The organism is Tardiphaga sp. 172_B4_N1_3, from assembly GCF_052076035.1.
Taxonomy (GTDB): Bacteria; Pseudomonadota; Alphaproteobacteria; order Rhizobiales; family Xanthobacteraceae; genus Tardiphaga; species Tardiphaga robiniae.
This window is the reverse complement of the sequence record NZ_CP197238.1, coordinates 1997534-2222332: the sequence shown is the minus strand read 5'-3', so window position 1 is coordinate 2222332 and position 224799 is coordinate 1997534. Positions and strand designations below refer to the sequence as shown.

Sequence of the window (224799 nt, the reverse complement as noted above, 5' to 3'; positions counted from 1 at the left end):
CGCGACGGTGAAACATGTGAAGCCGGCGGCGAGCCGCAAGGACTCCTCGGAGCGCTACGTGCTGGCGATGGGTTTTCGCGGCGTGGCAGGCGATCACCGGCTCGGTGAGCACGACAACTAGGTCGTGAGCGCATACGCGACTCTAAGTCCGATTTGGTAGAGCGCTCGATCTCACTTGTGTGATGGCAACACCGGAGATGGCGAGCAGCGCCCCGACAATCAATGTTGGAGTGATATGCTCGTCAAGGAACAGCGCGCTTGAAATCAGGGCAAAGACCGGAAGAAGCAAACCGAATGGCGCCACGCGGCCCATGGTGCAGCGAGCGATGAGCCAGAACCAAAGGCCAAATCCAACAATTCCGCCGATGAAAACAGTGTAGGCGAGCGCGAGCCAACCACGTTCATCCGCCGTGACGAGGGACGTCAATTGTCCATCTTCAAGGACGAACGACATCAGCATCACCTGCGGCACCGTGAAGAGAGAGGACCAGCCCGTTAACATCAAGGGGTCGAAGGGTCCGTGCCGCTTCGTTAAGACGTTGGCGACCGCGAAGGCGAGTGCTGCCCCGACCACCAGCAGAATCGGGATAGCGTTTGCAGACAGACCAGGCCCCGCTGCAAGCACGACCACGCCGAGAAATGCCAGCAACACCCCACTAGAGGTTATGAGAGACGGTCTCTCCGCGAGCAGCGGCCAAGCCAAGAGGATGGTGAAGGGCGTGGCGAGTTGATATGCGACGGCCGAAATGCTTCCGGAGCCAAGCCCGAGGCCGACATAGAAGAGGCCGAAGTTCAGCCCACCAAGAAAGACCGAGATCGCGGCGACAGGGCTGAGCTCCTGACGTGCGGGCTTTTTGACGAACGGAACGAGCAGCAATGCCATAGCCAGAAAGCGCAGGCCAAGGAAGAAGAGCGGTGGAAATTCCACAATGCCCACCTTGATGACCACGAACTGATAACCCCAAAGCAAGGGCACCATCACTGCGCAGACAATCTGGATGAGCGACATGACACTTTCCATTCAAGACTGTTCAGTCCAGATATAGGTGCGTTCAACCAGCGACGCCTTGACGCGTTACCTGATGAAGCGTTCGAGAAGAGCGTCAACGGTGGCTTGCGATGTGCTTCGTGTGGGACGTGTTTTACCTACGACACGCAGCCCCTCGACGAAGCAGACCAGCAGTCGCGCCGCGCTTGCAGGCTCGACACCATGAGCCAACTCGCCTGCGGCCTTCGCGCGCGACAGCGCATTGGCTACTTTGGCCTCCATAGTTTTGAAAAAGCTGCCGAAGCGGCGATCGACTTCCGGGTCGCGGCCACCCAACTCCATGGCTGTCGCGACCAGCAGGCATCCGCGGCGACCATTGGCGCCACTCGTCCGATCGACGTAACCAGCAAGGTAGGCCCGTAGACCAGCGACTGGCGCGCCACGCGGGTCGAGTTCGATGTCCATCCGTAGCAGGGCGTCGGCAATGTAGCGATCGAGCGCACGCAGGAAGAGTCCGCGCTTGTCACCGAAGGCGGCGTAGAGACTGCCACGCGAGAGGTTCGTCGCCTGAAGAAGGTCCGGAAGCGCCGTGGCATGATAGCCGCGCGACCAGAACACGTTCATGGCGCGCTCGATGGCGGCTTCCGTGTCGAAACCTCGGGGGCGGCCGCGCGGCAACCGCACAGGGGAATGATGTTCCATTAGTGATATATGGACCGATTGGTCGTTAATTGCAAATGACAGCTTAAGGTGATGGGCGCGGGGAGTTTATGACAGGGCGCGCTTTGGGCGATCTTTCGGCTCTCGTCATCTTAGGGTCGGATGATCTGCTTCGCGCTCTCGCATTTCGGCGACAGCATCGGCACGTTCGGCCATGACCAGTTTCGCCAGGATCCATCGCGCTCGACGCAGGCCGGCGGTGTTTTAGCGGCAGCCGGATCGGTCGGCTCGTTGGCGTCCTGCGCGGTCACCTGCTCAATGGGCGCGGGCTTCGGCGGAAATCGCCTGTTCACATATTCGAACGACATGACGCCGGCGATGATCGTGAGGACGATCGTGGCGAGACCTATGGCCCATTGCGAGCGCGTCACAACTCACCCCAGCTTCTGATCCCTTGCATCTGCGGTGCCTTCGCTGGCCGCCTTGACGGCGGCTTTTGCCTCGCCCTTGCGGCTGGCGATATCGATCACCTTGCGGCCGGAGATTTCGTGGCCGGCGTCGTCCGGCATCTGCCAGAAGAACCAGGCCGAGGCGGCCGAGATCACGGACACCACGAGGAAGGCCGGTGCAAAATCGGCGGCCGACAATTCGGTCATGCCGCGCATCAGCATGGTGGATTCCACAGAGAATGCACCGATCGCGACGCCGGCGGAGATCGACAGCTGCTGGTTGACGCTGACCAGCGTGGTGGCGCGGCTCATCTGCGCCGTCTCCACCTCGGCATAGGCAACCGTGTTGATCGCGGTGAATTCGAGCGAGCGGAAGAAGCCGCCGACCACCAGGATGATCAGGATCAGCATCAGCGGCGTGGTCACCGTGAACAGCGCACAGGCAGCAAGGAATACCGAACTCACCACGGCGTTGATGGTCATGACATTGCGGAAGCCGAAGGCGCGGATGATGCGTGCCGCCAATGTCTTCATGCCCATGGCGCCCACCGCCGAGCCGAAGGTCACCATGCCCGACTGGAACGGCGACAGGCCGAAGCCGACCTGCATCAATAGCGGCAGCAGGAACGGCAATGCGCCGATGCCGAGCCGGAACAGGAAGCCGCCGATGATGGCGGCGCGCAAGGTCACCAGCCGCATCAGCGAGAAGTCCAGCACGGGGGACGCGGTGCGCCGGGCGTGGATCACGTAGAGGGTCATCGACACCGTGCCGATGCCGACCAGTGCGGCGACGATCGGCCATGGCAGCAGATTGAGGCCGGCGACCGAGAGGCCGAAGGCAATGCCGGCAAGGCCGACGCCGGCCAGCACCAGACCCAGCAGATCGAAGCGCTCCGGATCCTCCGAGCGGATGGGATCGATGAAGCGCAGCGCCAGATAGATGCCGAGGCAGCCGATCGGGATATTGATCAGGAAGATCCAGTGCCACGAGAAGTAGGTGGTGATGAAACCGCCCAGCGGCGGTCCGATCACCGGGCCGATCAGCGCCGGCACCGTCATCCACGCCATGGCACTGACGAGCGCGCTTTTGTCGATGGAGCGCAGCAGCACGAGGCGTCCCACCGGCGTCATCATGGCGCCGCCGAGGCCCTGGATGATGCGGGCGATGACGAAATGCGTGACCGATTGCGACAGCGCGCAGCCGATCGAGCCGATCATGAACACGCCGATGGCGATCGAGAACACCGCGCGTGCGCCGAACCGGTCGGCGGTCCAGCCGGAGGCCGGAATGAACACCGCGAGCGAGAGCAGGTAGGAGGTGATCGCCAGCTTCAGCGTCAGCGGGCTGGTGCCGATATCGGCGGCGATGGCTGGCAGTGAGGTCGCGATCACCGTGGAGTCCATGTTTTCCATGAACAGGGCGGAGGCGACGATGAGCGGGATCAGGCGTTCTTTATTCATGAAATTATTGATGATTCTTACGAGTGCCCAAGCTGCGGGCGCTTTAACATCCTGCCGGGGCGTGGGCTATTGCGAGAGGCCGAATACCTCCTAAATCATCCGTGACTGCGCCCGCCCGGCTGAAGGCCGAAAACGCCTAAAATCCCTGTGCATGGCAGCCAAACGCTTTGATTTCGCGCAGCAGCATGCTATCGACCACCGCCAATCCTACTTATGGGTTCAGATTCGACGACGGTGTCCTGCGCCGCCGTCGAATTGGTGCATCCAGAGGTTTCTACCGCGATCCCGAGGTCGCCGCATGGAGTTGGCAATGGCAGTCGTTCAGAAGATCCGCGAAGCGTACACGTTCGATGACGTTCTGCTGAAGCCCGGCCTGTCGGACATCCTGCCTTCCGACGCCGATATCCGCTCCCACGCCACCCGTGCCATTCCGCTCAATATTCCGATCATCGCCTCGGCGATGGATACCGTCACCGAGGCCCGCATGGCGATTGCCATGGCGCAGGCCGGCGGCCTCGGCGTGATCCACCGCAACTTCGATCCGGAAGGCCAGGCTGCCCAGGTGCGCCAGGTCAAGAAGTACGAGTCCGGCATGGTGGTAAATCCGCTCACCATCGGCCCCGATGCCAAGCTGGCCGAAGCGCTGGCGCTGATGAGCGAGCACGGCTTCTCCGGCATTCCCGTCGTCACCGGTGCGAGCAAGGACGTCCCCGGCAAGCTGGTCGGCATTCTCACCAACCGCGACGTGCGCTTCGCCAGCAATCCGAACCAGAAAATTTCCGAACTGATGACGCACGAGAATCTCGTGACCGTGCGCGAAGGCGTCAGCCAGGACGAAGCCAAGCGCATGCTGCACAAGCATCGCATCGAGAAGCTGCTCGTCGTCGACGATCAGTATCGCTGTGTCGGCCTGATCACCGTGAAGGACATGGACAAGGCCGTCGCGCATCCCCTTGCCAGCAAGGACGCGCAGGGACGTCTGCGTGTAGCTGCCGCAACCACCGTGGGCGAGGGCGGTTTCGAGCGCACCGAACGTCTGATCGATGCGGGCGTCGATGTGGTCGTCGTTGACACCGCGCATGGTCATTCGATGCGCGTGCTGGAAGCCGTGACGCGCATCAAGAAGATTTCGAACTCCGTGCAGGTGATCGCCGGCAACATCGCCACCACCGAAGGCGCGCAGGCGCTGATCGATGCGGGCGCCGATGCGATCAAGGTCGGTATCGGCCCGGGCTCGATCTGCACCACGCGCATCGTCGCCGGCGTCGGCGTGCCGCAGCTCACCGCGATCATGGATGCGGTGGAAGCCGCGAAGAAGCACAACATTCCGATCATTGCCGACGGCGGCATTAAATTCTCGGGCGATCTCGCCAAGGCGCTCGCTGCCGGCGCTGACATCGCCATGGTCGGCTCGCTGCTTGCGGGCACCGACGAGACCCCCGGCGAAGTGTTCCTGTGGCAGGGCCGTTCCTACAAGGCCTATCGCGGCATGGGTTCGGTCGGCGCCATGGCCCGCGGCTCGGCGGATCGCTACTTCCAGCAGGACATCAAGGACACGCTCAAACTCGTGCCGGAAGGCATCGAGGGCCAGGTGCCCTATAAGGGCCCGGTGGCCAATGTGATGCATCAGCTCGCCGGTGGCCTGCGCGCCGCCATGGGCTATGTCGGTGCCAAGACGCTGACCGAATTCCACGACAAGGCGGAATTCGTCCGCATCACCAGCGCCGGACTGCGCGAAAGTCACGTGCATGACGTGACGATTACCCGCGAAAGCCCGAACTATCCGGGCGGAGCTTAACTATACCGGGCACTATTGCGGTGCCGCATAGGCATCGCTGCCTAAATTGAGCCCCACAGATCGGCGAAAACGCGCTATTGTTCGCGCGTCACGTGCGCTGTCGGCCATGGATGTCCCGTTATGGATTTCCAGGGCCGGACGAACCCGGCCGCGGAGCTTGGCTCCGTGTCGCGTTGTGATGCTCATTTTCGACAATGACCTCGTCACGCGTCGAAGTAACACCCGCAGAAAAGAACGTTGGATACTATGGCCATTGAATGGACGGACGAACGCATTGCGGCTCTCGACACCGCGCAACTGAAAAACCTGCGTGAGAACGCCACACGCCGCGAGGTCACGGCGCTGGTTGAGCTTTGCACCACCGAGCTCGCCAAGCGTAACGCCGACAAGCCGCGCAGGATCGGCCAGCCGCGCAGCGAGGCCAAGCAGTTCGAGCATGACATGTCGGCGGAGCTCGCAACCGTCGGCAAGGCGATGGCCGAGAAATACGATCTCTCCGAAGCGACCGCCAAGGCGAAGTCCGAAGGCGTGAAGGGCTTCAAGGCGCACAAGCTGCTCGGCTCCGATGGCCATGCCAAGCTCGGCGGCATGCAGCGCGACGGCTCGGTCGCAGTGGATCGCTACATCTCCTATCGCCGCGGCACGGATATAGCGTCGCTCAGCGTGTTCCTGCTCAAGGACCAGCCGATCGAGGCGCATGAATTTCAGGTCATCGCGCCGCTGACGATGCTCGACGGCGGCAAGCCGGTGGCTGAAATCCGTCCGACGGCAACGGCGGCGCAGAAGCAGTCGGCCGACGGTGGTCTGTCTTTCAAGGATCTCGACAGCGCAGCTGCAGCATTCGACAAGGTGCTGGCGAAGATCACTGCCTGATATTTGCCGGTTTACGTTTTGAATGCGGCGCGCGATCATCGCGCGCCGCATTTTTTTGCGATCAAGAAAGAGAAACGGAGAAGTCCCATGTCAGCAGCCAAACGCGTCGTTCTCGCATCGCGCCCGCACGGTGAGCCCGGCCCATCGAATTTCCGTATCGAGGATTATGCGGTGCCGATGCCGGGCGCAGGCGAAGTGCTGCTGCGCACGATCTGGCTGTCGCTCGATCCCTACATGCGTGGGCGCATGAATGACGGCCCGTCCTATGCCGCGCCGGTGCCGGTGGATGGCGTGATGGAAGGCGGCACGGTGTGCGAGGTGATCGCCTCGAACAATCCGGGTTTTGCCAAGGGCGATATTGTGCTCGCCCATGCCGGCTGGCAGACCCATGCGATCTCCGACGGCAAGGGCCTGCGCAAGCTCGATCCGAAGCTGGCACCGATCTCGACCGCCGTCGGCATTCTCGGCATGCCGGGCATGACCGCCTATACCGGCCTGCTTGCCATCGGAAATCCGCAGGCCGGCGAAACTGTGGTCGTTGCCGCGGCGTCAGGTGCCGTGGGCTCTGCAGTTGGCCAGATTGCGAAGATCAAGGGCGCACGTGCCATCGGTATCGCGGGCGGCGCCGACAAGTGCCGCTATGTGAAGGAAGAACTCGGCTTCGATGAATGCCTCGATCATCGCGATCCGGATTTTCCGGCGAAGCTGAAAGCCGCGTGCCCGGGCGGCATCGATGTGTATTTCGAGAATGTCGGCGGCGCGGTGTTCGAGGCAGTGTTTCCGCTGCTGAACTTCTTCGCGCGCATTCCGGTTTGCGGATTGATCGCACAATACAACGATACGACGTCGGAGGCGCCGAAATGGGCCGGCGCGATGATGCGCAACGTGCTCACCAAGCGCCTCAACTTCCGCGGCTTCATCGTGCGCGACTTCGCATCGATGCATGGCGACTTCCTGCGTGACATGTCGCAATGGGTGCGCGAGGGCAAGGTGAAGTACAAGGAGCACGTCACCGAAGGTCTCGATAACGCGCCAACGGCGTTCATGGGGCTGCTGAAGGGCGCGAATTTCGGCAAGCAGCTCGTGCGTGTCGGGCCGGACAAGATTTAGCTTCTGACGTCGTCCCCGCCTGCGCGGGGACGACGTCAGGTTTACGTACGCGCCGTGCCGTCCGCATTGATGACGGTGAACAGATCGATGTCGACTTGCCCCGGCGCGTGGCGGTGGCGAACTTCAAAGCCGTCGGGCTGGAAACTGTATTCCACGAGCCCGACTTCCTTGACGCCGATCGTCTCCTGCTTGTCCTCGGGACGAATGATGAAACTGCTCGATGGCGCCCAGACATGCCTGACGCCGCGCCATATGTAGTCGCGCCGCTGGTGCACATGACCACAGGCGACGAGCCGCAGATCGACAGGGTCAAGCAGATCGATGAGACGACGGCGCGCCGGCATCGGGACATAGCGGATCGACGTCGCGGCCAGTTCCGGATCGTCCGGGGCATTCAGAAATAGCGGTTTGTGGATGAACAGCGCCAGCGGTCGTCCGTTCAGGCCCGCCAGTTGCGAGGCGAGCCAGTCGAACTGCTCCTCTTCGCAGGCGAGCCCGCTATTCATGATCAACGAGTTTAGACCGATGAAACACCAGCCAGCCGCGTTGAAGCGCCAGTGATCGTGTCCAAAGACCGACACGAATGCCTGCCGGTTCTGCTCGGAAATCAGCTGGCTTGGCGGCGGGGCGACCAGAGTCGGGTTGTCGCCGATGTCGTGATTGCCCGGCAGATAGCGGCAGGCGACGGGAAGGGCGTCATGCTGTGACCTGGCGAAGGCGAGGTCATCGGGATGGCCCGGGCCATCGAAGGCAAGGTCGCCGCTATTGATGACGAGGTCTGGCTTTGCCGCGTCGATGAACGCGCAGACGCGCTGGAAATTTGCGACGAATTGCGGAAAGCCTGCGCTGAGATGCGTATCGGTGATCTGGATCAAGCGGAATTCGGACATGGCGGGAACTCCTCTGGCGGGGAGTGTAGCCATCTCGGATGTCAGTCAGATGGCTCGGGCGACCGAAAGGTTAGATCACGCGATATCTGATCGCATAGCCGTCGTTGGTGCGGGCCGTCTTGCCCGCGCGGGCTGAGGCGCTCACCTGATCGACCAGATGCCACGGGCTGAATTCAGTCGAGTGGCTCGGGCTTGCGGCCAGCCGCAGTTTGAAGATCAGCGGTGCTTCGCCGGGCACATTCACGATCATCACACGCTGCGCGGTGCGAAATTTCAGCGGCACCGTACCCCTGAGAATGCTCTCGCCCTTGTTCGTGAAAGTCGGGCCTTCGCTGATGGCGGCGAGGGCCTGGTTGCGGTCGGTATGCAATTCGATCTGCGTGGCTTCCGCGATGATCTTCGCCGCGACCGCGTCGGGCAGGCGGATTTCGAATTCGACAGCGGGCCTGGTCGGATTGATGCCGAGATAGCCCAGTGCCGTGTGGCGCATGTCGGTGGCGGCGAAGGCCAGCAGGCCCAGCACGGCCAGCGCCGCGACGCCGTGGTGGACCACGTCATGGACCGAGCGATACCGGGCTCGGAAATAGAGATTCAGCAGGATGGCCACCGCGAGCGCCGCGGCGGCGCCAGCCAGGGTGGACATCATGAGGCCGGCCCAGCTGTCCGGGTCGCCGGGCGTCAGCATCGCAAAGAGGGCATCGAGATAGGCCATGGCAGGGCTCACGGGCAGAACTCTTGAGGCTGGCGCGCCGCCGGGCAGCGCCTGCAAATGGGTGTCGAGGGCCACCCTGCCGGTTCAATGGAACCCGTGATGGAACCGGCATGGAACTCATATGGAACTCTTGGGCCGGTTAATCGTCATGTTCTAAGGGGCGGGTCTGTAGCGCGAGCGGGGTGCCGCGCGGCTCTGAATTCCCCGGGCTGAGGAAATTTCAATGTCGATTCAATGGGTTTTGTTGCCGGTCTTCGTGCTGGTGGCGATTACGCTGGGCATGTTCTTCTGGACCGGCCGGCGCGGCGGCCTGCTGAGCCGCAAGGATACCAGCGATCTGCCGAATACCGCTCCGCAGCTTGACCTGCTGTTCTATGCGCTGATCGCCATCGGCCTGCCGCTACGTAAGATCGATCTGGTGCTGGTCTGCCTGTCCTGGCTCTTCGTCATCGCCCGCTTCGTGAGCGCCGGATTCATTGCCAATAGCCGGGGATCGCAGGCCTGGCTCGCCAGCGCGCTTGTGTTGTTGGCGATGTGGTTCTACTTCGCGCTACGGATGCTTCTCCTGATCTGATCGGGAGCGGCGTCGCGCCTCTCTCCGTTGAAAGATTGCCATGACTCCCGCCGCCCGCCTCTCCGCCGCGATCGAAGTGATCGAGGCCATCGACACCCAGCGTGTCCCCGCCGCCAAGGCGCTGAAGGAATGGGGCACCGCGCACCGCTTCGCCGGCTCCGGCGACCGGGCCGGAATTTCCGGGCTGGTCTGGGACGTGCTGCGGCGGCGCGCCTCCAGCGCCTGGATCATGGACGACGACACGTCGCGGGCGCGGCTGCTCGGCATGCTCAAGGCCGAGCGCAGGATGGATGTCGATACGATTGCCGCGCTCTGTGACGGCAGCGGTTTTGCGCCGGAGCCGCTGTCTGACGCGGAGCGCTCGGCGCTGGCGTCGCGCACAGTGGCGGATGCACCGGCGCATATCGCCGGCGACTATCCGGAATGGCTCGATGGCCAGCTGGCCGATGTATTTGGCGACGATCGCGTGGCGGAAGCCACCGCCATGGCCAGCCGCGCGCCGCTGGACCTGCGCGTCAACACGCTGAAGGCCAAGCGCGAGAAGGTGCTGGGCTCGCTGCGCCATCTCGGCGCCACCGAAACGCCCTGGTCGCCTTTGGGGCTGCGCATCGAGCTCGGCGCCGATGCGCGCAATCCCGGCATCCATGCCGAGGAAGATTTCATCAAGGGCGGCATCGAAGTTCAGGACGAGGGCTCGCAGCTTGCGGCGCTGCTGTCCGGTGCCAAGCCGGGTGAGCAGGTGATCGACCTCTGCGCGGGCGCCGGCGGCAAGACGCTGGCGCTGGCGGCGATGATGCAGGGCAAGGGCCGGCTGATCGCAACCGACGCCGACAAGCGCCAGCTGGCGCCGATCCACGAGCGGCTGTCGCGTGCCGGCATCCACAATGCCGATATCCGCACCCCGAAGGGCCCGGATGATACGCTTAGCGACATCCACAACTCCGCGGACCTCGTGCTGATCGATGCGCCCTGCACCGGCACGGGTACCTGGCGCCGCAATCCCGACGCCAAATGGCGGATGCGGCCGGGCGCCCTCGAGGTCCGGATCAAGGACCAGGCCGAGGTCCTCGACCGCGCGGTGGCGCTGGTGAAGCCGGGTGGCCGGATCGCCTATGTGACCTGTTCGGTGCTTCCCCAGGAAAACCGCGACCAGATCCGCGCCTTTACCGCCCGCCAGCCGGAGTTTTCGGTGGTCCCGCCGGCGCAGGTGATGTCGGTGCTGTGGGACAAAGCCGAGGATTTCGCCGCCGCGACCTATCAGAGCCCGGAAGGCCTGCTGATGACCCCGCGCCGGACCGGAACGGACGGGTTTTTCGTGTCGGTGATGAAGCGCCAGCCGGTAGGCTGAGACCCCTCCGCCGTCATTGCGAGCGCAGCGAAGCAATCCAGAAGGCCACAAGCGAAGACTGGATTGCTTCGTCGCAAGGGCTCCTCGCAATGACGGGGATAGGCCGGTGCAGGGCTGCCATGACAGCCTTTTCAGCCTTGCGACCCCGCCATGAGTCGCGTAATTCCTCGCTATGACAGCCCCCAGCAAAACCTCATCTTCGCCCGCCGATCCGTCACCCCATGTGGCTTCGGCGCATGACAAGATTCTGATCGTCGATTTCGGCTCTCAGGTGACGCAGCTGATTGCGCGGCGTGTCCGCGAGGAGGGCGTCTATTCCGAAATCGTGCCGTTCAACAAGGCCGAGGCCGCCTTTGCCGAGATGAAGCCGAAAGCCGTGATCCTGTCCGGCGGTCCGGCCTCGGTGCTCGACGACAACGCGCCGTCGGCGCCGCTGTCGATCCTCACCGCGGGCGTTCCGGTACTCGGCATCTGCTACGGCGAACAGACCATGGCGCAGCAGCTCGGCGGTACCGTCGAGGCCGGCCATCACCGCGAATTCGGCCGCGCCGCTATTGAGATCACCGACACCTGCGCGTTGTTCGACGGTGTGTGGGAAGTGGGTGGCAAATACGACGTCTGGATGAGCCATGGCGACCGCGTCACCAAGATGCCCGACGGTTTTCGCGCGGTGGCGAAAGCGCCGGGCTCGCCGATCTCGATCATCGCCGACGACGTCCGTAAGTTCTATGCGATGCAGTTTCATCCGGAAGTGGCGCATACGCCCGACGGTGCAAAACTGATCCGCAACTTCGTGCGCAACATCGCCGGTTTCACCGGCGACTGGACCATGCGCGCCTTCCGCGAGGAAGCGATCGAGAAGATCCGCGCCCAGGTCGGCAAGGGCAAGGTGATCTGCGGTCTGTCAGGCGGCGTCGATAGCGCCGTCGCAGCCGTGCTGATCCATGAAGCGATCGGCGACCAGTTGACGTGCGTATTTGTCGATCACGGCATGCTGCGTAAGGACGAGGCCAAGACCGTCGTCGATCTGTTCCGGCACCACTACAATATCCCGCTGGTGCATGTGGATGCGTCGAAGACGTTCCTGGGTGAACTCGACGGCGTCACCGATCCCGAAGTGAAGCGCAAGACCATCGGCCGGCTGTTCATCGACGTGTTCGATGCCGAGGCCAAGAAGATCGGCGGCGCGGATTTCCTCGCACAAGGCACGCTGTATCCCGACGTGATCGAGAGCGTGTCCTTCACCGGCGGTCCGTCAGTGACCATCAAGTCGCATCACAATGTCGGCGGCTTGCCCGCACGCATGAACATGAAGCTGGTCGAGCCTTTGCGCGAACTGTTCAAGGACGAGGTGCGCGATCTCGGCCGCGAACTCGGCCTGCCGGATATTTTTGTGGGCCGTCATCCATTCCCAGGCCCTGGCCTCGCGATCCGCTGCCCCGGCGAAATCACCCGCGAAAAGCTCGACATCCTGCGCGAGGCCGATGCCGTCTATATCGACCAGATCCGCAAGGCCGATCTCTACGACACCATCTGGCAGGCCTTCGCTGTACTCTTGCCGGTGAAGACCGTCGGTGTGATGGGCGACGGCCGTACTTACGAATACGTCGTCGGCCTGCGCGCCGTGACCTCCACCGACGGCATGACTGCCGACTTCTATGCGTTCGACATGAAGTTCCTCGGCGAGACCGCGACGCGCATCATCAACGAGGTGAAGGGCGTGAATCGTGTGGTGTATGACATCACGAGCAAGCCGCCGGGGACGATCGAGTGGGAGTGAGAACTCTGCTTCCACAGGGATTGGGAACGAGATGCATCGTAACGGTCCTGCTTGGGCAGATCAGTTTAGAATCGAATCTGAGGTCGATCTAGATTTTGTACTTGGTCAGGCTGACAGGCTTCCTGTCGGAATGTCTCGGAGAAGTCCGCCTGAGTTCCGGAGGCGGATACTTGCCGCTTTGGTCTCTTACAAACTTCGGCTCAAATCTATCGACTACACCCTCAAGCAATACGTAGACTCATCTCTCTACGAGAGCGAAGACATATCGGTCGGAGAAGCTACGAGTGACTATCTGCGGGATAGCACGGCGGCTTTGATGCAAGAGTTGTACAAACTCCACACCGAACATCCAACTTTTGGAGTTTTGGGCGCCGAGCTGACGTTGTACCGACTGCCGCACGCTCTGGATTCCGCGAGACTTTTGGCAAATCGAGGTCTGCTGCTCGAAGTTCTACCAATTCTTCGCCTTTGCCTCGAAATGATGGCTTGGGCCAGCGTTGCATTTCGTCTGCAAGATGAGGAAAAAATAGTCGCGCTCAGAGCGCAGTCATGCATGTCAGAAGTGAAGCGCTTCTATCAAACGGCAGGCAATATCTATGGCTACCTTTCGAAGTTTTCCCATTGGGGACATGTAGTTCACGGCGAGTTTCTCAGCATCGCTGATGACGGAGTTGCAGTGGTGAACGCATCGGTTCGCTACCGAGCGATGTCCTTGGGACTTTGTCTGGTTATTCTTGATGTGTTTGTCGAGGTAATCAGAGAGCTGTATCCAAGCAGCAGCGAAGCACTGATTGCGACGATCCAAGGATCTTTGATCCGCGATGCCGATCGAAAGACACATCAGTTCTTGAAGAAAATCGCGAATATAACGCAGCTGAACGACATTAACGAAATTTGCTCACTGGCTTGTTAGCCGTGGGCCAGGATGAAGCAAGTAGTGCGGATTGACGCAGCTCTATTGTGACATCGACTTAAACCGTCAATTTCGTCATCACTCCCAGCACCGGCCCGGCCTCGGCCAATCGCTGATCCAGCGTCTGCACCGTAGCGCCATGCTCGGCGGCGATCGCAAGATGCAGCGCATCGCCGGCACGGAGTACAAGCGTGTGTTGATCGACGAACTTTGCGGCCATCCGGAAGTGTGAGCCAGTCAGAGGCGACACAAAACTGTCGACGATCAGTCTTTTGATCATGGAGCAGCCACCGGATAGCCGGGGACACTAGGGCGCATCCTCGGCCATCGACAGCGGTCGACCGATTCTCACGGTCGTCGATCGATTACTGCTCCTTCTTGAAAAAATCCTGGAAGATCAGCTGGCCCCAGGTGCGGCCGTGTGCGTGCACCAGCGCGCCACCTTCGTTGAGCTTTCCCAGCTTGACGGGTGCGAAGCCGAGTTGCTTGGCCAGGGCCGCCACGGGAGCGATCGCGTCCTCGTCGTCAGCAGACAGAAAGACGACGCGGTGCCCGCCCGCGACGATCGGATCGGTCGCCAGAGTGGCTGCACCCAGGTGATTGAAGCCTTTTACGAACCTGGCGCCGGTGAATGCCTTCGCGACGACGGCGGAGCCCGGGAGACCGTCCGGCTCGTCGGGGCCCGGAAACAGGTTCATCGCGTCGATGACCGTCTTGCCGTTCCAGCTCGGCAGGATCTTCGCAACCTCGCGATGCTCGCCGAAAGGGACCGCCAGGATGATGGTATCGGCCTCGAGCGCATCCCGCAGCGACCTGGCGACGACCGTGGGTCCGATCGCCCGGGCCTGTTGCGCCAATGCCTCGGGGGGCCGACGGCTCGCGACGGTCACGTCGATGTTTTTGCGGGCGAAGGCGTGGGCGAGGGCCTGGCCTATCTTGCCGAATCCTATAATTGCGTAGCTCATCATCTTCTCCGATTTGTTTTGATATTGATTCACGGCCTTCGAGGGCGCCGGGTTATTCGGTCCGCGGTGGCGCCCGCGTAGAGGTCCTGTGGTGAACGAGGTGCGATTTCAGATCGCCGAGAAGCCGCCGTCGACAGACAACTCCAGCCCATTCACGAAGCTTGAATCGTTTGACGCAAGAAACAGTGCGACCGCCGCAATTTCCTCAGGGCGACCCATCGTTCCCCGCGGGATCAGGGATTCGAACATCTGCTTCGCCTCCGGGGTGAGAACCTGGTCCTGCATCGGTGTGGCGATCGGTCCCGGGTGCAGCACGTTCACCCGGATATTCCTGCTCTTGAGTTCGTTGAGCCATCCGCGTGCGAATGCGTGTAGCGTCGCCTTGCTCGCCGCATACACGCTGTAACCGGGAAAACCTTTGAGCGAAGCAACTGACCCGGTCATGAAGATTGATCCGCCATCGTTGAACAGCGGCAACGCCTTCTGAACCGTAAAGAGCGTGCCGCGCGCGTTCAGGCCGAAGGTCGCATCGAAATGCTGCTCGGTAATTTCGCCCAGTGGGACGGCTTCGCCCGTGCCGGCGCTCGCGTACAGGATATCGATGTTACCCTTGACCCGCTTGACCGTATCGAACAGGCGGTCGAGGTCGTCGAGATTGGCCGCGTCGCCGCGCACGCCGGTCACATTCCGGCCAATCAGCTTGATGGCCTCGTCGAGCGCCTCCTGCCTCCGGCCCGTGATGAACACATAGGCGCCTTCTTCGACGAACCGCTTGGCGCTCGCCAGCGCCATGCCGCTCGATCCACCCGTGATGACTGCAACCTTGCCTTCAAGCTTTCCCATGACTTTTCCTTCAGACTCCGTGTTTGGTCGTTCGGGGATGCCCCCGAGAACCTCGAGATGGGTCTGCCGGCGTCAGGCTTTGAGTGCGGAGGTGCGCACATCGGTGGTGCGAAATTGATCCGGCTGGACGAACGACCCCAGCCGCGACCATCGGTGTCCGCCGTTCGGAGTTGGGTCGCGCTTGCCGGAACAGGCTATGAGAACCGCCCGTATCGCTGTTCGATGTGTTAGATGCGGGCTTTGGAAGGCGCACCGTGCGGTGCGGGATTGCACCATGATCGACTGGGATGACGTTCGCTATTTTCTTGCCGTCGCGCGCGGAGGCTCGGTGCGGGCTGCCGCCGAGCGCCTCGGTGTGAACCACGCGACCGTGTTGCGACGCATCGCCCAGCTCGAGGCACGCCTCGGGGTGCAAATGTTCGAAAAGCTGCCTTCGGGCTACCGCCTGACGGCTGCGGGCGAGGAGGTTCTCGAGTTCGCGGATCAGATGGAAGCCTCGTCGCATCTGCTGGAGACGCGCATCTTCGGTCGCGACCAGAGCGCGCGCGGGCTTTTGCGGGTGACGCTTCCACCGTTCCTCGCGACACACCTGCTCATGCCGGATCTCGCCGATTTCGCGCGTATGCATCCGGACATCGAGATGGAAATCATGTCGACCGGCGAGGTGGCAAATCTGACCAACCGAGAGGCCGACGTGGCGATTCGCATTGTCGCCAACCGCAAGACTCTGCCGCTCAATCTTCACGGCCTGAAGGGACCGGAGCTGTTCAGCGGTGTCTACATGTCTCGCGATCGACTAGCCGCGTGGCGTGCGGGCACGCCTGATCCCATCCGGTGGATCGTCATAGACAATCATGGACTCCCGGCCTGGGCGCGCGAGGGAGAGGTTCACACCACGGGAGTTCCGTTCAGGACCCCGGACGCCGAGACGCAGATCGTTGCTGTACGGCAAGGGATCGGGATGACAAAACTGCCGTGCTTCGTCGGAGATGCTGACGCTCTATTGGTGAGGGTGCCGGGCACCGACCTGCCCATGCATGGGACGCTCTGGCTTCTCACGCAGGGGGAAACACGCAAGACGAAGCGCGTGCGGCTCTTCACCGAGTTCGTATCCGGAAGGCTCGCCGCGTATGCGCCGCTGCTCGCGGGACTGTCCGTATCGCGCGACTGACGCGCGGCGGGTCGCCGACCACCAATTTGCTGACGGTGGCGGGTCAGACCGACCTTTCGGACGTGTCTTCGGAGCGTTTCTTTGCGACAGGTCGGGTGAGAACCAGCATTTCAGCCCGGCAAGCATGCCTGCCGTCATGTTTTGACCGTTGAACGCTGAATTTAAAGGGCTATTTTTACTGCAATGCAGTATCTTGTCAGTCGGTCGCGATTGACGTACTCGAAGCCGAATTCGCCTTTAGACCGGTTTTAACAATAACGGTTGGTGGCGCTGCGTTTCCAGCGTCAACCACCTCATGACGTTGGGATGACGATGAGCCTCTATTCAGATTACCTCGCTGAAATCGAAAGCAGAAAAGCTCAAGGCCTCGCTCCCAAACCGATCGACGACGGCGCGCTCACCGGCGAAATTATCGCCCTGATCAAGGACAATGGCAGCGAATACCGCGCCGACGCCCTGAAATTCTTCATCTACAACACCCTGCCGGGCACCACGAGCGCCGCAGGCGTCAAGGCCGCCTTCCTGAAGGAGATTATCCTCGGTGAGGCGATCGTCCCGGAAATCACGCCGACCTTCGCGCTGGAACTGCTGTCGCATATGAAGGGCGGCCCCTCGATCGGCGTGCTGCTCGACGTCACGCTCGGCAGTGATGCCGGGCTTGCGAAGCAGGCCGGTGAAGTTCTGAAGACCCAGTTCTTCCTCTACGACGCCGACATGTTCCGGCTGCGCGATGCCTTCAAGGCGGGCAATGCCGTCGCCAAGGGCGTGCTCGAGAGCTATGCCAAGGCCGAGTTCTTCACCAAGCTCCCGGACGTCGCGGACGAGATCAAGGTCGTGACCTACGTCGCCGCCGAAGGCGATATCTCGACCGACCTGCTGTCGCCGGGCAACCAGGCGCATTCGCGTTCGGACCGTGAGCTGCACGGCCAGTGCATGATGACGCCGCAGGCGCAGCAGGAAATCGTGGCGCTGCAGAAGCAGCACCCGGACAAGCGCGTAATGATGATCGCCGAAAAGGGCACGATGGGCGTGGGTTCGTCGCGCATGTCGGGCGTGAACAACGTGGCGCTGTGGACCGGCAAGCCGGCCAGCCCCTATGTGCCCTTCGTCAACTTCGCCCCGGTCGTCGCCGGCACCAACGGCATCTCGCCGATCTTCGCGACGACGGTGGACGTCACCGGCGGCATCGGCGTCAATCTCAAGAACTGGGTCAAGAAACTCGACGCGGACGGCAAGCCGATCCTCAACAACGACGGAAACCCGGTCCTCGAGCAGAAATTTGCGGTCGATACCGGCACCGTCCTGACGCTCGATGCCAAGGGCAAGAAGCTGCGTGACGAAAACGGCAAGGAACTGGTCGACGTCGCTGCCGCCTTCACGCCGCAGAAGATGGAGTTCATGAAGGCCGGCAGCTCCTATGCCATCGTGTTCGGCAAGAAGCTGCAGACCTTTGCCGCCGAAACGCTCGGCGTTGAGCCGACCCCGGTTTTCGCTCCGAACAAGGAGATCTCGGTCGAAGGCCAGGGCCTGACCGCGGTCGAGAAGATCTTCAACCGCAACGCCGTGGGCGTGCTCGGCGGCAAGGTGCTGCATGCGGGTTCGGACGTGCGCGTCAAGGTCAACATCGTCGGCTCGCAGGACACCACCGGCCTGATGACCGCGCAGGAGCTGGAAGCGATGGCGGCCACCGTCATCTCGCCGATCGTCGACGGCGCCTATCAGTCGGGCTGCCACACGGCATCGGTGTGGGACAAGAAGGCGCAGGTCAACATTCCGAAGCTGATGAGCTTCATGAACAATTTCGGCGTGATTACCGCGCGCGATCCCAAGGGCAGCTATCATGCGATGACCGATGTCATCCACAAGGTGCTGAACGACATCACCGTGGATGACTGGGCGATCATCATCGGCGGCGACAGCCACACCCGCATGTCCAAGGGCGTGGCCTTCGGTGCCGATTCCGGCACCGTGGCGCTGGCGCTGGCGACCGGCGAGGCGACGATGCCGATCCCGCAATCGGTCAAGGTGACCTTCAAGGGCGCGATGCAGCCGCATATGGACTTCCGCGACGTGGTCCATGCGACCCAGGCGCAGATGCTCAAGCAATGCGGCGACAATGTTTTCCAGGGCCGGATCATCGAGGTCCATCTTGGCACGCTGCTCGCCGACCAGGCCTTCACCTTCACCGACTGGACGGCCGAGATGAAGGCCAAGGCGTCGATCTGCATCTCGCAGGACGACACGCTGATCGAGTCGCTGGAAATCGCCAAGTCGCGCATCCAGATCATGATCGACAAGGGCATGGACAATGCCGGGGGCACGCTGAAGGGCCTGATCGCCAAGGCCGATGCGCGCATCGCCGAGATTCGTTCGGGCGAGAAGCCCGCGCTGACGCCGGACGCCAATGCGAAATACTTCGCCGAAGTCGTCGTCGATCTTGATATCATCGACGAGCCGATGATCGCCGATCCCGACGTGAACAACGCCGATGTGTCCAGGCGCTACACCCACGACACGATCCGTCCGATCTCGTATTACGGCGGCACCAAGAAGGTGGACCTCGGCTTCGTGGGCTCGTGCATGGTGCACAAGGGCGACATGAAGATCGTCGCCCAGATGCTCAAGAACATCGAGAAGGCCGAAGGCAAGGTCGCGTTCAACGCGCCGCTGGTGGTCGCCGCGCCGACCTACAACATCATCGACGAGCTGAAGGCCGAAGGGGATTGGGAAATCCTGCAGAAGTATTCGGGCTTCGAATTCGACGATGTGAAGCCGAAGACGTCGAACCGCACTGCCTACGAGAACATCCTTTATCTCGAGCGCCCGGGCTGCAACCTGTGCATGGGCAACCAGGAAAAGGCGGAGAAGGGCGACACCGTTCTGGCGACGTCGACCCGCTTGTTCCAGGGCCGCGTCGTGGAAGACACCACCGAGAAGAAGGGTGAATCGCTGCTGGCCTCGACCCCGGTCGTGGTGCTGTCGGCGATCCTTGGTCGCACGCCGAGCGCCGAGGAATACAAGGCCGCGGTCGAAGGCATCGACCTGACGAAGTTCGCTCCGCCGAAGGTCGGTGCGATGGGAGCGTCCGTCTTCTACTAAGGGCGGGTAACGAGGGCCGTTCGAGATCGGCGTTGGCAGGTGAATGCCTGCCGCGCCGCGGGGCCTTTACGACGCCAACTGGAAGACCGTTGGCGTCATGGGCGGCGGTCGCACCTATGAATACGTCGTCGGCCTGTGCGCCGTGACTTCCACCGATGGCATGACTGCGGACTTCTATGCGTTTGACATGAAGTTTCTCGGCGAGACCGCAACGCGGATCATCAACGAGGTGAAGGGCGTCAATCGCGTGGTGTATGACATCACCAGCAAGCCGCTTGGGACGATCGAGTGGGAGTGATCCAAGCCTATCGCTAGGACGTTCAGCAACGATCGCTGCGTAGAGTTTGGCTCCGGCAGTTTGCCTGACGGAGCCCCGGCATCGTGCACGCGATGGAATCTCGCTTGCCGGGTCAGAGATGTGTCGATGCGAGGCGAACCATTGGCGAAGGACGATTGCCCACGATCGAGAAGCAGCGTTGATCGGTGTCCGCACGTGCTACGGACGCATCATTATTTGCGCCGTAGCCGCAGCGTCAGGAAGCCGGCTACGACGGCAGCGGCCACGCTGAACAGAATAGGACCGAGATAGCTTCCCGTCCTGTCGAATAGGAATCCTGTCACCGTTGGACCCAGCAGGGCTGCCACGCCGACTGCCGTATAGAGGTAGCCGAGCATCGTTCCGATATGGCGGGTTCCGAACAGATCTGCGGCGACAGCCGGATAGAGACCAACGCAGCCGCCATAGCTCATACCGAACAGGACGCCGAACAGCGCCAGCGCAACCATGCCGTTGGCTACGGACCACAGAACGAACGAGCCTGCGACGGCAAATGTCAGGATCGAGAGCAGCCGCAAGGGGCCGATGCGGTCGCCGAGGCCGGCGAGCACAAAGCGACCAAAGATGTTCCCCATCCCAATGAGTCCAATCAGCATCGTTCCGCTTTCGAGCGAAAAGCCCATGTCGCGCGCCGCCGGAACGATATGGACATAGGGAATGAAGGTGCAGAACGAGGCCAGGATGAGCATGGCATAGAAAAGTTGGAACCTTCCATCGCTCCAGACCGCGGTGAGGCCTGGATAGGTGGTTTCATCTGCCTTGAGTACGTTCGTACTCTCCGGTCGCTTGCGAACAAACATGGAGGCCGGCAGTCCGATGACCGCAATGATGCACGCCAACAAGATGAAGCAACCACGCCAACTAAAATAGGGGACAGCCTTGCCGATCGCGAACGGCAGCGTGAGCGTGCCGAGGCCAAGCCCTGCCGTTGCAATGCCCGATGCCCGGCTGCGCTTGAGCACGAACCAGGACTGCACTGCTCCAAGCGCGGGGACGTAGGACAGACCGATCCCAAGTCCCACCCCCGCGCCATACCAAGCGTAGAGCGAGGCGAGCGAGTGTGCCCGGCTTGCTCCGGCATATCCGATGATCATCGCAATCAGCCCGACCATGATCAGTCCGCGTGATGACCATCGATCAGCGAGAGGGCCAGCGATCGCGCCCAGCGAATAGAACACGAAGGCCGAGATGGAGAATACGAGCGCGATCTCACCGCGTGACGCATCGAATTCCGTCGAAAGGCCGGGGAACACCGCTGAAAATGCATAGGCTGATCCAAAGGTCACGGCGGTCAGCGCATGGACACCGCCCACGACCTGCCATCCTTTCGCGGAGTCAGCATCTTCAGACAGCGAAACAGGGAACGGTTCTGGCATCGATTGACCTTGGCATCGTTCACGAGGGTGGAGCAGCAAATGTGACAGGGGAGGTGAGTTCATAAAAACGAATAGTGCTGATGATCATTATTCGATATTCATATGATGACATGCCGCTCCCGCTTGATCTCGATCTGCTCAGAACTTTTGTCACCGTCGTCGAAAGCGGCAGTTTTTCGAACGCTGCACCGCTGGTCGGTCGCAGCCAGTCAGCTGTGAGCATGCAGATGCAGCGGCTCGAACAGTCAGTTGGCCGGGAACTCCTGGTGCGGGGACCGCAGGCGGCCAGGCCGAACGCCGCCGGTGAGGAACTGTTGGCTTATGCCAGGAAGCTTCTCCGCCTCAGCGACGAAGCCAAGGCAGCGGTCATGCGACCGGAAGAGGTCGGATCCGTGCGCCTCGGTGTGCCCGAGGATTACGTGGCGCAGTTTCTGCCACCGGTTCTCGCGCGCTTCGCCGCCGAGCATCCGCTGGTGACCGTTGAGCTCATTTGCGAGTCTTCGCGCCAGCTCATACCCGCCATCCAGAGCGGGCGGATCGATCTGGCGATTGTCACGCGCTTGCCCGAACAGACCTTCGACGCACAGCGGCGAGAGCCTCTGGTTTGGGTCGCTACGCAAAGTCACGTCGTCTGGGAGACCGATCCACTCCCTATCGCCTTGTTCGAAGCCGGCTGCGGTCCCGCACATAGTCATGTCCTGGAAGCCCTCAACGGAGCAGATCGCGCTTACCGCGTGGCCTATTCGAGCGCGAGCCTGGCGGGACTGATCACGGTCGTGGAAGCAGGTCTTGCCGTCGCCGGGCTTCCGCGATGCAGCGTACCGCCGTCACTGCGGATCGTCGGCGAGCGCGAGGGACTTCCCTTCATCCGGGAGCTGGAAATGAGCGTGTTGTGCAGTTCTGTCTCGACTTCGCTCGCAGCCCAATGCCTGAATGACTTCCTCAAGCGCGCATTGTCGCGAAATTGCTAACTTCCAGCCGAAGCCGCCGGGGACGATCAAGGGGGAGTGAGGGATATAGGGTACTTTGGAGGGCTCTCGGGGAAACAGAGCTGGAGAAATAGAGGGATGGTTTGAAGGCGGTGTGCGTCCGCTAGCGAGAATAGTCCAGCTTCACCGTCCAAGACGGCTGCCACCCGCGAGAAAAAATGCCTGCATGTGTCTGGAAGTCCGCCCGTCATGCGTCCTCGGGAGACGAAAAGCCGAGAGAGATGATGCGGAAGACTATCGTCGTGGCCCAAGTCACACTGGATAGCGTCATGCATTTGCCGGGAGTCTGCCTATGAACCCCACCATTACCGCCTTTGAACGGTCGCCCGATCGCGGCAGGGGATTGGCCCGGGACATGCGCGTTCGCTGGGCGTTCGAAGAAGTGGGCCAGCCTTACGACGTTCGACTTCTTTCGTTCGATGAGATGAAGGGACTTCCGCATCGGGCGCGTCATCCTTTCGGGCAGATTCCGACCTACGAGGAGGGCGATCTTGTCCTGTTCGAGTCAGGAGCGATCGTGTTCCATATCGCAGAGGGCCATGCAGGCCTGCTGCCAGATGATGCGAACGCCCGGGCGCGGGCAGTCACGTGGATGTTTGCCGCACTCAATACGCTCGAGCCGCCGATCGTCGATCTCCTCATCGTCACGCTCCTGGAACGCGACAAGACCTGGTATGAGCAGCGTCTGGCGATGGTCAAGGACCGCATCCGCGGGCGGCTGGGCGAACTTTCCAAGCACCTTGGCGATGCCGACTGGCTCGACGGTGCGTTCAGTGCCGGTGACCTGCTGATGGTGTCGGTGCTGCTCAGGTTGGGGGCGTCCGGCCTACTGGATGAATATCCCAACCTCTCCGCCTATGTCGCCCGCGGCGAAGCCCGGCCTGCCTACAAGCGTGCTTTCGCCGCTCAATTGGCGGTTTTCACCGCTGCGTCGGGCGGCTGATAGGAATCCCTCAGGGCGGCTTTCTAGGACCGCTGCAGCGGCGCCGGCCGGTTTATCGAATTCATTTCCCGCGGCGCTATAAAATTCTTGAACATTCGTTCCTGAATTGGTATCTTGCCGTTTATGGCCAGACCACGGGAATTCGACACGGACGCCGCGCTCGACGGCGCGATCAATGTCTTTAGCGGGCATGGATATGAGGGCAGTTCGGCCCAGATGCTCGTCGATGCAATGGGGATCGGGCGACAGAGCCTTTACGCTGCCTTCGGCGACAAGTGGCAGCTTTATTGCGCCGCCGTGCGTCGCTATGGAATGGGCGAATGTGCTGCACATATCGACGCGCTCCGAAGTGGACCGCGCGCGATCGATGGCATCGGCGCGATGTTGCGCCGTGTCGTGAAAACAGCCGATCGTCCATGTCTTGGCGTTGGCTCGATCTATGAATTCGGCGTGTCCGAACCTGACCTCCAGAAGATCAATGGAGTGCTGGCGAAAAGCTTGCGAGCTGCCATCGCAGCGCGCGTTCGCGATGCGCAGCGTGAAGGCGATGTCGCCGGCGGCCTCGACCCCGAAGCGACCTCGGAATTTCTGATCGCGAATATCGCCGGAATCCGCGTCGCCGGACGGGGCGGCGCCGCGCGGGCGGCTTTGACCGGTCTGGCCGACATGGCCATGAGGGGACTGCGATAGTCCCTTTTTTTGGAAAATTAAGGAACGATCGTTCAATAAAGGAGCAAGTGATGAGAGCTGTTGTGATGACCGGAACGGGCGGTCGCGAGGTGCTGGAGTATGTCGAACGTCCAGACCCTCTGGCTGGACCGGGCGAGGCGCTGGTTGAGGTCGTCTTGGCGGGGGTGAACTTCATGGACATCGGCGTGCGTCAGGGCATGGCTTGGACCGAGGTTCCGAATCCCAAGATTTTGGGCGTCGAGGGGGTGGGGCGTGTGCTGGCAGTCGGGGATGGTGTCGAAGGCATCGAGCCCGGCCAGCGCGTCGCCTGGGTTTACGCGCCCGGAAGTTATGCGGAGCGGATCGCGATTCCTGTCGCGTCGCTGGTGCCGGTTCCTGACGCGATAGATGATCGCACCGCTGCGTCGGTGATGATGCAGGGTCTCACTGCCAGCCATTTCGCCACGGACTTCTATCCGGTACAGCGCGGCGACATCGCCTTCGTCCATGCGGCGGCGGGCGGCGTGGGACTGCTGCTGACCCAAATCGTCAAATTGCGGGGCGGCCATGTCATCGGACGTGTATCGTCGCAGGAGAAGGTCGCTGCAGCCAGGGAAGCTGGCGTCGACCATGTGATCATCGATACCGAAGGCCGGTTCGCCGAGGAGACGCTACGCCTGACCGATGGCCAAGGCGTGCACGTCGTCTATGACGGCTCCGGGCCGACGACCTTCCAGGGCTCGCTTGATGTGCTGCGTCGGTCGGGCACGTTCTGCTGGTATGGCCCGGTGCTTGGTGGGCCGGGACCGCTCGATATCATGAGCCTGCCGAAGAGCGTCAAGATCGGCTATGCGACCTTCTTCGATCACATCCACACGCCCGAACTGCTGCGCGCGCGTTCGGAGCGGCTGTTCAACTGGATCGCGACGGGAGAGCTCAAGCTCCACATCGGCGGAGAGTACCGCTTAGCGGACGCAGCGAAGGCTCACGCTGACATGGAGAATCGCAAAACGACCGGCAAGCTGCTGTTGGTCCCATGAAGCCCGAGTATCGGGTTTTGTGGCTCGGCTGAAGTGTTCGGGGCACATGCGTCAATCTGGGCTGACTGCCTTGAGCGAACTTGCGACATGCAGTTGCCGAATGCAGCCCGGCTGTTGTGTTTGATGTGTCCTGCCGCCTCGCATGTTACGACCAACTTACTTGCCGCCTTACCGGAGCCCCTTCATGTCTGACGCGCCTGCACCGAACCACGTCCCCACCGCCGCCGAGACCGATCCCGAGACGCTCGGCTGGATGAAGGGCTTTCCGCCTGCGCAGGACAAGACCATCCAATTTCACGACGGCTCGTTCCGCAACTTTCCCGAGCTGCGCTGGGCCTGGAGCAATGTCCGCTCGCTGGTGCCGACGGTGAATGTCTGGCGCGGCGCGGGCGGCGCTTCGGTGTTGCCGCGCGCGGAGCGCGATATCGGCGGCATCGCGTCGACCACCATGGATGGCCGGCCGATGACCTTCGCGCGCATGTTCGACGAGAGCTATGCCGATGGCATCGCGGTGCTGCACAAGGGCAAGCTGATTTACGAGCGCTATGCCGGCGCGCTGAAGCCGCACAAGCCGCATATTGCGATGTCGGTGACCAAGTCGTTTACCGGCACGCTGGCCGGCATTCTGGTCGCGGAAGGCAAGATCGATCCGCAGGCGCCGGTCACCGATTATGTGCCGGAGTTGAAGGCCACGGCCTTTGGCGATGCTGATGTGCATGAGGTCATGGATATGACCACAGGGCTTCTCTACACCGAGGTTTATACGGACAAGAATTCCGACGTGTGGGGACTGCGGCGCGCCAATGGCATGGCGCCGATCCCTCCGGATTACGAAGGCGCGAGCGACATCTTCGCCTTTCTCTGCACGCAGCAGAAGCAGGGCGAGCATGGCAAGGCCTTCGCCTACAAGACCGTCAACACCGACGTGCTGGCCTGGATCATCCGCCGTGCCAGCGGCATGACGCTGTCCGATCTTCTGTCGGAACGCATCTGGGCGCCGATGGGGGCGGAGGAGGACGCGCATTATCACGTCGACCGCATCGGCACTGAGAGCGGTGGCGGCGGACTGTCGACGACGCTGCGCGATCTCGCGCGCTTCGGCGAGGTGATGCGCAATCACGGGCGCTTCAATGGCCGCCAGATCGTGCCTAGCGCAGTGGTCGAGGACATCGAACGCGGCGCCGATCCCGCCAAGTTCAAGCCGGCCGGCTACACCACGCTGCCTGGCGCGTCCTATCGCAACCAGTGGTGGGTGACCCATAATGAACACGGCGCCTATATGGCACGCGGCGTCTACGGGCAGGGGCTCTATATCGATCCGAAGGCCGAGATGGTGATCGCGCGCTATGCCTCGCATCCGGTCGCCGGTAATGCCGCCAACGATCCGGTGACGCTGCCGGCCTATATGGCGCTGGCGAAGGAACTGATGGCGGGCTGACCATCAGGGTTCGTGGAACCCGAGGGAACCCGGTCGGGAACCTTGGGACAGGTTGGGCGTATGCTTGGCGGCCGACATCTTCCGTCGGCGCTAGGCGGACCCCTCCAGAATGATAAAACCTTTGTCCATCGCTCCGTGGCTGCGCTGCTGGTGTGCGGCGCTGTTGATGTCATGCACCGTCGTCGCAACGGCGCCTCTGCATGCGCAGGAGCGGGCGTCTGGCGCCCGGGCCGCCCGCAGCAATCCGGCTGTCGCCACTGACGGCGCGACGCTGATTCATGGCAATTACTGCGGTGCCGGTAACCGGCCGGGCAAACCGCCCATCGATGCCCTCGATCTCGCCTGCATGAATCACGATGCCTGCACACCGGCGAGCGGCATTCCTAACTGCGACTGCAACGCCAGGCTTCGCGACGAAGCGGCCGCCGTGGCAGGGGACCCCCGACAAGCGCCGGAGCTCCAGAGTCTGGCGGCATTGACCTCAGCGGCTGCGGCCGTGATGCTCTGCAAGCCGATGATCGATGCCGCAGTCCCTCCGGTGGTTGCTCCTGTCCCTGTTGCTCGTGACGCTCCTGCAGCAGGTGCGCCAGTGGCAATCACGCCGGCTCCCGTTGCTGGAGCACCTGTGTCGATTGTCCCTGATAGTGTCGCGCCCGTGGCTGCCGCTCCCGTAACGGACGTAACTGAAACCCCGCTACCTGTCGCGCCAGTCACAGACGCTCCCGCGCCTGCTGTACCCGTGCCCAGGTCGACCGCGTTGCCCTGAGCAGGCAGAGTCTTGATCGCCTCTTGCGCGCTGCGATCTTTCCGGGGCAATCATGACCGCGAGTCCAGATGCGCCGACAGCGCGGCTCATGGCAGAGGGAAGCGCGCATGAAATTACTTGTCGCACGAGTCATGACGCTCGCATTCCTGCTAGGGCCTTTGGCGCTTGGCTCCGCAGCGCTGGCGGCGGATCCCATCCGTGTCGGCGCGGTGCTGCCGTTTTCCGGCGGTGTCGAACTTTATGGTGAGCAAGCAAAACTCGGGCTCGATCTCGCTGCCAGGGAGATCAACGCGGCGGGCGGTATTCTCGGCAGGCCGCTCGAGATCATCTATGTCGATGACAAGACCCGGCCGGCCTCCGCCGAAAGCGCGATGCGGTCGGTGATCGACAGCGGCGTCGTGGCGGTTATCGGCCCTGTCACCTCGGCCAACTTCAATGCGATCAGGCCGCTTGCCGAGAGCACGAAGACGCCGCTGCTTTACGCCACCAATTTCGAAGGCGGCACATGCAGCCGCTACATCTTCTCGTTCAGCACGGTGCCGAACCAGGATCTCGGCCAGTTGCTGCCCTATGTGAACGAGGCTGTCGGCAACACCTACTTCCTGCTCGGCGCCGATCGCGTCTGGCCGCACCAGATGTTCGATATCGCCAGGCCGCTGATCGAGAAGCTCGGCGGCAAAATCGTCGGCACGCAATACACGCAGGGGACCGAGACGGACTTCACGCCGCTGATCAAGCAGGTGGCGGCGGCCAAACCAAAGGTGCTGCTGTTCGCGCTGAAGGGTGACGGCATCGATTTCATCCGGCAGGCCGATGATCAGGGCTTGTTCAAGGAGACCACGGTTGCATTCCTGGGATTGTCCGAGATCGATCTCGGCATCTTCAAGGGCAAGGGCCAGAACATGATCACCGTCGTGCCGTCGCTGGCGACCAGCGACGCGCCGGAGATGAAGGCGTTCGTCGCCAGGGTGCGGGCCTCAGCCGGCAATGACGTGCTGGTGTCGAACTATGTCATGACGCACTACAACACGCTGATCGCGCTCAAGGCTGCGATCGAGAAAGTGGGCCGTGTCGACAAGGAAGCCCTCGTCGATGCGCTCGGTGGGCTTACCATTCCGTCGCCGACTGGAACGGTCTCCATCGATGCAAACCACTATGCGACCATGAGCATGTTCATCGCTAAGACGCAGGGCCGTGAATTGGTCACCGTCCGTGCGCTGGGCAGAATTCCGCCGCAGCCGGGTTGCACATTGGCTGGTCGCTGATCGCAACTGGCGAGCAGACGGCTGGTGTAAGTCGCGCGAGATTGCTTAACTCGGCATCGACACAATTCTGGATGAGCGAAGAGGACAATGAATGGCACGTGTGCGCTGTATCACCGAGATGGGCATGGGCGTCGACGTCCACGGTCGCGATGCCACCAAGGCTGCCAAGCGCGCGGTGTCGGATGCGATCCGCCATTCCAGCGTCGGCTTCTTCCGGATGGTCGGCAAGACGCCGCATGACATGTTTGTCGATGTGACCGTCGCGGTGCCGAATCCGGACGACGTCGACACGGCGGCGGTCGCGAAGGAATTGCCCTACGGCACCGTGACCGTGACCGCGGTCAAAGGCGGCCTCGACATCCCGGCCGAGAGCGGCGGCGACGGTATTCTCATTGCCAATGCGGCGGTGATCGTGAGCCTCGACGACGGCAAATAGAGTCAACTTGCCTCAGACGACGATCGTGCTTCCGCGATCTCGAAAACTCCCCTTTTCACGCTTGACTAATCCATCACTCACTGGTTATTGATCTGATCGATAACTGACGGGTTATGGATGGCGATGCCAAACACCTTCGATGTGCTCTTCAAGACGCTCGCCGATCCGACCCGGCGCGCGATCTTCGAACGGCTCTGCCGTGACGGGGAGCAGACCGTCGCGGCACTGACCGCGCAAGCCGGCGTCTCGCAGCCGGCGGTCTCCAAGCATCTCGGCGTGCTGAAGCACGCGGGACTGGTGCTCGATCGCCAGAGCGGCCGTCAGACACATTATCGATCGCAACCGGCGGCCCTGGCGCCGCTACTCGACTGGACCAGCCAGATGGCCGGGTTCTGGGAGAGCCGGTTCGGCGATCTCGAACAACTGCTGAAGAGGATGGACAATTGACCAATACTGCAGCCGAAACACGTTCTGTCGTCGTCGAGCGGGAATTTGGCCACGCGCCGGAAAAGCTCTGGCGCGCGCTGACCCAGCCGCATCTGATCGCTGAGTGGCTGATGAAAAACGATTTCAAGCCCGTCATCGGGCATCGTTTTGATCTGAGCGCAAACTGGGGCGTGGTCGCTTGCCGGGTCACGGAAGTCGAGCCGAACCAAAAGCTCGCTTACACGTGGGAGGCCCTGGGTCTCGAGAGTGTCGTGACCTGGACCCTTACACCTTCGAGCAACGGGACGCTGCTGCGGATGGAGCAGATCGGCTTCCGACCGGATCAGGAGCAAGCCTATCAGGGCGCCAAGTTCGGATGGCCGCGATTCCTGGCGTCGATGGAGCAGCTTCTGGCGCGACTGGACTGAATTCGGCCGACACAGAATTTCACGCCACTTCCGCATGCACTGAGGGTCGCTCAACATGAGCCTATGGATCAGATACGCACACCGCTGGCTGTCGCTGGCCTTTACCGGGACGGTCATCGCCAATTTCGCTGTCCGCGGATTTGGCGAGCCTCCAGCCTGGGTGACCTTCTCGCCGTTGCCACCGCTGTTTCTGTTGATGTTCAGCGGTCTCTATATGCTGCCCTATACCGCAAAGTGGCGTAGAGCAACGCAGGGCAGTGGACGGATGAACGCGTGAATTGGAATGCGCATGGATATTTTTGATCGTCTCAAATCAGCTTCGGCCGATGACTGGTCCAGCTATGTCGATCATAGTTTCGTCCGACAGCTCGGGGCCGGCACGCTGCCAGAACCCGCGTTCCGCACCTATCTGGTGCAAGACTATCTGTTCTTGATCCAGTTCGCGCGCGCCTATGCGCTGGCGACCTACAAGAGCCGCTCGCTTGACGACATGAAGGCGGCCCAAGGCGGACTTGCGGCCATTCTCGGCGAGATGGAGCTTCATATAAAACTGTGCGGCCGCTGGGGACTGTCGCCCGCCGACATCGAGGCCGCGCCCGAGTTGCAGGCGACGGTGGCCTATACGCGCTTCGTACTGGATTGCGGCGCTGCCGGGGATCTGCTCGATCTGCATGTGGCGCTGGCGCCCTGCGTGATCGGTTATGCCGAGATCGGCAAGAAGCTCGCGCCGGGTGGTGCCGACGCGCTCGGCAATCATCCGTATCGCGAATGGATCGGCGAATATGCCGGCGACGCATATCAGGATATCGCGGTGAAAGCGCGCCACCATCTCGACGATCTCGCCGCGCGTGCGATGACCGAGCGGCGCTTTACGGAGCTCGCAAAACTGTTCGGTCAGGCGTCGCGCCTGGAAGCCGATTTCTGGCAAATGGGGCTGGACGCGCGCTAGTGCGGTGCGCAGCGGTCAGGACAGAGCATGGCACCCGTCAAGGTCGATCCCGCGAATGTGCGTGAGTTCAAGAACGCTGACGCCTTCTATAAATGGCTCGGCAAGAACCACGACAAGGCCGACGAGGTCTGGATCAAGGTTCACAAACTGAAATCTGGTCTCGCATCGATCACGCCGAAGGAGGCGATCGATGTCGTGCTGTGCTGGGGCTGGATCGACGGCATCCGCAAGGGGCTGGACGAGACGAGCTTTCTCCAACGCTATTCACCGCGCGGGAAGAAGAGCGTGTGGAGCAAGATCAACGTCGACAATGTTGCGCGCCTCGTCGCAGAGGAGCGCATGACCGAGCACGGCCTCGTCCATGTCGAGGCGGCGAAGGCCGATGGCCGCTGGGATCGCGCCTATGGCAGCGGCAAGGACATGACGATCCCCGCCGATCTGCAGGCGGCGATCGACGCCGAACCGAAAGCCAAAGCGATGCTGGCCAAGCTCAGTGCGCAGAACCGCTTCTCGCTGGCATTTCGGGTGCACAATATGAAGACCGAAGCCGGCCGCAAGAAGCGGATTGCGGCCTTCGTCGAGATGCTGAAGAAGGGCGAGACGATCTATCCGCAAACCAGAAAGTGAAGTGGCGTCACTCGTTGCTTTTCACTTCCGCTTCGGCCGCCTGATCGCGCGTACCTTGCCGCTGGTTCCGCCGCCGGCGAAGAACTGATCGGCACCATCTGACTCGAGGCCGGAGACGCCACTGCCTGCCGGCAGTGCGAGCTTCTCAAGCGCTTCGCCGGTTTGCGGATCGATGCGCCTGATGTCGCTCTCGTCGTTTTCCCAGGTGCCGTGCCAGAGTTCACCGTCCACCCAGGTGACGCCGGTGACGAAGCGGTTGCTCTCGATGGTGCGCAGGATCTTTCCAGTGTCGGGATCGATCTGGTGAATCTTGCGCTCGCGATATTGTCCCACCCACAGCGTGCCTTCGGCCCAGGCCATGCCGGAGTCGGCACCGCCGCCGGGCGCAGGGATGGTATTCAGCACGCGGCCGGTCGCCGGATCGATCTTCTGGATACGGTCCTCGGCGATCTGGAACAGATGCTTGCCGTCGAATGCCGTGCCGGCATGTGCCGCGACGTCGATGGCGCGCACCGTCTTGCCGCTTGCGGGATCGAGTGCGTGGAGTTTGTTTCCGGATGCGAACCAGACTTGCGTGCCGTCATAGGTGACGCCATGCACGCCGTCGACGCCCTCGAAGGGGCCATATTCGCGGATGATTTCTGCTGCGGATGTTTTCATGAGTGTTTCCCTCGTGACGATGGCGACGACCCTAATGATCCGGCAGCGGTGGCGGGAGTAACAACATCGTCGCGAGTCCCGGCAGGGATGGCGACGTCCAGCGGCGCGCCCGTCCGCGACCGAGCGGCTGCACCTTATTCTCCACCGCCAGTTCGTCGAGTGCCCGCTGAACGCTGCGCTGGCTGGTGCCGAGCGCCAGCGCCAATGCAGAGCTCGACCAGGCTTCTCCATCGGCAAGAAGTGCGAGCACGGCGGCGTGTTCTTCCTCGACGGGCCGCGCCAGCACGACGACGTTGCGGGCCCGGCGCAGTACCAGCGTAAAACCGGGCTTGGTCGCGTGCACCTCCGCCAGCGGCGCAAGCAGTTTGCGCAGCCGTCCCATCTCGACGCGGAGCCGGGCGCGATGCGAGTCATCGGCATGTCTGGCGCGGAATGCGCGCGCCAGCAGCGTTTCGCGCGAAACATCCGCAGGCCATGCTTCGCCGAGTGCGCGGGCGAGGGCGAACAGGACGGGCCGGGTCGCGAGCGACAGCTCCGTCTTCTGACAGCGGATGACATGCCGGCACGCATCGATGACGATGGCTTTCGAATTCTGCAGCGCCTCGACGTCGTCGAGCAGTAGCACACGTTCGCCGCTGCGTGCGATCAGGCGCGCAGCGGGAGCGTCGAGGAGCCGGGATGCGCTGTCGACCTCGGCAGTGAGTGCCGGGATTGCAGCGAGCCTGGCGGCACGCTGCGCGTCGGCAATGGCGGCGCGTGATTTTTTCGCCTGCAGGCGGCGCATCGCGATGCCGGCGACGACCAGCGCGTGTGCGGTACGCAAGGCGGGCGGCAAAGGCGCGGGATCGAGCGCGCCGAGCTTGCGCTCGGCTTCGTCGAGACGCCCGATGAGCAGAAGGCGCCTGACGTCGAGATAGCCGCCATAGGCCGCATTCACATGGTCGCCGTGGGCATCGAGTGTGAGCCGCGCGGCGTCGAGCGCCTTGCTGGGCCAGTTCAGATCGCGCGAGACGAGCGCAATCTCGGCCTCGGCTACGATGCACCGTGCACGCGCCACGGGTTCCTTCGCACCGAAGGTGCGCGCGGCCCGTTTCACGAGCTCCTTCGCGCGTGCGAAATCGCCGAGCTGCGCCATTGCGATGCCGCGTAGCGCAAGCGCCGGCGCGTCATCACGCAATGCAACACGCTTCAACGCACCCAGCGGATCACCCGCCGCGAGCGCGTGACCTGCGGCGGTGATCAGGGAGTCCATTCAAATCCCGCCACACTTGTCACTCCCACCCGTCCATTGCCGGATCCTAATCTACCTCACGACGATCAACCGGCAAGTCGTGTCGGCAGCGCATGACGATGGACGAAAGTGGAGAGAAGACCATGACGGCACCGATGAAAACACCACCGATTGTGTCACCGCAGGCATGGGAGGCAGCGCGAACGGACATGCTCGTGAAGGAGAAGGCTGTGATGCGGGCGCGAGACGCGCTCGCTGCTGAGCGCCGGCGGATGCCGTGGATGGAAGTGAATAAGGCCTATGCGTTCGAGGGGCCTGGCGGAATGGTCAGCCTGCGCGATCTGTTCGCCGGCCGCCGTCAGTTGATCGTCTACCGCGCCTTCTTCGAGCCCGGCGTGTTCGGCTGGCCCGATCATGCCTGCCGCGGCTGTTCACTGGGTGCCGACCAGGTCGCCCACCTTGCGCATCTGAATGCCCGCGATACCACGCTCGTCTATGCCTCGCGGGCACCGCAGGCGGATATCGCACGCCTGAAGGCGCGGATGGATTGGGAGATGCCCTGGGTCACCATCACGGACAGTTTCGACGCCGACTTCGGTGTCGACGAGTGGCACGGCCATAACGTGTTCTTCCGTGACGGCGACCGCGTGTTCCGCACCTATTTCATCAACAGCCGCGGCGACGAGGCGATGGGGACCACCTGGAGCTATCTCGACGCGACGCCGCTCGGCCGCCAGGAGGTCTGGGAGGACTCGCCCGAAGGCTATCCGCAGACTCCGACCTACAAATGGTGGAACTGGCACGACAACTATGTCGCCGGCGCTGCACCCGACAAGAAATGGGTCGAGGTCTCGGCCGCCGGAGAGGCCACGTTCCGGAAGACCGATGAGTAGCGCTATCGATGACGTCGATCGCGCGAAGGCCTATCGCTGGAAAATGCGTAGCCTTGCGCCGGCCGCCGATTGGCTATGCCTTGCGGCCGCACCGGCCTTCGCATTGATGGCGCTGCTGACGGGTGTGCTCGATGGCAGTTCGCCGGACCTGCTCTGTTCAACGTCGCGCGCATCGCCGTGGAGTGGAATGGCGGTGATGTATGCCCTGATGAGTTTGTTCCATACCGTGCCTTGGCTCAGGCTGATATCCGGCCGATACCGCCAATCGCAGTGGCGGACGTGACGGTTGTCGCGCGCTTCAGGCGCGCGACAACTTCTCGAACCGCTTGATCAGCCGCTCGCGCTTGAGGCGCGACAGGCGCTGGATCCAGAACATGCCGTTGAGCTGGTCGATCTCGTGCTGGTGGCAAACCGCACGCAGGCCGTCGGACTCTTCTGTCTGCGTATTGCCGTCGAGATCCTGATAGCTGATCCGTACGCGGGCGTGGCGCTGGATGTCGTCAGTCACGCCAGGCATCGAAACACTGCCTTCCTGATGCATGATCAGTTCGGGCGAGGCCCATGCGATCTCCGGATTGACGTAGGTGTGGGCGCCATTGACGGGATCGAGATCGAGCACGACCACGCGCAGCAGCACGCCGATATGCGGCGCGGTGATGCCGATGCCGGGAGCGGCATGCATGGTGTCGCGCAGATCGTCAGCGAGCGCGCGCAGCGCATCGTCAAACACGGTGACATCAGCGGCCGGCTGCGTGAGGCGCAGGTCGGGATAGCGGACGATAGGGCGGATACTCATTCCGGCAGCCCCGCGGCCTTCAGCGCATCCGCATAGGTCTTCGCCATGGATTCGACGGGGACCGGGATGCGCGCAAAGAAGGCGGAGACCGTCAGCTCCGGCTCGATGGTCAGCAGTTCCTCGACCACCTGCGCGGCGCGTTCGTGCGCACCGGTTTTCACGAGCGCCACGGCGAGCGCGCGGAGTGCGACGGCGAAACGCCGGTTCTGCAGCAGCGCCTTATCGGCCCAGTTGATCGCTTCGGGATAGTTCTCGTCGATGATCGCGGCGATGGCCAGCGCACCGGAGACGAACCAGCCGTGCGGATCCAGCGGGTTCAAACGTCGTGCGCGGTCGAGCAGAGCGCGGCCGGCCTGCTGCTGTCCGCGCATGGTCTCGATCCATCCGGCCAGTGCGAGTGCAGTGGCGGAGTTTGGATTGATCGCGAGGGAGCGGCTGAACAGCTCAATGGCCGCGTCCTTGGCGGTCTGCGTCTCTGCCAGATTCCAGATCGCAAACGCGGCCATCCAGAGGATTTGCGGATCGTTCGGCATCCGCTCGATGGCGCTATGCGCCAGCGCCAGGCCTTCGCTGCGATGGGCGTCGTCTGGGCTGATCCAGCCCTGGAAATGTCGCTGCGCATGGCAATAGGCCGCTGCTGCCATCGCGGGCGCGTAAGTCGGATCGAGCGCCAGCGCCTGATGCAGGCAATCCAGCGCCGCGGTCATGCTTTCGGGCGTGAAATCGTGTTGGTAGCCGGAGGCGCGCAGCAGCAGGTCATAGGCATCGGGCTTGTTCGGACGGCTGTGCTTGCGGCGTTCGATTTCGGCGATGCGCAGCGTGGGCTCGATGGCGGCGACGGCTTGTTCGGTGATGCGGTCCTGCAGGTCGAACACGTCGCTGCGGTCGCCATCGAACTTGTCGGCCCAGAGATGCGCACCGGAACGGGCGTCGATCAATTGCGCGATGATGCGAAGCCGCTCGCCGGCGCGGCGGACGCTGCCTTCGAGCACGTAATTGACGCCGAGGGTGCGGCCGACGTCTCGGATATCAACCGGCTTGTTCTTGTAGGTGAAGGACGAATTGCGTGCGATCACGAACAGCCCGCTGCAGCGCGACAGCGCCGTGATGATCTCTTCGGCAATGCCGTCGCCGAAATAATCCTGCTCGGGGTCGGCGCTCATATTGTTGAAGGGCAGCACCGCGATCGATAGCCCTTCGGGGTCGGCGGCTTCGGGCAGGAGTTCCGTTGCAGCCGCTGTCGTCACGAGCCGAGAGGGGCTGTCGGTCCGTTCGATGACCTCGCCGACGAAGCGAAACCCCTTCCGCGGTAAAGTACGGATCAGCCGCTGCTGCTCGCCATTGTCGCCGATGGCCGTGCGGGCCGCGTTGACCCGGCTGCTGAGCGTCGCCTCGGACACGATGCGGCCATGCCAGACTTCGGCCAGCAGATCGTCACGGCTGACGACCTTGTCCCGCGCGCGGATCAGGAATTCCAGCACATCGAACACCTGCGGCTCCACCGCCACCGTATTCGTGCCCCTCCGCAGCTCCCGCCGGTCAGTGTCGAGGACGAATTCGTCGAACCGGAACAGCAAGATAGGTGGTCCAATACCTGTTGTCGCGCCAAGGCCTTGTGCGCAGGAGCGTCCCCTAGCACACCCCGTCTCAACGATAAATCATGGCCTTCTCAAGAGAAAATCGGAGAAATCTTCAAGCGAGGATGCCGGTACCGCGGCATGGTCCGCGCATCGACGGCCTCAACCGTTATAGCCCGGAGGATCTGCACCATGACGAATGACAAGCGCGACACCAGCCACTTCAACCGCCGCAGCCTGCTGGGCGCGGCGCTCATGGGCATCGCCGCGGCTCAGTTCGGCGGCATCGGCTCCGCCGCGGCGCAGGCCGCCAAGGTCGGCAAACAGCTCCCGGCCATCAAGCGCGGCACGCATACGTCGTTCAAGCCGCTGAAGCAGATCAATGCCGGCGACCTCAGCGTCGCCTATGCCGAGGACGGCCCGGCCAACGGCCCCGTTGTGCTGCTGCTGCACGGCTGGCCCTATGACATCTACAGCTATGTGGATGTCGCGCCGCTGCTGGCCTCGGCCGGCTACCGCGTCATCATCCCGTATCTGCGCGGCTATGGCGGCACGCGCTTCCTCTCCGACACGACGGTGCGCAATGGCCAGCCAGCAGCGCTGGCCACAGACATCGTCGCATTCATGGACGCACTGAGGATCGAGAAGGCGGTGGTCGGCGGCTACGACTGGGGTGGCCGCACGGCCGACATTCTCGCTGCGATCTGGCCGGAGCGCGTCAAGGCGCTGGTCGCCGTCAGCGGCTATCTGATCGGCAGCCAGGAGGGCAACCGCATGCCGCTGCCGCCGAAGGCTGAACTGGAATGGTGGTACCAGTTCTACTTCACCACGGAGCGCGGTCGGCTGGGCTACGACAAGTACCGGCACGACTTCGCCAAGCTGATCTGGAAGCTGGCCTCGCCGAAGTGGAATTTCGACGACGCCACCTATGACCGCTCGGCCAAGGCGTTCGAGAATCCCGATCACGTCGCTATCACCATCCACAACTATCGCTGGCGGCTCGAACTCGCCCAGGGCGAGGCGAAATATGATGAGCTGGAGAAGCGGCTGGCGCAGGGGCCGGTGATCTCGGTGCCGACCATCACCATGGAAGGCGACGCCAATGGCGCGCCGCATCCCGATCCCAAGGCCTATGCGAAGAAGTTCACCGGCAAGTACGAGCATCGCACGGTGAATGGTGGCATCGGTCACAACCTGCCGCAGGAAGCACCGCGTGAATTCGCCCAGGCCATCATCGACGCCGACGCGATGGCACGCTGAGGGAGATCCGCGATGCGATGGATTCTTGCAGCGAGCCTCGCGGCAGGTGTGGTGTCATCCGTGGTGGTGGCGGCCCTTGCCGCCAATACCGCCAATCCGGAAAACCTGTCGCCGATATATGGCGTCGCGCTTCCGGATGACTACCGCAAATGGGAGCTGATCGCACCGGCGCAGGAGGCGGAGCCTCTGAATGAGCTGCGCGCGGTGGTCGGCAACGACATCGCGGTCAAGGCCTATCGGGATGGCAAGCTGCCGTTCCCCGATGGCACGGTGCTGGTGAAACTCGCCTGGAAGCACACCCAATCGCCTGAATTCGAATCCGCCTCGATCCCCGGTGCCGCGACCACGGTTCAGGTCATGGTGAAGGATTCGAAGAAGTATGTCGCGTCAGGCGGCTGGGGTTTCGGCCGCTTCATCAACGGCAAGCCGGTGGATCAGGCGCAGCATGAGACGTGCTTTGCGTGTCATGAAGCGCGCGTGAAGGAGCGGGATTACGTGTTCACGAAGTGGGCGCCGTAAGCGCCCATTTCACGAAACGCCGACCTCGGCCAGAAACGCCGTGAGGAAAGCCTCGGTCCGCGCGTGGCGTTCTTGTGCCATGCGTCGGCCGGTGGCGGTGTTGAAGCCGTCCGCGAGCGTCAGCAGTTTCGCCGGCAGATGGTCGATCGCAAAATTGCGGTCGTCGAGGGCGCGATGGCGGGCGGCAGGGTCTTCGGCATCATATAGGAAGGATTGCATCCGCCCGGCGGTGTAGAAACAGCGCGCGATGCCGATGGCGCCGATGGCGTCCAGCCGATCCGCATCCTGCAGGATCTGCGCCTCGATCGTCTCGGGCGTGATCTTGGCCGAGAAACTATGCGCCGCGATGGCATGGGCGACGCGGTCCAGCCGGTCGGTCGTCCAGCCGAACGGGGCGAGCAGCGTCACCGCGTGTTCGGCAGCGAGGCGCGAGGCACTGGCGCGGAGCGGTGAGCTCTTCTCGACGGCGACGCAGTCGTGCAGCAGCGTCGCTGCCGCCAGGATTTCGGCATCTCCGCCCTCGACGTCCTGGATGGTGCGGACGTTGGACCAGACACGCGCCAGATGCGCGACGTCATGCGACCCGTCATCGGTCTTGACGTGATGTAGAAGCGACGACGCCAGCGTTTCGAACGGAGCGAAGGCGGCAGTGATACCGGTGATCTCAGTCATGGCGTCGTTGTTAGATTGGCCGCCGGGCGTTGCCAAGCGTGTTTTGATGTCATTAGATTCGGATTGCGAACGGGTAGAACTCAGGCGGCAAGGCTGAGTGTGTATGCCGTTTTATCGCCGAAGCAGCATCATGAGGAATTGTGGCCAATAACCCCGTCAACAGCCTTAGCGCCTTGCTTGAGCAGAGCAGCGATAATTTGGCTCTGATCATCGGAAACGGCATCCACCGATACATAGAATCGAAACGTGTAAATTCCTGGGATCAGCTGCTCGTTGAGATTGCTCAAGAGTGCTCGCCCGGGCTTGTCGAGGTACCACCTGGCACGACGCTTACAGAATTTTATGATGTGCTGGAGCTCTTGTCCGGGAGTAAGATCGGTGCTCTGCAGGAGCAATTTTGTGCGCTCCTGGACGGTTGGGATGTACTCCCACATCACCGGAAGATCATGAACTGGGCAGTACGACACTGCACTCCAGTGCTCACGACGAACTTCGATCAAGTGTTGAGCGATGCCGTCAATGCACAGTTCTGGCGTCCGCAAAATCCGAAATTTACGAGCTACTACCCGTGGGAGTGTCACTTTAGCCAAACAGCTATCACTGATCCGTGCGCTTCTTTTGGCGTTTGGCACATTAACGGAATGGTAAAATACAAGCGAAGCATTCGCTTGGGACTTAGCCACTATATGGGGTCGGTTCAGCGAGCCCGGACTTGGCTTCATCGCAGCGGCGCCGCCCCTCTCTTTGGAGCAAAGGATCGTCGCATTTGGGCAGGTGCGAATAGCTGGATTCATGTTGTATTCAATAAGCCCTTGCTCATCTTTGGTTTGGCTCTTGAAGAAAACGAAGTCTTTCTGCGCTGGCTTCTGATTGAGCGTGCCAAGTACTTCAAGAAGTTTCGCGAGCGCTTTCATCCAGCTTGGTATGTTTACAAAAACGATATGTCTGACGACAGACAGGCTGGAAAGCTCTTTTTCTTGGAGTCGATGGGAGTCACTTGTATCGCGGTTCAGACGTTCGGAGAGATTTACGACAATGCGGGTTGGTCGTCCTGACGTGCCAGCTCAACGCATGTGTAAGGTCGCTCGCACCCGCGGGGAACGACGCCGCTATCGCTTCAGCAGCTCATATACCACCGGATCATCCGCACAGGCCTTGAAGCCGCATTCGAGCAAGGTCGAGGCGACGTTCGCGGCCGTCAGACCGATCACGAGCCAGACGGCAACATGCGCGATGACACTGGGCGCCGAGTGAGCAGCGGGGTCCTTCTCGAATTGCCGGTCGAACAGCAGCACCAGCGACAGCAGAACGATGGCCGCGATGAAGCCGATCAGTGCCCAAGTGTAATAGTGATAGCCGAACAGCGCGGTGCCGAAGCCGGGATCGCCGGGCATGATGTGCAGCAGCACCTGCCGCGTCGAGACGATGGCGCCGACCACGGCGGCGAGCAGCGACAACGCGTAATGGCTGGGACGCGGGCCGAAGCGGATGTTGAGGATCGGGCCGATGGCGAGCAGTGCAAACATGATCCGCTGCAACAGGCACAGTGGGCAGGGCAGCTCGCCCAAAATGAACTGCGCAGCAAAGGCGGCCGTGAGCAGGGCTGCGAGGGCGTAGAGGGCGAGGACATTGAGGACGATGGCGCGCTGTGAGGTCATGATGGCCTCAGAACGACAGTTTCAGCGCGTCGGTGGCATGATGCAGAAAGGTCGCCACGCAGGCGATCAGCACCACGGCGAACAGCGATAGCGCGAGCGTGCGGCTGCCATACCATGCGACGAGCACGGTGATGGCGATCGCCAGGAAAAGTGCGGTGAATTCCATGGTCGCTCCGGCGCTGAATGTGTCCGGTATCTTACGACAGATTCGCTGGCGCCCTGTCGTGTGTCATCTACGTCAGTCGGCACTCTCCGCCACGGTCGCACCTGTTTTGCCGGTGTAGTTGGCCACGGCATCCCGAAAGGCATGGACCTCGCTGTTCAGGGCGATCAGCCGTTCCGGCGTCATGCCGGCCGCGGCGAACAACGTCTCGCCGAGGCAGCGTGCCTTCTCGCGCAGCGCCGTGCCTTTGGCCGTGAGGCTGACGACGACCTGCCGCTCATCTTCCGGATTTCGCCTGCGCGCGACGAAGCCGGCCTGCTCGAGCCGCTTCACCAGCGGCGTGACCGTGCTCGATTCCAGCGCCAACCGATCGGCGATGCCGCCGACGCTCTGCGCGCCGCCCTCCCACAATGTGCTCAGCACGAGATATTGCGGGTAAGTGATCTCAAGCGCGTCGAGCAGCGGCTTGTAGGCGCGGCCAATGGCCATGCTGGCGCTGTAGAGCGAAAAACAGAGCTGGTGATCCAGCGGAATGTCGGCGGGCACCACGGCAACTCTCCTCACGTCGATATCACAATAACGTATATCGCGATAAATAAATATGGACAAGGCAGCTTGCTCGAGTCAATAAACATATCGCGATATTAGTTATCGCAATATGTAATTTGACCGAGGTTCTTCCGCCAGTCCGGTGGAGAGCGCCCGGTCCAAGCTTCGATGGAGACCAGCATGACCGTCCCACAGGGAACCGCCAGCCTGCCGGCCGTAGCGAGCGGAGACCTCGCACGTTATTACCTCGTTCGCGGCATCGTCGCGGCAGCCTGGGTGGCAGCCGCCTTCACCGTTGGCGTCTCGTCGCCCGGGGCCGGCGCCATCCTGCTGGTCAGTTACCCCGCCTGGGATGCCCTCGCGAACTGGTTCGATGCCAGGGACAGCGGCGGCTTGCTGGCCAATCCCTCGCAGGCGCTGAATGTGGGGGTGAGCCTCATTGCCGCACTGGCCGTGGCCATCGCCTTGCGCACGGGGATGAATGCCGTACTCGCGGTGTTCGGCGTCTGGGCGGCATTGGCGGGCCTCGCGCAACTGGTCACCGGCGTTCGACGCTGGCGCGCATTCGGTGCGCAGTGGGCGATGATCCTGAGCGGCGCGCAGTCGACCGCGGCCGGCCTGTTCTTTGTCAAGCAGGCGGGCGGCGCCACAGTGCCGACGATCGTGGATATCGCGCCCTATGCCGGTTTCGGCGCCTTCTATTTCCTGGTGTCGGCGCTGTGGTTGATCTTCGCGAACCGCAGGCGCACGGCCTGAGATCTGAGGACAAACCGATGATGCCGGCCCCAGCATCATCGGCCGCCTCTGTGGATGATCGCGGATTTGCTGTCAGCCGCTGCTGCCTGATCTGCTAGTCAGGTGAGAACGACGATCACTCCTGGCAGGCACGGCGACATCTCATGGCCATCACCATCTACGGTATCAAGAATTGCGATACGATGAAGAAAGCGCGCGTCTGGCTCGACAGCCATGGCGTCGCCTACAGCTTCCATGACTACAAGGCCGAAGGCATCGACAAGGCGCGGCTGCAGCGCTGGGCCAAGGAGGTCGGCTGGGAGACGCTGCTCAATCGCGCCGGCACCACGTTTCGCAAGCTCGATGACGCTGCCAAGGAAGATCTGAACGAGAGCAAGGCAATCGCGCTGATGCTCGAGCAGCCCTCGATGATCAAGCGGCCTGTACTCGATCTTGGCGGCAAGCTTGTGGTTGGCTTCAAGCCGGAGATTTACGCAAAAGACGTAAAATAGCGATCAGTCGATCTCGACGACGTCGCCGGCTGCGAGCCGGTGCGGCGCACGATAGGACAGGCTGCGATCGATCACCGCGCGGAGTTTCGGCACCGGCACGCTGTGATGGCCGCGCATCAGATTTTTGATTTCGAATCCGCCGTCCTCGCTGATGGTCTTGAGCGACGCGATGATATGGGTGACGCCATCGCCTGATGAGAACGGCATCAGCATCCGCTCATAGGCGACAACACGACCGTTGACATCGTCGATCATCGAGACGGTGTAAGTCGGCAACTCGCGTGCGATACATTCATGATAGGCCGGCAGCACGACAGGACCGAGGATCGGGCCGAGATAGTCGTCGAGATAGCGGCCCTTGCCGGTGGTACCATAGGCGCTCGCCATGCGGGTGCCGTTGCTGTCGATGATGAGCCGCGGCGGTGCCGTGCAGTGATCAACAATGTAGTCGACGAGATCAGGACGTTCGTCGTCCATCCGATCCGGGCGATAGTTGGCGATATCGGGCAGAGCCTGTTGCGGCGCATAGAGTCGTAGCCAGCAGTTCAGCAGATCGCGCTGCCGAATGGACTTCACCACGGACGCGTCGGCGCTCTGGAAGTCCACGGCAATGATCCCCCTGATATCGATCGGGGGTAGTATGAGTACAGCAAGCAAATAATCAATGAACGCGGGAAGTCGCCTCGCAATACAATTAACGAGCGATTTTCAAAGCTCCTTGCGGCGCAAACAGATGGCGCGTTCTGCACGGTGGACCGGTCGCAGGCGGACTCTGCTTTCTGCATGTGCAGGGGGCTAACTGCCTACGACTAAGGGCGAAGTCGGTGCGACAGGCAGTCCACCCAATTCTGCCGCATTGCACCTTGCGTTCGCCGTCGCGTTGACGGCATATTCGCGCCACTCGATGTGGCCGCGCGGGGATGACTTTCAGTTTTCCCCGAAATGCGGCTGCGCAAAAAGTTGGCCACTGGCGGAGACACACGCCGGGAAGGTCGATGGGGGAAATTTGCTTGACCGATGAGTTCATTCTCGAAACCAACGGATTGACCAAGGAATTTGCGGGCTTTTTTGCAGTCCGCGATGTCAGTCTCAAAGTTCGCCGCGGCACCATTCACGCATTGATCGGCCCTAACGGGGCCGGCAAGACGACGTGTTTCAATCTGCTGACCAAGTTCATGCAGCCGTCCGCCGGCCAGATTTTCTACAAGGGCAAGGATATCACCGCTACGGCGCCCGCCGACGTGGCGCGCCTTGGCCTCGTACGTTCGTTCCAGATTTCCGCGGTGTTTCCGCATCTGACGGCGCTGGAAAATGTCCGTGTTGCACTGCAGCGCCAGCATGGATCGTCGTTTGACTTCTGGCGGTCCAAGAGCGTGCTGGATCAGTACAATCAACGCGCCGCTGAACTGCTCGACGACGTCGGCCTCAGCGAATTCGCAAATACGCCCGCGGTGGAAATGCCTTATGGCCGCAAGCGGGCATTGGAGATCGCCACCACGCTGGCGCTCGATCCCGAGATGATGCTGCTCGACGAGCCGATGGCCGGCATGGGCCATGAGGACATCGACAAGATCGCAGCGCTGATCAAGCGCATCTCGGCAAAGTATACCATCCTGATGGTCGAACATAACCTCAGCGTCGTGTCCAATCTGTCGGACATCATTACCGTTCTGACTCGCGGAAAGGTTCTTGCGGAAGGCAGCTACGCCGATCTGACCAAGGACGAGCGCGTCAAGGAAGCTTATCTGGGAGCCGGGCATGGCTGAGATCACAATGGCCGCACCGGCAACGACTGCAGCAACTGGCAATCCAATTCTCAGCATCGAGAATCTCGAAGCCTGGTATGGCGAGTCGCACATTCTTCACGGCATCAATTTCAACGTGAAGCCGGGCGAGGTCGTCACGCTGCTCGGTCGCAACGGCGCCGGCAAGACCACGACGCTGAAGTCCATCATGGGCATCATCGGCAAGCGCACCGGCTCGATAAAGTTCGAAGGCAACGAGATCATCAAGACCTCGTCGGACAAGATCGCGAAGCAGGGTATCGCATTCTGTCCGGAAGAACGCGGCATCTTCTCCAGCCTCGACGTGAAAGAGAATCTGATGCTGCCGCCGACGATCCGGCCGGGCGGGTTGTCTCTGGATCAGATCTTCGAGCTGTTTCCAAATCTGAAAGAGCGTCTCAACAGCCAAGGGACAAAACTCTCCGGCGGTGAGCAGCAGATGCTGGCGATCGGGCGCATCCTGCGCACCGGCGCGCGCTTCCTGATGCTGGACGAGCCAACCGAGGGGCTGGCGCCCGTCATCATCCAGCAGATCGGCCACACCATTGCGCGGCTGAAGTCGGAGGGCTTCACCATCCTGCTGGTCGAGCAGAACTTCCGTTTCGCTGCCACGGTGGCGGATCGCTACTACATCGTCGAGCACGGCAAGATCATCGATGGCTTCGCCAATTCCGAGCTCTCGGCGAATATGGACAAGCTGCATTCGTATCTCGGCGTCTAACATCGAATAACGGACCGAGCCAACGGTCCGACGATAGACACAACCATCAATACGGGTAGGGAGCACAGAATGAAAAAAGTCGTTTCGACGTCGCTGCTGGGTTTTGCGCTGATGATGAGCGCAAGCTCGCTTGCGTTCGCCCAGGACAAGACCGCCAAGATCGGCGTGCTGAACGACCAGTCGGGCCTTTATGCCGACGTGACCGGTCCGGGTTCGGTGGTCGCGGCCCAAATGGCCGTCGAGGACTCCGGGCTCCTGGCCAAGGGCTGGAAGATCGACGTCGTGATCGGCGATCACCAGAACAAGCCCGACGTCGGCTCCAACATCGCGCGTCAATGGTTCGACGTCGACAAGGTCGACACCATCGTCGACGTGCCGACGTCGTCGGTCGGCCTTGTGGTCAACAATATCGTCAAGGAAAAGAACGGCGTTTATCTGAATTCGGGATCGGGCACCTCCGATCTCTCCAACGCACAGTGCTCGCCCAACACCATTCACTGGGCTTACGACACCTATCAGCTCGCCAACGGCACCGGCTCTGCCATGGTCAAGAACGGTGGTGACACCTGGTTCTTCCTGACGGCGGATTATGCTTTCGGCACCGCGTTGGAGCGCGATACCACCAACGCTGTCACTGCGAAGGGCGGCAAGATCATCGGCAGCGTCCGGCCGCCGCTCAACACGGCCGACTTTTCGTCGTTCCTGCTGCAGGCGCAGGCGTCCAAGGCCAAGGTGATCGGCCTCGCCAATGCCGGCGGCGACACCATCAACTCGATCAAGCAGGCGTCGGAATTCGGTATCATCAAGGGCGGGCAGAAATTGGCTGGTCTCTTGATGTTCATCACCGACATCCATGCGCTCGGACTTCCGGTCGCCAATGGTCTGAGCTTTACCGAGACGTTCTATTGGGATCTCAACGACGGCACGCGCGGGTTCTCCAAGCGCTTCCAGGCGCGCATGAAGAACAAGAACATGCCGACCACCGTGCAGGCCGGCGTTTATTCGTCCCTGATCCATTACTTCAAGACGCTCGACGCCATGGGCGGCAACCCCCATGACGGCCTGAAGATCATCAATGCGATGAAGGCGGCTCCGACCGACGACATCATCTTCGGCAAGGGCACGATCCAGCCGAACGGTCGCAAGCTGCACCCGGCCTATCTGTTCGAGGTGAAGAAGCCCGAGGAGTCAAAGGGGCCCTGGGATTACTACAAGCTGGTGGCGACGATTCCTGCCGATCAGGCCTTCACGCCGCTCGACAAGAGTGCTTGTCCGCTTTTGAAGAAGACCTAATTTAGAAGCCCGTCGTCCAAATCATTGAGAGGAAGCCATGAAAAACAAGATTTCAACCGCACTTCTTGGCACGGCGCTTTCGCTGGCCATGGCGGGCATCGCCATGGCCCAGGACAAGACCGTCAAGATCGGCGCACTCAGCGATCAGTCCGGTCTCTATGCCGATCTCGGCGGCCCGGGTTCGACCCTGGCTGCGCAGATGGCGGCTGAGGACTCCGGTCTGATGGCCAAGGGCTGGAAGATCGACATCATCTCCGGCGATCACCAGAACAAGCCGGATATCGGCTCCAACATCGCGCGGCAGTGGTTCGACGTCGACAAGGTCGACACCATCGTCGACGTACCGAATTCTGGCGTGGCGCTGGCGGTGAACAACATCGTCAAGGAGAAGAACGGCGTCTACATCAATTCGGGCGCCGCGACGTCGGATCTCACCAATGCGCAGTGTTCGCCGAACACCGTGCACTGGACCTACGACACCTACATGCTCGCGCATTCGACCGGGCAGGCGATGGTCAAGGCCGGCGGTGACAGCTGGTTCTTCCTCACCGCCGACTACGCCTTCGGTGCCGCACTGGAGCGCGATACCTCGGAAGTCGTCAAATCCTCGGGCGGCAAGGTGGTCGGCGGCGTCAAGCATCCGCTCAACACCGCGGACTTCTCCTCCTTCCTGCTGCAGGCGCAGTCGTCGAAGGCCAAGGTCATCGGTCTGGCCAATGCCGGCGGCGACACCACCAACTCGATCAAGCAGGCGGCTGAATTCGGCATCGCCAAAGGTGGTCAGAAGCTCGCGGCATTGCTGCTGTTCATCACCGACGTCAAGGCGATCGGTCTCGAAACCGCGCAGGGCCTCAGCTTCACCGAGACTTTCTACTGGGACCTGAACGACAAGACCCGCGACTTCTCCAAGAAATTCGCGGCGCGCATGAAGAACGGCGCTCCGCCGTCGATGGTGCAGGCGGGCGTGTATGCGGGCCTGATCCACTACTTCAAGGCGCTGGAAGCGCTCGGCAGCAATCCGCATGATGGCGCGAAGATCGTTGCCAAGATGAAGGAATTGCCGACCGACGATCCGCTGTTCGGGCAGGGCAAGATCGAAGCCAATGGCCGCAAGATTCACCCGGGCTATCTGTTCGAGGTGAAGAAGCCGTCGGAATCGAAGGCGCCGTGGGATTTCTACAAGCTTGCCGGTACAGTGCCAGCCGATCAGGCTTTTACACCGATCGAGAAGAGCACCTGTGCGCTGCTGAAGAAATAAGATCGTTGGCCCGGCGGCGCCGCGCTGCCGGGCCAAGACTTTCCTGCGATAAAAGTTGAGAACAACATGTCGATCAATCTACAGGCCCTGTCTGCGCAATTGCTGGTCGGACTCATCAACGGCTCGTTCTATGCGCTGTTAAGTCTCGGTCTCGCCGTGATCTTCGGCATGTTGAACATCATCAATTTCGCCCATGGCGCCGTCTATATGATGGGCGCCTTCGCGGCATATTTCCTGCTCAATCTGGCCGGCATCGGTTACTGGCCGGCGCTGATCCTGGCGCCGCTGGCGGTCGGCCTGTTCGGCATGGTGATGGAACGCACCATGCTGAAATGGATCGCCAATCTCGACCATCTCTATGGCCTGTTGCTGACCTTCGGTCTGGCGCTGATCATCCAGGGTGTGTTCCAGAATTACTTCGGCTCGTCGGGTCTGCCTTACGCGATCCCGGATGCGCTGAAGGGCGGTATGAATCTCGGCTTCATGTTCCTGCCGATCTATCGCGGCTGGGTCGTTATCTTCTCGCTGGTGGTCTGTATTGCGACTTGGTTCCTGATCGAGCGTACGCGGCTCGGCGCCTATCTGCGCGCCGCGACGGAAAACCCCACGCTGGTCCGCGCCTTTGGCATCAACGTGCCGCTGATGATCACGCTGACCTACGGGCTCGGCGTCGGTCTGGCGGCACTTGCCGGCGTGCTGTCGGCGCCGATCAACCAGGTTCGCCCGCTGATGGGTGCGGACCTGATCATTGTCGTGTTCGCGGTCGTCGTGATCGGCGGCATGGGCTCGATCATGGGCTCCATTATCACCGGTTTCGCCCTCGGCATCATCGAGGGTCTGACCAAGTATTTTTACCCCGAGGCCTCCAACACCGTCGTCTTCGTGCTGATGGTGCTGGTGCTCCTTGTGAAACCTTCCGGACTGACGGGACGGGCTGCCTGATATGACAACGATCACTGAAAACGCCATTCCGTCACCCCGCCGCACTGTCAAAGACGAGATGGTCGCCTTTGCGATCATGACCGCACTGTTGCTGGTCGTGCCGCTCACTGGCGTCTATCCGTTCTTCGTGATGCAGGCGCTCTGCTTCGCGCTGCTCGCCTGTGCCTTCAACCTTTTGATCGGTTATGGCGGTCTGCTGTCCTTCGGCCACGCGATGTTCCTGGGCACCGCCGGCTACTGCACGGCGCATGCGCTGAAAGTGTGGGGCCTGACGCCCGAACTCGGCATCGTCGTCGGTGTCGTCGCGGCCGCTGCGCTCAGCGTCGTCACCGGCCTGATCGCGATTCGTCGTCAGGGCATCTACTTCGCCATGATCACGCTGGCGCTGTCGCAGCTCCTGTACTTCGTCTATCTGCAGACGCCGTTCACCCATGGTGAAGACGGTATCCAGGGCATTCCGCAGGGCATCCTGTTCGGCCTGTTCAATCTCTCGAAGCCGATCACGCTGTATTACGTGATCCTGGCCGGCTTCACGCTGGGCTTCCTGATCATCTACCGCGCCATCAACTCGCCGTTCGGCGAAGTGTTGAAGGCCATTCGCGAGAACGAGCCGCGCGCGGTGTCGCTGGGCTACAAGACCGATCAATACAAGCTGCTGGCCTATATCCTGTCCGGCACGCTGGCGGGCTTCGCCGGCGCGCTGAAGGTGTTTGTGGCGCAGAACGCCTCGCTCACTGACGTGCACTGGAGCATGTCCGGTGAAATCGTGCTGATCACGCTGGTCGGCGGCCTCGGTACGCTGTTCGGTCCCGTGGTCGGCGCCTTCGTGATCATCGCCATGCAGCAATACCTCGCCGGCTTCGGCCAGTGGGTGACGGTGATCCAGGGCGTGATCTTTGTGGTCTGCGTGCTGACTTTCCGCCGCGGTGTCATTGGCGAAATCGCGCATTACTTCAAGCGGTCGCTGTAGTTCGCCGTTGTCCTACTTCTCCGATCCGGAGGCGGTGGCACGCTATGCAGAAGGCCCGGTGCGGCAAGTGCCGGGCTTCCTTGGGCTGCAGCAGATGGCGGGTATTCTCCTTGCGGAACGAGCGCCGGACGACGCCCATGTGCTCGTGCTTGGCGCGGGCGGCGGACTGGAGCTGAAAGCATTCGCGGCGACGCGGCCTGGATGGCGTTTTTGCGGCGTCGATCCATCGGCCGAGATGCTGGGACTGGCCAAGCGCATGCTCGGTCCGCTTGCATCGCGCGTCGATCTCCATGAAGGCTATATCGACGGCGCGCCCGAGGGGCCGTTCGATGCGGCGACCTGCATCCTGACCCTGCATTTCATCCCGGAGGAGGAGCGTCGACGCACGCTGGCCGAGGTGCACCGGCGGCTCAAGCCGGGTGCTCCCTTCGTCGTCGCCCACCACAGCTTTCCCCAGCACGACGGAGAAAAGGCCAGATGGCTGTCCCGTTACGCAGCTTTTGCGGCGGCATCCGGCGTACCGGCCGCCAATGCGGAGAATGCGATCTCGGCGATCGGCGAACGCTTGCCGCTGCTGTCGCCGGAGCAGGACGAAGCCCTGCTGCGGGACGCGGGCTTCACCGACATCGCCCTTTTCTATGCCGGGTTCACGTTCCGGGGCTGGGTCGCCTACAGGGCGTAGCTGTGGAGGGGGCTGCGGTCGACTTTCCGCCGCAGCGTGAATGGCGAAATCGCGCATTACTTCAAGCGGTCGCTCTAAATCCAGGCACTGCCTCAGGAAAAGCAGGCTGTCATAAAGCGGTGGATGATCGGGCCTAAAAGGTGCGCGATTGCCCGTCTTGGCCGGAAATGCTTTATGACATCCGTGTGACACAGGGCCGCCGGCGGTGGCCCCGCGGGACCATGTCCGCCATCTGGCGGTCCAGTCGCTGCGTTTTCCTGACAGTTGGATGAGATGATGCTGCGTTGGTTCCGGTCCTTTCTGCCCCGGGAGGAAAGGTTTTTCGACCTGTTCGCCCGCCATTCAGTGACCGTGGTCGAGGGCTCCAAGGCGCTTGCGGGGATGCTGGAAGGCGGCGACGAGACGCCGGTCTACTGCCAGCGCGTCAACCAGTTCGAGAACGACGCCGACGCCATCACCCGCGAGGTGCTGACCGCCGTTCGCCGTACTTTCATCACGCCGTTCGATCGCGTCGACATCAAGAACCTCATCACGGCGATGGATGATTCCATCGACCAGATGCAGCAGACGGCGAAAGCGGTGATGCTGTTCGAGGTACGCCAGTTCGAGCCGCCGATGCGCGAAATCGGCACGCTGCTGGTGGAGTGTGCCAACCTTGTCGGTCGCGCCGTGCCGCTGATGAGCGCCATCGGCGATAATGTCGGCCTGCTCACGGCGATCACCGAGGAAGTCGGCAAGCTCGAAGGCCGCGTCGACGATCTGCACGACATCGGGCTCAAGGAGCTCTTTCTCAAGCATCGTGACGCCAACACCATGGATTTCGTGGTCGGCGCCGAGATCTACAAGCACCTTGAAAAGGTGGCCGACCGCTTCGACGACGTCGCGAACGAGATCAACAGCATCGTCATCGAACAAGTATAAGGCAGGGCCATCAGGTGGACGCCACGCTCGCCTTTCCGGTGCTGATCGGCCTCATCGCCATCGCACTGTTGTTCGACTTTCTCAACGGCCTGCATGACGCTGCCAATTCGATCGCGACGATCGTCTCGACGCGCGTGCTGCGGCCGCAATATGCGGTGCTGTGGGCGGCGTTCTTCAACTTCATCGCCTTCCTGGTATTCGGTCTGCATGTCGCCAACACCATCGGCACCGGGATCATCGAGCCGAGCGTCATCGATCCCGCGGTGATCTTCGCAGCACTGATGGGCGCCATCGTCTGGAACGTGATCACCTGGGGCCTCGGCATTCCCTCGAGCTCGTCGCATGCGCTGATCGGTGGTTTGCTTGGGGCGGGCGTCGCCAAGGCAGGTCTCTCTGCGGCCTTGTGGACCGGACTGTCCAAGGCGCTGCTGGCCATCGTGCTGTCGCCGCTGGTGGGCTTCCTGCTGGCGCTGGTGCTGGTGGCTATAGTGTCATGGGCCTCGGTGCGCTCGACGCCCTTCGCCGTGGACCGCGCCTTCCGCATCCTGCAATTCGTCTCGGCTTCGCTGTATTCGCTCGGCCATGGCGGCAATGATGCGCAGAAGACCATGGGCATCATCGCAGTGCTGCTCTACTCGCAGGGCCATCTCGGCACGGAGTTTTCCGTGCCGTTCTGGGTCGTGCTGTCATGTCAGGCGGCGATGGCGCTGGGCACGCTGATGGGCGGCTGGCGCATCGTCCGCACCATGGGCCTGCGCATCACTAAACTCACGCCGATGCAGGGCTTCTGCGCCGAGACCGGCGGCGCCGCGACGCTATTTGCGGCGACGTTCCTCGGCGTTCCCGTCTCGACCACGCACACCATCACCGGCGCGATCGTCGGTGTCGGCGCGGCACGTCGTGTGTCAGCGGTGCGCTGGAACGTGGCGAGTTCGATCGTCTATGCCTGGGTGATCACGATCCCGGCCGCGGCGATCGTCGCCGCCGCGACCTGGTGGATCGTGAAGCTGCTGCATCTGAGCTTTATCTGACGCAGGTCACGACACCAGCTTCAGCCCGGCAATGCCCGCCACGATCAGCCCGATACAGGTGATCCGCGCCACCGTTGCCGGGTCGCCGAACAGGTACATGCCCAGCGCCGCGGTGCCGACCGCGCCGATGCCGGTCCACACCGCATAGGCGGTTCCCATCGGCAGTTCCTTGAGGGCGAGGGCGAGCATGCCGACGGACGCAGTCATGCTGATCAGGGTAAGGACGGAGGGGACGAGGCGGGTGAAGCCTTCGGTATATTTGAGCCCAACGGCCCAGCCGACTTCGAGCAAACCCGCGATGAACAGCAACAACCAAGCCATGGAACGGCCTCCTGGTAAAAATACAGGGCCGTCCCTGCAAGCAAAGGTCTCCCTTTGCCGGATGATGATGATTTGGAGGTCGTCCTCGCAGGGGTTATATGGGACCCACGCAGCCGGATCGCAACGCGGCCGATGGTCGCCACTTCGGCCAGTTTCCCGCCCAAAATCCCTTGATTGCGCCCGTTTTCCCTGCCACAGGCACGTTTATGTCCGATATCGCCCTTTCCGCCGACTCAGCCGCGCGTTCCCCGCTTGCCAATGAGGTCGCCCGCCGCCGCACTTTCGCGATCATCTCGCATCCTGACGCCGGCAAGACCACGCTGACCGAAAAGCTGCTGCTGTTCGGCGGCGCCATCAATCTGGCGGGCCAGGTCAAGGCCAAGGGCGAGCGCCGCAACACGCGCTCCGACTGGATGAAGATCGAGCGCGACCGCGGCATCTCCGTCGTCACCTCGGTGATGACCTTCGAATTCCAGGGCCACGTCTTCAACCTGCTCGACACGCCGGGCCATGAAGACTTCTCGGAAGACACCTATCGCACGCTCACCGCGGTCGACTCGGCTGTCATGGTGATCGACGCCGCCAAGGGTATCGAGGCGCGCACGCTGAAGCTGATTGAGGTCTGTCGCCTCCGCGACATCCCGATCATCACCTTCGTCAACAAGATGGACCGCGAAAGCCGCGACGTGTTCGATCTGCTGGACGAGATCGAGAAGACGCTGGCGCTCGACACCACGCCGATCAACTGGCCGGTCGGCCGCGGCCGCGATTTCATGGGCACCTATGACATCGAAACCGGTGGCATCCGCCTGCTCGAGGGCGGCGGCGCCAAGACCGGCGCAGCCGAGAAGATCAAGATTGCCGATCTGGCCGGCCGCAACCCCAATCTCGATGCCAGCGAGGTCGCCGACGAACTCGAACTGGTGAAGGAAGCCTCGAAACCGTTCGATCTGCAGTCGTTCCGCGAAGGCCATATGACGCCGGTCTATTTCGGCAGTGCGCTGCGCAATTTCGGCGTCGGCGATCTCTTGGAAGGCCTCGGCCGTTTCGCGCCGTCGCCGCGCGCGCAGGAGAGCAACCTGCGCAAGGTAGAGGCTGACGAGCCCCGGATGTCGGCCTTCGTGTTCAAGATCCAGGCCAACATGGACCCCAACCACCGCGACCGCATCGCCTTTGCGCGGCTGTGCTCGGGCAAGCTGACAAGGGGCATGAAGGCCAAGCTGGTGCGCACCGGCAAGAACATGTCGCTGTCGTCGCCGCAGTTCTTCTTCGCGCAGGACCGCGCTATTGCGGACGAGGCCTATGCCGGCGACGTGGTCGGCATTCCCAATCACGGCACGCTGCGGATCGGCGACACGCTGACCGATGGCGAGGACATCACCTTCATCGGCGTGCCCAGCTTCGCGCCGGAAATCGTGCGTCGTGTGCGCCTCGGCGACGCGATGAAGGCGAAGAAGCTCAAGGAAGCCCTGCAGCAGATGTCGGAAGAGGGCGTCGTGCAGGTGTTTCGCCCACGCGACGGCGCGCCGGCTTTGGTCGGCGTCGTCGGCCCGCTGCAGCTCGACGTGCTGAAGGCACGGCTCGATGCGGAGTATCAGTTGCCTGTCAGCTTCGAAGTCTCGGAATTCTCGCTGGCGCGCTGGATCTCATCCGAAGACAAAAAGAAGCTCGAGACCTTCATGTCCAACAACAATTCCGGCGTCGCCGATGATGTCGACGGCGACCCGGTGTTCCTGGCGAAGAACGATTTCTATCTGAACTACACCAAGGAACGCGCGGAAGGGATCGTGTTCTCGGATATCAAGGACGTGAAGAAGCAGGGGTGAGAGACTGCGCGTTCGACGTCGGTCTATACGGTGAGGCAGCGTTCTCACGAAAAGCGAGGACGATCCGCCGGGTCGCTCCGGCGGATCTCAACCTGCTAGCGGTACGCAATACATGAACCGCTTGAGAAGACCGTATCGCTGAATTCTTAAAGAAAGATTCCTGACCGCGAAGCGTGTCCGCAACTATCGTCAGTCAAGGCAACAGAGAATCGGCCGCTGCTCCTACATAGTTAAGTAGTGGAATGGATATGAAGTTTGTGCGACCTCCAGGCCACAGCCTTAGGCACGAGATTCCACGATCCTCTTGATATTCGCCAGCCCCAACTCCGCCTCCGCATCGATCCGCGCAATCATCTCCGTCGTCGCTTCCTTTGGCCGCGCGGGGTTGCGCACAGTACGCGTGAACTTCGTCCCGCCATCGACCTCGGCGCAGACATATTGCACTACAATCGGGCCGGTGATGCTCATATGTGTCAGGCCGATCCAGAGCCGCGGACGTTCGCAGGCGATCACCAGCCAGTCCAGCGCGACCGGGCCCGACCGCGTCGACCAGTGTTCGTGAAACGTGTCGCCGAACCGCATCGGACGATCCTGGCAGTCGATGTCGTGCGAGGAGGGCAGCCATTGCGGCCATGTTTTCGGATTGGTGACGTAGTCGAACACGGCTTCGGGCGCAGCCGCGATCACGATGGAGTGGCTGCGCTCGAACGGATGCGTCGGTGTCTTGGGTGTGGTCATGGCTGGCGGTTCCTCCGCGGTCTGTTCGCGCAGTTGTGAACGGTCGTGTTCTTGATGAGTGCGCAACGGCGTTGCGTATTGTGTGGAGGTTTGTCGGGGAAGATGGGTACGTGGGTCAAGCCCGTGTATGACGTATGAGTTGGGCGGTAGACTCTTCCCACGTCTTGGCTGTGCAACGCGCGAAGCGCGGCTTCGCGAGATGACCGGCCATCCATCTTCCCTTGTGAACCGGGCGGCTGACGATGTATTCGCGGCCTTTGACGTCGGGCGTGACGAACCCGGTTCCCGTCATCGACTCGCATTTGAGGCATTTCCGGTCAAATTTGATAGTGTTCTCTGGCTACGAGGTACCGGTGCCCAAGCCGTGCGTCACGACGACCTGGGCCTTTTGGAAAGTTTGAGCGAGATGAATGGGGTCATCGTCAGAACTACGCTCCAACTGATCACGCCCGGAATATTGTTCGTCTTCGGGGCTGCCTTCGTCTGCGCGTGGCTCGTCGAGAAGAAGCGCAACTACCTGCTCTTACTGGCCGGCGCGTGCGTCCTGTTTGCCCTCGGTGCGATGTCGCAGATTTTGAGTTGGCCGCCCGGCGCGGGGCCCAATGCCATCGTCTCGGGCGCGCTCTACACGTCGGCGGTTATCGCCGCCGTGGAGGGCATCCTGGTGCGTTCGGGGAAGGGGCTCGGTCCGGTCATCGATATGGCGATCCTTGCCGGCTTCGTTCTTCTGCTCGCCTATTTCTTTTATATCGATCGCAGTCTCATCGCCCGGGTCTACATCCAGAATTTCGGCTACGGCCTCCTGATGCTCATCGCAGCATCGCGGCTCACTGCCTTGACGCGTGGTCCGTATGTCGATCGGGTCCTGTTCTGGGTGCTGTTGCTGTTTGGTTTGCATTTTTTTCCGCGAACCCTGCTCACGGTCGGATTTTCCGCGCCGGTCGACAGAACCGCGTTCAGCAATTCGATGTTTTGGCAAGCACTCCAGCTTTCGCTCGCCGTGCTCGGCGCCGGCCTGGCGCTGGCCATCCTCGCCGCGGCGGTGTCCGACATGATCGACGATCTTCGTCGCGAACGCGATGTCGATCTGTTGACCGGCATCCTGAACCGGCGCGGCTTTCAAGAACGGGTATCCGCCCATCTGCGCAAACACGGACCGAGCCGTGCTGCGCTCGCCTTGTGCGACATCGACAACTTCAAGAGCATCAATGACACCCTCGGCCATGACGTCGGGGACGATGTCCTCGGAGAGGTGGGGCGCATGCTGCGCAACGCGTCGCGCAAACGCGACATCGTCGGGCGGCTGGGCGGCGAGGAATTTGCGGTGTTCCTTCCGGATACGGACGAACAGGAAGCGGTTGATTATGCCGAACGGTTGAGGATCGCGATCGAGCAGAACAGCTTTGCCGTCCCGGGTGGAGCGAGGCAGGTCACTGCGAGCTTCGGCGTGGGGACGTTGCAGCCGGGAGATAGCTGGCCGAGCCTGTACAAGCGGGTCGATGGGCGACTTTACGAAGCGAAGCGGACCGGCCGCAATCGCACAATTTCCCGCATGCTAAGCGCCTCTGCCGACGCGCCAGTCGCTGGATCCGGATACGCGCTTCCGCAGCTGCAGAGCCAGGATAGCGCCCGGTTCTGACGTCGAATTCGGTTTCGCAAAGATGGGTGCGCGAGTCATCCAGCTTTGCGTCAGACGATTCAGTTGTGATGTATTCCATGTGCAGCGCGATGGCGTCACTATGTCGGTAACGGCTCGCCGGTCTGCTCACGCACCAGGTAATCGGCATACCAGTCCGGCCAGTTCTCGTCATGCTGGCCGCCGCTGCGCTTCTCGTGCTCGCCATGGGCGACGGCCGCCCGCCGCAAGGCGGCTGCGAGATCCGCGGAAGAGCTGAACGTCGTGGCACTGGCATCGACACGCCCGGGCAGTCGCGCGGTGATCTCCTGAAACAGCCAGCCATTGCCGTCCGGGTCGCTGAATGATGCGAAGGAGCGATAGCTGGCCCGCGCGGGATCGAGGCCGTTCACCCGAAGTCGCCCGAACAAATAGGGTTCGTCCGGCCCGACATTGACATCTCCGGCGTGGAAGGCGTCGCTCACCTTGATGCCGCGGCCGAGCAGGTCTGCACGGGCGGCCTCGATGTCGGAGACGATCAGATACAGGCCCTGTGCCGAGCCGGGCGTTGCGGCAGTGACGTTCTTGCCGAAGATGACCGAGCAATCCGAAGCCGGCGGCGTGAACTGGATCACGCGATAGTCGTCGCCGACCACGAAGTCGGCGTCGAGCCTCCAGCCGAGGCCTGCGTAAAAACTCTTGGCCGCGTCGACATTCGACACGGGAATGACGACGATTTCGAGCTTCATGGTGACGGAAGTATCACGATGCACCTGGGGACTGCTCATGTCAGGTCTCCTGAGGTCGGGGTGTGATGACGACGACGTGCCGGGCTGCGCACAGGCGCAACAATGTCTGCAATCGGGCGTTTGGCCGGCGTTCCGTTTGTTGGTCTGCTCGTGCGGTTGTGACCCATCCCGATCTTGATGATGCCACACGCCTGTATCATTTCAGGTGAGGGCGCATTTGCAAAGGTGTCCGAATGACACGGAACCTCACGTTGCTGTTGATCGCCGGCGTAGTGGCGGCATTCGCCGGGCAGGCGGAGGCGCGGCGGCTGCGCGCCGGCGATGCAGTGCCTTTTTCGCATAGGCCGTGCAGCGTGCTGGACGGCGAGCCGTGCACGCCGTCCACCTGCAGCGTGTTCGATCACGGGCCGTGCATTCCCGAGATCGATTATCCGATCGGCCAGAACCTGCAGGTCACGGTGCTGAGCGTGCCGCCGGGCGATCAGCAGGACCGCTATCGCAAGCCGGATCACGATCTCGATACGCTCGGTGATCTGCTCGCCACCTTGCGGTCGTGCTGGTCGCCGCCCGCACCGGAGAGTGCGCGTGCGGGCATGCAGATGTCCGTGATGTTTTCGTTCAATACGGCCGGCACGCCGATCGCCCCGCCGCGCGTGACCTTTGCCAGCAAGGACGCGCCGCAGGACACACGCGACACCTATCTCAAGGCCATCAACGCCTCGCTCCATAGCTGCTTGCCGCTGAAACTCACCAAGAGTCTCGGTGGCGCGGTCGCCGGGCGGCCGATCATGATCCGCTATGTCGATAACCGGGAGTTGGAGAAGCAGTCCGGGAAGTAAGCTGCTTCCTAACCTCGCCCCGCATTTGCGGGGAGAGGTCGGAGTCGGCGCGTAGCGACGGCTCCGGGTGAGGGGCCTTGAATGGCGGGGGGAGGACGCGGAATCTCGGGTCTGCAGTATCGAGATCCGAGGGTGCTTCTTCGTGGCTGGCTTTGTGCCATGCCCCTCACCCGAAACACGCGCTGCGCACGCGTTTCGACCTCTCCCCGCGCAGAGCGGGGAGAGGTTAAGAGAGTGAACCGCTGCGCCACCCGCCGCGACGAAGGGGAAACCACTCCGGAGGCGGCGATGTTTGGACGCAGGTTCGTGTTGATTGCGACAATTGTTTGCGCTGTCGGCGCGCTCACCGGCGGCAGCGCCTTGTTGTTCTGGCCCGAGCCCGACAGCTGGACCGAGGAAGCCAAGGCCTGCGTCGGCGACAAGTATGTCGGCTTCTGGCAGGACAACGGCAAGTATTCGTTCAAGATGGACTTCGAGAACAATTGCGCCCGCAAGATCGCCTGCGGCATCGACGTCACGGTAACCAGCGCCAAGGGCTCGGTGAAGGACCACGGCACGGTGATCATCCCCGCACGCGGCCAAACGCCGAGCGAGGCGAGGTACAGCATTCCGACCTCGTCGTCGTCCGGCATGGCCCAAACCGCGCGAAACTGCCGGTTCGTGTGACGGTCTTTCTTACCTCGCCTCGCGTTTGCGGGGAGAGGTCGACCGGCGAAGCCGGGCGGGTGAGGGGCCTTGTCTGGTGGTGAGGCAAACGCGGATTCTCGGGTTGGTCACGCGAGATCCGGGGGCAGCATATATATGTGGCTGGTATCGTGCCATGCCCTCACCCGCCGCGAAGACGCGGCGACCTCTCCCCGTAAAGAACGGGGAGAGGTTAGACCTCAATCGATCCTGATCTTCGCGGCCTTGATCACCTCGGCCCACAGCGCCTTCTCATCGGCCATGCGCTTGCGGAGCTGATCCGGCGTGGTCGGTGACGGCGTGATAAGCTGCAGCTTCAGCTTCTCGATCACGGCAGGTTCGGCCAGCGTCTGCGTCACTTCGGCATTGATCGTCGCCACCACTTCCTTTGACAGCCCGCCCGGGCCGACCAGCGCGTTCCAGGCGTCGGACTGCACGTCGATGCCGCTCTCGGTGAGTGTCGGCACATCCGGCAGGAACGGCGAGCGCTTCGCAGTGGTGACGGCGAGGATCTTTACAGCGCCGGTGGCGAGCTGCGGCGTGACGCCGATGGCGGGGAGGCATGCGACCTGCACATCGCCGCGGATCAGCGCGGTGGTCGCCGCGGGCGAGGACGGATAGGGGATGTGCACCATATTGGCGCCGGCCTTCTGCGCGATCGCTTCCATGCAGAGCTGCGACAGCGTGCCGACGCCGATCGAGCCGTAGCCGAGGCCCTTCGGATCGGCTTTGGCCTTGGCCAGGAATTCCGCGACCGTATTGACGCCGAGGCTGGTCGGCACTGCGAGCACGCTGGGGAGCTGCGTCAGCAAAGTGATCGGTGCGATGTCGGTGTCGGGATTGTAGGGCAGCTTGGCAAACAGCAGCGTGTTGATGGCGAGCGGGCCGCCGAGCGAGATGCCGATGGTCGAACCATCCGGCGTGGATTTGGCGATGGCGTCGGTGCCGATATTGCCGGAGGCGCCGGGCTTATTCTCCACGACGAAATTGGTGCCGGGATGCCGCGTCTGCAGACTGTCGGCGAGCACGCGGCCGACGATGTCCGGGCTTGCGCCGGCGCCGAACGGCACGATGATGCGAACAAGCTTGGGCGGCCAGACGGGCGCCTGCGCGTGCGCTGCGAAGGGCAGCGTCGCGAACAACAGCGCTGCGAGCGCAAGGTGAAGGCGGGTAGGTGTCGTGTCGTTTCGCAGCATTGCGTGCGTCCCCTGAAAAGTGATACCCGGAAGCCGTCTGACCGGCGCCAAAGGCGGCTAAAATCCGCAGGCCGGGCGGGACCATAGTGGGAATTTCAGGGCGGGCAACCCATCCGGCACGCAACCGCCCGGGCGAGAGGACTGGACATCATGGGACTGATCGTGATGATCCTCGGCCTCGTGCTGTTTCTCGGCATTCACCTGTTCATCATCAGGCGCGAGGCGCGCGCGCAGTTGATCGCGCGTCTGGGCGAGAGCGTCTACAAGCTCGGCTTTGCGCTGATCTCCGCTATCGGCCTCGCGCTGATCATCTGGGGCTTCGCGCAATATCGCGCGACCGGCTGGATCAATGTCTGGACGCCGCCGCTGGCGATGAAGCACATCACCGTCGCGCTGATGCTGCCGGCGGTGATCATGGTCACTGCGTCCTATATCCGCGGCCGCATCTACACCACGCTGAAACATCCGATGCTCGCCGGCATCAAGCTGTGGGCCGCCGCGCATCTGCTCGCCAATGGCGATCTCGGCTCGATCATCCTGTTCGGATCATTCCTGGCCTGGGCGGTGATCGATCGCATCTCGATGAAACATCGCGCTGATGCCGGCGGTCCGCCGATCCCGGTGGGCGGTCCGATGAATGACGCGATTGCGGTTGCAGTCGGCATCGTCGCCTATATCGCTTTGGGTTTCGCTTTCCATCCGGTGGTGATCGGCGTTCCCGTGTTCGGAGCTTAAGTTCATGTCAGTTCAGTCGGCCATCAGGCGCAAGACCGCACCGGATATTCTCGCGCGCAAGAACGGCGAGCCGATCGTGATGCTCACCTCGTATCATGCGCATACGGCCTCGTTGGTCGATCGCTATTGCGACGTGATCCTCGTCGGTGACTCGCTCGGCAATGTGATGCACGGTTTCGAGACGACAATTCCGGTGACGCTGGAGATGATGATCCTGCAGGGCCATGCGGTGATGCGCGGCTCCAAACAGTCGCTGGTCGTCGTCGACATGCCGTTCGGCTCCTATGAAGCGTCGAAAGAGCAGGCGTTTCATTCTGCCGCGCGCATCCTGAAAGAGACCCATTGCGGCGCCGTGAAGCTGGAAGGCGGCGCGCGCATGGCCGAGACCATCGCGTTCCTCACCGAGCGCAGCATTCCGGTGATGGCGCATATCGGTCTGACACCGCAGTCGATCGCGGCGCTCGGTTCGTTCCGCTCACAGGGCAAGGAAGAGGCCGAAGCGATTGCGCGCGGTGAGAACGTGCCGGGTCCGATCCAGAACGATGCGATTGCTGTCGCGCAGGCCGGTGCGTTCTCCGTCGTCATCGAAGCAGTCGCCGAACCACTCGCGCGAAAGATCACCGAGACGATTCCGATCCCGACCATCGGTATCGGCGCGAGCCCGGCTTGTGACGGTCAGGTATTGGTGCTCGAAGACATGCTCGGCCTGTCGGCGCGGGTGCCGAAATTCGTCAAACGCTATGGTAATCTTGGACCGATGATCGAGGCCGCCATCGAGGGTTACGCAACCGATGTGCGCTCGCGCGCGTTTCCAGGACCGGAACATGTCTATGGCGGCAAGCCGAAGGGCTGACGCAGGTTTGACGCAAGACGGACGCAAGATTTTCGCAGGAATTTTGCGGCCCGGTCGGGGTTGAAATGCAGGGGCAATGCGAAGGATGTTGATGATGAAGGTTTTGAAGTTCCTGAGCTTTGTCGCCGTTTTGGCGTTGCTTCCCGCGGTTTCGCACGCGGAGCCAGCCAAAAAGGAGCGGAAGCCCCATTATCGCGTCGAGGAGCCGCGTCCGGTCGCAAACCCGCTCAACGACACCCGCGGCAATGCGGCGCTGGGCGGCAACAACGCCAATTCGGCCTTCGGCGATAACAGCGCCGGGTCCAATGCCAATGGCCGCACCAGCGGCGGCGCCGGCGGCATGAACTGACGGGCCTAAAAGGCATCAGTTCGAAATTAAGCATTTCGGGATAACGCTTTGATCGCGCTGGCTTTGCCTTGCCAGCGCCATAACGCTAGGGTATCGCCGCCGCCATGCCGGAGCGTATATGCCCGGCGCCGCTCGGGGTGAGCGCGGCCCATCGGGGACAGGATACCTTTAAGTGTCTGAATTATTTAATGAAGTCGACGAAGACCTGCGTCGCGAGCAGCTCAAGAAGATCTGGGAGAAGTATTCGCTCCTGATCATCGCAGTCGCGATTCTGATCGTGGTCGGCGTCGGCGGCTGGCGTGGCTACAGTTATCTCGAGGCCAAGAAGGCCGCCGTGGCCGGTGCGGCGTTCGACCGCGCGGTCGAGCTGGCCGAGCAGAACAAGCATGCCGAGGCGGAAGCCGCCTTCACCAAGCTCGCTGCCGAGGCGCCGTCCGGCTACCGTACGCTGGCGCGTCTGCGCGCCGCTGCCGAGGCTGCTTCGCGCGATCCGCAGGCTGCCGTGAAGCTCTATGACGACATCATCGCCGATCGCACCGTTCCAGCACCCGAGCAGGATCTCGCGCGTATCCGCGCCGGCAGCCTGTTGCTGGAGACCTCGCCCTATGAGGCGATGCAGACCCGTCTGGAGCCGGCGACGACCAATACCAGCACCTATCGCCATTCGGCGCGCGAGCTGCTGGCGCTGTCGGCATGGAAGGCCAACAACGCCGTGGCGACGCGGCAGTGGCTGGACATGATGTCCAACGATGCGGAGACGCCGGCGAGCCTGCGCACCCGTGCCGAAGCACTGCAGGCGCTGCTGCCGCCCGCGGCGAAAAGCTGAGCAAGACAAGAGCCGAATTAAAGCTGACCTGAAGCCGATCGTTCAGATCACGAGTTGAGTGAGAAGTCGTCCATGCGCCCGATGCAACGCCTCGTTTCCGCCGCCGTCCTGATCGCGCTGTCCAGCGCGCTCACGGGCTGCGGCAGCATGACCGGCTGGGACCCGTCCGACATGCTCGACTTCCTGGACACCAAGAAGAAGCTGCCCGGCGACCGCAAGCCGGTGTTCCCCGACGGCGTCCCCGGTCTTGAGCAGGGCGTGCCGCGCGATCTCTATAAGGAGAATGTCGAGCGCCAGCGCGCGCAGGAGGCTGCGCCCGTCGCAGCCGCCCCACTGCAGCCGCCGCCGGGCGCGCCAGAGCCGAAGGGCCGCAAGGCGAAGAGCCGTGGCTCTGTTCAGGTCGGCACCGTCCGTCAGGACGGCGCAGCGCCCGCCGATCCCGATGCCGCACCGGCCGAGGAAGGCAGCACGGCTGCCGCACCGCCTCCGCCGCAAGGCAAGAAGGTCGCCCGCCGCCGCAGCACCACCGCGCCGCCGCCGGATGAGCCGGCAGCAGCCGCGCCGGCCCAGCAGGCCACCACACCATTCCCGGCACCAGTGCCGTCGGGCAGTTTCTCGCGCTGAGTTCGCGCGCCCTCTCATTGACAGGCTGTCCGTAAAGGGCGCACGGATCACCTATGTCTTATACCATTGCCATCATCGGCCGACCCAATGTCGGCAAGTCCACGCTGTTCAACCGTCTGGTCGGGCAGAAGCTTGCGCTGGTCGATGACACCCCGGGCGTCACCCGCGACCGCCGCGAGGGCGAGGGCAAGCTTGGCGATCTCGAATTCACGCTGGTCGACACGGCCGGTCTCGATGAAGGCCCGAAGGGCTCGCTGACCGCACGCATGCAGGAGCAGACCGAGACGGCGATTGCGCTGGCCGACGCGCTGTTCTTCGTCATCGATGCGCGCATGGGCCTGACGCCGAACGACCGCGCCTTCGCGGATTTCGCGCGCCGCGCCAACAAGCCGGTGCTGCTGCTCGCCAACAAGAGCGAGGGTAAGCACGGCGAAGTCGGCGCGATGGAATCCTATGCGCTGGGCCTCGGTGATCCCATCCAGGTCTCCGCCGAACACGGCGAAGGCCTCGGCGAGCTCTATGACGCGCTGCGCGTGCTGATGCCGGAGCCGGTCGAAGAGCCGGAAGAATTCGACGACGACGACGTCATCATTCCCGAAGAAGAGATCGAGACGCGGCCGATACGCGTCGCCATCGTCGGGCGCCCCAATGCCGGCAAATCGACCACCATCAACTATCTGCTCGGCGAAGAGCGCCTGCTGACCTCGCCGGAAGCCGGCACCACACGCGACAGCATTTCGGTCGAGCTCAACTACAAGGGCCGCGACTTCCGCATCTTCGATACCGCGGGTCTACGCCGCCGTTCGCGCATCGAGGAGAAGCTGGAGAAGCTCTCCGTTGCCGATACGCTGCGCGCGGTGCGCTTCGCCGAAGTCGTCGTGCTGATGATGGACTCGCAGAACAAATTCGAGGAACAGGATCTGCGCATCGCCGATCTGGTCGAGCGTGAGGGACGCGCGCTGGTGCTTGCGGTCAACAAATGGGATCTGGTCGAGAAGCAGGGCGGCCAGATTGGCGCGCTGCGCACCGATGCCGATCACTTGTTGCCGCAGATCAGGGGGGTGCCGGTCGTTGCGATCTCCGGCCTGATGGGCGAGGGCGTGGAACGGCTGATGAAGGCGATACAGGATTCCTACGCGGTCTGGAATCGCCGCATTCCCACCGCCGGCCTCAATCGCTGGTTCGAGGATGCGATCGACAAGAATCCGCCGCCGTCGGTATCGGGTCGCCGGCTGAAACTAAACTACGTCACCCAGAACAAGGCACGGCCGCCAAGCTTCGTGGTGTTCTGCTCGCGCGCCGATGCGGTGCCGACGAGCTACCTGCGCTACCTCACCAACACGCTGCGCGAAGCCTTCGACCTGCCGGGCACGCCAATCCGCATCACGCTACGCGAAAAGGCGAACCCGTTCGCGCATAAGCGCAAGCGGCCGAACTGATCAGCCAGCAAAAAAAAACGCCGGATCGCGGTGCACGCGATCCGGCGTTTCCGTTTTGTGTCCTATCGCTCGCCGCTGAGCCCGAACGGATTGGCGTGCCTCTGCGTAGGCGGACGCTCTGATTTGCGCCACGGCAGGATCATCGACACCCGATCGCGGTAGTGACGATAGTCATCGCCGAACAGCTCGACCAGATCGCGCTCTTCCAGAAAGATCCCGACGAAGATGTAGGCGGTGGTGACGGCCGCAAACAACAGATGTCCGAACGTCATGAGCGGCGTCGCCCAGAAGGCGATGATGAAGCCGAGATAGATCGGATGACGCACGAACTTGTAGTAGAGCGGCGTGCGAAACACCGGCGCAGATGGCTTTTGGTCAGACAGATTCTGCACCACCTGCTGCACGCCGAACAACTCGAAATGGTTGATCAGGAACGTGCTGGTGAAGACGAGGACCCATCCGAACAGGGAAAGCCCTGTCATGGTCATGGCCAGTTGTGGATTACTGATCTGCCAGACGATCGCCGACATCGGGCGCCACTGCCAGAATAGTAGCAACAAGCTCAAGCTCGCGAACAGCACATAGGTGCTGCGCTCGACCGAAGCCGGGACATATTGCGTCCACCACTGCTTGAACGACTTCCGCGCCATGACGCTGTGCTGGATTGCAAACAGCGACATCAGAGCGAGATTGACGAGCACAGCTTCCAGCCACGGAACCTGCGTTCCCGCGTCGATGTCTTTTGGTACCATCATTCCGTCGACGAAACCGATGGCGTAAAGAATCGTGATGAAGAAGATCGCGTAGGACGCGAGCCCGTAGAGGAGTGCGATGAAGCGGGTCATGGAACTATCCTTTGCTGGTTGTCTTGTCGATTTTAACCAAGCGTAAGCGTTGTCTCAGCTGGCCCGTCCGGGAGGACCCGCGCGCGCTTCGGGTTGCCTGGCGCGCGGCTTCCCGGGGAGAAGGGATGCCTCGGCCACGCGCACGATCGGCCGCATGATCGGCGCTAACGGAATGGCGTCGGGCTGCAGCCGACAACGCGCGGGGTAATCACGGCGGATTTGTGCCGCATTGTGATCGGGCAGGCTGCCGGAGCAAGCACTCAGGGCGCCGACGGCGACGAGCACGCCAGCCGTAAGTATCCGAATGCGGAAGCTCACCATTTGTCGGATCGCACGCATGATGGTTCCCCGGTGCAGCGTATCGATCTGCGCGCGATGGCTGTCGAAAGCGATCGATTCATCTGCGAGATGTTGAGGCGGGTCCGGTTGGGGCAGCGACACTTGACCCGACACAAGAGCGGTATCGACGTCTTGCGCATCGCGCTGCGCATGCTTGCTACTGAAGAAGCGGTGCGGGTCGGTTCGAAGCGGACTCTGGAGGAACTCGGCCACCGCGGCGCGCGATAATCCTGCCTTGGATAGCGAGTTGTTGTCGATGCAGATCAGCCGCGCAATGGCGCGCCGCATCAACAGTGCTGCAATCAAGCGGAAGCTACGATCGGCGGCTTTGGACAGCCGTTTCTTGATCATCATCGTCTCCATCGGATACAATGCGCCACATGCCGCGCACGGTTGGGGCTGCGGACGATGATCGGAGGTTCAGGACCTCACATGATCGAGACACCGCCATCATTTGCAGCGACGCCGGATATTGATCGCGGTGGGGATTTGCTCGCAGATATGCTGCGGTCGATCCGGCTCAGCGGATCGGTATTTCTGAACGCCAGCCTGACCGAGCCCTTCGGCCTCATTAGTCCGAAACATTTCGACGAACGCACTCCGATGGCGCATTTGCGCCATGTCAGCATTTTTCATTTGATCGCGGCGGGCGAATGCACCGTCGAACTCGCCAGTGGCGAGCGAGGCACCATTGCTGCGGGCGACGTTCTGCTGATGCCGTTCGCCGACACGCACAGGTTCTACAGCGGCGACGGCGCGGAGTTGTGTTCCGCGATGGAACTGGTGCGGGCCGGTCCACTATCCGGCATGTGGACGATCGAGCATGGCGGCGGAGGGCGGGAGACCCGCATGGTCTGCGGCTTCATCGAATCGTCGGAGTTGCTGCATTCTCCGGTCTTTCGGACCCTGCCGCCGATGCTCATCGATCGCGCCGGCGACGACAAGGTGAGCGCGATTCTCGCCACGACGGTGCGCGAAATTCTCTCACTGACCGAAGACGCTACGCCCGGCAGTGAAATCATGCTCGGCCGGCTGATGGAGCTGCTATTCGTCGAGGTGCTGCGTCGCTACGCTGCGGGATTGCCGCCCAGCGCGCATGGCTGGTTCGCAGCACTGAACGATCCCGTGCTCGGGCGTGCGATGAGGCATGTCCATGGCAACCCGGGCCATCGCTGGACGGTTGACGATCTGGCCCGCGAATGTGGCACGTCGCGCACGGTGCTCGCCGAGCGCTTCAACGAGGTGTTGGGCCAGGCTCCGATCGAATATGTCACCAGCTGGCGGATGCAGTTGGCAGCGGAGCGCATGCGAACGGGCGCCGACAGCCTTGCCGTCATCGCCAGCGATGTGGGCTACGATTCCGAGGCGGCCTTCAATCGCGCCTTCAAGCGCGTGACCGGAATAGCACCGGGTCGCTGGCGTGACGGCGCGAAGTCGGCGAAGCCGTATCCGAGCCCCATGCGCAGAGGCTGACCTCGACTTGAACCGGCTATTCCTCGCGAAATGATCGTGCGATTTGGTCACCGATCGGCTTGATCAGAAAAGACAGGACTGTGCGCTCGCTGGTCTGAATGAAGGCTTCCGCAGGCATTCCGGGAACGAGGGCGAGTTTGCCGAGGCGCGCCAGTTGCTGCGGCGGGATGGTGATCCGCACGATGTAATGGGAAAGCCCGGACTTCTGATCCAGCGTCAGGTCGGCGGCGATGCGGCTGACGCTGCCGTTCAGTTCGGGAGTGGTGCGCTGGTTGAAGGCCGACATGCGCAGCACGGCCGGCTGTCCGAGCCGTATCTGGTCGATGTCCTGCGGGTTGATTTGTACTTCGAGCGCCAGCCTGTCGCTGTCCGGCACGATCAGCATGACGGTGTCGGCTGGCGAAATCACGCCGCCAACGGTGTGCACCGCGAGCTCGTGGACCAGTCCGCTTTGCGGCGCGATAATATCGATCCGCTTGAGCTGATCTTCTGCAGTCACCTTCCGTTCGACATATTCCGCCGTCTGGCCCTCGATGTCGCGCAGGCTGCTGGCGACTTCGCTGCGGAGGTCCTGGTCGACCTGAATCATCTGCAACTGTGTTTCGGAAATCTTGCCGCCGGATTGCGCCTGGGCTTCAACGAGCCGGCCGCGTTCGCCGTCGAGGTTTGCCGCTTCGCGTTCCAGCGCCATCATCCGCTGAATGGGCACCAGCCCCTTCTCCCAGAGTTCGCGCACGCCTGTCAGTTCGCGTTGGATCAGGCCGATGCCGCGAATTTTCGCTTCCTCCTGAGCCACGAGGCCGCGCACTTCCTTGCCGTATTGAAGGGCGCGTTCGCGAAGCTGCGCCTTCTGGCCGAGGCGGGCGTCGCGGCGCAGTTCGAACAGCTTGTTCTCGCCTGCCATGAGCTGTGCGATCTCCGGATCAGCGGCGCGTGATCTGATTTCGTCGGGGAAGGCGATGACGCCGGCCTCGTCGCGCTCGGCGCGGAGCCGCGCCCGTCGCACCGCGAATTCGTCGAGCCGCTTGGTGACGATGGCGAGATTGGCGCGCGTTTGCGTCGCGTCGAGGCGCATCACCATGTCGCCTGCGGTGACGCGTTGTCCTTCGCGGACCAGAATTTCGCCGACCACGCCGCCGGTCGGGTGCTGGACCTTCTTGACGTTGGTATCCACGACGAAGTGTCCTGCGGCGACGACTGCGCCGGCCAGATTGGTCGCCGCGGCCCATCCGCCGATGCCACCCACCAGCACAACAACCGCCAGCGTGGCGATGCCGAGGTGGCGCAGGATCGAGTGGGAGACCGCCGAGACATTGCTATCGCGCATCGCGATCTTCCATATCGTCGTGAGGATGTGTGCTCATTCCCGACTTGTCGGCGGGATTGGCGATCACCCGCAGCGGCGCCAGAGACCGCGCGGTGGCCGCATGGCCGGTCGTCGTGCCGCTGCCGTGTGCTGCGGGGGCGGGAGCCTTCAGTGCTTTGCTGAGGACGTCCGCGCGCGGACCGAATGCCTTGGCACGACCCCCTTCCATCACCAGGACGAGGTCAACGGCGTCGATTGCGCTCGGACGATGAGCGATGACAATGGCAATGCCCTTGCGCTCGCGGATAGCGGCAATGGCGCGGATGACCGCCGCTTCGCCTTCCACGTCCAGATTGGCGTTGGGCTCGTCGAGCACGATCAGGAACGGATCGCCATAGAGTGCGCGTGCCAGCCCGATGCGCTGACGCTGGCCGGCGGACAGGGCGGAGCCGGCTTCGCCGATCCGCGTCTGGTAGCCATGTTCCAGCCGCAGGATGAGATCGTGCACGCCGGCAGCCTTGGCGGCAGCGACGATGGCCTCAGAGTCCGGGTCATCTTCGAAGCGGGAGATATTCTCGGCAATGGTACCATCGAACAGTTCGACGCCCTGCGGCAGATAGCCGATATCGCGACCGAGCATCTCGCGATCCCACTGGTCGAAGCTGGCACCGTCGATGCGCACCTTGCCGCTGGCGGGTCGCCAGGCGCCCACCAGTGCACGTGCCAGTGTGGACTTGCCGCTGCCACTATGGCCGATGATGCCAAGAGCGCTTCCGGCGGAGACGGTAAAGCTCAGCCCCGTGACCGTCGGCCGTTTCTCTCCGGGCGGCGCGATGGTCATCGCCTCGACGCGCAGATCGATGTGGGCGCGCGGCAGCGCCATCGCCTTGGTGGCTTCCGGCATGCGCGTCAGCAATTCATCGAGCCGTGCCCAGCTCTGCCGTGCCATCAGGAACGGCTTCCATGTCGAGATGGCCAGATCCACGGGCGCAAGCGCCCGGCCCATCATGATCGAACTCGCCACCATCACGCCGGCGCTGGCTTCCTGCCTGATCACGAGATAGGCGCCGACACCGAGCATGGTCGACTGCAGCAGCGCACGCAGCGCGCGGGCTACGCCACCGAGGCCTCCTGCCACATCGCCAGCTCGTCGATTGGCCGCCAGATAATCCGAGTTGGTGCGATGCCAGCGCACGGCCATCCGGCCGCCGAGGCCCATCGCGCGCACCACTTCGGCGTTGCGACGGCTGGCCTCCATCAGGGCGTTGCGAAACATGCCGTGTTGCACGGTTTCGCGGGCAGGCCCTCTCGAGCGGGCATTGGTGAGAAGGGTGAGGGATACGAGGATGACCGCACCCGCGAGGGCCGTGATGCCGATCCAGAAATGAAACACGAAACAGATGGCGAGGTAGAACGGCATCCACGGCAGGTCGAAAAAGGCGGTCGGACCGGGGCCGGACAGGAAGCCGCGCACATTGTCGAGATCGCGCAAGGGCTGCAGGCCATCGCCCGGCAAAGGCATCTCAAGCGGCAGACCGACAACGGCATCATGCACGCGGCCGGACAACTGATGATCAAAGCGCTCGCCGATGCGCAGCAGAATGCGCGATCGAATGATGTCGAAAAGGGACTGAAAAGCGTAGAGCGTGGCCGCCAGCACACCGAGGCCGATCAGCGTCGAAATGCTGCGGCTGGCCAGCACGCGGTCATAGACCTGCAGCATGAACAGCGGCGCGGTCAGCGCGAGCACGTTCACGATGCCGCTGATCACGGCGATCCCCCCGACGGCGGACTTAAGGGGCGAGACAACCGCCGCAGCCAATGGCTGCGACGGACTTCGCTGCGGAGCTTTCACCACGACAGTTCTGCTCAGACGGTGAAGTGGCCGTCCAGGATCAGACCAAACATGTCTGTCCCGACATAGCCATCGAGCTGGATCGAGTTGGCGCCATCGGTGATGGTGAGCACGTTGCTATTGTCCCACCAGTTGCTGTGGTTGAAGAACAGGTCGACATAGTTCGAGATGTTGGTCACGTCCTGCAGGTCGAGGACGTCGAAATCGCCCGCGGCCGCGTGAAAATCCAGCACGACGTCATTGGCCCACCCGTCGGCGAAAACGAGCGTATCGTTGCCAAGACCGCCAGTGAAGCTGTCATTGCCACCGAAGCTCAGCATAACATCGTCGCCGGCCGTGCCGGTCTGGATGGTGCCCTGTTCGGCAAAGTAGCCGTAGAGGCCGTTCAGGCTGCCGTTCTGCGACAGGTCAGTGATCGCGGCATCGAAGGCCGGCGTCAGCGTTGCGCCGCTGAATCCGATCGACAGACCGGGATCCTGGACCCACAGGTCGGTCGATGAGACATAAGCCAGATTACTACCGAGTGTCAGGTTGGTGACCGTGCCATCGACGACGCCCGGCGCATAGGAGAAATCATCACCGCTCACGATGATTGACGATTTGTCGTTGTCGATGCCGCCGACGATGCGTGTGCCGGCATACCACTGGTCGGTGGTGTTCTTCACGGCGTTGAAATTTCCGGTGCCGCGATATTCGAAATTGTCGATCCAGTTGTCCAGGTAAGCGGGCAGGTTGCTGCTTGCTTCGCTGTAGGTGATAGTCAGTGCCATTGTCGTTCCTCGGGATTTGGGTTGTCGGGATGTCGTGATCCGGCGGCGCGTCGTGATCAGCCCGCGGGCGATTCCGATGCAAGGAGCTGACGCGACATCAGCGTCGCGTCAGCAGGTTGCGTGGCCGCCAGCTCGCAGCGAAGCCTGTTAGACGAAGGCGATATCGCTCCAGTCCAGCGTGCCCGATCCAGTGAAGTTCACCGTGATGGTGCTGGTCAGCCCGTTGGTCGCGTCGGCATAGGTGATGACATTGCCGGACAGGCTGCCGCCGGCGCTCTGGAATGCCGTGGCATTGGCCCAGCCGAAGCCGGAGAGCTGGATCTGGTCAGCGCCGTCGAAGAAGTCTGTGACGACGTCGTCGCCCCAGCCCTGTGCTGCTGTACCTGCGGCAGTATCGTAGTAATTCGCACTCCAGAGGAACGTATCGACCAGCACGGCTCCATTGCCGGTCAGAACATCGTCGCCAGCAAAGCTGACGAGAACATCGTCGCCTGCGGTGCCGGTCTGGTTCGTCCCCTGCTCGGCAAAGTAGTCGGTCAGACCCGCGAATGACTGACCGAAGAACGTCCCGCCATCGACCTGCCCACCATGCGATAGCGAGTAGATCGCCTGATTGAAGGTGGTGGTGACGGGCATGTAGCCACTGCTATTGGTGATGATCAGTTCCTGATCTTGCACCCACAGATCCGTGGCCGGCACATATTCAAGATTATGGCCGAGTGTGAGCGATTCCACGTCGCCGTTGAATGCACCGGGCGAATAGCTGTAGTCATGGATGTTCATGATGACGGAAGGCAGATTATTGTCAGTTCCTTCGGTGTCAACACCGGCCGACCACTGGTCCTGGCCGGTGAACGAGGTGGAGAACCAGCCGTTTCCGTTGTAGGTGAAGTTGGCGTCGTACGACGCCAGATATGTTGCGAGGTCGCTGCTTGCTGCCGTAAGCTGAAGATTGAGTGCCATTCTCGAAACCCTTCTCTGCTTGCTTTGCCCGCTTGTGGCGGGCCACCATCCACGCCAATGGGGCGGGGAATTCCTAGAACTTGTAGTTCAGCGACACCGTCGCGGTACGGCCCGGCGCGGCGTAGAAATTGGCGCCGACGGCCGGGGCATAGGCGACGTCGGTGAGATTGTTCACCGCGAAACGTAGTTTGGTCGCTTCGTCGAAGGCGTAGGACCCATAGATGTCGTAGACGCGATAGGCCGGCATATCGTATCCACTCCGGAGTGAACCCAAGGCGGGCTCGGTCTTCGATACATCGACGATACGTGTTCCGAGTGTGAGCTTCTCATCGAGCAGCCGGATGCCCGCATCGAGTGTCACGCGCAGTTTTGGCTGCTCGAAGATGACGGCGGCGCCGAGGCCACTGTTGATCGGAGTGTCCCGTCCTGTCGGGCTGGTGAAACTGTCGGCGAAATCCGTGTCGATGCGCGTGACGGTGCCGCCGATATAGAGGAAACGCGCGTCGTAATTGGCCTCGATCTCGACGCCCTTCATGCGCGTGACGCCGTTCAGATTGAGATAGCTGTCGTATTGCTGGTTGGCCTGCGCGTTCCGGATTTTTCCGAAACTGATATAGTCGATAATTTCGCGATAGAAGCCTACAGCTTTGAAGCGGACAGCGTCACGCTCGGTCAGAATGCCGTTGGCCAGAACATTGAAACCGGCTTCGTAGGTGTCGCCGCGTTCCGGACGCAGCAGTGGATTTGGCGCATAGCCACTGATCTCATTTGCATCGTGGCCGCCGTTCAGGAATGATTCCATGACCGTTGGCGGCCGATAGCTCTTGGAATATTTTGCGAAGGGCTGCAGCCAATCGACTGGCTGAAACGCGACCGTGAAATTCGGCAGCCAGGCGCCGCCCGATTTATCGACATCGAGATTGTACGGCCTATAAACGGTGCCATAGATGTCGACATATGTCGGTGGGACGGCTGCTCCGCAGCCGCGTGCATTGCAGATGGCGGGTCTTCCGGGATTGGTCATCCGTCGCTCGACGATCTCTCGGCTTTCGCCGTAGATCGTCGCGTTGCCCGCGATATGATACCAGTCGTAGCGCACGCCGCCGATCAGGGTCACCCATTCCGCCGGTTTGAGAGTGGCGGTGCCGAAGCCACTGGCGACGTCGCGATCTCCGCTCGGCGTACCGCCGGTCAGGGTGCTGGAATAGTCGATGCCGGTGGTTGGCGAGACAAAGCCGCGCTGCAGTGTCGTCTTGCCGGTGTCGCTGAATACTTCGAGGCCATAATTGAGCGCCAGCGCGCCGATGCCCGTCTCGAAGCGACTGGTGTTCTCGGCGCTGCCGCCCAGTGTCGAGAACACGAAATTCGATGGCCCGGTTAGTGCAAAGGCGCCATCGGAGACCGTGTCGTTCTTGAGGTGGTTGTAATAGAGCTTGGCCTTCAGATCGACGATGTCATTGCCGGGATTCCAGTCGAGCGCTGAGGTGAACGTGTCGTTGGCGACCTGCTCGCTGGACTTCAGGATGCCGCCGCGTGCGATCGTGTTATCGTAGTTTCCGGTATTGTACCGGGAATCGTTATGCAGCCAGCCGATCGTGATCTTCACGTCCTCGGTCGTCAGCGCCTCTGCCTTCAGGATGGTGGAAAAGACCTCCTGGCCGGAAAACAACAGAACGTCGCCGGTACCGGTATAGGTATTCGCGGTCGGGATGGTGCCGTTCTTGCCGACGTCATAGGCGCCGATGTTCTTGTAGCTGACGCCGCCGAGCACCGAGAAGCGCTCCGACACGCGGACGGCTGCTGCCGTCGAGCCATCGAAATTGTACGCATTGGTACCCGTAGTGGCATTCACCACGCCGCCATATTGATTGCCGGGCTTGATCAGGTCGTCGGCGATGAAGGTGCGGAAATTGACAAGGCCGCCGAGTGCGCCGGCGCTTCCAACGCCCGACGTCGTACTTTTCTCCACGTCGATCTGGCGCAGGAAGGCGGTGTCGACATAGGTCCGTTGCGTCGCACCGTGGCCGCTGCGCTGGAAATTCTGCCGCGCGCCATCGATCATGGTGGCAATGCGATCCTGATCCTGCAGGCCGCGGATATTGACGCTGATGCCAGGGTTCTGTGCCGCCGAGCGGTTGGCATAGACGCCGGCGACATTGTCGAGCAGATCGCGTGCGTTGCGTGTCGGGCTGCTCTCGATCGCTTCGCGTGAGATCACGCTGACGGCTGCGGGTCGCTGGTAGACCCAGTCCGGCGTTCCCTGATAGCCGGAGCCCGTCGTATTATCGCTCCTGGCCGCATCGACGACGATCGTATCGAGCTGGACGCCGTCGCCGGAAGGGACGGGGCCCGCGCGGCTCTGCGACGGATCGATCAGCAGCGCGGCTTTCGGGCCGGTGATGCGATACGTAATTCCTGTGCCGGCCAGCAGTTGTCCCAGCGCTTGCGCTACCGTGTAATTGCCGTTCAACGGTTGGCTGCGCATGTCTGGCGCGAGCTGGATCGTGTAGAGGATGCGCCATCCGCTGCTGGCGCCGAGATCGGCAATTGCCGCTGCAAGAGGCTTGGCGGGAATGTTGAGCGGGTAGGTCGTAGAGGCGGTCGCTGTTGCTTCGACATTGTTTTGGCCAAAGGCCGGTACTGTCGTGATCAACGGCAATATGCCGATCAGCCCGCTCGCCACATGGCGAGCGACGCCCCGTCTACCCCCGAACCGCATTACGCACGAACTCCGTTGTCTCATTGTTTGCTGTGCGCCGCCCAGCGCCGCGAAGAGCTTTTGCTCTTCATCCAGTTCAACGAGTCACGAAATCAAACCCACATCAGGTCGGTGCGTGTTGCGGTTTAGAATTCCGGTAAACAGCGGAGGAATTCAGTAGATCACAGTCACCCAGGGGGTGATCTGGGCGACGTTGCCCTCGATCATGCCAGCAATGGCTGTGAGGCTTTCATCGACATTCGTGGTCGGAAACGTGCCGGAGACGAGCAGATCGCTGAAGCGACCACGGATGACGATGCGGCTCGATGTCTGACGCTGCAGCGCTTCGACGACCCGATATAGCGGAACGCGGTCGAAGACCAGGCGACCGGATATCCACGCCAGCCTGGCATCAATATCTCCGGTTTCCACGGTGCCGAGTTTTCCGCCGGACACGCGCACATGCTGGTTTGCCGATAGCTTGACGGTCGCATCGCGGTCCTGACCGGCGACCGACACCAGTCCGCGTTGAACCGTCACCTCGACACCATCAGCCGTGCGGTCGATATTGAAGGCGGTACCGAGTACGCGGATTTCGCCGGCGCCACTATCGACCGTAAAGGCGGTCTGATCGGGCTTAACATCGAAAAAGGCCTGGCCACGGCGCAGAACGACGCGGCGTCGACCATCCTTGAAGTCGATGTCCAGTGCAGTGTCAGCACCGATGTTCAAGCGGGAGCCGTCCGGCAGGTCGCGGGCGACCACCTGACCACGCGCCGTGACAATATCTGCCTGCCAGTTCTCGAGCATCGATGGATTGATGACCCAGATGACGCAGGCCGCAGCGATCGCTGCGGGCAATGCTGGCCACCATCTCATCTGGCGCCGGGCAGCGATGTTGCCGAGACGATGGTCGCGTGCAGCCAGCCGAATGGCAGGCTCCTCAAGCTGCTGCCAGATCGTCGCTGCTTCGCGATAGGCCAGTTGATGACGATGATCCTCATCGAGCCATTGCCGAAAGGACGCTTCGTCGGCCTCGGTTGTCGTCCCGTCGCGTCGGATGAGCCAGAGATCAGCGGCGGCGCATTGTGCTTTCGTTGGCCGGTCGCCAGGTTTCATCAGCAATTCCTTCGATCGATCGAAAAGGCGACGCGGGAATGCTCCTGCCGTTAGAAGCGTTCCAGCTACTCCTACCTTTACAACGAGCGACGAGAAAGAACCCACATCCATTTTAGCGGAAATCTTTGCTGGCGAGGTTGAGATGATCGTCCACGGCGGCGCGGCAATGTTGCATGGCGCGTAGCAGATGTTTTTCGACGGCACTCACGGAAATGCCGAACCGCTGTCCGATCTCGGCGTTGGATTCGCCGTTGACACGTCGGCGAACGAAGATCTCGCGGGTTCGGGCGGGAAGCTGCGCGAGCGCGCGATCCAGTGCAGCGACGGCTTCGCGCGCCTGTAATGCTGCATCTTCCGATGGCTGCCCGGGGCTGAGCTGTTCAGGCAGTACGTCGGCGAGCATATGATGCCGCCGCGATGCCGTCAGGTTATGGTCGATCGCGGCGTTCCGGGCTGCAGCGTAGAGGACGCGCTTGTTGTCTTCATCCGAGCCGTTAGTCCCGGCGGCAAGTACCCGGGCGAAGACGTCCTGGACGATCTCCGAAGCCACTTCACGATCGCGGACCCGGCGACGCACGAGCGTTTCGAGATGAGCGCGATGTGACGTAAAGAGCCTCGCGATCGTGCTCTTCCAGAGGGTCATGATGTCACGCGTTCGAACAAGACGGGATTCGATGCGTTGCGGTGATCATTGAGAACGGGACGATAGCTGACCCATACAGACGATAGGTTGTCTGTATGACGAGATCGTCGACCATGTCACCGACGGCGCCAATGTCGCTATCGGAAATCTCGCTCATCACCGGTTCCTGCGGTCAGGATGCTCCTGATCTTCCGGCAGAGATAGACGGTACCACCGTCCAGCTCAAGTTATTGATGAGGACGTGATATAGAACGGTTCGAAATTCACGGAAGCCTGGCCCCGCGAAGTGCCGGCACGGGATATTCCGACACTCAGGCCACAGCCACAATCACGTGCGCCTGAATTTTAGCAGCAACCTCGCCGTTGCCATGTCTGCGCGCAATTTCAGATGCGGCGTAGTCGGTTGCAGTTTCCAGTTTTCCGGCGTCTCTGGCTTCGATTTCGGTGCGAAGAACAGTTCCCTGACAATAAGCAACGGCCGGAAGGCGCGGCGAGGATGCGCGGCTTTGTTCGGCTCTCGTCTCGATCATCACGTGGGAGAAACCTGCGTCCTCCAGCTCGCGACGGATCAGTGCCGTATCGTGGTAGCCGTGCGGCGTGCGCGCCAGAAAGCGCGGCGGATCGTCCGGGAAAATCTTTGCGAGAGCATTCGTCACATCGTCAGCAAATACATTGTCCTCGATGCGATCCCATACATTGAATAAAAGATGTCCTCCGGGCTTCAGAACTCGCTTCGCTTCGCGGTAGGCAGATGGGCGATTAGGAAAGAACATCGCACCGAACTGACAACACACGAGATCGAAGGCCGCATTTTCAAACGGGAGCGCCAGAGCATCCGCTTGTCGCCATGTGATGCGATTGTCCGGAGCTTGTCGCGACGCGGCGTAGTCGAGCATCGGCTGGTTGAGGTCGGTGACAATATAGCTTGCGCGTGGGGATAATTTTGGCGTCAACGCGCGGGTGACAACCCCGGTGCCCGCGGCAATTTCCAGAACGGCGCCTGGCGCGAAAGACGCTGCGCGTTGTGCGAGATCTGCGGCGTAGGGCTCGAAAATCAACGGCACCATATAGCGATCGTAGTTTTCCGGAATCGAGCCAGCGAACAACTTGTCGGTTTCCAGCATTGCTATCACCCGTCATCCGTTTGATGGCGCGCGAGACTAGCATGTATTGTCGGCGTCGTCCCGAAGGGCGAGAGCCGAGCCAAGGCCATTGCGTCTGGCCGAACGTCAGTGATTCAAATTCTCCAACCGGGAGCTCGAACGATGCGGCTGTCCAGATGATGGACAGCTCCATTGTCCGTGTGCATCAGGATGGGGCGTGTATCATCAGGACCAGAAACAGTCGGTCTGATTGCCGCGAAGACTACTTCAGCGCATCCGAGACCAGCCTGAATTTCTGGATGCGCTTTCCGGTGTCGACTTCGGCCGTATAGACATTGCCCTTGGCATCGACAGCCATGGCGTGAATCCAGTGGAACTGGCCGGCCTGGCGGCCGTTGCGGCCGAAGGTGCCGACGACCTTGCCATCGTCGCGATTGATGACGCGGATCTCGTTGTTCTCGCCATCCGCCGTCAGCAGCCAGGTCTGTTTCGGGTCGGGCCACACCGCGAGATCCCACACCGCGCCGTTGCCGAGCGTGGCCTTCTCGTAGAACCACTCCTTCACGAAGCTGCCGTCCTTCTTGAACACCTGCACGCGGTTGTTGATGCGGTCGCAGACATAGACGAGGCCGTCATTGGCGAGCTTCACGCAATGCACGGGATTGCCGAATTGTTGTGCCACCGGCGCGTTTGGATCATAGGCCGCCTGCTTGTCGTCATTAGGCTTGTTGCCATAGGCGCCCCAGTGCCGCTTGTAGGCGCCGGTGGTCGCATCGAACACGATGACGCGGCGATTGCCGTAACCGTCAGCGACATAGATCTCGTTGGCATCCTTGTCGATGGCGGTCTCGGCGGGCTTGCCGAGCTGCGTGGTGTCGTTGCTGCCCTTGCTCGGCGCGATCTTGCCGATCTGCATCACGAACTTGCCGTCAGTGGTGAATTTCAGGATTGCATTGTCGTTGTCGAGATTGCCACCGACCCAGACGAAGCCTTTCTCGTCGACTTCGATGCCATGTTCGCGGCCGACCCATTCATAGCCTTCGCCGGGTCCGCCCCATGAGCGCAAGAGATTGCCGGCGGCGTCGAACTCCAGCACCGGCGGTGCGGAGACGCAGCACTTCGAACGCGGCGGATTGAGTGCCGCGCCTTTCTCGTCATCGGTCAGCGAGCGCGGGCGATGGATCACCCAGACGTGGCCGTCCTTGTCGGTCGTGATGCCGCCGACCTGACCGAGGATCCAATTGTTCGGCAGCGGCTTCGGCCAGGATGCGTCGACCTCGAAGCGGGGGATATCGGCGGCGCGAGAGGAGGGAGGTGCGAGGGACAGCGCGGCGAAAGCGAGGGCTGCTGTTGCAAGTGCACGCAGTGACCGCGCGCGATGAGTTGGCAACGCCATGACGACCTCCCTGATTGTCGGTGCGGGTTGTCCCGCTTGGGAGGGAGTGAAGGCTTGAGATTGGGAAGAGTCAATCCTGTGCGCTCTCGGTCGTCATGCCCGGACTTGTTCCGGGCATCCACTCCTTGGCCGCAACGTTAGACGTGGATGGCCGGGACAAGCCCGGCCATGACGGAGTGAGGGTCGTTCTACGAAATCGTCACGCCGGCGGATGAAAGCCCATCACCTTGCCGGTCTTGTAATCAACGAACTTGCCCGTCTCCGTCCATGACGGCAGGCAGAGCGGCACGATGGTCTCGGCAACTTGCGCCGGCGTGTCGAGCGTCTCGGGATCCTCGCCGGGCATCACAATGGCGCGCATATGCGTGCGCACGGGGCCGGGATTGAACAGGTTGACGCGGATATTCGTGGTCGCGGTCTCGTTGGCCCAGACCCGGACCAGCGTTTCCAGCGCAGCCTTGGAGACGGCATAGGGGCCGCGATAGGCAGAGGCCTTGCTGGCGGTGCCGGATGTGAGGAACACCGCGCGGCCCGCATCGGACTGCTGCAGCAGCGGCTCCATGCAGCGGATCAGCTGGAAGTTGGCCGTGAGGTTGGTGGCCATGGTGTCGTTCCAGGCCTTCATCTCGATATGGCCGAGCGGCGACGAGGGGCCTGCGACGCCGGCATTGCCGACCAGAATATCGAGCTTGCCGTGACGCTCATGCAGAGCGGCGCCGAGGCGCGACAGGCCGTCGAGATCGGTGACGTTCAGCGGCACCAGCGTGGCACTGCCGCCTTCGGCGCGGATCGCGTCGTCGAGTTCTTCGAGGCCGCCCTGGGTGCGCGCCACGGCGACGATGTGCGCGCCGGCCTTGGCCAGTGCGAGCGCGGTGGCATAGCCGATGCCGCGCGAGGCGCCGGTGACGAGGGCGATACGGGAGGCGAGGGGAAGGGTCATGGCGCGGCTCATAAATCTCAGGCGTCATCCCCGCGAAGGCGGGGATCCATATACGGGAGGGTTATGATGCGGAAAGGTGGTTGTGTCTAATCCAGAGCCAAACAAATTAGATCGTGGCTATGGATCCCCGCTTTCGCGGGAATGACACCCGATAAGACTGCGATCAGCTCGCCTCAGCCAGCAGCGAGAGCTGCCGCGGGGCGTCGATCTCGCTCATGTCGGTGAGCGGGGTCGGATAGTCGCCGGTGAAACAGTGATCGGCGAATTTCGGATGGGCGGGATCGCGGCCGGGTTCGCCCATGGCGCGGTAGATGCCATCGACCGAGACGAAGGCCAGCGAGTCCGCGCCGATCAGGTCGCGCATTTCTTCCAGCGTGTGCGTGGCGGCCAAAAGACCCGCGCGGTCCGGCGTGTCGATGCCGTAATAGTCGGGATGGGTGATCGGCGGCGAGGCGATGCGGAAGTGGACTTCCTTGGCGCCGGCGTCGCGCATCATCTTGACGATCTTCTTCGACGTGGTGCCGCGCACCAGACTGTCGTCGATCAGCACAATGCGCTTGCCTTCGATGGCGGCGCGGTTGGCCGAATGTTTCATGCGCACGCCGAGTTCGCGCACGCTCTGGGTCGGCTGGATGAAGGTGCGGCCGACATAGTGATTGCGGATGATGCCGAGTTCGAACGGCACGCCCGAAGCGCGGGAATAGCCGATCGCGGCAGGCACGCCGGAGTCCGGCACCGGCACGATCACGTCGGCTTCCACATGGGTCTCGCGGGCGAGCTGTTCGCCCATCGCCTTGCGGGTGTCGTAGACCGAGCGGCCGCCGACGATCGAGTCGGGGCGTGCGAAGTAGATATATTCGAAGATGCAGGGGCGTGGCGCTTGCGGCGCGAACGGCTTGTGGCTCTGCGCGCCGTTCTCGTCGAACACGATGACTTCGCCAGGCTCGATGTCGCGGATGTACTTGGCGCCGATGATATCGAGCGCGCAGGTCTCGGATGCGAGGATCGGCGAGCCGTCAAGTTCACCCAGCACCAGCGGGCGGATGCCGAGCGGATCACGGGCGCCGACCAGCTTCTTGTTGGTCAGCGACACCAGCGCATAGGCGCCTTCGATGGCGCGGAGTGCTTCAATATAGCGGTCGATGAAACGGTTGCGCTTGGAATGCGCGACGAGGTGCAGGATGACCTCGGTGTCGGTGGTCGACTGCATCATCGCGCCGTTCTTCACGAGCTCGCGGCGCAGGGTCAGACCGTTGGTGAGGTTGCCGTTATGGGCCACTGCAAAACCGCCGGCATTGAGTTCGGCGAATAGCGGCTGGACGTTGCGGAGAATGGTTTCGCCCGTGGTGGAGTAGCGGGTGTGGCCGACGGCGGCGGTGCCGGGCAGGCGCTCGATCACTTCGCGGCGGGAGAAGGTGTCGCCGACGAGGCCGAGGCGACGTTCGGAATGGAAGCGCTTGCCATCGAAGGCGACGATGCCGGCGGCTTCCTGTCCGCGATGCTGGAGGGCGTGGAGACCGAGCGCGGTGATCGCCGCCGCATCGGGATGGCCGTAGATACCAAATACACCGCATTTTTCGCGGAGCATGTCGCCGTCGAGATCGGGATTTCGCATGGTGGTGCTCGCGTCGTCGGAAGGGCTCTGCATCGGATCCATCGCGCCTTTCAGGTGTCGCGAGAAACTAAGAACGCCTAGCGTCCCGCCGGTTTGCCATCGATCAGCTTTTTCAGGCTGTCGCGGGCAGGTTTGGAATAGCCATCCGCGGCGCCGGGCGCTGCGGGCTCGGCGTCGGTCGTATCCTCATCGGGTTTGTTTTTCTTGAACCTCTTCAAGATGGTGTTTTCAGGGTCATCCGGCAAGAGTGCCATCAGCCAATCGCCGGTTCCCTGCAGCACGACGCGCGATTTGGCACCCGTGACCCAGTCCGGACGCTGCTTGTCCGGGACCAGCCATGAGAAGAACAGGAAGGCGACGACCACGATCAGGAGGCCGCGGGCGAGGCCGAACAGGAAGCCGAGCGTGCGGTCCAGCGCGCCGATGCGCGAATCCAGGATCATGTCGGAGATGCGGACGGTGATGATCGAGACCACGATCAGCGTGCCGATGAACACGCCGGCCACCACCACGATGCTGGCGACGGTATCGTTGTTGAAATAAGTTTTAGCGGTCGGGAGCAGCTTCTGGAAAGCAAATAGGGTGACCAGCGCCGCCGCGCCCCAGGCCGCGATCGACAGGATCTCGCGCATGAAGCCGCGGACCATGGCCAGCAGGCCGGAGATCAGCATGACGCCGAGCAGGACAAGGTCGAGAATCGTGATCGGCATCGGCTGGTCAGGTCCGCTCGTGAATCAGAAACCGCGAATCGGCACAGGCGGCCGCTTCAGGTGACGGTGATATGGCACGTCTCGCAAGGCCGGAAAACCGCTATCGGCCGCAAGAGCACACCAGATCACACCATTGTTCCGCTTTCGGCAGAGTGCCTTAACGGAGCGTGTTGCACATCTGCGCAGTCTGTCGCGCGCGCATTCTATAGCGGCCGCGGGAGCGCAGGTCACGTCGCTGTCAGCCGTCCTGGCGCTTGAATCGCGCGGGTACGGTATTTTTCTCGGCATCTGTGCTTTTGCTGTTGTCGCGCGTGGGTTTGACGCCGCGCGCAGCGATATCGGCGACCAGCGAGGTCAGGCCGCCGATGGTATTCAGCGACAGTCCGGCATCGCCGCCGGGGTCGCCGCGCGCCGATTCCGGCAGCACTGCGCGGCCGAAGCCGAGTTTTGCCGCCTCTTTCAGCCGCGCCGAGGTCTGCGCCACCGGGCGCACGGCGCCGGACAGCGAGATTTCGCCGAAATAGACCGCGTCGGTGGGTAGCGGGGCATTGCAGAGCGACGACACAAGTGCTGCGGCCGCGGCCATGTCGGCGGCGGGCTCGTTGATGCGCAATCCGCCGGCGACGTTGAAATAGACGTCGTAGCCCGACAGCTTGACCCCGCAGTGGGCCTCCAGCACTGCCAGCACCATCGACAGCCGGGATGAATCCCAGCCCACCACGGCGCGGCGGGGGGTGCCCAGTGTGGTCGGCGCAACCAGAGCCTGCAGTTCCACCAGCACCGGGCGCGTGCCCTCCATGCCGGCAAAAACGGCGGTGCCCGGCGAGCCGAGATCGCGATCGGACAGGAACAGCTCCGACGGGTTGGAGACCTCACGCAGGCCGAGACCGGTCATCTCGAACACGCCGATCTCGTCGGTGGGGCCGAAGCGGTTCTTCACCGCGCGCAGGATGCGGAACTGCTGCGAGCCTTCGCCCTCGAAGGACATTACGGCATCGACCATATGCTCGACCACACGGGGCCCGGCGATCTGGCCGTCCTTGGTGACATGGCCGACCAGGATGATGGTGGCGCCGGATTTCTTGGCAAAGCGAATGAGCGCCTGCGCCGAGGCACGGACCTGAGTCACTGTGCCCGGCGCGGATTCCACGGTGTCGGTCCACATGGTCTGGATCGAGTCGATCACGATCAGCCGCGGCACCGTGCCTTCGGACAGCGTGGCGATGATATCCTCGACCGAGGTCTCGGACGCGAGCTGCACCGAGGCGTCTGCAAGGCCCAAACGCGACGCGCGCAGCCGCACCTGTGCCACGGCTTCTTCGCCGGAGATGTAGACGACGCGATGGCCGGCCCGCGCCATCAGGCTGGTGGCCTGGGTCAGCAGTGTCGACTTGCCGATGCCGGGATCGCCGCCGATCAAGAGCACCGAGCCGCGCACGAAACCGCCGCCGGTGACGCGGTCGAGCTCGCCCATCCCCGAGGCAATGCGCGGCGCATCGTTGCTCTGGCCGGTCAGGCTTTCGAGATTGAAGGTGCGCCCCTTGCGCTTGGAGCGCGCGCTGACCGGAATCGTGGTGACGCCGGTGGTGTCCTCTTCGGCCAGCGAATTCCACTCGCCGCAGGCGTCGCACTTGCCCTGCCACTTGTTATAGGCGGCACCACAATTCTGGCAGACGAAGGAGAGGAGGTTTTTGGCCATTGGCGGAAGGAATCGCGACTGTGGGTGTTTTTGGTTTGTTCTCTTGGTCTACGCGGTTGAGCGGGGCATTTGCAAGTTTCTTCTCGAAGGGTTCGCCAGCCTCGCCGGGTGGGACGCATCGACCGGCACATGGGCAAGGTCTATTTGGTTGCCAAAATTCCGACGCGCGAGAACTGGTCGGCAATGTCGGCCTGGATCGCCTTTGCCGCGGCGATGCCGGAGGTGCAGCCTCTGCAGTGGTCCTGTTCAACTTGGCGATTGCTTACGCTCGGTAGACGCGCCGCGAGCAGCAGTGGTGAGCAATCGAGGCTGCTCGACCAACGAGCTGAGCCGCAGTCCAGCGCTTCGCGAGTCCAATTTGTTCCGCGCAGGAGCTCGCGTGGAACTGCCATGCGACGAATCCTTCATTAACCTCCGCCCGATAGCCTCACCGCAGTGACGTCAGCGTGAGGTGTGCCGTGCGTATTTTGATAATCGTGCTGGGTGCAGCGACGCTGGCGACGCCGGTACTTGCCTCTGACTATCGTGATGCGCGCTATCGCGCCGGCACCGCGCGCTATCCCATCACGATGGATACCGGCATTCGCGCGCCGCCGCCGCTTTACTATGTGGAAGCGCCGCCGCGTTATGTGCGGGATCTGAGAACGGGCGAACCGGGCCAATGGGTGGTTCGCCAACCGAGTGTGTTCGAGCAACTCTTCGGGCTGCCCCGCGACGGTTATTAGGTTGGCTGCTGAGGCCGATTGATCTCACGTCGGGCTCTGCGGTGAATCCAGGCGCAGTGCAGCTGTGTCTGCCTTGGCATCCTCATATGTTGCCGTCATCAAATCTTAAGCACGTTCATCAAGGTAAATATCAGGACCGCGTTGACCGGTGGTGGTGCTTGGCTGAGTGTCGCGCATCAGAGCGATACGAACTCATTTCAAACAAGCTCGCCACGGGGTCTCATCATGACAAAATTGATTGCTGCTGCGATGTTCGCCACTGTTGTCGCCGGAATGGCGATGCCCGGTGTTGCCTCGGCGGGTTGCTATAACTGCTACACACCGCCGCCGTGCCAGACCTGCTATCAGCAGCAGGTGGTGCCGCCGCAGTATCGCACGGTCGAAGAGACGGTGATGGTGGCTCCCGGCCGCACCGTCGCGCGCCGCACGCCGGCGCAGTACGAGACGGTGATGGTGCCGAAGACCGTGATGGTTGCGCCTGCGCGCGTCGATTACGAGCGCATTCCGGCGCAATACGCCACGCAGCAGCGTGTGCAGATGGTCGCTCCGGCGCATGTCTATTACGCACCGGTGCAGCAGGGCTGCTCGACCTGCAATCGCGGCTTCAGCGTCGGCTCAAGCTACGGATACGGCTACTAAGCCGCGGGTAGCTCAGATTTTCAGGACTGCGATCGGCCGCCTCAGGGCGGCCGATTTGCGTTTGGGGAGGGCGGTGCAGGCAGTCAGGACAAGCCGCTCTTGGCTTTCTCGCATGCGTGGAATATATGATTCATATACGAATCATATATGAGGATCCCCATGGGTATCGTGAATATCGATGACGATCTGCACGATCAGGTGCGCAAAGCGTGCACAGTATCGTTGCGTTCAATCAATGCGCAGGCTGCCTATTGGATCAAGATCGGCATGCTGTGCGAGACCAATCCGACGCTCAGTTTCAACGAGATCATGGCGCGTGAACTCAGCTCCGCAGGCGTTTCGGCTCAGCCGCTGGCTGTCAGTGCAGCATGACGAAGCGGCCTGAGGAACTGGCCTTGCTGGCCGAATCCGGGCGGCTCCTGGCGTCCGTCTTCGGGCTGCTGGATCGTACCTCGCTCGCCGGCCTCTCGACGCTTCAAGTGAATGAAATGGTCGAGCGGTTCATTGTCGACGATCTCCAGGCCCGGCCCGCAAGCAAGGGCCAATATGGCTATGGTTTCGTGTTGAATGCGTCAGTGAACGATGTGGTCTGCCATGGCATTCCATCGCAATCGCATGTGCTTCGCGACGGCGACATCGTCAATTTCGACATCACGCTCGAGAAGAACGATTACATCGCAGATTCCAGCAAGACCTATCTCGTTGGCAAGGTGAATCCGGCCGCCAGAAGGCTAGTCGAGACCACCTATGAGGCGATGTGGATGGGCATCCGGGCGGTTCGCCCGGGCGCACGGCTCGGAGACATCGGCTGGGCGATCGAACGACAAGCCAGGCGCAATGGCTATTCCGTGGTGCGTGAATATTGCGGTCACGGCATCGGCCGGGAGATGCATGAGGAACCACAGGTTCGGCACTTCGGAAAGCCGGGGACGGGCCTCGCCCTGCGTGAGGGGATGGTTTTCACGATCGAGCCGATGCTCAATCGCGGCCGGCGGAGTGTGAGAACCATGGGTGACGGTTGGACTGTTGTGACGAGAGACGGGTCGCTGTCCGCGCAATTCGAGCACACCGTTGCCGTGACAGCGTCCGGCGTGTCGGTGCTGACGCTGCGTCCCGACGAACCAGGGCTTGGACTCTTAAGCGCGTAATCAAATCGGAATTTTCGCTTCCGGAGCTGTAGCCGATGTCGCGCTTCGTTGCAGCAGCGGCGTAGCCCACCTGATCGCCGTTTGAAACGCAGAGGTCATCTCCCTGCGGTGATGACCTCTGCGCACAACTCGCCGTCAGCAGCACCATTTCCAAATGAAACTGCGGCATCGAGGTCGAATTCGGAGAGCGGGACGGGCCGACCGAACAGAAACCCCTGGACGAGGTCCACGCCTGCAGCCTGCAGATATTCAAATTGCTCTTCGGTCTCGACACCCTCCGCCGTCGTTGCGATGCCAAGACCATGGGCCAGCGCAAGCACCGAGGACACTACCGCTGCGCAATCGCGGCGATTGGGAGCGCCTTGTGCGAAGGATTTGTCGATCTTGATCCTGTCGAACGGGAAATTGGTCAAATAACTCGCCGTTGAATAACCAGTGCCAAAATCATCGAGCGCTATGGAGATGCCGAGATTCTTCAGCTGCCGTATCGTCCCCAGATGCGCCGTCGCGTTCTCAAGAAGAGCGGTCTCCGTGATTTCCAACTCCAGCCGTTCAGGCGAAAGACCCGTCTCCATCAGAGTATCCAGCATGACGTCGAGCAGCTTTCCCTTGCTGACTTGAACCGCTGAGATGTTGACCATGATCTTGAGGTGAGCCGGCCACGACGCTGCATCCGTGCAAGCCTGGTGCAGGATCCACTCGCCAAGAGGAAGGATCAGCCCCGTCGTTTCCGCGAGCGGAATAAATTGATCGGGAGCGATGAGTCCTTTCGACGGATGCCGCCAGCGGACCAGCGCCTCAGCGCCGCGGATCTGCCGCGTCTTGGCGTCAACCACCGGCTGATAGTGCACCTCGAATTCATTTCGCGCGATCGCGTCCCGCAGTTCGTTTGCCAATATCTTCTGCGAGTGGGCAGCCTCGATCATTTCGGACTGGAACAGGCGAAAATCGTTTCGCCCGCCGGTCTTGGCGTCGTAGAGCGCGAGATCTGCTTTTCTCAACAGGTCCTCGGGATCGACGCCCTGTTCCGGAGCCAGGGCAATTCCAATGCTGATCCCGATGCTGGCCTGGTGGCCGTTGAGATCAAATGGCTGAGCAATGGCATCGATGATCCTGAGGGCAAGCACGATTGCCCCCTCCTGCGGATTGGGTCCTCCGTCCTGGATGATCGCAAACTCGTCACCCCCAAGGCGGGCCAGCACATCGGTTTCGCGAGTCGATGATTTCAGCCGTTGAGCGAACTCAACAAGCAAACGATCCCCAGCGGGATGTCCCAGCGTGTCGTTAACGGTCTTGAATCTATCGAGGTCGAGCATGACCACGGCAAAGCCATCGTCATGGCGGCTAAGACGCTGGCTCGCCTCCTCAAGTTTCTCGGTAAACAGTGTTCGGTTGGCAAGTCCCGTGAGCGCATCGTGACGCGCCAGGTGAACGATCTCGGCCTCTGCGCGCCGCCGTTCAGTGATATCTTCATGCGTTGCAACCCAACCGCCGTCCTTCATCGGCTGTCGGGTGACGAGTATCAATCGCCCATCCACAAGTTCATCGACCCTGGCCGAGCTTGAATCTGTCGAATGCTGGCCCAATTCAGCTATCTTTTTCCTGATGGCTGGTTCGCTCGTCCCGCCCTTGAGAATGCCACGGGAGACGCGATCGGCGATGATAGCCTCATGAGGCGTCCCGACTTTCAACAAAGCCGCAGGCAACTGGTATAGTTCCGCATAACGATCATTCCAGACAACGAGCCGTTTCGCTCCGTCGAACATGCAGAGACCCTGCGACATGTTGCTCAGCGCAATGTCGAAGCGTTCGTTGGTCTGCTCCAGCTCCACGGCTTTCGTGGCCAGCAACTGCTCCCTGTGTTTTTGCGCCGTGACATCTTCATGAGTCGCCAGCCACCCTTCGGTCGGCATCAGATGGCGCGTCATCGAAATGAGGCGCCCGTCGACAAGCTCCTGGACCTCTTTCTCCAGTTTCAGTTTGGCGTCGACAAGGACATCCGCAGCCATTTCGCAATTTGTTCTCTTCGCCCGGCGATATTCAATGATTTGCCGCAGCGTAGTCCCTGGCTTCACCTGTTCCTCGCTGAGGTGATAGATTTCCGCATAGCGCGCATTTGAAAGAATGATCCTCTGCTCCCCATCAAACAGCGAAAGACCCTGCGACATGTTGTTCATCGCGGCGTCGAAGCGCATGTTGATCCGCTCGAGTTCAGCAGCTTTATCAGTCAACAAGCGCTGTGCGCGTTTCTGCTCGGTGATGTCTTCATGGGTTGCGACCCATCCGCCATCCGCAATCGACCTGCGTTGAATTAAAATCACGCGACCGTCGGCAGTCATAAAAATCTGTCTTTGCTTCGTCGGAATCTCCTGAACATCCCCCTCGATGGACAAATCGTGCTTTCCGCGATCTTTGAGGGCCTGCAGCATGAGAGACAAAGGTGTTCCGGGCCTGACGAGTTCTTCCGGGAAACCGTACATCTCGCGGAAGCGGCCATTCGAAACCACCAGATTCTTGTTCGCGTCAAACAGGCAGAGCCCTAGCGACATGTTGCTCAAGGCAGCATCGAACTGCATGTTCGTTCGTTCCAGAATCCTAGTTTTCACGGCAAGACTATTCGTCTGGCGCAAAATCCTAAACGTGCCGAACAAGATGACGGCAACGATCATGGCGACGAGCGGGCCCACCATGTAAAGGTGCTGGCGCCATGGTCCCAGCACCTCACTGCGGGCGTATGTGATGACCAAGACCAGGGGCAGTCCGGGCACAGCCTTGTACCCCGCGAGGCGCGCGATGCCGTCGATAACGCCTATCGTCTCGTAGGTGCCCGCTTCCGATTTTGGCAGATATTCGGAGACGAGCGGGCTATCCGCGAAAGATTTTCCGATGGCTCCTTTTCTCGCGGGCTCTCGCGCAAGAACCCGCCCCGTGCCCGCGCGATGCAGCAACAGCACGGATCCGCCCTTGCCGACATCGATCGCGCGATAGACCTGCGTGAAATGTGTCGGGTCGAGCGGCGCAGTTACGACCCCTGCAAAGCTGCCGTCGGCGTTGCTTAACCGGCGCGACGCCGCCGTCAACCATTTGTCGGTGACAGCCGAGGGATAGGGGGGCGCAATAAACAGCCGGCCATCGGTCTGATCGCGTTGAGCGGTGAAGTGCAACATGTCGGAGATATTGCTTCGCGGCGGCGTGCGATCGTAGGAATGCGCCAGAAGGTTACCGGCTGCATCTGTCCAGCCGACGGCAACGACGATCGATGAGGCCTTCTTGAGAAGACGCAAGGCGGTATTTGTGGCTTCGGGCGTTGCATACTTTCCCGAAAGGTTATCTTCGCGAATTCTCTCGGCTTCGAGCAGTGTTCGATCGATCCCCTCAAAGGTCAGCGCCGTGTGTTCGGCGAGAATCTCGGCGATGTTCAGTGCTGCCTTTCTTGCCTCAGAAAGCGCCGCATGATGGCGCGCCTGCAGATCCACCAAAAACACAACGATGATCGACGTCGCAAAGAAGACGCCGAGCACCACCAATGAAAATCCTGGCAGCCGGGCCAGTCTTCCATAGAACGCGCGCATGAAGCGTCCAGTAGTCGTTACAAATGAAACAAATGAAATTCCGGATTTCAGCGTGGATGACGAACCTTAATAATAGGTTGGAAATATTGGCTTTACTGTACGCGGCGAGGCAAAGGATTATGTTGCACTGCGCACGTTGGAAATGCGGATTCGCGAGATACTAATACCTGTTGCTGGTTGATCGCCATCTATGAACATCAGTCGTACGTACTTGTAAGTAATCGATACAACTTTAAACAGCGCCAGTTTCCAGCGGCCCGCCGTTTGGAAATCTCCTGTTGGCGCTTTTCGGACCCGAGTCGATGTCCTGTTTGAGCCTGCAACTCGCGGGGTAGCGGACATACTTACCGCGATTTGTGAGTCCACGCCCTAGATCAGCGCCATGCCTGACAGCACCATGCTTGCGCCAGCCAGAAGCATGATCCCGTCCATGACCAGGCGGAACGTCTCGACGCTCAGCTTCAGTACGTAGCGCTTGGCGATGAATGCGCCGGCCATCAGCGAGGCGCCGGCGATCAGGCCTTTCACAAGCACGTCGAGATCGAGCGCGCCAAACCGCTGGAAGGTGACAGACTTGCTGAGATACAGGCCGAGCGAACTCGCGGCTTCGGTGGCGAGGAAGGCGCCCTTGGCGAGGCCGTAAAACAGAAACAGCGGCACGCTGAGTGGGCCGCTGGAGACGACGATGCCGGTCAGATAGCCAATGATCGCGCCGCCCAGCGCGAGTTGCCACAGGCTGATGGTGAAGGAGCGCCGCGCCAGCCAGTGGCGCAGTGGCACCATGGCAATGAAGAACAGTCCGATGGTGAGATCGACCACGTGCGACGGCAGCACCAGCAGCGTGCGTGCGCCCAGGGCTGCAGCTGGAATGCCGGTGAGCGAATAGGCGGCGGTGGCGCGCCAGTCGACCTCGCGCCACCAGGCGAGGATGCGCGACAGGTTGGCCATCACGGCGGCGACCGCCATGATCGGCACGGCTTCCTTCGGCCCGAATTGCCAGACCAGCACCGGCATCAGCATGATCGACGAGCCGGTGCCGACGATCCCGGAAATGGTGCCGGCGATAAGGCCGACCGTGCAGACGAAGATGAAGTTCAAGGCGCGACTCTCCAAGCGCGGGACGTTACAAGAGCGCTCCAGTCGTGTGGGTGCAACCGATCCGATGGGAGACGACGATGCCAGTCACAAGAATAGTCACCGGAGAATGGGCGCGGGGCCGTGAGATCGAGGTCATCGAGGCCGTGCAGTCGGCGATGCTGGCGGCGCTCAAAATTCCCGACTGGGAGACCGCGACGTGACGGTGGACACCTATAGCGAAACGCAGCGCATCGTGCCGACCGGGCGCTCGCAGCGTTTTACGCGGGTCGAGATCACGATGTTTGCCGGCCGCTCCATCGAGGCCAAGCGAAGCCTCTATAAGACGATCGTGCAGAACCTTGCGGCGCTCGGCGTTCCGGAACTCGAGATCAAGATCGTCCTGAACGAACAGCCTTTGGAGAACTGGGGCGTGCGCGGCGGCCTGCCGGCCTCCGAGATCGAACTCAGCTTCAAGGTCGACGTCTAGGACGCGGCGGCGGGCTCTGCGGCGGCGGTGCCGTCGTCGCCCTTGTAGACCCGCAGGTAGCGTCGGCCGAGGCTGGTCAGCACCTCATAGGCGATGGTGCCGTAGTGATGCGCCAGTTCGTCGACGGTGATGCCGTCGCCGATCAGCGTCGCCAGATGGCCGCGGCGGGCGGCGTTATGGGGCAGGTCGGTGATGTCCACCGCGAGCAGATCCATGGAGATGCGGCCGGCGATTGGGCAGCGCTGGCCGGCGATAATCACCTCGGCGCCGCGGGTGCCGTCGCTGCTGCCGGCAGCGCGGAAATAGCCATCGGCATAACCGGCCGCGATGATCGCAAGTCTGGTCGGACGCCGCGCCACCCAGGTGGCACCGTAGCCGACGCTGTCGCCGCGCTCGACACTGCGGGTCTGCAGGATGCGCACTTTGAGATCGACCACAGGCGCCATCGGATTGTCGGCTTCCGGCGTCGGATTAACGCCGTAGAGCGCGGCACCCGGACGCATCAGATCGAACTGATAGGCCGCGCCGAGATAGATGCCCGACGAATTCGCGAGGGATGCCGGCACGCCGGAGAACAGCGAGGACGCCTCGCGGAAACTGGAATATTGCCGGGCGTTCATCGGATTGTGTAGTTGTTCAGCACAGGCGAGGTGGCTCATCACCAGCGTGAAGCCGTGATCGCCCGAGCCGAGGCGCGGGATCAGGCCCTGGACGTCAACCAGGCCGAGGCCCAGCCGGTTCATACCGGTGTCGATATGCACCGCCGCGCCGCCCTTCCAGCCGGTGCGGCGGCAGAACATGTCCCATTCGGCGAGTTCGTTGAGATCGCCGATCACCGGCTGCACATTGATGGCGGCCAGCGCATCGCCAGAATTCGGCGGAAAACCGTTCAGGAGATAGATCGCGGCTTCGGGCGCGGCCGCGCGGGCGGCGCGAGCTTCGTCGAAGGTCGCGACAAAAAAGGTCTTGCAGTTCGCCTTCGCCAGCGCGCGCACTACGGGGGTGATGCCGCAGCCATAGGCGTCTGCCTTCACCGCCGCGCCGCATTCGGCAGGCACGCCGTGTTTTTCGAGCTTGCGCCAATTGGCGACGATGGCGTCGAGGTCGATGGTCAGCATGCCGCTGGCGTCTGCGGGCAACTCCATATCCGCGGGAGTTGTTGGTTTGGGGGCGGAGACGCTGTTCATCGAAATGTCCTGACACAGGGATCGTGTGATGGGATCACACGATCGAATTCTGCGCCGCACAATATGCGCGCGTCAGAGACGGTTCAACCGCACCCGCGTCACTCCTGCGGGGCGCGGAACTGGGCGCCACCGGCGAGATCGCTGAAGCGGGTGAACTGGCCTTCGAACTGCAGGTCGACGGTGCCTGTGGGGCCGTGACGCTGCTTGGCGATGATGACTTCGGCCTTGCCGTGCGCAAGATCCATCTCGAGCTGCCATTTCTCGTGTTCGGGCGTGCCGAGTCGCGGCTCCTTAGCCTGCAGATAGTATTCCTCGCGATACACGAAGACCACCACGTCGGCGTCCTGCTCGATCGATCCGGATTCACGCAAGTCGGACAGCTGCGGATGCTTGTCTTCACGATTTTCGACCTGACGCGAGAGCTGCGACAGCGCCACTACCGGGCAGTTCAATTCCTTCGCCAGCGCCTTGAGGCTGGTGGTGATCTCGGTGACTTCCTGCACGCGGTTGTCGGAGCGCTTGCCGGAGCCCTGCAGCAGCTGGATGTAGTCCACCATGATGACGTCGAGGCCCTTTTGCCGCTTCAGGCGGCGGGCGCGGGCGGTGAGCTGCGAGATCGACAGGCCGCCGGTTTCGTCGACGTAAAGCGGCAGGTTCTGCAGCTTGATGGTGTAGTCGCGGATCTTGTCGAATTCGGCTTGGGTGATGCCGCCGCGGCGGATCGCGCTGGAGGAAATCTCGGTCTGCTCGGCGAGAATACGCGTGGCGAGCTGTTCGGCGGACATTTCGCAGGAGAAGAAGCCGACGACGCCGCCATTGATGGTCTTCATGCTGCCGTCGGGCTGCACTTCGGACTGATAGGCGGCGGCGATGTTGTAGGCGATGTTGGTGGCGAGCGAGGTTTTGCCCATGCCGGGACGTCCGGCGAGTACGATCAAGTCGGAGCGCTGCAACCCGCCCATACGGGCGTCGAGATCGCGCAAACCGCTTGAGATGCCCGACAGCTTGCCGTCGCGCTGATAGGCGTTGGCCGCCATATCGAGCGCGGTGGTCATTGCCTGGGAGAAGCGCTGGAAGCCGCCGTCATAGCGGCCGGCTTCGGCCAGCTCATACAGCCGGCGCTCGGCGTCCTCGATCTGGGCGCGGGGGGCGAAATCCACCGGCGCGTCATAAGCGACGTTGACCATGTCCTCGCCGACATTGATCAGCTGGCGGCGGATTGCCAGTTCGTAGATCGTGCGGCCGTAATCCTGCGCATTGATGATGGTGGTGGCTTCGGCGGCGAGGCGGGCGAGATATTGGCCCACGGTCATGCCGCCGAGATCCGTGTCGGTCGGCAGGAAGGTCTTCAGCGTCACGGGTGTGGCGATCTTGCCGGCGCGCACGATGGCAGCGGCCGTTTCGAAGATCGTCTGGTGGATCGGCTCGAAGAAATGCTCGGCCTTGAGGAAGTCCGAGACCCGGTAGAAGGCGTCGTTATTGACCAGGATCGCGCCCAGCACGCCCTGTTCCGCCTCGATATTGTGCGGCGCCGACCGATAGGCCGGGGTGCCCGCCTCGGGGGTGAGCTTGAGAACGTTCGAATCGAATGCGGCCATGGTCTCTATTGGGTCTTCCGAATTGGGCGGATGAACGGCGTGGTCACGCGGGCGTCGGCGACTAAGCGCCTGACGGTCTCCGAGTGGAAGGACGAAGCGGCCTTATGCACGATTCACACATCAAGGCGGGGGAATTCCGGCCGGTCGCGCGCATTGCGCTTGACGCTTCCACCGCAGCAAGGGGAGGGGTCTGAATCATTGCTTAAGGAACCCGGAAAAATTGCGCCCCGCGCCTGAACCGGATGGCGATCTCTCGCACTTATAAGAGAGCCAGCCACTGACAGGCATGGCAGTGCCGGAACCCCACGGGGAGCCGGGCGTTGGCTTCAAAACGAATAAGAGGCGAAGGATAGATCCATGGGCCAGCGTCACCAGCATCCCGATGCCGGAACTCAGGCTGCCGGAACCGACGGTTCTGCGTGGTTGTCCACGCTGATCGACACGTTCGAGCGCACCGCGCAGCTTGAAAATGTCCCATGCGATACGAAAGCGCTCTCCGCCGCCAAAGCGCGCCTCCAGCGCCCCGCCATTTTGCGGCCACGGCCTATCTTGCGCCGCCGGCAGGCGACGCTCCTATTCCAGCACTAAACCAGCCTATTCGCCGGCAATTTGCAGACGCGGTTGCTGGGTCCGTTCCCTGGCTCGAAGCCGATCTTCCTCCCGCCCGATATAATCCCGCGTGAACGGCACCACGTCCTGACGTTTGGTGAGCTGGATCTGGAAGTTCATCACGTTCTGCATGCGAAACGACATTTCGGACGCCGCCAGATAGAACTCCCACATTCGCGCAAAGCGCTCGTCATAGAGCCGCACGGCTTCCTCGCGTCGTGCCATGAAGCGCTCGCGCCATGCCTTGAGCGTCTCGGCATAATGCAGCCGCAGGATTTCGATGTCCGAGACCAGTAACCCGGCCCGTTCAATGGCCGGGAGAACTTCCGACAAAGCGGGGATGTAGCCGCCGGGGAAAATGTACTTGGCGACCCATGGATTGGTGATACCGGGTCCCTCAGGGCGGCCGATGGAGTGCAGCACCATGACGCCGTCCTCTGTCAGGAGTTCAGCGCATCGCTTGAAGTAGGTGTCGTAATGGTCGACGCCGACATGTTCGAACATGCCGACGGAGACGATGCGGTGGAATGGACCGGGGATGTCGCGATAGTCCTCGAGCAGGAATTTTGCGCGGTCTTTGACGTTTTTCTCGCCGGCCCGGGCATTGGCGACCTGCAGCTGTTCGGTGGACAGCGTAACGCCGGTGACATTGGCACCGGTCATCTCTGCCAGATAGAGCCCAAGCCCGCCCCAGCCGGAGCCGATGTCGAGTACGCGTTGGCCTTTTTCGATGAGCATCTTGGCCGCGAGGTGGCGCTTCTTGGCGAGCTGGGCGTCGTCCAGGGTCGCGTCCGGTCCTTCGAAATAGGCGCAGCTATATTGCTTGTCGGCATCCAGAAACAATGAGTAGAGCCGGCCGTCCAGATCGTAGTGATGGGCAACGTTGTTGCGGGAGCGCTTGCGGGGATTGAACTGCTGGGCGTGGCGCAGGACGTAGCGGAGCCACCATTGCAGCTTGGCCCAGCGGGGCGCCATGTCGGGCTGGTTCAGGGCGATGGCGAGCAGGTCGGCAATGGTGCCACGCTCCATAACGAGGAGCCCGTCCATGAATATCTCGCCGAGTGCCAGTTCGGGATCGAGAAGTAGTCGGCGTTGGGCGGCTTTGGTGACGAAGCGGGCAGAGACGGGAAGTCCGGAGCCATCACCGAAGGTGAATTGTTGGCCGGAGGCCGTAGTGAAGGTTATTGCCCCTCGGCGAATGTACTGACTCAGGAAGAATCGCAACAGACGGTCCATCGAAATCACCCCAATGATCCGATCACGCGCAAACTGAAGCAACAGCGTAACTTCCCGCCGTGCACGAGATCAACTGTCTCCCTAGCTCTTGAGTAGAAGATAGTAGTGGTGCACCGCCTGTGCCAATGCGCACGCTGCAATGCCGCTATCCCGATTGTTCCGATCACATCGTTGCGATATGTCGATGCTTCCATTCACGTCACAATCGGATACAAGGTGATCCGCGTGATTAAGCTAGCCACATCAGGAGATTGAAATGTTGAGCCGAGCGCTCAGTTTAGCGACGGTGATGCTCCTGATTGGCTTCGCGGCAGTCCCGGCACAGGCCCAAAACCTCGAAGCCGGAAAGTCACCCTCCCAGATTTTCGCGGGCGGCTGTGCCGTCTGCCATAAAAGTCCGCGCGGGCTGCTGAAGACGGTGGCGCCCGGTCAGTTGCCGGCCTTCCTGCGCCAGCACTACACCACAAGTACAGATATGGCGGCGTCCATGGCCGCTTATGTCGTGTCCAACGGCGCGGCCGACCGCCGTCCTGCCGGGGATAACCTGACGCGTCAGGGCCGTGAACTCACGACCGGGCAGAAGCCGGCCCCGGCCGATGCCAAGCCCGGTGCTGCGCCGCCGTCCGAGGCTCCGCCGCCGGGACGCCGGCTACGTCCGCAGGAGGCCGCCAAGCCCGATGCCGATGTTGCACCAGCTCAGGCCGAGCCCGGCACGCGCCAGGGCCGCAATGCCCGGCGACAGGCGCGCCCGGCGACAGACAATCCCGAAGCGAAGCCCGATGCGGCCAAGCCCGTAGACGCACAGTCGCCGGCTGCCGCCGAAGCAGAGCGTCCCGCGCAGAAGCAAAAGCTCGGTAAGAAGGGGCGCCGTCATCAGGAAGAGCCGCCGAAGGCCGAACCTGTGAAGGACGAGCCCAAGGTCGAACCCAAGACTGAGCCGAAGGCTGAACCCAAGTCTGAGCCACGGCCTGAGCCGGCCAAGACCGAGCCTGCGAAGCCCGCTGAAGAAAGCAAGCCTGAGGCGAAGCCCGAAGCCAAGCCTGAGACGCCGGCACTTCGTCCAGATCCCGTTCCGTCGGTCACGCCGGCTCCGAAGGCGCCTGAAGGGGAAAGCCGTCCGGCGCCTGCCGAGCCGGCGCCTCCTGCGCCGGCAGCCCCTGCGTCTCCGCCCGCAGCAACGCCGGCCCCGGCTCCAACGCCTCCGCCAGCCGTAGCTCCGCCGCCAGCGGTCGTGCCTCCCGCAACTCCGCCAGCGTCCGCGCCGACTCCTGTGGCTCCAGCCGCGCCTTCGCCGGCACCGGCCGCGCCGCCACCACCGCCTCCCGCGTCGGCTGCACCACCGGCGCCTCCGGCCTCGTCAGGCTCGCCGGTGCCGCCGATCTCGCAGTAGAAGGTCAACCGTCTCTCAACAACGGAATAAAAAAGCCCGGCCAATCTGGCCGGGCTTTCTCGTTTGAGCAGAAGCTTCGTGTGGGCTTAGCCGTTGTCTTCTTCGGCGTTGCCCTGTGCGTCCGGATCGAAGAACTCGCCGGCGGCGGCGAGTGCTTCGGCGGCTGCGTCCTGATCTTCCTGACGGCTCGAGATGTCTTCGCCGCGGTTGATGCGCTCCGCTTCGTCGGCCGAACGGGCAACGGTGACGCTGACGCTGACTTCGACTTCCGGATGCACGGCGATCGAGATCTTGTGCTGGCCGATGGTCTTGATCGGCGCGTCGAGCAGAACCTGGCTGCGGGCGAAGGTGACGCCGTCAGCTTCGAAGGTGGCGATGATGTCGCGCACCGACACCGAACCGAACAGCTGACCGGTTTCCGACGCCTGACGGATGATGACGACGTTGCGGCCGTCGATCTTCTCGGCAACTGTGGTGGCTTCCGCCTTGGCCTTGATGTTGTTGGCTTCGAGGTCAGCCTTCATGCCGTCGTACTTGGCGCGGTTGTCGGCGGTGGCGCGCAGCGCCTTGCCACGCTTCAGCAGAAAGTTGCGGCCGTAGCCGTCCTTGACGCGGACGACTTCGCCCATCTGGCCGAGTTTGGCGACGCGTTCGAGCAAAATGACTTCCATGATCGTTCTCCTTTAAGTGTTGAGCAGGTGTTGAGTTGAGTTGGTCAGGCCACCGTCGAAGAAGGTGGCTTGCGTGCGAGAAAACGTTGGCGAAATCCGAAGAAGGCATCGGCGAGGCCGAGGCCAACCATGGTGAGGATGGGCCAGCCGAGGACGAGCACCATGGCGTAGGTCAGACCGAGCACCATCACGCGGCTTTTCATGCCCATGGTCAGCGTATGCAGCGCGGCGAAGCCGGTGAGGGCATAGGCCATCATCAGCGCCGACGTGACGATCTGTGAAAAGATGCCGACGATGCCGCCCATGAAGGACAGCGCGACAGCCAGACACAGCGCGACCATCGTCATCGGCGGCAGTGCTGCGGATTTCAGCTCGGGCCACGGCCGATTCAGCCGGCCCGATGTCACGATGATGCGGCCGGCGAGCCAGAGATTGAGCGTCAGCGTCATGATCGCGACGATGGCGGCGGCAGCCGGCGCGATCGTCACCAGGGCATTGATGACCTGTTCGGAGTCGCCAGCGCCGCCGCGCGATCCCAGGATGCGGGTCAGAGCGCGGCGCAGCGCCGAGACGATAGTGTCGCCATCGGTGCCGAGCGTCAGCAGCGCGCCCATGGTCGTGAATGCGGCGAAACCCGCTGTCCACAGCAGCATACGGCCCACCGGATACCATTCGACCACGGGGGGTGTCGCGGCCGCGCCATTCACGCCCGGCACTTCTGCAGTCACTGGACGGCCGAGCAATGCGAGATGGCCAAGCCACCAGGCGGGCAGTGCCACGGTGAAGACGAAGGCGGCAAGATAGGGCATGCCGAACAGCAGGCCGAGCGAGGTGCCGGCTGCGATGCCGCCGATGGCAGCAGTCACCGGACCCCAGCCGAGAGCGGCGACCATCAAGGGCAGCGGCGCGAGATAGAACAGCAAAAGGGAAATCAACGCGCCCGAAATGATCGAGGCGAACATTAGCGCTGAGGCAGCGCCGGCGGCAAACGCGATGAGAAGACTTGCGATCATCAGCTGTCCCGCCCCCTTTGAGCGGTTAGAGGCACTTGCCCCAACCATCGGCGACCGGACGACCCGGAAACCTTATGAGAAATAGAAGCGACCGGCGGCGCGAGGCCGCCGGCCGAAAACCGCCTTAGCGGATAACGTAGGGCAGCAGGCCGAGGAAACGCGAGCGCTTGATGGCGCGGGCGAGTTCACGCTGCTTCTTGGCGGAGACGGCCGTGATGCGGCTCGGCACGATCTTGCCGCGCTCGGAAACGTAACGCATCAGCAGCTTGGAATCCTTGTAGTCGATCTTCGGCGCGTTCGGACCCGTGAACGGGCAGGTCTTGCGACGGCGGAAAAACGGACGACGTGCACCAGCTTCAGCCATTATTCTTACTCCTCAACCGATGCTGCTTCGTCGTCGCGCGGACGACGCGGACCACGATCACCACGGAAGCCACCGCCTTCACGGTCGCCACGGAAACCGCCGCCTTCGCGGTCGCCACGGAAGCCACCGCCACGGTCGTCGCGTTCACGATCACGATCAGCCTTGCGCATCATGGCGCTCGGGCCTTCCTCGTGCTCTTCGACGCGGACGGTCAGATAACGGATGACGTCTTCGCTGATACGCTCCTGGCGCTCAATCTCGGTGACCGCCGCGGACGGGGCATCGAGGTTCATCAGCACGAAGTGCGCCTTGCGATTCTTGTTCATGCGATAGGTCAGGGAGCGCACGCCCCAGTTTTCCATCTTCACGACCTTGCCGCCGAGACCTTCGACGATGCCGGTCATCTGGGTGGTGAGGTCTTCGACCTGCTGTGCGCTCGCATCCTGACGTGCGAGAAATACATGCTCATAAAGAGGCATGGCTGTCCTTTCCAAGGTTAGCGCGTTTCCCGGCGGCAAGCCCTTCGAACCCTTATGGAAAGGACTCGATATTGCTCAGAAGGCGGGAGCACGGGACGACGGACCAACTGGCCCTATCGCAACAAACCTGTGTGTGATTTTGCTGTGACCGTCCGTTCAGCTCCCGGCCGGGATCTGCGGATCGGGGCCTTATACGGATTTTCCCAGTAATGGCAAGCGAAACGGGGGCCAAATGAGCGGATTCCGGAAGCGGGCGGGAACCCGGATCGTGGTGCATCCTGGGCGCTGCGGCTTGACATTCCCCGTCGTGCCAGTGTCTTACGGCGCACGTTTGAACGAGTTTAAGCCAAAAAACATGACGGGGCGTCAATGACCGCAGCATTTACCTTTCCGGGGCAGGGTTCCCAGGCGGTCGGCATGGGCAAGGCGCTCGCGGATGCATTTCCCGCCGCTAAGGCCGTGTTCGACGAGGTCGATTCGGCCCTCAACGAGAAGCTCACGGGAATCATCTGGGATGGCCCGGCCGAGACGCTGCAATTGACCGAAAACGCCCAGCCGGCGCTGATGGCGGTGTCGCTGGCGACCATGCGGGTGCTTGAGGCCGAGGCTGGCATCTCGCTGGCCAAAGACGCCGCGTTCGTGGCCGGTCATTCGCTCGGCGAATATTCGGCGCTGGCAGCGGCGGGAAGTCTCTCGGTCACGGATGCGGCCCGCCTGCTGCGGACCCGCGGTCTGGCCATGCAGAAGGCCGTGCCGGTGGGTGTCGGCGCCATGGCGGCGTTGCTCGGCCTCGATTACGAGACCGCCGTGGCCGTGGCTGAAGAAGCTGCACAGGGCGAAGTGTGCCACGCCGCCAACGACAATGGCGGCGGTCAGGTGGTGGTGTCCGGCAACAAGGCTGCGGTCGAACGCGCGCTGGAGATCGCCAAGACCAAGGGCGCCAAGCGTGCGATGTTGCTGCCGGTGTCGGCGCCGTTCCATTGCAGCCTGATGCAGCCCGCCGCCGACGTGATGGCGGACGCGCTGGCCAAGGTCACGATCAACAAGCCGGTGGTGCCGCTGGTGTCCAACGTGCTGGCCGCGCCGATCTCGGATCCGGATGAAATCCGCCGCCGCCTGGTCGAGCAGGTCACCGGCACCGTGCGCTGGCGCGAATGCGTATCCTATATGGCAGGCCAGGGCGTGACGCGCTTCCTTGAGGTCGGCTCCGGCAAGGTGCTGAGCGGACTTGTCAAACGCATTGCCGAAGGTGCCGTCGGCGTCGCCGTCGGCGGACCCAATGACATTGCCGCCGCCAAGGATGCGCTCGCAGCAGCGCGTTCGGCGTAAGCGGCCAGAGGAGAAGACAAGATGTTCGATTTGACAGGCAAGACGGCGCTCGTGACCGGCGCGACTGGTGGCATCGGCGAAGCCATCGCCACGGCTTTGCATGCGCAGGGCGCGACGGTGGCACTGTCCGGAACGCGCAAGGCGGTTCTCGAAACGCTGGCCGCGAAGCTCGGCGATCGCACGCATGTGCTGCCGTGCAATCTTTCCAACGCCGCTGAGGTCGAAGAGTTGGTGCCATCAGCCGAGAAAGCCATGGGCCAACTCGACATCCTCGTCAGCAATGCCGGGATCACCCGCGATAATCTGTTCGTCCAGTTGAAGGACGAAGACTGGGATGACGTGATCAACGTCAATCTGACCGCGACCTTCCGCCTCGCACGCGCCGCGACCAAGCTGATGATGCGCAAGCGCTTCGGCCGCATCATCGCCATCACTTCGGTGGTCGGCGTCACTGGAAATCCCGGGCAGGGGAATTACACCGCGGCGAAAGCCGGCCTGATCGGCATGATGAAAACACTGGGCGCGGAATACGCCAAGCGCAATGTAACGGCCAATTGCATTGCACCTGGTTTCATCGCAACGCCGATGACCGATGTGCTGAACGACAAGCAGCGCGAAACGATTCTGACCAAGGTGCCGGCAGGGCGTCTCGGCTCGCCGGAAGATATTGCGGCAGCTGCGGTCTATCTGAGCTCAAATGAGGCGGCTTACGTCACCGGACAGACGATTCATGTCAATGGCGGCATGGCGATGATCTAAGCGTCGGGGGAACCCAACGTCGTGATTTAATTGAGGTTTGGACAGTCGCCGGGCTATGTGGCCAAGCCAAATGAAGTATGGTAACCGAACCTCCAACGGTGGGGCAAAGAAGGCCATTGCAGGAATTTGAAACCCTGTATATTGGCGGGGACGAGCCTGCCGTTTTCGCGAGGCTCCGTCCGGGACGACGGGGTCAATCCAGAGACGCGCAACTGCGCAAGGTTTAACGAGTTAAACGCTCCACGATGGCTCGTATCGTCTGCGGACGGGCCCAATGTAACAAGCACGAGGTTGATATGAGCGAGATTGGCGAGCGAGTGAAGAAGATCGTGGTTGAACACCTTGGTGTTGAACCCGAGAAGGTGGTCGATGCCGCGAGCTTCATCGATGATCTCGGCGCTGACAGCCTCGACACGGTCGAGCTCGTGATGGCGTTCGAAGAAGAGTTCGGCTGCGAAATTCCGGACGATGCCGCCGAGACGATTCTGACCGTCGGCGACGCAACCAAGTTTCTCGAGAAGAACGCAAAGAGCTGACACCTTCGCGCGACACATTTTGAAGCCGGCCGGATCGCGTTTGTGCGATCCACCGGCTTCTTGCTGTGACGCGTAGGCATTGCTCAAAGGCATTGGCTCAAGGATGGGCCATGGAGGTACGACAATGAGGCGGGTGGTCGTCACAGGCCTTGGCATGGTGTCGCCACTTGGCTGCGGCGTCGAGCCGACCTGGAAGCGCATCCTCAACGGTGAGAGCGGCGCAAAGCGGATCGATACATTCGATGTATCCGATCTCACCAGCCAGATCGCCTGTGTGATTCCACGCGGCGACGGCACGGGCGGTACCTTCAATCCCGACCAGTGGATGGAGCCGAAAGACCAGCGCAAGGTCGACGACTTCATCATCTATGCGATGTGCGCCGCCAAGCAGGCGCTCGACGATGCCAACTGGCACCCCGACAATGAAGACGATCGCTGCGCCACCGGCGTGATGATCGGCTCCGGCATCGGCGGTCTGTCCGGCATTGCCGATACCGCATTGCTTCTGAAAGAGCGCGGCCCGCGCAAAGTGTCGCCGTTCTTCATTCCCGGCCGCCTAATCAATCTCGCTTCGGGATATGTCTCGATCGAGCACGGTCTTAAAGGCCCCAATCACTCCGTCGTCACCGCATGTTCGACCGGCGCGCACGCGATCGGCGATGCCGGCCGTCTGATCGCGCTCGGCGACGCCGATGTCATGGTCGCCGGCGGTACCGAGTCGCCAATCAGCCGTTTGGCGATGGCCGGCTTCGCGGCAGCACGCGCGCTGTCGACCAATTTCAACGAAGCGCCGGAGAAAGCGTCGCGGCCCTACGACAAGGACCGCGATGGTTTCGTCATGGGCGAGGGTGCCGGCGTCGTCGTGCTCGAAGAGTACGAGCACGCCAAAGCGCGCGGCGCACGCATCTATGCCGAGATTATCGGCTACGGCATGTCGGGCGATGCCTACCACATCACCTCGCCGACGCCGGATGGCGATGGTGCGTTCCGCAGCATGAACGCTGCGATGAAGCGCGCCGGCATTGCCGCGGCCGACATCGACTACATCAATGCGCACGGCACCTCGACGCCACTCGGCGACGAGATCGAACTCGGCGCGGTTCAGCGCCTGCTCGGCAATGCCGCGTCAAAAGTGTCGATGTCATCGACGAAGTCGTCGATCGGCCACCTGCTCGGTGCGGCTGGTGCGGTCGAGGCCATCTTCTGTGTGCTTGCGATTCGGGATAACATCGCGCCGCCGACGATCAATCTCGACAATCCGTCGGTGGAAACTGCGATCGATCTCGTCGCATTGACCCCGCGCAAGCGCGAGATCAACATTGCCTTGTCGAATTCATTCGGTTTCGGCGGTACTAATGCGTCCGTGATCCTACAGCGCGTGGCTGGTTAGAGAACCTCCACCGTTTCGCCGTATTCCGCGCTAATTCCTACACTGGGCGTATGTTATTGGCGGGGATCGTGTTTGTCCCCGTCACGATTGAACCGACAGGATCAGGTACTATCGATGAGTGAGAGGCCGCCCATTTCGCCGAGGAGTCCGCGTGCCGCGCTGGAGCCGGAGCAGGTTCCGCCGCCGCCGAAGCGTTCTGATCATGCGCGTAATCCGCTCGTGGTTGCCGGTAATGCCATCATCACCATCATTATCGTCGCCATGCTCGGTGCAGGTGGCGCGTATGTCTATGGTCGCCAGGCGCTGGAAGCGCCGGGACCGCTGCAGGAAGAAAAGGTCGTCAATATCCCCGCGCGTGCGGGCAAAGGCGACATCGCCGAAGCGTTGCTGCGCGAAGGCGTGATCTCAGCCAATCGCTGGGTTTTCATCGGCGCCGTGTTTGCGTTGAAGGCCAGCTCGGAACTGAAGCCCGGCGAATATCTGTTCCAGAAGAACGCCAATCTGCGCGATGTCATCGGCACCATCGTCGAAGGCAAGGTCGTGCAACACTCCATCACGATTCCCGAGGGCCTGACCTCAGAGCAGATCGTCGCGCGTTTGACCGATAACGACATCTTCACCGGCTCGATCCGTGAAATGCCGCGTGAAGGCACGTTGTTGCCCGAGACCTACAAATTCCCCCGTGGCACGCCGCGCGACCAGGTGATCCAGCGCATGCAGCAATTGCAGAAGCGCGTGCTGGCCGAAGTCTGGGAACGCCGTAACGCCGACATTCCGGCGAAGACGCCTGAACAGCTGGTGACGCTCGCCTCGATCGTCGAGAAGGAAACCGGCCGCGCCGATGAGCGCAGCCGGGTGGCCGCCGTGTTCGCCAACCGCTTGCGCCAGAAGATGAAGCTGCAGTCGGATCCGACGATCATCTATGGCATCGTCGGCGGCAAGGGCACATTGGGCCGTCCGATCAAGCGCAGCGAGATCCAGCAGCCGTCGCCCTACAATACCTATGTGGTGGAAGGCCTGCCGCCGGGCCCGATCGCCAATCCGGGCCGTGCGTCGCTTGAGGCGACTGCCAATCCGGCACGCACCCGCGACCTGTTCTTCGTTGCCGATGGCACCGGCGGTCACGCCTTTACCGAAACCTACGATGCGCACCAGAAGAATGTCAGCAAGCTGCGCGCGCTCGAGAAGGCCGTCCAGAACGACGCTGTCGAGCCGCCGGAAGAGGCTACTGCTGCGCCTACCGGAGCGGCGACGGATCCTGCCGCCGCGACGGGTACAAGTCCGGCCAGACCCGCACCGGCCAAACAGCGTGCCCGTACGGCTCCTGCGCCAGCCGCGCCGGCCCGTCAGGGCGCTGCGCAGTCGACGGGTACACCGCCGGTTGTCCAGCAATAGGCCGTACCACCAAGCCTGCGCTGGCTTCTGCTTCGAATTCCCCTTGGCCTGAAAAGGCCCTAACCTGAGCCGGTTCGCGCCTTGCGAATCTTACTCGTATTCTTTGGAGACGTTCCGCGATGGCGTTGTCGAGCATGACCGGCTTTGCGCGAAGCCACGGCACCAGCGGGCCTTACAGCTTCGAGTGGGAGCTGAAATCCGTCAACGCCAAGGGCTTCGACCTGCGCTTCCGGATGCCCCCGGGTTTCGACGAAGTCGAGGCGGTCGCCCGCAAGCGCGCCACTGAAGTGCTGTCACGCGGCACGGTTTACGCGAACCTCACCGTTAAGCGCAGCAATGCGGCTTCGACCGTGCGGATCAACGAAGAGGTGCTGAATTCGGTGCTGCGTATTGCCGCCGAATTGGCCAGCAAGATCGACGCCGTCGCGCCGAGCGTCGATGGCCTGATGAATATCAAGGGCGTCATCGAAGTGGTCGAGCCCGAGGCTGACGAGGCCGAGGACAAGGCGGCGAAGGCTGCCGTGACCGCAGCATTCGAAGAGGCTCTCACCGCGCTGGTCGCCATGCGCAAGCGTGAGGGCATGACGCTTGGTGACATCCTGTCCCAGCGTCTGAATGAAATCGAGGCGCTGTCGCAGAAGGCCGAGGCCGCGCCCGGCCGCAAGCCGGAAGCCATTCGTGCACGGCTTGCCGAACAGATCGCGACGTTGCTCGAGGCGTCGGATCGTTTCGATAGTGATCGGCTGAATCAGGAAGCGTTGATGATGGCGACCAAGGCCGACATCCGCGAAGAACTCGACCGCATCGCGTCGCACATTTCGCAGTCGCGCGAAATGATCAAGAAGGGCGGTCCGGTGGGGCGGCGGCTGGATTTCCTGTCGCAGGAGTTCAATCGCGAGGTCAACACCTGCTGCTCGAAATCCAACGATCTGGAATTGACCAGCACCGGCCTTGAGATGAAGAACGTGGTCGAGCAATTCCGTGAACAGGTACAAAATCTGGAGTGACCATGTCCGGGGGCAGCCGAAATTCTCAAGAAGCTGGCTTTGACGGAGTCGAACGGCGCGGGCTGATGTTCGTGCTGTCATCGCCATCCGGTGCCGGCAAGACGACGCTGACGCGGCTGCTGATCGACCGGATGCCGGGGCTGCAACTGTCGGTCTCGGCCACGACGCGCCCGATGCGGCCCGGCGAGGTTGACGGCAAGGACTACATCTTCGTCGACAAGCCGCGCTTCGAGAAGATGGCCAAGGGCAATGAACTGCTCGAATGGGCCACGGTGTTCGATAACCGCTACGGCACGCCGCGTGCGCCAGTGGAAGCCGCGCTCTCAGCCGGCAATGACGTGCTGTTCGATATCGACTGGCAGGGTACGCAGCAATTGCGCGAGAAAGCCCGGGCCGACGTCGTCAGCGTCTTCATCCTGCCGCCCTCGGCGGCCGATCTCGAAAAGCGACTTCATACCCGCGCGCAGGATTCGGACGAAGTGATCCGCGGGCGCATGAGCCGCGCCAGCCACGAGATGAGCCACTGGGCCGAATACGACTACATTGTGATCAACCACAATGTGGAGGAGGCCTATAGCGAGGTGCAGTCGATCCTCAAGGCCGAACGTCTGAAGCGCGAACGCCGTACCGGGCTGACATCTTTCGTGCGCGGATTGCAGCAAGAACTCGAAGGCTAATACCATGCAGGCATTGTTCTGGAATGAGCGCACGCAGCAGCTCAGCGATGGCGCACGGCTATTCGATCCGCTGGCGCTGACGTGGCGTGATGATGCCGTGGAGCAGGGTGGAGAAGCTGTGACGGCTTCCGAGGCGTTGCTGCGGCTCGCAGTAACGCGCAAGCTGCGCCGCGTGCCGATCGGCATCATCGGGCCGCGAGACGCGACACAAGCGCAACGCGATCTCGCCGAACAGATGGGCGCAGCATTGGCGCGCCATGGCCTGCAACTGTTGTGCGGCGGCAAGAACGGCGTGATGGAAGCTGCGTGCAAGGGCCACGCGCAGGAAGGCGGCATGCCTGTTGGTCTGCTGCCCGATGAGGAATGGCACGCAGCCAATCCCTATGTTGCGATCCCCATCGCAACGGGCATCGGCCCCGCACGGAATGCCATTATCGCGCGCGCATGTCTCGTGCTGGTCGCGATTGGCGGAGGTGTCGGGACACTCTCGGAGATGGCGCTGGGACTACAATTCAATCGCCTGGTGTTGGCGATGGCCGATGCGCCTGAGGTGAATACGGTCGAGCGCGTCGCTGATGTCGACGGCGTCATCGCTCGCATCGCAGCACGCCTTCTCGCAAATGCATAACTTTGCCGCTCTGTCATAAAACTGATATGCCGCCGTTATACTGAGGCGCAGACTTCAGCATCACATTTGACAGGGGACATGGCTCGTGCCGTTCGTCGCGATCGCCTATCTGATTTTTCTCGCGGCGCCAGTCCTGTTGTTGTTCGTCGGCTCTTTTGGAGAAGTCTGGAGCGGGACGCTTCTGCCGTCAGGCTTCACCTGGCGCTGGTATCAGGAAGTCGCCGGCGATCCCAGCTTTCGCCGCGCTTTCATCACCAGCCTGAAGATCGTCGCGACCACCTGCATTCTCAACATCCTGATTGGACTTCCGCTCGCTTACGCCATTCATGCCGGCGCGCGGGGTGGTGTGCGGCTCGCGGCGCGGATCGTCACGCTGATGCCGATTGCCGTGCCCGAACTGGTTCTCGCTTTCGGCTTCATCCTCGTCTTCTCGTCGGATGCATTGCCGTGGCTTGGCAGTTTTTGGCTACTGGCGGCGGGGCACCTCGTATTGACGCTGCCCTATACGGTGACGGCTCTTGTTGCCGATATGGATCAGCTCGGGCTCGCCGAATATGAGCACGCAGCCGCAACGCTCGGCGCATCTTTTCCGGCACGTATGTGGGACGTCACACTGCCGCAGCTGCATACGAGCCTGCTGTCCTGCATGCTGACAGTGGCAGCGCTTTCGATCGGTGAATTTCAATTATCCAATCTGGTCTCTGGCTTTCTGTCGCGCACCTATCCTGTGGTGCTGTTGCAGGCGTTCTATGGCGCGACGGGCTTTGCCTGCGCGGCCACCGTCGTATTGCTTGGGCTGGCGATGATCGCATCGCTGACCAGCGGGCTGACGGCGCGGGTCACCGGCCGGCGTAAAGTGGGGGCAGGCGCGTGACGCTGCGATACGATCAAGTGAGCTACAGCTATCCGGGCACGAGCACTGGTGTGTTCGACATTGCCCTGGAGATCGGCCGCGGCGAATTGCTGGCGATCATCGGCGCGTCGGGGTCGGGCAAGTCGACGATTCTGAAATTGCTGGCGGGCTTCCTCAAGCCTGACACGGGGCGCATCCTGATCGATGGAAATGACGTCGGCACGTCACTGCCCGAGGCGCGTCGTCTGGGTGTCGTGTTTCAGAACTATGCGTTGTTCCCGCATATGCGGCTTTGGGAAAACATCGCCTATCCGCTGAAGGTGCGCGGTATCGCCAAACAGGATCGGCGCGCGCGTGCCATCGAGATGCTGGGACGTGTCGGCATGGGTAAGCGGGCAGAGGACTATCCAGCGGAATTGTCGGGCGGCCAGCAGCAGCGCGTTGCGCTGGCCCGTGCGCTGGTGTTCGAGCCGCAGGGACTGCTGCTCGACGAGCCGCTGTCGGCGCTCGATGCGGGGTTGCGACTGGAAATGCGCGACGAAATTCTGCGCGTGCAGCGTCAGGCCGGCATTGCGACGCTACTGGTGACGCATGATCAGGAAGAGGCGCTGTCGATTGCCGACAAGGTCGTGATGATGCGCGATGGTCGCATCGTGCAGATCGGCACGCCGCGCGAACTGTACGAGACGCCGGCCGATGCCAGTGTCGCGGCATTTGTCGGTCAATCCAATCTGTGGTCCGGCAGCGTCTCCGGCGATGGCATGGTGACAACGCCGATTGGCGCGCTGGCCTGCGATACGCAGGGCAAAAGCCTCGGTGCGAAGGTCACTGTGTTCGTGCGTCCTGAACGGGTCGAGCCGATCACAGGACCCGTCGATGCGAGCAATCCATGTTGCTTCGCCGGCTCCATGTCCGCCGACCGTTACCTCGGCCCTGTCAGGCGCATCGATATGGCCGTCGCCGGCGGCGCCATCCGTCTCGAAACCCATCTGCGCGGGCCAATCACCGGCGTGACTATCCCGCACGATGCCATCCGCCTTCTTCCCCCGACCTCATAGAGGAGATCGACATGAACCGACGCAAGTTTCTGAGCGGCGTTGCCGCAGCTTCCCTCGCCATTGCCATCAGCCCGGCCGCAGGGGCCTTTGAAGGTGCCGAACTCTACGCCGGCGAGAAGACGCTGTACGAAGCAGCGCGCAAGGAAGGCCTCGTCGTGTCGTTCGATACCGGACCGACCTGGGCCAACTGGGCCAACCAGTTCAAGGCCTTCCAGAAGCGCTATCCCGGCGTCGAGATGGTCTATAACGACCTCGGTTCTGCGGCGACCGTCGTTGCCCTCGACAAGGCGCGCAATCGTCCGCAGGCCGATACGGCCTATTACTTTGCAGCGTCCGCTCTGGACGCAGCAAAGGCTGGCGTCGTCGATGGCTTCAAGCCGGTGAATTTCGACAAGCTCGCCGATCCGTTGCGCGAGGCCGAAGGCCGCTGGTTCACCATCCACACGCTGAGCGTGGCGTTTCTCGTCAACACCAAATTGGTCAAGACCGTGCCGCAGAGCTGGGCCGATCTCCTGAAGCCGGAATACAAGAACGCCATTGTGTATCAAGACCCGCGCTCGACGGGGCAGGGCCAGGTGGTGGCCTTCGCCGCAGCCTTCGGCAATGGCGGCAGCATGGACAATGTGGCGCCGGGTATCGATTATCTCGGCAAGCTCACCAAGGCCGGCAACGTCCTGCGCACAGTTGGCACCACGCCTTACGCCCAGTTCCTGAAGGGTGAGATTCCGATCTGGATCGGCTACGAGAACGATGGTTTGAAGGCCAAGTTCACCGACGGTCTCGGCGATGGCGTGTCCGTCGTCATTCCGAAGGAAGCTTCAGCCGCCGCGCCATACGCGATCTCGCTGGTGAAGAACGGCCCGAACCCGAGCGCCGGCAAGCTCTGGCTCAACTTCATCATGAGCGATGAAGGTCAGAAGATCTTCGCCGAAGGTTATGTGCGTCCGGCCGTGCCCGGTGTCGCCCTGCCGCCGAGCGTTGCTGACAAGATGCCGGCCGCGCCGCAGGTGCAGGCGATGGATATCGCCAAGGCCACCGCGAAGAAGGCCGAGATCGATGCCGGTTGGGCCAAGGCCGTTCTCGGCCAGTAAGCCGAACTCACCAAAGCGATCTCCGCGATAGCGCGGGGATCGCGTTTCGTCATTACGGAATAAAGATCACGATGAGCGCGCGCGTTCCGACATCCATGCTCGCTGCCTTCGCCGTTCCCGGCAGCGTGGTGCTGGGACTGTTCTTCCTGATCCCGGTTTGTGCGGTGCTGGTCGGCGCCTTCGCGGATGGCGGCAGCGCCTTCGGCCGCCTGGCTGGTGATCCGGTGTTCTGGAACGGCCTGCGCGGCACAATGGTGCTGGGGACTGTCGCGCCGTTGTTCTCGCTCGTCGTCGGCTTCTGCGTGGCGCTTGCACTGGCGCGGTTCGCGCCGGGCCTGCGCACCGCAGCGCTGATTGCCATCTCGCTGCCGCTGACATTTTCGGGGCTGATCGTCGCCTACGGTTTTATCCTGCTGCTTGGCCGCGCCGGCTTCGTGACGCTGCTGCTCGCCAAACTGGGCTTCGATCCCGCTGTCATCGGTGGCTTCATCTTTTCACCGGTGGGACTGGGTCTGGCTTATTCCTATTACTTGGTGCCGCGCGTCGTGTTGATCGTGCTCCCGGCGATCAGTAACTTCGATCGCAACCAGATGCTGGCCTCGCGTTCGCTCGGTGCAGGGAGCTTCCGCACGCTGACTGAAGTGATGCTGCCGCAGATACTGCCGAGCCTGATCGCGGCCTATTGCCTGACGGCCGCAGTTGCCGTCGGCGCTTATGGTACGGCGCTGGCGCTGGCCGGCACGCAGGTGAACATTCTGCCGCTGGTGCTCTACAGCAAGATCTCGGAGACGGGCACCGATCTGCCGGCCGCGTCGGCTGCATCCATCGTTCTGGTCGCGATCTGCGCCGTCGTCGTGGCGATCGGCGAGGCGATGCGGCCGCAGCGCAAGTCGTAGCGAGACAGCCGGAAGCTCATTGCTTGCTGGCCATCCAGCGACCGGTGCAGCCATTCGACATTTGCATCGAGCCGCCACCACTGCGGCCGGACAGGCGGCCGGTCATGACCGCGCTCACACTGCCGCTGCTGCCGACCCCTTGCAATACGCCGCTTGGACTGATGTTACCGCCCCCGCCGACGCTCCCACCGGAGATCGTCAATGTGCTGCTGGCGGTTTTGCCCGCGCACACCGCCGACTGACCGGTGAAAGTGATCTGCCACATGCCGTCGAATCTGGTGGCGCTGCCGCCCTCACCAGCGCCGCGGCGGGCTGGAGCTGCACGCTGCTCGGATCGCTCGCGGCGGGCTGGCTTGGCGGCAGGCGGCTCGGAAGACGAGCCGGACAGCGTCTTGTTGTCATTGCCGAGGCTGCCGCCGGTTGCGCCCTGACTCCATGCGTCGCTGCCGCCGAGTGCGATGATGAGCAGACAGGGGAGGATGACGGATTTCATGATGATCTGCGGGATTGTCATGGGCGGTTACTGCTTGCTTGCGACCCAGCGGCCCGAGCATCCATCGGATCGCTGGAAAACTCCCGAACCGGTACGGCCGGAGAGGCGACCCTGGCTGGTGACGCGGATGCCGCTGTAGTTTCCGCTTCCGCGCACTGTCCCGTTGGCGCTGACCGGGGCGCTGCCGTCTTTGCCGATCATCCTTCCGTTGGCCACGACGAAGCTTTCCGTGAATGTGTCGGAACAGCCGGAGGTGCCTACGCTCGATATCGACCAGGCGCCGTCGAAATTTCCGCCGCCTCCCGCGCCCTCGCCACGGTTGCGCGGCGCGGTCTGACGGCGCGGCGCGCGGCGTTCGGAGCTTTCGCGTTGGGCAGGCGCCGCTGATCGGGATTCGGGGGAGGAGCCCGACAGCGTCTTGCTGTCATTGCCAAGGCTGCCACCGGTTGCGCCCTGTGCCAGAGCTGTGTCTCCCGAAAATATCAGAATGGCCAAACCAATCAGAAGTCCAGATCGAAAAATCATGTTCAATAACTTTCAAAAAAAGATCGAACTTACAATTTCGCGTCAGGCCCCATCGTGGCGTTGGCGCAGATGGCGCCGACAATCGGACATGATTTTCCTGTTTTGGTGCATTGATCGATGGCCGCATCGCGCGCCTGTGCAAGCGTGGGCCGCGCGACAAGCGACCAGTTGCCGCCGAGAGCTGCGAAGGCGCCGCAATTCGCTCCGTAAAACGACAGTTCGAGCGGGCAGGGAGCCGTGCCGCATTGGGCGCGTGCCTTGGTCACGGCTGACTTGCGGGACGGTTGATCCCACGACATGCCCCATTTCTTGTTCTTGATGTCATAGACGATCGAGCCCCATTGTTTCTGGTCGCTCGCGCTGCGCAAACGCTGCAGCAGGCCCTCGGTCGCCTCTCCCGTTGGCGGCATGCCGCCTTTGACCTGGAAATCGCGGATCGCAACCGCGATGCCATTCTTGCTGTTCAGCGGTTCGGGATCGAAATTCAGCTCATAAAGCCGGTCGCTGATTTCTGTAAGCTTGATTGGATCGGTGATCGGCAATTTGTCGAAATCGATCCGCGGCGCATCGGGCAGGCGGGCTTCCTGCACGGGCTTCTGCGGCACGACGAGCGGCACGGTGGCGGTTGGTGCCACGAAGTAGAATGTGCCATCGATCGGCGATGACGACACCCAAGGCTGTTGCGAGCCGCCGGTGGCGCGCTTCACGGCAAGGCCGACCTGATTGAAGGTCTGGAAAATATCAAGCCCAGCCTGACGCACGGTACTCGCCAATGCCTTGGTATAGGGGCTGTTACCATCGCTGCCGTCCTGCGCCACGCTGCCGGGCTGGGTCGCATAGGAGATCAGGGTGCCTTCCGGTGCGCGCATCTGGGCGAGGCCGCCATCGGAAGCCCGCAAGCCGCGCGCGCCGAACGGATTGTTCCGACAGGCATCGAGAATGACCATGTTGAGGCGCGTGCCGGAGCCCTGCATCTGCCGCAGCACCAGATTGATATCGACCATCTGGAAATCAACATCCGCCTCGCGGGTGGGATTGGCGTTCACCGGCACGAGGTAATTGGAGCCGCTGACCTGCACGCCGTGGCCCGCGTAATAGAACAGGGCGACGTCAGCGCCCTGAACCTGCCGGCCGAAATTCTGCACGGCGAGATCAAGTGCGCTTTTGTCCAGGTCCAATTGCGCAGTGCCGCCGATCAACGTGAAGCCGAGACCGCTCAGCGTCTCCGCCATCAGCTTCGCGTCGTTCTTCGGGTTATCGAGGCGGGTGATGTTCTGGTAGCCGGAGTTGCCGACCACAAGCGCAATGCGCTTCTCGGCCAATGCAGCGCTGACCGAGAGCAGCAAAGTCAGGGCTATCAGCGCGGCAATTCGCGCAAGCGACCTGACCGGTTGGACGAAATGGTCCATGAATCCCATCCTGCAATGGGACATATCCTAGCCCGGATCGCATGAAGCGCAATCCGGGCCAGAGCCTGAGTGCAGTCTAATTCAGTTGGTCAGCATGATCCGGCCGACGACCTTCCCGGCGCGCAGTTCATCGATCCACTTCTGGGCATCGTCCATCGGCTCCGCCTTCATCGGCGTCGGCTTGAGCTTGCCGGCGCGGGCCAGAGCCATCAGCTCTTTGGCTTCCTCGAGGGTGCCGACCATGAAGCCCTCGATGGTCATGCGCTTGTAGATCCATTGCACCATGGGTAGGCTGAACTCGCCGCCCATCAGGCCGGACACCACGATCTTGCCACCCCGCGCCACCGTGGCCACCGCAAAGTTCATGGACTTGTCATTACCAGCAAAGTCGACCACGCCATCGAAGCCGCCATCGTTCTCCTTGACCATGCGCCTGGCGACATCGGGCTCGGAAGGGTCATAGGCGAAGGCGGCGCCGTTCTTCAGCGCGGCTTCGCGTGCGGCGGGGTTGAGGTCGGCGACCGAAACCGGCTGCTTGAACATCGCCTGTGCCAGCGCGAGACCCGCCATGCCGACGCCGCCGAGACCGACCAGCAGTAGGTTGCGCTGCCGCGGGCGATCGACGAGACGCTTGAGCGCGCCGTAAGCGGTGATGCCCGAGCACATCAGAGTCGCCGCCATGTTGATCGGTAGCGGATCGTAATCGAGCAGATACTTCTCGTCCGGTACGAGGACATGCGTTGCGAAACCGCCGTCGAGCGACACGCCGAGGAAGCGGTTCTTGGCGCAGAGGTTCTCATCGCCTGCCAGGCAGTCGCGGCATTTGCCGCAGCCGATCCACGGGAAGACGGCTTTCTTTTTGCCGATCAGCGATTGATCGCCATCGGGACCGACCTCATCGACGATGCCGGCGATCTCGTGGCCGAGGGTGAAGGGAAGCGTCATGCCGCGCGTGGTGTCGAGCTTCTTGCCGCCGCCGAGATCCGCGTAGCCATCCTGGATGTGTAAATCCGAATGACAGAGTCCGCAGCACTCGATGCGGACCAGCACTTCCTTGCCCTGCGGCTTCGGCGTGTCGACGATGGTTTCGCAGAGCGGAGCGTCGAATTTCACCAGAGACTGGCGTTTCATAAGAGCCATTTTTGTTTTCCCTAGACTTCGTTGCATCCTAGCAATCACAGGATGGGGGCGAGTTCAAGGGTGCGAAAGAGCGCCAAGTCTGCACCTTCTTGCCGACGTCGCGGTCGTCTTGAGAGGATCATGTCGCGCGTATGCGGGCCCGTGCTGCGCGGCGAATGCTGAGCCTTCTAAGGCGCGACCATGCGGGGGAGATTTGTTCTGGCACGGGCTCGACCACCGCCTGCAGCAGCCGCGCATAGTCGAGGATCAGGCCGGGCGTCCATGCCATTGCTTCGGCGCGGCGTCGCAACACGCTTGCAACCCACAATTCGGGCGTGGCCACGGCCTGGAAAAATGCACGCCAAGGCCGATCGGTGCGTCCAAGCACACCCTCGAGGCCTGCGTCGAGCGCGTGTGCCACGGCGGTCGAGCAGTTGCGGCTGGTGAGGTTGTAGGTCGTATCAACGCGGTAGGTGCGCCAGAAGTGGCGGACGCGGACGCGGTCGATGCGCGTGAAACGGACATGTTCAGTGGCCTTGCACCATCCTTGTGCTTCCTCGGCATAGCTCGGCTGGAAACGGCCGGGCAGGTCGTTCTCGACGCCCGCGCGCAGCACGCGGCCGAACTCATCCGGTGCGCGATCGATTTCGACGGCGGGATAATGGCTGACATAGACATTGGGCGTGAGCTCAAGTGCTGCATGTCCGGTGGAGACGATACCATTGGCGTCGACAGCCGCAATATAGCGGTCCACCAGCGGTCGGCGCCGCGCCCTGCGGCCGGGCCCTGTGGGTGTCCAGACATGCACGACGAGATCGTCCTTGCCGGCATCATCCGGCGTGGCGGGCACCCACAATGCGGTCGGAAACGCGCCGCCCACCAGCATCGAGATGGGGGCATCCGGTGGCAATCGCCGCAAGCGATTAGCCAGCAACATCGTGCTCAGTCCCGATACGATCAGCAACGCGCCGATGTTGAAGCCGATCGTGCCCTCGTACCAGGTCGGCCATGGTTCCAGCGTGGTGGCGGCCAGCATCAGTTCGATCACGCCAGCACCGATTGCCATCCGCCAGCTCTCGAAGCGCACCACCCAGGCACTGACGATGCGCGCGCTGCCGTCGAGCAGCAGCACGCCGCCCAGCAGCATCGCGATCAACAGGTTGGAATGACGCGGCTGCGCGATGATAATAACGGCCGGTACGATCAGGATAACGGCCTTGGCGAATTGATAGGGCCGGCGCGTGACGGCAAGCAGGGCAGCCAACAGGCTGACAATGCCTTCTAGCAGCAGCAGGTAGCCGAAATAGTGCGGTCGCACGATCGTGCTGCCATCGAACGCGTCGATCACGATAGCGAGGCCCAAGGCGGCCCACAGCACGCCGATCGCAAACAGCAACCGCCAGCGCCGTTGCACCACTTCCGCGCCCAGCAGGAGGAGCAGCAGTCGTATCATCGGTTGCCCATGATCCCAGTTTCCAGGGCCAGATATAGCCAGCGGATGATTAATGTTTTTATGCGAGGAGCTCTGCGTTCATCGTGGGGTCACGCATGCAGTCTTCAGCCGGTTCCATACCCGGTTCCACGCTCTGGTCACGCGCAGCGGTCATCGGAGCGGCGATGATCTTCGGCCTGACCTACAGCCTCAGCGCCGCATTGATCGCGCTCGATCTGGCCGAACGCGGTTCATCAGACACGTTCATCGGCGTAAATGCCGCCATGCATGCGGTTGGCGTGCTGGCCATGGCATTTTTGCTGCCAAGGTTCGCCGCCCGCGCCGGCATGCGGCGCATGGTGATCGGCGCGCTGGCCGTTGCTGCCGCGGTACTTGTGCTGTTTCCGGCGGTGCCGTCGATCTGGCTGTGGTTTCCGCTGCGCATCGTGCTTGGCGCCGCGTCCGAAACGCTGTTCGTGATGTCGGAAACCTGGCTGAACAGCCTGAGCACCGACGCGACACGGGCCCGCGCCATGGCGGCCTATACTGCCGCGCTCTCGGTAGGCTTCGCGCTCGGTCCGTTTACGCTGTCCCTTGTGGGGACGCAGGGCGGGACCGCTTATTGGATCGGTGCGGGCTTCTCCATCCTTGCCTTGATGTGTCTGGCGATGCCCGGGATTGCGCAGCCGGTGTTCGATGAACCCGTGGATGCCAATCCGCTGCGCTTCATCATGCTGGCGCCGATCGCGATGGCGGCAACGGTGCTGCATGCAACGGTGGAAAGCGCTGGGCTGTCGTTCCTCGCGCTTTATGCCGTGAAGCTCGGCTGGCTCGAGACAGAAGCGACGCAATTGATGTCGTGCATGATGATAGGCGCCATTGTGCTGCAGCTCCCGATTGGCTGGCTTGGCGACAAGCTCGACCGACGTCGCATGATCATCGCTTTGGCGGGGCTGGCGGTGATCGGTGCGCTCGTGTGGCCATGGGCGCTGTTGTCGCCGTGGACCACCTATCCCTTGCTGTTCGTGTGGGGCGGTGTGTTCGTCGGCATCTATACGATCATGCTGACCATTGTCGGCAGCCGCTTTCGCGGCAGCCAGCTGGTCGGCATCTATGCTGCAATGGGACTGATGTGGGGCGCAGGCGCGCTGATCGGCCCGGTCTTCGCCGGCGCTGCGATGCAGGGACTGACGCATGGGCTGCCGATGTTCGTGGCACTCGCCTGCACATGTTTCATGTGGGCCGCGATCAGGAGCCCAGCGCAGGAGATCAAGGCGTCGGCGTAACGCTCTTGGTTTTTCGGATCTCGGATAATTCGCGTGCCATTGCGACAAAACCTGACACCGGAACCGTCTCGGCACGCCGGGTAACGTCGACATCGGCAGCTGCGGCGAGCCGCTCCGGATCGACGCCGAGGGATTTCAGGCTCTGCCGCAGCATCTTGCGGCGCTGATTGAATGCCGCAGCCGCCACCTGTTCCAGCAGGCGTCGTTCGCAGGCCTCTGGCTCCGCGCGGGGAACGAGGCGCACAACCGATGACGTCACCTTCGGGGGCGGCGTGAAGGCGGCCGGCGAGATGTCGAACAGGATTTTGGTGTCGGCGCGCCAGTTCGACAGCACGCCGAGCCGGCCATAGGCCTCGTCATCTTCGACGGCGACGATGCGTTCGGCGACCTCGCGCTGGAACATCAGCACCATCATGTCGTACCAGGGTGGCCAAGGCTCGGTGCACAGCCAGTCGATCAGAAGCTGGGTGCCGATATTATAGGGCAGGTTGGCGACGATCTTGGCACGCTCGCCTGATAGCATCGGGCGCGGATCGAAGGTCTGGGCGTCGCCGATGACGATCTCGAGCCGACCAGGATAGTGCGCGGCGATTTCCTTGAGCGGGCCGAGCGCGCGCTCGTCACGCTCGACGGCGATGACGCGCCTGGCGCCCGTCGCCAGTAATGCACGGGTGAGGCCGCCGGGGCCGGGGCCGATTTCGATGACCGTGCAATCTTCCAGCGGGCCGGCGGAACGGGCGATGCGTGCGGTGAGATTGAGGTCGAGCAGAAAATTCTGGCCGAGCGATTTGCGCGCCTGCAGATCGAAACGTTTGATGACGTCACGCAGCGGCGGCAGATCGTCGATCCCGCTCATGTGGATTGTGTCGCAGCCATGCGGGCCGCGAGTTTCAGCGCCGCAATCAGGCTCGATGGATTGGCCTTGCCGGTGCCGGCGATGTCGAAGGCGGTGCCATGATCGGGTGAGGTGCGGATGAAGGGTAGGCCGAGCGTGACGTTGACGCCCTCATCGAAGGCGATGGTCTTGATCGGGATCAGCGCCTGATCGTGATACATGCAGATCGCACAGTCATAGGTCGCGCGGGCCGCGGGATGGAACATGGTGTCGGAGGGCAAAGGCCCGCGTGCGTCGATGCCTTCGTTCTGCAACACGGTGACCGCGTGCATGATGAAGGCCTGCTCCTCGTCGCCCATCGAACCATCTTCGCCGGCATGCGGATTGAGGCCAGCAATGGCCAGTCGCGGCCGCTTGATGCCGAAACGGGTCTTCATGTCGTTGACCACGATGCGTGCGGTGGCAGTGATCAGCGGGCCGCTCAGTTGGGCAATAGCATCGCGCAGCGAGACATGGATCGTGACGGGCACCACGGCCAGTTCGGGCGACCACAACAGCATCACCGGCAGCGGGACCTTTCCGTCGCGGGCGGCAAGCTCGGCGAGAAATTCGGTGTGACCGGGGTGGGTGAAACCTGCGCGATAGAGCACACTCTTGGCGATCGGGTTGGTCACGACGGCGCCGGCATGGCCGGCTTCCACGTCCGCGACCGCCTGACGGATCGAGGCGATGGCTGCAGGCGCGCTGGAAGCATCAGGACGACGGGGAGGCGCGGTGACCGTCTGCCCGATCGACACCACTGGTAACGCGTCAGCAAACGTCTCAGCAGCACCGGCGGGCGTTGCATCGGCCAGCCTGACGTCGAGGCCAAGCGTCTTGGCACGTTCCGCCATGAAGTCACGGTCACCAAGCAGATAGAACGGGGGCAGGTCGAGTTCGTGTCGACGCAGCCAGGCAGCTATCGCAATGTCCGGACCGATGCCGGCCGGTTCGCCCAATGTCAGCGCAAGAGGTTTGGTCATGGTGCCGCCCTAAGCCAGTCGCGGCCTAAGCCGGATCGGAAATTACCGATATTCGATCATCGCCGCTTTGCGCACTTCCTGTAGGTAGGATTTCGACTTCGCTTCGAATTTGTCGGCAAACATCTTGTCGCGGACTTCTCGCTTCTTCGGCGTATCGACCTTGGTCGGCTTGCGCGCGCATAGAGCGACCATTTCGACACCCTGGCGGGTCACTTCCGGCGGCGTGAGACGGCCGATCGGGGTCTTGTCGAGCAGTTCTCGCAGCGACGGAGGCAGATCGGCAGAGGTCTTGACGACCGTATCGCGGATGGTCGCATTCTGCATCGACTTGAAGGTACGGTTGGCGTCTTCACAGCTCTGGATACGCTCGCGCAGCCCTTCGGCTTCCTTGTGCCGCGCTTCCATCATGCCGGACGCCGCACCGCGGGGGACGACCAGCACGACAGGTCGCATCTGATATTCGAATGCTTCGGTCATGGCATCGCCGCCAGCGCTCTGGACGGCTGCATCGACTTCCTTTTCGCCGACCTGCAGGCTCTGCTTGAAGCGCCCGCGGACGATCGCGTTCCAGACCATGTCGGCCTTCAAACGGCTTTTCAGCGTGTCGGGGCGGATGCCTTTGGACGCCAGTGACTGCACCAGCTGATCCGGCGTGAGGCGCATGCGCGAGCTCATGTTCTGAAATGCACCATCGACTTCCGAAGCACCGGGATCGACGCTGTATTTCTTGCCTTCCTTGATCTTCACCTTTTCGCTGATCAACTCCTCGATCACGTCCTGGCGGCTGTTCGTCTTCGCGCCGGACAGTGCATTCAACTTGGTGCGCTGTTCGATATCGAAATTGGTGATGGGCTCGCCGTTCACCATGACAGCGACGGACTGCGCCCGAGCCGGTGATCCCGCACAAATGAGAAGGGTAACTGCCGTCGCCAAAGTGGCTTGCAGAACGCGTCCGGAAATCATCGTACCCATCATTGTCAAAACCGCGGTGTCAAAGCTCTCTTGAAAGCAGAATTCGCATACATCGCGACGGAAAACGGAGATTTCACGGCACAAACGACCGATACTAGTAAGTGCCGCCGGTTCCGCTCGCAGACGTGGTATTGCCAATTGTCCGCAAGCCAAGCTGGAACATGAATGTATGGCTCAGAACGGGCGGCGTGCTCAGATTACTCACGTAGTTGTAGGACGTGACATAATTGACGCCGAGCACGAAACAATCGTCCACATAGCCGGCACCGACCGTGTACTGGTTGATCTTGTTGGCCTCGAGATCCCAGCGCGCGCCACCGGTCACCACCCAGTTCGATGCCAGTTTGATCGAACCGGTGCCAAGGAGGCCTTCGCGGCGGGTGAGGTAGCCCAATTCTGCCTGCGGTGCGTAGTTGCCATACATCAGGCTGACCGACCAGCGGTCGAAGCTCGCGCGACCCTCCGCTTCAAAGCGCGAGATGTTGCCGGTCGCTTCGTCGATACGAGCACGAGTACTGACCGTATAAGTGCGGTTCGGCGAATAGGCGAGGCTGGCGACGTAGTCTGACCGCGAGGTGGCCAATCCTGAGTTGACGCCGGTGTTGGTCGTATCGGCGACTGCGAACGAGTTCAGGCCGAAAAGTTGATAGGACTGACCGAACAGGACTTTGACGGAACCGCCACGATCGAACTGCGTGGTGGCCTGCACGCCTACGTTGGCGCGGCCGCCGCCTTCGACACGGTCGTAACCCGAGAACTTGTTGACGCTGAAGAGATTGCTCGCGTCGAAGCTCATGCTCTGCGCGTCTTCGTTCGGCAACTTACCGGCGTAGGTTTCGTTCGGACGAATGATCACCTGAGCGATGGGTTCGAGTGTCGTGGTGCCCCACGGTTGAACGTTGATGAACGGATAGCGATATTCGAGGCCTACGGTCGGCATCACCCGCAGCGCGGTCGTGTCGCCGGTCGGCAGGAAGTTGGACACGCCGGGCTGGTTCGAGATCGAGGCATCGATCGCATCGACGCGCAGGATCGCGAACGGCGTGAAGATCTGGCCGAACGAGTCCGTATAGGAGCGGCGCCACTGAGCTTCACCAGTCACGCGGGTATAGGTGCCAGGAATGCCGTTCATCAGGCAATTGGTTGGCGTTCTCGCGAGCGGATCTGCGGAAGTCAGATTGCACAATCCGTTAGTATTGGCGAGAGACGTGATCGGCGTGAATGAGGCCTGATCACGGCTCAGGCTGGTCATGTTGAACTTGTAACTGAACTCGCCGCCCAGAATGTTCTGGTTGAGCACATTGTTGTAATCGATCACCGGGTGAATGACCGGGACCTGGCTCTGATTACCGGAGAAGCTCAGGTAGTAGATCGTGCGTGCATCGAAGAAGCTACGCTTGCCGACGCCCGTCAGATAGAGTTGCGAAACGGCTTCCGTCTGCAGATTCAAAAACGAGGCATAGGGATCCCGGTACATCGACAGCCGGTAGTCCTGCAGGAAGTTGTAATCGCTGAGTGCGACCGCGTCCCAGCCCCAGACCCATTTGTCGTTCAGCGCGAACTGGCCTTTGGACTCGACTCCGCCGCGCCAGTCTTTGTCGCCGACCGTGTTGGCGAAGGCGCTGCGATCCTGCTGATTGATGCCATAGGCACGGATCTGGTAGGCGCCATCCATCAGGCGCTGCCGGAACTCGCCTTGCATCAACAGGCCCTGCTTGCTGGTGTAGCGTGGCGAGATGGTTGCATCGTAATCAGGCGCGATTGCCCAATAGAACGGGGTTTCAACGCCGAAGCCTGTATTGGTGTTCTGCGTGAAGCCCGGCATCAGGAAGCCGGTCTTGCGCTTCACCGTCGGATCGGGCGTCGAAAAATACGGGATATAGGCGAGGGGCACGCCGAAGAACTCGATCCGGGCGTCTTCGAAATACATCATCTTTTCGGTCTGGTCGTGGATGACACGGGCACCCTTGACCTGCCACAGCGGCGGCTTCTTCGGATCTTCCTTACAGGCGGCGCAGGCCGTGTAGACACCGTTCTGGAACACGGTGTAGTTGCCGGCGGTGCGCTCGGCGCGTGTCGCGGCCATGCGCGTCGCATCGGCCGTATCGACGCGCAGCGAATCCACGAAACCGTCGCGGTAGTCGTCGCTGAGATCGAGCAGGTTAGCATAGGTGATCTTGCCGTCGGCGTCCGTCATGCGGACATTGCCTTCGGCGTGCAGGCGCTTGGTCTTCTGGTCGTAGATGACCTTGTCGGCTTCGACGGACGTACCGTTGTAATACATCTGCACGCTGCCGACTGCGGCGACGCGCGAGTTGTTATAGTCGTAATTGACCTCGGTCGCCTGGACCAGCATCTGCCCGGTCTGGGCGGCAGGCGGCGGCTTCGGCCGGGTGGCGGGGCGATTGTAAGTGAAACTCTGGGCAGCCGCCGGGGTCGTCGCCGCGACGCCAAATGCAGCCGCCAGACCCAAAACGGTTGCGAGCACCGGGGCCAGTACGCCAGACGTGCAAAAACGGTCACCGCGCACGGTCATGCGCAGCTTCCAATCAAATGCCTGCTCACGGAGGGCGGCAAACGCAGCCACTATCCGTCCTCCTGGTACAACAAGGCCAAAAAGCCGGTGAGGCCGCCCACACACACAGGCAGCCACGCCGCAGCAATCGGATGCATCAACTCAGCCTTGCTCAAATCTTCCGTAACTTTCGACAGGACGTAGAGCAGAAAGCCTGCGCCCACGCCACTCAAAACCATCTTCTGGACACCGCCCATCCGAAAGAACCTCAGGCTCACGGAAGCAGCCAGCATCACCATCGCAACCAGCAAAAACGGCTGTGCGATAAGCTTATGATACTGCAAGCGATACCCCGCCGTCGCGAAACCCGAACTCTCTGAGGATTTGATATACGAAGGAAGTTGCCAAAATGACACTGTTTCGGGGGTCGAAAAACTGTTTCTGACCTGCAGCGGGGTCAGGGTCGTGGCCAGGTACATGCTGTCCTGCTCAACCACGGGCGAATCGAGGGTGTAGCGTCGCACCCCTTTGAACAACCAGCGGCCGGGCTCCAGCGATGCCTCGCGAGCTTCGATCCGTTCCTTGAACTGGGATTCGGTGTCGAACCGGAACACGGTCAGGCCGGTCAGGCGGACGCCCTGCTGCTCGCTGCGGGCGGCATTGATGATCGATTGGCCCTCGCGGTTGACCTGGTTGATCCAGAAGCCGGAGGCGTCCTGGACGCCGCCGCCGGGCGCATCGCCGAACATCTGGGCCTCCATTCGCTTCGATTCCTCGCGCAGGTTGGCCGACAGGGGATTGTAGCCCACGGTCGCCAGCACGCCCAGGACGAGAGCGCTGGCCAGCGCAGGGGAAATAAACTGCCAGGCCGAAACGCCGGCGGCGCGGGCGACCACCAGTTCGAGCCGCCGCGATAGCGCGAGATAACAGGTCATGGCGCCGATCAGGATGCAAAACGGCATCATCTTCTCGAGCAACTGGGGCACCCGGTACAGCGACGTCTGCGCCACCATCAGAGCGGAGGCCGAGGCCAGCCCGGAGGTGCGCCTGACCATCTCAATGTAGTCGACCAGCACCAGCAGCATGAAGATACTGATGAACACGCCCAAGGCCGCCACCAGGAAGCGACCGGCGAAATACCTGCCAATGGTGTTGGTGATCATGCTCATGCGGCGGCCGGCCGTCGGAAGAGGCGCAACAACCGCTCGTTGGATCTGTTGATTGCTTCCACCAGCTTGGCCGGCGGCTCCACCACAATCCCGGCTGAGATGATCCAGAAGCTGACGCCGATCGCTGTCGCCAGCAGGGCATATTGAAGCGGTGCGGCGAAGTCCGATTTCGCTGCCACGACCGAGCAGGCAAAGCCCGCCATGCGTAGGCCGAACACCGCGGCAATTGCGCTGCCCATCGAGAAGTTGCGGCTCTGCCGCGTCGTCCGTGGCGAGCCCAGGAATGCAAAGGTCAAGGCGGCAAAGGCAAGCGGATAGATCGGCGCCATCAAGCGGTCGTGCATCTCGGCGCTGAACTGCCGCGGCACCTGCTTGTAAAGCGGGTCATCCACTGGCGGCACCATCAATTCCCAGAGATATCGTTCACGAATTCCGTAGGTGACGTCCTGGCTGCGATTGGAGAACTTCGACATATCGAAAGCGTAGCGGCCGAACGCCACCATGGCGGGGTCAGTCTTGCCCGTCTCGAAACGCTGCAGATTGCCATCTTCCAGAATCAGGAACGAACCATCCTTGTTCTTCAGCACCGTGCCGTGGTCGGCAATGATGGTGACGCGCTCTTTGGGATCGCGACGATCATCAACAAAAATCCCAACCAGTAATCCGCCGGGCTGACGCTCCCGGACGCGGATAGTCAGGTTCTGATCGAGCTGAGCGAAGCGGCCAGGCTGCAGGATATTCGCCAGAACGTCGGCCGTGATCTCGGCGTCCCAGCGCTTCAGCCGGCGCATACCATCCGGTGCCAGATATGAGCCAATGAAAGCCACGAGCAACGATACGACCATTGTCGCGAACAGGAAGGGACGAAACAGCCGTCGCGGCGACAGGCCGGCGGCATTCATCACGATGATTTCGGAGTCGGTCGCGAGCTTGGTCAGGGTGTGGGACACCGCGATCATCAGGGCGATTGGAGCAATAATCAGAACGAGAACGGGAATCGCCAGGCTGGTGACGCCGAGGAAGGTCAGAATGGTCTGACCCTGGCTCGTCATCAGGTCGATTCCGCGCAACGCTTGCGTGATCCAGATCACGCCCGTCAGGCTGACCAGAACCACCGCAAACGACGCCAGCGTCGTGCGGAAAATATACTTGTCGATAGACCCCATCGGTCCGATCAATCCCCATTCCGGCCGTTAAAGCCGCCCGCATGCCCAATCCCGCAAGGGGACCCCCGAGGACATGCCGCGATCTTCACAAGCCCATCATCTCACTTAGCATCCCTTTGATTGGTCAACAAAATGGCCGGGGGATGGCTCGCTCAAGATATGGTTAATTATGTGCCCGATGTGGCCCTCGGGCCACTGAAATGCTCCGCAACTCACGTGGCGACGAGGCGTCGGATCCGTCGGTGGGGGCCCATTCGTTGGCAAGACCGTCACCTAAGGTCAGAGTCGACACATTCGGACACAGGCAATGCCCGAATCGTGGGTTACGGGCGGTTTGGTTTCCCTCGGGGGAAACACAAGAAACTATCGATCCTTGGCGGTTTCGGTCAGAACCTGTCTTGACGGTTCACGCTGCGACGACAACAAAACACTTGAACCCCGCCGCACTGACCGGATTCCGCGCCGACCCCTGCGACAGCCCTGATCTTCTGGAGGAATTTGCCATGTCCGACGCCGTCAAGGTCGGCTTCGTCCCGTTTGCCACTGCTGTGCGCGGTGCTCTCGTGGTGTTCTGCGACGAAACGCTGAAATTCGGTCCTGCCGCGACCAAGGCTCTCGGGGACGCCGCAGCAACTGTGAAGCGCGCGGCTACAACCAGCAAGTTCAAGGGCAAGAGTGCATCGACGCTCGACATCCTGGCCCCGGACGGCATCAAGGCGTCGCGTCTCATCGTGATCGGCACCGGCAAGCCGGCCGATCTGAAGGAGACCGATCTGCTGAAATTTGGCGGCGTGCTCGCCGGCAAGGTCGGCGGCGGCAGTGATGCAGTGACCGTGATCGCCGAACTCGCTTCGGGGGCCATGACGCCGGAGCAGGCGGCATCGGTCGCCTCGGGCGCGTTGCTGCGCGCTTACAAATTCGATCGTTACAAAACTAAGAAGAAGGATGCCGACGAGACGCCCGGCAGCGTCGCGGTTTCGCTGGCCGTGAGCGACGTCGCTGCAGCGAAGAAGGCCTTTGCGCCGGGCAATCATATCGTCAACGGCGTCGTGCTGGCCCGCGAACTCGTGAATGAGCCGCCGAACGTGCTGTTTCCCGCCGAATTCGCGCGCCGCGCAGGTGAGTTAAAGAAGCTCGGCGTCACGGTCGAAGTCCTCGACGTCAAGGCGATGACCAAGCTTGGCATGGGCGCGCTGCTCGGCGTGTCCCAGGGATCTGTGCGTCCCGGCCGTATGGTGGTGATGCGCTGGAACGGTGGCAAAAAGGGCGAGCAGCCCGTGGCCTTCATCGGCAAGGGCGTGACCTTCGATACCGGCGGCATCTCCATCAAGCCGGCCGGCAGCATGGAAGATATGAAGGGCGATATGGGCGGCGCAGCCTGCGTCGTTGGCCTGATGCATGCGCTCGCGGGCCGCAAGGCCAAGGTCAATGTGGTCGGCGCCATCGGCATCGTCGAAAACATGCCGGATGGCAACGCGCAGCGTCCGGGCGACATCGTGACGTCGATGTCCGGTCAAACCATCGAAATCATCAACACCGACGCTGAAGGCCGCCTCGTACTGGCCGATGTGCTCTGGTATGTGGCGAAGAAGTTCAAGCCAAAATTCATGGTCGATCTGGCGACGCTTACCGGTGCGATCATGGTCGCACTCGGTACCGAATATGCTGGCATGTTCTCCAACAATGATGAACTCGCAGAGCGTCTGTCCACCGTGGGACAGACCACCGGCGAACGTGTCTGGCGGATGCCGCTCGGTCCGGAATACGACAAGCAGATCGACTCGCAATTCGCCGACATGAAGAACACCGGTACCCGCAATGGCGGCTCGATCACTGCGGCGCAGTTCCTGCAGCGTTTCGTCGACGATACGCCGTGGGCGCATCTCGATATCGCCGGCACCGCCATGGGCGCGCCGAAGACAGAGATCAATCAGAGCTGGGGCTCGGGTTACGGCGTGCGGCTGCTGGATCGGCTTGTGGCCGACTATTACGAGGCGAAGAAGTAGTCCGACACGATGACCGAGGTCCTGTTCTATCACCTGCAGAACATGACGCTGGAGAGCGTGCTGCCGCCGCTGCTCGAGAAGTCACTCGAGCGCGGCTGGCGTGTCGTCGTGCAATCCACGTCAGAAGAACGCGCCGATGCGCTCGATGCGCATTTGTGGACCTATCGTGACGATTCATTTCTGCCGCACGCCACCTGGCGTGTGGCGGACGCTGCGGATCAGCCGATCATTCTCGCGATCGAAGAGGGGAATCCCAATCGTGCCCAGGTCCGGTTCCTTGTGGACAGCGCAGCAGTGCCGGCGGATGCCGACGGCTATGAGCGCATGGTGCTGGTATTTAACGGTGACGATTCCGATGCGCTCGCTGCAGCGCGAGCAGCCTGGACTGATTGTAAGGCGAGGGGCTTTACGGCCACTTACTGGCAGACCGATGAACGTGGCCGGTGGCAGCGCAAGAATTAGCTGCCGATTGGCGATCTGCTGCAATTAATGATAATTGTAGATTTCCTCACCGGTATCTGCCGCTGTGTCATGGTGGTGCCGCAAATGAATGATGTTACAGGCGCTTATCGCCTGTCTTGGGGTTGCGTAATCGTGCGACAAGAAAAGCTTCATCGAAACGGTCTGCTCGTGCTGCTGCTTGCTGCGCCATTGCTTGCCGGCTGCGCCGGCGTGGGCGGTGACGCATTCTCCACGGACCTGCTGTCCAAGGATGCCGACTGGTTCTCCAAGCCAGGTCGCGTGTTCATCAAGAATGTTTCGATTGAGACGCCGCCGCTGTCGCCTGAGCAGGCCGTCAGTCCGCAGGATCTCATCAGCGCGGACGGTGCGTGCCCGGGCATGGCGCCGCGTGATGCCAACGCGCTTGCCGATGGTACCGCAGGTGCGCCGGTTCAAACTGGCGTCGTGGCGCTCGGCCATACCGAATGCGACGTGGCGCGTGGTGCAGGCGCACCCGACAATGTCAGTCTATCGACCAGCCCGCGCGGCGATCGCGTTGCCGTGCTGACCTATCTGCGCGGTCCGCGCGCTGGCATCTATACGTTTACCGCCGGTCGTTTGACCGTGGTCGAACGCGGTCCGGAAGTTGAGCAGCCGAAGACCGCGCGTCCGAAGGCGAAGAAGCGCGCCGCGACCTGATCTTTTCGTGAATATTTAGAAGTAAGCGACGGCTGCGTGATCAGCCGTTCGCTTCTTCATGCAGAGAACTCGCGCTAAGCCATTGCTCTTCAGCGCGTTGCAATGCGTCCGCCGCAGCGGCGCGCGCTTTGGTGAGTTGCGTGGCCTGCTTCGGATCTTTCTTGAACAGGTCAGGCAATGCGAGCGCAGTATCGATCTTGGCGATGATGGCGGTGATCCGCTCCATCTCGGATTCTGCTTCGGCGACCTGCTGCTTGAGCGGGACCTTCTTTTCTTTAGGCTTCGCCAGTTTTTCGCGGTCCGTGTTTGCGCGGTCGCGTGTCGGCGTGCGTATGCCGCGGGCTTGCATGACGACTTTGCGATAGTCGTCGAGATCGCCGTCGAAATTGGTGACGGTGCGGTCAGCCACGACCCAGAGCTGGTCTGCGCAGGCCTCGATCAGATAGCGATCATGGGAGACCATGATCACGGCGCCGGGGAATTCGTTGATCGCCTCGGCCAGCGCTGCGCGGCTGTCGATATCGAGATGGTTGGTCGGTTCGTCCAGAATGATCATGTTCGGACCGTAGAAAGTCGCGAGCCCCAGCAGTAGCCGCGCCTTTTCGCCGCCGGACAGGCTTTTTACGATCGTATCCGCGGCCTTGCCGGAAAAGCCGATATTGCCGGCACGCGCGCGGATTTTCGATTCCGGCATGTCGGGCATCAGCTTGCGCACGTGATCATAGACGGAGTTGTCCATCACCAGCTCGTCGAGCTGATGCTGGGCGAAGTAAGCAATCGACAGTTTGTCGGCGCGCGTGATCGATCCTGAAAATGGCTTCAGCTTGTTTGCCAGCAGCTTGACCAGCGTCGACTTACCGTTGCCGTTGGAGCCGAGCAGGGCAATGCGATCCTCGGTATCGATGCGGAGTGTCACCTGATTGAGTACCGGCTTGCCGGGCTCATAGCCGACCGACACATTGTCGACCGCGAGAATCGGCGGCGACAGGATCTTTTCGGGCGCAGGGAAGACGATCTCGCGCACGTCTTGCGTTACCAGCGCCGAGATTGGCTTCATGCGCTCAAGCATCTTTACGCGCGATTGTGCCTGACGTGCCTTGGAGGCCTTGGCCTTGAAGCGATCGACGAAGTCCTGCAGCCGCTTGCGCTCGGCTTCCTGACGCTTGACGTTCTTGGCGTCGAGCGCCTCTTTGTTGGCGCGGAACTCTTCGTAATTTGAGTAAGTCCCGCGATAATGCACGAGCTTGCCACGGTCGAGATGCAGGATCTCATTCACCGACGTATCGAGCAGGTCGCGGTCATGGCTGATGACGATGACCGTGCGCGGATAATTAGCGAGATGGTCCTCGAGCCACAGCGTGCCTTCGAGATCGAGATAGTTGGTCGGTTCGTCCAGCAACAACAGATCCGGCGCCGAGAACAGCGTCGCTGCAAGTGCCACGCGCATGCGCCAGCCACCGGAGAATTCAGAACAGGAGCGCAACTGGGCTTCCGCCGAAAAGCCAAGGCCGCTCAGGATCGCTGCGGCGCGAGCGGGCGCGGAATGCGCATCGATATCCACAAGGCGGGTCTGGATGTCGGAAATGCGCTCCGGATCGGAGGCGGTCTCGGCTTCCTTCAGCAGTGCGTCGCGCTCAAGATCGGCTTTCAAGACGACGGAGATCAGGCTTTCGGGGCCGTCCGGCGCCTCCTGGGCGAGGCTGCCGATACGCCAGCGGGGCGGAATCGAAATACTTCCGGTTTCGGTGGCCAGATCGCCGCGAATGGCGTGAAAAAGTGTCGATTTACCGACGCCGTTGCGGCCCACGAAACCCACGCGAGCTCCCGGCGCAATCTGTACCGTGCTCTCGTCAATGAGCAGGCGTCCGGCGATCCGGATCGAAATGTCTGTGATGGAAAGCATGCGGGGTTGTCACCGCTGCGACGCACAAAGGCAACCCCGATTTGCTCGCTGCTGGTGCGCGGAAGGTCAATTATGCCGTCAGCGGCTACCGGTGTTCTCATCCTGCTGCCGCATCTGGTCGATCAGCATCTGCAGATGGGAGGGCAGGGCGTTGTCCGGGCCGACATCCCGGCGCAGCCGTTCGCCGATGGCATTACAGATCGCCGCGCTGGTGGTGCGGTCAATGTGTTCTTCGCCATCATTGATGAACTGGTTCTGCATTGTCTTCCCGGCGCTCGTGGCAGTTGAATGACACTAAGGCAAGTCGTGCGGGCCGAAATTGTTTCAAGATTTATGGATTTGAGGCTGTTTGAGTCAAAATTCGATGAATCGTCGATGGATCTGCCAAGAAAAAGCCCGGCCGAGGGAACGGCCGGGCGGTATTTCTCTGCTCGTGGAGCGTCAGTAGCAGCGATTGACCAGTCGCCAACGCGGTCCCCACGGGGTCGGAACGACCCGGCGGACGAGACATCCGCCGCCGCCATAGCCGTAAACCGGCCCGCCGACGAAGCGTGGTCCGCCCCAGCCGCGATGCCAGCCGCCGCCATGCCAGCCACCGCCGTGCCATCCGCCGTGGCCGCCCCAGGCAGAAGCCGAGGTCGGAGCCAGCGCCGCGGCGCCCAATGAGGCCGCTGCAACCAAAGTGAGTGCGATCTTGCGGAACATTCTCATCTCCTCTGGTACGGCGCGTGTTGCGCCTGCCGTGAACATGGCACCGGGGGCAAATGCCGTTGGCCGGGGTCATTGCAGGCAGTGTAGGAGGAGGAAGCTGAACCGGATCGCGCCAATCCTGTCAGGAATGGTTCATGTGGATGACATCTAGGTAATTTCGAGCGCCGGATCTGCCAAAATGGGGCCTGCGACATTTGGACGGATCGCTTGCCGTTCCCGGATAGCGTCGATATAAGCCGCCATCTTCCAGCGACTGTTATTCAAGGATAAATCATGGCTATCGAGCGTACCTTTTCGATTCTGAAGCCCGACGCGACCGAGCGCAATCTGACCGGTGCGATCAACGCGCTGATCGAAAAGGCCGGCCTGCGGATCGTCGCGCAGAAGCGCATCCGCATGACCCGCGAACAGGCCGGCACTTTCTACGCCGTTCACAAGGAACGCCCCTTCTTCGGCGAACTGGTGGACTTCATGACCTCGGGTCCGGTTGTCGTGCAGGTGCTGGAAGGCGAGAACGCCGTCCTCAAGCATCGCGATGTGATGGGCGCAACCGATCCGTCGAAGGCTGCTGATGGCACCATCCGCAAGCTTCACGCCAAGTCGATCGGCGAGAACTCGGTTCATGGTTCGGACGCTCCGGAAACTGCGGCGATCGAGATCGCACAGTTCTTCTCGGGCAACGAGATCGTCGGCTAAACTTCCAGCCGAATTGACGACCGGTCGGCGCGCGGGGGCGCGCCGACCTTTCCAATCAAAACGAACAAACAAAGGGGCGCGCTGTGGACTGGTTGCTGCATATTCTCGATCCGGCGACGATCAAGTCGGTTTTCGTTCAGTTTCAGGTCGAAATGCAGCAGCCCGCATTCTGGGTAGCCGTCGGCAAGATCATCTGGATCAACGTTCTGCTGTCCGGCGACAACGCCCTCGTGATCGCGCTGGCCTGCCGCGGCCTCGAGCCGAAGCAGCGCATGTGGGGCATGATCCTTGGTGCCGCTGCGGCCGTCATCCTGCGTATCATTTTCACCGGCATCGTCGCCACATTGATGGAACTGCCCTACCTCAAGCTGGTGGGCGGTCTCGCGCTGATCGTGATCGCGGCCAAACTGCTGGTTCCCGAGCAGGAAGAAGAGGACGGCGTCAAGGCTGCCTCGCATCTGTGGGCCGCCGTGCAGATCGTCGTCGTCGCCGATATCGTGATGAGCCTCGACAACGTCATTGCAGTTGCTGCCGCTGCCAATGGCAGCGTGCCGTTGCTGATCCTCGGCCTTGCCATCAGCGTCCCGCTGATCGTCGCTGGCGCGGCGCTGATCATGGCGCTGCTGACCCGTCTGCCCGTTCTGGTCTGGCTCGGTGCGGCCCTGCTGGGCTGGGTCGCCGGCGAAGTGATCGCGACGGATCCTGCGGTCCTGCCGCTGATGCACAGCTTCTTCAGCGGTTCGGTCGGCACTGGCCTCGACAGCCTGATGTCATCGCTGGGCCTTGGCGTTCGTTTCACCAATGGGGGACATGGTGGCGAGATCGTCTGCGGTCTGATTGGTGTCGCTGTGGTGCTCGCTGTCGGAACGTTGTGGCGTCGTCGCAGCATGGCAGGGCACGCCGAGCAGGCGGCCTAACTCAATAAAAACTCAAAGCGGGCGAGGGGCATTTGCCTTTCGCCCGCTTTTTTTGTTTCTGGAATCTGACGGTTTCTAGAACTTGAATTCGACGCCCAGCGTTCCCTGATGGGACTGCGAATAGGCGCGGAACTTGCCGTCATAATTGAGATAGAGACGCGCGGTGTTGCTGAGGCTCAGCGATGCCGATGCGCCGGCGTCTGCGCCGTACTGGCTTTCGCCGATCCCCTGAACGGTGATGCTCTCGGAACCCAGGCTAACCGTGACGTTGCTAAAGCGCTGATGCACGTTGTCGACGAATTTGGCATAGCCCGACAGATCCAGAATCTTCTGATCAAATATCCAGTAACGGCCGACTTCTGCGCCAATCAGGATACGCGCACGCTCGGCTGAGGCGCCGCTCGCGTTGACAGGATTGAGGCCGCCAAGCTCCTGCATCGCGCCGGTTGTCGCGCGGGTGTATTCGAAGGCAGCCTTGGGCACGATCCGTGCCTGTTCGTAACTCCAGTAATAGCTCAGCTCAGTGAGCGCGCCGTCGATCCGCGCATTGTAGCCGGCGCTCGCGAGCCCCAGGCCCGTGTCGCGGCGCGAGGTGATGTCGCCGAAGCCGTGCACCAATGCGATTGCCCAGGTCCATGCACCTTGGTCAACCGACGCATTGAGGCCGATTTGCGTGAGGTCGAGCGTCGCTGATTGCAGCGCCAGCGGAACGTCGATCGTGGTGTGGCTCTGGTCCACCGACAGCCCGACATTGACACCCGGCATCAGCCGCGCGCCGATCCCGGCGACGCCGCCGATGGTCCGGCGCTTGTCGCCGACGAAATCCCCGATCGTGCCGGTATGGGCGCCGACACCATAGAACTCGGCCCAGCTTCGGAAGCGCGGCGTCTCGGTGGTCTCCGACGCACCGCCGCCGCCGGGATTGGCGCGCGACGCGCGGTTGAAGCCGTAGCTCGCCTGATCGCCGAGGCGCCGCAGGAACTGGCTACCGAGATCGCCAATGGCAATACCTGCGGATTGCCCGGCATTGAAGTCGGTCGATGATGGCAGCGGTGCGGCTGCTGGCGGTGGCGTCGTCGGTGGCGGCGTGGTTGGGGGCGGCGCGACCTGGGCGGATGCAAGCGAAGGCGCAACGACAAGCGCGACGGCAAGGCCGAGTACAATGGTCCGGCGTTGCCGACTGGCAGCCGGGCGCCTGTCCGTTTGGGCGTATCGCGATGGATCGCGCATTGTTACTCGTTTCGAAATTGTCGCTGCAGTGCCGTTCGACTGCGGCAGAGCATACGCGATCCAATGAGCATTGCCGCTGCGCATTGAGCGCCTCCGGTGGCGATTGACGCGTATTGTTGTGCGATTGCCACAGCGGATTCGTGTCGCTTTTCATCACGTTATGGCCATTCACGCAGAGCGGGCCGACGATGTTTCAATCCGGTGCGTCTGCTCATGGGTCCGGTCAGCGGCTTTCGATAGGTACGCTTGAACGCGGCCGGTGATATCAAAACCTCTGCCGTAAAAAGCCAAAGACTTGCGTAGCCAAAATTTTCATGTTGGAATTCTTGCGCAATCGGATTGAGGCTGTTCGACTGTGCGTTTTGCGAGCAGGACATTCAGCAGACACCGGGAAGCCCGCTTGTGGCGTGGTACGCATGATGCGTGGCCGCGTCTTTTTTGTATCTAGATCGGGAGACAGACGATGCAGAAGGGCACCGTCAAATGGTTCAACCCAACCAAGGGTTATGGCTTCATCAAGCCGACTGTCGGCGACAAGGATGTCTTCGTGCACATCTCCGCTGTCGAGCGCGCAGGCCTTAGTACCCTCAACGAAAACCAGACCATTGAATACGACCTGGTGGAAAATCGCGGCAAGGCGTCTGCCGAGAATCTCAAGGTCTCATAACTAAGTCTTGCTGTGCCGGCCCTGACATATGGGCCGGCCGACTGATGTAACTCCGGCGCAAGCCGGGCCTTTTGTAGCTCCGGTGCGGATCGTGCCGAGCGGGCGAGGTTATGCCCGCATTATCGCTTCTTTGGCTTCTTCGCCTTTTTGGCCGTTTTCTTGGCGGGTACAGCCTTCTTGGCGGCCTTGTCCTTTTCGGCGTCCTGAGCCTTCATCGCTTGCGCTGCTTCTGCGATCTGAAGTGCTTCAACGGCCTTACGCATCGATCGCGCATAGCTATCGGCGGCATTATCGGCGGACATCTGAAGGCGTTTGGCGGCGGCCATGCCTTGCTCCGTCGCGTCCTTCGCTAGTTGCTTGAAACGGTCCTTGGTGGTCTTGTCCTTGGCCTTGGCGGCCAGGCCCGCATAGCGATCGCGTTGTGCCTTGACGGCTGCCATCAGTGTCTTGTTTTGCTGCTTAGCAGTCTGCCGGATGATCACACCCAGATCGGCGCCCGTCATTCTTCATTTCCTTAAGTGACAGCCAGAATGGTCAATTGTTTCAATTATGCAGTTGCCATTGAGGCATTGCAATCGTCGCAGCTCGTGGCGCTGGCCAGCGTGCTGGGCGAGGTGAGTTCATTGTCCGATGTCGTAAGCACAGATCGGGTTTCTTTACCGTAAAGATACTCGGCAATTGCGCTTGCGTGACGGAATCATGATACCGCGAGACTTCCCGTCCGGCGCAGCCAGGTCTGGCCTGTCGATATGCGGTGCCAGATTGGCTGGCGTGTGGAGCATCCTGCGATGACGGTGCCGGCGAGATCGCGTTTTCGGATTGGCTTCAGGACGTCGATCATTGCGCTGTTCGTCGGCGTCGTCCTGACGGTCGGTCTTGCGCTGGTCTATCTCAGCTTCAGCCGGGTCAACACGATCATCCGGACGGCGGCTTCATCGTATCTCAGCGTGGTCGCTCAATCGGCAACCGATCGCATCGATGCGCAGCTCAAGAGCGTCCATGACAATCTGGATATCCTGCGCGGCATCACATCGGTCCAGTCCGCGGAGCTCAAGAATAACCCGCGGCTGAACATCCTGCTGGCGTCGATGCTGCGCAACAATAAGCAGCTCTTCAGCCTGTACATGGGATATGAGGACGGCTCGTTCCTGGAAATGGACCTGATCGACCGAACGGGAGCTGGGGTGAAAGCGCGCTTCGGGGCGCCGGACGGGGCCAGATTTCGCCTGTTCACGATCGTGAAGGCAGGCGATTTTGGACCGCTTCAGACCACGACCTCCTATCTCGACGATGCGCTGCGGCCTTTGGCAAGTCTGCCCGGACCGGTCGATTTCGATCCTCGCGTTCGGCCGTGGTATCGTGGCGCCTTCGAGCCCAATGCCAGTCTGCTGACCGAGCCCTATATTTTCTATCAGACCGGTGACATCGGCTACACGCTGCGAATGCCCATTGTGGAGGGGCAGCGGGGTGTTGTGGCCGGCGATATCCTGCTCAGTGAAGCCGAGGCCATGCTGCGCAAGCAGCAGCTCGGGCATTCGGGCGTGGCCTACCTGTTTGATGATGCCGACCGGGTGCTGGCGCATCCCGAGATGTCCCGCTGGCTTGAAGCCACGAGTGTGCCGAACAAACTGTCGGAGCTGCCGCGACTGAGCGATGTCGATACGATCGGCGCTACTGCGGCCATCAAGGCGTGGCGTCAAACCGGCGTTGCGGAGCAATTTTTTACTGACAGCACAGGGCGGGCCTACGCAGCCGCGTTCCGTCCCGTGGAGATGGCCGGATCGGCCAATCTCCGGGTCGGGTTCTTCGCGCCGCTCGATGAGTTCTATGCCGAGATCGAGCAAGAAAAGCGCACGCTCTTCATTCTCGCATTTTGTTTTGTGCTCGCGGCCGTACCGATTGCGTTCTGGATCGGCAACAAGCTATCGCTCTCCCTGCGAATTTTGGCGCGCGAGGTCGATCGCATCCAGAATTTCCGGTTTTCGTCGATGCCACAACTGCGTTCGCCGATCCGCGAGATCGACGATCTCGGCCGATCGGTCTTCACCATGCGTACGCTGGTGCAGACATTCTCGAATTTCGTTCCCAAGCGTCTGGTTCAGCAACTGGTCGAAACCGGCACGGCCATGCAATTGGGCGGAGAGCGCCGCGAAGCGACCATCCTGTTCACAGATGTCGAGAATTTCACGGGAATGACGGAGAACGAAGATCCGACCCGGGTGATGCTCTACACGTCGCGCTATTTCGCTGCGATTTCGGACGTCATTGCTACGCATCAGGGCACGGTCGATAAATATATCGGCGATGCGGTTATGGGGCTGTGGAACGCCCCCGTCGAGCACACCAACCATGTCGCGCAGGCTTGCGCCGCTGTGCTCGATTGCGTCGAAGCCAATCGGAAGCTCAATGAGGAATTCGAGCGTGAGGGCTGGCCCGTCTACAAGACCCGGTTTGGCCTGCATGTCGGCGATGTCATGATCGGCAATATCGGGTCACCCGACCGCATGAACTACACGGCGCTCGGCGCGACCGTAAATCTCGCGTCACGGCTCGAGACGCTGAACAAGGACTACGGAACCAGCGTCCTGGTCAGCGAAGCCGTCAAGGAGCGGGTGGACTCATTGTTTCTTTTCCGCAGCGTCGCCCGGATCAAGCCGAAAGGCTTTGCCGCCGAAGTGCAGATCTATGAGTTGCTCGGCGCGCGAGACCAACATTCCGTCGCCGCGTCTGATCGCCACTCCAATTTCCCTGTTTGATCGATGGGGGCCGCGCTATAGTGAACGCATGGCAGCCGACAGAGAAATATTGCGACGATGACCGACGTGACCCCGGTGCGGCGAGGTCGTCCTCGATCGGTCGAGACCGAGGATGCGATCCTGGACAGCGCCTATCGCATGATGGCGGCTGAGGGGCTCGCTGCGACGACCATCGATGCGATTGCGCGGGATTCCGGCGTCTCCAAGATGACGATCTATAAATGGTGGCCGTCGCGCGAAGCGGTGCTGATCGATGCATTCCTGCGGCAGGCGTCCACCATGCTGCCGCTTTCCGAGAGCGGCGATCCGTTCACGCGCATCACGAAACATGCCGCCGCCTATGCCGTGGCGCTGAACAGCGATTTTGGCAAGGTACAGCTCGCTGTCATTGCCGAATGCATCTCGCGGACGGGGTCAGCGAAAATCTTCTCCGAACGCTATCTCGGTATCCGCCGGGACATATCGCTGGCGATTATCAAGGACGGCCAGAAGGACGGCAGCATCGTTGCTTCGGAGCCAGCCGGCGATCTCTATGATCGGATCTATGGCACGCTGTTTTATGAGTATGTCTTTGGATTTCGGCCGCTGACGGCCGACTATGCCCGCAAGCTCGTCAAATCCGTGTTGTCGGTGCAATAGTCAGATGCCGCCTTGCCGCGCACGGCGAAACCAGCGCCAGGTTTCGCGTGTGACGGCCCGGTAACCCCAACCGCGATGCGTGATACGTTCGTCGATGATGGCGTTGAGCTTTGGCAATGCGTGGAAGGGCACCGACGGATAGGCGTGATGTTCGACATGGAATGGCATGTTCCAGGTGAACCACTTCGTCAGCCTATCGGTATAGGTCGTGCGGGTGTTCTCATAGGCGCTGCGGGTATGCTCGCAGCCGGTGTGTTCGGCATAGAGATAGGGCCGCAGGAATAGCTGGCCGACATAGAGCGGGACGAGCCAGCACCACAGCAGCCTCGTGCTGGAGAAGGCGATGGAAGCGATCAGCAGCGCCAGATAGACGAGGGCATAGATGCGGGCTTCGCGCACCACCATGCCTTGCTTGGATTCCGGGATCCACGGCGCTACGGCTTGTCCGGTCACGGCACGCCGGACCAGCAGGCGGATCCGGTTGGTCAGTTGCACGATGCCGGTATAGGCGATGGCGAGTCTGGTGTCGGACGAGGGGATCGTTGCGGTGACGAGTTCAGGATCGCGGTCGGGATCCTGCGTGAAGCGGTGATGGTCCCAGTGAAATAGCGCATAGTGTTCATAGGGTAGAACGATCATCAGCGACGAGACATGGCCGAGGGCCTCGTTCAGCCGCCGGCTGGTGAACACAGTCTTGTGCGCGGCCTCGTGCACCGCCATGAACAGGAAGGCGATGAGATAACCCTGGATGACGATCAGCGGGGTCGTCCACACCACGCCGTAGCGGGTGGCGACCTGCCAGATCAGCGTTCCAACCAAAGCGATCAATGCATAATGGCTGATCGAGCGAATGAGCCCCGGAAGATTGGCGCGAACCGACAGGTCCTTCAGCTGTGCGGGCGTTAGGGCGCGGGTTTCGATCTTGCCATGGCCAACTGCATCCATCGTCATCGGTTCGTCCCGTTCTCGGTTCAGGCGTCGGCGGCGAGCAGCGCCGAGACTCTCGTGTTGATGAAGGCGGCATCGACCGGGTTCTTGACCGGGTTGCCGGCGCGGTGTCCGTGCAGCGAGGGGATAGGGCACAGTTCGGCCGCGCGTGCGTTCGTCAGCAGGGGGAGTTCGTCTTCGTTGTCGCCGACCTGAAAATAATTGTCCGTCTGCCCGGGCATCAGCAGAACGCGCGCGGTGATCGCAGCCATGGCCTTGCGGAAGTCGCCGCCGAAGGCGTCGCAGCGGCTGATGTCGCCATTCTGCCAGGTCCATAGTTGGGCCAGCAGATTGTTGGCATCACGATGCGCGAAAGCGACGTCCCATGATCGCGCCAGATAGTCTTCCAGCGAGGTGAAGCCGGCTTCGTGCCAGATTTCGTCGCGGTAGAAGCCATGCGACATTGCCCAGCCGGCATAAACCCGCCCCATGGCGCGAAGTCCGGCAGATGGTTTCGAAACGAAGCGGCCATCGACAAAGGCAGGATCGGTGGTCAAAGCGGCCCGCACACTTTCGAGGAATACGGCGTTGAACGGCGAACAACGGGCGCTGCCGCAGACCACTGCCGCGCGTGCCACCATGTCCGGATAACGCGCGGCCCAGTGATAGGCCTGCATGCCGCCCATCGACCAGCCATAGACCAGTGCCAGACGGGCGATGCCGAATTGCTCGGTCAGCAGGCGATGCTGGATCGAAATAGCGTCGTGATAGTTGATGTTCGGATAGGGGGCGCCAGCCAGAGCTTCCAGCGAATTCGATGGCGATGACGACAGCCCGTTTCCGAACAGATTGGGGATGACGATGAAGTAGCGGTCCGGATCGAGCGCGGCGCCCGGCGCGATCAGCCACTCGGTGTCGTAGTGTTGTGCGCCGAACGACGTCGGATAGAGGATGACGTTATCTTTGGCAGCATTGAGTGCGCCATAGGTCTTGTAGGCAAGCTGCAGGCGCGGGTGCCGCTGGCCGGATTGCAGCAGCACGTCACCCGCCTCGAAGATCTGGTAGTCGCTCGGCGTATTCATGTTGCAGCTCCGGAAGGTCCGTTGACGCTTGCCGAGGGTGCGACAAGCGATCCGCTCGACAAAATTTAATAACTGTACTATTAGTATATTAATTTGCGAAGAGCGCAATGCCGAAACTTCGGCATTGCCGCCTGAATAGCATGCAGCGGGTCGTCGCCCGTTGGCGGCTCGGCGACATCTTGTTTTTGTATTCGAAACGTACAAGAGACTTGCGGCCCGTTAGTCTATTCACTGGCCTGTCATCGGCGCAGAGGCGGAAAGCGGCCAAGTTGTCCGCATAAGCCGCTGCGAATTCGAAGTCGCGCTTGCCCGCAACCCACTCAAAGGAGTCTGGATCATGGGAACCATCACCACCAAAGACGGCACCGAGATTTTCTACAAGGATTGGGGCACCGGGCAGCCGATCGTGTTTCATCACGGCTGGCCCCTAAGTGCGGACGACTGGGACAACCAGATGATGTTCTTCCTCAATCAGGGCTATCGCGTCATCGCGCACGACCGCCGCGGCCATGGTCGCTCCAGCCAGACCGCGACCGGTAATGAGATGGACACCTATGCGGCCGACGTCGCCGAACTCACCGACAAACTGGATCTGAAGGACGCCGTGCATATCGGTCACTCCACCGGCGGCGGCGAAGTTGCGCGTTACGTCGCGCGTGCCAAGCAGGGACGCGTCGCCAAGGCGGTGCTGGTCAGCGCCGTGCCGCCGATCATGCTCAAGACCGAGAACAATCCCGGCGGCCTGCCGCTCGAAGTGTTCGACGGCTTCCGTGCTGCGCTTGTTGCCAACCGCGCGCAGTTCTACGTCGATGTCCCGGCCGGACCATTCTACGGCTTCAACCGGCCGGGCGCGAAAGTCTATCAGGGCGTGATCGACAACTGGTGGCGGCAGGGCATGATCGGCGGCGCCAAGGCGCACTATGATTGCATCAAGGCATTTTCGGAAACCGACTTCACCGAAGACCTGAAGGCGATCGATGTGCCGGTGCTCGTTTTGCACGGCGATGATGACCAGATCGTGCCTTATGCCGACGCTGCACCGCTGACGGTGAAGCTGCTCAAGAACGGCACGCTGAAGACCTATCCGGGCTTCCCGCACGGCATGCTGACCACCCATGCGGATGTAATCAACCCGGATCTGCTGGCGTTTGTTCGCAGCTAAACGAACCGGTGTGAACGACGCAGTACGTGTTGCGTCGTTCGCATTGTCTTTAATGGTCCTGCGACCGGCGCTCGCGAACTGAGCGGTCCCCCGTTGATGACCGGGATATGACAGTTCGGGGCGCCTGCCGAACAATAAATGCGTTGTCCTCGTTGCGGAAAAGTTACGATCAGGCCAATATGCAACCTTTGATAGCGCGCGCCGTGCCGACTTGGTACGGGCGCTTTGTTGACGATGCATTTTTTGGGCGGTTTGTGGGGACGCGCAATGGATTCCGGTCACGAAGCGAGTGAGTCTCAGAAAGACGTTGTTGCAACGACATCGACGGCACTGTCCGCACAGCTGGAGAAGATCATATCCAGGGCGGATTCGAGTTATGTGCCGCCTTCAGCGCGCGCCAAACGACGCAGCCGAGCCAAGGCAGATGATCGTTTTGCTATCCGCAAGAATTTCCTCGAGGCGCCGCGCAGCGATCCCAATGCGTTCGAGCGTATCATCGGCGAAAGCGATCTGCTGTCGATCAATTTTCTGGATCGGGGCAAGCGTGCAGCGGCGGCCGTGTGCCGGATCAGAGTGCCGAGTGACGGCGGGGCGTGGTACGGCACCGGTTTTTTGGTCGGACCACGACTGTTGCTCACCAATCATCACGTGCTTGGCGACGAAGACGAGGCGAGCCAGTGTGAGGCCGAGTTCGGCTACGAGCACGACATCGATGGCGTGTTGCGCGATCCGGTCTGCTTCAACCTGCGTCCGCATGAAATATTCTATACCAACGCCGAACTCGATATCACCTTTGTGGCGATTACGCCGTTGTCGGATGACGGCGTACCGCTCGACCGCTACGGCCGGCTTCCACTGATCCCGCTGTCGGGCAAAGCAGTCGATGGCGAATGGGTCACGATCATTCAGCATCCGGGCAGCGAGCCGAAGCAGATCGCGATCCGCGCCAGCCAGATCGTCACGCTTGACCCAACCTCGGCTGTCGGGATCGACCTTAGTCAGTTCATCCATTATTCGACAGATACGCAACCGGGGTCTTCGGGCGCGCCAGTGCTGAATGACCAGTGGCAGGTGCTGGCGTTGCATCACAAGGCGGTTCCTGCGCCGAGCAAGCCCGGCGCAGTCGTCAAGGATCCGGTATGGATCGCCAATGAAGGCATTCGGATCAGTGCCATCTTTTCACTGCTCGAAAAGGAACGATTTGCAAAACGGCAGGCAGGGCTCGTTCTCGACAGGCTCGACAAGTCGCTCGGCCTCAGTCCGATGTCTCAGGGCATATCGGTTGGCGAGACGCTTCTGGAGGCTGACCGTAAGCCGCTTCAAGTGTCACGCTGGGCAGGTGTTCGTGGCTATGATGCGGGGTTCTTCAAGAGCAATCCCATCGATCTTGCGACGATCTATGCACCGCTGCTTGCCGCTGGCAAGGTTGCGCCATTGCTGGATGGCTCGGGATATGAACTGGCCTATCATCATTTTACGTCGGTGATCCATGAAGAGCGCAAGTTTCCATTGATCACGGCGGTCAATATAGCCGGGGGGAAACTCATCCATCCCGGCAAGCGAAAGGATACGTGGCGGCGCGACGCGCGGATCGCGGACGAGTATCAGCCGGACGGTGCCTTCTACGAAAAGGCCAAGGGTAACGATCCAGTTCAATTCAGCCGGGGGCATCAGGTCCGTCTGCTCGATCCATGCTGGAGCGCACTATCCGACGATGTGGAACGTCTTGAGGAAGCCCAAGCGGGTTCCGAGGATACGTTCCACTACACCAATGCAGCGCCGCAGGTGCAAAGCTACAACGATATCGACTGGGGCAATCTTGAGGACTATCTGCTGGATAAGGCGCAGACCTCCGAGAAGCGGTTGACGGTTTTTACTGGGCCGATCTATCGCGATGACGATCCCTATTATGGCAAGGGTCGCAAGGGCGGACCGTGGAAGGTGCCGCTCTCGTTTTGGAAAGTGGCGGTGCTGCAAAAGACGACGACCAAGATCGCCGCGGCGGCGTTCATCGTGGGGCAGACCCAGTATGTCCAGGCGCTATATGAGGCCAAGGTGTTCTCCGGATTGAAGCCGTACACCGTCGATGAAATGCGCAAGCGCAGGATTCAAACCACGATCGTGGCGATCGAGGAGGCGACCGGTCTGGATTTCTCGGCGGTGAAGCCGTTCGATGCACACGGGACGTTGGAATCGACGCGAAGAACCCGGTGGATCAACGATATGGATGACGTCGTAATCTGACCTGCCGGGTTGCAGTGCGGGGCGATGCGACCGCGGGCGTCGTCTCGTCTAGATCACCGTCGGTGAGATCAGCGTGTCGTCGCGGCTGGCGCTGGCGCCGGTACTGGTGGTGCAGGTGTCGCCGGTGATGCCAACGCCGTTGGTGGCCAACAGCCGTAACGCCTGCGGATAGATCTTGTGCTCGATGTCGAGCACGCGCGCGGCGAGGGTGTCGGGGGTGTCGTTATCGGCCACGGCCACGGCGCCCTGCATCACGATCGGGCCGGCATCGGTCTCCGGAATGACGAAATGCACCGTGGCGCCCGAAATCTTGACGCCGGCGCGCAACGCCTGACCGTGCGGATCGAGGCCGGGGAAGGAGGGCAGCAGCGACGGGTGGATGTTCAGCATCCGGCCGTACCAGTGTCGCACGAATTCCGCCGTGAACAGGCGCATGAAGCCGCCGAGGCAGATCAGCTCGATCTTGTGCTCGTCGAGGGCCGACTGCAGCAGCTTCTCGAAGCCTGCGCGATCCTTGCCGAACGGCTTGCTCTCGATCACCAGCGTGTTGACGCCATTGGCCTGCGCAGTGGCGAGGCCGGGAGCGTCAACCCTGTTGGAAATCACCAGCGCAATCTCGGCCGGGAAGCCATCTGCTGCGGCGGCCTCGATCAATGCGGTCATGTTCGACCCGCGGCCGGAAATCAGGATGGCGACGCGACGCATCACGGCCTCACAGGTTGAGTTCGAGATGTCCGTCATAGACGACGCGCTCGTCGCCCTCAGCTTCGATGACGTCGCCGAGCAGCGACACGGTCTCGCCGCCCTCGCGCAGGATGTCCATCACCTGTTGCACGGCTTCGCGCTTGACGATGGCGATCATGCCGACGCCGCAGTTGAAGGTGCGCAGCAGCTCGAGTTCGGCGATATCGCCTTCCTTTGCCAGCCACTTGAACACCGGCAGGACGGTGAGGGAGGGCAGGTCGATGCGAACGCCGAGGTTCTTTGGCAGCACGCGCGGGATGTTGTCGGTGAAGCCGCCGCCAGTGATATGCGCGAGGCCCTTCACGGCGCCGGTCTCGCGGATCGCGCGCAAGCAGGATTTCACATAGAGCCGGGTCGGGGTCAGCAGTGCACCGCCAAGCGTCATCACCGGCGAGAACGGCGCCTTGTCGGCGTAAGAGAGGCCCGTGCGCTCGACAATCTTGCGGACCAGCGAGAAGCCGTTGGAGTGGACGCCAGACGAGGCCATGCCAATGACGGCATCGCCCACGCCGATGTCCTTGGTCGGCAGTAGCGTGCCACGCTCGGCGGCGCCGACCGCGAAGCCGGCGAGGTCGTAGTCGCCGTCTTTGTACAGGCCGGGCATCTCGGCGGTCTCGCCGCCGATGAGGGCGCAGCCAGACTCGCGGCAGCCCTCTGCGATGCCAGCGACGATTGAGGCGGTGGCTTCCGGGTCGAGCTTGCCACAGGCGAAGTAGTCGAGAAAGAACAGCGGCTCGGCGCCCTGGACCACGAGGTCGTTGACTGACATGGCGACGAGATCGATGCCGATGCCGTTATGGATGCCGGCTTCGATGGCGATCTTGACCTTGGTGCCAACGCCGTCGGTGGCGGCGACGAGAACCGGATCCTTGAAGCCGGCGGCCTTGAGGTCGAACAGTCCGCCGAAGCCGCCGATCTCGGCGTCAGCGCCGGCACGGGCGGTTGCGCGAACCATCGGCTTAATGAGGTCCACCAAACGGTTGCCGGCATCGATATCGACGCCCGCGTCCGCGTAAGTGAGGCCTTTTTTCTGGTCGGTCATGCCGGGTATCCTGCCGGAGCTGCGAAACTGTGTATTTTCGGCTGGTTACGTCGGAATCCCCGCCTGCGCAATGGCTCGTAAACGCTATCCCGATTACTATGTAGGCGGTAAGCCGGTCGGAGCCCCCAAGCTCGGATTGCGAAACAGGCCGGAGCCGGGAAGCGCCGCGTGAGTATCCCCAATTTAATCACCCTCGGGCGTATCCTGCTGGTGCCCGTGATTGTCTGGGCGATTGCCTCGAACCAGATGGAAATCGCCTTTGCAATCTTCGTGATTGCAGGGGTCAGCGATGCCGTGGACGGCTTTCTCGCCAAGCGTTTCAACATGGCCAGCGAACTCGGTGCGCTGCTCGACCCCTTGGCCGATAAGGCGCTGCTGGTCTCGATCTATGTCTCCCTGGGGATATGGGGGGCAGTTCCGCGCTGGATCGTGATTCTCGTGGTGTCGCGGGATATCATGATCGTGGGCGCCGTCATTGTGTCGTGGTTGTTCGGCAAACCGATCCCGATGAAGCCGCTGATGGTATCGAAGCTCAATACGGTGGCGCAGGTGGCCTTCGCAGCCTTAGTTCTTGCTGCCCTCGGATTTGGTTTCAAATCCTCGCCTTACGATTTGATTTTAATGGGCTTTGTGACCATCTTGACGCTGCTCTCTGTGTCCTTCTATCTCGTCGAGTGGATGCGACACATGAGCACCATCGAACCCGGTCAAGAGCCCCGGTAAACCGGTATTCGTGACGTTCGCCGGCGGAGCCGGCAGGAGTATTTGCGTGGTCGCCCGCGTCCAACCCCGTCAATTGGCGTTCGCGCTGCCCCATGCGGAGAGTCTGTCCCGCGACAACTTCCTTGAGGGCCCGGCCAATGCCGAGGCGCTGGGACTGATCGACTGCTGGCCGGACTGGCCGAACCGGGTAATGCTGCTTGTCGGCCCGGAAGGGTCCGGCAAGAGCCATCTGGCGGCGATCTGGGCCGAGGAGGCCGGGGCGCGCTCCACCATGGCGCACAGCCTGACGGCTGCGACGGTTCCGGCTGAGTTGGTGACCAACGCACTGGTGGTGGAGGATCTCAATGCCGGTGCCTTCGACGAGCGGGCGCTGTTCCACCTTCTTAATCTGGCACGTCAGGACAACGCCTATGTGCTGATTACGGCGCGGGTCGCCCCGGCCGCCATGGAGGTCGAGTTGCGCGATCTGCGGTCGCGGCTCCGTGCGATCCCGGTAGTCAATCTGCTGCCGCCGGATGACGGGTTGTTTCGGGCGCTGATCGTGAAGTTTTGCGCCGACCGCCAGCTCAGCATCGACGAGAGCGTGGTCAGCTATGTGGCCAGCCGCATCGAGCGGTCATTCGCCGCCGCCCGCCATACGGTGGAATTGCTGGATAGCGAGGCGCTCCGGCTTGGGCGGCCGGTGACCCGTGCATTGGCTGCGGAACTGCTGCGCGACGCCTGACTTAAGCCTTGGACGTCAAACGCGGCGCGTCACACCGTGCCTTGACGGCGCGGCAGGCAGGTTCCTCAATGTCATCGAAGCGTCACGCAACTGACGCAATGTCCGCTGTGATTTGCCGGCACTATAGCGCTGCTTGAACTGGATGGATTGCTGCCTCATGGACTCCGCAGAAGAGATTGTTATTGAAGAGAAAAAGGGCGAAGCGAAGCCGGCAGAGGTGGTCGCGTCGGGTCCCGAGCGCTTCATCAATCGCGAGCTGTCCTGGCTGCATTTCAATCGCCGCGTCCTTGAGGAGTCCGTCAATCCGGGCCATCCGGCACTGGAGCGCGTCCGCTTCCTGTCGATTTCCGCAAACAACCTTGATGAATTCTTCATGGTCCGCGTCGCCGGCATCAAGGCGCAGGTCCGTGAGGGAATCAGCGAGCGCAGCCCGGACGGCCTGACCCCGGCCGAGCAACTGGTGCTGATCAACAGTGCGGTCTCCAAGCTCGGCAGCGACCAGCAGGCGATCTGGCGCGACCAGCGCGGCATGCTGGCCGATGTCGGAATCGTGCTGCTCGACGGCAAGGAGGTCAGCAAGGCCGACCGGTCCTGGATCGAGGACCACTTCCTCCACAATATTTTCCCGCTGCTGACGCCGCTGGCGATCGACCCGGCGCATCCGTTCCCGTTCATTCCGAGTCTGGGCTTCACCATCGCGCTGCATCTGTCGCGGGTGTCCGACGGCAAGACGATGAACGCGCTGATCCGCATGCCCGGCAAGATCGATCGCTTCATCCGCCTGCCGACCCCCGGCAAGGACGGGGCGGTACGCCTTATCACGCTGGAACAGGCCACTGGCCTGTTCATCGCGCGTCTATTCCCGGGCTACACTGTTCAGGGGCAGGGTGCCTTCCGCATCATCCGCGACAGTGAACTCGAAGTCGAAGAAGAGGCCGAGGATCTGGTCCGGCTGTTCGAGACTGCGCTGAAGCGTCGCCGCAGAGGGTCGGTGATCCGCCTCGAAATCGAAGCCGGCATGCCGGCAGAACTCCGTGCCTTCGTGCAGCGCGCGCTGGCGACCTCGGATGACGAAATCCTGCTGGTCGACGGCATTCTCGCTATGAACGAGGTCTCGCAGCTCACACGGCTCGATCGGCCCGATCTCGAATTCGTGCCCTATGTGCCGCGTCATCCGGAACGTGTCCGCGATCATGGCGGCGACATCTTTGCGGCGATCCGTCAGAAGGACCTGATTGTCCATCATCCCTATGAGTCCTTCGACGTCGTCGTGCAGTTCCTGCAGCAGGCCGCGCGCGATCCGGATGTGGTGGCGATCAAGCAGACTCTGTATCGCACCTCCAACAATTCGCCGATTGTCCGCACGCTGGTGGAGGCCGCTGAGGCCGGTAAGTCGGTAACGGCGCTCGTCGAACTGCGTGCGCGGTTTGATGAAGAGGCCAATATCCGCTGGGCTCGCGATCTCGAACGCGCCGGTGTCCAGGTGGTCTATGGCTTCCTGGAATTGAAGACCCATGCCAAGCTGTCGCTGGTGGTGCGCCGCGAGGGCGGCTCGCTCACGACCTATGTGCACACCGGCACCGGCAACTATCATCCGGTCACCGCGCGCATCTACACCGATCTGTCATATTTCACATCCGACCCGATCATCGGTCGCGATGCCGCACGCGTGTTCAACTATATCACCGGTTATGCCGAGCCGAGCGACATCGAGAAGATGGCCGTATCGCCGCTGACCTTGCGCGGGCGCATGCTCGAACACATCCGCGGCGAAGCGGCATTCGCCCGCAGCGGCAAGCCGGGTGCGATCTGGCTCAAGATGAATTCGCTGGTCGATCCGGAAATCATCGATGCGCTCTATGAGGCGTCGAATGCCGGTGTATCCGTTGAACTGATCGTGCGTGGCATCTGCTGCCTGCGGCCGGGCGTGCCCGGCCTGTCCGAAAACATTCGCGTCAAGTCGATCATCGGCCGCTTCCTTGAACATGGTCGAATCTATTGCTTCGGTATGGGCAATGGCCTGCCGAGCCCGAAGGCGGCGATATACATATCGTCGGCTGACATGATGCCGCGCAATCTGGATCGCCGCGTTGAGGTTCTGTGTCCGCTGCAGAACCCCACCGTGCATACCCAGGTGCTCGAGCAGATCATGGTGGCCAATCTCAAGGATACGGAACAGAGCTGGCAATTGTTGCCGGACGGGTCGTCAACGCGTATGAAGGCAGCGAAGGGCGAGGAACCCTTCAATGTGCACAATTACTTCATGACGAATCCGAGTCTGTCTGGCCGTGGAAAGTCGCTTGAGAAATCATCCCCGCGCCGGCTCACCCGCCGTTCGGAGCGTCACCAATCCTCGTAAGGAACCAGCAACGTGGTAGCGCGTGCCAATCAACGCGCGACCAGCGTCGCCGTCATCGATATTGGCTCCAACTCGGTGCGTCTCGTTGTCTACGAGTCGCTGACACGAAGCCTTGTTACGCTCTTCAATGAGAAGGCGCTATGCGGTCTCGGCCGCGAAGTGCAGAGCACCGGGTTGCTGGCCAAGGACGCTGTCGACAAGGCGCTGACGGCGCTGCGGCGCTTCCGTGCGCTGTGCAGGGTCATGAAGGTCGGTCGCGTCTACGCCATCGCGACCGCTGCGGCGCGCGATGCGAGCAATGGACCTGCCTTCATCACAGCAGCCGAGAAAATCTGCGGCTGCGAGATCCAGATCATATCGGGGCCGCGCGAAGCGAAGCTCTCGGCGCTGGGCGTGATTTCGGGCGTGCACAAGCCGGATGGCCTGGTTGGCGATCTCGGGGGCGGTTCGCTCGAACTGATCGATGTCAAAGGCAATGCGGTCCGGCAGGGCGTGACGCTGCCGCTCGGCAGTCTCGCATTGCAGGATGCCTCACAGAAATCACCGAAGAAGGCGGAGCGCATCGTCAGGCTGGCGCTGGTTGACGTCGCGCAGCTCAAGGCGGGCGTAGGTCGCAATTTCTATGCGGTCGGCGGCACCTGGCGTGCATTGGCGCGGCTGCACATCATCCAGAGCGGCTATCCGCTACGTGTGATGCATGGCTATTCGATCCCGGCCACCGAAGCGCTCGATTTCGTGCGCCGCTTGCGCCGGCTCGCAACAGCCAACATTCTTGCCAACATCGAAGCCATCGCCGAACAGCGCCAGCCGCTGCTGGTCTACGCGGCGCTCGTGCTTGAATATGTCATTCGCACTGCCAGGCCGAAAACCATCGTGTTCTCGACCTATGGCGTCCGTGAAGGCTTGCTGTACGAAATGCTGCCGCAAGCGCAGCGCATGCAAGATGGTCTGGTCGGCGCCGCGCAGACCATGAACGAGTTGCTGTCGCGTTCGGCCCGCCACGCGCAGGAGCTGAGCGATTGGAGTGATCGGTTCGCCCGTGTCGCCAAGCTCAAAGAGACCGACGAGGATCGTCGGCTACGCCGGGTGGCGTGTCTGTTGTCCGATATCGGCTGGCGGGTCCATCCGGATCATCGCGGCGAGCAGACGCTCAGTTTGATCACGAACGGCAATTTCGGCTCGGTCGATCATCACGGTCGCGCATTCCTCGCGCTCTGTGTGTACTACCGCTACGCAGGATTCGGCGCCGAGAACGAGCCCCCGGAGCTGGTCCGCGCGCTTGTCTCGCCGGCGCAGGTCGAACGCGCCCGTTTGCTCGGCGCATTATTCAGGGTCGCGCATCTCATTTCGGCGGCGCGGCCGGGCGTGCTGCCCGCCACGCATTTCGCCACCAAGGATCGCAAGATGATGCTCGTCTTCGAGCATCGCATGGTCGATCTCGTCGCCGACCGCGTCGGCAGCCGCTTCAAGCAGCTGGCACGATTAGTGGGGAAGTCCGGGACGATCGTCAGGCGATAGCCACCGTCGCTCATTCTGAATGACACTACTGATTGCAGCGCGGCGTGACTCTCGGTTTCCGTGCGTATACTCTTTTCCGGTGCGGCCGTTTTGGTCCACGCGGCAAGTACATACGATTTCCGGACCGGGAGAGTCGAAATGTCAGCCCTTCTGATCAACCTTATCGTTCAACTGATTGGTGGCGCGATTGGCGGAAATGTTGCCGGCGGTGCATCGAAGTCTGTCGATCTTGGTACAATCGGCAACACGATCGCAGGTGCAATAGGTGGCGGCGTTGGCGGTCAAATTCTCGGAATGCTGATTCCTATGCTTTCAAACGCATCGGCAACCACCGATATCGGTTCGCTGATCGGTCAGGTGGCCGGAGGCGGTGTCGCAGGTGCGGTGCTGACGGCAATCGTCGGAGCCATCAAGAACAGATCGGCGGCGTAAAACGATCGTCATTACGTCTCGCAGGGCGGGATGCTGTACGCCTCGCCCTGCGGCAGGCAATTTGAGCGCTACCTTGGACGACGCAGCCTACGCGCGATCGACCCGGATCACCCGGCCTTTTTCCATCGCCAATGCAAGGCGGCCATGCTTGAGCGCCAGGGCGGCCTCGCCGAACAACTCGCGCCGCCAGCCGTGCAGGGCGCCGACGTCGGCATTGTCGTCGGTGGCGATCTGCTCGAGATCGTCGACGGTGGCGATGACCTTGCTGGCGACGGCGTGACGCTCAGAGGTCATGCGCAGCAACACCTTCAGCAGTTCGACGGTGGCTGCGCCGTTGGAATTGCCGCGTGGCTTCTCGATCTTCGGCAACGTGGCGGGATCGCGGGCGATGCCACGCTGGACGGCGGCGACAATGTCGCTGCCCCACTTGGAGCGATCAAAGCCCTTCGGCAGCGAACGCAGATTGGCGAGCTTCTCCAGCGAAGTCGGCGCATGGGTCGCGATATCGCCGACGGCATCGTCCTTCAGCACGCGCGAGCGCGGCACATCGCGGCTCTGCGCTTCCTGTTCGCGCCAGGCCGCGACTTCCATCAGCACTGCGAGCTCTTTCGGCTTGCGGACGCGGGTCTTCAGCCGTTCCCAGGCGCGCTCGGGATGGAAATCATAGGTCTTTGGCGAGGTGAGAATTTCCATTTCCTCGCTGACCCAATCGCTGCGGTCGCGCTTCTTCAGATCGGCATCGAGCTTGGCGAACACGTCGCGCAGATGGGTGACGTCGGAGACGGCGTAGTGCAACTGCTCTTCGGTCAGCGGACGGCGCGACCAATCGGTAAAGCGGTGGGTCTTGTCGGGGCGGTGGCCAGTGACGCGTTCGACGAGCTGGTCATAGGCAATGCTGTCACCGTAGCCGAGCACCATGGCTGCGACCTGGGTGTCGAAGATCGGATGCGGCACCACGCCAGCGCGATGCACGATGATTTCGATGTCCTGCCGCGCAGCATGGAAGACCTTCAGCACGGCCTCGTTGGCCATCAGGTCGAAGAACGACGTGAGGTCGATGCCCTCGGCAAGCGTGTCGATCACCAGCGCGTCTTCCGCGCTGGCCATCTGGACCACGCAGAGCAGCGGGTAATAAGTGGTCTCGCGGAGGAATTCCGTATCGACCGTAATGACGGGGTGCTTGGCAAGTCGCTCGCACGCGGCAGTCAGCTGGGCAGTGGTCGTGATCAGTTCCATGGACGGTCCATAACGCTTTTGCCAAGGCGTTCGGCCGAAAAACCTGTTGAGTCAAGGTGTTTCGGGCAGATTGGAGGTCTGCTCCGATAGAATGAGGGTGTTTAGGTGCCGCAGAAGGTCTTCAGTACGCGCTGATCCGGCTCCGGCGGCTCGGCGTAATCCGCCATCTCCGGTTGATCTTCATAGGGTTTCGCCAGTACGGCCAGCAATTTCTCGAACGGCGCGTAGTCGTCGGCCAGCGCCGCCTGGATCACCGCCTCGACGCGATGATTGCGGGGGATGAAGGCTGGATTGATCGTCTGCATGGCCTGATGGCGGGTACCGGCGTCCTGCGACTCCCGGCCGAGTCGTGCCCGCCAGTTCACGGCCCAGGCGTCAAACGCCGTCGGATCGATGAACAGTCCGCGGACGGCTTCGTCGCTGTCTGCGTCAACCGCGGCGGCGCCGAGGCGGCGGAAGGTCAGGGTGAAATCGGCCTGATTGGCGGTCATGGCGGTCAGCAGATCCTGCGCCAATGCGGCATCGTCCGGCTGGCTGGTGAACAGCCCGAGCTTTCGGCGGAGACCGGCCTGATAGGCCGTGTCGAAAATATCGGAGAATTCGCCCAATGCGGCCTGCGCGATTTCGATGGCGGTCTTCTCGTCGCTGTCGATCAGCGGCAGCAGCGTCTCGGCGAAGCGCGTCAGATTCCACAGCGCGATGCGCGGCTGGTTCGCATAGGCGTAGCGGCCCATCTCGTCGATCGAGCTGTACACCGTCGCGGGATCGTAGGCGTCCATGAAGGCGCAGGGGCCGTAATCGATGGTCTCGCCCGATACCGAGCAGTTGTCGGTGTTCATCACACCATGGATGAAGCCGACATGCAGCCAGCGTGCGACAAGTTCGGCCTGACGGCGGATCACTGCATCGAGCAAGGCGCGAATGGGATGTTCGGCTTCGGCTGCGTCGGGATAGTGCCTGTTGATCACATGATCGGCGAGTTGTTTGACGCCGGCGATATCCTCGCGCGCGGCGAAAAACTGAAACGTGCCGACGCGAATATGGCTTGAGGCGACGCGAGTCAGCACGGCGCCCGGCAGCATCGTCTCACGCTGAACCCGTTCGCCCGTGAGGACGGCGGCGAGGGAGCGCGTTGTGGGAATGCCCAGGGCCGCCATGGCTTCGCTGACGATATATTCCCGGATCACCGGACCAAGCGCAGCACGGCCATCGCCGCGGCGCGAGAACGGTGTCGGACCGGAACCCTTGAGCTGGATGTCGCGGCGCACGCCGTCGCGGTCAATGACCTCGCCGAGCAGGATCGCGCGCCCGTCGCCGAGCTGCGCCACGAAATGTCCGAACTGATGTCCGGCATAGGCCATCGCGAGGGGATCGGCGCCATCGGGCACGCGCTTGCCGGCGAGGACTTCGACGCCCTCGGGACTGGCTAGCCAGTCAGGATCGATGCGGAGTTGGTCGGCCAGTGCGCGGTTCAGCTTAATCAGCCGCGGCGCTGTCACCGGCGTCGGTGCAACGCGGGCGAAGAAATTCGCGGGCAGGGCGGCATAGCTGTTGTCGAACGGGAAGTGGACTGTCATGGCCCCAAGATGGGGGGCCATGACGTGTTAGGCAACCGCTGAAAGTGGTCTCAAGCGGCGCGAACCGTATCGAGGAACCGGTCGACTTCGTCCTTCAGGCGATTGCTTTCGAGCGATAGCGACTGCGCTGCAGCCAGCACCTGCGTGGAGGCTGAACCGGTCTCGCTGGCGCCGCGATTGACCTCGGTGACCTCGCTGGCGACCTGGGTGCTGAGCTGGGCCGACTGCTGGACATTGCGCGCGATTTCCTGTGTCGCTGCGCCCTGTTCCTCAACCGCCGCTGCGATGGCCGACGAGACTTCGGAAATCAGCGTGATGGTCGAGCCGATCTCCTTGATGGTCTCGACGGTCTCCGCACTGGCCGCCTGCATGCCGGCGATCTGCATGCTGATTTCGTCGGTGGCCTTGGCGGTCTGCGACGCCAGCGCCTTCACTTCGGCGGCGACGACTGCGAAGCCGCGGCCGGCGTCACCGGCGCGCGCCGCCTCGATGGTGGCGTTGAGCGCCAGCAGGTTGGTTTGTTCGGCAACGGCGGTGATGAGCTTCACGACGTCATCGATCCGTGCAGTGGCCTGCGTGAGTTTGGTAATGCTTTCATTGGTCTTCTCGGCCTGCAGCACGGCGGTCGAAGCGATACGATTCGATTCATGAACCTGGCGGCCGATTTCATTCACCGACGAGGTGATTTCTTCCGTTGCCGCGGCCACCGACTGAACGTTGCTCGACACCGTATGCGATGCAGACGCTGCCGAGCCCGACAGGGTCATGGTGATATCCGACGTGCGGGTCAGCGTGGTGGCGGAGGCTTCGAGCTCGGTCGAGGCGGATGAAAGCGAACCAACCAGCTCGCTGATCATCGACTCGAAGTTGCTGGTCGCCTTCGTAATGGTTTCCGCACGGGCGGCCTTGATTGCGGCTTCGGCACCGGCAGCCTGATCCGCAGCACGCTTGGCGATGAGGGCGTCCTTGAATATCTGCAACGCGCTGGCGATGCGGCCGATCTCGGTGCTCTCGCCCTGATGCGGGATAACGGCCTCCAGCTGCCCATCGGTTAGCTGGCCCATCGGCTTCAGGATCGAGGCGATGCCGCCGGAGATGTCGCGCACCAGATACATGGCAGCGCCGAGACCGAGCACGACCGAGGCGCCGAGAATGATAACCATCATCCAGATGGCGTTGGCATAGGTTGCGTTCGCATTGCTGCCGGCCACTTCGGCGCCCTTGTCGTTCAACTCAACGAGCTTGGCCAATGTGCCGTCCATGGCGCGGCCGGTCGGAACGACCTTCTTGGCGTTGATCTCTTTGGCTGCCGCCACATCGCCCTTGTTGGCGAGGGCCTGGACGTCGTTGCCGGCGGCGATGAAGGCCTTCCATTCTGCGTCGAGCCTGTCCGCCAAATCGCGCTCTGCCGGCGATGACACCAGCGGAGCATAGGCCTTTGCGGCCTTTTCAAAGTCCGATTTGCGGGCGGCGAGGTTCTTGTCGACATCCGGACGGTCGGCATCGGCCACGATCAGGTGGTCGCGCAGCACAGCGCGATACCGCGCCGACTGAACGCGCATCTCACCGATCCAGCGGACGCTCGGGAGCCATTGCGTCTGGATATCCTGGGTCGCTGCGTTGATGGCTCGCATCTGCATGAAGGCGAGGGTGCCGATGCCCGCGATCACGACGAAAAGAAAAGCAACAATGACAAACAGCTTGGTACTGATCGAATATCTGGCGAGCACGAACATATTCCTCGGCGGTTCTAAGGCTGCGACGCCGGTCAGCCGAAATGGCGGCTGCCTTGGGTTGCGGCAGGGCAAGAAGCAGCAAGTTCCAGTTGAATCACCTGCCTTCAAAACGGGCTGGGTTCACGGCAAGACAGTGAATGGTGGTCGTCAACGTTCAGTAAATTTTGACACAAATACCGCTTTAAGTAGTTGAATCTGGTGCTGAAATACCGACGCGACGTATCCGGGTGCCGATGGTGCTTGACCCGAGGTAGCTGGTTATTGCGTGTGCAATCATGTAGTTCCCGCGTTGCGGGAGGTTTTCCGATCGCTCGATTGCATTTGGAAATGGTAGTCCGAAATTCATCGGTCGGAGGCCTCCGGTGATGCAGTCGCGGCCCGCAAATTCGGGCGATCTGATCGCCGAGCTTTGGTTGCCGCGTCGGATGCGGTCGGGTAAACCCTGCGCTTCGCGCTTGATCGCGAACCCGATTCCGCCCTCTGACGTATTTCCAGGATACCCATGCATCGCTACCGGTCTCACACCTGCGGCGCGCTCCGCGACAGCCATATCGACCAGACCGTTCGCCTGTCGGGGTGGTGCCATCGTATCCGCGACCATGGCGGCGTGCTCTTCATCGATTTGCGCGACCATTACGGCCTGACCCAATGCGTCGCCGACCCGGACTCGCCGGCGTTTAAGGTCGCCGAGACGCTGCGCTCGGAATGGGTTGTGAAGATCGATGGCAAGGTGCGTCGTCGTCCCGGCGGCACCGAGAATGCCGAACTGCCCACCGGCGATGTCGAGATCTATATCGATGCCATCGAGGTGCTCGGCCCCGCAGCCGAATTGCCGCTGCCGGTGTTCGGCGATCAGGACTATCCGGAAGACATCCGGCTTAAATATCGCTTCCTCGACCTGCGTCGCGAGAAGCTGCATGCGAACATCATGACCCGCGGCGCCATCGTCGACTCGATGCGCAAGCGGATGAAGGAGCAGGGCTTCTTCGAATTCCAGACGCCGATCCTCACTGCGTCGTCGCCGGAAGGCGCGCGCGACTTCCTGGTGCCGTCGCGCATCCATCCCGGCAAGTTCTACGCGCTGCCGCAGGCACCGCAGCAGTACAAGCAGCTGCTGATGATGTCGGGCTTCGACCGCTACTTCCAGATCGCGCCATGTTTCCGCGACGAGGATCCGCGTGCCGATCGTCTGCCCGGCGAATTCTACCAGCTCGATCTCGAAATGAGCTTTGTCGAACAGGAAGACGTGTTCGCGGCGGTGCAGCCGGTCATCACCGGCGTGTTCGAGGAGTTCGCCAAGGGCAAGCCGGTCAACAAGGACTGGCCGAAGATCCCTTACGCGGAGTCGCTCCGCAAATACGGCACCGACAAGCCGGACCTGCGGAACCCGATCGAGATGCAGAACACGGCAGAGCACTTCCGCGGCTCCGGCTTCAAAGTGTTCGCGCGCATGCTCGAAGACGACAAGAACCAGGTCTGGGCGATCCCCGGTCCCGGCGGCGGCAGCCGTGCATTTTGCGACCGCATGAATTCCTGGGCGCAGGGCGAAGGCCAGCCGGGCCTCGGCTACATCATGTGGCGCGAGGGCGGTGAGGGTGCAGGCCCGCTCGCCAACAACATCGGACCGGAGCGTACCGAAGCGATCCGTCAGCAGCTTGGCCTGAAGGCCGGCGATGCCGCGTTCTTCGTCGCGGGCGATCCCGAGAAATTCTACAAGTTCGCCGGTCTCGCACGCACCAAGGTCGGCGAAGAGCTGAACCTGATCGACAAGGAGCGCTTTGCGCTGGCCTGGATCGTCGATTTCCCGATGTACGAGTACAACGAGGACGACAAGAAGGTCGACTTCTCGCACAACCCGTTCTCGATGCCGCAGGGTGGCATGGATGCGCTGGTCGGGCAGGATCCGCTGACCATCAAGGCCTTCCAGTACGACATCACCTGCAACGGCTACGAGATCGCGTCGGGCGGCATCCGTAATCACAAGCCAGAAGCGATGGTGAAGGCGTTCGAGATCGCCGGCTATGGCGAGGAGACGGTGGTCGAGCGCTTCGGCGGCATGTATCGCGCCTTCCAGTACGGCGCACCGCCTCATGGCGGTATGGCGGCAGGCGTCGATCGTATCGTGATGCTGCTCTGCGGTACCAACAACCTGCGCGAGATCTCGCTCTTCCCGATGAACCAGCGTGCTGAAGATTTGTTGATGGGCGCGCCGTCAGAGGCTTCGCCGAAGCAGTTGCGTGAAGCGCATATCCGTCTCAATCTGCAGGACAAGTAGTCCGGCAAACCAACAAGAAGAAACGCCCTTCTACCTAACTTTTGTTTTATGACGCGCGGGAGCACGCATGTCTTCTTCATCTTCTGACGATCTCTCGCGCGCGGCGCTTGCCTATCACCGCCTTCCCAAGCCGGGTAAGCTCGAAATCCAGGCTACCAAGCCGCTTGCCAACCAGCGTGATCTGGCGCTGGCCTATTCGCCGGGCGTGGCCGCGCCGTGTCTGGCGATTGCTGCCGACCCCAATGAAGCGGCGTCGTTGACCTCGCGCGCCAATCTCGTGGCCGTCGTCTCCAACGGCACGGCTGTCCTCGGTCTCGGCAATATCGGTCCGCTGGCGTCGAAGCCGGTGATGGAAGGCAAGGCGGTCCTGTTCAAGAAGTTCGCCGGCATCGACGTGTTCGACATCGAGATCGCCGCCGACACCATCGAGCGCGTGGTCGAGGTCGTCTCGGCACTGGAGCCGACCTTCGGTGGCATCAACCTTGAGGACATCAAGGGTCCGGAATGTTTCGAGATCGAGGCGCAGCTTAAAGAGCGCATGAAGATCCCGGTGTTTCACGACGATCAGCATGGCACCGCCATCATCGTCGGCGCCGCAATCAAGAACGCGCTGCTGCTGAACGGCAAGAACATCAAGAACGTCAAGATCGTCTGCTCCGGCGCTGGCGCCGCGGCGATCGCCTGTCTCAATCTTCTGGTGTCGCTGGGCGCGCAGAAGAAGAACATCTGGGTCTGCGATATCGACGGTGTCGTGCATGAGGGCCGCAACACCCTGATGGATCGCTGGAAGGCGGTCTATGCGCAGAAGACCGATGCGCGCGTGCTGGGCGATGTCATCGCCGGCGCCGATATTTTCTTGGGCGTCTCCGCTCCGGGCGTGCTGAAGCCCGAGATGGTCAAGGCGATGGCCGACAAGCCGCTGGTGATGGCGCTGGCCAATCCGACGCCGGAGATCATGCCGGACGAAGCGCGCAAGGCACGCCCGGACGCGATGATCTGCACCGGCCGGTCGGACTTTCCGAACCAGGTCAATAACGTCCTTTGTTTCCCGTTCATCTTCCGCGGTGCACTCGATTGTGGGGCGACGGCGATCAATGAGGCGATGAAGATCGCTGCCGTCGACGCCATCGCGCAGCTTGCGCAAGACCCGCCGTCGGATGCTGTGACCGCCGGCTTCGACAACGAGACCCAGGGCTTCGGTCCGGGGTCGCTGATCCCGAGCCCGTTCGATCCACGCCTGATCCTGCGCATCGCGCCGGCCGTCGCCAAGGCGGCGATGGAATCCGGCGTGGCCTCGCGCCCGATCGCCAATTTCGAGGAATACACCGCAGGTCTCGAGCGTTTCGCATTCCGCTCCGGTCTGGTGATGAAGCCGGTCTTCGCGAAGGCAAAGACCCAGCCGGTGCGCGTGATCTATGCCGAAGGCGAAGACGAGCGCGTGCTGCGCGCCGTGCAGGTGGTGCTGGAAGAGAAGCTGGCGCGTCCGATCCTCGTTGGCCGTCCGTCGGTCGTCGAAGCCCGCATCAAGCGGTTCGGTCTGGCGATCCAGGCCGGCCAGGATTTCGATCTGATCAATCCCGAGGACGATCCGCGTTATCGCTCTTACGTGCAGTCCTATATCGACGTGGCCGGCCGTCGCGGCGTGACGCCGGATGCGGCGCGCACGGTCGTCCGCACCAATGCGACGGTGATCGCCGCGCTCGCCGTGATCCGCGGCGAGGCGGATGCAATGATCTGCGGCGTCGAAGGCCGCTACATGAGCCATCTGCGCCATGTGCGCGAGATCATCGGTTTCCTGCCGGGCGTCAGCGATTTTGCAGCGCTGTCGCTGATGATCACCAGCAAGGGTGCGCACTTCATCGCTGATACGCAAGTGCGTCCGAATCCGAGCGCGGAAGAACTCGCGGAAATCGCGGCGCTCGCTGCCAACCACGTGCAGCGCTTCGCCATGAAGCCGAAGATCGCTTTCGTGTCGCATTCTGACTTTGGCAGCTACGATACGGACTCTTCGCGCAAGATGCGCCGCGCCGCAGCATTGCTGCGTGAGAAGCATCCGGAAATCGAGTCCGATGGCGAAATGCAGGGCGACACCGCGCTGTCGGAAGCAGCCCGCAAGATCGTGCTGCCGCATTCGAAACTCGAGGGCTCGGCGAATGTCCTCATCATGCCGACGCTCGATGCCGCCAATGTCGCTTATCAGATGATCAAGACGCTGGCGGATGCGCTCCCGGTCGGCCCGATCCTGATCGGCCCGGCGCGTCCGGCGCATATCCTGACGCCGGGGGTGACAGCGCGTGGTATCCTCAACATGACGGCGGTTGCGGCTGTCGAGGCGCAGGAGCGGGCTGGGCGTCCGCAGGCGAGCCTTTTCGGCTAGCGCGTTCAGTCAGCCTCGCGCTGGCTGGATGCTTCCCGGCCGTTGCGCTTTTGGATAGTTCGCCGATCTGAAAGGCATCGCGACAAATGGATGACGCCAACGAGGTCATCCATTTGTTCGTTTGAAAAATGTGATGGAATGATCATACTCGTCACGTATTTCGACAAGTATTCATTGCAGTCCAGCGAGGCCGACCAATGCCAGCGTTTATTACTTTCGGGCGCATTCTCTTTGCCGTGATCTTCATTGCGTCCGGCGCATCCAAGTTTCTCGACCTCAGCGCAACGGCAGATGCGATCGCGAACAAGGTTATCCCGACGATCCCCACGGTTGTGACGCCCTATGCGACGCAGCTCGAAGGGCTGGCAGGCATGGAATTGAAGCAGATTCTCGCAATCGCCGTTGCAACACTGGAACTGGTCGGTGGTATCCTCGTCGCGCTGAACCTGGGCGCGCGCTTCTTCGCTCTGGTGCTGGTGCTGTTCGTGATGGCCGCAACGTTCTACTTCCACGACTTCTGGAACCTGACAGGCCCTGAGGCCAAGAACCAGATGATCCACGCGCTGAAGAACCTGTCGTTGATCGGCGGCCTCTTCATGATCGCCGGTATCGGCCGCAGCGCGCGGCTGCCGGGCGGCTACAACGAAGTATAGTCCTCGCTCAGGACACCCGCCGCCAGGCCGTTACTGTGACTTCATGCGCGGAGTCGAGGATCTGGACCTCGCTCGCTTGCAGGCCGTGACTGGAGAGAATGTCCTGCGGCGATCGTTCGGGGACGCCGGGGAAGCATCCCTCGCCGCCGGGCAGGCGGACATGGGGCGCCTGCGACAGCCAAAACACGTCGATGCGATCAAAGAACATCTCGAATACGCTGGGGCCGCCGATGACGGCGACGGTGCCGGCATGAACGCCCGCATGCGCGCAAGCGTCTTCGAAAGATGCGCCGGCCGGATTCCACAGCGTGGCTTTGTTGTTTTCGGGATCGGGGCCTATGGCAGCGATGCTGCGGCTGACGATGATGCGCTTGCGCTTCGGTGAGTTCGGCTGATCCTCGAACGAATGCCTGCCGTGCACGATCAGGTCGGCACGGTCGAGACCTGCGGTGAAAAAGGCGAGGTCGCCGGGAAATTTGAGGGTATCGGGCATCACGCCACTGGCGTCGGCGAGCATGCCGTCCGCCGAGACGATGACGTAGCCGTTGAAACGAAATGCGGGCATCAGGGGCGTCGACGAGTCCTCATTATTCCGAGATCGTCTGGACGACGCTGTTCACAGGACGGCTGCTGACCGTCGGCAGCTTGGCGTCCTTGACGATGGCTTCATCATAGGACGCGATGGTCTGCACGGGCGCCTTGGCACGCATATGCACGACCTTGTAGCCACCGGCCTTGAGCTTGCGCAGCAGGGTCGGCAACGCTTCGGCGGTGTGCTTCTGGAAGTCGTGCATCAGGATGATACCCTTGCCCAGCTTGTCGAGCTTGGTCATCACATTGGTGATGACCTGTTCGGACTTGCGCGTCTTGAAGTCGAACGAGTCGATGTCACAGGAGAAGATCGCCATGTTGCGCGTGCCGAGATAGATGACGATTTCCGGCGGGTGCTGCAGCGCCGGAGCGCGGAAGAACGGTGCGGGGGCCGAACCGAGTGCCCACTTCACGGCGCTGAAGCCTTTCTCGATTTCATCGATACGCTGCTGCTGGGTCAGTTTCTTGTTGGTCAGCGCGATATGGGCCCAGGTGTGTCCGCCGATGGTATGGCCGGCCGCAGCGACCTGTTTGAGCACCTCCGGATAATAGGTAGCGTGCTTGCCGATCGGAAAGAACACTGCCTTGACGCATTCGTCGGCCAGCGTCTTCAACACAGTCGGCGTTGTGGTCTGCCATGGACCATCGTCGAAGGTCAGCACCACTTCCTTGTCGCGCAGGAAGTCGAGCTGCTTGAAATGTTCGAAGCCGAAGCCCGGACCGCCCGTCGTGTCGATCTCGACCACACGGCTGACGCCGAGCGCATCGGGATTGGCGCAGGTCGATTTGGCGGGGGCAGGTGCAGCCGCGGGTGCCGGTGGCGGCGCGGGCGTTGCCGCGGGGGCGGGGGCTGCAACACCCGCTTTGGGCGCTTGTGCCTGTGCACCTGCTGCCCACAATGAAATAGCGCTCGCAAAAATCAGACCTGCCGCACTGCGCATCACGTCCCCCTTGACCTGCGACCAGCGTCGTCAGCGAGGTGGCCGGGCTGATCCAGATGGTCGTGGCCGCAATTCTAGCGCGATTTCAGGCGGTACCGCTATGGCAACGGCCCTTATCCCCAGTCAGCGACTGGATCGATATTGAACCGCTCAAGCCGCGGTCAGGGCACGTCCGACGGCGGTCTTGATGCGTGTATCGGTCGGTTCGAATTCGGAGGCGAAGGAGTCGGTGAGGTAGCCATCGCGTCCGACCAGATATTTGTGAAAGTTCCACCGCGGTAGGTCGCGCGGCCGTGCCTCTGCCGCCCATTTGTAGAATGGGTGTGCGTTCGGTCCCTTCACGACGGTCTTGGCGGCCATCGGGAAGCCGATACCGAAATGTCCCTCGGCAATGTCGGTGATCTCCTTGGCGCCCCCCGGCTCCTGTCCACCGAAGTCATTGGAAGGCACACCGATGATCATCAAGCCGCGCTCGCGGAATTCGGTCCACAGCGTCTGAAGCCCGGCATATTGCGGGGTGAAGCCGCATTGCGAGGCGGTGTTGACCACCATGATCGGGCGGCCGGCATAGTCGGAGAGCTTGATGTCGCCACCCTTGAGGCCGGGAAACGCGAAGCCATAGGCGGTCATGCGGCTCACGGCGCCTTGCGCCGAGGCGTGACGCGCGACCGCCACAGCACTTGCCGCGCCCAATACCGTCGTCAGCATCTGCCTGCGATTGATCATCGCCATTCGTCGTAGCCCAGCCTGTTTCGCGAGCAGAGTAGCGTCATCTCCGAGATGACGCACTCAACAAGCTGTTACAGGGCCGGAGTGAACGAGGCTAGCGCAGCGGCACCACGAATTCGGTGCCCTGGCCGGTCTCGCCGCCGGCGGCAATGCCCTGATCGGACACCACGATGGAGCCGCCACTCGCGAGCGCTTCGGTAATCTGTGCCATGGCGTCCGCGGGGATCGTCAGGCGGTCAAGCGCTTCGGCGGCGCTGTTCGGCAGCGGTCGGGTTTTCACCTCAACGGCACCAGTGGATTTGCGGCGACGCGAAACATTGTCGTCCTCGTCGGCGCGATGCGGGACGGCAGGCAGCGAGACTGCGGTCCAGTGAAATGCCTTGGCATCATCCTTGTCGGTGCGGGCGGTAAAGATGTGAGTGCCGAGCGGGCGATCGCTGGGCTTGATGGCGATCGGCGTCTCGAACAGCGGCGCGAAATTCTGCCGCACATAGAGCTTGCCGTCCTTGCCGCTGACCAGCACGGCAATCTGGCCGGACCGCTTTGGCGTCGCATCGGCAGCGGGCGCCGTAGGCATCTCGGCCTTGGCTGAATCGGCGGGGCGCGTTTCGTCCTTCTTGACGTCGGGCACACTGGCGGCGACCGGTGCGACATCAGCTTTTGCGATTTCCGCCTTCGGTGCTTCCGTCTTGGCAGGTTCAAGCTTGGCTGGCGCTTCCGCGACGGTCTCTGCCGATTTGACCTCGGGGGTCGGCAATTCGACGACCTTGGCGATCGCGGCGTCGAGATCGCGGCGCGTCATGATTTCGGGCTCTGCGGCCTTAACGGCGGTTTCGACCTTTGCAGGTGTGGCGTCCGACATCACAGTCGCAGGCGCCGGTTTTGTCATCGCATTGCTGGCATCGGCGGTCTGGGTCTTGTCCTGAGTCTTGGTGCGGTCGGCGGCGGATGGCCTCAGACCGAAGTCTTGGGGCTTCGCATCTGCCGATGCCTTATCAGCCTTTGGCGATGTCTGGACGTCTTGAGGCGCCGCTACCGCGACCGGACCCGGCGCGATTTTCTGAGCGGCGAGCAGCGGATGCGAGATTTCCGCTGGGGAGATTTCACCGGGCGCGATGATCACGCGGGCACCCATGCGGGTCCAGCCCCAGATCTTGGTCGCAAAGGCCATCGGCATGCGGATGCAGCCGTGGGACGCCGGATAGCCTGGCAGCGCGCCGGCATGCAGAGCAATGCCCGACCAGGTGATGCGCTGCATGTAGGGCATCGGCGCGCCGCTATAGATGTTGGAGCGGTGCCATTTGTTCTTCTGGATGATGCTGAACACGCCCATGGGCGTCGAATGGCCGCGCATGCCGGTCGAGACCGGCGTTTCCGCGAACAGGCCGTTGGCGTCGAATACCCGCAGGGACTGCCGCTCGATCGAAATGGCGATCACCAGCGGGCCGACCGGCTTGGTGTGTTCCTTGACCTGTTTCTCAAGTCTGGCGCCGAGGCGCTTCAGCTTCTTCTGGCGCTGCTGCGGTTGCGGCGCCGGCGGTTCGATCTCCCGCATGATCATTGGGTTTTCGTCGGTCCAGAACACCGCGGCATCGGCAGGCATCGCCACGGTCATGCCGGTCATGGCGACGAGTGCGATCCGCAGGAAGCTGCCGGAAAAGAATGTGCTGCCCAGAAAGCGGCTCTTGTCCGTTGATCCCCACGACAATTGAAATGCACTCACGTCCAATATCCTCGAATCCATCTGAAAACATTAGTCTCGCAGGCGCGAGATGGGTTCACCAGCATGAGTGATCTGGCTACCGCTGAGTCGGGATCAGCCTAGCAAAAAAGCCTCACATTGAATTAACAGAGGGGCATCCTGGCTTCCGAATCCGGTTGGAATGCCTACATATTCTGGATCGGTCACGGAGAGTTGCATGACGTTTAATGGATCTGGCGGGCTCACCAAGATGCTGCGGCGCGGCGTCCTGGCGCTTTCGGCATTCGCGGCGTTGGCAATTGTCCCGGCGCAGGCTGCGGATGAACCGGATCTGATCTTCCGGCGCTCGACCGTGTTCAAATGGCTCAGCCCGAACGACAAGCTGGCGACCTATGGCGTCGACGACCCCGAAGTCGACGGCGTCGCCTGCCACTTCACTGTGCCTGAAAAGGGTGGCTTCAAGGGCTGGCTCGGTCTGGCCGAAGAAGTTTCGGACATCTCGCTCGCGTGCCGGCAGATCGGTCCCATCACGTTCAAGGCCAAGAGCGATCAGGGCGAGGACATGTTCCGCCAGCGCCGCAGCCTTTTTTTCAAGAAAATGCAAATCGTCCGCGGCTGCGACGCCAAGCGAAACGTGCTGGTTTACATGGTCTATTCGGACCGGATCATCGAGGGTTCGCCGAAGAACTCGACGTCATCAGTTCCGATCATGCCCTGGGGGCAGTCAGACGTTGCCGTCCAGAAATGCGGCGACTTCATCAAATAAGCGATCTATCGGCCGCTAGAACTTAGCCGTGCTTCGCTATTCAGCGGAGTGGGTGACGACGCGTTTCGTGCGCAAGCGGTCCCATGACTGCTGCGGCTGCGGGTCACGATAGCCCACGAGCTGGACCAGCTGCTGCGGATAGCACTCGTTGCCGTGCGAGCCGTAGCCCTGCTGCGACATGGCGCCTTGGCATTTAGCGCGCGCGTGTACCGTGGAGACCAGTGGCCGTCCGGGGGCGCTGATCGGGGTATCCTTGCCAACGTCGTTGTTGCCGGTTCCCACGACTGCATTCCTTCTCTTCGAGGTGAACAGAAACGCGCAGTCGCCTGAAAAGGTTGCATACGCTCTCCTGAAGTCGCTTTAGCCGCGTTTCGGTTCAGTTTTGTTAAGGGCATGCGACAGCCGGACGAACTTTCGAGACATCCTTTCCAAGGCGTTCTTTCTAAGCCGTTCGCAGATTTGCCGCCCGGATTGTGTCGTCGGCATGGGCGCCACGAAACAATTCGACGGGGGACGAAACCATTTTCCTCTTGGGCCGCAGACGTGCCGAAACCCGCATTGGCTATCCATTTGTCAACGACGCGGCGGGCAGCGCTGCCGAACTGGAGACGTCAGATGCGCACCATCAGCTTCATCCTCGCTTTCGCCTTCATCCTGGCCGGCCCGTCGATGGCCGGTTCCACCGATGGTAACCTACCCGGTATCGGTACGTTCGCCTTTACCGGTTCGCCGGTGATCAGCGCTGTTGCGCCGATGGTTGTGGCCTACGCACGCTGATTTCGATCGCGGGCGGATAACCCGAGAAACAACAAGAAAAGTTTTGAAATGACTAGACCACGTATTCTGACTGCCATTGTTGTCACTGCCGCCCTTGCGAGTTCCATCACGGGAAGTGCGGCGCAGGCGCAGATCTGGTCATGGCGGAAATTGCCGGACCAGCGTGGCGAGTTCGTTCGTTTGTGCTCGCCGCATATGGTCGGGCGCTGGGCGCATCCGGAAGAAGTGTGCGGCTGCCTGCATGACCACGCCGTGGCAACGGTGGAAGACGCTGATTTGCGCGAGGCACTGCTGCGAGGCATCAGTGAGCGCGGCGTACCTACGATCGAGAAGGACTGGATCCCGGCATCGAAGCAGTCGATGATCAGCGCGACCTTCACGCAGATCGCGAAGCCGACCCTGCAATGCATGTATGATCCGGCGCCGCTGGATTGAACCACTCAGTTAGTTCGCGTGATCTTTTTGCGCTGCGTCGTCGCGCCAAAATGATAGCGGATTTCTGTCTTTCCCTCTCGTCATCCCGTTACTGCCAATGATAGCGTTTTACTACACCACCGTTAGGTGGGTGGATTCGCTACTAATTGAATTGGTGGGAACCGAGGGATTTTTTATGCGATTTGTTTCGATCGGCTTGACGTGTGTCTCGATATTTCTGACCGGCGCGGCGTTGGCTGCAGATGCCAGCACCCAGGACACCAACAAGAAAACCGTCGTTGAATTCTATGAGAAGGGCCTCAACCAAAAGGACTTCGAGGCGGCATCCAAATATTTCGGTCCGCGTTATGTTCAGCACAATCCCAACGCGGCTGATGGTGTCGAGGGCTTCAAAGGCTTTATCGGTTTCCTGCGGGAGAAATTCCCGGACTCGCATAGCGAGATCAAGCAGGTCTTTGCCGACGGCGACTATGTGATCCTGCATGTCCATGCCGTGCGCGAGAAGGGTACGCGCGGCAATGCCATCGTCGACATCTTCAAGCTTGAGAACGGCAAGATCGTCGAACATTGGGATGCCGTTCAGCCGATCCCGGAAAAGTCCGCTAACACCAACGGCATGTTCTGATGGATATGGCGCAGCCCCAGCGTGACGGTCGATTGAAAGGCAAGGTTGCGATTATCACCGGCGCGGGTTCCCGCGGCGATGGCATTGGCAACGGACGTGCCGCAGCGGTGTTGTTGGCGCGGCATGGCGCGCGTGTCGCGTTGGTCGATACCGACGTAGACGCTGCCGAAGAAACCGCGCGATTGATCGCTGTGGAGGGCGGCATCACGCAGATCTATGACGGCGATGTCAGTGATCGCGCGTCATGCGAGGCGATCGTCGAACGCACCGTCGAAGGCTTTGGCCGTCTTGATATCCTCGTCAACAATGTTGGCCTCACCGGGCCGCGCGGCGACGCCATCGAGGTCGACGACCGCGCCTGGGACAGCGCCATGCGTATCAACGTTGCCTCAATGATGCTGATGGCGAAGTATGCGATTCCGGAAATGATGAAATCTGGCGGCGGCTCGATCATCAACCTGACGTCGATCGCCGGCCTGCGTGGTGGCCACCCGAGCTTGTTGTATCCAACGTCGAAATCGGCGGTGATCGGCCTCACCAGAGCGATGGCGGCACATCACGGCCGCGACGGCATTCGCGTCAACTGCATCGCCCCCGGCACGGTCTATACGCCGATGGTGGCGTCGCGTGGCATGAGCGATGAGATGCGCAAGGCGCGCGCAGCGGGCACACTGCTGGGCACCGAAGGGACCGGCTGGGATATCGGCTATGGTGTTCTGTTTCTTGCCAGCGACGAGGCGCGCTGGATCACAGGGATTACGCTAGCTATCGATGGCGGTGCGAGTGTTGGCCAGACCGGTTCTCCGGTGCCGCCAAGCGAGCCACAGCGGCATTGATGAGCGCGTCTTGGACTAGCGCGTCTTGGTGCCCGCGCGGGGAACGCATTTGCGAACACGCGTCACACCGGACGTGGTCAGCGTCGTGCCGGACACTTCCTTGATCTGGCCGGTGGGGCAAGAGCCGTCATCGACCAGAATGCGCTGGCCGAGGCGGACATCAACAATGTCCTGTTCGCGGTTGACCTGATCGATCGCAAGCGCCGGCGTCGCTAACGCAAGCGAAGCCAGAATTCCTGATAGCCAAATTGCCGAGCGCATTGTGCGACCTTTATTACTTGTTCTGGATCTTGAGGCCGTCGGGGCCGACATTGATCTGCAGCCCGCTGGGTTCTTTCTTGGTCTGGTAGAGATTGTAGCCGAGCACGCCGATGCCGACGATCAGCGCGCCGATGATCAGGTAGAGCACGTTGCGATTGCCGGACATGAGGTCTCCGTTGGGGGCAGATCTGCCTGCTGGGCATTTTGTCTGCCTGGATTGTAGGGATGCGCATCCGATTCTAGAAGCGCAGCGGTTGCCGGCATTGAGTGCCAGCCAGCCTCAAGTTTTAGCCCCCCACGCGGGTTCCACGCGTCTTTGCCGCAGGCTTGCGGTGGGCGCGCAAACTCGCCGCTGAGGCTTTCGCCAGTCTTTCCGCCGATGTGACAAGCTCACGAATGGGATGGCCGGCGAAGCCGAGCACGAAGCCCGGCGCAGGGCGGGCGCGCAGATAGGTGTCAGCCAGCAACCAGCCCTCGACGCCGGCTGCAGCCTTGGCCTTTGCGGCGATCTCAAGCGACGTCGCGGGCGCGAACTTCGCCACCAGATGCAGGCCCTGTGACGGCACCGGCACGGTCAGTTGCCCGTCCGACGCATCCGTCAACGTCGTCGCCAGAGCGTCGCGCGCCTCGCGATAGATGTTCCGCATCTTGCGCAGGTTGGCTGCAAAGGCGCCGGAATTCAGCATGTCGGCGACGGCGCCTTCCATCAATGTGCCGGGAAAGCGGTCCATCGCCGCGCGCGCCGTCGTGACCGGGCCAATCAGGCGTTCGGGCAGGGCGCAGTAGCCGATGCGCAGACCGGGAAACAGAGTCTTGGCAAACGTGCCCATATAGATCACGCGCTGCAGGTGATCGATGCCGGCGAGCGACAGCAACGGCGCGCCGTCATAGCGAAACTCGCTGTCGTAATCGTCTTCGAATATCCATGCGCCGGCGTCCTTCGCCCAGTCGAGCAATTCAAGACGCCGCGGCATCGCCATTTGCACGCCGAGTGGAAATTGATGCGAGGGCGTGACATAGGCCGCGCGCGCAGATGGCGCCGTGGCACGGCCCCTGGCGACGATCAGGCCGAAGTCATCGACCGGCACCGACACCGGCCGGGCGCCGCAATGTTCGATCGATTTTCGTGCGGCGGGGTAACCGGGGTCCTCGCACCAGATCTGTTCGCCTGGCTTGAGAATGGCTGACAGCACGATGCGCAGCCCGTGCTGTGTGCCCGATGTCAGCATGATCTGATCGGGATCGCAGCGCAGCCCGCGCGCTGACAGAAGATGATTGGCGATGGCGGTGCGTAGTTCATGACTGCCGCGGGGATCGCCGTAGTGCAGATGCTCGGCGCCGAAAGCGCGCAGGCGGCGGCCGGCGAAAGCGCGAAAACGGCGCAGCGCCTGTTCGTCGATATCGGTACAGCCGAGAGCGAGCGTGCCCCGCTGCGGCGCGTCGATGGCGATGGTCTTCGTCGGCTTGCTGCTGGTCCGCGTCGGAATCCGCGCGGCGACGAAGGTGCCAGAGCCGACGTGTGCGACGGCAAAGCCATCGGCGATTAGACGCTCATAGGCATTGGTGACGGCATTGCGTTGAAAACCGGTTTGCTTCGCAAGGATACGCGATGGCGGCAGAGCTTCGCCGGGTTTGGCAACGCCGCCGGTGATGGCATGGCACAGCGCCTGATAGAGCCGATCCTGCGAGGACGATCCTTCGGTGATATGTGCGCCCGTGAGATCGAGCGGTAGCTCGGGCTTCGGAATTGGCTTCGCCAAATTGGTCGGAATTTTTCGCATGGAATTGGCACTATCGCAGACCAAATGCGGCGGTACAACACATTCGAACGCTTCCAATTGACGGGGGATTGCCGTGACCACAGCCGAACTGAAGACCGATGAACCGACGAACGCAGACATCGCGTCATATCCGCTCACGGCGCGCAATCGCGTGAAGCGACGCCATGACCGCGGCTTCTATGACCACGAGACCGTGCATAACATTCTGGACGCATCGATGATGTGCCATGTGTCCTACGTGATCGACGGGCAGCCCTATTGCACGCCGACCTTCTTCTGGCGCGAAGGCACGAAACTGTACTGGCACGGCAGTAGCGCGAGCCGCATGCTGAAGAACCAGACCGCGCAGCAACGCGTTTGCCTCACTGTGGCCTTTCTCGACAGCCTCGTGCTGGCACGTTGCGGCTTCAATCATTCCGCGGACTACCGTGCGGTGATGGCATTCGGAAACGCTTATCTCGTCACCGATCCCGACGAGAAGGAGCAGGCTGGCATCGCGATGGTCGACCGTTTCTTTCCGGATCGCACCGCCAGTCTGCGCGAGACCACGGCACAGGAGATGAAGGCGACGTCCTTCATCGCCATGGAGATCGAGGAGGCGTCGGCAAAAATTCGCGCCAAGGGCGTGGCTGACGATGACGAGGATTACGAACTGCCGATCTATGCCGAGCGCATTCCGGTGAGGACGGTGATCGGTGCGCCGGAGCCGTGTCCGCGGTTGTTGCCCGGCGTCGAACGGCCTGCATCCTTGCAAGCATATTCGGAAGGCCGGCTGCTCGAAGATGCGCTGACAGATGCCTATTTTCTGAAATACCCGAAGGGGTAAGGGGCGAGCATCTCAGATGACGGCGTCGGTGCTCGTGCCGGTTACGGCCACAGCGCCGCGACGATCGCGTCGAGTCCATCCGTCAACGCTGCTGGTCCTGGCTGCAGGATCAGCGGCGATCTGATCTCATAGATGCGATTGTCGCGCACGGCAGGAATCGCGTTCCAGCCCGGGCGCTGTCGGATTTTATCGGGCACGACTTTCTTGCCGCACCACGAGGCGAGGATCACATCGGGGGCCGCGGCAATCACGTCGGCAGGCATGACGATGCGATCCTTCGCTGCCTTCTGATGTCGAAGCTGCGGAAAAGCGTCTTCGCCGCCGGCGATCTCGATCAGTTCGGACACCCAGCCGATCCCGGTAATCAGCGGATCATCCCATTCCTCGAAATAGACGCGCGGCTTCGTCTGCCGCAAGTTTGCCGCAGCATTGACGCTGGAAAGTCGCAGCTCAAACTGCGTTGCGAGCTGATTTGCGCGCTCACCTGCGCCGACCATGGCGCCGAGCGTGCGGATCATCGCCAGAATGCCAGCGATGTCGCGCTGGTTGAATACATGAACGGCGATGCCGGCGCGCGTCAGGTCTGCGGCGATTTCAGCCTGCAGATCGGAGAAGCACAGCACAAGGTCAGGATCGAGCGCGAGGATCTTCGGCAGGTCGGCCGAGATGAACGCGGACACCCGCGGCTTTTCGCGTCGCACCTGCGGCGGCCGCACCGCATAGCCGGAAACGCCGACGATGCGATCCTGTTCGCCGAGCAGATACAGCGTCTCCACGGTCTCTTCCGTAAGGCAGACGATCCGGCGTGGCGGGAAGTGGCGCATGACGTCGATATGCCTGTTAACAAAGAGCTTGTCACGGCAGGGTGTTGTGTCGTGAAATTTCATCAAGCCCGCATGATGATGGGCAAGACAAACCGCAGGGAGTTGAGGCCAGCATGACGCCGCTCGACAAGATCCACAGCCTCGCGATGCCGTTTTCCGTCTCGATGGGTGTGACCTTTACCGACGCCGACCTGGAGCGCGTCGTTGCCACGATGCTGGTGCGCGAGGACCTGTGCACACTCGGCCATACGATCCATGGCGGCGCGGTGATGGCGCTCGCCGATGCGGTTGGTGCGGCGGCGACGGTCATCAATCTGCCGGAGGGCGCCAAGGGAACGACGACCATCGAGAGTAAGACCAATTTCACAGGCGGGGCGAAAGCAGGAAGCACCGTGCGCGCCATCGCAACGCCGGTTCATCGGGGGCGCAGAACGCAGGTATGGCAGACCCGAATCGAGACCGAAGAGGGCAAGCTGGTGGGCGTCGTGACGCAGACCCAACTGGTGCTGTAAGGCGGTGGTATGTCGCGCTTAAGGTTTTGTTAATGCTGGATAATTGCATGGCTCACCTGCAGTGGGCGCTGGCAGGTGCGGCATCTGCGCCCTTGTATTTTATGGTGCGTCGCACAATATAGGGTGTCTAGGGAATCGACGCTTTCCTCGAGGGCAACTTGAGGATTTTGACCATGTTAGACGCAGCCACCACCATTGCCATTTCGACCAGGGCTCCGGCCCGCGGACATGTGCGTGTCCTGGCAGCCCGCGAGCTGCCGCTGTTCCGCGATCATCTCTTGAGATTGGACCGCGAGAGCCGCCGTGATCGTTTCAACGGTTCGCTCGACGACGAATGGGTCGCGCGTTACGCCGAGAAGTCCGTCAATACCGGCACCGTCATTCTCGTTTACTTCGAGGATGGCATCGTGCGCGGCGCCGCCGAACTGCATCAGGCCGACCTGTCGCCGGACTCGCTGCCCGAGATTGCCTTCAGCGTTGAAGCCATCGTGCGCCGCAAGGGCGTTGGCAGCATCCTGTTCACGAAGCTGATCGCCAAGGCGCGGTCGATGGGCTACGCGAGGCTGCGTATCACCACCGGCGCGCAGAACGATGCGATGCGTGCACTGGCCAACAAGTTTGGTGCGCACCTGTCGTTCCGGCACGGCGAATCCACGGGAGTTATAGACCTGCGCGATCCCATGGGCGCTGGTGTCGCGCCGCAGCCCAAGACCTCGGCGCTCGATGTGGCGCGCGCGGTGGCCGACTATAACCGGGCTTACTGGGGTCTGTGGTTGAAGCTCGCCGGCTGGGGCAAATCGTCCTGAGCCAAGAAACTATCGCGACAAAGAAAAGGCCTCGTGGTGAACGAGGCCTTTTTTGCGACTGCGGGGAGGGCTGTGAGCGCCCTCAAAATCAGATGCGCTTGTCGTTACCGAATTTGCGCGTCACGCGCCGTTCCACGACCACCGAACGCTGAGCACCTTGCTCGCCTGCGATAACGCGGGTCACGCGCAGCGTGCCGGTCGAACGATTGGCCTTCTTCACTTCAGCCTGCACGGCGTCGAACGGCATGCCCATCAGCGAGGCGGCGATCTCCGCCTGCTGATCGAGATCCTCGGTGATACCCATAGCGGCGAAGATGGCTTCTTCCAGGGTCGGGGGATCGCGCCGTACGCGCCGCGTTCCATATTTCGTGTTCCAGTCTTCGCTCATCGCTCGCCTCAGTGTTGATTTGCGATACCTAAGCGAGCAGTTGTTGCATTGCAATATGGAATTACCGCGACAAAGCAGCCATGCAAACTTGTTCCCGGAAAACGAGAAAGAGTTTGATCGGTAGCTTTACGACAAAGCGGATGGCGGGGCGGTATCCCGTTGGGGTTGCGGCCAACGTTTCAGCGCCGCGTGGCCGGCATCGGTGAGCGCGTAGGTGCCGCGCGCGGGACTTTCGAACCAGCCATAGACGTTGCGATGCAGGATCTTTTGCGCGTCCGGATAATCAGGCGTGAGCTCGCGCACCTTGCGCGGACCGACGACAAGCATCGCTGCGCAAGCGAGCGCCTGCTGACGATAGGCCGTCATGATCGGCGCGCGCGTGCTGCCGCCAAGGGCAGGATCGCCTTGGCGCTTCTTGTGCTCGGTGATGAGGCGTGAACGCTTCTTCGGATTGCGTCGGGGCGCGACAGTGGCAGGCGCGACCAGAACCTCGACGCCGCCGGCATCCGTGATTCCCAACATCCCGAAGCCAAGCCGGCGGCAGAGGTTGCGGTAGCGCGCATCGCTTTCACGGCCCTTGCCGCGGATGGAGAGCTTGGCGGCGACCCAGACTTCATCACAGGCGCCGGCGCGATCGACAGCCTGCAGGATCAGTTCGAGATTGAAGCTGAGCTTGAGCTCGCCGATCACAACGATTGGTGGATCATCGCCATTCAGCGCCACGAGATCGCAACCGCCAATCTCGCCTTTGACCGTAAAGCCAAGGCCTTCGAGGAAGCGTTTCACCGGAAGGTAGAGCGAAGTTTCCAAATCGAACGTCCAAGTCGAAGTCCATGAGACGATGCGCCGCTGCAACCGCGACTCACTGGTCGAGTTTATCCGGGTTGGCCCGCGGGGACACCCGAGGCGCCTTATCCCTGTGCGATCGGAGACCCGCGGTGAAGACCCTTCTGGAAATGTCAGACAGCTTTCGTCTGTTGCCGCATCTGATCGCCATGTCGATCGCCTATGTTCTGGCGCTGCCCATCGGCTGGAATCGCGAGCGCGCCGAGCGCAGCGCCGGGCTGCGGACCTTTCCGCTGGTGGCGCTTGCCACTTGCGGCATCGTTCAGGCGACCGAGGGGTTTCTGAACGGTCATCCCGAAGGCACGGCGCGTATCATCGAAGGCCTGATGACCGGCATGGGATTTATCGGCGGCGGCGCCATTTTGAAAGACAACGGCTCGGTGCGTGGTACCGCCACTGCAGCCAGTCTGTGGGCAACCGGCGCAACTGGCGCTGCCGTGGGCCTCGGCGCCTATGACGTGGCGGTCGTCATCTCGCTGTTCACCTTCCTGACTCTTTGGCTCCTGGTACCTTTCAAGCAGGAGGGGCCAAAGACGGAAGAGGACGTTAAAAAGCCTCCCAGCGAAATTTGAGCGACAAAATACCGGTGCTGGCGCAATTCTGTGAGGGTTAACCTCAATTCGCCCGATTTCGCCGGCACATGGCAGCAATGATTGGCCTTTTGCTGCGAAGCAGCGTAAAGCTCCGTCGATCCCGATACGCACCGGACTCCTGGACCCGACGTGACCGCCAACTGAAGGGCGGCAGATTCGTTTCCGTTTGGTCCCAAGTATTGATCCCGTGGATCTCAATGAGTCCGACCGCGACGCGGTCCGCTGCAACCAAGGTTTACATCTGTGTCATTTCTCTCGACTGGTCCGTCGCTCGCCCGCGCGTTGGCTGAGCGCAACTACAATGAATCCACCCCCGTCCAGGCCGCTGTCCTCGCTGACGATGCTGTCGGTCGTGATCTTCTCGTGTCTGCGCAGACCGGCTCCGGCAAGACCGTCGCTTATGGTCTGGCGATCGCCGAAAATCTGCTCGAAGGCGCGGAGAAGCTGCCGAAGGCTGGATCGCCGCTGGCGCTGATCGTCGCACCGACGCGCGAACTCGCGCTGCAGGTGCATGGCGAGCTGACCTGGCTCTATCAATATGCCGGCGCACGCGTCGTTTCCTGCGTGGGCGGTATGGATCCGCGCAAGGAGCAGCGCGAGTTGGCCGCAGGCGCGCACATCGTTGTCGGTACGCCCGGACGTCTCTGCGACCATCTGCGTCGCAATCGCCTCGACGTCTCCGAACTGAAGGCCGTGGTGCTCGATGAAGCCGACGAAATGCTCGACATGGGCTTTCGCGAGGACATGGAGTTCATCCTCAAGACCACGCCGGCATCCCGCCGTACGCTGCTGTTCTCGGCGACGCTGCCGCGCGGCATCGCCAATCTCGCCAAGCAGTATCAGCAGCAGGCGTTCCGCGTCGAAGTCGCAGGCACCGAAGGCGGTCACTCCGACATCGAATATCGCGCGATCCGGATTTCGCCGAACGACGTCGAACACGCTGTCGTCAACGTGCTCCGCTATTTTGAATCGCCGAGCAGCATCGTGTTCTGCAACACCCGCAACGCGGTGAACCATCTGCAGACCGTCCTGCTGGAGCGCGGCTTCTCGGTCGTCGCTCTCTCGGGCGAACTGTCCCAGAACGAGCGTACTCACGCGCTGCAGGCGCTGCGCGATGGTCGCGCACGCGTTTGCGTCGCTACCGACGTGGCTGCGCGCGGTATCGATCTTCCGAATCTCGGCCTCGTCATTCACTCCGATCTGCCGAACGATCCCGAAGTGATGCAGCATCGTTCGGGTCGTACTGGGCGTGCCGGCCGCAAGGGCGTCAGTGTTCTCTTGGTGCCTCCATCGCGCCGTCGCCGCGCCGAGATGCTGCTCAATCTCGCTGGCACGGATGCCGTCTGGGGATCAGCGCCGACCGTCGAGGAAATCCGTGTGCTCGATCAGCAGCGCATGCTGCAGGACACGTTGTTCACTGAAGAGTCCACCGAGGACGATCTGACGCTGGCGCGCGCGATGCTCGCCGAGCGTTCGGCCGAGGAGATCGCAGCGGCGCTGGCGCGGCTGTATCGCTCGCGTCTGCCGTCGCCTGAAGATGTGCAGGATCCCGGCACGTTCCGCGGTCGCGAGGATCGCCCCGGCAGCCGTCGCCGGGACGAAGAAGGCGCTCCGGTCCGCAAGACCCCGAAGAAGAGCGAACCGATGGGCGAGGGCGCCAAGTGGTTCCGCGTCGCCATCGGCCGGCAGAAGAATGCCGAAGCGCGTTGGTTGCTGCCGATGATCTGCCGTCGCGGCGGCATCGAGAAGGCGGATATCGGCGCGATCAAGATCTATGACGGCAATTCGGAATTCGAGATTTCGGCAGCCGCGGCTGAGAAGTTCGCGACCATGATCAAGCGTCCGGACAAGGAAGACAATATCCACATCGAGCCGCTAGCTAACGGTCCGGAAGGCGCGGTCGCATCGAGCCGCACGGCGCCGGAAGATCGCGACTATTCCAACAAGCGCCCGCGCAAGCCCAGCTTCAGATCCGATGGCGACCGTCCGGACTTCAAGGACAAGGGCGCCTATAAGGAGAAGTCCTGGAAGGACAAGCCGAAGAGCGACAAGCCTTACCAGGGCGACAAGCCGCGCTACGAGGGCAAACCGCGTTTCGATGACAAGCCGAAGTATGAAGGCAAGCCCAAGTTCGACGGCAAGCCGAAATACGATCCGGTGCGCGCCGACAAGCCGGCTTATGCAAAGCCCCGCAGCGAAGACACGCGTTACGAAGGCAAGCCGAAGTTCGAAAAGAAACCACGCGCGGACAAGCCGCCCTACGTCGCCAAGGCCAAGCGCGATGGCGGTGCGCCAGCTGCCAAGCCGGCTTTCGGCAAGAAGAAAAAGATCTGGGGCAACGCCGGGTAGTCTGGGCTCCGACCTCATGGTGAGGAGCGCGCTACTTTAGCGCGCGTCTCGAACCATGAGTTGGTGATATGCAATCATCCTTCGAGACGCGGCCAAGCGGCCGCTCCTCAGGATGAGGGCGGAGCGTGGGACAAATAGTGGCTAAACCCGTCCGCTTACCGGCAGCAGCGCGCCGGTCAACGCACTCGCCGCATCGCTCGCCAGGAACAGGATCACGCTGGCGAGTTCGTCCGGCGTGACCCACTTTGAAAAATCGGCATTGGGCATATCGCGGCGGTTCGCGGCTGTGTCGATCGTCGAAGGCAATACGGCATTGACCGTGACCTTGCCCTTCAGCTCGGCGGCAAGCGTTTCCGTCAGCCGATGCACGCCAGCCTTCGAGGCGGCGTAAGGCCCCATGCCGGCGCCGGCCTGTAGCGCACCCATCGCACCGATATTGATGATCCGTCCGGCCTTCGACGACGTCAGATGCGGGATTGCCGCACGCGAGGCATTGAGCGCCGTGAGCAGGTTGAGCCGATGCATCGTCTCCCAGCTCTTGTTGCTGCCGTCACCGATATTCTCGAAGGCGAACGCGCCTGCGATGTTGATCAGCACGTCGATCTTGCCGAATTGCTTGACCACCGCAGCGATGGCGGCGTCGGCTTGCGCGGCATCGGAGAGGTCGACGCCGCCGATCTGCAAGCGATCCGGCGTAGACGCTGGCGTCCTGGCGGAATGGTCGATGGCGGCCACCGTTGCTCCGCTCGCAACGGCGCGTTCGAGCACGACCTGACCCAGCGCACCGGACGCTCCGGTGATGACGATGATCTTTCCATTCATGGGGAACTCCTGTTACGCACGATGATCCTGCCCGGAATTAGCCCTGGGTAATAGCCACAGATAGATCGCGCCGGCGGCGAGCGCCATGCCGGCCATCAGGCCGGTCATCACCAGCGCCGGATGCCCGAACGGTTCGAACACCGCGATCATGGCGCTGGCGAAGGCGCCCATGACCATCTGCGTACATCGCATCACGCCGGCTGCCGCGCCTGCCACATGCGGCAGGTTCTGCAAGGCTTCGTGGTTGGTGCTCGGTGCAAGCAGGCCGAAGGAAAAGATCGTGAGCGCCATCAGCGGCATCAACGACAGCGTCGTGATGGCGCCGGCAGGCACCAAAGCGACGGCTGCAACGGCGCTGGCGATCATCAGCAACAGACCGGCCATGATGATCTTGCGTGAGGCCACATGGCGGCGGCTTAGGCTCCCGCTGATCAGCGACGCAACCAACACGCCGCAGGAGGTCAACCCGAACAGCAGCGCAAACATCGTGGTGGAGAGACCGAGGCTGCCGATCAGCACGGATGGCGCGCCCGAGATGAAGGCGAACATGCAGGCGAAGGCGAAGGCGTAGAGCAGGGAGAAGCCGACGAAGATGCGATCGGACAGCACCATGCGGTAGCTCTCGAGCAATTGCGCGGGATTGAGCGAACGGCGTTTCTCGACGGGCTGGGATTCCTCAAGACTGATCGCGCCGACGATCAGCAGGATCAGGCCGACGGCGGCCTGCACCGCATAGATCGTTCGCCAGTCACTGACGGTCATCACCCAGCCGCCCAGCACCGGCGCGATCATCGGCGCGATGCCGAGGACCGCCGCGATCTGCGACAGCTTGTGGCGCGCCGTGCCGTGTTCGAACAGGTCGCGCACGATGGCGAAGGGCAGGATGGCGCAAGCGCCTGCGGCGAGGCCCTGCAGCAATCGAAACGCGAGGAGCACGCTAAACGACGGCGCGAGCGCACAGGCGCCCGCCGCGATCGAGAACAGCAGCAGTCCATCCAGCAAGGTTGCGCGGCGCCCGAAGCGGTCAGCCAAGGGACCGCAGATCAGCGGCGAGATCGCAAAGCCCGCCAGGAACAGGCTGAGCGTCAACGGCCCGCGTCCTGCGGCGTCGGCGAAACTCGCCTCGATCGCCGGAAGGCCCGGCAATCCCATGTCGATCGAAAGCGGTGGCAATGCTGTCAATGTGCCCAGAAAGGCAGTGAAGGCGAAACTGTCGCGCCTGAGGGCCAAAATCGTTTCCTTGAAAATGCGAAAATACTTACGCGGTCGCGACGCTATTCTGCCGGACTGATCTGCGCCGGCAAGATCCGGCGGTCAATGAAGCTGCTCAGCGTGAGCCCGAGCCCGGCCATGGCGACGAGCGCTGCGAGCAGCGGAAGCTGCGCATAATGCATCCCGGCATTCAGCGCCACGCCGCCGATCCATGCGCCGGTGGCATTGCCGAGATTGAACGCGCCTTGGTTCAGGGTCGAGGCGAGGTTCGGCGCATCCGTGGCCGCATCGACCACCCAGATCTGCAGCGGCGAGACCAGCGCGAAGGCGATACCGCCCCACAGGATCAGCAGCACCAGGGTCGGGAGCGTCATGTGTACGACCAGTGCGAGCGCTGCCAGCACAATGACGAGACAGATGAATGCACCGATGATGGTCGAGAGCAGGTTGCGGTCGGCGAGGCGGCCGCCGATCAGATTGCCGATGGTGAGACCGACGCCGATCGCCAGCAGTGCGCCGGTGACGCCATGCGGCGTCAGGCCGGTGACCTCTTCAAGCAGCGGCGTGATGTAGGTGAAGAGGCTGAACATGCTGACTGAAGCCATGGTCGAGATCAGCATCGGCAGCAGCACCGGCCAGCGGCCCAAGGCGCGAAACTCTTTCGCCAGTCCGCCGCGTGTGCCCGGCATGCCCGATGGAACGAAACGCGTGATCGCGAGGAACGCAACGATACCGATCACCACGACCGCCCAGAATGCCGCACGCCATCCTGCGGCCTGTCCCAGAGCTGTGCCGAATGGCACACCGAGCACATTGGCCAGCGTAAGGCCGGCGAACATCAACGACACCGCTTGCGTGCGCTGCTCACGTGGCACCAGATTGCTGGCAACGACGGCGCCAATTCCGAAGAACGCGCCATGGGCAAAGGCAGTGACCACGCGCGCGGTCATCAGCAACCAGTAATCCGGCGCGAGGGCGCAGCCGAGATTACCGATCGTGAACAGCGCCATCAGAGCCAGGAGAGCAGTCTTGCGCGGGATGCCTGCGGTCGCCATTGCCACGATGGGTGCGCCGATCACGACGCCCAGTGCATAACCCGACACGAGATAGCCGGCTTGCGGGATGGTCACCGACAGGCTGCGCGCGACGTCGGGCAGCAGGCCCATGATGACGAACTCGGTCGTGCCGATGCCGAAAGATGCGGCAGCCAATGCGAGAATAGGAAGGGATAGTCGGATGGGTATTCTCCTGAGCGGAAATATTGCGATGCAATATCAGGAGATGTGCCACGACCTCCGCGATTTGGCGACCGCCTCGCGGGGGAGGCAGCATTGCGCACCTCGGTCATCAAACTGTCGAGAGGCGTTTCGATGGAGCGGCTGTCAGCGGACAATAGGCCGGCTGTGCGATCTCAGCATAAAATGCAGGCGGACGGCTCAGACCGGAGGCCAGCTGCGCATGGCCATGTCGGCGAGTTTTCGCAATTGCTCGCGCGGTGCGCCGCCTGCGGCTTGCACGGCCATGCCCTGCAAGATGGCAGACACGTAGCGCGCGAGATCGCCGGCATCCGCATCGGCTGGCAGATCGCCTTCGGCGAGGGCGCGTGTGAAGCGAAGGCGCAGGTCGTCCTCGCTCTTCGAGCGACGCGCCATCAGTTCCTGCTTGATCGTCTCCGCGGCATCACCGCAGCAGAGGGCGCCCTGGACCGCGAGACAACCGGGATTCCTGGGATCAGTCACAGCCTCAACGGATTCGTAGAGGATATGTTCGACCGCTTCGCGGGCCGTGGCCTTCTCCAGGCCGGTGCGGAAATAGCCGCCGGGGCCATCGACGTAGCGATCCAGCGCCTTGCGGAACAGATCTTCCTTGTTGCCAAACGCTGCATAGAGACTGGGCTTGGTGATGCCCATGGCTTCGGTGAGGTCGGCCATCGACGCGCCTTCGTAACCCTTGCGCCAGAACACATGCAGCGCGAGGTCGAGGGCCGTGTCGGTATCGAATTCACGAGGACGTCCCAGTGCCACGACGGGCCCTCCAAAGTTTTCTACCGTTCAGTAGATAAGTCTCTTGACAGTGGATGTCGATAGTCCATCTATACCGGACGTTACGAATGTGTGCGTTGCAGCGAGATGCCCGGCGGGACGGCCAGACGCACAGTGTACTGCTTAGCTACTGAAATGACAGGGCTTTACAAGGCCCACGCAGATTAAATGGGGTTCACAATGGCACATAATCTCCCTCGCAAAATCGCTTTTGGCGCCGGAATCGCGTTGGTGGCGGTCGCCGTTGGCGGCGGTGCGGCGCTGATGAATCTTTCCAGCGTGGCAGCTCAAGCCGAGTCCGGCGCGGTTGTTCCCGCTGCTGTTCAGGCTTCAGTTGCCTTGGTGGAAGCCAAGGCCACGGCGCCTTCGGACGAGTTCTCGGGCCGCCTTGAGGCAATTGAGCGCGTGGAGATTCGCTCCCGCGTCGCAGGCGCCGTCCAGGAGATCCACTTTCGCGAAGGCGCGCTGGTCAAGAAAGATGACCTGCTCGTGCTGATCGATCCGGCGCTCTACGCCGCAGATGTCGATCGCGCCCAAGGGCAGGTGTCCGCGTCGCGGGCGCGCCTGATCCTGACTAAGGCCGATTTCGACCGCGGTCAGCAACTGACCAGCTCCAGCATCACCCAGCGCGACCTCGACAATCGTATCAATGCGTATCGTGAGGCCGAAGCCAACCTCAAGGCTGCAGAAGCCGCGCTCAAGACCGCCGAGCTCAATCTCAGCTACACCGAAGTGCGCGCGCCGGTCGCGGGCCGGGTCGGCAAGGTGGAGATCACCGTCGGCAACCTGATTTCGGCCGGCCCGTCCGCGCCACTGCTGACGACGCTAGTCTCGGTCAATCCGATCTATGCAAGCTTCAATGCCGACGAACAGGTGGTGTCGCGCGCGTTGAAGACGCTGGCAGACGAGAAGACGCCGGGCGATATCGACCGCATCCCGGTTCACATGACCACCGTCACTGATAGCGCACCGGTGAAGGGCCGCATGCAGTTCATCGATAATCAGGTCGATCCGCGCAGCGGCACGGTGCGGGTGCGCGCCATGTTCGACAATGCCGATGGTCGCTTGATGCCCGGCCAGTTCGCGCGGCTCACAATGGGCCAGCCGAAGGCAGAACAGACGCTGCTGATTAGCGAGCGGGCAGTCGGCACCGACCAGAACAAGAAGTTCGTCATGGTGGTCGATGCCAAGGACAAGGCGCAATATCGCGAAGTGATCCTGGGGCCCTCGGTTGATGGCATGCGCGTGATCCTCAATGGCCTGAAAGCTGGTGAACGGATCGTCGTCAACGGACTTCAGCGCGTGCGGCCGGGTGTGACCATCAAGCCGGAGATGGTGGCGATGAACGCCGCGTCTCTCGTCTCGATCAAGGCCGTCGCGCAGAACTGATAACGACCGCCCTGTCCGCAGGCGGGCAGGGCGCACTTCCCAATACACAGCACGTCATCGAGGTCGAGCGATCGGCCGCGCGGGGCCCTTGTACCCCGCAGGTTTGGATCATCACGGAATAGCGCCATGAACTTTTCAAAATTCTTTATTGATCGTCCGATCTTTGCCGGCGTGTTGTCGACGGTGATTTTTCTCGCCGGCCTGTTGTCGATGCCGGTGCTGCCGATCTCCGAATATCCGGAAGTCGCGCCGCCGACCGTGGTGGTGACAGCGAATTATCCCGGCGCCAACCCGAAGGTGATTGCGGAAACGGTCTCGACGCCGATCGAAGAGCAGATCAACGGCGTCGAGAACATGCTCTATATGAGCAGCCAGGCGACCACCGACGGCAGGATGACGCTCAACGTCACCTTCCGCCTTGGCACCGATCCCGACAAGGCGCAGCAACTGGTGCAGAACCGCGTCTCGCAGGCCGAGCCGCGTCTCCCTGCGGAAGTCCGTGCGCTAGGCGTGACCACAATCAAGAGCGCCCCCGATCTTACCATGGTCGTGCATTTGCTGTCGCCGAATGACCGCTATGACATGACCTATCTGCGCAATTACGCCGTGCTCAACGTCAAGGATCGCCTCGCGCGCATCGAGGGCGTCGGCCAGGTGCAGTTGTTCGGTTCGGGCGATTATTCCATGCGCGTCTGGCTCGATCCGCAGAAGGTCGCTGAGCGCGGCCTGTCGCCGGGCGATGTCGTGCGTGAGATCCGCGCGCAGAACGTGCAGGCAGCGGCGGGGCAGGTGGGCGGTTCGCCCAATGAGCCGGGCCTCGACCTGCAGCTCTCGATCAATGCGCAGGGGCGCCTGCAGACCGAAGAGGAATTCGGCGAGATTATCGTCAAGAACGGCGACAATGGCGAGGTGACGCGGCTGCGCGACATCGCCCGTATCGAACTCGGCGCCGCCGACTATGCACTGCGCTCGCTGCTGAACAACAAGTCTGCAGTGGCAGTTCCGATCTTCCAGTCGCCGGGCTCCAATGCGATCCAGATCTCCGACAATGTCCGCAAGACCATGAGGGAGCTGAAGGAGAATATGCCGGACGGTGTCACCTACGACATCGTCTACGACCCCACGCAATTCGTTCGCGCCTCGATCGAGGCGGTGATCCATACGCTGCTCGAGGCCATCGCACTGGTGGTGCTCGTCGTCATCCTGTTCCTGCAGACATGGCGAGCCTCGATCATCCCGCTGATCGCTGTGCCGGTGTCGGTGGTCGGCACATTTGCCGTGATGCATGTGTTCGGCTTCTCGGTGAATGCGCTGACGCTGTTCGGCCTCGTTCTGGCGATCGGCATTGTGGTCGACGACGCGATCGTTGTGGTCGAGAATGTCGAGCGCAATATCGAGCGCGGGCTCGATCCGAAGAGCGCGGCCTATCAGGCCATGCGCGAAGTGACCGGCCCGATCATCGCGATCGCGCTGGTGCTGGTCGCCGTGTTCGTACCACTGGCCTTCATCACCGGCCTGACCGGGCAGTTCTACAAGCAGTTCGCGCTGACGGTGGCGATCTCGACTGTGATCTCCGCCTTCAATTCGCTGACACTGTCGCCAGCACTCGCCGCGCTGCTTCTGAAGGGCCATGACGCGCCGAAGGATGCGTTGACGCGCTTCATGGACAAGACGCTCGGCTGGTTTTTCGTCCGCTTCAACCGCTTCTTTGCCAGAAGCTCCGACGCTTATAGCGGCGGCGTGAAGCGCGTCGTCTCGCGCCGCGCGGCGGTGATGGGAATCTACGTTCTGCTGATTGGCGTCACCGGTTATCTGTTCCACGCAGTCCCGGGCGGTTTCGTCCCCGGTCAGGACAAGCAGTATCTGGTCGGGTTTGCGCAGCTCCCCGACGGCGCTACGCTGGATCGTACCGAAGAGGTGATCCGTCGCATGGGCGAGATTGCGCAGAAGGAGCCCGGCGTCGAGAATTCGATCCAGTTTCCGGGTCTGTCGATCAACGGCTTCACCAACTCGTCCAACTCCGGCATCGTCTTCATCGGTCTGGATGCGTTTGACAAACGCAAGGATCCGAGCCTGAGCGGAAATGCCATTGCTTTGTCGCTGAACAAGAAGTTTGCCGGCATTCAGGACGCCTTTATTGCCATGTTCCCGCCGCCGCCTGTGTCGGGTCTTGGCACGATCGGTGGCTTCAAGCTGCAGATCGAGGATCGCGCCGGTCTCGGCTATGAGGCGCTGAACGACGCCACCAAGGCTTTTATCGGCAAGGCAATGCAGCAGAAGGAGCTGGCCGGTCTGTTCTCAAGCTATCAGATCAATGTGCCGCAGCTCTATGCGGATGTCGATCGCACCAAAGCGCGGCAGCTCAATGTGCCGGTTACCTCGGTGTTCGACACGATGCAGATCTATCTCGGCTCGCTCTATGTGAACGACTTCAACAAATTCGGTCGCACCTATTCGGTGCGCGTCCAGGCTGACGCCAAATTCCGGGCGCGGGCCGACGATATTGGCCAGTTGAAAGTTCGCTCCGACAGCAACGAGATGATCCCGCTCTCGACGCTGCTGCGCGTTAAGGAAAGTGCAGGGCCGGAGCGCGCCATGCGCTACAACGGTTTCCTGTCGGCCGACATCAATGGCGGCGCGGCGCCCGGCTATTCCACCGGCCAGGCGCAGGACGCCGTGGCGCGTGTCGCCAAGGAGACGCTGCCCAAGGGCATCGACTTCGAATGGACTGAACTGACCTATCAGGAAATCATCGCCGGCAATTCGTCGCTGATCGTGTTCCCGGTGGCGATGCTGCTGGTGTTCCTGGTGCTCGCCGCGCAATACGAAAGCCTGACACTGCCATTGTCGATCATCATGATTGTGCCGATGGGCTTGCTGGCGGCGATGTTCGGCGTCTGGTTGACCAAGGGCGACAACAACGTCTTCACCCAGATTGGTTTGATCGTGTTGGTGGGTCTGTCGGCGAAGAACGCCATCCTGATCGTGGAGTTTGCCCGCGAGCTGGAATTTGCCGGGCGGACACCGATCCAGGCCGCGATCGAGGCCAGCCGTCTGCGGTTGCGGCCGATCCTGATGACGTCGCTGGCCTTCATCATGGGCGTCGTGCCGCTGGTGACGTCCACTGGCGCAGGCTCGGAGATGCGTCATGCCATGGGTGTCGCGGTGTTCGCCGGCATGATTGGCGTCACGGCCTTCGGCATCTTCTTCACGCCGATGTTCTATGTGCTGCTGCGCGCCATGGCAGGCAACCGTCCGCTGACCCAGCATGGCGAAGCGACGGTCGATCAGGCGGCGCCGCTGGCACCGGGATCGCACGAAGCAGAATCGCGCCCGCACGCCACGTCGCATTCGTAACGCCCGGGACCGGGGAAGGAGACGCCTGATGAGGGCTGCTGGTACACGAATGCGCCGTTTCGACCCATTCTAAGGCGAGGAATTGCGTAGCCTGCGTCCAAGGCTGTTGGAATCGCCCCCAATTGGCCGGGTGCGCTTTCCTCCACTGCACATCTTCCGCTACAATGCGAAAGGCACTGCAGGGGAATGACGGGTTGCGGACGGGCTTCTACAAATGCGAATACCGGGTTGATGAGGCGGTCGGTCGCAGTGTGATGTTTGTCGAGCATGGCAGCATGCTCGGCGGCAATTCCGCTTTTGCCCATATCGGCAGCTATGAGCTCCGGGGTGACGAGGTGGTGGCGGAGATCGAGAGCCGCCGCCACATGAACGATCCCAACTATCCCTCGCTGCTCGGCCAGGATGTGGCGACCATCAGCGTCACCGGCCGGCCCTATGGCGACACCTATCGTTTTCAGGGTTCGTCGCCGCAAATGCCGGGTGCGAAATTCGAGTCGGTCATGACGACGATCGATGACGGCGAGATGCCTCCGGCCGGACCGATCGGTGCGGGTAGCATCGCCAACGGGCTGTATTCGATCCATCTGCGCACACTCGACGGCATCGATGGCGGGCTCAACGGCGTGATGCTGCTGCATGACGGCCGCATCCTCGGCGGAGACGCGTTCTTCTATTATCTCGGCGCCTATTCCTCCGCGGACGGACGCTGGAAGGGCGAGATGCTCAATCAGGAGCACACGCCGGCAAAGGGCGAGAACCCGGTCTTCGGCGGCCATGAAATCGGTATCGGCTTTTCCGGTACTTGCGACGAAACCGGTGCCGAACTGGAAGCCACGGCGCTGGCGGGGAAGCGGAGCCTGCGGTTGCAGGCAGTGCTGAAGCTGATCCGCAAGGCCGTGTAAGTTCCAGGCTGGCGCACGGCTTGATGGGGTGCGCGCCTGTCCGTAATGTCACCGGCGAATGACACAGGTGGCGACAAATCCATGACCCAGCGTATCGGCGCGACGCCTCTGATCTGTTTGCTCGGTATCGCCGTCGGACTGGCTGTGCTGTGCGCGCCAACACGCGCGCAGGCCCAGTCCGCCGATCTGGTTCTGTGCGATCGCCTCGCGGCCGATCCTGCCGATCCCGACAAGCCTGCCGATGTGAAGGGCGTGGCCGATATTGCCAAAGCCGATATTGCCACCGCCATCAAATTCTGCCGGACCGCGTCCGGCGGGCCGCGCCGTGCGATGTTCCAGCTCGGGCGTGCTTACGCGGCCAATGCGCAGGCAGCTGAGGCGCTCGCGGCATGGCGCAAGGCGGCTGACAAAGGCAGTACCTCCGCCATGGTCGAACTCGGCGTCGCCTATGGCAACGGAACCGGCGTCGCGCGCGACGAGGCGCAGGCGCGCAAACTGTTCGAGCGTGCGGCTGAAGCCGGCAATCCGCGCGGCGTAAGCAATCTTGCGGCACTATCCGGAGGCGCAGGCGCGGGTTCAGACCCGGTGCGTGCACGGCAATTGCTGGCGAAATCCGCGGAGACCAATGCCGAGGCGCAATATCAGCTCGGCATGATGCTGTCGGAAGGCATCGGCGGCGCGAAAGACGATGTTGCGGCACGCAGCCTGTTCGAGAAGGCGGCAGCACAGAACCATGCGGGCGCGTTGGAGCGCATGGGCGCGTTCGCGCAAAGCGGCCGCGGTGGTGCGTCGGATAAGGATGCCGCGAAGGCCTATTATGAGAAGGCCGCAGCGCTCGGCGACGACGATGCGAAGAAGGCGCTAGAACGCATCAAGTGCCCTTACGTGCTCAAGGACAAGCGCGGCAACGTGGTCAGCAATATGTGCTTCTGATCAGCCTAGCCTGACTGCGGTCTGTCGCAGGCGCGCGCCGGCGTACCCACGTCGAATTCGCGCCGGTCATTCACCGACGGATCAACGAAATAGGTGACGGCGTTGAACGGCACCGTGACGCGCGACTTGATCCCCTTGAACCACAGGTTGACGCTGAAGCGATCCGCGGTGACGTTCAGTCGCTCGAACTGGTGCTGCAGCACGAACGTCATGTCTTCGGGATATTTGGCGCGCTGAGCATCTGGCACGATGACGCCGTCGAATGCCGTCTTGAACGTGATCTCGTAATAGTGCCGGCCGCGCAGACCGCGTCTGGCGACGTCGGCAAGCGTGGATCGAACCTCGGCATATTGGGCGAGCGCGTCGGTGGTGCAGGGCTGTTGTGCTGCCGCGTGTGATGTGAGCGCGGCCAGCATCATCATGGCAGTGGCGAATGATGCGGCGAGGGTGCGGAGGTCGCGAGGCAAGGATGGTGTCATGATCCTTTGTCGCGGCGGCAGCGGGCGGGTTCATGGGGCTGCGACAGCGATTTTCTGCCGCATGAGTCCGCAACCATTTGTTTGAAATTGGCCGCTTAACCTGCCGGTTCTGAGTCGCAATGGAGCCGCCTGTGAACGAGAGCCTGATCGCCATCTGCCAGTTGTTTCTGGTGCCGCTGACCATTCTGTTTGCCGCGGTGGGGGTGGCCAATGCGCGCTTCGTCAAGCTGTTGGTGTGTTTGCTCGGCGTCGGTCTCGCCGGCCTCTGGCTCTATCGCATCTATCTCTGGACCGGCCTGTCGGTGATCGATCGCCGCACGGCCTACGGCCTCGCGGGAGCCTTTGCGCTATGCTGGGTGCTGACGCTGCTGCATCAGATCAAGAGCAGCTTCGGTGGCGGATACGATCGCTAGGCTCAGGCAAATCTGAATCAGGCCAGCCCAAGCGAGAAGGCCAGCGTGCCGATCGCGGCATGCGACAGGATCACCGGCCAGATGTTGCGCATCCGCAGATAGGCGAAACCCCAGACGATGCCGACCAGGAACGTGTTGAGCAGCAGCACGCTGTCGCCATAGGCGATGTGGATCAGCGAGAATACCGCCGAAGAATAGATCACATAGGTCCAGGGCCTGACCTGCAGCCGATCGGTCATCAGTTTCGGTATAGACCGGCACACGACTTCCTGGCATGGGCTGGAGACCAGGACATAGAAGGGCGCGAAACTGAGCCAGACCGGCGGTTTGTGGTCGAAGGTCAGAAAGCGGGTCTGCGCCACCATGATTGCCGCGATGCCTGCCGTGATCGCGGCACAGAACAGCCAGTGCCTGATGTCAGAGGGACGGCTGAGGCCGAGTTCCGCGACCGAGAAGCCGGCCAGAAGGCACAGCGCGATACACAGCACGGACACCAGCAGCAACGCGGGAATGCGATATTCGAACGGCAGAAAGCCCCAGTGAATGGCGAGACCAGGCGCCAGCAGCAGCGCGGCAAATCCCGGCAGTGGAGCGATCAATCGCCATTGGAATCGTTGCTGTCGTAAAACCGTCATGATGTTCTATAGCTGAAATCATGTGGTGGTTTAAGGGCGGAGTGGCCACGCAGGCTGCGAGCGACGAAAGCGTGATCGTCGATATGTCAGCAGCAGGTGGTGACATTTCCGTCCGACGGTCTGCTCGGCCGTTGCTGGCCGCTCCGATGCGACAAAGGGGAACTCGCCGACTAGTATTGTGTCTCACACATCCGTCCATGACGTGAACAGCGCCGCCTGACCGCGTCGCTCGCCGTTCTCGTCTCTCAGTTCCCAGACGATGCCACCTTCGATCCAGAAGCGCCGGCCGGACTTGGCGATCCGCAACCCGCGATAATTGTCGATGAAGCCGTTACGCGCGACGGCATCCAGCAGGCGCTGGCGCTCGTCGCGGTTCGGCGCTTCTGCCGAGAGGCGCGACGGGATGGTGATGAATTCATCCCAGCCATATTCGAAGCAGCGCTGTGCGGTTCTGTTGGCATAGACGAAGACCGGATCGGCGGCAGTATTATGTGCGAGCACCGCAAATGGTGCGTCGCTGTAGAGCCACGCTGCATCTTGCCCAGGCGCCAACAGGGGCTTCCCGACAGTGCGGAGATAACTCCCGATGAGGAGCTTGAAGAAGGGTGCATCGAGTGCGAAAGCAGGCGGCGTCGGAGCGGTCACGGGACTCTCTCGGGGATAGGCTATGAGGACATAGCCCGCATGGCTCTATACGACATCGGCAGCGAAAGCGGTGCTGACTGCCCCGGAATGCATGGAGCAGCCGCTATCGGTCGGCAGGAAGGATCAGGTCGTGATCAACCTGTTCTCGAACGCCACGGTGCATTGATTCACGGAAACGGTAGCGTCCCGTTCGCCGACTGCGCGTCCCGTTTAATCCGATAGCTGCCCGGCTTATTTAGTCGTCGCATCGGCTGGGCTCTTGTTTTAGCCTCTCCCGAAAATGTCGTTCCAGGCGAAAGCCCAATGGACCGGCGCAAAGGGAGAAAACGTGAGCAACAACAAGAAGGGGCGATGGTTTGCCATCGCCGCGGTCCTTGCCGCATCGCTGTTCGCCGTAGCGCCAGGGCAGGCGCAGCAATATCCCGAGCGCAACATCACCATGGTCGTGCCATTTCCGTCCGGCGGAACGACCGACATCGTCGCGCGCATCCTCACCGAACAGCTTAGCACCGAACTCGGCAAGCAGGTGGTGATCGAGAATCGCGGCGGCGCCAGCACATCGATCGGTGCGCAAGTCGTGGCCGGTGCCGACAAGGACGGTTACACGCTTCTATTCGCCAGCGCGACGACCTTCACGACCAACCCGCATCTGCTGGCCTCCATCAAATACAAGCTCGAGGACTTTGCGCCGGTCGCGATGGTGGTGAAGGTGCCGTTTGCCTTCGTCGTGAAGAAGGACTTTCCGGCCGCCGACGTCGCGGCGTTTCGTGCCTATGCGCTGGCCAATCCGAGCAAGGTCAACAATGCCACCAACGGACCGGGCAGCACCGTGCACCTCATGGGTGAGATCGTGGCCCGCGGACTCGGCGTGAAGCTGCAGCATGTACACTATCGCGGTGCTGCGCCGGCGATGAACGACATGCTTGCGGGCATCGTCGACAGCAATGTGGAGGCGCTGACCAATACCGTGCCAAACCACAAGGCGGGCATGTACCGCGCGCTGGCGGTCTTGTCCGAGGAGCGCCTTCCGCAATTGCCTGATGTGCCGACCTTCAAGGAGCTCGGATTCCCCTCGATCGTCGGCGCGACATGGTTCGCAGTCTTCGCGCCCGCGGGTACGCCGCAGCCAGCACTGGACAGGTTGAGCGCTGCCATCACCCGCATCGTCAAGACGCCGGAATTTGCAAAGAAGATGGAGCCGATCGGCAATCAGCCGTGGCCGATGACGCCGGCGGAACTCGAGACCCATGTGAAGAGCGAGCGCGACCGCTTGGGCAAACTCATTCGCGAAGCCAACATCACGGTCGACTGACCGCGAGAACAAGATCAAGGGAGAACATCAATGAATGCAGTCGTCAGCTCACCCGCCGTGAAAGTCGTCCGTTCGGTGCAGGATCAGGTCAGCCCCGAGGAATGGCAGTCGCGCGTCAATCTCGCGGCCTGCTACCGCCTCACGGCGATGTACGGCATGACCGAGATGATCGCCAACCACATCTCCTGCCGCGTGCCGGGAACGGAAGACCAGTTCCTGATCAATCCCTATGGCATGCTCTATGAGGAGATCGATGCGTCGAGCCTCGTCAAGATCGACCTCGACGGCAACACGCTGTTCAACGCGTCCGACTACGCTGTGAATGCTGCGGGCTTTGTGATCCACAGTGCCATCCACATGGCGCGTCACGATGTCGATTGCGTCGCGCATACCCATACGGTGGCCGGCATGGCTGTATCGGCGATGGAATGCGGGTTGCTGCCGGTGGCGCAGACCTGCATGCGCTTCCTTCATGTCGCCTATCACGACTTCGAGGGCATCGCGGACAATCCAGAAGAGCGGGAACGACTGATCGCGCATCTCGGCAATCACGAGGCGATGGTGTTGCGTAATCACGGCCTGCTGGTGGTGGGCAAGACCATCGCCGCGGCTTTCAACGTGCTGTTCCGGATGGAGCGGGCCTGTCAGGTTCAGGTTGCAGCACTGTCGTGCAACACCAAGCTGATCACGCCGCCACAGAAGGTCCTGCAGGATACCTATGACCGCATGAAGCCACGCGACAATATTCCGGGCCTCAGCGGCGAACTGGCCTGGCCAGCGCTGCTCCGCAAGCTCGACCGGGTCGATCCGTCCTATCGCAACTGAGTTTGCGCTAGAGTCTGATCCATCTTCGATGGATCAGACTCTAGCTATTTTCTCTATGTGAGCATGATCTTGTCCGAAAACCGGTGTCCACTTTTCGGGATCATGCTCTAGCAGGCTCCGCGGCTGCCGGGCCCGCAGGCGTGGCATCCACCTGATGAACAGAAGGGATGCGCCGCATCAAGAATACGGCGCATCATAGGTTCGGCAGTCAGATGCGCGACTGCAGGTCCGCCTACGGCTTGAAGAAGGACACCGGCGTCATCAACTGGTTTTCCTGGCTGATGAGATAGGCGGCCTCGGCGCTGATCTTCAGGTAGTCGGCCCAGGCCGGGTCCTTCTGCAGCGCTTGGCGCTTGGCCTCGCGATCGGCTGGGCTGTCATAGACCCAGATGTGCATGTAGCTGTTGACGTTGCCGGTCTCGGTTTGCATGTAGGCCAGCGGCTTGCCCAGATGGCGGCTCTGGATCTCGTAACCGTGCTCGGCATACAGCGCCAAGTGTTTCTTGATCGTGCCGGGGCGGCAGGTGTAGGTGCGAACGTCAAGCAGCATGGGGTTTCCTCGAGCGGTGGCGGATCAATAGGGTCATTCGGCGGTGGCGCCGGACTGCGCGACAAGCACGGCCCAGCGCGCCACCTCGTCGTTCACGTATTTCTGGAATGTCGCCCGATCGTCGCCGACGGGGTCGGCGCCGAGCCCTTTGAGCCGCTCCTGGACAGCGGGGTCAGCCACGCTCTGAACAATGGTCTGCGCAAGCTTCTCGACGATGGCGGGGGGCGTGCCGGCCGGTGCGAACAGGCCGAACCACGAGCGTGCGTTCATGCCGGGGAACGGCGTTTCTGAGAAAGCGGGCACGTTGGGCAAGGCGGCGTGACGCGTGCTGCCCGTCACCGCCAGCGCCTTGAGCTTGCCACTCTGCACCAGAGAGAGAACTTCGGGCAGGTTGGCGAACATGATCTGCACTTGGCCGCCGATCATATCGTTGAGCGCCTGCGCGCCGCCCTTGTAAGCGACGTGCGTGATCTTCGCACCAGCCAGTGTGCTGAACTGCTCGCCGGACAGATGGGACGCGGTGCCCACGCCGCCCGATGCATAGTTGACGCTCGCGGCATTGGCCTTGGCGTAAGCGGCGAGTTCGCTCACCGAATTGACTGGCACCGACGGGTGCACCACCAGCAGCAGGGGCACCGACGCCAGGTTTGACAAGGCCGCGAAATCGCGCGTGAGGTTGTAGCTGAGCTTCTGGTAGAGCGATGCATTGATCGCGTGGCTCGATGTGGCCATCAGCAGCGTATAGCCGTCGGGCTCCGAGCGCGCCGCCGCGGCACCGCCGATATTGCCGTTGGCGCCGGCCTTGTTTTCCACCACGATCGACTGGCCGAGCCGTACCGACATGGCTTGCGCCACGGTGCGCGCGATCACGTCGGTGGCACCACCGGCGGCGAACGGCACGATCACGCGCAGGGGACGTTCTGGATAATCGGCCATCGCGCTGACTGAGGTGAGGGCCAATGCTGCGGCCACGACGAGGCTCCGCAACGGGATGATTGCTTTGTGCATTTTGTTTCCTCTGCCTCTTGTTTTTATGTCCTGCCGACGGCGCGCTCCGCAGATGCGGGGCGGTCGTGGCGGTGGGCGTCATGCCATGCCGACCTGCGCATACAAACGCGCAGGTGGCGATGGCAGCGCCCGGTCAGGCGTCCATGCGGGACACTCTATGCAGCCGCGCGGCGACGGCGCTAGGACGGATTAGACGTTGTGTTGGACTTTTTCGCGTGTCAGTCCAGTGGACGGCAATGCTTCCTCCGGAAGTCGCCCGGCGTGAGGCCGGTCTGCTTCTTGAAGAAGCGCGCGAAGTAGGCCGGATCCTCGATATTGAGGCGGAACGCGATCTCGGCGATGCCCGTTTCGGTGTTGCTGAGCCAGCGCTTGGCTTCGAGGACCACGCGCTCCTGCACCACCTGGCTGGCCGTGCGCGCCACAGTGCGCTTGACCGCATCGTTGAGCTGGCGCTCGCTCACGCCAAGCGCCTCGGCGTACTGGCCGATGGTACCGAAGCGCAGGTAGTGCGTTTCCACCAGCATCGCGAAACGGCGCGCGAGCGCCCGGTGTGGACCAACGCCACCGGCGGGCTCGTTGTCGGGGCACACACGGCGCAGGCGCGTGAGCAGGATCAGCAGGCTGGCCCGCACCACATCGGGAAATCCCGGCTGGCGATCGCGTGCCTCACGCTCCATCTCGCAGAGCAGTGGCAGCATGCCGTCATGCTGGGCCTGCGTGAGATAGAGCGCGCTGTTGCCGCGCGCAGGGTGGAAGAACGGAAGTTTCGCGACATCTTCGGCGCGCGGAAACATCCGCGCGAAGAAGTCGGTGCTGAAGTTCAGCACGTAGCCGTGAGGCTTGACCGATGACGTCCAGGCATGGACCTGGCCCGGCGAAAGAAAGAACACTGAGTGGTCGCGCACGTCGAAATGCGCGAAGTCGAGTGTGTGCGTGCCGCTCGCCCGGGTCATCCAGAGCAGATGGTAGTAGTTGTGCCGGTGCAGGAAACCGCGCGGGATGTCGTCGCGGTCCTCCAGTCGTACGAGGTCGAAGTAGAACGAGCCTTCGCCCGCGAAATCCGAGGTTTCAAAGGTCGGAAACTCGCCGGAGCGGGCGGAGAGGAGAGCTTCGGGCAAGTGAAGGTGTCCTTGCGGTTTCGGGGCACGGTTATCAGCGTCATCCTATCGCAAAAAGCCGGAGAGTACCGCGTGTTGGCGAATGCGACACCGGACGGTCTCTCCGAGGAGTTCGGCAGCTCTATAAGAATTCTGGGTGCCGCTCCATCACACCCGGGAAGTTGCGTCGGGGGATGCTCCTGCAGGCATTTTATGGCGTTCGTTCGGAAGGAGACCTGATGGAACGGACGCAGACGGCGGGTCGTCGCAACTGAGCTTGCGCTGGATCAATTGCAGAACGGATTTCGGGCGATGGCGGTTGCCGAGCTGGCCGCCGTCGCCTACATCAGGGCGCATGACGCAGACCTCCGAAATCGGCTTCACCAGCTTCCAGCCCTCCCTGAATGAAGAAAATATCGCGCTTCTGGTGCAGACCTTTTACGGCCGTGCCCGCGAGGATGATTTGCTGGGGCCGATCTTCAACAGCGCCGTGACCGACTGGGATCATCACATCGCGCAGATCAGCGATTTCTGGTCGTCGATGATGCTGAAGACCGGCCGCTACAATGGCCGGCCTATGCGTCCACATCTCGTGCTGCCGCTGAAGGGTGAACATTTCGATCGCTGGCTTTTGTTGTTCGAACAGACCGCGCGCGAGATATTTCCGGCTGAGGTCACCGAGGCCTTCATGACCCGCGCGCGCCGTATCGCTGACAGTTTCGAGATGGGCGTTGCCTCGGTGCGCGGCGAGATCGCTGCGCCGCGACATAGCGTTTAAGGCGGTAGGCCCGTGATGCAACGCCGGTCTTGCGAGAGCCGGCCGTTGCGCTAGGCTGCGACTCCAGCAAACCGGGAGTCGGTCCATGAAACGTCTGTCTGTCCTCGTTCTCTTGAGCCTGTTCAGTGCTGCGCCCGCAATGGCGCAATCCTGCAACGCCGTCAGCGGCGACGGCAAGCCGCTCGCGGGCGCTGCCAAGAAGAGCTTCATGAAGAAGTGCTGCGAGGACAACGCCAAGAGCGTCGAGGGCAAGCCACTGGCCGGCGCCGCCAAGACCTCATCGGTCAACAAGTGCATGAAGGGCTGAGGCTGCTGCCTCACGCATCCAGACGTGCAAAAGCCCGGCTCGCGCGGGGCTTTTCGATTCCGGGCTGAAGCGACGTCAACTCGAAGTCTTCGTCTCAGCTCTTCGCTTCGAGCTTGTCCTGAGTGTTCGTGTCGAAGTCGCTGGCGTCATGGCGTTCGCGCAACTGGCCGGCAGGGTCGCCCGAGGTGCGATTGACCATGCGACCGCGCTTCACGGCAGGTCGTGCCGCGATGGTCCTTGTCCAGCGCTGCAGGTTCTTGTAGCTCTGCACATCGAGGAAAGTGCCGGCATCGCCATAGATCGCATTCTCTGCGAGGCCGCCATACCAGGGGAACACCGCCATATCGGCGATCGTATAATCCTTGCCGGCGAGATACTCGTTATCGGCGAGGCGACGGTCCAGCACGTCGAGCTGACGTTTCGTCTCCATGGCGTAACGATCGATGGCGTATTCGATCTTGGTCGGTGCATAGGCATAGAAATGGCCGAAGCCGCCGCCGAGGAAGGGGGCGCTGCCCATCTGCCAGAACAGCCAGGACAGGCACTCGGCGCGTTCGGGGCCGCCCTTTGGAAGGAAGGCGCCGAATTTCTCGGCGAGATGCACCAGGATCGCGCCGGATTCGAATACGCGAAACGGCTTGTCGCCGCTGCGGTCGATCAGAGCTGGAATCTTGGAATTAGGGTTCACATCGACGAAACCCGAACCGAACTGGTTGCCGTCGATCCGGATCAGCCAAGCATCGTATTCCGCGCCTGTGTGGCCGGCTGCGAGCAGTTCCTCGAACATGATCGTGACCTTCTGGCCGTTCGGCGTCGCCAGCGAATAGAGCTGGAACGGATGTTTGCCGACGGGGAGCTCCTTGTCATGGGTGGGGCCGGCGATGGGCCGGTTGGTCGAGGCAAATTTGCCGCCGTTTTCCTTGTCCCAGGTCCAGACTTTGGGAGGCGTGTAGGGGGCGTCGGTCATGTCAGGCTGGCTCCGGAAAAGGGGCAGGGTTGATGGTTGCCGGGGACAGGTAGGGATGAATGCAATTGCATGCAAGATGGCGAGGCGTCCTATGCCGGAAGCCGCCTTGTGCCGGGCGAAGACATGCGATGTAACGACTCCGCACCGCCGTCGCTGCCGATGGCGGGATTCTCCTGCTTGCGAAGATTCCCCTCCCGATGAGCGACACCCCAGCGCAGACGGTCGGCGCATCGCCCACCAAACGATCCTTCGCGGCGCTCCATCACCCGGGATTCCGCGCTCAGTTCATCACCTATGTGCTGGCCATGATGGCCGACAATATCGAGCATGTGATCAGCTACTGGGTGGTGTTTCAGAAATTCCAGTCGCCCGCGCTCGGTGGGTTTGCCATCGTCTCGCACTGGCTGCCGTTCCTGCTGTTCTCGGTCACATCTGGCGCGCTGGCGGAGCGGTTCGACCCGCGGCGCGTGATCCAGTGCGGCATGGCGCTGTTCATTCTGGCATCGCTGGGCTGGGGCTATTTCTTTGTCACCGATACCCTGCAGATGTGGCAGGCGATGGTGCTGCTGGTGATCCATGGCTGTGCTGGCGTGCTCTGGCAGACGCCGAACCAGATGCTGCTCTACGACGTCGTCGGTTCCGCCGACCTGCCGAGCGCGGTGCGTCTGAACGCCATGGCGCGCTATCTCGGCGTCATGGTCGGGCCTGCGGTCGGCGGCGTGATCCTGCTCGCGCTAGGGCCGGCCTATGGCATCATGCTCAACACCATCTTCTATCTGCCGCTGGTGCTGTGGCTGATCAAGGCGCCCTATGGTCCGCGCTTTCGCACCGGCGCGCCCGCGCCTCAGCGCGCCGTGCGGGGCTTTGCGGACATCGCCCAGACCATGCGCGACGTTCGCCACCGTCCGGTGATCGTGTCCATGATCGCGCTGGCCGGCGCGGCATCGTTCTTCGTCGGCAACGCCTATAGTTCGCAGATGCCGGGCTTTGCCAGTGATCTCGGCCATGGCGATCCCGGCATGTCCTACAGCATGCTGCTGGCGGCTGACGCAGCCGGTGGCCTGCTTGCCGGCCTGGCGCTGGAGGGCAGGCAATTGCTGGCGCCGAAGCCGCGTACGGCGATCATTCTGGCGCTGCTCTGGTGCGGTGCGTTGGCGATCTTCGCGCTGACCGGTCACTACGCCATTGCGCTGGTATTCCTGTTTGCGGCGGGATTCCTCGAATTGTCGTTCAACGCGATGGCGCAAAGCCTCGTGCAGCTCGATGCACCCCTGGACAAGCGCGGTCGCGTCATCGGCCTGTTCAATATGGCGAGCCTGGGTCTGCGCGCCTTCAGCGGCATCTCGGTCGGCGTCGTCGGCAGCATGATCGGGATCCACTGGTCGCTCGCGCTGTCGGCGCTGGCGACCATGGTCGTCGCGGCGGGACTGTTGGCGCTGCCCTAGCGAGGAAAACCTCGGCGTCCTACCAGTCGACGAACCGGTCGTCGCCGCCGAATGCTGCCGGCATGGCGGCGTAATGCGGCAGGCCGTCGCGAACCGGAGCGATCGCCTCGCTGCAATTGATATGCAGGCTCGGCTTGAAGGCGTCCCCGAGCAGATAGCCGTTGATGCTGCGCATGCCGATCCCGTCGAGTTCGATAATCAGCCGCGTGGCGCACTTTGCGCAGCTGAGGCGCGGGGTTGTCCTCAGTGCGAACGACGTCGTGTCGCCCTGAACGACTTCGACGCCGTCAGCCGGATAGACGGCCTCGGCCACATAAGCCGCGCCGTGGACGGTCTGGCAGTCGGCGCAGTGGCACCAGAAATGGGCGATGGGGTCGGCTGAAATCCTGAGCTTCACGGCGTTGCAGGGGCAGGCGAGTTCCATGGGCGCACCTCATCTGATGCGCAAAACTACCAGCCGACCGCAATCGCCGACAACTGCCGCGGCTTGCGACAAATCGCTCGCCGCGGCTGGCAGTCGCTATTTGCCGCTTTGCAGCGCAGCCGTTTGCTTGGCGAGCTGCTTGTCGAAATCCTGTTCGAGCGTTGCAGCGTAGGCGGCAAGCTCGCCCGGTTTCACGAACGGATTCGGCGCGCCGTCCTTCATCGCCGCGCGTTTGGCCTGCATGCCATAGACTTCCGGATGCGGCCCGAGCAGCACGTCGATCTTCATCGCCTTGGCCTTGGCATAGGTCGACCGATAATCGTCGACGATGCCGGCATGGGTTGGATTGCCGACCAGCCGGTTCAGCGCCACGGTGCCGCTGCAGAAGAACAGGACCTCTCGGTTCTCGCTGCCGTCCTTCACGGTCATCTCCCAGCTCGTGCAGCCCGGCGAATGACCGGGCGTCGCATGCGCCGTCAGCGTGGTGCCGCCGAGCGTGACCTTGTCGCCTTCGGTGACGGTGCGATCCACCTTGACCGGCGGGAAACCGATATCGGTGTTCTTTTCATCGCCCGGATAGGTGCCGCTTTCGAGCAACGGCTTGTCCCGTAGGCCTGCGATCAGTTGCGCGCCGGTGTCCTTCTTGATCTCCGCAAAACCGCCAGTGTGATCGAAATGGGCATGGCTGTTGAGGATGATCTTGATATCGGCTTCCTTGAAACCGAGCTTTGCGATGTGCTCCTTGATCATCCCGGTCGATTGCGGGACGCCCGTATCCATCAGGATCAGGCCGTCGGATGTCTTGATGAGATAGACCGCGATGCCGTCGGTGCCGACGTAATAGATGTTGTCGATCAATTGAAACGGCTCGAAGGGGGCGGTCCACTTGACCATCACCTGCGCCAGAAAATCCTTGACGGTCTGCGCTTGCGCGCTACCTGCAAATAGCGCCAGAGCGCAGATGGCTCCTGCGAGCGTCTTCATGATGGCCTCCCGGTTCGATTTTTATTGGTTCTTTTGAACGCCAGGATTGAAGCGCGATTTGGGCGGATGGCTCAAGCGCCATTCCTGCATGCCGGCGTCACGCATGACAGATACGGCCGGGCGGCGAATGTTGCGAGCGCGTTGAACCATCCCGGCCGTTTCGGGTTAGACTTCATCCATGAAACAACTGATCTGCCCCAATTGCCAGACGCGCGTCTTCTTCGAGCAGAGCGATTGCGTGCAATGCGGCGAGGCGCTGATCTTCGACACCGCGCAGTCCAATGTCGTCAGCGCTGCGTCGGCCATGTCCTGTGCCAATCGCGATCTGATCGCCTGCAACTGGGCCACGGATGACAGCGATCCGTTCTGTCCGTCCTGCCGGCTTACGCGAACAATTCCCAATCTGGTATCCGATCGCAATGTCGCGCTCTGGAAGCGGGTTGAACAGGCCAAGCGGCGTCTGACCTACGACCTGATGCGGCTCAGGCTACCCCTTGCTGTGTCGAGCGGCGCGCATATCGCGTTCGACATTCTCTCGGACGAGACCGCCGGACATCCGATCATGACCGGGCATTTGTCGGGGCTGATCACGATGAACCTCTCGGAAGCTGACGATGCCGAGCGCGAGGCGCGCCGCGCCGCGTTTCGCGAACCGTATCGAACGCTGCTCGGCCATTTCCGCCACGAGGTCGGGCATTTCTACTGGGAAGCGCTGGTCGATCAGTCGCAGCTCATCGGTCCGTTCCGGATGATCTTCGGCGATGAAACGCGCGACTATGGCGAGGCACTCGCGGCCTATCACAATCGCGCCGATCGCTCGTGGAATAGCGATGCCTTCATCAGCGAATATGCGACCTCGCATCCGTGGGAAGACTGGGCCGAGACCTTCGCGCATTTCCTGCACATCGTCTCGACGCTGGACACCGCATCGTCGCTGCCGCTGTCACTGGACGAACGCTCGCGCCATACGCTGGACGATCCCTATCTCGAGCGTGATTTCGAAGCGCTGCTGTCGTTGTGGGATGCTGTGTCCTACAGCATGAACGAACTCAATCGTTCGATGGGCATGAGCGACGCTTATCCGTTTCACCTGACACAGGCGGTGAGGGGAAAGCTGCATTTCGTGCATCTGGCGATTCTGAAAACGCGCAGCGAAAGCTGAATGGCCTTACGCTGTCATTCCGGGGCGGGCCGAAACGCGAAGCGGTTCGGCGCGAACCTCAGCCACTCCAATTGGAGTGGCGGGGAATCTTGATGTGTTCATCACCTCTTGATCCAGCGCGGCGGAGGGAGCGACTCCCATCTTGAGATTCCGGGTCCGCGACCGCCAAGTGGCGCTCGCGTCCCGGAATGACGAGGTTGGCTCTTACTGCTCCATCTTGATCCCGGCGTCCGTGATCACCTTTTTCCAGCGTGCGATTTCATCGGTGACGAAGGCGCGGAATTCATCCGGGGTGGTGCCCATGGGGACGATGCCCTGATCGTCGAGCTTCTTCTTCAGGTCGGGATCGCTGAGCGCCTTCTTTGCCTCCGCGGCCACGCGATCGACGATCTCCTTCGGTGTGCCTGCGGGCGCGATGATGCCGGACCAGGTGCCGGAGACGAAATCCGGCACGCCGGCTTCCGCCATGGTCGGCACGTCGCCGGCCGCCGGGACGCGCTCCTTGGCGGCGACGGCGAGCGCCTTGGCATTGCCGGACTTCACCTGCGACATCAGTGGACCGATGACGTCGAACATCACATTGATCTGGCCACCGACCGTATCCTGCAGCGCGCCGGACGTACCCTTGTAGGGAATGTGCTGCAGGTTGATGCCTTCGCGGCTCTTCAGCATTTCCATGGTCAGATGCGCCGCCGAGCCGATGCCTGACGAGGCGAAATTCAGCGAGCCGGGCTTCGCCTTGGCGAGTGCGATGAACTCCTTCATGTCCTTGGCGGGCAGGGACGGCGTCGCAATCAAAATCAGCGGCGCAACCGAGGTCAGCGACACGTAAGTGAAGTCCTTCATCGCATCATAGGGCAGCTTCGGATTGAGCGTCGGATTCACCGAATGCGCCGCGATCACGGTGCCGAAGGTGTAGCCGTCGGGGGCTGCCTTGGCGACGGCGTCGGTGCCGATGGCGGCATTGGCGCCCGGCTTGTTCTCGATGACGATCGGCTGGCCCAGCGCCGCCGACATCTTTTCGGAAACGAGGCGCGCCATCAGGTCGGTATAGCCGCCCGGCGTATAGGGCACGACCATGCGGATCGGCCGGTTCGGCCAGCTCTGCGCAAAGGCAGTCTCGGCGCTGCCGGCACAGGCGGCCATCACGGCGATCACGCCCACGGCGCGGACGAAGCTCTTCATCATTTCATTTCCTCGACTGCCGGCGCGCTCCAAGGTGGCGGGAGCGCCAAAGCGCCTGCCTCGGATCGCAGACCGTTCTTCTTGTTGTCTGCCCGTTCTGCGCCGTGACGGATGTCGCGGGATGCAGAGTCCCGCATGCAGGCTACCGCATCGCATGGTAACGGGGAAAGTAGACGAAAGGCCGCTAACGTCTGCTGCCGCAGCGTGGAATTTGTCGATGTGAGACGCGGATTCTTGTGACCAAGGAGCATGTGACCTCCCGTGACGACCTTGTTGATTGCTGTGATGCAGGTGAGGGGATGGGCGTACACCATCGATGCCCGCGCCTGAGCGCGTGAGTGGCAGTCCCGGTGCTCTCCCTCGAAAATGAGGGAGATGAAGCGCCGAAAGGCGCGACTTGGGTACAGTGCCGCAGCGTAGTGTCCGGATCGCCGGACAGCAGAGGCCGCGGAAACGCCTTTCGACGCTCCATCGTGGCGATTTCTGTCCCCGGGACCGTTCTTCCGGGCAAAGGCGCAGACCTCCGCAGTCCGCTTATCCCGACGGTTTCCCGCCGTTCACCAATGCCACGTCCAGCCAGCATGAGTGGCAGACCCCCGTAGTGGGGCCGGACGGTGACCCAAGGCCTCCCGAGTGCGTGAGGGAACGTCTCCCTCCCGCCCGCAGGCGCCACATCCCGCCCCGCGCTAACAAGCGTCCCTGGCAACGCCCCTCAAAGTGGGACGGGATGCAGGAGAATATAATCTACATCGAAGTGACGTCAAGGATTATTTTCATGATTATCGCTGCGTCAGGTTCGGGAACGCCCGGAAATGCCGACGGGCGCGGTATTATGGCGCAAACGCCACAAGCGCTCTGAACAAAGCGTTTTCCGAATGAGCGACGTTTTTAGCTAGTGCTTTCGGTTGGCCGTGATTTTCTACTGCTGCTTAGGCGCGTCCTTTGGCGGCGCGAGTAACACCAAAGTCCGCCCGGAAACCAATATCTTCACGACATCATTAGGGACCCTCGGGTCTGCGGATATGTGCGCTGTCATTGCTGATGCGGCTAATCCCTTCAACAGCGCGCCAAGAGGCGTCGTCTCATCCTCCATATCTTTTTGGTTGTTTGAAATAAGAAGTAGACCGGACATGGGAGGCACGCCAGGAATGGAATTGGGCGGCGTATCTTCCGGTTCAATAAGCGTCGGCCAAGAAACCTCCCACTGCAATTGTATGAGCGCCATATATATCTGGTTTGCGAACCACCAAGGCTCGGACTGGTCTTTAGCAAACTTCAAATTGACAGAAGCCTTGGTCTTTACAACCGATAAGGCATCTTTCAACTTCGTGACATCGAGCATCCTTGGACCGGTTTGCAGCTTAAGCCGCTCTAAGCTCTCTTCAGCTTCCTTTGTGCGGGCATTCGCCTCGGCGGCCCGCGTCGACAATTCAGCTATACGCTCATTCGCCTTAGCTGCCCCCTCCTTCGCCGCATCTGAATCAGCCACCGCGCGTTGCGTTTTCGCCTCATTCGCAGAAGTGCGCTCGTCAGAAAATCGTTCTTTTGCGGCACCCATCCTAATTGAACCATATGTGCCGACGGCGACAGCAAAGGCCCCGACGAAAAGCATCACATTGAATGCGTCAAACCAGAAATTGGCGCCCTCAGAAGTGACGTCGAACATTAGCACCCTCACTGTTCTGGTTTTTCTGGCGCTCGCTGAGGTTTGGTTACTTGTGGTCATTGCTGCGGTGCGATTGGCCATTGAAAGCTGGCGGAAGTGGCGAGAGGTTGCGTACAAGGCGCGAGGCTTATGGGGGCACGAACGGCTTTGGCCGTATTAATCAGCCTCGTTTCCAGCTTCGTCAACGCTCATGCCGCCGGGCGGCTCAGTCTTGGTGTTTCTGAACACCAAGCGAAATTTGGTTTTCCGCGACTGGTGGAAAATGTCTTCATAAGTAACTTCTCCCCACACCCAAACAGCATGAGTTCCGGCAGTGACGCCCTCGACTTGACGTTCCTTGAGAGGGCCGTATTCATAGAAAGCTGTGCCCTGAGCCGCGGAATGTCGCTGAACCCGTTCTTTGGGAAAGCGGGTCACTCACGATGAAGCGTGGCAAGAGCGTCGATTTTACGGGGTACTGGCAGCGTTATGGAGAATACGAGTGACGCGACATTTGATCGTTGGCGCTGGCGCCAGTTACGCCGAATGTAGGGCTGCTAACCTAGCGGAGAATTTATGTCTGCCGCTAATAAGTAATTTTAGCCGCAAAATGTGGTCCGACTACAATCCGGCGGCATTCTTGAGTGCCTATTTAAATAGAGGTGGCATTGTCATCCCTGCGCATTGTGATGCACGCGAAGTGTTCTACGAACTAGAAAGCACGCGCTCCAGCGAATTTAATATTGAGCTATTCTTTGAATTTGCGTGGAATGAACGTGAGAGATTTCCGGGCGAATGGGAAAACCTCACGATGCACGGAATTCTGAGTCCGCTTGTCTTCATGTTGTCTCAGGGGCTCTGGAGCAAAAGCATTGTTGACGCTCCATTGCAATTGTCTCCCAAAGTCGCCGCCGGACTAAACAATGACGATGTAGTCTTAGATCTAAATTACGATACTCTTTTCGAAATAGGCGCCGAGCAAGCCGGAAAAACAATCACGTTTCTGCCCAATCGACCTCCGTCGGATGCCATTTGGATCGCTAAGCCTCATGGTTCAATAAATATGGTCGTTGACATGGAAAAGGGCTCATTTGCTTTCGGCAAGCTGGATTGGCCCGGGAGTCCTCAACCTGCGAGCGGGGCAAGGAATTACGCAGGTTTCATTCCGCCACGATTCAATAAGAAGTTCAGCGATCACCCAGCAGCTGGAATGATCTTGAAGCCAATTTTAGACCTGAAGCCTACTGTGGTGACGTTTTGGGGCGTAGGCTTCACAAAGAGTGATGCCGATTTGGCCGATCTATACTCGCGGTGGTGTAATGCCTCGCAATCGATTGAAGTCATCAACCCAGACCAAAATGTTGCTAACACGCTAAGGTCTGAGTTTGGAGATAAGGTGCATCATTTCGGCAGCGTTGAAGGATGGTTGGCTAGGTCGGACTAGCGGCAGCGTTGCCTTGGGCCAATCGCCACCGTGCGGGTACTCCATCGCCAACCACCGTCACGCCATTACGTTTCCGGAGCGCGGCCAGCATTGCCGCTTGAAGGTCGATGACCTGCTCTCGCAGTAGGTGTCTTGTCAGCCACCAATGCCCCCGCAATTTCGCGCTGTCATTGGAGCCTCAGCTCGCCACAGGGCGTCCACCGCACTCCTGAATAGCGTTCGTGCTTGAACCCAGGATTGCTCTTGTGACGACGCTTCGCAGCAATGGCGGCGGGACGCTGAAACCCGGCTGAGGCATTTGCAGTATAGCTTCCACCTGGATCATGGATGTACGCAGCGTCACAGCAGCCCGCTTGTTGCCCGCAAGCTTTCCCGCCAGTTCGGGGCGAAGTTGCGTTAACGTGAAGATGGCTTGCTTGGATGCGATTTCGGCTCTGGGCATGGCCTGAAATAGGACCGCACATCAAGAATGTCTTGTGACGTTTGCGCCATAATACCGGACGGGCGCGGGCTGTTCGGAATATTCAGTCCAGGCCTGACGGAGTATCTGCACCGAGGAGGAGAGAAATATGAAGGCCATCACGGCGGCAACCGCCAGATCCGGCCACGCGCTCGACGAGCCCCAGACTCCCAGGGCTGCGAACATGACAATGACGTTGCCGATGGCATCGTTGCGGGAACACAGCCAGACAGAGCGCACATTGGCGTCGCCGTCCTTGTAACGCATCAGGAGCAGCACCGAGGCGAGATTGGCTGCCAGCGCCAGGAAGCCGATGGCGCCCATAACCTCGGCACTTGGAACGCCCAGGATAAGCGTGTGGTAGACGGTCGAACCGAACACCCATAGAGCCATGACGCTGAGCGAAAGGCCCTTGAACAAAGCCGCCGTTGCCCGCGTCCTGATGCCGGTGCCGATGACCGCGAGGCTCAGCCCGTAAGTGACGGTATCGCCGAGGAAGTCGAGCGCATCCGCTTTCAGCGCCTGCGATCCCGCGATTTGTCCCGCGATCATCTCGACAAGAAACATGATGCCGTTGATGGCAATGACCGTCCACAGCACGCGCTTGTAGCGGGGATCGACGCCGTCGAAGACCGGAGCGCCGCCGGAGCAACCACATGCCTCGGTCCCGCAAGCCGCCGGGGAGACAGGCTTCGCGTTCGCCTTCGAAAAATCGATGGGCGGCGGCTCGCAACAGGTATCGGTGGTGCAACAGGTCTTGTCGGACATCGCGCTTTCTCTCAACGTGAGACAAGCGTACAACCTCTAGCGACTAGAGGTTCAAGGGAAAAATGGATTACGCAATCGGAGAAGCGTCGCGCCTGACGGGCATCAAGGTGCCGACGATCCGTTACTACGAGGGGATTGGTCTACTGGCCGCGCCCACAAGGACTGAGGGAAAGCAGCGCCGTTATCGCCCCGAGGATGTCGCCCGCCTGAATTTCATCCGGCACGCACGCGAGCTCGGCTTCGAGATCGCCGATATCGCCGAATTGCTGACCCTGAGCGAGGGACCCGATCAGTCTTGCGCAGAGGTCGATCGGATCACGCGCCGGCACTTGTCGGACGTCGAGCGCCGGATTGCGCAACTCACCGCTTTACGCGGAGAATTGAAGCGCATGGTGGAAGAGTGCAGTCATGGCAGGGTCGGTGACTGCCGGGTGATCGAGACGCTGTCCGGATGACACGGAGCACGGCGGTTGCTCGCCATGCTTCGGGTACTCGTCCTCGTGAAGATGTGATGACCGATATCGGGCGACTCTTCACGACGTGATCGGTTGCGAGCTTTGTTGTTCGTGGCATCAGACCGGATGGTCACAGTTGATCGCTAAAATGGCGCGCGACGTCGACGCGTCGGCGCACTCCGACTCCGGTGCGTGCGCATCCTCAAGCCAATGAGCCCGCGATGCCGATCCAATTCCGCAAGACCTCAATCAGATCTCGCAAGCGAACACTGGGACTGGCCGCCTTCGGCCTGATCGTGGACGCGATCGTCAGCCATCCCCGCGTCGACGTGCCGGCGATGGTGAATGTCGCGATGATGTCGCGCTTTGCCATAGCGCCTGTCATGGCGTCGCTCGGCGGTCTCTCATGGACGACCAGCACAGGTTCGAGCGACACCGTTGCGCCGACGCCGGTGATGAGCGCGGATCATGTGACACGGATGTGCGCGCGGGCGCATGGCAGCGCGAGTTGATCGACAACCGGATCTCTTAAACAACAAAGGCCCGGATGAAGCAGGCGCTTCATCCGGGCCTTGTTGGATCAGACGGTGTGTGGACTCAGGCGACGCGCTTGATGGCGTCGCTCAGGATCGAAACGATCTCGTCGATCTGGTTCTTCTCGACGATGAGGGGCGGCGACATCGCGAAGGCGTCGCCGCTCTGGCGCAGATAGAGGCCGCGGTTGAAGCAGTCGACCATGACGTCATAGCCGCGCGCAGCCGGTGCATCCTTGCGGGGCGCCAGTTCGACGGCGCCCATCAGGCCGCAATTGCGGATGTCGATGACATTGGGCAGGTCGCGGAGCGCGTGCAGGCTATCGCGCCAGTAGTCGGACAGCGAGGCACCGCGCGTCAGCAGTCCCTCGCTCTTGTAGATGTCCAGCGTCGCGATGCCCGCGGCGCAGGCGACGGGATGCGCCGAATAGGTGTAGCCGTGGAACAGCTCGATCTGGCTTTCCGGACCGGTCATCAGCCCATCATAGATCTTGCGGCTGGCGAACACGGCGCCGCAGGGCACGGTGCCGTTGGTGATGCCTTTCGCGGTGGTCATCAGGTCCGGCGTCACGCCGAAATAATTTGCGGCGAACGGCGTGCCGAGACGGCCGAAACCGGTGATGACTTCGTCGAAGATCAACAGGATGCCGTGCTTGGTGCAGAGCTCGCGCAGGCGCTGCAGATAGTTCTTCGGCGGCGGCAGCACGCCGGTCGAACCGGGCACCGGCTCGACGATGACGGCGGCAATGGTGTCGGCGCCATGCAGCGCGACCAGCCGTTCGACGTCATCAGCCAGTTCGGCGCCGTGTTCGGGCAGATCCTTCGAGAACGCGTTGCGTGCGAGATCGTGGGTGTGGCGGATGTGGTCGGTGCCGGGTAGTTGGGCTGACGAGAAGGCGCGGCGGTTATTGACCATGCCGCCGACCGAGGTGCCGCCGAAGCCGACGCCGTGATAGCCGCGCTCCCTGCCGATCAGGCGCGTGCGCGAGGCCTGGCCGTTGGCGCGATGATAGGCCAGCGCGATCTTCAGCGCGGTATCGCCCGACTCCGAACCGGAATTGGTGAAGAAGATGCGGTCGAGGCCGGCGGGTGCGATCTCGGCCAGACGATTGGCGAATTCGAAGGCGAGCGGATGGCCCATCTGGAATGCGGGGGCGAAGTCGAGGGTGGTGAGCTGCTTCTCAACGGCGCTGGCGATCTCGCGGCGGCCGTGGCCGGCATTGGTGCACCAGAGGCCAGCCGATCCGTCGATCACCTTGCGGCCGTCTTCGGTGGTGTAATACATGCCCTGCGCGGATGCGAACATGCGCGGTGCCGCCTTGAACTGGCGGTTGGCCGTGAACGGCATCCAGAACGACTCGAGTTGTAGCGTGTTCGGAATCTGATGAACGGTCACGGCGCGGCTCCCTTGGCTGATTCAGCATCTGGATCATGTTCGCCCGAATGCAACAAGTCCTTTTCTCGATCTGATTAACCTGTTGATTTTATTGAATGGGCCGGGTCATATTTGTTCGATCCGAAACACTCGCAACAGGGATTTGGCGTGACCATCGATCTAGGCGAACGGCTGCGCTTCGTGCGTGGGCGTCACAAGCTGTCGCAGCGTGAACTGGCCAAGCGCGCGGGCGTGACCAATTCGACGATCTCGCTGATCGAGTCCAACCAGATGAACCCGTCGGTCGGCGCGCTCAAGCGTATTCTCGATGGCATTCCGATGGGGCTCGCCGACTTCTTCGCCATCGAGCCGGACCGGCCGCGCAAGGCATTCTACCGCTCGGATGAGCTGACCGAAATCGGCAAGACGCCGATCTCCTATCGCCAGGTTGGCGACAATCTGTTCGGCCGCAGCCTGCAGATACTGAAGGAGCGCTACGAGCCGGGCAGCGACACCGGACGGGTGCCGCTGGTGCATGACGGCGAGGAGGGTGGCATCGTGGTGTCAGGCCGGCTGGAAGTGACCGTCGACGAGGAGCGCCGCATCCTCGATCCCGGCGATGCCTATTATTTCGAAAGCCGCCGTCCGCATCGCTTTCGCTGCGTCGGCGCGAAACCCTGCGAAGTGATCAGTGCGTGCACGCCGCCGACGTTTTGAGGACCTAAGCTCACGCCCGGGCTAACGTGACGTATCGATTCCTCGCATCAGCAGGTCGATACTGGCATCGGTGAAGACCGCGACGTCGATCTGCCTTCGCGTTCCAAATAGCAGTGACCACACGGTCAACAGCAGCGCCGGGCTCATCACGATTTCGGTGAATGTGCTTGCCTGCGACGGGCGGAATTCACCAGCCGCGACTCCCGCTTCGATCACCATTCGGAACTGATCGATGATCGGCCGCATGAACTCGTCATAGTGCCGGTCCACAAGGTCGGGGAAGCGGGAGCCGTCGGCGATCAGGAAGCGGAGTGTTTCGCGGAAAGGTCTGTCCTCGGCAATCTTGCGATACACGAAGACCATGAGCGCACGCAGGCGTGCGTTGTATGATCCTTCCAGTGTCCCGGCATAGCTTTCCAGTTCGGGAAAGAACGCCTGGGACTTGTATCGGATCATCTCGTCGAACACGCGCTCCTTGGTTTCGAAGTAGAAATAGATCGTGCCCTTGGTGACGGAGGCGCGGGCGGCGACATCCTCCAGCCGGGTCGCCGCATAGCCGTTTTTGGCGAATTCCTCGAAGGCCGCGTCGAGGATCTCGATCGGTCGTTCCGCTTTTCGTCGGGCGCGCTTCTTCAGCTCAGCATTCATGGGACCAGGATAATCGATCCCTGGCAGGGCCGCTATTGACTTTTGAGTCAGTCAATAATAGTGAGTGATTGCTCACTTAACACGCGCGGTCAAATGCATAGTGCTTTCAAAATGATGTCTCCGTTGCCAGCCGATGCGGCCGGCCCCGCAGATCGGCGACGCAAGCTGATCGAAACCGTGGCCACAGCGAAAGCGAAACTGATTGCCCATCAGGCGCCCAACCGGGCGAGGGCTGCATGATGAATGCGGATAGTGACGCATCGCCGCCGCGACTGTTCCGCGGTGCCCGTGTCCGGATGAGCGTTCTCGGTCGTGAGCGGCATCCCAAATACGGCGATCGCCAGGGAGTTATCGTGGGCCGCGGCTCGCCGAGCAGTTGGCGGGTCAAGTTCGACGAGCGCACGACCGTCCAGGCGATCCACCGGGACTACCTCGAACTCGTCGCTCAACCCGCGGCGGCATCCCTTCAGGTCGCCCAGCGACGCGGTTCTATGGACGGGGCGTCGAACCCGTGAGCGCTCTCCTGACCGAACATGTCATGCGTGGCTACCGTTGGCGGCCGTCGGTTTCGTTGCTTGTCGTTGCGGCGCTGAGCCTTCTGGTGGCCGGATGTTCGTCATTGCCACGGACACCGCACAGCGTCACGGATGCATCCACCGCGCGCGTTCTCGATCTTACGGACCTGCGCCGTTATGCGGACGAACCGGCTTCGACTTTCCGAAGCGGTCAGAACCAGGTCGTGTTGCGGGGGCCTCGAACCTATCTGGCGCTGTCCGGAGGCGGGGCGGACGGCGCCTATGGCGCCGGCGTGCTCAATGGCTGGACCGAGGCAGGGACGCGCCCGTCGTTCTCGATGGTCTCCGGTGTGAGCACCGGCGCACTGATCGCGCCCTTCGCATTTCTCGGTCCCGACTATGACGCGACCTTGCGTGACGTCTACACCAGCGGCGTTGCCGCGAGCCTGCTCGATGCACCCAATCCGTTCAATGCGATCTTTGGTTCTGGCCTGTTCGGCAACACGCGGCTGCGCGAGCTGGTGGCGAAGTATATCGACGAGACCTTTGTCGCGGCTGTCGCAGCCGAACATGCGAAGGGGCGGATGCTGTTCGTCGTCACGACCAACCTGGACTCCCAGCGCACCGCCATCTGGGACATGGGACGGATCGCTTCGCTGCGTACGCCCGAAGCACTGAACCTGTTCCGGGATGTTGTCGCGGCTTCGGCGAGCCTGCCCGTGGTGTTTCCGCCGATGCTGGTGACCGCGGAGGCGAACGGCAAGCGCTTCGAGGAGATGCATGTCGATGGCGGCGTCACCGCGCCTGTCCTGACATTGCCGGAGGCTTTCCTGCTGCGCGACGCCACATTCGCCAGGGCAGAGAAGCTGCAACTCTACGTCCTGATCAACAACAAGATCGAACGGGAATTTCAGGTCATTCCCAATTCCACCATCGAAATCGCTGCGCGGGCGTCATCGACTGTGACGAAGATTCAGACACGCTCCATCCTTTACAACACCTATGCCTTCGCCCGCCGCAACAAGTTCGAATTCAATCTGACCTATATCGAGGGCGATCGACCGCCATCGCCGATGTCCGGCTTCGACACCGCCTATATGCGCGCGCTGTTCCAGTACGGTTATGAGAGGGCGCGGGGCAACCGTCTCTGGTCGAAATCGCCGCCCTCCGACGATCAGGATGCCGTGGCGGCGTCACACACAGCAATCACGCGGCAAGTCGCAAGCGGCAACTGATGCGCGACGCGACGTTCAAACCCGGCACATGCGTGCTGAAACAGGAGTGACCTCATGAGACTTTCCATGCTTCGCAAGATCGTTTCACCCCGCCGGATTGCGCTGGTGTCGATCCTGCTTGTCGCCGCCTCAGGTTCGGCGGCGGCGCAGTCGCCGCCGTTCACAGGTCTTACCGGATCCTGGGCAGGCGCAGGAGCGATCTCGCTGTCCGACGGATCCAAGGAGCGGCTTCGCTGCAAGGCGACATACCAGGTCAGCAATGGCGAAAGGCGGCTTCTGCAAAGCTTGCGTTGTGCGAGCGACAGCTACCGCTTCGATCTCAACAGCGACGTGGTCAGCCAGGATGGGACCATCGCCGGAACATGGAGCGAAACCAGTCGCGGAATCAGCGGAAGCATCGCGGGCAGGGAGTCCGGCGGTCTCATCTCGGCCGTCATCGACGCGCCGGGCTTCTCGGCCAGCCTGTCGCTCTCGACGCGCGGCAACAAGCAGTCTTTCTCCATATCGTCCGAAGGCGACATCCGGAACGTCACCATCAATATGAGCAGAAACTGATCCGGATCGTTGCTCGGAGATCCACGGCGCTTCACAGGGGCACGTTGCGAGGCGAGGCAGGGTGCAAGTGCTAATGGCTCGCGGGAGGTGAGCGTCCACGAAGAACGACGCATCCTCGCTTCCGGCGATGCCTGTTGTTTCTAAAGCCGACGCACGCATCGCTTTCGCTGCGTCGGCGCGAAATCCTGCGAGGTGATCAGCGTCTGCACGCCGCCGACGTTTTGAATGATCTAAGCTGCGCTCTCCGAGCGATGCGTGAGGTCACCACGACCGGCGATCAAGCCGGCGATTGAGATATCCTCGTCAAGGGCTTCCCAATGCAGACCGTGGCGGCCGATCTCGACCTGATTGCGCTGCTCGGGCGTGGCATTCAGCAGGCGCGGATACCAAGCGAGGGGAACGCCGAGCGTTCGCCCGTCGGTCAGTTCGACCCACATGCTTGCGTCATCGAAACGGACGCTGGTTGCCGAAATGGTCATGCCACGCCTTCAGGATCAGGTCGCGATATGGCTTTCGCGTGATGTTCCGTGAGTGTAGCCCGGATCACGTGAAGTGCAACCTAGGGTGGATTTCTGATGCACGGCGAGGTCACGGACGACACAACGAGTCCCTTGTATCGACCTGAGCGCGGCGCACCCGAATTTGAATGGCCGCCCGCGCCCCAAATCTCTATGCTGTGGGCATGTCGCGATTCATGTGTCTATTGATTGCTCTCGTCCTGTCGCTCACTTCCGCCGTTGCGCTGGCGGCGCCGGCGAAAAAGAGGCCGCAGCAATGGAAGGGCTACGGCTTCCTGCCGGGTTATCACCAGCCGCTGAACAACAGCATTCCGCTGTTCATGCAGAAGCGCGCGGACCTGCGCATGGCCAAACGCGACCGGCGCCATTGGTATATCGACCGTACGCCGGTCTATTACCGCTGGTCCGACGGCGAGAAGTATTATTTCGGCCGGCCCGGCTTCTATCGCGGTCAGTACAATGGCGGCAGCATGGGCCCATGCTGGACGCGAACCCCGATCGGACCGATCTGGAATTGCGGCTAAGCGAGGCGGCGCATCTCGCAGCGCCGATTCCCGTGAAAGCTTTCGGTCGACATTGTCGCGACCCTCATTAAATCATCGCAGCGACTATCTGTTGCTCCTGTTTGATCGCGGCGGAGTTCAAAAGCGCCGTGAAAGCAAAATCAACGAAAACACATTTCGAGTTCCGACCACTATCTTCGCCTGACAGGACTTCGGTTCAGGGGCGGAGATATCAGTGGCTAAGATTTCACGACGTGACGTGTTGGCAGGTGGCGCGGCCATGCTTGGGTCGCTTGGCGCATCCGGGGGGACGTTCGGCCAGCAGCCCACTGAGAATTTCGATCTCGTAATCCGCGGCGGCGAGGTCATCGACCCCAGCCAGAATCTGCGCGGCATTCGTGATATCGGCATCAAGTTCGGGCAGGTCGCCGCCGTCGAGCCGAGCATTCCAGCGGAGCGCGCAAAGCAGAGCATCGATGCCAAGGGCAAGCTGGTGACGCCCGGCCTCGTCGATCTTCACACCCATGTCTATCCCTATGGGTCTGCGATCGGCATTCCGCCGGATGAGCTGGTGCCGTTCTCGGCGACGACGACCTATGTCAGCGCCGGAGATGCCGGCGCCAACACGTTTGCCGGATTCAAGCGCGATGTCGTCGGGCATTCGCGCAGCCGGCTGTTTGCTTTCGTGCACATCTCGACCATCGGCCTTGCGGGCTTTCCCGTCGGCGAGTTGCTGAATATCGATTACGCCAATGTCGATGCCGCGGCGCGCACGATTGCGGAAAATCCCGATCTCGTGCTCGGCGCCAAGGTGCGCGAGACGCTGGCATTCGTCGGCAATAACGGCATCGAACCGCTGAAACGCGCCATTCTGGCCGTCGAACGCTCGGGCACCAAGGGGCGGGTGATGTGCCACATCGGCAATGCGCCGGGCGATCTGTCGGTGCTCGTCGATACGTTGCGTCCCGGCGACATCCTGACTCATCCTTACAGTGCGCTCGGCAACAACACGGTGCAGAACGGCAAGGTGCTTCCGGCGCTGCTGGAAGCCAAGAAGCGCGGCGTCATCATCGATGTCGGCCATGGCGCCGGCAGCTTCGACTATGACATCGCCGAGGAGGCGATCCAGCAGGGGCTCGTGTTCGATACGATTTCCAGCGACGTCCATGTGGCCGCGGCGAACACGCCCAGCAGGCCGTATTTGCCCTGGGTGCTCAGCAAGTTTCTCGCGCTCGGCTTCTCGCTCGATCAGGTGATTGCGGCCGCCACGATCAAGCCGGCCAATGTCATCAACCGTGTGCCCAAGCTCGGCACGCTGCAGGTCGGTGCGCCCGCGGACGTGGCCATTCTCGAACTCGTCGAAGGCCCGGTCGAACTGCTCGACACCTCGAACAAGCCCCGCACCGGCAAGGCCTATCTGAAGGCGGTCCAGACCGTGCGCGGCGGGGTCCCGTTCGGACGGCCGTATTCTCTGCCGTTCTCGGCAAACTGACGAGAGCGGCGCGTAGCCGGGTGAGCGAAGCGGTACCCGGGGCGCCGGCGGCCCGGCTATGGTGCCGCAGGGCGACATTCGGTCGGAATTCGCCGCCGGTGGCGGGTGGCGGCAATCGCCATTCCGCACGCTGGTCTGCCCTGCGTCTGCCGCGCGCTCAGGGCACCTGCCACGGCTTCCGAAAAAACCGCCATCCGGTCTAGGCTCGCACCAACCGAATCTCGAATTGGACGTGCGACATGACATTGGCGATGAGCTGGGACGAATGGGCGAAACATGACGCCGTGGCGCTGGCGGCGCGCGTGCGCAAGGGCGACCTGACGCCGGCCGATCTGGCGGCGCAGGCTGCGGCCGGCATCGCCAGGACTAATCCCGCGCTCGATGCCGTCGTCGAAGTGTTCGACGACGTCGTTGCCGATCCTGCCAAGGACGGTATGAATGCCGAGGGCGCGTTCGCTGGCGTTCCTTACCTGATGAAGGACCTCGGCCCGACCCTGAAGGGACGGCTGCAGGAATTCGGCTCCATGATCATGCAGGGGCATCGCCCCGCGCAGGACAGCGTCCTGACCGGCAAGATCCGGGGCGCCGGGCTCAACATCATTGGCCGCAGCACCACGCCGGAATTCGGCGTCTGCAGTTCTGCCGAGAACAAGCTCTATGTCACCCGCAATCCCTGGGACACCGACTACACCACTTGTGGCTCCTCCGCCGGCTCTGCGGCGATGGTCGCGGCCGGCGTGCTGCCGATCTCCCACGCCACGGATGGCGGTGGTTCGATCCGCATTCCCGCAGGCGTGAACGGCTTGATCGGCCTGAAGGTCTCGCGCGGCGTCTATTCGCTGGCGCCCGCGCTGTCAGATCTCTCCGGGTTGGTCTCGATCCAGGGCTGCGTCAGCCGCAGCGTGCGCGACACAGCAGCCTTCGTCGACAACTGCCGCGGCGGCGCACCCGGCGAATTCATGCCGTTCTGGTCACCGGCCGAACCCTATAGCGATCTCATCAAGCGCGACCCGGGCAGACTGCGCATCGCGCTGTCGCATGAGTGGGGCGACTACAAAGCGCCGCCGCATTTCGTTGCAGAGCTGGAGCGGGTCGGCAAAATGCTCGAAGGGCTCGGCCATCACGTGGAATGGGCGCTGCCGGAGGTGGATTTCCGCAACGCATTTGCGGCGCAGACGACCTGCTACATCAGCAATTTCGCGCAGGTCATCGCCGGTCATCTGGCGCGGCTCGGTTTGGATAAACCGACCACCGATCTGCTGGAGCCGATCAATATCAAGATCTGGGAGAGCGGGCTGAACACGTCCTATACCGAGCGCAATGCGATGCAGGCCGTGTTCAATACGACGTCGCGCGCTTTCGGTAATTTCTTCGAGCGCTACGACATCATCCTGACGCCGATCACCGCCAAGCCGACGCCGAAGGTCGGCACATCGGAATATCTCACCACCAGCACCAATCCGTCGGTGCATGACTGGTTCGCCAATCTCTGGAAGAATTTCGCCTATACGCCGCTCGCCAATCTGTGCGGCATCCCCGGCATCTCGCTGCCGCTGGCGGCGCAGGAAAACGGGCTGCCGCTCGGCATCCAGGCGCAGACGCGTCAGGCGAATGACGGCCTACTGCTGCAACTGGCCGCGCAGATCGAGCGGGCGATCGATGGCAAGTGGAATGGCGGTAAGCTGCCGGCAAAGCATGTCAGCCGGCAATAGGCGTGTCGGCGTATCTTGTCTTCGTCGTGCTAAAGATGCGTGACACAGCGGATATCGAATGGATCGAACATGGTTTCAAGCTTACCGGCTCCCGTGTCCCAGTCGGTCGCTGCCAGGCTGACGCGGGCGGCGATATTCCTGGTCGTGACGATCAATCCCGGACCGGCCCCCGAGAAGGCGGTTCGTGGCTTGTGCGGCGACCTGTCGAGCCTGCTGCGCGGCGTGGGATTCCGCAATCTCAACGGGCAGTTGTCCTGCATCATGGGGTTCGGCTCTGACGCCTGGAGTCGGGTGTTCGGAGCGCCGGGTCCGAAAGACTTGCATCCGTTTCGCGAAATTCGCGGCGTGCATACCGCCGTTTCGACACCCGGTGACATCCTCTTTCACATCCGCGCGGCGAGCATGGATCTCTGTTTCGAGCTGGCGACGCACATCATGTCGCGGCTCGCCGACGCGGTCTCGGCCGTGGACGAGGTGCACGGTTTCAAATTCTTCGACGACCGCGATCTGATCGGCTTTGTTGACGGAACTGAAAACCCGGTCGGTCAGGCCGCCGACGCGGCCACCCTTGTCGGCGATGAAGACCCCGGCTTTGCCGGAGGCAGCTACGTGATCGTGCAAAAATATCTGCACGACGTCGCGCGGTGGAACAAGGTGCCTGTCGAGGAACAGGAGAACATCATTGGCCGGTACAAGCTGTCCGATATCGAACAGCGCGATTCCGAGAAGAAGCCGTATGCGCACAACGTCCTGACGTCGATTGAAGAGAACGGCGAGCAGCTTCAAATCCTGCGCGACAACATGCCGTTCGGCGAAGTGGGCAAAGGTGAGTTCGGCACCTATTTCATCGGTTACGCCCGTTCCCCGCAGCGCATTGAGAAGATGCTGGAGAACATGTTCATCGGCAACCCGCCGGGCACTTACGACCATCTGCTGGATTTCAGCCGCGCGGTGACGGGGACGCTGTTCTTCGTTCCCACAGCGACGTTCCTGGACGATGTCGATCCCGAGGCTTAACCGGTGTTCGCTTATTTGCCCGCGGCTTGCTGAAACAGGAGATTGTGCATGGGTGTCGATCTCTTGAACATCAAGGGGCTCAAAGAGCTGGAGCACCAGGGCCCGATCGTCATGGTCAATCTGATGCGATTCCGCGAGCGCTCGCTCGACGGCGATGGGTCGGGCTGGGACGCCTATCTGCGTTACAGCGCGCTGACCGTGCCGATGATCAAGGCCCGCGGCGGCACCTTGCTGTGGACCGGTGACGCCAAGGCCGTCGCGCTCGGCGAACCGGACGACCAGCAGTGGGACTATCTGGCGCTGGTGTATTATCCCTCCGTTGCAGCCTTCATCGAGATGATGACGTCACCGGACTATGAAAATCTCTGCGACCCGCACCGGACCAACGGCTGTGCCGAGCATGTGATCATTTGCACGAGCGAGGCTTACAGCAAGTTCAAGATCGGCTGAGGGGATCGACACCGGATTCCGGCTTATTCGAGCCACCAAACCTCATATGAGCCGGGTGGCGATGAGGACGGAGATCACGAGCAGAACCGCGACGATGACCACGACGAAGGGGAACATCGCGCGATAGGCGTCCCGCTCGTGGCCGGGGGTGCCGGCGAGATTGCAGACGATCGACATCCGCACCGGCGAGACCATGTTGAGCGACAGCGCAGCGGCATGCTGAAGCGCGACGACGGCGGCGACGTCGAGGCCGGCCTCGGTGGCGAGGCTGAGCTGCGAGGGCATGAACAACCCGTTGGCCGCATTGCCGCTATTGGCCAGCGCGCCGAACACGGCCGAGATCATCGGGGTGACCGTCACCGACCAGACCCCGAACGTGTCGTACATGCCGCGGGCGAGGCCGCCGGCGATGCCAGAGCGCGACAGCAGTTCGGCCATCATCGAGAACACGATCACCGTAAGGACGGCGAGCCGGCCGGTCTTCCAGGCGGCTGCGATCTCCGCAGGGAAGGCCCGCTGATGGCCGTGCAGCAGGGCGGTCAGCACGGCGGCTGCGACCAGCCAGGTGCCGGCGTGAAACAACGGCGCCCAGATAGGCACGCCTGCGAAAGGCTGGATGCTCCAGGACGACTGCAGAAGGTGATTGAGCGGCGGCACGAGGCGCGTCAGCGCGAGCCAGCCGATCAGCAGTGTGAATGGCAGCATGCGCCGTGCCGCAGCGGCGATCGCCCCGCGGTCCGGCTTTTCGTCGATCAGATAACGCAGCACGATGGCCGGCCCGAACGCCGCCAGCATCGCCGGCTCCGGCCCGAGAAACGCCGTCGCGACGATGGCGAGGCCGAGACTGCCGAGCAGCCAGAGCGCTTCATTGGCGCGCTCGCGCCAGTCGGCTCCGATGCCGGCGCGCTCCGCCATGCGCCAGTAGATCGGCAGCCACAGGATGTTGAACACGAGATAGATGAGACTGGTGTGCAGCGCGAGCGCGGTGGGATCGGTCCGCGCGAAGGCGGCGCCGACCACCGCGCCGCTGCCCATGGCACCCCACACGATCATGGTCTGGCTGATCAGCGAGAAGGCGAGGAGCTCGATCGGCTTCAGGCCGAGCCGGCGGATCAGCACCATCGTCCCCATGATGCCAATGCCGAAGCCCGTGGCGGATTCCGCGAAGGGCCCGATCAGATAGCAGGCGGTGAACAGCAGGCGGCGCCGCGCTCGCGCATCCGGCAGTGACGTCTCGACCGGCATGGCTGCGTCGCCGGGGCGGATCGCCATTTGCCAGAACAGCAAGCCGCCGAGAATATAGGGCACGACGATCCAGCCGATCCATGCGCCGCGCAGCAGCGCCGTTCCAGCGTCAGTGATCCCGAACAGTTGCGGGGCGGTGGCCAGTGCGACCGCAAGTGCCGTGGCGAGGCCGATGAGCGAGGCGGGGAGCGTGCCGGCGAGCCCGCTAGCGATGGCGCCGATCACTGCCAGCGCGGGCAGCGCCCAGATCAGGTAAAGCACGTTCCGCCCCCAGGTTTCTCGTTGGAGGCTGGATGCGCGGGAAAGGCAGGGACGTCAACCGCGCTGCGCGCATAGGGCGCGTGCAACGTCGATCCGCCCAGCGCTTGCTGAACCGCAACGCGTTTTGCCCGACCAACCCATGGGAGCGCTATCCAGACGCGGCGTCACTCAATCAGCCCCGGGAGAATGCACGTGACGTCGAAAGCATTGGCGATCGCGCTGGCGCTCCTGGCGTCTCCGGTATTCGCCGCCTGCGACGAGCCCGGTACCGGCACCAAAGACACGCCGATCTTTTCGCCGCCGCTCGGCGCCGTCGTCACCGGTACAGGGCGCCTACAATTCCATTCGGCGCCAAGCGCGGATTGCGCGATGGCCGATGTGTTTGTCATCCCCAGGGATCATCTGGTCGCTTATGCTGAAACGCGCGACGGGTGGACCTCGGTGATGTATGCGCGTGCGACGGGCGGCGGCGTCACAGGCTGGGTCAGATCATCCCGCCTGAAACACACCGGCACAGCCGGACCGCAATAGGCGACACGTTAGTTGTCGAAGCCGACGAACACCGTCGCTTCCTCGACCGACTTGCGTTCGGACACCACCGCGTTCGCGGGAAAGCTGTCATCGGGCCATCCGAGCGCAATGCTTTTCATGATGACCTGATCGTCCGCAATCCCGGCATGCTCGCGCACCACCGGTGACTGCATGATGCCCTGGCTGTTGATCACCGCGCCAAGGCCGCGCGACCAGGCGGCGTTGACGAGGGCGGTCGCCACGGCGCCGCAATCGAACGGCGTATCGTCGCTGCCATCCAGCACGCGGTCATAGGTCACGATCACGCAGACCGGCGCGTCGAACTGGCGGAAGCCGCGCAGCACCCAGTCCTGCCGCATCTCCTTGTCGTCCCTGGCGATCCCCATCGCCGAGAACAACTGCTTGGCGACGCCGACCTGCCGGTCGCGGTGATGACCCCCGAAAGCCTGACCGGTGCGAAATTCGCGTGACTGCGGGATACCTGCGATCATCCGTTCGGTATTGCCGGCGCGGATCCTGTCGAGCGGCTCGCCAGTGACGACGTAGAAATTCCACGGCTGGGTGTTCATCGACGACGGCGCGCGCATCGCCAGATTGATGATTTCCTCGATCAGCTTTTTGGGGACCGGATCGGGTTTGTAGCCGCGGATGCTGCGGCGGCCGAGAATGACGTCATCGAACTTCATAGGCCTGGAATCTCCCGGGGGCGTTTCTGAATTGGGCGGGATATTCCCGGTTTCCTGGGCCGTGTGCAAGATTGACGTGAGGGGCAGGAGGCGGTCGCCGTTCAGTTGCGGGGCGGAACAGCGAAGCGTATTCCGCTGCGCAAACATCTCGATGGCGGCGGATTACGCTTCGCCAATCCGCCCTGCGATTGCTAGTGTTGTTGTTCAATCCCATCATGCCGGGCCGAGGGCGATGAACACACGCAGCGATCATCTTGAAAAGCCAATGACGTTCGACGGCGTGACGCTCACGCCGCAGAAGGAGGTGGTCCGTGCCTTCTACAAGGATATGTGGGACCATGCGGACGTGACTTTGATCCCGCAAATCTTCCATGAGGATTTCACGTTCAGGGGATCGCTCGGACCGGTGCTGGTCGGACATGACCAGTTCGCCGACTATGTGCGCTGGGTCACCGGCGTGCTGCAGAATTATACGACGGACATTCTCCTGATGATCGAGGAGGGCAATCGCGTTTCCGGCAAGGTCTACTTCCACGGCGTTCAACGCGAAGCGATGTTCGGCAATCCGCCGACAGGAAAACTCGTCGGTTGGCTTGGAGCGCCGATCTTTTCGTTCGACGGGCCGAAGGTGCGCGACCTCTGGGTGCTCGGTGACATCTACGGCCTGCTCGGGCAGATCAGGACAGATGGCATGCAGGGCAACGAATTTTCCACGTCCCGGTGAGACTGGCCGAAGCGCACTCAACCCGTCCGATTGAGTTCCTCTCCTGCAGCTACCTCCCACGATCATGACCATGTGGCCAGACGTCGCGCTTGCCACATTTGCGATCTGGTTACTCGTTAACATGGTAACACGCAGGCAATACGTACCCTGCGCATAACCATATGTTGTTATATTGTTGCGCATCGACATGAATCGCCGATCCGTGCTACCTCGCTCGCAGAGTTTGAAAGAGAAGCTGAAAGTGACGATTTTCGCCCGCATTCTTCGCCATGGCCTGCTGCGCATCTCGCGCAAGGCGTTGGTGATGGTCGTGCTGGCGACGTACATTTTCGCCGGCGCCATGCACGGTCTCTGCGAATTCGATGTGACCAATCCGTCCGGAGCGACGATCGTCTCGCTTGCGGAGAAGGCGACCGGCCATTCCGACAAGGGAGTCGTCGCGGACAATCACTGCCATGGCTGCTTCTCCGTGACAGCACAGCCGCTCGTCTTTGCGGCGATGCCCGTCTCCATCGAGACCCGCACTGCGGTTTTTCACGATGTCGAACGTCGCAGCCTGCCGCGTGGGATCGATCCTCCCCCACCCAAATTCCTGACCTGACCGTCATCGCCGGGCGCTTGGCGCCCAGACTCCGTCATTCGTCAGGTTTCCATCATGTTCTCGAAGATCGCCACGCGTTTCGCGTGCGCGGCTGTGCTCTTCGTCAGTTCGTCGCTGACGGGGGTAGCTCATTCGCAAACCCTCACCATGGGTGCTGCGCTTCAACGCGCGCTTGCCGCCAGTCCGCGTCTGACAGCCGCCGAGCGTGACGTCGGAATCGCGCGTGGCCAGCGCATCCAGTCCGGCGCGCTGATCAATCCGGGGATTTCGTACGAGCAGGACAATTCGTTCGGGTCGGGCGCCTATAGGGGAACCCGCTCGGCGGAGACCACGCTGCAGGTCAGCCAGATGTTCGAGCTGTGGGGCAAGCGCGATGCGCGCATCGCTTCCGGTCAGGCGGGCCTCGATGCCGCGGGCATCGGACGCCAGGCCGTCCGGCTTGAAGTGCTGTCCGAGACCGCGATCGCCTTCGTGAGCGTGCTCGGCCTGCAGCGACGGATTCAGATTCTCGACGAACAGATCGAGGCGATCGACAAGATCTCGCCGCTGCTGCAGCGGCGCGTCGAGGCTGGCGCATCATCCATTGCGGAGACCGGACGCGCCGAGGTCGCGTCGGCACTGGTCAAGGCCGACCGTGAGCGCACGAGGTCGTCGCTCGCGAGCGCGCGCCGTGAACTGGCGATCCTGATGGGCGATAGCGCGGCGAAATTCGCGGCCGTCTCCGGACGGCTGGAAGCGACCGGCAGGCCGCCGACCTTTCAGTCGGTGGTCGCGGCGATTGATGCGAACCCGCAGCTCGTCCGCTGGAAGGCGATCTATGCGCAGCGCAACGCTGAACTGCTGCTCGCCCGGCTGAAGCCCTATCCGGACGTCACGGTATCCGCCGGATGGCGCCGCTTCAGTGAGACCGGCGACAACGCCGTTCGGCTTTCGCTGTCGGTGCCGATCCCGGTGTTCGACCAGAACCAGGGCAACATCCTCTCTGCGCAGGAAAGCCTCGCCAAGACCGCCGCAGAACGCCAGGGCAACCGCAACATGCTGATCGTGGTGGCGGGCCGCGCCTACGACTCGCTGCAGGGCTCGCTGCGCGAACTCGCCATCCTGCGCGAGACCGCGATCCCCAAGTCCAGGGACGCGGCCGACGCGATTTCCGAAGGCTACGGGCAGGGACGCTATTCGCTGCTCGAAGTGCTCGACGCCCAGGCCAGCGTCGCGCAAGCGCGCCTGCGCGAACAGGAAGCCCAGCAGAATTTCCACGTCGCCGTCGCCACCATCGAGGGGCTGGTCGGTAATCCGTTTGCACTGGCGCGGGGGAGCGCACGATGAACAAGCCAATCATGGTCCTGGTGGCTGCGGCCGCGATCTTCGCGCTCGGCGCTGGCGTCTACGCCACCGCACCGAGCAAGTCCGATACGCAGACCGCGGCCACCTCCAAGGCCGCCAGGCCAGGCGACAAGGCCAAAGGCGAGAAGGTGAAGGGCGAGAAGAGCCACGACGAGAAGGGCCACGGTGACGAGGGCGTCGTGGAAATGAGCGACGCGCGCGTCGCCTCGTCCAACATCGAAATCCTCTCCGCCAGAAGCGAAACGCTGCACGA

230 protein-coding genes and 4 pseudogenes (2 of these 234 only partly in view) are annotated in these 224799 nt (G+C 61.9%); 131 read left to right on the top strand and 103 right to left on the bottom strand.

What is annotated here, in order from left to right; all coding sequences use genetic code 11:
* On the top strand, window positions 1-121 hold the 3' portion of the coding sequence (locus AB7783_RS10390; protein WP_068730972.1) for an RlmE family RNA methyltransferase. 590 nt of this gene lie to the left of the window's left edge; 121 of the gene's 711 nt are visible here — the last part of the coding sequence; the start codon falls outside the window, past its left edge; its stop codon occupies window positions 119-121.
* Between the two features lie 21 nt (window positions 122-142).
* On the opposite strand, the gene AB7783_RS10385 is transcribed toward AB7783_RS10390, so the two are convergent.
* The 4 genes from AB7783_RS10385 to AB7783_RS10370 form a co-directional block, all read right to left on the bottom strand.
* A complete protein-coding gene (locus AB7783_RS10385) occupies window positions 143-1009 on the bottom strand; it encodes a DMT family transporter (protein ID WP_441277565.1) in 867 nt (288 codons plus the stop codon).
* Window positions 1010-1075: 66 nt separating this feature from the next.
* Complete coding sequence (locus tag AB7783_RS10380) at window positions 1076-1612, bottom strand: TetR/AcrR family transcriptional regulator (RefSeq protein WP_441277564.1); 537 nt, start codon at window positions 1610-1612, stop codon at window positions 1076-1078.
* 188 nt (window positions 1613-1800) lie between these two features.
* Window positions 1801-2079 (bottom strand): hypothetical protein, encoded by a 279-nt coding sequence (locus AB7783_RS10375; protein ID WP_441277563.1) that lies wholly within the window; start codon window positions 2077-2079, stop codon window positions 1801-1803.
* Window positions 2080-2082: 3 nt separating this feature from the next.
* Window positions 2083-3558, bottom strand: a complete 1476-nt coding sequence (locus AB7783_RS10370) for an MFS transporter (RefSeq protein ID WP_441277562.1) — start codon at window positions 3556-3558, stop codon at window positions 2083-2085.
* A gap of 310 nt (window positions 3559-3868) precedes the next feature.
* Between AB7783_RS10370 and guaB the strand changes: the two genes are divergently transcribed.
* The 3 genes from guaB to AB7783_RS10355 all read left to right on the top strand — a co-directional run bounded on the left by guaB (window position 3869) and on the right by AB7783_RS10355 (window position 7339).
* Entirely contained in the window at window positions 3869-5356 is a 1488-nt protein-coding gene (gene guaB / locus AB7783_RS10365; protein WP_089263865.1) for an IMP dehydrogenase, read from the top strand.
* A 246-nt stretch (window positions 5357-5602) separates the two neighbouring features.
* On the top strand, window positions 5603-6229 hold the full coding sequence (locus AB7783_RS10360; RefSeq protein WP_089263866.1) for a hypothetical protein: 627 nt from the start codon (window positions 5603-5605) through the stop codon (window positions 6227-6229).
* A gap of 87 nt (window positions 6230-6316) precedes the next feature.
* Window positions 6317-7339, top strand: a complete 1023-nt coding sequence (locus AB7783_RS10355) for an NADP-dependent oxidoreductase (protein ID WP_441277561.1) — start codon at window positions 6317-6319, stop codon at window positions 7337-7339.
* Window positions 7340-7380: 41 nt separating this feature from the next.
* Here the strand turns inward: AB7783_RS10355 and AB7783_RS10350 are convergent, their stop codons facing one another.
* On the bottom strand, window positions 7381-8229 hold the full coding sequence (locus tag AB7783_RS10350; RefSeq protein WP_441277560.1) for a metallophosphoesterase family protein: 849 nt from the start codon (window positions 8227-8229) through the stop codon (window positions 7381-7383).
* 70 nt (window positions 8230-8299) lie between these two features.
* Window positions 8300-8953, bottom strand: a complete 654-nt coding sequence (locus tag AB7783_RS10345) for an acriflavin resistance protein (RefSeq protein ID WP_439077452.1) — start codon at window positions 8951-8953, stop codon at window positions 8300-8302.
* Window positions 8954-9164: 211 nt separating this feature from the next.
* Here AB7783_RS10345 and AB7783_RS10340 point away from each other — a divergent pair, with 211 nt between their 5' ends.
* The 4 genes from AB7783_RS10340 to AB7783_RS10325 all read left to right on the top strand — a co-directional run bounded on the left by AB7783_RS10340 (window position 9165) and on the right by AB7783_RS10325 (window position 13556).
* The gene (locus AB7783_RS10340) at window positions 9165-9515 is read left to right on the top strand and encodes a hypothetical protein (RefSeq protein ID WP_441277559.1); all 351 of its coding nucleotides are present in this window, start codon (window positions 9165-9167) and stop codon (window positions 9513-9515) included.
* A gap of 40 nt (window positions 9516-9555) precedes the next feature.
* Window positions 9556-10863, top strand: a complete 1308-nt coding sequence (locus tag AB7783_RS10335; protein WP_441277558.1) for an RsmB/NOP family class I SAM-dependent RNA methyltransferase — start codon at window positions 9556-9558, stop codon at window positions 10861-10863.
* A 172-nt stretch (window positions 10864-11035) separates the two neighbouring features.
* Window positions 11036-12643 carry a glutamine-hydrolyzing GMP synthase gene (guaA, locus tag AB7783_RS10330; protein ID WP_441277557.1) on the top strand — a complete coding sequence of 536 codons (1608 nt, stop codon included), beginning with the start codon at window positions 11036-11038 and terminating at the stop codon, window positions 12641-12643.
* Window positions 12644-12821: 178 nt separating this feature from the next.
* Window positions 12822-13556, top strand: coding sequence for a hypothetical protein (locus AB7783_RS10325; RefSeq protein ID WP_441277556.1), 735 nt, complete (start codon window positions 12822-12824; stop codon window positions 13554-13556).
* 58 nt (window positions 13557-13614) lie between these two features.
* Here the strand turns inward: AB7783_RS10325 and AB7783_RS10320 are convergent.
* The 3 genes and pseudogenes from AB7783_RS10320 to AB7783_RS10310 form a co-directional block, all read right to left on the bottom strand.
* Window positions 13615-13794 (bottom strand): annotated as a pseudogene (locus tag AB7783_RS10320) (PIN domain-containing protein); the annotation flags it as partial.
* A 127-nt stretch (window positions 13795-13921) separates the two neighbouring features.
* A complete protein-coding gene (locus AB7783_RS10315) occupies window positions 13922-14521 on the bottom strand; it encodes an NADPH-dependent F420 reductase (RefSeq protein WP_441277555.1) in 600 nt (199 codons plus the stop codon).
* Between the two features lie 108 nt (window positions 14522-14629).
* On the bottom strand, window positions 14630-15364 hold the full coding sequence (locus tag AB7783_RS10310) for an SDR family NAD(P)-dependent oxidoreductase (RefSeq protein WP_441277554.1): 735 nt from the start codon (window positions 15362-15364) through the stop codon (window positions 14630-14632).
* Window positions 15365-15638: 274 nt separating this feature from the next.
* Here AB7783_RS10310 and AB7783_RS10305 point away from each other — a divergent pair, with 274 nt between their 5' ends.
* The 3 genes and pseudogenes from AB7783_RS10305 to AB7783_RS10295 all read left to right on the top strand — a co-directional run.
* Window positions 15639-16535, top strand: a complete 897-nt coding sequence (locus tag AB7783_RS10305; RefSeq protein ID WP_439083324.1) for a LysR family transcriptional regulator — start codon at window positions 15639-15641, stop codon at window positions 16533-16535.
* 312 nt (window positions 16536-16847) lie between these two features.
* Window positions 16848-19634 (top strand): bifunctional aconitate hydratase 2/2-methylisocitrate dehydratase, encoded by a 2787-nt coding sequence (locus AB7783_RS10300; protein ID WP_441277553.1) that lies wholly within the window; start codon window positions 16848-16850, stop codon window positions 19632-19634.
* 61 nt (window positions 19635-19695) lie between these two features.
* Window positions 19696-19932: pseudogene (locus tag AB7783_RS10295) on the top strand (GMP synthase (glutamine-hydrolyzing)); the annotation flags it as partial.
* Window positions 19933-20144: 212 nt separating this feature from the next.
* On the opposite strand, the gene AB7783_RS10290 reads toward AB7783_RS10295, so the two are convergent.
* The gene (locus AB7783_RS10290) at window positions 20145-21347 is read right to left on the bottom strand and encodes an MFS transporter (RefSeq protein WP_441277552.1); all 1203 of its coding nucleotides are present in this window, start codon (window positions 21345-21347) and stop codon (window positions 20145-20147) included.
* An 80-nt stretch (window positions 21348-21427) separates the two neighbouring features.
* Here AB7783_RS10290 and AB7783_RS10285 point away from each other — a divergent pair, with 80 nt between their 5' ends.
* The 13 genes from AB7783_RS10285 (at window position 21428) to AB7783_RS10225 (ending at window position 31323) form a co-directional block, all read left to right on the top strand.
* On the top strand, window positions 21428-22318 hold the full coding sequence (locus AB7783_RS10285; protein WP_441279678.1) for a LysR substrate-binding domain-containing protein: 891 nt from the start codon (window positions 21428-21430) through the stop codon (window positions 22316-22318).
* A 310-nt stretch (window positions 22319-22628) separates the two neighbouring features.
* A complete protein-coding gene (locus tag AB7783_RS10280) occupies window positions 22629-23279 on the top strand; it encodes a glutathione S-transferase family protein (protein ID WP_441277551.1) in 651 nt (216 codons plus the stop codon).
* A gap of 123 nt (window positions 23280-23402) precedes the next feature.
* Entirely contained in the window at window positions 23403-23969 is a 567-nt protein-coding gene (locus AB7783_RS10275) for a TetR/AcrR family transcriptional regulator (protein ID WP_439077441.1), read from the top strand.
* A gap of 50 nt (window positions 23970-24019) precedes the next feature.
* Window positions 24020-24988, top strand: a complete 969-nt coding sequence (locus tag AB7783_RS10270) for a quinone oxidoreductase family protein (RefSeq protein ID WP_441277550.1) — start codon at window positions 24020-24022, stop codon at window positions 24986-24988.
* Between the two features lie 184 nt (window positions 24989-25172).
* On the top strand, window positions 25173-26426 hold the full coding sequence (locus AB7783_RS10265) for a serine hydrolase domain-containing protein (RefSeq protein ID WP_441277549.1): 1254 nt from the start codon (window positions 25173-25175) through the stop codon (window positions 26424-26426).
* Between the two features lie 121 nt (window positions 26427-26547).
* A complete protein-coding gene (locus AB7783_RS10260; RefSeq protein ID WP_441277548.1) occupies window positions 26548-27192 on the top strand; it encodes a hypothetical protein in 645 nt (214 codons plus the stop codon).
* Between the two features lie 107 nt (window positions 27193-27299).
* Complete coding sequence (locus tag AB7783_RS10255; RefSeq protein ID WP_441277547.1) at window positions 27300-28457, top strand: substrate-binding protein; 1158 nt, start codon at window positions 27300-27302, stop codon at window positions 28455-28457.
* A 91-nt stretch (window positions 28458-28548) separates the two neighbouring features.
* Window positions 28549-28893 carry a Lin0512 family protein gene (locus tag AB7783_RS10250; RefSeq protein WP_089263881.1) on the top strand — a complete coding sequence of 115 codons (345 nt, stop codon included), beginning with the start codon at window positions 28549-28551 and terminating at the stop codon, window positions 28891-28893.
* Between the two features lie 123 nt (window positions 28894-29016).
* A complete protein-coding gene (locus tag AB7783_RS10245; RefSeq protein WP_320444462.1) occupies window positions 29017-29340 on the top strand; it encodes an ArsR/SmtB family transcription factor in 324 nt (107 codons plus the stop codon).
* Entirely contained in the window at window positions 29337-29747 is a 411-nt protein-coding gene (locus AB7783_RS10240; protein ID WP_320444461.1) for an SRPBCC family protein, read from the top strand. Before AB7783_RS10245 ends, AB7783_RS10240 begins: the two co-directional genes overlap by 4 nt.
* 55 nt (window positions 29748-29802) lie before the next feature.
* Complete coding sequence (locus AB7783_RS10235; RefSeq protein ID WP_320444460.1) at window positions 29803-30024, top strand: hypothetical protein; 222 nt, start codon at window positions 29803-29805, stop codon at window positions 30022-30024.
* A 12-nt stretch (window positions 30025-30036) separates the two neighbouring features.
* Window positions 30037-30696 carry a TenA family protein gene (locus AB7783_RS10230; protein WP_320444459.1) on the top strand — a complete coding sequence of 220 codons (660 nt, stop codon included), beginning with the start codon at window positions 30037-30039 and terminating at the stop codon, window positions 30694-30696.
* A 27-nt stretch (window positions 30697-30723) separates the two neighbouring features.
* On the top strand, window positions 30724-31323 hold the full coding sequence (locus AB7783_RS10225) for a YdeI/OmpD-associated family protein (RefSeq protein WP_320444458.1): 600 nt from the start codon (window positions 30724-30726) through the stop codon (window positions 31321-31323).
* Window positions 31324-31344: 21 nt separating this feature from the next.
* Here AB7783_RS10225 and AB7783_RS10220 read toward each other — a convergent pair whose 3' ends face one another.
* A complete protein-coding gene (locus AB7783_RS10220; protein WP_441277546.1) occupies window positions 31345-31983 on the bottom strand; it encodes a Vgb family protein in 639 nt (212 codons plus the stop codon).
* A 31-nt stretch (window positions 31984-32014) separates the two neighbouring features.
* Entirely contained in the window at window positions 32015-33235 is a 1221-nt protein-coding gene (locus AB7783_RS10215; RefSeq protein ID WP_441277545.1) for a helix-turn-helix domain-containing protein, read from the bottom strand.
* Window positions 33236-33357: 122 nt separating this feature from the next.
* On the opposite strand from AB7783_RS10215, the gene AB7783_RS10210 reads away from it, so the two are divergent.
* Window positions 33358-34107 (top strand): DUF899 domain-containing protein, encoded by a 750-nt coding sequence (locus AB7783_RS10210; RefSeq protein WP_089264625.1) that lies wholly within the window; start codon window positions 33358-33360, stop codon window positions 34105-34107.
* Window positions 34108-34150: 43 nt separating this feature from the next.
* Window positions 34151-34390 (top strand): hypothetical protein, encoded by a 240-nt coding sequence (locus AB7783_RS10205; RefSeq protein WP_441279677.1) that lies wholly within the window; start codon window positions 34151-34153, stop codon window positions 34388-34390.
* Between the two features lie 15 nt (window positions 34391-34405).
* Here AB7783_RS10205 and AB7783_RS10200 read toward each other — a convergent pair whose 3' ends face one another.
* Together AB7783_RS10200 and AB7783_RS10195 are read right to left on the bottom strand one after the other, a co-directional pair.
* Window positions 34406-34903: a peptide deformylase gene (locus AB7783_RS10200; protein ID WP_231080431.1), complete on the bottom strand. Its 498-nt coding sequence runs from the start codon at window positions 34901-34903 to the stop codon at window positions 34406-34408.
* A complete protein-coding gene (locus AB7783_RS10195) occupies window positions 34900-36480 on the bottom strand; it encodes a winged helix-turn-helix domain-containing tetratricopeptide repeat protein (RefSeq protein WP_441277544.1) in 1581 nt (526 codons plus the stop codon). The genes AB7783_RS10200 and AB7783_RS10195 overlap by 4 nt, the downstream gene beginning before the upstream one ends.
* A 255-nt stretch (window positions 36481-36735) precedes the next feature.
* Between AB7783_RS10195 and AB7783_RS10190 the strand changes: the two genes are divergently transcribed.
* Both AB7783_RS10190 and AB7783_RS10185 read left to right on the top strand, forming a co-directional pair.
* Complete coding sequence (locus tag AB7783_RS10190; RefSeq protein ID WP_441279676.1) at window positions 36736-37740, top strand: alpha/beta fold hydrolase; 1005 nt, start codon at window positions 36736-36738, stop codon at window positions 37738-37740.
* 12 nt (window positions 37741-37752) lie between these two features.
* Window positions 37753-38259 carry a cytochrome P460 family protein gene (locus tag AB7783_RS10185; RefSeq protein WP_441277543.1) on the top strand — a complete coding sequence of 169 codons (507 nt, stop codon included), beginning with the start codon at window positions 37753-37755 and terminating at the stop codon, window positions 38257-38259.
* Between the two features lie 9 nt (window positions 38260-38268).
* Here the strand turns inward: AB7783_RS10185 and AB7783_RS10180 are convergent, their stop codons facing one another.
* Window positions 38269-38931: an HD domain-containing protein gene (locus AB7783_RS10180; RefSeq protein ID WP_439072060.1), complete on the bottom strand. Its 663-nt coding sequence runs from the start codon at window positions 38929-38931 to the stop codon at window positions 38269-38271.
* Window positions 38932-39071: 140 nt separating this feature from the next.
* Here AB7783_RS10180 and AB7783_RS10175 point away from each other — a divergent pair, with 140 nt between their 5' ends.
* Window positions 39072-39986 carry a hypothetical protein gene (locus tag AB7783_RS10175; protein ID WP_441277542.1) on the top strand — a complete coding sequence of 305 codons (915 nt, stop codon included), beginning with the start codon at window positions 39072-39074 and terminating at the stop codon, window positions 39984-39986.
* A gap of 54 nt (window positions 39987-40040) precedes the next feature.
* Here the strand turns inward: AB7783_RS10175 and AB7783_RS10170 are convergent, their stop codons facing one another.
* The 3 genes from AB7783_RS10170 to AB7783_RS10160 form a co-directional block, all read right to left on the bottom strand.
* Window positions 40041-40589 (bottom strand): disulfide bond formation protein B, encoded by a 549-nt coding sequence (locus tag AB7783_RS10170; RefSeq protein WP_441277541.1) that lies wholly within the window; start codon window positions 40587-40589, stop codon window positions 40041-40043.
* 7 nt (window positions 40590-40596) lie between these two features.
* Window positions 40597-40755, bottom strand: a complete 159-nt coding sequence (locus tag AB7783_RS10165) for a DUF5993 family protein (protein ID WP_441277540.1) — start codon at window positions 40753-40755, stop codon at window positions 40597-40599.
* Between the two features lie 72 nt (window positions 40756-40827).
* Window positions 40828-41316, bottom strand: a complete 489-nt coding sequence (locus AB7783_RS10160; protein ID WP_441277539.1) for a MarR family winged helix-turn-helix transcriptional regulator — start codon at window positions 41314-41316, stop codon at window positions 40828-40830.
* 165 nt (window positions 41317-41481) lie between these two features.
* Between AB7783_RS10160 and AB7783_RS10155 the strand changes: the two genes are divergently transcribed.
* Both AB7783_RS10155 and AB7783_RS10150 read left to right on the top strand, forming a co-directional pair.
* Entirely contained in the window at window positions 41482-42057 is a 576-nt protein-coding gene (locus tag AB7783_RS10155) for a DUF308 domain-containing protein (protein WP_441277538.1), read from the top strand.
* 143 nt (window positions 42058-42200) lie between these two features.
* On the top strand, window positions 42201-42548 hold the full coding sequence (locus AB7783_RS10150; protein WP_441277537.1) for an ArsC family reductase: 348 nt from the start codon (window positions 42201-42203) through the stop codon (window positions 42546-42548).
* A gap of 3 nt (window positions 42549-42551) precedes the next feature.
* Here AB7783_RS10150 and AB7783_RS10145 read toward each other — a convergent pair whose 3' ends face one another.
* Window positions 42552-43154, bottom strand: a complete 603-nt coding sequence (locus AB7783_RS10145; RefSeq protein WP_089263894.1) for a hypothetical protein — start codon at window positions 43152-43154, stop codon at window positions 42552-42554.
* Window positions 43155-43558: 404 nt separating this feature from the next.
* Between AB7783_RS10145 and AB7783_RS10140 the strand changes: the two genes are divergently transcribed.
* The 9 genes from AB7783_RS10140 to AB7783_RS10100 all read left to right on the top strand — a co-directional run bounded on the left by AB7783_RS10140 (window position 43559) and on the right by AB7783_RS10100 (window position 52150).
* Complete coding sequence (locus tag AB7783_RS10140) at window positions 43559-44314, top strand: ABC transporter ATP-binding protein (RefSeq protein WP_089263895.1); 756 nt, start codon at window positions 43559-43561, stop codon at window positions 44312-44314.
* Window positions 44307-45053, top strand: a complete 747-nt coding sequence (locus tag AB7783_RS10135) for an ABC transporter ATP-binding protein (protein ID WP_441277536.1) — start codon at window positions 44307-44309, stop codon at window positions 45051-45053. Before AB7783_RS10140 ends, AB7783_RS10135 begins: the two co-directional genes overlap by 8 nt.
* A gap of 69 nt (window positions 45054-45122) precedes the next feature.
* Entirely contained in the window at window positions 45123-46346 is a 1224-nt protein-coding gene (locus AB7783_RS10130) for an ABC transporter substrate-binding protein (RefSeq protein WP_320444442.1), read from the top strand.
* Window positions 46347-46383: 37 nt separating this feature from the next.
* Entirely contained in the window at window positions 46384-47604 is a 1221-nt protein-coding gene (locus AB7783_RS10125; protein WP_120292249.1) for an ABC transporter substrate-binding protein, read from the top strand.
* Between the two features lie 66 nt (window positions 47605-47670).
* A complete protein-coding gene (locus tag AB7783_RS10120; protein WP_089263899.1) occupies window positions 47671-48546 on the top strand; it encodes a branched-chain amino acid ABC transporter permease in 876 nt (291 codons plus the stop codon).
* A gap of 1 nt (window position 48547) precedes the next feature.
* On the top strand, window positions 48548-49516 hold the full coding sequence (locus AB7783_RS10115; protein WP_439084935.1) for a branched-chain amino acid ABC transporter permease: 969 nt from the start codon (window positions 48548-48550) through the stop codon (window positions 49514-49516).
* Window positions 49517-49523: 7 nt separating this feature from the next.
* Entirely contained in the window at window positions 49524-50198 is a 675-nt protein-coding gene (locus AB7783_RS10110; RefSeq protein ID WP_439064087.1) for a class I SAM-dependent methyltransferase, read from the top strand.
* 276 nt (window positions 50199-50474) lie between these two features.
* Window positions 50475-51119: a DUF47 domain-containing protein gene (locus tag AB7783_RS10105; RefSeq protein ID WP_089264630.1), complete on the top strand. Its 645-nt coding sequence runs from the start codon at window positions 50475-50477 to the stop codon at window positions 51117-51119.
* A gap of 14 nt (window positions 51120-51133) precedes the next feature.
* Window positions 51134-52150, top strand: coding sequence for an inorganic phosphate transporter (locus tag AB7783_RS10100; protein ID WP_089263901.1), 1017 nt, complete (start codon window positions 51134-51136; stop codon window positions 52148-52150).
* A 6-nt stretch (window positions 52151-52156) separates the two neighbouring features.
* On the opposite strand, the gene sugE is transcribed toward AB7783_RS10100, so the two are convergent.
* Window positions 52157-52471: a quaternary ammonium compound efflux SMR transporter SugE gene (sugE, locus tag AB7783_RS10095; protein ID WP_068731015.1), complete on the bottom strand. Its 315-nt coding sequence runs from the start codon at window positions 52469-52471 to the stop codon at window positions 52157-52159.
* A gap of 206 nt (window positions 52472-52677) precedes the next feature.
* On the opposite strand from sugE, the gene AB7783_RS10090 reads away from it, so the two are divergent.
* The gene (locus AB7783_RS10090) at window positions 52678-54297 is read left to right on the top strand and encodes a peptide chain release factor 3 (RefSeq protein WP_089264631.1); all 1620 of its coding nucleotides are present in this window, start codon (window positions 52678-52680) and stop codon (window positions 54295-54297) included.
* 279 nt (window positions 54298-54576) lie between these two features.
* On the opposite strand, the gene AB7783_RS10085 is transcribed toward AB7783_RS10090, so the two are convergent.
* Window positions 54577-55035: an SRPBCC family protein gene (locus AB7783_RS10085; protein ID WP_441277535.1), complete on the bottom strand. Its 459-nt coding sequence runs from the start codon at window positions 55033-55035 to the stop codon at window positions 54577-54579.
* A 199-nt stretch (window positions 55036-55234) separates the two neighbouring features.
* Between AB7783_RS10085 and AB7783_RS10080 the strand changes: the two genes are divergently transcribed.
* Window positions 55235-56674, top strand: a complete 1440-nt coding sequence (locus tag AB7783_RS10080; RefSeq protein WP_441277534.1) for a GGDEF domain-containing protein — start codon at window positions 55235-55237, stop codon at window positions 56672-56674.
* A gap of 98 nt (window positions 56675-56772) precedes the next feature.
* Here the strand turns inward: AB7783_RS10080 and AB7783_RS10075 are convergent, their stop codons facing one another.
* Entirely contained in the window at window positions 56773-57438 is a 666-nt protein-coding gene (locus AB7783_RS10075; RefSeq protein WP_441277533.1) for a VOC family protein, read from the bottom strand.
* A 194-nt stretch (window positions 57439-57632) separates the two neighbouring features.
* On the opposite strand from AB7783_RS10075, the gene AB7783_RS10070 reads away from it, so the two are divergent.
* Both AB7783_RS10070 and AB7783_RS10065 read left to right on the top strand, forming a co-directional pair.
* Entirely contained in the window at window positions 57633-58238 is a 606-nt protein-coding gene (locus AB7783_RS10070; RefSeq protein ID WP_441277532.1) for a hypothetical protein, read from the top strand.
* A 288-nt stretch (window positions 58239-58526) separates the two neighbouring features.
* The gene (locus AB7783_RS10065; protein WP_441277531.1) at window positions 58527-58904 is read left to right on the top strand and encodes a hypothetical protein; all 378 of its coding nucleotides are present in this window, start codon (window positions 58527-58529) and stop codon (window positions 58902-58904) included.
* 218 nt (window positions 58905-59122) lie between these two features.
* Here the strand turns inward: AB7783_RS10065 and AB7783_RS10060 are convergent, their stop codons facing one another.
* Window positions 59123-60118: a Bug family tripartite tricarboxylate transporter substrate binding protein gene (locus AB7783_RS10060; RefSeq protein ID WP_120292263.1), complete on the bottom strand. Its 996-nt coding sequence runs from the start codon at window positions 60116-60118 to the stop codon at window positions 59123-59125.
* Window positions 60119-60268: 150 nt separating this feature from the next.
* Here AB7783_RS10060 and AB7783_RS10055 point away from each other — a divergent pair, with 150 nt between their 5' ends.
* From AB7783_RS10055 to der, 6 genes are all read left to right on the top strand, one after another.
* The gene (locus tag AB7783_RS10055) at window positions 60269-60853 is read left to right on the top strand and encodes an NnrU family protein (RefSeq protein WP_184517496.1); all 585 of its coding nucleotides are present in this window, start codon (window positions 60269-60271) and stop codon (window positions 60851-60853) included.
* Between the two features lie 4 nt (window positions 60854-60857).
* Window positions 60858-61706 (top strand): 3-methyl-2-oxobutanoate hydroxymethyltransferase, encoded by an 849-nt coding sequence (panB, locus tag AB7783_RS10050; RefSeq protein ID WP_184517493.1) that lies wholly within the window; start codon window positions 60858-60860, stop codon window positions 61704-61706.
* Between the two features lie 94 nt (window positions 61707-61800).
* Window positions 61801-62055 carry a hypothetical protein gene (locus tag AB7783_RS10045; protein ID WP_441277530.1) on the top strand — a complete coding sequence of 85 codons (255 nt, stop codon included), beginning with the start codon at window positions 61801-61803 and terminating at the stop codon, window positions 62053-62055.
* Between the two features lie 172 nt (window positions 62056-62227).
* On the top strand, window positions 62228-62881 hold the full coding sequence (locus AB7783_RS10040) for a tetratricopeptide repeat protein (RefSeq protein ID WP_441277529.1): 654 nt from the start codon (window positions 62228-62230) through the stop codon (window positions 62879-62881).
* Window positions 62882-62953: 72 nt separating this feature from the next.
* The gene (locus AB7783_RS10035) at window positions 62954-63505 is read left to right on the top strand and encodes a hypothetical protein (protein WP_441277528.1); all 552 of its coding nucleotides are present in this window, start codon (window positions 62954-62956) and stop codon (window positions 63503-63505) included.
* Between the two features lie 53 nt (window positions 63506-63558).
* On the top strand, window positions 63559-64944 hold the full coding sequence (gene der / locus AB7783_RS10030; protein WP_439077415.1) for a ribosome biogenesis GTPase Der: 1386 nt from the start codon (window positions 63559-63561) through the stop codon (window positions 64942-64944).
* Window positions 64945-65006: 62 nt separating this feature from the next.
* On the opposite strand, the gene mddA is transcribed toward der, so the two are convergent.
* Together mddA and AB7783_RS10020 are read right to left on the bottom strand one after the other, a co-directional pair.
* Window positions 65007-65789 carry a methanethiol S-methyltransferase gene (gene mddA / locus AB7783_RS10025; RefSeq protein ID WP_441277527.1) on the bottom strand — a complete coding sequence of 261 codons (783 nt, stop codon included), beginning with the start codon at window positions 65787-65789 and terminating at the stop codon, window positions 65007-65009.
* 54 nt (window positions 65790-65843) lie between these two features.
* The gene (locus AB7783_RS10020; RefSeq protein ID WP_441277526.1) at window positions 65844-66479 is read right to left on the bottom strand and encodes a hypothetical protein; all 636 of its coding nucleotides are present in this window, start codon (window positions 66477-66479) and stop codon (window positions 65844-65846) included.
* 81 nt (window positions 66480-66560) lie between these two features.
* Here AB7783_RS10020 and AB7783_RS10015 point away from each other — a divergent pair, with 81 nt between their 5' ends.
* On the top strand, window positions 66561-67601 hold the full coding sequence (locus tag AB7783_RS10015) for an AraC family transcriptional regulator (protein WP_441277525.1): 1041 nt from the start codon (window positions 66561-66563) through the stop codon (window positions 67599-67601).
* 16 nt (window positions 67602-67617) lie between these two features.
* Here the strand turns inward: AB7783_RS10015 and AB7783_RS10010 are convergent, their stop codons facing one another.
* The 8 genes from AB7783_RS10010 to AB7783_RS09975 form a co-directional block, all read right to left on the bottom strand.
* Window positions 67618-68928 (bottom strand): HlyD family type I secretion periplasmic adaptor subunit, encoded by a 1311-nt coding sequence (locus tag AB7783_RS10010; protein ID WP_441277524.1) that lies wholly within the window; start codon window positions 68926-68928, stop codon window positions 67618-67620.
* Window positions 68918-70762 (bottom strand): type I secretion system permease/ATPase, encoded by a 1845-nt coding sequence (locus AB7783_RS10005; protein ID WP_441279675.1) that lies wholly within the window; start codon window positions 70760-70762, stop codon window positions 68918-68920. Before AB7783_RS10005 ends, AB7783_RS10010 begins: the two co-directional genes overlap by 11 nt.
* Window positions 70763-70776: 14 nt before the next feature.
* Complete coding sequence (locus tag AB7783_RS10000; protein WP_441277523.1) at window positions 70777-71532, bottom strand: hypothetical protein; 756 nt, start codon at window positions 71530-71532, stop codon at window positions 70777-70779.
* A 147-nt stretch (window positions 71533-71679) separates the two neighbouring features.
* Complete coding sequence (locus AB7783_RS09995) at window positions 71680-72495, bottom strand: hypothetical protein (protein WP_441277522.1); 816 nt, start codon at window positions 72493-72495, stop codon at window positions 71680-71682.
* Window positions 72496-72568: 73 nt separating this feature from the next.
* The gene (locus AB7783_RS09990) at window positions 72569-75148 is read right to left on the bottom strand and encodes a TonB-dependent receptor domain-containing protein (RefSeq protein WP_441277521.1); all 2580 of its coding nucleotides are present in this window, start codon (window positions 75146-75148) and stop codon (window positions 72569-72571) included.
* Window positions 75149-75367: 219 nt separating this feature from the next.
* Window positions 75368-76312 (bottom strand): FecR family protein, encoded by a 945-nt coding sequence (locus AB7783_RS09985; RefSeq protein ID WP_441277520.1) that lies wholly within the window; start codon window positions 76310-76312, stop codon window positions 75368-75370.
* Between the two features lie 112 nt (window positions 76313-76424).
* Window positions 76425-76955 (bottom strand): RNA polymerase sigma factor, encoded by a 531-nt coding sequence (locus AB7783_RS09980; RefSeq protein ID WP_441277519.1) that lies wholly within the window; start codon window positions 76953-76955, stop codon window positions 76425-76427.
* 311 nt (window positions 76956-77266) lie between these two features.
* Window positions 77267-78079, bottom strand: coding sequence for a class I SAM-dependent methyltransferase (locus tag AB7783_RS09975; protein WP_441277518.1), 813 nt, complete (start codon window positions 78077-78079; stop codon window positions 77267-77269).
* Between the two features lie 137 nt (window positions 78080-78216).
* On the opposite strand from AB7783_RS09975, the pseudogene AB7783_RS09970 reads away from it, so the two are divergent.
* Window positions 78217-78303 (top strand): annotated as a pseudogene (locus tag AB7783_RS09970) (IS5/IS1182 family transposase); the annotation flags it as partial.
* Window positions 78304-78320: 17 nt separating this feature from the next.
* On the opposite strand, the gene AB7783_RS09965 reads toward AB7783_RS09970, so the two are convergent.
* From AB7783_RS09965 to AB7783_RS09940, 6 genes are all read right to left on the bottom strand, one after another.
* Window positions 78321-79454: a hypothetical protein gene (locus AB7783_RS09965; protein ID WP_441277517.1), complete on the bottom strand. Its 1134-nt coding sequence runs from the start codon at window positions 79452-79454 to the stop codon at window positions 78321-78323.
* Window positions 79455-79653: 199 nt separating this feature from the next.
* On the bottom strand, window positions 79654-80394 hold the full coding sequence (locus AB7783_RS09960; protein WP_441277516.1) for an SDR family NAD(P)-dependent oxidoreductase: 741 nt from the start codon (window positions 80392-80394) through the stop codon (window positions 79654-79656).
* A gap of 163 nt (window positions 80395-80557) precedes the next feature.
* Window positions 80558-82051: an amidophosphoribosyltransferase gene (purF, locus tag AB7783_RS09955; protein ID WP_175366158.1), complete on the bottom strand. Its 1494-nt coding sequence runs from the start codon at window positions 82049-82051 to the stop codon at window positions 80558-80560.
* 35 nt (window positions 82052-82086) lie between these two features.
* On the bottom strand, window positions 82087-82719 hold the full coding sequence (locus AB7783_RS09950) for a CvpA family protein (protein WP_068731040.1): 633 nt from the start codon (window positions 82717-82719) through the stop codon (window positions 82087-82089).
* 238 nt (window positions 82720-82957) lie between these two features.
* Entirely contained in the window at window positions 82958-84418 is a 1461-nt protein-coding gene (radA, locus tag AB7783_RS09945; protein WP_120292301.1) for a DNA repair protein RadA, read from the bottom strand.
* 140 nt (window positions 84419-84558) lie between these two features.
* Window positions 84559-84810 (bottom strand): hypothetical protein, encoded by a 252-nt coding sequence (locus AB7783_RS09940; RefSeq protein WP_439058631.1) that lies wholly within the window; start codon window positions 84808-84810, stop codon window positions 84559-84561.
* Window positions 84811-84876: 66 nt separating this feature from the next.
* On the opposite strand from AB7783_RS09940, the gene AB7783_RS09935 reads away from it, so the two are divergent.
* The 4 genes from AB7783_RS09935 (at window position 84877) to map (ending at window position 86930) form a co-directional block, all read left to right on the top strand.
* Window positions 84877-85143 carry a hypothetical protein gene (locus tag AB7783_RS09935; RefSeq protein WP_139285819.1) on the top strand — a complete coding sequence of 89 codons (267 nt, stop codon included), beginning with the start codon at window positions 84877-84879 and terminating at the stop codon, window positions 85141-85143.
* Between the two features lie 279 nt (window positions 85144-85422).
* Window positions 85423-85782, top strand: coding sequence for a hypothetical protein (locus AB7783_RS09930; protein ID WP_441279674.1), 360 nt, complete (start codon window positions 85423-85425; stop codon window positions 85780-85782).
* Between the two features lie 159 nt (window positions 85783-85941).
* Window positions 85942-86154, top strand: a complete 213-nt coding sequence (locus tag AB7783_RS09925) for a ParD-like family protein (protein WP_441277515.1) — start codon at window positions 85942-85944, stop codon at window positions 86152-86154.
* Window positions 86151-86930: a type I methionyl aminopeptidase gene (map, locus tag AB7783_RS09920; protein ID WP_441277514.1), complete on the top strand. Its 780-nt coding sequence runs from the start codon at window positions 86151-86153 to the stop codon at window positions 86928-86930. Before AB7783_RS09925 ends, map begins: the two co-directional genes overlap by 4 nt.
* A gap of 95 nt (window positions 86931-87025) precedes the next feature.
* Here map and AB7783_RS09915 read toward each other — a convergent pair whose 3' ends face one another.
* The gene (locus AB7783_RS09915; RefSeq protein WP_441277513.1) at window positions 87026-90502 is read right to left on the bottom strand and encodes a bifunctional diguanylate cyclase/phosphodiesterase; all 3477 of its coding nucleotides are present in this window, start codon (window positions 90500-90502) and stop codon (window positions 87026-87028) included.
* Between the two features lie 369 nt (window positions 90503-90871).
* Window positions 90872-91600 (bottom strand): sulfite exporter TauE/SafE family protein, encoded by a 729-nt coding sequence (locus AB7783_RS09910; RefSeq protein ID WP_309945537.1) that lies wholly within the window; start codon window positions 91598-91600, stop codon window positions 90872-90874.
* Window positions 91601-91677: 77 nt separating this feature from the next.
* Between AB7783_RS09910 and AB7783_RS09905 the strand changes: the two genes are divergently transcribed.
* Window positions 91678-91800 carry a hypothetical protein gene (locus tag AB7783_RS09905; protein ID WP_441277512.1) on the top strand — a complete coding sequence of 41 codons (123 nt, stop codon included), beginning with the start codon at window positions 91678-91680 and terminating at the stop codon, window positions 91798-91800.
* A complete protein-coding gene (locus AB7783_RS09900) occupies window positions 91797-92066 on the top strand; it encodes a tautomerase family protein (protein ID WP_441277511.1) in 270 nt (89 codons plus the stop codon). Before AB7783_RS09905 ends, AB7783_RS09900 begins: the two co-directional genes overlap by 4 nt.
* Here the strand turns inward: AB7783_RS09900 and alr are convergent.
* Both alr and AB7783_RS09890 read right to left on the bottom strand, forming a co-directional pair.
* Entirely contained in the window at window positions 92063-93253 is a 1191-nt protein-coding gene (gene alr / locus AB7783_RS09895; protein WP_441277510.1) for an alanine racemase, read from the bottom strand. The genes AB7783_RS09900 and alr overlap by 4 nt on opposite strands.
* Window positions 93254-93351: 98 nt before the next feature.
* Window positions 93352-94851, bottom strand: a complete 1500-nt coding sequence (locus tag AB7783_RS09890; RefSeq protein ID WP_068731048.1) for a replicative DNA helicase — start codon at window positions 94849-94851, stop codon at window positions 93352-93354.
* A gap of 357 nt (window positions 94852-95208) precedes the next feature.
* Here AB7783_RS09890 and AB7783_RS09885 point away from each other — a divergent pair, with 357 nt between their 5' ends.
* Entirely contained in the window at window positions 95209-95439 is a 231-nt protein-coding gene (locus tag AB7783_RS09885; RefSeq protein ID WP_441277509.1) for a hypothetical protein, read from the top strand.
* 6 nt (window positions 95440-95445) lie between these two features.
* Here AB7783_RS09885 and AB7783_RS09880 read toward each other — a convergent pair whose 3' ends face one another.
* Window positions 95446-96696, bottom strand: a complete 1251-nt coding sequence (locus AB7783_RS09880) for a class I SAM-dependent methyltransferase (protein ID WP_441277508.1) — start codon at window positions 96694-96696, stop codon at window positions 95446-95448.
* Window positions 96697-96952: 256 nt separating this feature from the next.
* On the opposite strand from AB7783_RS09880, the gene AB7783_RS09875 reads away from it, so the two are divergent.
* Window positions 96953-98086 (top strand): hypothetical protein, encoded by a 1134-nt coding sequence (locus AB7783_RS09875; RefSeq protein WP_441277507.1) that lies wholly within the window; start codon window positions 96953-96955, stop codon window positions 98084-98086.
* Window positions 98087-98172: 86 nt separating this feature from the next.
* Here AB7783_RS09875 and rplI read toward each other — a convergent pair whose 3' ends face one another.
* From rplI to rpsF, 4 genes are all read right to left on the bottom strand, one after another.
* Complete coding sequence (gene rplI, locus AB7783_RS09870; protein WP_089263933.1) at window positions 98173-98757, bottom strand: 50S ribosomal protein L9; 585 nt, start codon at window positions 98755-98757, stop codon at window positions 98173-98175.
* Between the two features lie 44 nt (window positions 98758-98801).
* Window positions 98802-99770 (bottom strand): hypothetical protein, encoded by a 969-nt coding sequence (locus AB7783_RS09865; RefSeq protein WP_441277506.1) that lies wholly within the window; start codon window positions 99768-99770, stop codon window positions 98802-98804.
* A gap of 124 nt (window positions 99771-99894) precedes the next feature.
* Complete coding sequence (gene rpsR, locus AB7783_RS09860) at window positions 99895-100134, bottom strand: 30S ribosomal protein S18 (protein WP_002711478.1); 240 nt, start codon at window positions 100132-100134, stop codon at window positions 99895-99897.
* A 5-nt stretch (window positions 100135-100139) separates the two neighbouring features.
* On the bottom strand, window positions 100140-100613 hold the full coding sequence (gene rpsF / locus AB7783_RS09855; RefSeq protein ID WP_068731054.1) for a 30S ribosomal protein S6: 474 nt from the start codon (window positions 100611-100613) through the stop codon (window positions 100140-100142).
* 369 nt (window positions 100614-100982) lie between these two features.
* On the opposite strand from rpsF, the gene fabD reads away from it, so the two are divergent.
* The 12 genes from fabD (at window position 100983) to AB7783_RS09795 (ending at window position 112232) form a co-directional block, all read left to right on the top strand.
* Window positions 100983-101942, top strand: a complete 960-nt coding sequence (gene fabD, locus AB7783_RS09850; RefSeq protein ID WP_441277505.1) for an ACP S-malonyltransferase — start codon at window positions 100983-100985, stop codon at window positions 101940-101942.
* 21 nt (window positions 101943-101963) lie between these two features.
* Entirely contained in the window at window positions 101964-102701 is a 738-nt protein-coding gene (fabG, locus tag AB7783_RS09845) for a 3-oxoacyl-[acyl-carrier-protein] reductase (protein WP_089263936.1), read from the top strand.
* A gap of 296 nt (window positions 102702-102997) precedes the next feature.
* A complete protein-coding gene (locus AB7783_RS09840) occupies window positions 102998-103237 on the top strand; it encodes an acyl carrier protein (RefSeq protein WP_006020277.1) in 240 nt (79 codons plus the stop codon).
* A 124-nt stretch (window positions 103238-103361) separates the two neighbouring features.
* Window positions 103362-104627 (top strand): beta-ketoacyl-ACP synthase II, encoded by a 1266-nt coding sequence (fabF, locus tag AB7783_RS09835; protein ID WP_089263937.1) that lies wholly within the window; start codon window positions 103362-103364, stop codon window positions 104625-104627.
* 114 nt (window positions 104628-104741) lie between these two features.
* Window positions 104742-106022, top strand: coding sequence for an endolytic transglycosylase MltG (mltG, locus tag AB7783_RS09830; RefSeq protein ID WP_441277504.1), 1281 nt, complete (start codon window positions 104742-104744; stop codon window positions 106020-106022).
* A 119-nt stretch (window positions 106023-106141) separates the two neighbouring features.
* Window positions 106142-107029 carry a YicC/YloC family endoribonuclease gene (locus AB7783_RS09825; protein ID WP_093758292.1) on the top strand — a complete coding sequence of 296 codons (888 nt, stop codon included), beginning with the start codon at window positions 106142-106144 and terminating at the stop codon, window positions 107027-107029.
* A 2-nt stretch (window positions 107030-107031) separates the two neighbouring features.
* A complete protein-coding gene (gene gmk, locus AB7783_RS09820) occupies window positions 107032-107706 on the top strand; it encodes a guanylate kinase (protein WP_093758293.1) in 675 nt (224 codons plus the stop codon).
* A 4-nt stretch (window positions 107707-107710) separates the two neighbouring features.
* Window positions 107711-108334 (top strand): TIGR00725 family protein, encoded by a 624-nt coding sequence (locus AB7783_RS09815; protein WP_089263941.1) that lies wholly within the window; start codon window positions 107711-107713, stop codon window positions 108332-108334.
* Between the two features lie 85 nt (window positions 108335-108419).
* Complete coding sequence (locus tag AB7783_RS09810) at window positions 108420-109208, top strand: ABC transporter permease (protein ID WP_089263942.1); 789 nt, start codon at window positions 108420-108422, stop codon at window positions 109206-109208.
* Window positions 109205-110245, top strand: coding sequence for an ABC transporter ATP-binding protein (locus AB7783_RS09805; RefSeq protein WP_441277503.1), 1041 nt, complete (start codon window positions 109205-109207; stop codon window positions 110243-110245). The genes AB7783_RS09810 and AB7783_RS09805 overlap by 4 nt, the downstream gene beginning before the upstream one ends.
* 11 nt (window positions 110246-110256) lie before the next feature.
* Entirely contained in the window at window positions 110257-111336 is a 1080-nt protein-coding gene (locus AB7783_RS09800; protein WP_441277502.1) for an extracellular solute-binding protein, read from the top strand.
* Window positions 111337-111407: 71 nt separating this feature from the next.
* Window positions 111408-112232 carry an ABC transporter permease gene (locus AB7783_RS09795; RefSeq protein WP_081421783.1) on the top strand — a complete coding sequence of 275 codons (825 nt, stop codon included), beginning with the start codon at window positions 111408-111410 and terminating at the stop codon, window positions 112230-112232.
* 16 nt (window positions 112233-112248) lie between these two features.
* Here the strand turns inward: AB7783_RS09795 and AB7783_RS09790 are convergent, their stop codons facing one another.
* The 5 genes from AB7783_RS09790 to AB7783_RS09770 form a co-directional block, all read right to left on the bottom strand.
* Entirely contained in the window at window positions 112249-112725 is a 477-nt protein-coding gene (locus tag AB7783_RS09790) for a hypothetical protein (protein ID WP_441277501.1), read from the bottom strand.
* A gap of 27 nt (window positions 112726-112752) precedes the next feature.
* Entirely contained in the window at window positions 112753-113250 is a 498-nt protein-coding gene (locus tag AB7783_RS09785) for a hypothetical protein (RefSeq protein ID WP_120292355.1), read from the bottom strand.
* A 29-nt stretch (window positions 113251-113279) separates the two neighbouring features.
* Window positions 113280-114659 carry a caspase family protein gene (locus AB7783_RS09780; protein WP_441277500.1) on the bottom strand — a complete coding sequence of 460 codons (1380 nt, stop codon included), beginning with the start codon at window positions 114657-114659 and terminating at the stop codon, window positions 113280-113282.
* A gap of 81 nt (window positions 114660-114740) precedes the next feature.
* Window positions 114741-115799 carry an alcohol dehydrogenase gene (locus AB7783_RS09775; RefSeq protein ID WP_441277499.1) on the bottom strand — a complete coding sequence of 353 codons (1059 nt, stop codon included), beginning with the start codon at window positions 115797-115799 and terminating at the stop codon, window positions 114741-114743.
* Between the two features lie 118 nt (window positions 115800-115917).
* Window positions 115918-117231, bottom strand: coding sequence for an HdeD family acid-resistance protein (locus tag AB7783_RS09770; RefSeq protein WP_441277498.1), 1314 nt, complete (start codon window positions 117229-117231; stop codon window positions 115918-115920).
* Between the two features lie 95 nt (window positions 117232-117326).
* On the opposite strand from AB7783_RS09770, the gene AB7783_RS09765 reads away from it, so the two are divergent.
* Entirely contained in the window at window positions 117327-118496 is a 1170-nt protein-coding gene (locus AB7783_RS09765) for an MFS transporter (RefSeq protein ID WP_441277497.1), read from the top strand.
* Here AB7783_RS09765 and rsmA read toward each other — a convergent pair.
* The 6 genes from rsmA to lptF form a co-directional block, all read right to left on the bottom strand.
* A complete protein-coding gene (gene rsmA, locus AB7783_RS09760) occupies window positions 118480-119352 on the bottom strand; it encodes a 16S rRNA (adenine(1518)-N(6)/adenine(1519)-N(6))-dimethyltransferase RsmA (protein ID WP_441277496.1) in 873 nt (290 codons plus the stop codon). The two genes, AB7783_RS09765 and rsmA, sit on opposite strands and share 17 nt — an antisense overlap.
* Window positions 119349-120353 carry a 4-hydroxythreonine-4-phosphate dehydrogenase PdxA gene (gene pdxA / locus AB7783_RS09755; protein WP_441277495.1) on the bottom strand — a complete coding sequence of 335 codons (1005 nt, stop codon included), beginning with the start codon at window positions 120351-120353 and terminating at the stop codon, window positions 119349-119351. The genes rsmA and pdxA overlap by 4 nt, the downstream gene beginning before the upstream one ends.
* Before the next feature lie 42 nt (window positions 120354-120395).
* Window positions 120396-121325 (bottom strand): SurA N-terminal domain-containing protein, encoded by a 930-nt coding sequence (locus AB7783_RS09750; protein ID WP_420878646.1) that lies wholly within the window; start codon window positions 121323-121325, stop codon window positions 120396-120398.
* A 94-nt stretch (window positions 121326-121419) separates the two neighbouring features.
* Window positions 121420-123861: an LPS-assembly protein LptD gene (locus AB7783_RS09745; protein ID WP_441277494.1), complete on the bottom strand. Its 2442-nt coding sequence runs from the start codon at window positions 123859-123861 to the stop codon at window positions 121420-121422.
* A 50-nt stretch (window positions 123862-123911) separates the two neighbouring features.
* Entirely contained in the window at window positions 123912-125009 is a 1098-nt protein-coding gene (gene lptG / locus AB7783_RS09740; protein WP_309945669.1) for an LPS export ABC transporter permease LptG, read from the bottom strand.
* A complete protein-coding gene (gene lptF / locus AB7783_RS09735) occupies window positions 125006-126175 on the bottom strand; it encodes an LPS export ABC transporter permease LptF (RefSeq protein WP_309945670.1) in 1170 nt (389 codons plus the stop codon). Before lptF ends, lptG begins: the two co-directional genes overlap by 4 nt.
* 503 nt (window positions 126176-126678) lie before the next feature.
* On the opposite strand from lptF, the gene AB7783_RS09730 reads away from it, so the two are divergent.
* The 3 genes from AB7783_RS09730 (at window position 126679) to AB7783_RS09720 (ending at window position 129321) form a co-directional block, all read left to right on the top strand.
* Window positions 126679-128181: a leucyl aminopeptidase gene (locus tag AB7783_RS09730; protein ID WP_441277493.1), complete on the top strand. Its 1503-nt coding sequence runs from the start codon at window positions 126679-126681 to the stop codon at window positions 128179-128181.
* Window positions 128182-128190: 9 nt separating this feature from the next.
* The gene (locus AB7783_RS09725) at window positions 128191-128643 is read left to right on the top strand and encodes a DNA polymerase III subunit chi (RefSeq protein ID WP_175366132.1); all 453 of its coding nucleotides are present in this window, start codon (window positions 128191-128193) and stop codon (window positions 128641-128643) included.
* Window positions 128644-128727: 84 nt separating this feature from the next.
* A complete protein-coding gene (locus AB7783_RS09720; RefSeq protein WP_246297406.1) occupies window positions 128728-129321 on the top strand; it encodes a hypothetical protein in 594 nt (197 codons plus the stop codon).
* Between the two features lie 40 nt (window positions 129322-129361).
* Here AB7783_RS09720 and AB7783_RS09715 read toward each other — a convergent pair whose 3' ends face one another.
* The 3 genes from AB7783_RS09715 to AB7783_RS09705 form a co-directional block, all read right to left on the bottom strand.
* On the bottom strand, window positions 129362-131224 hold the full coding sequence (locus tag AB7783_RS09715) for an ABC-F family ATP-binding cassette domain-containing protein (RefSeq protein ID WP_089263954.1): 1863 nt from the start codon (window positions 131222-131224) through the stop codon (window positions 129362-129364).
* A 78-nt stretch (window positions 131225-131302) separates the two neighbouring features.
* Window positions 131303-131485, bottom strand: a complete 183-nt coding sequence (locus AB7783_RS09710; protein WP_089263955.1) for a hypothetical protein — start codon at window positions 131483-131485, stop codon at window positions 131303-131305.
* Window positions 131486-131665: 180 nt separating this feature from the next.
* Window positions 131666-131929 (bottom strand): sulfur globule protein precursor, encoded by a 264-nt coding sequence (locus AB7783_RS09705; RefSeq protein WP_068731077.1) that lies wholly within the window; start codon window positions 131927-131929, stop codon window positions 131666-131668.
* Between the two features lie 279 nt (window positions 131930-132208).
* On the opposite strand from AB7783_RS09705, the gene ndk reads away from it, so the two are divergent.
* Together ndk and AB7783_RS09695 are read left to right on the top strand one after the other, a co-directional pair.
* On the top strand, window positions 132209-132631 hold the full coding sequence (gene ndk / locus AB7783_RS09700) for a nucleoside-diphosphate kinase (RefSeq protein ID WP_068731078.1): 423 nt from the start codon (window positions 132209-132211) through the stop codon (window positions 132629-132631).
* A gap of 83 nt (window positions 132632-132714) precedes the next feature.
* Entirely contained in the window at window positions 132715-133548 is an 834-nt protein-coding gene (locus tag AB7783_RS09695; protein ID WP_093758307.1) for a TerC family protein, read from the top strand.
* A 75-nt stretch (window positions 133549-133623) separates the two neighbouring features.
* Here the strand turns inward: AB7783_RS09695 and AB7783_RS09690 are convergent, their stop codons facing one another.
* Entirely contained in the window at window positions 133624-134778 is a 1155-nt protein-coding gene (locus tag AB7783_RS09690; protein WP_441229843.1) for an autotransporter outer membrane beta-barrel domain-containing protein, read from the bottom strand.
* 463 nt (window positions 134779-135241) lie between these two features.
* Between AB7783_RS09690 and AB7783_RS09685 the strand changes: the two genes are divergently transcribed.
* Window positions 135242-135445, top strand: a complete 204-nt coding sequence (locus AB7783_RS09685) for a cold-shock protein (RefSeq protein WP_089263958.1) — start codon at window positions 135242-135244, stop codon at window positions 135443-135445.
* A 119-nt stretch (window positions 135446-135564) separates the two neighbouring features.
* Here AB7783_RS09685 and AB7783_RS09680 read toward each other — a convergent pair whose 3' ends face one another.
* Window positions 135565-135948: a hypothetical protein gene (locus AB7783_RS09680; RefSeq protein ID WP_441277492.1), complete on the bottom strand. Its 384-nt coding sequence runs from the start codon at window positions 135946-135948 to the stop codon at window positions 135565-135567.
* A gap of 285 nt (window positions 135949-136233) precedes the next feature.
* Here AB7783_RS09680 and AB7783_RS09675 point away from each other — a divergent pair, with 285 nt between their 5' ends.
* Both AB7783_RS09675 and AB7783_RS09670 read left to right on the top strand, forming a co-directional pair.
* Entirely contained in the window at window positions 136234-138201 is a 1968-nt protein-coding gene (locus AB7783_RS09675; protein WP_441277491.1) for an adenylate/guanylate cyclase domain-containing protein, read from the top strand.
* Window positions 138202-138258: 57 nt separating this feature from the next.
* Window positions 138259-138840 carry a TetR/AcrR family transcriptional regulator gene (locus AB7783_RS09670; RefSeq protein ID WP_184517381.1) on the top strand — a complete coding sequence of 194 codons (582 nt, stop codon included), beginning with the start codon at window positions 138259-138261 and terminating at the stop codon, window positions 138838-138840.
* On the opposite strand, the gene AB7783_RS09665 is transcribed toward AB7783_RS09670, so the two are convergent.
* Window positions 138841-139791 (bottom strand): fatty acid desaturase, encoded by a 951-nt coding sequence (locus AB7783_RS09665; protein ID WP_441277490.1) that lies wholly within the window; start codon window positions 139789-139791, stop codon window positions 138841-138843.
* A 20-nt stretch (window positions 139792-139811) separates the two neighbouring features.
* Window positions 139812-140849 (bottom strand): alpha/beta fold hydrolase, encoded by a 1038-nt coding sequence (locus AB7783_RS09660; RefSeq protein ID WP_441277489.1) that lies wholly within the window; start codon window positions 140847-140849, stop codon window positions 139812-139814.
* 337 nt (window positions 140850-141186) lie between these two features.
* Here AB7783_RS09660 and AB7783_RS09655 point away from each other — a divergent pair, with 337 nt between their 5' ends.
* Window positions 141187-142011, top strand: a complete 825-nt coding sequence (locus AB7783_RS09655) for an alpha/beta fold hydrolase (protein ID WP_441277488.1) — start codon at window positions 141187-141189, stop codon at window positions 142009-142011.
* A gap of 267 nt (window positions 142012-142278) precedes the next feature.
* Window positions 142279-144255, top strand: coding sequence for a DNA/RNA non-specific endonuclease (locus tag AB7783_RS09650; RefSeq protein ID WP_441277487.1), 1977 nt, complete (start codon window positions 142279-142281; stop codon window positions 144253-144255).
* 48 nt (window positions 144256-144303) lie between these two features.
* On the opposite strand, the gene purN is transcribed toward AB7783_RS09650, so the two are convergent.
* Window positions 144304-144960 (bottom strand): phosphoribosylglycinamide formyltransferase, encoded by a 657-nt coding sequence (gene purN, locus AB7783_RS09645; protein WP_441277486.1) that lies wholly within the window; start codon window positions 144958-144960, stop codon window positions 144304-144306.
* A 7-nt stretch (window positions 144961-144967) separates the two neighbouring features.
* Complete coding sequence (gene purM, locus AB7783_RS09640; protein ID WP_441277485.1) at window positions 144968-146041, bottom strand: phosphoribosylformylglycinamidine cyclo-ligase; 1074 nt, start codon at window positions 146039-146041, stop codon at window positions 144968-144970.
* 168 nt (window positions 146042-146209) lie between these two features.
* Between purM and AB7783_RS09635 the strand changes: the two genes are divergently transcribed.
* The 5 genes from AB7783_RS09635 to AB7783_RS09615 all read left to right on the top strand — a co-directional run bounded on the left by AB7783_RS09635 (window position 146210) and on the right by AB7783_RS09615 (window position 151797).
* Complete coding sequence (locus AB7783_RS09635) at window positions 146210-146764, top strand: CDP-alcohol phosphatidyltransferase family protein (RefSeq protein ID WP_089263967.1); 555 nt, start codon at window positions 146210-146212, stop codon at window positions 146762-146764.
* Between the two features lie 46 nt (window positions 146765-146810).
* Window positions 146811-147488 carry a DnaA ATPase domain-containing protein gene (locus AB7783_RS09630; protein WP_089263968.1) on the top strand — a complete coding sequence of 226 codons (678 nt, stop codon included), beginning with the start codon at window positions 146811-146813 and terminating at the stop codon, window positions 147486-147488.
* A gap of 157 nt (window positions 147489-147645) precedes the next feature.
* Entirely contained in the window at window positions 147646-149847 is a 2202-nt protein-coding gene (locus AB7783_RS09625) for an RNA degradosome polyphosphate kinase (RefSeq protein WP_089264645.1), read from the top strand.
* Between the two features lie 12 nt (window positions 149848-149859).
* Entirely contained in the window at window positions 149860-151365 is a 1506-nt protein-coding gene (gene ppx, locus AB7783_RS09620) for an exopolyphosphatase (protein ID WP_441277484.1), read from the top strand.
* A 138-nt stretch (window positions 151366-151503) separates the two neighbouring features.
* On the top strand, window positions 151504-151797 hold the full coding sequence (locus AB7783_RS09615; protein ID WP_089263970.1) for a hypothetical protein: 294 nt from the start codon (window positions 151504-151506) through the stop codon (window positions 151795-151797).
* 87 nt (window positions 151798-151884) lie between these two features.
* Here the strand turns inward: AB7783_RS09615 and rnd are convergent, their stop codons facing one another.
* From rnd to AB7783_RS09600, 3 genes are all read right to left on the bottom strand, one after another.
* On the bottom strand, window positions 151885-153033 hold the full coding sequence (rnd, locus tag AB7783_RS09610; protein ID WP_120292387.1) for a ribonuclease D: 1149 nt from the start codon (window positions 153031-153033) through the stop codon (window positions 151885-151887).
* 101 nt (window positions 153034-153134) lie between these two features.
* A complete protein-coding gene (locus tag AB7783_RS09605) occupies window positions 153135-154610 on the bottom strand; it encodes a protein adenylyltransferase SelO (RefSeq protein ID WP_120292389.1) in 1476 nt (491 codons plus the stop codon).
* Between the two features lie 50 nt (window positions 154611-154660).
* Window positions 154661-156340, bottom strand: a complete 1680-nt coding sequence (locus AB7783_RS09600) for a methyl-accepting chemotaxis protein (protein ID WP_441277483.1) — start codon at window positions 156338-156340, stop codon at window positions 154661-154663.
* Between AB7783_RS09600 and AB7783_RS09595 the strand changes: the two genes are divergently transcribed.
* From AB7783_RS09595 to AB7783_RS09580, 4 genes are all read left to right on the top strand, one after another.
* Window positions 156312-156539 carry a hypothetical protein gene (locus AB7783_RS09595; RefSeq protein WP_158596856.1) on the top strand — a complete coding sequence of 76 codons (228 nt, stop codon included), beginning with the start codon at window positions 156312-156314 and terminating at the stop codon, window positions 156537-156539. The genes AB7783_RS09600 and AB7783_RS09595 overlap by 29 nt on opposite strands.
* A 309-nt stretch (window positions 156540-156848) precedes the next feature.
* The gene (aspS, locus tag AB7783_RS09590) at window positions 156849-158621 is read left to right on the top strand and encodes an aspartate--tRNA ligase (protein ID WP_089263973.1); all 1773 of its coding nucleotides are present in this window, start codon (window positions 156849-156851) and stop codon (window positions 158619-158621) included.
* 67 nt (window positions 158622-158688) lie between these two features.
* Window positions 158689-160998: an NADP-dependent malic enzyme gene (locus AB7783_RS09585; RefSeq protein WP_089263974.1), complete on the top strand. Its 2310-nt coding sequence runs from the start codon at window positions 158689-158691 to the stop codon at window positions 160996-160998.
* A 197-nt stretch (window positions 160999-161195) separates the two neighbouring features.
* Window positions 161196-161651: a DoxX family protein gene (locus tag AB7783_RS09580; RefSeq protein ID WP_441277482.1), complete on the top strand. Its 456-nt coding sequence runs from the start codon at window positions 161196-161198 to the stop codon at window positions 161649-161651.
* Between the two features lie 7 nt (window positions 161652-161658).
* Here the strand turns inward: AB7783_RS09580 and AB7783_RS09575 are convergent, their stop codons facing one another.
* The 4 genes from AB7783_RS09575 to AB7783_RS09560 form a co-directional block, all read right to left on the bottom strand.
* Window positions 161659-162216, bottom strand: coding sequence for a dihydrofolate reductase family protein (locus tag AB7783_RS09575; RefSeq protein ID WP_175366116.1), 558 nt, complete (start codon window positions 162214-162216; stop codon window positions 161659-161661).
* Between the two features lie 22 nt (window positions 162217-162238).
* Window positions 162239-163183 carry a polysaccharide deacetylase family protein gene (locus tag AB7783_RS09570; RefSeq protein WP_441277481.1) on the bottom strand — a complete coding sequence of 315 codons (945 nt, stop codon included), beginning with the start codon at window positions 163181-163183 and terminating at the stop codon, window positions 162239-162241.
* 150 nt (window positions 163184-163333) lie between these two features.
* Window positions 163334-163909, bottom strand: a complete 576-nt coding sequence (locus tag AB7783_RS09565) for a glutathione peroxidase (RefSeq protein ID WP_441279673.1) — start codon at window positions 163907-163909, stop codon at window positions 163334-163336.
* Between the two features lie 97 nt (window positions 163910-164006).
* A complete protein-coding gene (locus AB7783_RS09560) occupies window positions 164007-165536 on the bottom strand; it encodes a L,D-transpeptidase family protein (RefSeq protein WP_441279672.1) in 1530 nt (509 codons plus the stop codon).
* 328 nt (window positions 165537-165864) lie between these two features.
* Between AB7783_RS09560 and AB7783_RS09555 the strand changes: the two genes are divergently transcribed.
* Window positions 165865-166380, top strand: a complete 516-nt coding sequence (locus tag AB7783_RS09555) for a CreA family protein (RefSeq protein ID WP_120292570.1) — start codon at window positions 165865-165867, stop codon at window positions 166378-166380.
* A gap of 36 nt (window positions 166381-166416) precedes the next feature.
* On the opposite strand, the gene AB7783_RS09550 is transcribed toward AB7783_RS09555, so the two are convergent.
* The gene (locus tag AB7783_RS09550) at window positions 166417-166662 is read right to left on the bottom strand and encodes a hypothetical protein (protein ID WP_441277480.1); all 246 of its coding nucleotides are present in this window, start codon (window positions 166660-166662) and stop codon (window positions 166417-166419) included.
* Between the two features lie 333 nt (window positions 166663-166995).
* Between AB7783_RS09550 and AB7783_RS09545 the strand changes: the two genes are divergently transcribed.
* The 4 genes from AB7783_RS09545 (at window position 166996) to AB7783_RS09530 (ending at window position 169053) form a co-directional block, all read left to right on the top strand.
* The gene (locus AB7783_RS09545; protein ID WP_441277479.1) at window positions 166996-167157 is read left to right on the top strand and encodes a hypothetical protein; all 162 of its coding nucleotides are present in this window, start codon (window positions 166996-166998) and stop codon (window positions 167155-167157) included.
* Window positions 167158-167205: 48 nt separating this feature from the next.
* Window positions 167206-167592, top strand: a complete 387-nt coding sequence (locus AB7783_RS09540) for a hypothetical protein (RefSeq protein WP_441277478.1) — start codon at window positions 167206-167208, stop codon at window positions 167590-167592.
* Window positions 167593-167767: 175 nt separating this feature from the next.
* Window positions 167768-168217 (top strand): nuclear transport factor 2 family protein, encoded by a 450-nt coding sequence (locus AB7783_RS09535; protein ID WP_441277477.1) that lies wholly within the window; start codon window positions 167768-167770, stop codon window positions 168215-168217.
* The gene (locus AB7783_RS09530; RefSeq protein ID WP_441277476.1) at window positions 168217-169053 is read left to right on the top strand and encodes an SDR family NAD(P)-dependent oxidoreductase; all 837 of its coding nucleotides are present in this window, start codon (window positions 168217-168219) and stop codon (window positions 169051-169053) included. The genes AB7783_RS09535 and AB7783_RS09530 overlap by 1 nt, the downstream gene beginning before the upstream one ends.
* A 15-nt stretch (window positions 169054-169068) precedes the next feature.
* On the opposite strand, the gene AB7783_RS09525 is transcribed toward AB7783_RS09530, so the two are convergent.
* From AB7783_RS09525 to pdxR, 3 genes are all read right to left on the bottom strand, one after another.
* On the bottom strand, window positions 169069-169314 hold the full coding sequence (locus tag AB7783_RS09525; RefSeq protein ID WP_089263984.1) for a DUF6719 family protein: 246 nt from the start codon (window positions 169312-169314) through the stop codon (window positions 169069-169071).
* A gap of 13 nt (window positions 169315-169327) precedes the next feature.
* A complete protein-coding gene (locus tag AB7783_RS09520; RefSeq protein ID WP_165826841.1) occupies window positions 169328-169480 on the bottom strand; it encodes a hypothetical protein in 153 nt (50 codons plus the stop codon).
* 121 nt (window positions 169481-169601) lie between these two features.
* Window positions 169602-171095: a MocR-like pyridoxine biosynthesis transcription factor PdxR gene (pdxR, locus tag AB7783_RS09515; RefSeq protein ID WP_441277475.1), complete on the bottom strand. Its 1494-nt coding sequence runs from the start codon at window positions 171093-171095 to the stop codon at window positions 169602-169604.
* A gap of 118 nt (window positions 171096-171213) precedes the next feature.
* Here pdxR and AB7783_RS09510 point away from each other — a divergent pair, with 118 nt between their 5' ends.
* The gene (locus AB7783_RS09510; protein WP_441279671.1) at window positions 171214-171921 is read left to right on the top strand and encodes a pyridoxamine 5'-phosphate oxidase family protein; all 708 of its coding nucleotides are present in this window, start codon (window positions 171214-171216) and stop codon (window positions 171919-171921) included.
* A gap of 41 nt (window positions 171922-171962) precedes the next feature.
* On the opposite strand, the gene AB7783_RS09505 is transcribed toward AB7783_RS09510, so the two are convergent.
* A complete protein-coding gene (locus tag AB7783_RS09505; protein WP_441277474.1) occupies window positions 171963-172745 on the bottom strand; it encodes a cobalamin-binding protein in 783 nt (260 codons plus the stop codon).
* A 113-nt stretch (window positions 172746-172858) separates the two neighbouring features.
* Here AB7783_RS09505 and AB7783_RS09500 point away from each other — a divergent pair, with 113 nt between their 5' ends.
* Together AB7783_RS09500 and AB7783_RS09495 are read left to right on the top strand one after the other, a co-directional pair.
* Complete coding sequence (locus tag AB7783_RS09500) at window positions 172859-173257, top strand: PaaI family thioesterase (RefSeq protein WP_093759062.1); 399 nt, start codon at window positions 172859-172861, stop codon at window positions 173255-173257.
* Window positions 173258-173430: 173 nt separating this feature from the next.
* Window positions 173431-174063, top strand: coding sequence for a GNAT family N-acetyltransferase (locus AB7783_RS09495; RefSeq protein ID WP_093758330.1), 633 nt, complete (start codon window positions 173431-173433; stop codon window positions 174061-174063).
* 88 nt (window positions 174064-174151) lie between these two features.
* Here the strand turns inward: AB7783_RS09495 and AB7783_RS09490 are convergent, their stop codons facing one another.
* The gene (locus AB7783_RS09490) at window positions 174152-174451 is read right to left on the bottom strand and encodes a hypothetical protein (RefSeq protein ID WP_089263988.1); all 300 of its coding nucleotides are present in this window, start codon (window positions 174449-174451) and stop codon (window positions 174152-174154) included.
* Between the two features lie 126 nt (window positions 174452-174577).
* Window positions 174578-175261 (bottom strand): DUF2161 domain-containing phosphodiesterase, encoded by a 684-nt coding sequence (locus AB7783_RS09485; protein WP_441277473.1) that lies wholly within the window; start codon window positions 175259-175261, stop codon window positions 174578-174580.
* Between the two features lie 128 nt (window positions 175262-175389).
* Between AB7783_RS09485 and AB7783_RS09480 the strand changes: the two genes are divergently transcribed.
* Together AB7783_RS09480 and AB7783_RS09475 are read left to right on the top strand one after the other, a co-directional pair.
* Window positions 175390-175869 carry an MgtC/SapB family protein gene (locus AB7783_RS09480; protein ID WP_093758331.1) on the top strand — a complete coding sequence of 160 codons (480 nt, stop codon included), beginning with the start codon at window positions 175390-175392 and terminating at the stop codon, window positions 175867-175869.
* A gap of 264 nt (window positions 175870-176133) precedes the next feature.
* Window positions 176134-178239, top strand: coding sequence for a DEAD/DEAH box helicase (locus tag AB7783_RS09475; RefSeq protein WP_439064028.1), 2106 nt, complete (start codon window positions 176134-176136; stop codon window positions 178237-178239).
* A gap of 141 nt (window positions 178240-178380) precedes the next feature.
* On the opposite strand, the gene fabG (AB7783_RS09470) is transcribed toward AB7783_RS09475, so the two are convergent.
* The 4 genes from fabG (AB7783_RS09470) to AB7783_RS09455 form a co-directional block, all read right to left on the bottom strand.
* Window positions 178381-179061, bottom strand: a complete 681-nt coding sequence (gene fabG, locus AB7783_RS09470; RefSeq protein ID WP_441277472.1) for a 3-oxoacyl-ACP reductase FabG — start codon at window positions 179059-179061, stop codon at window positions 178381-178383.
* A 12-nt stretch (window positions 179062-179073) separates the two neighbouring features.
* The gene (locus AB7783_RS09465) at window positions 179074-180291 is read right to left on the bottom strand and encodes a multidrug effflux MFS transporter (RefSeq protein ID WP_441277471.1); all 1218 of its coding nucleotides are present in this window, start codon (window positions 180289-180291) and stop codon (window positions 179074-179076) included.
* 44 nt (window positions 180292-180335) lie between these two features.
* Window positions 180336-181484, bottom strand: a complete 1149-nt coding sequence (locus AB7783_RS09460) for an MFS transporter (protein WP_441277470.1) — start codon at window positions 181482-181484, stop codon at window positions 180336-180338.
* A gap of 225 nt (window positions 181485-181709) precedes the next feature.
* On the bottom strand, window positions 181710-182297 hold the full coding sequence (locus tag AB7783_RS09455) for a TetR/AcrR family transcriptional regulator (protein ID WP_068736841.1): 588 nt from the start codon (window positions 182295-182297) through the stop codon (window positions 181710-181712).
* A 198-nt stretch (window positions 182298-182495) separates the two neighbouring features.
* On the opposite strand from AB7783_RS09455, the gene AB7783_RS09450 reads away from it, so the two are divergent.
* The 4 genes from AB7783_RS09450 (at window position 182496) to AB7783_RS09435 (ending at window position 188896) form a co-directional block, all read left to right on the top strand.
* On the top strand, window positions 182496-183704 hold the full coding sequence (locus AB7783_RS09450; RefSeq protein ID WP_093758336.1) for an efflux RND transporter periplasmic adaptor subunit: 1209 nt from the start codon (window positions 182496-182498) through the stop codon (window positions 183702-183704).
* A 126-nt stretch (window positions 183705-183830) separates the two neighbouring features.
* Window positions 183831-187061: an efflux RND transporter permease subunit gene (locus AB7783_RS09445; RefSeq protein WP_441277469.1), complete on the top strand. Its 3231-nt coding sequence runs from the start codon at window positions 183831-183833 to the stop codon at window positions 187059-187061.
* Between the two features lie 194 nt (window positions 187062-187255).
* Window positions 187256-187963: a GrlR family regulatory protein gene (locus AB7783_RS09440; protein ID WP_441277468.1), complete on the top strand. Its 708-nt coding sequence runs from the start codon at window positions 187256-187258 to the stop codon at window positions 187961-187963.
* 81 nt (window positions 187964-188044) lie between these two features.
* Window positions 188045-188896 carry a tetratricopeptide repeat protein gene (locus AB7783_RS09435; RefSeq protein ID WP_441277467.1) on the top strand — a complete coding sequence of 284 codons (852 nt, stop codon included), beginning with the start codon at window positions 188045-188047 and terminating at the stop codon, window positions 188894-188896.
* Between the two features lie 5 nt (window positions 188897-188901).
* Here AB7783_RS09435 and AB7783_RS09430 read toward each other — a convergent pair whose 3' ends face one another.
* The gene (locus AB7783_RS09430) at window positions 188902-189375 is read right to left on the bottom strand and encodes a ClpXP protease specificity-enhancing factor SspB (RefSeq protein WP_441277466.1); all 474 of its coding nucleotides are present in this window, start codon (window positions 189373-189375) and stop codon (window positions 188902-188904) included.
* A 131-nt stretch (window positions 189376-189506) separates the two neighbouring features.
* Between AB7783_RS09430 and AB7783_RS09425 the strand changes: the two genes are divergently transcribed.
* The gene (locus tag AB7783_RS09425; protein ID WP_089263998.1) at window positions 189507-189788 is read left to right on the top strand and encodes a hypothetical protein; all 282 of its coding nucleotides are present in this window, start codon (window positions 189507-189509) and stop codon (window positions 189786-189788) included.
* A gap of 17 nt (window positions 189789-189805) precedes the next feature.
* Here AB7783_RS09425 and AB7783_RS09420 read toward each other — a convergent pair whose 3' ends face one another.
* Complete coding sequence (locus AB7783_RS09420) at window positions 189806-190423, bottom strand: CPBP family intramembrane glutamic endopeptidase (protein WP_184517320.1); 618 nt, start codon at window positions 190421-190423, stop codon at window positions 189806-189808.
* Window positions 190424-190606: 183 nt separating this feature from the next.
* A complete protein-coding gene (locus AB7783_RS09415) occupies window positions 190607-191068 on the bottom strand; it encodes an MEKHLA domain-containing protein (protein ID WP_439058568.1) in 462 nt (153 codons plus the stop codon).
* Between the two features lie 328 nt (window positions 191069-191396).
* Between AB7783_RS09415 and AB7783_RS09410 the strand changes: the two genes are divergently transcribed.
* The gene (locus tag AB7783_RS09410) at window positions 191397-192380 is read left to right on the top strand and encodes a Bug family tripartite tricarboxylate transporter substrate binding protein (RefSeq protein WP_441277465.1); all 984 of its coding nucleotides are present in this window, start codon (window positions 191397-191399) and stop codon (window positions 192378-192380) included.
* 30 nt (window positions 192381-192410) lie between these two features.
* Window positions 192411-193205: a class II aldolase/adducin family protein gene (locus tag AB7783_RS09405; RefSeq protein ID WP_441277464.1), complete on the top strand. Its 795-nt coding sequence runs from the start codon at window positions 192411-192413 to the stop codon at window positions 193203-193205.
* A 232-nt stretch (window positions 193206-193437) separates the two neighbouring features.
* Here the strand turns inward: AB7783_RS09405 and AB7783_RS09400 are convergent, their stop codons facing one another.
* The 3 genes from AB7783_RS09400 to AB7783_RS09390 all read right to left on the bottom strand — a co-directional run bounded on the left by AB7783_RS09400 (window position 193438) and on the right by AB7783_RS09390 (window position 195881).
* On the bottom strand, window positions 193438-193755 hold the full coding sequence (locus tag AB7783_RS09400) for an NIPSNAP family protein (protein WP_089264009.1): 318 nt from the start codon (window positions 193753-193755) through the stop codon (window positions 193438-193440).
* Between the two features lie 33 nt (window positions 193756-193788).
* Window positions 193789-194763, bottom strand: coding sequence for a Bug family tripartite tricarboxylate transporter substrate binding protein (locus AB7783_RS09395; protein WP_441277463.1), 975 nt, complete (start codon window positions 194761-194763; stop codon window positions 193789-193791).
* 218 nt (window positions 194764-194981) lie between these two features.
* On the bottom strand, window positions 194982-195881 hold the full coding sequence (locus tag AB7783_RS09390; protein ID WP_441277462.1) for a helix-turn-helix domain-containing protein: 900 nt from the start codon (window positions 195879-195881) through the stop codon (window positions 194982-194984).
* 334 nt (window positions 195882-196215) lie between these two features.
* Between AB7783_RS09390 and AB7783_RS09385 the strand changes: the two genes are divergently transcribed.
* Window positions 196216-196638 carry a group III truncated hemoglobin gene (locus tag AB7783_RS09385; protein WP_120292443.1) on the top strand — a complete coding sequence of 141 codons (423 nt, stop codon included), beginning with the start codon at window positions 196216-196218 and terminating at the stop codon, window positions 196636-196638.
* A gap of 85 nt (window positions 196639-196723) precedes the next feature.
* Complete coding sequence (locus AB7783_RS09380) at window positions 196724-196945, top strand: hypothetical protein (protein WP_441277461.1); 222 nt, start codon at window positions 196724-196726, stop codon at window positions 196943-196945.
* A 94-nt stretch (window positions 196946-197039) separates the two neighbouring features.
* Here the strand turns inward: AB7783_RS09380 and yghU are convergent, their stop codons facing one another.
* A complete protein-coding gene (gene yghU, locus AB7783_RS09375) occupies window positions 197040-197912 on the bottom strand; it encodes a glutathione-dependent disulfide-bond oxidoreductase (protein WP_441277460.1) in 873 nt (290 codons plus the stop codon).
* 197 nt (window positions 197913-198109) lie between these two features.
* On the opposite strand from yghU, the gene AB7783_RS09370 reads away from it, so the two are divergent.
* Window positions 198110-199357 (top strand): MFS transporter, encoded by a 1248-nt coding sequence (locus AB7783_RS09370; protein WP_441277459.1) that lies wholly within the window; start codon window positions 198110-198112, stop codon window positions 199355-199357.
* 19 nt (window positions 199358-199376) lie between these two features.
* On the opposite strand, the gene AB7783_RS09365 is transcribed toward AB7783_RS09370, so the two are convergent.
* Window positions 199377-199781: a GFA family protein gene (locus AB7783_RS09365; RefSeq protein WP_441277458.1), complete on the bottom strand. Its 405-nt coding sequence runs from the start codon at window positions 199779-199781 to the stop codon at window positions 199377-199379.
* Window positions 199782-199877: 96 nt separating this feature from the next.
* The gene (gene blaBJP / locus AB7783_RS09360) at window positions 199878-200765 is read right to left on the bottom strand and encodes a BJP family subclass B3 metallo-beta-lactamase (protein ID WP_441277457.1); all 888 of its coding nucleotides are present in this window, start codon (window positions 200763-200765) and stop codon (window positions 199878-199880) included.
* Between the two features lie 178 nt (window positions 200766-200943).
* On the opposite strand from blaBJP, the gene AB7783_RS09355 reads away from it, so the two are divergent.
* Window positions 200944-201927, top strand: coding sequence for a zinc-binding metallopeptidase family protein (locus tag AB7783_RS09355; protein ID WP_441277456.1), 984 nt, complete (start codon window positions 200944-200946; stop codon window positions 201925-201927).
* 204 nt (window positions 201928-202131) lie between these two features.
* Here AB7783_RS09355 and AB7783_RS09350 read toward each other — a convergent pair whose 3' ends face one another.
* Both AB7783_RS09350 and AB7783_RS09345 read right to left on the bottom strand, forming a co-directional pair.
* On the bottom strand, window positions 202132-203112 hold the full coding sequence (locus AB7783_RS09350) for a Bug family tripartite tricarboxylate transporter substrate binding protein (protein ID WP_441277455.1): 981 nt from the start codon (window positions 203110-203112) through the stop codon (window positions 202132-202134).
* A 919-nt stretch (window positions 203113-204031) separates the two neighbouring features.
* Complete coding sequence (locus tag AB7783_RS09345; protein ID WP_441277454.1) at window positions 204032-204778, bottom strand: hypothetical protein; 747 nt, start codon at window positions 204776-204778, stop codon at window positions 204032-204034.
* A 481-nt stretch (window positions 204779-205259) separates the two neighbouring features.
* On the opposite strand from AB7783_RS09345, the gene AB7783_RS09340 reads away from it, so the two are divergent.
* On the top strand, window positions 205260-206201 hold the full coding sequence (locus AB7783_RS09340) for a hypothetical protein (RefSeq protein WP_441277453.1): 942 nt from the start codon (window positions 205260-205262) through the stop codon (window positions 206199-206201).
* 463 nt (window positions 206202-206664) lie between these two features.
* On the opposite strand, the gene AB7783_RS09335 is transcribed toward AB7783_RS09340, so the two are convergent.
* Window positions 206665-207429, bottom strand: coding sequence for a cation transporter (locus tag AB7783_RS09335; protein ID WP_441277452.1), 765 nt, complete (start codon window positions 207427-207429; stop codon window positions 206665-206667).
* A 62-nt stretch (window positions 207430-207491) separates the two neighbouring features.
* Here AB7783_RS09335 and AB7783_RS09330 point away from each other — a divergent pair, with 62 nt between their 5' ends.
* Together AB7783_RS09330 and AB7783_RS09325 are read left to right on the top strand one after the other, a co-directional pair.
* The gene (locus AB7783_RS09330; RefSeq protein WP_441277451.1) at window positions 207492-207884 is read left to right on the top strand and encodes a MerR family transcriptional regulator; all 393 of its coding nucleotides are present in this window, start codon (window positions 207492-207494) and stop codon (window positions 207882-207884) included.
* A gap of 221 nt (window positions 207885-208105) precedes the next feature.
* Window positions 208106-208396: a hypothetical protein gene (locus AB7783_RS09325; RefSeq protein WP_093758352.1), complete on the top strand. Its 291-nt coding sequence runs from the start codon at window positions 208106-208108 to the stop codon at window positions 208394-208396.
* A gap of 85 nt (window positions 208397-208481) precedes the next feature.
* On the opposite strand, the gene AB7783_RS09320 is transcribed toward AB7783_RS09325, so the two are convergent.
* Window positions 208482-209813: an aspartate aminotransferase family protein gene (locus tag AB7783_RS09320; RefSeq protein WP_244558283.1), complete on the bottom strand. Its 1332-nt coding sequence runs from the start codon at window positions 209811-209813 to the stop codon at window positions 208482-208484.
* A 147-nt stretch (window positions 209814-209960) separates the two neighbouring features.
* On the opposite strand from AB7783_RS09320, the gene AB7783_RS09315 reads away from it, so the two are divergent.
* Window positions 209961-210509, top strand: coding sequence for a cupin domain-containing protein (locus tag AB7783_RS09315; RefSeq protein WP_089264656.1), 549 nt, complete (start codon window positions 209961-209963; stop codon window positions 210507-210509).
* 21 nt (window positions 210510-210530) lie between these two features.
* Here the strand turns inward: AB7783_RS09315 and AB7783_RS09310 are convergent, their stop codons facing one another.
* A complete protein-coding gene (locus tag AB7783_RS09310) occupies window positions 210531-211157 on the bottom strand; it encodes a TetR/AcrR family transcriptional regulator (protein WP_441277450.1) in 627 nt (208 codons plus the stop codon).
* Window positions 211158-211393: 236 nt separating this feature from the next.
* On the opposite strand from AB7783_RS09310, the gene AB7783_RS09305 reads away from it, so the two are divergent.
* From AB7783_RS09305 to AB7783_RS09290, 4 genes and pseudogenes are all read left to right on the top strand, one after another.
* Entirely contained in the window at window positions 211394-211672 is a 279-nt protein-coding gene (locus tag AB7783_RS09305) for a hypothetical protein (protein ID WP_231080520.1), read from the top strand.
* 23 nt (window positions 211673-211695) lie between these two features.
* On the top strand, window positions 211696-212907 hold the full coding sequence (locus tag AB7783_RS09300; RefSeq protein ID WP_441279670.1) for a patatin-like phospholipase family protein: 1212 nt from the start codon (window positions 211696-211698) through the stop codon (window positions 212905-212907).
* Between the two features lie 66 nt (window positions 212908-212973).
* Window positions 212974-213462 carry a hypothetical protein gene (locus AB7783_RS09295; protein WP_175365496.1) on the top strand — a complete coding sequence of 163 codons (489 nt, stop codon included), beginning with the start codon at window positions 212974-212976 and terminating at the stop codon, window positions 213460-213462.
* A gap of 75 nt (window positions 213463-213537) precedes the next feature.
* Window positions 213538-213687, top strand: a pseudogene (locus AB7783_RS09290) (cupin domain-containing protein); the annotation flags it as partial.
* Window positions 213688-213692: 5 nt separating this feature from the next.
* Here AB7783_RS09290 and AB7783_RS09285 read toward each other — a convergent pair.
* Window positions 213693-213941 (bottom strand): DUF2442 domain-containing protein, encoded by a 249-nt coding sequence (locus AB7783_RS09285; RefSeq protein ID WP_093758356.1) that lies wholly within the window; start codon window positions 213939-213941, stop codon window positions 213693-213695.
* 203 nt (window positions 213942-214144) lie between these two features.
* Here AB7783_RS09285 and AB7783_RS09280 point away from each other — a divergent pair, with 203 nt between their 5' ends.
* The 5 genes from AB7783_RS09280 (at window position 214145) to AB7783_RS09260 (ending at window position 219154) form a co-directional block, all read left to right on the top strand.
* The gene (locus tag AB7783_RS09280) at window positions 214145-214504 is read left to right on the top strand and encodes a hypothetical protein (protein WP_441279669.1); all 360 of its coding nucleotides are present in this window, start codon (window positions 214145-214147) and stop codon (window positions 214502-214504) included.
* A 214-nt stretch (window positions 214505-214718) separates the two neighbouring features.
* Window positions 214719-215975 carry an amidohydrolase/deacetylase family metallohydrolase gene (locus AB7783_RS09275; RefSeq protein WP_309945776.1) on the top strand — a complete coding sequence of 419 codons (1257 nt, stop codon included), beginning with the start codon at window positions 214719-214721 and terminating at the stop codon, window positions 215973-215975.
* Between the two features lie 239 nt (window positions 215976-216214).
* On the top strand, window positions 216215-217687 hold the full coding sequence (locus AB7783_RS09270; RefSeq protein ID WP_439064009.1) for an amidase: 1473 nt from the start codon (window positions 216215-216217) through the stop codon (window positions 217685-217687).
* Window positions 217688-217756: 69 nt separating this feature from the next.
* Complete coding sequence (locus AB7783_RS09265; RefSeq protein WP_441277449.1) at window positions 217757-218704, top strand: Dyp-type peroxidase; 948 nt, start codon at window positions 217757-217759, stop codon at window positions 218702-218704.
* Window positions 218705-218752: 48 nt separating this feature from the next.
* Window positions 218753-219154, top strand: coding sequence for a DUF1330 domain-containing protein (locus tag AB7783_RS09260; protein ID WP_441277448.1), 402 nt, complete (start codon window positions 218753-218755; stop codon window positions 219152-219154).
* A gap of 42 nt (window positions 219155-219196) precedes the next feature.
* On the opposite strand, the gene AB7783_RS09255 is transcribed toward AB7783_RS09260, so the two are convergent.
* Window positions 219197-220660, bottom strand: a complete 1464-nt coding sequence (locus AB7783_RS09255; RefSeq protein WP_441277447.1) for an L-lactate permease — start codon at window positions 220658-220660, stop codon at window positions 219197-219199.
* Between the two features lie 192 nt (window positions 220661-220852).
* On the opposite strand from AB7783_RS09255, the gene AB7783_RS09250 reads away from it, so the two are divergent.
* Window positions 220853-221191, top strand: a complete 339-nt coding sequence (locus tag AB7783_RS09250) for a hypothetical protein (protein ID WP_441277446.1) — start codon at window positions 220853-220855, stop codon at window positions 221189-221191.
* Window positions 221192-221199: 8 nt separating this feature from the next.
* Here the strand turns inward: AB7783_RS09250 and AB7783_RS09245 are convergent, their stop codons facing one another.
* The gene (locus AB7783_RS09245) at window positions 221200-221877 is read right to left on the bottom strand and encodes a nitroreductase (RefSeq protein WP_120292480.1); all 678 of its coding nucleotides are present in this window, start codon (window positions 221875-221877) and stop codon (window positions 221200-221202) included.
* Between the two features lie 265 nt (window positions 221878-222142).
* Between AB7783_RS09245 and AB7783_RS09240 the strand changes: the two genes are divergently transcribed.
* The 4 genes from AB7783_RS09240 to ihpB all read left to right on the top strand — a co-directional run.
* Complete coding sequence (locus AB7783_RS09240) at window positions 222143-222601, top strand: ester cyclase (RefSeq protein WP_441277445.1); 459 nt, start codon at window positions 222143-222145, stop codon at window positions 222599-222601.
* A 241-nt stretch (window positions 222602-222842) separates the two neighbouring features.
* A complete protein-coding gene (locus AB7783_RS09235) occupies window positions 222843-223202 on the top strand; it encodes a hypothetical protein (protein ID WP_439058546.1) in 360 nt (119 codons plus the stop codon).
* A 54-nt stretch (window positions 223203-223256) separates the two neighbouring features.
* Window positions 223257-224528, top strand: a complete 1272-nt coding sequence (ihpA, locus tag AB7783_RS09230; RefSeq protein ID WP_441277444.1) for a divalent metal ion exporter subunit IhpA — start codon at window positions 223257-223259, stop codon at window positions 224526-224528.
* Window positions 224525-224799, top strand: partial view of a divalent metal ion exporter adaptor subunit IhpB gene (gene ihpB, locus AB7783_RS09225; protein WP_441277443.1) — the start only. It continues 736 nt past the right edge of the window; the window shows 275 of its 1011 coding nt (coding positions 1-275); the start codon lies at window positions 224525-224527; its stop codon lies off the right edge, out of view. The genes ihpA and ihpB overlap by 4 nt, the downstream gene beginning before the upstream one ends.

Excerpts from the sequence above, each read along its gene's own strand:
- AB7783_RS10385 (WP_441277565.1), bottom strand. The coding sequence starts at position 1,009 with ATGTCGCTCATCCAGATTGTCTGCGCAGTGATGGTGCCCTTGCTTTGG.
- AB7783_RS10380 (WP_441277564.1), bottom strand. The coding sequence starts at position 1,612 with ATGAACGTGTTCTGGTCGCGCGGCTATCATGCCACGGCGCTTCCGGAC.
- AB7783_RS10370 (WP_441277562.1), bottom strand. The coding sequence starts at position 3,558 with ATGAATAAAGAACGCCTGATCCCGCTCATCGTCGCCTCCGCCCTGTTC.
- guaB (WP_089263865.1), top strand. The coding sequence starts at position 3,869 with ATGGCAGTCGTTCAGAAGATCCGCGAAGCGTACACGTTCGATGACGTT.
- AB7783_RS10360 (WP_089263866.1), top strand. The coding sequence starts at position 5,603 with ATGGCCATTGAATGGACGGACGAACGCATTGCGGCTCTCGACACCGCG.
- AB7783_RS10355 (WP_441277561.1), top strand. The coding sequence starts at position 6,317 with ATGTCAGCAGCCAAACGCGTCGTTCTCGCATCGCGCCCGCACGGTGAG.
- AB7783_RS10350 (WP_441277560.1), bottom strand. The coding sequence starts at position 8,229 with ATGTCCGAATTCCGCTTGATCCAGATCACCGATACGCATCTCAGCGCA.
- AB7783_RS10340 (WP_441277559.1), top strand. The coding sequence starts at position 9,165 with ATGTCGATTCAATGGGTTTTGTTGCCGGTCTTCGTGCTGGTGGCGATT.
- AB7783_RS10335 (WP_441277558.1), top strand. The coding sequence starts at position 9,556 with ATGACTCCCGCCGCCCGCCTCTCCGCCGCGATCGAAGTGATCGAGGCC.
- guaA (WP_441277557.1), top strand. The coding sequence starts at position 11,036 with ATGACAGCCCCCAGCAAAACCTCATCTTCGCCCGCCGATCCGTCACCC.
- AB7783_RS10315 (WP_441277555.1), bottom strand. The coding sequence starts at position 14,521 with ATGAGCTACGCAATTATAGGATTCGGCAAGATAGGCCAGGCCCTCGCC.
- AB7783_RS10310 (WP_441277554.1), bottom strand. The coding sequence starts at position 15,364 with ATGGGAAAGCTTGAAGGCAAGGTTGCAGTCATCACGGGTGGATCGAGC.
- AB7783_RS10305 (WP_439083324.1), top strand. The coding sequence starts at position 15,639 with ATGATCGACTGGGATGACGTTCGCTATTTTCTTGCCGTCGCGCGCGGA.
- AB7783_RS10300 (WP_441277553.1), top strand. The coding sequence starts at position 16,848 with ATGAGCCTCTATTCAGATTACCTCGCTGAAATCGAAAGCAGAAAAGCT.
- AB7783_RS10290 (WP_441277552.1), bottom strand. The coding sequence starts at position 21,347 with ATGCCAGAACCGTTCCCTGTTTCGCTGTCTGAAGATGCTGACTCCGCG.
- AB7783_RS10285 (WP_441279678.1), top strand. The coding sequence starts at position 21,428 with ATGATCATTATTCGATATTCATATGATGACATGCCGCTCCCGCTTGAT.
- AB7783_RS10280 (WP_441277551.1), top strand. The coding sequence starts at position 22,629 with ATGAACCCCACCATTACCGCCTTTGAACGGTCGCCCGATCGCGGCAGG.
- AB7783_RS10275 (WP_439077441.1), top strand. The coding sequence starts at position 23,403 with ATGGCCAGACCACGGGAATTCGACACGGACGCCGCGCTCGACGGCGCG.
- AB7783_RS10270 (WP_441277550.1), top strand. The coding sequence starts at position 24,020 with ATGAGAGCTGTTGTGATGACCGGAACGGGCGGTCGCGAGGTGCTGGAG.
- AB7783_RS10265 (WP_441277549.1), top strand. The coding sequence starts at position 25,173 with ATGTCTGACGCGCCTGCACCGAACCACGTCCCCACCGCCGCCGAGACC.
- AB7783_RS10255 (WP_441277547.1), top strand. The coding sequence starts at position 27,300 with ATGAAATTACTTGTCGCACGAGTCATGACGCTCGCATTCCTGCTAGGG.
- AB7783_RS10250 (WP_089263881.1), top strand. The coding sequence starts at position 28,549 with ATGGCACGTGTGCGCTGTATCACCGAGATGGGCATGGGCGTCGACGTC.
- AB7783_RS10245 (WP_320444462.1), top strand. The coding sequence starts at position 29,017 with ATGCCAAACACCTTCGATGTGCTCTTCAAGACGCTCGCCGATCCGACC.
- AB7783_RS10235 (WP_320444460.1), top strand. The coding sequence starts at position 29,803 with ATGAGCCTATGGATCAGATACGCACACCGCTGGCTGTCGCTGGCCTTT.
- AB7783_RS10230 (WP_320444459.1), top strand. The coding sequence starts at position 30,037 with ATGGATATTTTTGATCGTCTCAAATCAGCTTCGGCCGATGACTGGTCC.
- AB7783_RS10225 (WP_320444458.1), top strand. The coding sequence starts at position 30,724 with ATGGCACCCGTCAAGGTCGATCCCGCGAATGTGCGTGAGTTCAAGAAC.
- AB7783_RS10220 (WP_441277546.1), bottom strand. The coding sequence starts at position 31,983 with ATGAAAACATCCGCAGCAGAAATCATCCGCGAATATGGCCCCTTCGAG.
- AB7783_RS10215 (WP_441277545.1), bottom strand. The coding sequence starts at position 33,235 with ATGGACTCCCTGATCACCGCCGCAGGTCACGCGCTCGCGGCGGGTGAT.
- AB7783_RS10210 (WP_089264625.1), top strand. The coding sequence starts at position 33,358 with ATGACGGCACCGATGAAAACACCACCGATTGTGTCACCGCAGGCATGG.
- AB7783_RS10205 (WP_441279677.1), top strand. The coding sequence starts at position 34,151 with ATGCGTAGCCTTGCGCCGGCCGCCGATTGGCTATGCCTTGCGGCCGCA.
- AB7783_RS10200 (WP_231080431.1), bottom strand. The coding sequence starts at position 34,903 with ATGAGTATCCGCCCTATCGTCCGCTATCCCGACCTGCGCCTCACGCAG.
- AB7783_RS10190 (WP_441279676.1), top strand. The coding sequence starts at position 36,736 with ATGGGCATCGCCGCGGCTCAGTTCGGCGGCATCGGCTCCGCCGCGGCG.
- AB7783_RS10185 (WP_441277543.1), top strand. The coding sequence starts at position 37,753 with ATGCGATGGATTCTTGCAGCGAGCCTCGCGGCAGGTGTGGTGTCATCC.
- AB7783_RS10180 (WP_439072060.1), bottom strand. The coding sequence starts at position 38,931 with ATGACTGAGATCACCGGTATCACTGCCGCCTTCGCTCCGTTCGAAACG.
- AB7783_RS10170 (WP_441277541.1), bottom strand. The coding sequence starts at position 40,589 with ATGACCTCACAGCGCGCCATCGTCCTCAATGTCCTCGCCCTCTACGCC.
- AB7783_RS10165 (WP_441277540.1), bottom strand. The coding sequence starts at position 40,755 with ATGGAATTCACCGCACTTTTCCTGGCGATCGCCATCACCGTGCTCGTC.
- AB7783_RS10155 (WP_441277538.1), top strand. The coding sequence starts at position 41,482 with ATGACCGTCCCACAGGGAACCGCCAGCCTGCCGGCCGTAGCGAGCGGA.
- AB7783_RS10150 (WP_441277537.1), top strand. The coding sequence starts at position 42,201 with ATGGCCATCACCATCTACGGTATCAAGAATTGCGATACGATGAAGAAA.
- AB7783_RS10135 (WP_441277536.1), top strand. The coding sequence starts at position 44,307 with ATGGCTGAGATCACAATGGCCGCACCGGCAACGACTGCAGCAACTGGC.
- AB7783_RS10130 (WP_320444442.1), top strand. The coding sequence starts at position 45,123 with ATGAAAAAAGTCGTTTCGACGTCGCTGCTGGGTTTTGCGCTGATGATG.
- AB7783_RS10125 (WP_120292249.1), top strand. The coding sequence starts at position 46,384 with ATGAAAAACAAGATTTCAACCGCACTTCTTGGCACGGCGCTTTCGCTG.
- AB7783_RS10120 (WP_089263899.1), top strand. The coding sequence starts at position 47,671 with ATGTCGATCAATCTACAGGCCCTGTCTGCGCAATTGCTGGTCGGACTC.
- AB7783_RS10115 (WP_439084935.1), top strand. The coding sequence starts at position 48,548 with ATGACAACGATCACTGAAAACGCCATTCCGTCACCCCGCCGCACTGTC.
- AB7783_RS10105 (WP_089264630.1), top strand. The coding sequence starts at position 50,475 with ATGCTGCGTTGGTTCCGGTCCTTTCTGCCCCGGGAGGAAAGGTTTTTC.
- sugE (WP_068731015.1), bottom strand. The coding sequence starts at position 52,471 with ATGGCTTGGTTGTTGCTGTTCATCGCGGGTTTGCTCGAAGTCGGCTGG.
- AB7783_RS10090 (WP_089264631.1), top strand. The coding sequence starts at position 52,678 with ATGTCCGATATCGCCCTTTCCGCCGACTCAGCCGCGCGTTCCCCGCTT.
- AB7783_RS10085 (WP_441277535.1), bottom strand. The coding sequence starts at position 55,035 with ATGACCACACCCAAGACACCGACGCATCCGTTCGAGCGCAGCCACTCC.
- AB7783_RS10080 (WP_441277534.1), top strand. The coding sequence starts at position 55,235 with ATGACCGGCCATCCATCTTCCCTTGTGAACCGGGCGGCTGACGATGTA.
- AB7783_RS10075 (WP_441277533.1), bottom strand. The coding sequence starts at position 57,438 with ATGAGCAGTCCCCAGGTGCATCGTGATACTTCCGTCACCATGAAGCTC.
- AB7783_RS10070 (WP_441277532.1), top strand. The coding sequence starts at position 57,633 with ATGACACGGAACCTCACGTTGCTGTTGATCGCCGGCGTAGTGGCGGCA.
- AB7783_RS10065 (WP_441277531.1), top strand. The coding sequence starts at position 58,527 with ATGTTTGGACGCAGGTTCGTGTTGATTGCGACAATTGTTTGCGCTGTC.
- AB7783_RS10060 (WP_120292263.1), bottom strand. The coding sequence starts at position 60,118 with ATGCTGCGAAACGACACGACACCTACCCGCCTTCACCTTGCGCTCGCA.
- AB7783_RS10055 (WP_184517496.1), top strand. The coding sequence starts at position 60,269 with ATGGGACTGATCGTGATGATCCTCGGCCTCGTGCTGTTTCTCGGCATT.
- panB (WP_184517493.1), top strand. The coding sequence starts at position 60,858 with ATGTCAGTTCAGTCGGCCATCAGGCGCAAGACCGCACCGGATATTCTC.
- AB7783_RS10045 (WP_441277530.1), top strand. The coding sequence starts at position 61,801 with ATGAAGGTTTTGAAGTTCCTGAGCTTTGTCGCCGTTTTGGCGTTGCTT.
- AB7783_RS10035 (WP_441277528.1), top strand. The coding sequence starts at position 62,954 with ATGCGCCCGATGCAACGCCTCGTTTCCGCCGCCGTCCTGATCGCGCTG.
- der (WP_439077415.1), top strand. The coding sequence starts at position 63,559 with ATGTCTTATACCATTGCCATCATCGGCCGACCCAATGTCGGCAAGTCC.
- mddA (WP_441277527.1), bottom strand. The coding sequence starts at position 65,789 with ATGACCCGCTTCATCGCACTCCTCTACGGGCTCGCGTCCTACGCGATC.
- AB7783_RS10020 (WP_441277526.1), bottom strand. The coding sequence starts at position 66,479 with ATGATCAAGAAACGGCTGTCCAAAGCCGCCGATCGTAGCTTCCGCTTG.
- AB7783_RS10015 (WP_441277525.1), top strand. The coding sequence starts at position 66,561 with ATGATCGAGACACCGCCATCATTTGCAGCGACGCCGGATATTGATCGC.
- AB7783_RS10010 (WP_441277524.1), bottom strand. The coding sequence starts at position 68,928 with ATGCGCGATAGCAATGTCTCGGCGGTCTCCCACTCGATCCTGCGCCAC.
- AB7783_RS10000 (WP_441277523.1), bottom strand. The coding sequence starts at position 71,532 with ATGGCACTGACTATCACCTACAGCGAAGCAAGCAGCAACCTGCCCGCT.
- AB7783_RS09995 (WP_441277522.1), bottom strand. The coding sequence starts at position 72,495 with ATGGCACTCAATCTTCAGCTTACGGCAGCAAGCAGCGACCTCGCAACA.
- AB7783_RS09985 (WP_441277520.1), bottom strand. The coding sequence starts at position 76,312 with ATGAAACCTGGCGACCGGCCAACGAAAGCACAATGCGCCGCCGCTGAT.
- AB7783_RS09980 (WP_441277519.1), bottom strand. The coding sequence starts at position 76,955 with ATGACCCTCTGGAAGAGCACGATCGCGAGGCTCTTTACGTCACATCGC.
- AB7783_RS09975 (WP_441277518.1), bottom strand. The coding sequence starts at position 78,079 with ATGCTGGAAACCGACAAGTTGTTCGCTGGCTCGATTCCGGAAAACTAC.
- AB7783_RS09965 (WP_441277517.1), bottom strand. The coding sequence starts at position 79,454 with ATGGCGTTGCCAACTCATCGCGCGCGGTCACTGCGTGCACTTGCAACA.
- AB7783_RS09960 (WP_441277516.1), bottom strand. The coding sequence starts at position 80,394 with ATGACCCTTCCCCTCGCCTCCCGTATCGCCCTCGTCACCGGCGCCTCG.
- purF (WP_175366158.1), bottom strand. The coding sequence starts at position 82,051 with ATGGATCCGATGCAGAGCCCTTCCGACGACGCGAGCACCACCATGCGA.
- AB7783_RS09950 (WP_068731040.1), bottom strand. The coding sequence starts at position 82,719 with ATGCCGATCACGATTCTCGACCTTGTCCTGCTCGGCGTCATGCTGATC.
- radA (WP_120292301.1), bottom strand. The coding sequence starts at position 84,418 with ATGGCCAAAAACCTCCTCTCCTTCGTCTGCCAGAATTGTGGTGCCGCC.
- AB7783_RS09940 (WP_439058631.1), bottom strand. The coding sequence starts at position 84,810 with ATGGCAGTTCCACGCGAGCTCCTGCGCGGAACAAATTGGACTCGCGAA.
- AB7783_RS09930 (WP_441279674.1), top strand. The coding sequence starts at position 85,423 with ATGCCCGGTGTTGCCTCGGCGGGTTGCTATAACTGCTACACACCGCCG.
- AB7783_RS09925 (WP_441277515.1), top strand. The coding sequence starts at position 85,942 with ATGGGTATCGTGAATATCGATGACGATCTGCACGATCAGGTGCGCAAA.
- map (WP_441277514.1), top strand. The coding sequence starts at position 86,151 with ATGACGAAGCGGCCTGAGGAACTGGCCTTGCTGGCCGAATCCGGGCGG.
- AB7783_RS09915 (WP_441277513.1), bottom strand. The coding sequence starts at position 90,502 with ATGCGCGCGTTCTATGGAAGACTGGCCCGGCTGCCAGGATTTTCATTG.
- AB7783_RS09905 (WP_441277512.1), top strand. The coding sequence starts at position 91,678 with ATGCCAGTCACAAGAATAGTCACCGGAGAATGGGCGCGGGGCCGTGAG.
- alr (WP_441277510.1), bottom strand. The coding sequence starts at position 93,253 with ATGAACAGCGTCTCCGCCCCCAAACCAACAACTCCCGCGGATATGGAG.
- AB7783_RS09890 (WP_068731048.1), bottom strand. The coding sequence starts at position 94,851 with ATGGCCGCATTCGATTCGAACGTTCTCAAGCTCACCCCCGAGGCGGGC.
- AB7783_RS09885 (WP_441277509.1), top strand. The coding sequence starts at position 95,209 with ATGGGCCAGCGTCACCAGCATCCCGATGCCGGAACTCAGGCTGCCGGA.
- AB7783_RS09880 (WP_441277508.1), bottom strand. The coding sequence starts at position 96,696 with ATGGACCGTCTGTTGCGATTCTTCCTGAGTCAGTACATTCGCCGAGGG.
- AB7783_RS09875 (WP_441277507.1), top strand. The coding sequence starts at position 96,953 with ATGTTGAGCCGAGCGCTCAGTTTAGCGACGGTGATGCTCCTGATTGGC.
- rplI (WP_089263933.1), bottom strand. The coding sequence starts at position 98,757 with ATGGAAGTCATTTTGCTCGAACGCGTCGCCAAACTCGGCCAGATGGGC.
- AB7783_RS09865 (WP_441277506.1), bottom strand. The coding sequence starts at position 99,770 with ATGATCGCAAGTCTTCTCATCGCGTTTGCCGCCGGCGCTGCCTCAGCG.
- rpsR (WP_002711478.1), bottom strand. The coding sequence starts at position 100,134 with ATGGCTGAAGCTGGTGCACGTCGTCCGTTTTTCCGCCGTCGCAAGACC.
- rpsF (WP_068731054.1), bottom strand. The coding sequence starts at position 100,613 with ATGCCTCTTTATGAGCATGTATTTCTCGCACGTCAGGATGCGAGCGCA.
- fabD (WP_441277505.1), top strand. The coding sequence starts at position 100,983 with ATGACCGCAGCATTTACCTTTCCGGGGCAGGGTTCCCAGGCGGTCGGC.
- fabG (WP_089263936.1), top strand. The coding sequence starts at position 101,964 with ATGTTCGATTTGACAGGCAAGACGGCGCTCGTGACCGGCGCGACTGGT.
- AB7783_RS09840 (WP_006020277.1), top strand. The coding sequence starts at position 102,998 with ATGAGCGAGATTGGCGAGCGAGTGAAGAAGATCGTGGTTGAACACCTT.
- fabF (WP_089263937.1), top strand. The coding sequence starts at position 103,362 with ATGAGGCGGGTGGTCGTCACAGGCCTTGGCATGGTGTCGCCACTTGGC.
- mltG (WP_441277504.1), top strand. The coding sequence starts at position 104,742 with ATGAGTGAGAGGCCGCCCATTTCGCCGAGGAGTCCGCGTGCCGCGCTG.
- AB7783_RS09825 (WP_093758292.1), top strand. The coding sequence starts at position 106,142 with ATGGCGTTGTCGAGCATGACCGGCTTTGCGCGAAGCCACGGCACCAGC.
- gmk (WP_093758293.1), top strand. The coding sequence starts at position 107,032 with ATGTCCGGGGGCAGCCGAAATTCTCAAGAAGCTGGCTTTGACGGAGTC.
- AB7783_RS09815 (WP_089263941.1), top strand. The coding sequence starts at position 107,711 with ATGCAGGCATTGTTCTGGAATGAGCGCACGCAGCAGCTCAGCGATGGC.
- AB7783_RS09800 (WP_441277502.1), top strand. The coding sequence starts at position 110,257 with ATGAACCGACGCAAGTTTCTGAGCGGCGTTGCCGCAGCTTCCCTCGCC.
- AB7783_RS09795 (WP_081421783.1), top strand. The coding sequence starts at position 111,408 with ATGAGCGCGCGCGTTCCGACATCCATGCTCGCTGCCTTCGCCGTTCCC.
- AB7783_RS09790 (WP_441277501.1), bottom strand. The coding sequence starts at position 112,725 with ATGAAATCCGTCATCCTCCCCTGTCTGCTCATCATCGCACTCGGCGGC.
- AB7783_RS09785 (WP_120292355.1), bottom strand. The coding sequence starts at position 113,250 with ATGATTTTTCGATCTGGACTTCTGATTGGTTTGGCCATTCTGATATTT.
- AB7783_RS09780 (WP_441277500.1), bottom strand. The coding sequence starts at position 114,659 with ATGGACCATTTCGTCCAACCGGTCAGGTCGCTTGCGCGAATTGCCGCG.
- AB7783_RS09775 (WP_441277499.1), bottom strand. The coding sequence starts at position 115,799 with ATGGCTCTTATGAAACGCCAGTCTCTGGTGAAATTCGACGCTCCGCTC.
- AB7783_RS09770 (WP_441277498.1), bottom strand. The coding sequence starts at position 117,231 with ATGATACGACTGCTGCTCCTCCTGCTGGGCGCGGAAGTGGTGCAACGG.
- AB7783_RS09765 (WP_441277497.1), top strand. The coding sequence starts at position 117,327 with ATGCAGTCTTCAGCCGGTTCCATACCCGGTTCCACGCTCTGGTCACGC.
- rsmA (WP_441277496.1), bottom strand. The coding sequence starts at position 119,352 with ATGAGCGGGATCGACGATCTGCCGCCGCTGCGTGACGTCATCAAACGT.
- pdxA (WP_441277495.1), bottom strand. The coding sequence starts at position 120,353 with ATGACCAAACCTCTTGCGCTGACATTGGGCGAACCGGCCGGCATCGGT.
- AB7783_RS09750 (WP_420878646.1), bottom strand. The coding sequence starts at position 121,325 with ATGGGTACGATGATTTCCGGACGCGTTCTGCAAGCCACTTTGGCGACG.
- AB7783_RS09745 (WP_441277494.1), bottom strand. The coding sequence starts at position 123,861 with ATGACCGTGCGCGGTGACCGTTTTTGCACGTCTGGCGTACTGGCCCCG.
- lptG (WP_309945669.1), bottom strand. The coding sequence starts at position 125,009 with ATGAGCATGATCACCAACACCATTGGCAGGTATTTCGCCGGTCGCTTC.
- lptF (WP_309945670.1), bottom strand. The coding sequence starts at position 126,175 with ATGGGGTCTATCGACAAGTATATTTTCCGCACGACGCTGGCGTCGTTT.
- AB7783_RS09730 (WP_441277493.1), top strand. The coding sequence starts at position 126,679 with ATGTCCGACGCCGTCAAGGTCGGCTTCGTCCCGTTTGCCACTGCTGTG.
- AB7783_RS09725 (WP_175366132.1), top strand. The coding sequence starts at position 128,191 with ATGACCGAGGTCCTGTTCTATCACCTGCAGAACATGACGCTGGAGAGC.
- AB7783_RS09720 (WP_246297406.1), top strand. The coding sequence starts at position 128,728 with ATGAATGATGTTACAGGCGCTTATCGCCTGTCTTGGGGTTGCGTAATC.
- AB7783_RS09715 (WP_089263954.1), bottom strand. The coding sequence starts at position 131,224 with ATGCTTTCCATCACAGACATTTCGATCCGGATCGCCGGACGCCTGCTC.
- AB7783_RS09710 (WP_089263955.1), bottom strand. The coding sequence starts at position 131,485 with ATGCAGAACCAGTTCATCAATGATGGCGAAGAACACATTGACCGCACC.
- AB7783_RS09705 (WP_068731077.1), bottom strand. The coding sequence starts at position 131,929 with ATGTTCCGCAAGATCGCACTCACTTTGGTTGCAGCGGCCTCATTGGGC.
- ndk (WP_068731078.1), top strand. The coding sequence starts at position 132,209 with ATGGCTATCGAGCGTACCTTTTCGATTCTGAAGCCCGACGCGACCGAG.
- AB7783_RS09690 (WP_441229843.1), bottom strand. The coding sequence starts at position 134,778 with ATGCGCGATCCATCGCGATACGCCCAAACGGACAGGCGCCCGGCTGCC.
- AB7783_RS09685 (WP_089263958.1), top strand. The coding sequence starts at position 135,242 with ATGCAGAAGGGCACCGTCAAATGGTTCAACCCAACCAAGGGTTATGGC.
- AB7783_RS09680 (WP_441277492.1), bottom strand. The coding sequence starts at position 135,948 with ATGACGGGCGCCGATCTGGGTGTGATCATCCGGCAGACTGCTAAGCAG.
- AB7783_RS09675 (WP_441277491.1), top strand. The coding sequence starts at position 136,234 with ATGACGGTGCCGGCGAGATCGCGTTTTCGGATTGGCTTCAGGACGTCG.
- AB7783_RS09670 (WP_184517381.1), top strand. The coding sequence starts at position 138,259 with ATGACCGACGTGACCCCGGTGCGGCGAGGTCGTCCTCGATCGGTCGAG.
- AB7783_RS09665 (WP_441277490.1), bottom strand. The coding sequence starts at position 139,791 with ATGACGATGGATGCAGTTGGCCATGGCAAGATCGAAACCCGCGCCCTA.
- AB7783_RS09660 (WP_441277489.1), bottom strand. The coding sequence starts at position 140,849 with ATGAATACGCCGAGCGACTACCAGATCTTCGAGGCGGGTGACGTGCTG.
- AB7783_RS09655 (WP_441277488.1), top strand. The coding sequence starts at position 141,187 with ATGGGAACCATCACCACCAAAGACGGCACCGAGATTTTCTACAAGGAT.
- AB7783_RS09650 (WP_441277487.1), top strand. The coding sequence starts at position 142,279 with ATGGATTCCGGTCACGAAGCGAGTGAGTCTCAGAAAGACGTTGTTGCA.
- purN (WP_441277486.1), bottom strand. The coding sequence starts at position 144,960 with ATGCGTCGCGTCGCCATCCTGATTTCCGGCCGCGGGTCGAACATGACC.
- purM (WP_441277485.1), bottom strand. The coding sequence starts at position 146,041 with ATGACCGACCAGAAAAAAGGCCTCACTTACGCGGACGCGGGCGTCGAT.
- AB7783_RS09625 (WP_089264645.1), top strand. The coding sequence starts at position 147,646 with ATGGACTCCGCAGAAGAGATTGTTATTGAAGAGAAAAAGGGCGAAGCG.
- AB7783_RS09615 (WP_089263970.1), top strand. The coding sequence starts at position 151,504 with ATGTCAGCCCTTCTGATCAACCTTATCGTTCAACTGATTGGTGGCGCG.
- rnd (WP_120292387.1), bottom strand. The coding sequence starts at position 153,033 with ATGGAACTGATCACGACCACTGCCCAGCTGACTGCCGCGTGCGAGCGA.
- AB7783_RS09605 (WP_120292389.1), bottom strand. The coding sequence starts at position 154,610 with ATGACAGTCCACTTCCCGTTCGACAACAGCTATGCCGCCCTGCCCGCG.
- aspS (WP_089263973.1), top strand. The coding sequence starts at position 156,849 with ATGCATCGCTACCGGTCTCACACCTGCGGCGCGCTCCGCGACAGCCAT.
- AB7783_RS09585 (WP_089263974.1), top strand. The coding sequence starts at position 158,689 with ATGTCTTCTTCATCTTCTGACGATCTCTCGCGCGCGGCGCTTGCCTAT.
- AB7783_RS09580 (WP_441277482.1), top strand. The coding sequence starts at position 161,196 with ATGCCAGCGTTTATTACTTTCGGGCGCATTCTCTTTGCCGTGATCTTC.
- AB7783_RS09575 (WP_175366116.1), bottom strand. The coding sequence starts at position 162,216 with ATGCCCGCATTTCGTTTCAACGGCTACGTCATCGTCTCGGCGGACGGC.
- AB7783_RS09570 (WP_441277481.1), bottom strand. The coding sequence starts at position 163,183 with ATGCGCAGTGCGGCAGGTCTGATTTTTGCGAGCGCTATTTCATTGTGG.
- AB7783_RS09565 (WP_441279673.1), bottom strand. The coding sequence starts at position 163,909 with ATGATCAATCGCAGGCAGATGCTGACGACGGTATTGGGCGCGGCAAGT.
- AB7783_RS09560 (WP_441279672.1), bottom strand. The coding sequence starts at position 165,536 with ATGACCGGCATGACCGTGGCGATGCCTGCCGATGCCGCGGTGTTCTGG.
- AB7783_RS09555 (WP_120292570.1), top strand. The coding sequence starts at position 165,865 with ATGCTGCGGCGCGGCGTCCTGGCGCTTTCGGCATTCGCGGCGTTGGCA.
- AB7783_RS09545 (WP_441277479.1), top strand. The coding sequence starts at position 166,996 with ATGCGCACCATCAGCTTCATCCTCGCTTTCGCCTTCATCCTGGCCGGC.
- AB7783_RS09540 (WP_441277478.1), top strand. The coding sequence starts at position 167,206 with ATGACTAGACCACGTATTCTGACTGCCATTGTTGTCACTGCCGCCCTT.
- AB7783_RS09535 (WP_441277477.1), top strand. The coding sequence starts at position 167,768 with ATGCGATTTGTTTCGATCGGCTTGACGTGTGTCTCGATATTTCTGACC.
- AB7783_RS09530 (WP_441277476.1), top strand. The coding sequence starts at position 168,217 with ATGGATATGGCGCAGCCCCAGCGTGACGGTCGATTGAAAGGCAAGGTT.
- AB7783_RS09525 (WP_089263984.1), bottom strand. The coding sequence starts at position 169,314 with ATGCGCTCGGCAATTTGGCTATCAGGAATTCTGGCTTCGCTTGCGTTA.
- AB7783_RS09520 (WP_165826841.1), bottom strand. The coding sequence starts at position 169,480 with ATGTCCGGCAATCGCAACGTGCTCTACCTGATCATCGGCGCGCTGATC.
- pdxR (WP_441277475.1), bottom strand. The coding sequence starts at position 171,095 with ATGCGAAAAATTCCGACCAATTTGGCGAAGCCAATTCCGAAGCCCGAG.
- AB7783_RS09505 (WP_441277474.1), bottom strand. The coding sequence starts at position 172,745 with ATGCGCCACTTCCCGCCACGCCGGATCGTCTGCCTTACGGAAGAGACC.
- AB7783_RS09500 (WP_093759062.1), top strand. The coding sequence starts at position 172,859 with ATGACGCCGCTCGACAAGATCCACAGCCTCGCGATGCCGTTTTCCGTC.
- AB7783_RS09495 (WP_093758330.1), top strand. The coding sequence starts at position 173,431 with ATGTTAGACGCAGCCACCACCATTGCCATTTCGACCAGGGCTCCGGCC.
- AB7783_RS09490 (WP_089263988.1), bottom strand. The coding sequence starts at position 174,451 with ATGAGCGAAGACTGGAACACGAAATATGGAACGCGGCGCGTACGGCGC.
- fabG (WP_441277472.1), bottom strand. The coding sequence starts at position 179,061 with ATGAATGGAAAGATCATCGTCATCACCGGAGCGTCCGGTGCGCTGGGT.
- AB7783_RS09450 (WP_093758336.1), top strand. The coding sequence starts at position 182,496 with ATGGCACATAATCTCCCTCGCAAAATCGCTTTTGGCGCCGGAATCGCG.
- AB7783_RS09445 (WP_441277469.1), top strand. The coding sequence starts at position 183,831 with ATGAACTTTTCAAAATTCTTTATTGATCGTCCGATCTTTGCCGGCGTG.
- AB7783_RS09435 (WP_441277467.1), top strand. The coding sequence starts at position 188,045 with ATGACCCAGCGTATCGGCGCGACGCCTCTGATCTGTTTGCTCGGTATC.
- AB7783_RS09430 (WP_441277466.1), bottom strand. The coding sequence starts at position 189,375 with ATGACACCATCCTTGCCTCGCGACCTCCGCACCCTCGCCGCATCATTC.
- AB7783_RS09420 (WP_184517320.1), bottom strand. The coding sequence starts at position 190,423 with ATGACGGTTTTACGACAGCAACGATTCCAATGGCGATTGATCGCTCCA.
- AB7783_RS09405 (WP_441277464.1), top strand. The coding sequence starts at position 192,411 with ATGAATGCAGTCGTCAGCTCACCCGCCGTGAAAGTCGTCCGTTCGGTG.
- AB7783_RS09400 (WP_089264009.1), bottom strand. The coding sequence starts at position 193,755 with ATGCTGCTTGACGTTCGCACCTACACCTGCCGCCCCGGCACGATCAAG.
- AB7783_RS09395 (WP_441277463.1), bottom strand. The coding sequence starts at position 194,763 with ATGCACAAAGCAATCATCCCGTTGCGGAGCCTCGTCGTGGCCGCAGCA.
- AB7783_RS09385 (WP_120292443.1), top strand. The coding sequence starts at position 196,216 with ATGACGCAGACCTCCGAAATCGGCTTCACCAGCTTCCAGCCCTCCCTG.
- AB7783_RS09380 (WP_441277461.1), top strand. The coding sequence starts at position 196,724 with ATGAAACGTCTGTCTGTCCTCGTTCTCTTGAGCCTGTTCAGTGCTGCG.
- yghU (WP_441277460.1), bottom strand. The coding sequence starts at position 197,912 with ATGACCGACGCCCCCTACACGCCTCCCAAAGTCTGGACCTGGGACAAG.
- AB7783_RS09370 (WP_441277459.1), top strand. The coding sequence starts at position 198,110 with ATGAGCGACACCCCAGCGCAGACGGTCGGCGCATCGCCCACCAAACGA.
- AB7783_RS09365 (WP_441277458.1), bottom strand. The coding sequence starts at position 199,781 with ATGGAACTCGCCTGCCCCTGCAACGCCGTGAAGCTCAGGATTTCAGCC.
- blaBJP (WP_441277457.1), bottom strand. The coding sequence starts at position 200,765 with ATGAAGACGCTCGCAGGAGCCATCTGCGCTCTGGCGCTATTTGCAGGT.
- AB7783_RS09355 (WP_441277456.1), top strand. The coding sequence starts at position 200,944 with ATGAAACAACTGATCTGCCCCAATTGCCAGACGCGCGTCTTCTTCGAG.
- AB7783_RS09350 (WP_441277455.1), bottom strand. The coding sequence starts at position 203,112 with ATGAAGAGCTTCGTCCGCGCCGTGGGCGTGATCGCCGTGATGGCCGCC.
- AB7783_RS09345 (WP_441277454.1), bottom strand. The coding sequence starts at position 204,778 with ATGTTCGACGTCACTTCTGAGGGCGCCAATTTCTGGTTTGACGCATTC.
- AB7783_RS09335 (WP_441277452.1), bottom strand. The coding sequence starts at position 207,429 with ATGTCCGACAAGACCTGTTGCACCACCGATACCTGTTGCGAGCCGCCG.
- AB7783_RS09330 (WP_441277451.1), top strand. The coding sequence starts at position 207,492 with ATGGATTACGCAATCGGAGAAGCGTCGCGCCTGACGGGCATCAAGGTG.
- AB7783_RS09325 (WP_093758352.1), top strand. The coding sequence starts at position 208,106 with ATGCCGATCCAATTCCGCAAGACCTCAATCAGATCTCGCAAGCGAACA.
- AB7783_RS09310 (WP_441277450.1), bottom strand. The coding sequence starts at position 211,157 with ATGAATGCTGAGCTGAAGAAGCGCGCCCGACGAAAAGCGGAACGACCG.
- AB7783_RS09305 (WP_231080520.1), top strand. The coding sequence starts at position 211,394 with ATGATGAATGCGGATAGTGACGCATCGCCGCCGCGACTGTTCCGCGGT.
- AB7783_RS09300 (WP_441279670.1), top strand. The coding sequence starts at position 211,696 with ATGCGTGGCTACCGTTGGCGGCCGTCGGTTTCGTTGCTTGTCGTTGCG.
- AB7783_RS09295 (WP_175365496.1), top strand. The coding sequence starts at position 212,974 with ATGCTTCGCAAGATCGTTTCACCCCGCCGGATTGCGCTGGTGTCGATC.
- AB7783_RS09285 (WP_093758356.1), bottom strand. The coding sequence starts at position 213,941 with ATGACCATTTCGGCAACCAGCGTCCGTTTCGATGACGCAAGCATGTGG.
- AB7783_RS09280 (WP_441279669.1), top strand. The coding sequence starts at position 214,145 with ATGTCGCGATTCATGTGTCTATTGATTGCTCTCGTCCTGTCGCTCACT.
- AB7783_RS09270 (WP_439064009.1), top strand. The coding sequence starts at position 216,215 with ATGACATTGGCGATGAGCTGGGACGAATGGGCGAAACATGACGCCGTG.
- AB7783_RS09265 (WP_441277449.1), top strand. The coding sequence starts at position 217,757 with ATGGTTTCAAGCTTACCGGCTCCCGTGTCCCAGTCGGTCGCTGCCAGG.
- AB7783_RS09260 (WP_441277448.1), top strand. The coding sequence starts at position 218,753 with ATGGGTGTCGATCTCTTGAACATCAAGGGGCTCAAAGAGCTGGAGCAC.
- AB7783_RS09245 (WP_120292480.1), bottom strand. The coding sequence starts at position 221,877 with ATGAAGTTCGATGACGTCATTCTCGGCCGCCGCAGCATCCGCGGCTAC.
- AB7783_RS09240 (WP_441277445.1), top strand. The coding sequence starts at position 222,143 with ATGACGTTCGACGGCGTGACGCTCACGCCGCAGAAGGAGGTGGTCCGT.
- ihpA (WP_441277444.1), top strand. The coding sequence starts at position 223,257 with ATGTTCTCGAAGATCGCCACGCGTTTCGCGTGCGCGGCTGTGCTCTTC.